This window comes from Gemmatimonadaceae bacterium (assembly GCA_036504815.1).
Lineage (GTDB): Bacteria > Gemmatimonadota > Gemmatimonadetes > Gemmatimonadales > Gemmatimonadaceae > PNKL01.
This window is the reverse complement of record DASXUN010000030.1, coordinates 1-230,686: the sequence shown is the minus strand read 5'-3', so window position 1 is coordinate 230,686 and position 230,686 is coordinate 1. Positions and strand designations below refer to the sequence as shown.

The window sequence follows — 230,686 nt, the reverse complement described above, 5'->3', positions numbered from 1 at the left end:
GAGATAGAGGCGGCCAAGCGGCGCCATGGTCTCCCCGACCGAGTTTCGACGGGCGGAGCGGTGGGTGATGAGCGTCTCGCGCTGTGTCACGCTTCGGCGATCTGAACGATGAACGAAGGGGGCGACGGAACGACATGGCGCCGGCGTCGGCGCGACTACGACTTGAAGTTGCCACGGGGACCTACACGCGGCAACACGGAGATGACACTTGTGTGCGGCCGCCATCGCACGTGAGGCTTCCGTCGCAGGGCCGACAGAACGGCCGATGGGCGACGGACTCGCATGTGCCGCGAGCCGATCGCCCATCGTGATCCGGGTTCGTGATCCGAGATCCCGTTCCGGATTCCCGACCCTCAATCCGCCATCACTGCACCGGCGGCTTCACCGCGTACAGCGAGTTGAAGAACAGCCGGAACGTCCCGTGCGGCTGCGCGCGGAACAGGATTTCCGGGCCGAACAGGTAGAGCGTTCCCGTTCCCACGGATGCCTCGGCGATCGCCGTGCCGCCATCGAGGTACTTCTCGCCCCATGCCCAGCCGGAGACCAGCGGCGACGTCTCATACCACGCGATGCGCTTCACGCCCTTGGACGCGGCGTCGGCGCCGAGCTTGAACACCGGCGAGTTGTCGAAGAAGACATCGGCCCGCGCCGCCATGCCCTTGCTCACCATCGCCGTCGTGTCGAACGACGCCTTCAGGATCGAGCCCGGTACGTAGAACTTCTCCGCCGGCAGCGGCTTGCCGCCTTCGGTCAGGTAGTTCTCCACCGGCAGGCCAAGGTGCTGGGCCAGCGACGACGACGAACCGATCGTCACGATGCGGCCGCCGGCTTCCATGAAGGCCTTGAGCTGCGGCACCGTCTTGTCCACCGTCACGCTCCCCGTGGTCTTGCGCCACTCCGGCGGCAGCGAGTTGGTGTCGGGTCCCAGGCCGCCGAAGCCACCGCGCCGTCCGCCGCCCGCCGCGGCCGGGATCGAGCCGTCGGGGAAGACGATCACGTCGTACTTGGCGCGCAGGTTGCCCGCGTCGAGCTCCTGCGGATAGATGTCGGTGTACGGCATCCCGAACTGTTCGAGCAGCCAGCGCGTGTGGCCCGATGGCATCTGGCCACCGTAGCGGTCGAAGAGCGCGACGCGCGGTGCCGTGACCTTCTGCGCACCGGCGGGACGCTTGCCTTCCGCGAACGTGACGCCCAGTTCCTTGGCCGCCTTCTCGGCGATGGGGCGGCTCTTGCCGTTCGACGCGACATAGAAGTTGCCGTCGAAGCCGCGGTACACGTCCACGCCGCCCTTCAGCAGGCGCGCGACCGCCGCGAAGGCATCGTTCTGCACGGGCGAGAGCTTCCAGGTGCCGCTCTTGGCCACCACGCCCGCCGGCGCCGTCACGAGGTTGGCGGGCTCGACCCGTTCGCACGGGCAGTCGAAGCCGTCGAGCACGCGGTCGTACTGCACGCCCATCAGCATCGCCAGCGTCCAGCCGGCGTTGTCGTACGGCGGCGTCGGCGGCGCGCCCGGATACCGGAAATCGTTCGGATGGTCCTGCGGGTCGAACATGTCGATCACCATGGACCGATAGGCCTGGTTGGTCTTCACGACGATCGAACCCGCCGGATACGACTTGCCCGCCACCGCGAACGGCGCCGTGGCGCGATGCACGATGACGGCATTCTGCTGCAGCTTCTCGATGAACTTGAGCGCGGTCGGGAAATCGGCCTGGTTGGCGGGCACGATGTAGCCGCGCGGATCACGCAGTTCCGGCGCGCGCAGCAGGGCCGCGAACTTGGGGTCCGCGACGCCGCTGCCGAGTCCGCCGCGGTTGGGAATGGCGGGCGCGTTCACGTCGGTGCCGCGCGGAGAGGCGGCGGCGATGGCGTCCTTCATCGCCTGCAGCCGCTTGGGCCACACCGTCCACGAATCCTGGCTGCCGGCGGCGATCATCTCGGCGCCCATCTGCCACTGGCGGAACAGCAGCGTCTCGCGGTAGCGCTGCGCGAAATCGAGCACCGCGCGGTTGGCCGTCACCGAGTAGTCGATGGACTGACGGAAGTGCCATTCCTGCGGCGTGATCGGCAGCGGGAGGTCGGCGCTGCGCAGCAGCTTGTCGGGGACAAACGGGATGCGCATCGGCGTCGGATTGCCGATCGTCTCCGTGAGCAGGCCGATGATGTTGTGGAAGTAGGCGCCGGTGCGCAGGCCGCCGTTCCACCACGTCGAGTAGAGCGTCGACGCGCGCATCGTGACGCCCGGCTTGTCCTCCGCCACGAAGCGTGCGTGCATCGCCGAACCGACCTGGTCGAGCCCGGTCATGATCAGCGAGTGCAGGTTGTAGTTCATCGGGTCGCGGAAGGGCGGCGCGAACATCACCGTGCCGGCCGGACCGGTCTGGTGATGGTTGTACATGATCTGCGGGTACCATTCCTGGTACAGCACGCGGTTCATGTTGATCGTCTCGGGCTGGTTGTTCGCGTAGAAATCGCGGTTGTTGTCATGCCCGATGTACTTCTGGTAGAGGCGCGGGATCTGCATGTTGCGCTTCTTCGGGTCGCTCTCGCGCATGTACCAGTCGGCGACCAGTTGCATGCCGTCCGGATTGGCCTGGACGAAGACGAGGATGACGTCGTTCAGGATCCGCAGCGTCTCGTCGTCATTCTGCGACACGAACTGCCAGTTGGTCTCGATGAGCTGGTTGGCGCCGAGCACCTCGGTGGCGTGCAGGCCGCCGTCAATCCAGATGACCGCCTTGCCTTCCTTGGCGAGGGCCCTGGCCTGCGCCTCGGTCACGCCTTCGGCGTGGCTGAGCTTCTCGGCAATCTGCCGGTACTTGTCCCGGTTCTTGATGTTCTCCGGAGACGACACGATGGCCATGAGCTGCGGACGTCCCTCGGCCGTCAGGCCGATGGTGTCGAGGATCATCCGGTCGGATTCCTTGGCCAGCGTTTCCCAGTACTTGGCGAACTGGGTGTAGTTGGGCAGCCAGTAGTCTTCGCCAATTTCGTGGCCGAAGAACTGCTTGGGCGTCGTCAGCCGGCCCTGGGCGACGGCGGCGATCGGGAGCGCGGCGACCAGCAGCAAGGCGGTCAGCGCGCGGCGGACGGAGAGTCGCATGATCGTGGGGGAATCAGTGAACGAGGCGCGGCGATAGGCCGCAGTGACACCGATGCATCCGTAACGTGTGGCCGGGGCGTCGCGTTGAGCGGCACCCTTGGGGGGCGGACCCGACTAGCTTAGCCCGCGCCACCCGTCCCTGCCATCTCCCCGGGCGTCTGGCGAAGCCGCATCATTGAGGTCTCCACATTCCCGGTGGGTCCATGATTCTCGTCCGTTCGCTCCTCGGCCTCGCCTGCGGCGCCTCCCTCCTCGGCGCGCAGATCCCGCAGACCGAGTATCAGGCGCGCCGCAGCGCGCTCACCGCGGCGCTGCCCGGCGATGGCGTCCTGCTCGTGCTGGGCGCTCCCGAGCCGATGGAGAACTACCAGAACTTCTGGCAGTCGCAGAACTTCCGGTACCTCACGGGCTTTCTCGAGCCCAACGCGGCGCTCGTGGTCGTGAAGCAGGGCGGCGCGAGCCAAAGCATCCTCTTCGTCCCGCCCAGGGATCCGGCACAGGAAGTCTGGACGGGGGAGCGGCTGGGCGTGGCGGGCGCCAAGGCGCAGCTGAAGCTGGACGGCCGCGACGCGGGTACGCTGCGTCACGTGCTCGACTCGTTGCTCAGCGGCGGCGGCGCCCTCTTTGCGGTTGGCGACTTTTCGCGGAGCAGCGGCGCTGACGTTCCCGGCGACGCCGCGCCACGAACCGCCCACGACCAGTTCCTCGATGCCCTCAAGGGGCGTCATCGCGGCGTGAAGGTGACCGACGTCAACGCGCTCGTGATGCGGCAGCGCGGCCAGAAGAGTGCGGCGGAGCTGACCCTCATCCGTGACGCGGCCGCGGTGAGCGCCGCCGCGCACCGCGAGGCGATGCGCGCCATCGAACCCGGGATGAACGAGTTCGAGATCCAGGCGATCGCCGAATACACCTTCCGCCGCAATGGCGGCGACGGGCCGTCATACGGCTCCATCGTCGGCTCGGGGCCCAACTCCGCCGTGCTGCACTACAATCGCGACGATCGGTTCATGCGTGACGGCGAAGTCGTGACGATGGACATGGCGGCGTACTACGGCGGCTATTCGGCGGACATCACGCGCACCGTGCCGGTCAACGGGAAGTTCAGCCCCGCGCAGCGCGAGGTGTACGGCGTTGTGCTGGCCGCGCAGATGGCGGCGGAGCGTCAGCTCCGTCCCGGGGTGGCCTTCGGCGTCGTGAACGACGCCGCGCTCGGCGAGATCAAGCGGGGCCTCGCGCGCCTTGGGCTGATCGAATCGCCCGACGCCACTTATGCCTGCGGCCGGGCGTCCCGCGACAGCCAGTGCCCGCAGTACCGGCTGTTCTACATGCACGGCCTGGGGCACCCGATTGGCCTCGACGTGCACGACGTGGATGCCTACACGCAGGGCGTGCTCGCCGAGGGAAGTGTCTTCACGCTGGAGCCGGGGCTGTACGTGCGGGCGAACACCGTGGAGATCATCCCCGACGTCCCCGCCAATGCGGCGCTGCGCGCCCGGCTCGCCGCGCTGGTCGCACGCTACGCGAACATCGGCGTGCGCATCGAGGACGATTACGTCGTGACCGCCAGCGGGTTCGACCGCATCACCGCCGCGGTGCCGCGCGAGATCGACGCGGTGGAGCGGGAGATGGCGCTCCCTACCGGCCCGTCGCCCCGCGACGCCGCGCGCGTCGAGGCCTACCGGAAGCTCAAGCCGTAGCGTCTCCCGCCCGTGGAACAGGCCCCGCACGACGCGTGCGGGGCCTGTTGCGTGCGCGCCTGGCTCGCCGGCGAACGGCCCTACTTGCCGTCGAGCGCCCCGATGAGGATGCCGTTCCGAATGCGCCGCGCCCTGGGCGACGCCGCGGGATCATCCTCCAGTCGCGCGTTGATCATCGTCATCACCTGCACGGTGCCCTTGAGTGTCAGGGACCGGCCGTCGCGGCGCACCACCAGCGTCATCGGCGCCCCGGCGCGGGCACGCGATCGCCACGTGTCGAAGAAATCGAAGCCGGCGGCGGCAATGCCGTCCACGCTCACCAAAATGTCACCCACGCGCACGCCGGCGAGCGCGGCGGCCCCGCGCTCACTCACTTGCGTGATGAGCTGCCCCTCGGCCTCGGGGCTCAGCACGACGCCCAGCCGCGGCTCGACCAGCGTGTCGACGGCATAGCGCCACCCCGCCTTCGCAAGCCAGCTCGTCCACGGGAACGGTTCGCGGCCGTCCACATATTGCCGATTGAAATCCGCGAACGACGCGCCGCCCGCCGCGCGTGAGACGGCGTCCCACCACTCCTGCGCCGTGAATCCCCGCCCCGCCTTGTAGGTGCGCCCGTACAGCGCACGCATCACGCCGTCCAGCGACGCGGCGTTGTCGGTGGCGTCGCGGATCAGGATGTCGAGCGCGAGCCCGGCCAGCGACCCCTTGTCGTAGTAGATGTCCTGCGTGCCGTCCCGCATGCGCAGCCAGGTCTGCAGCGACGCATCCTCCAGGGCCACCGGCGCGAGCTGCGCGACGTGGTCCATCTTCCCCTGCGTGACGGCGAGGAATCCGGCGGGCGTGATGGCGCCGCCTCGCACCATGACGACGTCGGCGTAGTAGTCCGTGATCCCTTCGCTCACCCACAGCCAGGTCGTCGGCTGGGCGCGGTCGTACCGGTAGGGCCACAGGTCGGACGGACGCAGCCGCTTCACGTTGAACGCGTGAAAGATCTCGTGCGCGTAGACGCTGGGCACGAACGACTCATCCAGGTACGGCGTGCCGATGACGCCGACATTCGAGTTCTGGTGCTCGAGGGCGCTCATCCCGCCGAAGGACGAATCGGCAATCTGCATCACGGTGTAGGTCGTCCACGGCGTCTCGCCGAAGATCGCCACTTGGGGCGGCACCGACCGGCGCAGCGACTCCCACAGCTTCGCGCGCCGTCCCCCGGCCACGCTGCCACGCGGGAACGTCGCGAGCCGCATCCAGCGCCCGGCAATCTCCGCGCTGTCCACGTCGAACCGTCCCACGAAGAATGGCGCGTCGACCAGCTCGTGATACGAGGGCGCGGTGAACGCGCCGGTGCTGTCGCGCTCGAGCCCCGTGAGCACGCGCCAGCCGGGTTCCGTCCGCACGCTCACCCGCGAGCGAAAGGCGGGTGATTGCCCCTCGGGATACAGGAAGACGTTGGTGCCATTGATGAGCGCGAAGTCGTCGCGCGCCCAATTGAACGCGTTGTCCAGCGAATCGGCGCGCGCCTCGAAGCGCACGGTGATTTCGTGCGCGCCGTCCGGTTCGATGCGCCAGGTATCGGGGTCGGACTTGTCCCACCGAAGCGCCTTCCCCTCCGCGGTGACCGAAAAGCCCGAGACGTCGCGCGCGTAGTCGCTGATCTCGTAGGCCCCCGGCGTCCACGCGGGGAGCGAGAGCAGGACGGGCCTCGGGCCGCGCACGGTGAACGTCATCTCCACGCCGATCGATCGCATGACGCCGTGCGCCGCGTCGAAGCGCAGCTGGTAGCGGACGTCATCGATGCCCGCCGACAGGGAGTCGGCGACGCCGGCAACGGCGGGCTGCGCCAGGGCGATGGGCGCCACGGCGATCTGGAGGGCCGCAGCCAGCGCGGCGAAAGAGACAATTGGGCGCATGGGGTCCGAGTCGAGGGGCCGGACGAAAGCTAGCGCGGCCGGCGGCACGTTGCCGCGTTCGGGCATCAATCGTTGATTAGTATGGTGTCGGGCCATCGCTCGACCCGTTTCCTTCGTCGTCGCGGTGGCGGCTTTCGGGCCGCCACTCGTCATACCGTTCCCGCGTTCCGAGGCGCCTCGCCAGATGACCGGACCCAGCACTCGCAGCACCAAGGCCGTCGACTCCAAGCGCCTGCACCTGATCATGCGCGACACGACGATGCTCGAGGGCGAGATCTTCATCGGCGATGACGCGCCGCTCGTCCAGTACCTGGCCAACCGCAAGGGCGGCTGGATGAACATGGTGCACGCCCGCCGGCCGAAGCTCAACGAGACGCCGGGCCACCTGATCGTGCAGACGGACCACATCGTCCTGGCGTCCGCCCCCGACGGCAACGTGCTGGTGCTCGGGCAGTCCGCGATCGGCGTGGGCGAACGGAGCGTGGACATCGTGCTCGTGGGCGGCACGACGGTGAAGGGGATCCTCCCGCTGGCCCCGCAGCAGCGCCTCAGCGATTACCTGAGCTCGAGCGGAAAGTTCGTGGGCGTCAAGGCGGCCTCGCTCGCCGCGGACGGGCGCGCGCTCGGCGACGTGGTCATCCACTCCTCCGCGATCACGATGCTTCGCGAGGCGCGCGAGTCGGCCGGACCGGCCATCGGTCCCGGCGACTAGACCTTGCCGTCGATCGCCTCGCGCACCCGTGCAACCAGCTCATCGGGGGTGAAGGGCTTCGCGAGCAGTCCGCCATCGCTGATCGATCCGCCCTCGTCCGCAATCACGTCGGACGCGTAGCCGGACATGAAGAGCACGCGCGCCGACGGGCGCGCCTGCCGCATGCGCCGCGCCAGCTCCGGGCCGCTCAGCCCCGGCATCACCACGTCGGAAAGCAGCAGGTCAATGCGCCCGTCGTACGCCGCCACCCGGGTGAGCGCCTCCTCACCGTCGCGCGCCGCCAGCACGCGGAAGCCGGCCCGCGTGAGCGTCACGCGCACGAGCTCGCGCACCGCCCCCTCGTCCTCGACCACGCAGATGGTGCGCGCCCCTTCGTCGGCCGGCATGCCGGGCGAGATGAGCACGTCCGGCAGCGGCGGCGCCGAATCGACCAGGTGCGGCACCGCCGTCGCGAGCGGGAGGAGCACCCGCATGCGCGTCCCCTCGCCGAGGGCGCTCACCACTTCGATGGTCCCGCGGTGCTGTCGCGCGATGCCATACGCGGTCGACAGGCCGAGTCCCGTCCCCTTGCCGCGCGGCTTGGTGGTGAAGAACGGATCGAAGGCGCGGCGCTGCGTCTCCTCGTCCATGCCCACGCCCACGTCCTCGACCTCGATCACGCCGTAGGCACCGCGCGCCAGCGGCTCGGGATCGGATGGATCGGGCTGATCGATGTCGGCGACGCCCAGGCGCACCTCGACGCGCCCGCCCGACGGCATGGCGTCGGCGGCGTTCAGCACGAGGTTCATCAGCACCTGCTGCACCTTGGCCCGATCGGCGTCGACGATGATGCCCGGCTCGGCGATCACGGTCAGGTCGTGGTTCACGCTGAGTGACTTGCGCAGGAGCGGCTCGAACTCGGCGACCACTTCGGCCAGGTCGATGCGGCGCGTGTCGAGCACCTGCGCGCGCCCGAAGGCGAGCAGCTGGGCCACCACTTCCTTGGCGCGGCCGGCCGCGGTGCGGACCAGGGCCAGATCCTTGCGCGCCGGATTGTCGGCCGGCACGCTCGACAGGGCGAGGTCGGTGTAGCCGACGATCGGCGTGAGCAGGTTGTTGAAGTCATGCGCGATACCGCCGGCGAGGCGGCCGATCCCCTCCATCTTCTGCGCCTGCGCCAGCTGCTCCAGCGTCTCCCGATATCGCGACTCGCTTCGCTGCACGGCCTGGGCATCGGCTTCGCGGCGTTCGCGCAGCGCGTCGTCCATGCGGGAGAATTGCGCACCCAGCGTGCGAATCTCCTGCACCGGGCTCGAGCCGAACCGGTGGAGGATCTCGCGAGGCACGAGCTGGCCGTTGGCGAGGTCCTCCGCCACCGCGCCGATGGAACGCAGCGGCGCGACGAGCTGCGCCCCGAGCGTGCGCGCCACGGCGTACACCGCGAGCAGGGCGACGAGCATCAACGCGACAAGCGCCAGTGACGTCGGGATCATCTCGTGGTGCACCGTCGACATCGGCTCGTCCACCAGAATCGAGAACGGGAACGCCGACACGCGGTACAGCGTGGTCAGCCGCGGCGCGACGCCCAGGCGATCGGTGTACGTGTCGGTGCTGGCGGAGGCGATGGTCTGCACCACGCTCTCGTGATCCTCGATGGCGTCACGGAGTTCCGCGCTGCGCGGCGTGCCGGGCGGCCAGCGCGGATTCGAGCTCGCCACCACGCGCCCCGTCCGGTCGAGCAGCTGCACGGCCCCCTCGCCCCGGCTCGCCCTGGCCCGCAGGATCGCGCGCAGCGCCGCGACATCGAGCGCCCCCATCACCACGCCGCCGAATCCGCCCTGCGCCGTTATCAGCGGAACAGCGACCGGGAGAATGGGCTCCACGCCGTGCCGGCGCACGCGGAGCTGTCCGAGCACGAGGTCGCCGAATTCGGGGCGGCGGCTCGTGCGCGCGGCCGTGAAGTACGGGCGACGGCTGATGTCCCGCCCGACGTTCAGCGCTCCGGTGCTCGACCGTTCCGGCGCGGCTGCCACCACCGTCCCGGCGGCATTGGTCACGAAGACATTCACGAACTCGCCGTGCGCGTCGACGAAGTCGCGGAGCAGCGTCGCGGTGCGCTGGCCGGCGGGGTCGCCGGCCACGAAGACGGCGTCCTGCAGGTCCTCGAGCGAGGCCAGGCGTGAACGGAGAAAACGATCGGCACCCTCATCGGCGCTCGCGGCCACCTGACGGAGTTCGGCGGCGAGCTGGTTGCGTGCCGCCGCGTTCGACGCGCGGGCAAGCAGCAGCACGATGATCGCCATCGGCACCATCACGATCGGGACCGTGCGGTCGAAGAGCACCTCGCGCCACGATCGCAGCGATTCGGCCGGCAGGCCCAGGCGAGCCCGGACCCAGGGACTCCGCGCCCCCCACTCGGCCAGCACGGCATTCAGGACGCCATTCAGGATCTGCTTGACCACCAGCAGCAGAACGAAGCCGGGTGTCAGCGACATCCACCACAGGTATGCCACGGCATCCAGAAGCGCGCCCCCGGTCAGCCAGAACAGGACGTCCGCCACCACGAGACTGCGCGTGCGGTCGGCAAGGCGCGTGACGACGTAGCCCTCGATGGCGTACAGCGCGGTCGCCACCAGCACCACTTCGGACACCGAGCTGGCCGATGCATACCCGATGACGGCGGCGAGCAGGCCGGGAAGCGGGCCGAGCGCGCGGAACGCAAACAGCACGAAGGCGCCGCCGAGGGCGAACTTCGGCGTCTCGGCCGACAGGATCTGCGCGGGGATCTGATTGAGCGTCCACGTGGCCGCGCCGCAGCCGACGGCCAGCGCGAGCCTGGTCAACGACTGGCTATTGAAGGTCGCGCGAGTCAGCAGGGCCATGCGTGTCGGAAGCGGGAAGCTCGGGGATTCATCTCCCAAGATATTCGGCATCGCACCGCGGGAGGGCAACGGCTGGCCTTGACCGCCGTTGCACGGCATCTTCCTCCCTCCCGCACCGTTCCGCTCGTGCCACCGCTCCCCGGTCTATGCGCTCCTTCGCCATCGCCGTCGCACTCCTCGCACCCGCACTGATCGCCGCCCAGCAACCGGCGCCCGTGCGGTACGACGTCGCCTTCCCGAACGCGGTGCATCACGAGGCATCCGTCACCGTCGAGTTTCGCGCGGTGCCGGCCGGCACGCTGGTGCTGCGCATGAGCCGCAGTTCACCCGGTCGCTACGCGCTGCATGAGTTCGCCAAGAACGTCTACGGCGTGCGCGCCGCCGACGGCACCGGCAAGGACCTTCGTGTCACGCAGCCGAATCCCCACCAGTGGAACGTGACCACCGGCGGCGGCACCGTGCGCGTGAGCTACACGCTCTTCGGCGACCGGGTGGACGGCACCTACGCCGGCATCTCGACGTCGCACGCGCACCTGAACATGCCCGCGGCCTTCATGTGGGCGCGCGGCTTCGAGGCGCGCCCCATTCAGGTCACGTTTCACCCGCTGCCGGGCTGGCGCATCGCCACCCAGCTCGCGCCGACCGCCGATTCGCTCACGTTCACCGCGCCGCACCTGCAGTACCTCATGGACAGCCCCACCATGCTGGGACCGCTCGTCTTCCGGTCGTGGACGGTCGCATCGGGCGGGCGCACCGCGCAGTTCCGTATCGCGCTGGCGCATCAGGGGAGCGACGCGCAGGTGGACGCCTTTGCCGACGGCGCGCAGCGCATCGTGGGCGAGGCGGCGACTGTCTGGGGCGAACTGCCGGCGTTCGATTTCCGCCAGTACACCTTCCTGGCCGCCTATCTGCCGTGGGCTTCCGGCGACGGGATGGAGCATCGCAACTCGACGTCGCTGACATCGAGCGCCACGCTGGCCTCCCGCCTGACAGGCCTGCTCGAAACTGTCTCGCACGAGTTCTTCCACGCCTGGAATGTCGAACGCCTGCGGCCGAAGTCGCTCGAGCCCTTCGACTTTTCCGAGGCCAATCCCTCGCCGGAACTCTGGCTCGCCGAGGGCTTCACGTCGTATTACGGTGAGCTGATCATGGCGCGCGCGGGGCTCACGCCGGCGGCGGCGTTCATCCAGTCGGCCGGCGCCAACGCGGACGGCGTGACGACGGCGCCAGGACGCCGCTGGTTCAGCGCCGCGGAGATGAGCCTGCAGGCGCCGTTGGTGGATGCCGCCGTCTCCGTGGATCCACAGAACAAGGCCAACACGTTCATCTCGTACTACAGCTGGGGCTCCGCCATCGCCCTCGGCCTCGACCTGGCGCTGCGCACGCGCCACGACACGCTGTCGCTCGACACGTTCATGCGCGCCATGTGGGCCGAGTACGGGCGCGCCCAGGCGGGCTATGCGCCCGCCAAGCCATATCGGCTCGACGACGCGCGCCGCGTGCTCGGGCGCGTTGCCGGCGACACCGCGTGGGCGAACGACTTCTTTGCGCGCTTCGTACTCGGGCACGACGTGCCCGACTACGCGGCGCTGGCCGCGCACGCCGGTGTCGTCGTGCGACGCACACATCCCGGCGCCGCCTGGCTCGGTGATTCACGCGTCATTGCGGATGGTCCGCGACTGTCGGTGGCCACCCCCGTCCTGCAGGGCACGCCGCTCTACGCCGCAGGCGTCGAACTCGGCGACCGGCTGGTCCAGCTCGGCGGGGCGCCACTCACACAGCCCGAGCAGGTGGACTCCATTGTCGCCGCGCACCGCCCCGGCGATCGCATTCCCCTGGTCTTCTTCGGCCGCGACGGGACGCACGAGACCGTGCTCACGCTGATGGAGAATCCGCATCACGAGTTCGTGCCCGGCGAGTCGGCCGGGCAGGCGCCGACCGCGGCGCAGCTCATGTTCCGCCGCCGCTGGCTTTCATCGACCCGCAAGGATTGACGCTCCTCTCTCCCGGACCGGCATCATGCTCCGCTTGATCCCACGTTCCCTGCTGTTCCTCGCCAGCGCCAGCATCGCGCTCGCGCAAGGCACGACACCCGCTGCTGATCTCATCGTCACCAACGCGCGCATCTACACCGTGGATGCGTCCCGTCCGGTGGTGGAGGCCATCGCCGTCGCCGGCGGCCGCGTGCTCTTCGCGGGCAACGCGTCGGGCGCGCTGGCGCTGCGCGGCACGGCGACGAAGGTGGTGGACCTCGGCGGCCGCACCGTCATTCCCGGCATGGTGGATGCGCACCTGCATATCGCCGGGCTCGGCGACGCGCTGCACATCGTCGACCTGACCGGGACGACGAGCTATGACGAGGTCATCGCCCGCATCGCCGCGCGCGCCCGGCAAGTGCCGAAGGGGCAATGGGTGCTGGGACGCGGATGGGACCAGAACGACTGGGGCGACACGCGCTTCCCGACGCACGACAAGCTGACCGCGGCGGTTCCTGATCATCCGGTCTACGTCGTGCGCGTCGACGGCCACGCCGGACTCGCGAACCTCAAGGCGCTGCAGGCGGCCGGCGTCACGGCCGCGACGCCGGACCCGACCGGGGGCCACATCGAGCGGGATGCGAACGGTGCCCCGGCCGGCGTCTTCGTCGACAATGCGCAGGGGCTCGTGCGGCGCACCATTCCACGGCAGACGCGCGAGGACGTCAAGACATCCATTCTCGACGCGGTCAAGGAGGCCCAGCGGTGGGGGCTCACCGGCGGGCATGATGCCGGCGCCGGCGCCACCGAACTCGACGTGTACGAGGAACTCGCCAAGAGCGGACAGCTGAAGTTCCGCGTCAACGCGATGATCAGCGACAACGCCCAGACGATCGACGCCTGGTTCAAGCGCGGTGCGCTGGCCGACGGCTATAACGGCACGCTCTGGGTGCGCTCCATCAAGCTCTACGCCGATGGCGCCCTCGGCTCGCGCGGCGCCGCGCTGCTCGAACCGTACCGCGACGACCCCAAGAACACCGGCCTGCTCGTGTCGGCGCCGGCGCACATCCAGGAGGTGGCAGCCCGCGCGCTGAAGGCAGGATTCCAGGTGAACACGCACGCCATCGGCGACCGCGGCAACCGCCTGGTGCTCGACGCCTACGAGGCGGCGCTCAAGGCGAATCCCACCGCGGACCATCGCTTCCGGGTGGAACACGCGCAGATTCTGAACTTCGACGACATCCCGCGGTTTGCCGCGCTCGGGGTCATCCCCTCGATGCAGTCGAGCCACCAGACGAGCGACATGTACTGGGCCGAGGCGCGGCTCGGCGCCGGCCGACTGCTGGGCGCATATGCCTGGCGTTCGCTGCTCAACACCGGCGTCGTCGTGCCCAACGGCAGCGACGCGCCCGTCGAACAGGTCAACCCGCTCATCTCGTTCCACGCGGCCGTGTCGCGGCAGGATGCCCGCGACTGGCCACCCGGGGGATGGTATCCCGCCGAGCGCATGACGCGCGATGAAGCCCTCAAGTCGATGACCATCTGGCCCGCGTATGCGGCGTTCCAGGAGAAGGTCCTGGGCTCGCTCACCCCGGGCAAGTATGCGGACTTCGTCGTGCTCGATCAGGACATCATGCGCTGTCCCGCCGAGACCATCCTCCACACCAGGGTGCTGCAGACGTGGGTCGGCGGAACGCGCGTGTACGAGACGGCCCCGTGATGGCCTCCGCTTCGCCGGGGGCCAAGGTCTTCTTCCTCATCCGGCTCGCCATGACCGTGGGCGTCACCACGTTCATCGTGGTGGCGTGGATGCTCGGCGGGCGCGGTCAGCCGGCGTCGGTGGCCGCCGCCTCGCTCGCGACGCTCACGACGGTGATGTACGTCGCGGTGGGCGTCGCCGCGGCGGTCATCATGGCGCTGAAGCTGAGACTCGCCGAAGCGGAGCCCGCGATGCGGCGCTCACTGTCCGTGGTGGCGTGGGCCGTGGGGGAGTTCGCGGCGCTCTTTGGCGGGGTGATGCTCTTTCTCACTGGCGAATGGCGGTTCGTGCTTCCTGGGGCGCTCGTCTTCGCGATGAGCCTGTCGGTCGTCCGGATGCCGGAATAGGCGCTCACCCGACCCACATCTTCACCGCCACGCCCACCAGCACCAGCGAGAAGAGGCGCCGCAGCGACACGTCGGGCATCGCCTGCGCGGCCTTGGCGCCGAGCCAGGCGCCGAAGAACAGGCCCAGCGCGACCCACGCCGCCGCCTTCCACTGCAGGTGGCCCGTGCGATAGTACGCCCAGGCGCCCAGCGCGCCGACGGGCAGCAGCAGCGCACCGAGGGACGTGCCGATGGCCGTCTGCAGGGGAAGACGCGCGATGTACACCAGCGCCGGCACGATGATGATGCCGCCGCCGATGCCAAAGAGCCCGGCGAGCACGCCGGCCGCGAGACCGATGACCACAAGCAGCGTCGAATCCATGGTTCGTTGGCTGGATGAAAGGGGGACGGTCACGCCGGCGCCGAGTGAAGGCGAGCGCGCCGACGACGATCAGGTGCCGCTCACGGCGGCCATGCCCGTGGCCGCGGTCTGCCGGCGCGCACGCGTGTAGAGCCGGGCCGCGGCCTCGCGCACATCCTGTTCCTTGTCTTCGAGCAGCTTCTGCAGCGCGACCATCGCCGCCGGCGTGCGCGCTTCGCCCAGCGCCTCGATGGCGTGCAGCCGGAGCACCGGAGCGCGCCGCCGCCGCAGCATGCGATCGGTTGGATTGGCGAGTGCGATCAGCTTCTGCACCCCCTCGGCCGTCACGATCTTGCCCAGCACGGCCACGAGCGCCAGTTGCACGTCGAGCTCCTCTTCCGCATCGACGAGCGGGAGAATGGACGCGACCAGCCGCTCCTCACGACGGCCCTGCAGTGCCACGGCGGCGGCAAGGCGCACCTCGGGCGAGGCATCCTGCGCCGCGCGAACCAGCGCATCGGCCGCGAAATTTGAGTCCTTCGCGGTCGCCAGCGCTCGCGCCGCCGCCTGACGCACCCGTGTGCGCTCCGCCCCAAGCTGGTCGCCGAGCGCCCGTTCCATCTCGGGATGACGCAGCTCGACCATCAGGCCGATCGCGCGCTCGACCACGATTTCGCGCTGATCGTCCAGCATGGCGACCAGCGCGTCTTTCGTGCCCGGCAGGCGGCTCATCAATTCCAGGTAGAGCGCCCGCACCGCACGCGTCGGGGCGCTGCCGATGCAGTCGGCGACCGCTTCGGCGCCATCCTCACCGAAGCGGGCGAGCACCTGCTCGAGTTCGGAACGGACCTCCGGCGCGCCGGCATACAGCACCGCGTACGCGCGGGTCAGGGTCGGCTTGGTCAGGCGACGCAGCGTCACCACGAACTGTCGGCGCATCTCCGAGTCGTCCGCGCAGGCCTCGCACGCGAACATCGACAGCACGAGCCGCGCCGAGAGTGCCACCTGCCCGCCCCGCGCCGTCTGTTCGATTGCGGACTGCACGGGTTCGAGCAGGCGGCGCAGCGTGAGCGGCTCGCTCGAGGTGATGAGCCGCTCGAACAGTCCGCGGTACTCCGGTCCAGCCAGCTGTTCCACGCCCTCGGGCAATCGCTCGGCCAGCGGTCGCGAGGGCGCATCCGCGGCCGGCGCGGCGCCTTCCGCGACGACTTCCGCGACGCCTTCCGCAACGCCGTCCGCGGCGACGACGTCCAGCACCTCGGCCGGCGATTCCTCGGGCCGCGCGGCGGGTGCCGCGTCCAGTGGCTCGGCAACCGCCTGTTCGTCGGCTGGCTTCGCGGCTGTCGGTGCGCCTGCGGCGTCGAGAGTCTCCGCCGTCTCGGCTGGCGGCGACTCGGCGGCGACGACGCGCTCGACCGTCACCTCTTCCCATCGGTGCGCGGCGAGCTCGTCGGCAAAGGCCTGCGGTGAGGTCTTGCCCACGGCCACCGCGCCGAGGAGCTGTGCGAGCCGCTTCACTTCTTCCTGCTTCGCGTGATGGGCAACGTTGATGGCTGACACGCCCAGCGCTGATAGCAGGAGTTGCAGCGCCTCGACGTCGGGATGGGGATCCTCGACGTCGCGAGGGCCGGCGCGAAGCACACCGTTGACGAGGGAGAGTTCGATGGCGCCGTGCTTAGCGGCGCCGCGTGCCGCGCGCAGCGCCGCCTTCTCGGCGGCGCGATCAATCGGATCGCGTGCGTAGAGCGCGACCAGGTGCGATAGCTGGGTGGCGAACTCGACGTGGCGGTCCATGGATGGCCGAGAAGGGCGCGATTATCTGGCTTTCAAACCCCCGCCCGCCTAACATACGCGGGTTCCCCCCGTCCTCAACACCCATCACAGTCATGCACGCCTCAAACCGCTCGCGCCGCGCCCTGCTTGGCGCCGCCGCCCTGCTGCTTGCCGCTTGCCACCATACCGCCCCGGTGACGGCGCTCCTGAGCACGCCGCCCGCCGACCAGCTGCGCGAGGATGTCACGTTCCTTGCCAGCCCGGCGCTCGAAGGGCGCGGGACCGGCACGGCCGGCAATGACAGCGCGGCCGTCTTCATCGCGCGCCGATACAATGCGCTGCGGCTGGCCAGCATCTCGCAGGCGGATCGTCCGGCCTGCGCCAAGGGCGGCGTCACCGGCAGGGCCGAGTGCTTCGTGCTGCCGTTCACGGCGAGCGTCCCGGTGCGCAACGCCCCGCCGCGGTCGCTCAAGACGCAGAACGTCGCCGCGATCGTTCGGGGCAAGGGACCGCAGGCCGACGAGTACGTGATCGTGGGCGCGCACTTCGATCACATCGGGCGTGACTCCGCCAGCGCGCGCGATCCGGAGAAGGGACACGTCATTCACTACGGCGCCGACGACAATGGCTCGGGCACGGCCGTCGTCATGGAAGTCGCCCGCCGGCTCGCCAAGCGGCCGGCGAACCGTTCGATCCTCATCGCCAACTTCACCGGCGAGGAGCTCGGCCTCTTCGGCAGCACGCAGTTCGTCAACACCCTGCCCGTCGCGAAGGAGAAGGTGCAGGCCATGGTCAACCTCGACATGGTCGGCCGCCTGAAGAACGACAAGCTCATCGTCTACGGCGTGATGACGGCGACGGAGATGAAGGGGATCGTGGACAGCGCCAACGTCGAGCCCAGGCTCAACATCTCGGCGGTCGGCGATGGCGAAGGGCCCAGCGATCACGCCGCGTTCTATCGCAAGGACCTCCCCGTGCTGCACCTCTTCACCGACCTGCACGACGACTACCACACCGCCGCCGACGTGCCGGAGAAGCTCAACATCGACGGGATGGTGCGCGTGGCGGATTACACCGAGCGCGTCGTGCGCGCGCTGGCCGACCGTCCGGGGCGCCTCACCTTCCAGAAGGTGCAGACCGCGGCCGCCAGTCGTCCCTCGTCGCGCGCGGGGACCGGCGTCTACCTGGGCACCGTGCCCGACATGGGCGCCGGCGATGTGAAGGGCATGCCGCTCTCCGGCGTGCGCCCGGGAAGCCCCGCCGAGCAGGGCGGGCTGAAGGCCGGCGACATCATCATCAAGTTCGGCGACAAGGTGATCAACAACATCTACGACTACACCGACGCGATGGGCGCGTACAAGCCGGGGGACGTCGTGGACATCGTCGTGAAGCGCGCGGGCGCCGAGGTGACCCTGAAGGTGACGCTGGGCAAGCGGGGGTAGATCCGGATTCCATATCGTAAGTTGTAGCCATGCCCTGGTCCGGCTTCACCGCCAGCACTCCCGTCCCGCTGTACTGGGTCGCGCACGGCCCCTCGGGCGGCGCGCGGCTGCTCGTGCTGCACGGCGGCCCTGGCGCACACCACGACTATCTGCTGCCGCAGATGCTGGACCTCGCGGCGGACCGCGAGCTCGTGCTCTACGACCAGCGCGGCGGCGGCCGGTCGCGCCACGATGACGACCGCGCGACGATCACCTGGGAATCGCAGGTGCGTGACCTCGAGGCCGTCGTGCGCGAACTCGAGCTCACCCCGCTGACGCTGGTCGGATACTCGTGGGGCGGCCTCCTCGCCCTCCTCTACAGCCTGCAGGCCGCGCACGGCCATGCGACGCCGACTCCGTCCCGGTTGGTGCTCGTCGATCCCGCGCCCGTCTCGCGCGCCTGGCGTGCCCGCTTCGAGGCCGAGTTCGCGGCGCGCCAGCAGTCCGCCGCCATCCAGGCGCTGCGCGATGAACTCGCCGCTTCCGGCCTCCGGGAATCCGACCCCGCGGCGTATCGCCATCGCGCCTTCGAGCTGAGCGTCGCGGGGTATTTCGCCGATCCACTCCGAGCCCGCGCGCTCACCCCCTTCCGGGTGACCGGCCGCGTGCAGCAGTCCATCTGGGATTCACTCGGCGATTTCGACCTCACCTCGGCGCTGCGCGACGTCCGCTGCCCGGCACTCGTCGTTCACGGACGGCAGGATCCGATCCCGCTGGAGTCGTCGGTCGCCGTGGCCGAGGCCCTTCGGGCCGAGCTGGTCATACTGGATGACTGCGGCCACGTGCCGTATGTTGAGCAACCGGAGGCGCTCTTCCGCGCCATCCGGGGCTTCCTCGACCGCCCAACGCCGCCGGGCCACTGACCGCATGAGCGCCTACGACGAGATCTCCCAACCGTACGTCGCCACCATCGAGACCGAGGGCAAGCGCTACACGGTCTCGGTGCGCATCACGTACGACGGCATCGAGTACGTCGGGCGCCTCTGGTTCGCCGATGAGTCGTGGGACGACCTCGGCCTCCCCGACCGGGGCGCCCTGCCTGGCCGGACGAAGGACGAGGTGCTCACCCTCGCGCGCCGCATTCCACCCGATGAACTGGTGCGCCGTCACAAGCGGGCGCTCGCGGAGAAGCGGCGGTACCACGGCCTGCGCAAGGCAACCGATGAGATCCTCGCCAAGATCCGCTACCTCAACCAGGTCGCCATCTCGATGCGGGCCGGCCTGCTCGACGTCGAGGGAGCCGCGCAGGAGATCGACCTGACCGAGAAGCAGCTGCACGCCCTGATCGACCGTCTCGCCATTCACGCGGGCATCGAGGAATAGGCGCCCCCCGTTTCGCGGACCCCGGCGGCTTCCGCCGGGGTTTATTTTTGAGAGTTGATGAAGAAACCCTCCACCAGACGCCGGTCCCGCGCCGCGCTCGCGGCGCATGCCCGCGAGATCGAGCGCCGGCTCGTCGTGCTCTATCCCGACGCGCACTGCGAGCTCGATTTCCAGTCGCCCTTCGAGCTGCTGTGCGCCACCATCCTGTCGGCGCAGTGCACCGACAAGCGTGTCAACCTGGTGACTCCGGACCTGTTCCGGCGCTGGCCGAATGCCGCGGCGCTCGCAGCCGCCTCGCCGGACGACGTCGAGATGGTGATCAAGAGCACGGGCTTCTTCCGCAGCAAGGCGAAGTCGCTCATCGGCATGGCCCGGGCGCTTGTAGAAGCGCATGCCGGCGCGGTCCCCGCCGAGATGGATGCGCTCACCGCCTTGCCGGGCGTCGGGCGAAAGACCGCCAATGTGCTCCTGGGGAATGCCTTCGCGCGCAACGAAGGCATCGTCGTCGACACCCACGTGGCGCGCCTTGCCGCTCGCCTGGGCCTCACCGCGGAGACCGACCCCGTGCGCATCGAGCAGGCGCTCATGCCGCTGTTCGAGCACGACGGCTGGGCCCGTCTGTCGCACCTGCTCATCTGGCACGGTCGGCGCGTCTGCGACGCGCGCAAGCCGCGCTGCGCCGAGTGCACGCTTGCCGACATCTGCCCCTCGGCCACCTGACCCGCCCCTTCAACCCCGATTCTGTGACGTCTCGCCTCTCGCTCGCTCTCGCGGCCGCCGTCCTGCTGACGGCCTGTTCCCGGGCCAAGACCGCCCTGCCGCTCTCTCCCACGCCCGATTCCGTGGCACTGGCCAATAGCGACCTCTGCTACCTCGTGCAGGCTGAGGCCGCCAAGGCGCCGAGCCTCGAGGTGGACCGCGCGCCGGACGTCGTGAAGTACGATCCGCCGCCGCTGGCGCGGCCGCGCAACGGCTATCCGCCGGGTGTCATCAGGCGCGATGGGACGACCAAGGTGAAGGTGTCGGTGGTCGTCGATACGGTCGGCAAGGCCGATATGAGCACCTTCACCGTGGTCGAAACCAGCCACAAATGGCTGGCCGACAACTTGAAGGCGGCCATTCCCAAGTGGAACTTCACGCCGGCGTACAAGAACGGCTGCCGCGTGGCGGGACTCTGGGTCTTCACCGCCTCCCCCGGCCAGCGTCCCCAGCCAGCACCCGCGGTGCGCCGCCCCACGACGACGAAACCGGCCGCGAGACCCGCGGCCAAGCCGCCCGCCAGGACCGCTCCCTGATGCACCACCGCGTGCCCGACGGTCCCCCGCCGTCAGAAGCCACGTAGCCCACCCCCACCCGCCCGTTTAGCTTTCAAGAGAGCGAAGCCGCCGTACGACTCGCCCCCGTTTTCTGTTGTCTCTCTGTTTTCTCTCTGTTGTCTCTCTGTTTCTTTTCTCGAGCTTGCCTCATGAAGACCGCCACTTTCGAAACCAACGTCGGCACGATCGTCGCCGATCTTTACGATGACGCCGCGCCCCTGACGGTCGCGAATTTCGAGAAACTCGCCAATGACGGGTTCTATGACGGCGTGAAGTTCCATCGCGTCATCCCCGACTTCGTCGTGCAGGGCGGCGATCCGCTGTCGAAGGACCTCCCCAACGGCCATCCGCGCGTCGGCACCGGCGGCCCGGGGTGGACCATCAAGTGCGAGACGGCGGGCAATCCGCACAAGCACAGCGTCGGCGCGCTCTCCATGGCGCACGCCGGCAAGGATACCGGGGGCAGCCAGTTCTTCATGGTGCTCAGCGAGGCGAACACGCGTCACCTGAACGGCGTGCATACCGTCTTCGGCCAGATCACCAGCGGCCTCGACGTGATGAAGAAGATCAAGCAGAACGATGTCATGACCAAGGTGCGCGTCGCGTAGCCCGACGTCCGCCCCCCACTTTGCGAGGACACCCATGAGCGCGAGCAACTATCACGCCGAGGACCGGAAGGCGGCCTTCGCCGGACTCATCGTCGGGGCCGTGGCCCTGATTGTCATCTGCTTCACGATCGTCAAGCTGACCAACATGAAGTTCGGCGCGCACACCAAGGCCGCCGCTGAAGCCACCAGGTAGGAGCTGTCATGACGCAGGTCGAGCGCCCCCCCGCTTCCTCTGGCGTGGGGGCGCTTTCGCTGACACGCGGCGCCACCTGGCTCCCCGCGGCGGCGGTCGCGGCCCTCATCATTGGTGGAGCTGTTCGCTGGGCCGACCCCGGCAACCCGTGGGTCTGGCGTGGCTGGATGCTGGTGCTGGTCTTCGCCGGCCTCCCCGTGGTGGTTCGCACGGTGCGCGGTTTGCTGCGCGGGAACTTCGCCGCCGATGTCGCCGCCACCCTGTCGATCCTCGGCGCCGTCGCGCTGGGCCAGCCGATCGCCGGCCTGGTGATCGTGCTCATGCAGACCGGCGGGGAGTGGCTCGAACGCTACGCCGAGGGGCGTGCCTCCAACGCGGTGCGCGCGCTGGAGGAGGCCGCACCGCGCGCGGCGCATCGCGAGCGCGACGACGGACACTTCGACGACATCGCGGCGTCGGACATCGTAGTCGGCGACCGGCTGCTCGTGCGCCCGGGGGAGATGCTCCCCGCCGACGGCGTCGTCGTCAGCGGTCGGTCGCACCTCGACGTCTCGCGCCTGACGGGTGAAGCGCCCCCCGACCTGGTGCAGGCCGGGAGCGACGTCCGCTCGGGCGCCGTCAACCTCGAGGGCGCGATCGTCGTGCGGGCCACGCGTCCGGCCAGCGAGTCGCTATATGCGCGGATCGTGGAGCTGGTGCGCACCGCGCAGGCGGAGAAGTCGCCCATCCAGCGGCTCGCCGACCGCTACGCCGTCTGGTTCACGCCGGCCACCATCCTCGTCTGCACCGTGGCCTGGTTCCTCACGCACGACCCGCTGCGCGTGCTCGCCGTGCTGGTGGTTGCCACGCCCTGCCCGCTTCTCCTCGCCACGCCCGTCGCGATCATCGGCGGCATCAACCGCGCGGCGCGCCATCAGGTGATCGTGCGCAGCGGCGGCGCGCTCGAGCGCCTTGCGAGCGTGGACACCGCCGTCTTCGACAAGACCGGCACGCTGACCATCGGCCGTCCCGAGGTGGTGGCGGTGGACACGCTCGGCGACTGGACGCCAGACGACGTGCTGCGGCTCGCCGCCGCGGTGGAGATGGGATCGGGGCATCATCTGGCACGCAGCACGGTGGACGCGGCGATGCACCGGGGCATCAGGCCCCCGGCGCCATCGAACGTGGTAGACGCGCCGGGCATGGGCATGCGCGGCTCGGTGGAGGGACGCGACGTGGCGGTGGGCGCGGCCGCCTGGCTGACCTCGCTCTTCCCGGACGAGCGCGAGGCGATCGCCACGGCGCGCGGAGCCGGGCTTCGCGGCGTCGTCGCCGTGGATGGCCGGATCGCCGGCGCCATCGAGTATGCCGATCATGCGCGCGATGGCCTGCACGGCTTCTTCGAACAGCTCCGGCACCTCGGCCTCAGGCATCTCGTGCTGCTCTCCGGCGACCATCAGGCGAACGTGGAGGGCATCGCCCGCGCCGTCGGCATCGATGACGCCCGCGGCGACCTGCTGCCGCAGGAGAAGGTCGAGGCGGTGCGCGAGCTGATGCGGCAGGGCCGGCATGTGGTGATGGTCGGCGACGGGACCAACGACGCCCCCGCCCTCAGCGCGGCGACGGCGGGGATCGCCCTGGCCGCCCACGGCGGCGGCATCGCGGCCGAGGCGGCCGACGCGGTGATCCTGTGCGACGACATCACGCGCGTCGCCGACGCGGTGCGCATCGGCCGCCGTTCGGTGGCCATCGCGCGGCAGAGCATCGTGGTTGGCCTCGGGCTCAGCGGGCTCGCGATGATCTTCGCCACGCTCGGGTACTTCTCGCCGACCACCGGTGCGATGCTGCAGGAGGCGATCGACGTGGCGGTGATCCTCAACGCGTTGCGGGCCTCGGCGGAGTAGGAGCCGACGCCAGGAGAGGGCACGTCAAACGGCTTCCGTGCCCGTGCCCGTTCCCCGCCCGAAGGGCGAACTGCCCCAACCCCGCACATCTCGTCAGCTGATCCCCTACATCGTGCGGGGACTGCGCTGATTGCCGCCTCCGGCCCCTCTATAGATAGTTGTCGCTTGCAAGGCGCGCCTCCAAACGACAGCGAGCGCGCGCGTCTCCCCCACCCTTTCGGAGCAGCGATGAACGCTCGCCTCGACTCGTTCTCGTACGACGACGACATCGTACGGAAGTTCCTGTGGGCCGCGATGATCTGGGGTCTGGTCGGCTTCCTGATCGGCCTGATCATCGCCATACAGTTGCCGTGGCCGGGCTTCAACGCCGCGCCGTACCTCACCTTCGGGCGGCTGCGTCCGCTGCACACGAACGCCGTCATCTTCGCCTTCGCGGGGAACGCGTTCTTCTGCGGCGCCTATTACTCCACGCAGCGCCTGCTCAAGACGCGCATGTGGAGCGACGCCCTCAGCAAGTTCCACTTCTGGGGTTGGCAGGCGATCATCGTCGCGGCGGCCATCACATTGCCGCTCGGCCTGACGCAGTCCAAGGAATACGCCGAGCTCGAGTGGCCCATCGACATCGCCATTGCGGTGGTCTGGGTGGCGTTCGCCGTCAACTATTTCGTGACGCTCACCAAGCGTCGCGAGCGCCACATCTACGTCGCCATCTGGTTCTACATCGCGTCGATCATCACGGTGGCGCTGCTCCACATCTTCAACAACCTCTCGGTCCCGGCGGGACCGTTCAAGAGCTACAGCATCTACGCCGGGGTGCAGGACGCCTTCATGCAGTGGTGGTACGGGCACAACGCCGTCGCCTTCTTCCTGACGACGCCGTTCCTGGGCCTGATGTACTACTTCATGCCGAAGGCGGCCGACCGCCCCGTCTTCAGCTACCGGCTGTCGATCCTCCACTTCTGGTCGCTGGTCTTCCTCTACATCTGGGCTGGCCCGCACCACCTGCACTACACGGCGCTCCCCGACTGGGCGTCGACGCTTGGCATGCTCTTCTCGGTGATGCTGTGGATGCCCAGCTGGGGCGGCATGGTCAACGGCCTGCTCACGCTGCGCGGCGCCTGGCACAAGGTGACCGAGGATCCGATCCTCAAGTTCTTTGTCGTCGCCGTGACGGCGTACGGCATGTCCACGTTCGAGGGCCCGATGCTCTCGATCAAGAGCGTGAACGCGCTCGCGCACTACACCGACTGGATCATCGCCCACGTGCACACGGGCGCGCTCGGCTGGAACGGCTTCCTGACGTTCGGCATGGTGTACTGGCTCGCGCCGCGCCTCTTCCAGACGGAGATCTACAGCAAGAAGCTGGTCAACCTGCACTTCTGGCTCGCCACCTTCGGCATCCTGCTGTATGTCGTCGCCATCTACTCGGCGGGCGCCACGCAGGGGCTGATGTGGCGCGCCTTCGACGAGACGGGGCGCCTGCAGTACCCCGATTTCGTCGAGACGGTCATACGGCTCATCCCGATGTACTGGGTGCGCGTGGTGGGCGGCACGCTCTACATCACCGGCATGCTGCTCGCGCTGTACAACCTGTACAAGACGTGGGCGGCGCGTCCGGCCGCGTACGAGGTGCCGGTGGTGCAGGCGGCGCCGCTTAATCCCGTGTACGTGGACGATCACGCGCCGGAAGCCGGCGGCCTCTGGGCGCGCTTCACGCACATGGGCTGGCACCGCCGCTGGGAAGGCATGCCGCTCTTCTTCTCGGTGATGACGGCGGTCGCCGTGATCGTGGCGTCGCTCTTCGAGATCATTCCCACGTTCCTCATCAAGTCGAACGTGCCGACGATCGCGAGCGTCAAGCCGTACACCCCGCTCGAGCTTGCCGGCCGCAACATCTATCAGCGCGAGGGCTGCTTCAACTGCCATTCGCAGATGGTGCGCCCGCTCACGTACGAGACCGAGCGCTACGGCGACTACTCCAAGCCCGGCGAGTCGGTGTACGAGCATCCGTTCCTGTGGGGCTCGCGCCGCATCGGGCCGGATCTCGCGCGCGAGGGCGGCAAGTATCCGGACCTGTGGCACGTGCGGCACATGAAGAATCCGCGCGAGGTGACGCAGAAGTCGATCATGCCGGCGTATCCGCACCTCGAGACCAACGTCATCGACTTCCCGGCCATCCAGAAGTCCGTGGATGCGATGGCGATGATCGGCGTGCCGTACGGCGACGCGGTGAACACCGCGCCGGCCATGGCCAAGGCGCAGGCCGAGCAGCTGGCGGCCTCGATCGAGGCGGCAGGCGGCCCGAAGGGGCTCGCGGACAAGGAGATCGTGGCGCTGACGGCGTATTTGCAGCGCCTGGGACGCGACCTGAAGAACGCGACGGCGGGAACGGCGCAGCAGGCCGCGCCGGCCGCCGCGGCACCGACGGCAGCGACCGCCCCGGCCGGTCCGGCGGGGAGCCGCTGATGCGGCTCTCCGATATCATGGGCGCCGCGAACCTCTCGGGTTACGCCGAGGTGGCGATGGTGCTGTTTCTCGCGGCGTTCGTGGTCATCGTGCTTGCCATCTTCGCCCCCGGCCGGAAGCGGACGTACGACGCGGCCAGCCGGATGCCACTCGACGACGAACATCCTCAGACGCCGCGCTGACCTCGCGCCGCGCACCGGAGCGCATATGGCTGACAACGACAACGACAAGCTGCTCGAGCACGCCTACGACGGCATCCAGGAGTTCGACAACCCGCTCCCCACGTGGTGGAAGTGGATCTTCTACGCGACCATCCTCGTCGTGCCGATCTACCTGTGGGACCCGATGGGCATTGGCGTCGGGCCGGGCAAGGTGAAGTCGTACGAGGAGCAGATGGCGGCATTCAACGCCGCGCACCCGAAGACGGGCGGCACCTACACCGACGAGCAGCTCCTCGCGTTCGCCAAGGATCCGGCCAAGGTGGAAGCCGGCAAGGTGGTGTTCACGAGCTACTGCGCCGCCTGCCACCGCCCGGATGGCGGCGGCATGATCGGCCCCAACCTCACCGACGATTTCTGGATTCACGGCGGCAAGCCGACCGACATCTACAAGACGGTGAACGAGGGCGTGCTCGCCAAGGGCATGCCGAACTGGGGCAAGGTGCTGAAACCCGACCAGATTGAAGGCGCGGTGGCGTACGTGCAGACGCTGCACGGCACCAACCCCGCCAACCCCAAGGAACCGCAGGGCACCAAGTATCCGTCCGATTCCGCAGCGGCGCCGGCTGCGGCGGCGCCGAAGGCGCCGTAGTCCCCCGGAACGAGGGGCGCGGATCGTCCGCGCTCCTTCGTTCCCGCTCGCCCCCCAGCTTCACGCAGAGTCTCCCGATTATGGTTGCCCCGGTTGCTCCGGGTCGTGTGCTCCCGACCCTGAATGAAGACGGCACGCGCCGCTGGCTGCGTCCCAAGCCGTCGCCCGGCGCCTGGTTCTCCCGCCGCATTGTCGTCGCGTGGCTGCTGATCGTCGTCTACATCGCCATTCCCCACGTCTACATGAACGGGAAGCCGTCGATGCTGCTCGATTTGCAGCGCCGCGAGTTCACCTTCTTCGGCGCCACGTTCCTGCCGACCGACACGCTGCTGCTGATGCTCCTCGCCATCAGCATCGTCATCGGCATCTTTCTCGCGTCGGCGCTGGCCGGGCGCGTCTGGTGCGGCTGGGCCTGCCCGCAGACGGTCTACATGGAGTTCGTGTACCGCCCGCTCGAGCGGTTCTTCGAGGGCGGCGCGCGCGGCTCGACCCTTATCGACAACGACCGCGGCAAGTTCCATCCGCGGCGATTCGCCAAGCACGCCGCCTACCTGGTGATCAGCTCGTTCCTCGCGCACACGTTCCTGGCGTATTTCGTGGGCTGGGAGCAGGTGGTGCACTGGGTCTTCGGCAGCCCCAAGGACCATCCCGTCGGCTTCACCATCGTCACGATGACGACGATCGCGATGATGCTCGACTTCGTGTACTTCCGCGAGCAGACGTGCATGGTGGCCTGTCCGTACGGCCGCTGGCAGTCGGCGCTGCTCGACAACGACTCGCTGATCGTCGCGTACGACTACAACCGCGGCGAACCGCGCGGCAAGGGCAAGGACCGCACCGGCAAGGGCGATTGCGTGGACTGCCAGGCGTGCGTCACGACCTGCCCCACCGGCATCGACATTCGCAACGGCCTGCAGATGGAGTGCATCCACTGCACCCAGTGCATGGACGCCTGCGACGCCGTCATGCGCAAGGTCGGCCGGCCGGACGGGCTGATTCGCTACTCCTCGCGGGCGGCGCTGGCCGGCAACGGCAAGCACTTCCTGCGCACGCGCACGGTGCTGTACCCCGTCGCGTTTGCCCTCGTCTTCGGCGCGTTCGTGTATCAGCTGACGCACAAGGACGCCGCCGACATCACGCTGCTCGGCCCGGCGGGCGCGCCGTTCGAAGTGGAGCAGGACGGCCGCATCGTGAACCAGCTGCGCGTGCGCGTCGCCAACCGGACCGGCGTGGCGCACGCCTACGCGGTCGAAGTGACCGGCGCCGAGCGGATGCAGGTGATCGCCCCGCTGAGCCCGCTTCCCGTGCAGCCCGGCCGCACCGAGACGATGCCCGTCTTCGTGACGCTGCCGGCCGACGCGTTCGACGAGGGCATTCGCACGGTCACCGTGCGCGTCAGCGACGGCGGGCAGTACGCCGGGACGTTCCAGTACCGGCTCGCGGGTCCGATGCGCGAACAGGACCATGACGACAGGGAGCGTTCCGGGGCGCACCGCCAGTGAAGAACGGGATGCAGTGGCCCATCGGCGTCGCCACGGTGCTGGCGCTCACCATCCTCGGCAACATCTACATCGCCGTGCGCGCCAACGACGATCCCTCGGTGCACATCGAGAGCGATTACTACCAGAAGGCAGTGCGCTTCGACGCCGACCAGGCGCTGCGACGGCGCAGTGAACGGCTGGGTTGGCGCGTGACGCTCGACGCCGTGCGCACGTCGGCGACGGACGCCAGGATCTCGGCGACCCTGGTGGACACCGCCGGCCAGCCGGTGCGCGGCGCGATTGTCCGCATCGCGGCGCATGCCGTGGCCCGCAGCAACGCCGTGCTCACCACGACGGCCATCGAGGCCGGCGACCGGTATGTCGCCGCCCTGCCGGTGCGCCGCGGCGGGCTGTGGAACTTCGATGTCGAAGTCGTGCGCGGCGGCGATCGGTTTGTGGCGTCGCAGCGGCTCGACCTCGGGACCGAACGCCAATGATCACGCTGGTCGGCGCGGTCCTCGTCGCGAGCCTGCTCGGTTCCGTGCACTGCGCCGGGATGTGCACGCCCTTCGTCTGCTTCTACGCCGGCGCCGATGCGCGCGCCAGCGCGTGGGGGCACCTCGCGTACAACGGCGGCCGGCTCGTCTCGTACTTGCTGCTCGGCGCCATCGCTGGCGCGGTGGGGGCCGGCGTCCAGCAGGTGGGCCTTGGCGTTGGCGTCTCGCGCGCGGCCGCCACGCTGGCCGGCATCCTGATGATCACGTGGGGTGTCGTGCAGCTGCTGGTCATCCGCGGCGTGAAGGTGCCGACGCCGGCGCCGCTCGCCGGCGCGCAGCGGTGGATGGCGGCGCGCTTGCGCGACGTGCGCGAGCTCGCGCCGACCGCCCGAGCACTGACCGTCGGATTGCTCACCACGCTGCTGCCCTGTGGCTGGCTCTACGCGTTCGTGATCACCGCCGCGGCGACGGGCACGGTGCGTGACGCGGTGCTCGTGATGACGGCCTTCTGGATCGGTACGCTCCCGATGATGCTCGCCATCGGTGTCGGGCTTCGTCGCCTCGCGGGCCCGCTGCGCGATCGGCTGCCGGTCTTCAGCGCGATGGTCCTCGTGGCCATCGGGCTCTACTCGCTCGGCGGCGGCATCCAGAGGGATCCGGCCAGGGTCGCAATGCACGCGCGCCGGATGGTGCCGGCATCGCTGGCACAACCGGCACCCGCCGTCACTCCCGACACCGCTCAGCGCCCGCATGAGCACCGTCCCTGACGCGCAGGCCGGCGCCGGCGCTCCCGCACCCGCACTCATCAGCTGCGCCCACTGCGGACTCGATGTCCCGGCGGGGCTGATCGAGACCGGTGCCGAACGCCAGTTCTGCTGCACGGGGTGCCGCACGGCGTACGCCATCCTCCACGAACACGGCCTGGGCCAGTACTACGCGTTCGGCGAGAAGCGCGACGCACCCGTCCGGCCCACGGGCAAGCAGTACGAGGAGTTCGACCACGAGGCATTCCAGTCGCTCTACGTGAAGCGGCTGCGCGGCGGCCTCTGCAGCACGGAGCTCTACCTCGAGGGCGTGCACTGCTCGTCGTGCGTCTGGCTGGTGGAACGCGTGCCGCTGCTGCTGTCGGGCGTCGTCCGTGCCGAACTCGACATCCGGCGGGCCCGTGCGCATGTCGAGTGGGATCCCACGGCTGTCTCGCTCGCCGCCATTGCGCAGCAGCTCGACGTGCTGGGATATCCGCCGCATCCGTATCGCGGCGTCGCCGCCGAGGAGATGCGCCGCAAGGAAGACCGCGCGATGCTCACGCGCATCGGCATCGCGGGCGCGCTCGCCGGCAACATCATGCTGCTCGCGCTCGCGCAGTACAGCGGCTGGTTCAGCGGCATGGAAGCCGAGTACGAGCGCTATTTCCGCATCATCTCGCTGGCGCTGACCATTCCGTCGCTCTTCGGACCCGGCTGGCTCTTCTTCCAGGGCGCGCTCGCCGCGCTGCGCACGCGCCGCCTGCACATTGACCTGCCCATCGCCATCGCCCTGCTCGCCGGCTTCACGCGCGGCGCGGTGAACACGATCAACGGCAGCGGTCCCATCTACTTCGACGCGGTCGGCACGCTCGTCTTCCTGCTGCTGAGCGGCCGCTTCCTGCAGAACCGCGGACAGCGCGCCGCGGCCGATGCGGCAGAGCTGCTCGGGTCGCTCGCGCCGAACGCGGCGCGCGTCGTCGATGAGCAGGGCGAGCACCGCGTGCCGGTCGAGGCGCTGCTGCCGGGGATGGTGATGAGCGTGCGCGCCGGGGAGACGTTCGCCGCCGACGGCGACGTCACCGACGGGCGCTCCGCCGCGGACTGTTCACTTTTGACCGGCGAGCCGCGTCCGGAGCCGGTGGACGTCGGCACGCGCGTCTACGCGGGCACCGTCAACCTCACCGGCCGCCTGCTGGTGAAGGTGACGCAGGCGGGCGAGATGAGCCGCCTCGGCGCGCTGCTGCGCCGCATGGAGGAGAGCGCGCGCCGCCGCGCGCCGGTGGTGCAGCTGGCCAATCGCATTGCCGGATGGTTCGTCGCGGCCGTGCTCGTCGTCGCCGCGGTGACCTACGTGTACGGCATGCAAACCGACCCGGCGCGCGCGCTTGACAACGCCATCGCGCTGCTGGTCGTCACCTGCCCCTGTGCGCTGGGGCTCGCCACGCCGCTCGCCATCACCGTCGGCATCGGCCGCGCGGCGAGCGCGGGCATCCTCATCAAGGGCGGCGATGCCATCGAGGCGCTGAACCATCCCGGGCTGATCCTGCTCGACAAGACCGGGACCGTCACCGAAGGACGGGTGCGCCTGGTGCGATGGGAAGGGGCGGAGAGCGCGAAGCCGCTGGTGGCCGCGCTGGAGCGCGAAAGCAGCCATCCGATCGCCATCGCCGTGCAGCAAGCCTGGCCGGTGCTGGAATTGCTCGAGGCGCAGGACGTCACGCAAACTGCTGGCGGCGGCATCGAGGGCACGGTTTCGGGTCATCGTGTGGTGGTCGGCGCACCGACGTTCGTGGCGCACCGCATCGGCGGTCCCGCCGACGCTCCCGAAGTCCGCATCGACGCGTTCGCCGAGGAAGGGCTGACGCCCGTCTGGGTGGCGGTGGACGGCACCGTCGTGGCGCGGGCCGGCTTTGGCGATCCGCTGCGCGCCGACGCGCGCGCGTCCATCGATCGCCTGCGCGCCCTCGGCTGGCGCGTGGCGCTGCTCAGCGGTGACCATCCGGCGGTGGTGCGCGACATGGCGCAGCGCCTGGGCATCGACCTCGCCGATGCGATCGGTGGCGCCTCACCGGAGGGCAAGCTGCGTCGCGTGGAAGAGGCGCGCACGCGCTGCACCGTCCTCATGGTGGGCGATGGCGTCAACGACGCCGCGGCCATTGCCGCCGCCACGGTGGGCGTAGGCGTCCACGGCGGCGCCGAGGCGTCGATGAGCGCGGCTGATGTCTACCTGTCGCGCCCCGGACTCCGGCCGCTGGTGGAACTGGTGGAGGGCGCGCATCGCACGATGCTCGTGATCCGCAACAACATCATCTTCTCCATTGCGTACAACCTGCTGGGCGCCACGCTCGCCCTGCTCGGCATCCTCGATCCGCTCATCGCCGCGGTGCTGATGCCGATGAGTTCGCTCAGCGTCGTGCTGACGAGCTGGCGCAGTCGCACGTTCCTCGGGAGCGTTGCGGCCGAGGCCGACCGCGCTTAATCATCCGGCATCCCCCGCACCGAGCCGGCCCCATGAGCGTGTTGTACCTGATTCTTCCGCTGGCCCTGCTCGTCGTCTTCGTGGCGGTGGCGGGTTTCGTTTGGGCGGCGCGGCGCGGGCAGTTCGACGACCTCGACACGCCGGCGATGCGCGCGCTGCACGACGAAGTCAGCGAAACGAAGCAGTCCAGCGAAACGGACTCAGGGCCGCGCGAGCGCCGCGATTAAGCGCGCGCGGTGCGCGACGAGCGACGCCCAGCTGGCCGACGCGCTCGACCCGACGGCGTTCACGGCTGCCAGCGCCTCGGCGGCACGAGCGCTGCCGCCGGTCTGTTTCCCGGCCAGATCGAGCAGTTCCACATCCTCCAGTCCATCACGGAAGAGTTCCCACCGAATGGACGAAACCGGTCCGTCGGCACCCGGATACACCAGATACTCGTCGCCCTGCGCATAGCGGAACTTCGGCTGTTCGTAGACGTCACGGGGCCACGAGTTGTAGCTCCAGCGCAGGTAGCCGTCGAGGTGGCGCGCCGCCGCCACCCAGGGAAGCGTGCGCAGGTTGTACGGCGGCGTCCCGGTAATCGTGTTGGGTGCGACGGGCTCGGCCCACGTGTAGAACAGCGTACGGCGGCCGGCGGCGCGACGGCGGTCGATCAGCGCCTGCGGCACGCGATCGAGAAACGCGAAGTTGAAGGCGATGACCTGAGCGATGTCGCCCTCGGCGAGCGAGTTGGCCGCGAGCGCAACGCGATTCGGCCACGCCGGACCGGCGGCGCGCAGCAGATCGAACACGGCAGTCATCCGCGCCAGCGGTTGTTCGTCGAACGCCAGGCGCGTGCGCTCAAGCCAGCCCTTCTCTTGCAGGTGCTGTTCGAAGGCCGCGAGAAACGACGTCCACGCCTCGCGATACCGCGGCGATTCCAGCGCCACGGTCTCCGACCGTCGCTCTCCGGTTCGCGTGTCGGTGTACGCAATGCGATCCCGCCCCTGAAACTGCAGCAGCCCGAATGCATGGATGTCGGGGCCGATGCCGGCCCGGAGCGCATCGCTGACGAGCCGGTCGAATACGTCGAAGTTGAAGGCGAAGCGCGCGCCGTCCCAATGCCAATCGACGGTCGAGCGGTACGGACTCCAGGTCTGCGCGCGAATCGTCCCCTGATGATCGACCAGCCAGGGATCCTCCGTGATCGCCACGTTGATGACGCGCTGCCCGGTTGCGGCGAGATCGGCCCAATAGGGGGCGAGCGCGGCGAAGTGGGCGTCGCTCCACGGTTTCAGGCGGAGGTAATCGGCAACCGCGTCCGGGTGCGCCCAGAGATCCAGCACGAACGGCCGGTCGGCGACGCGACGCATCGTCGCCTCCGGCACTGCAAGCTGCAGGCGGTAGCGTCCGATGACTCCCGCCGCGCTCTTCACCACGACATCGGCGCCATAAATCCCCGGGCGAGCGGCGGCCGGCACGCGCGCAGTGATCCAGACCGGCTGGTTGCGTCCGGCCTCGACATCCACCGACGCCATCGCGCGAAGCGGGTCCTCGACCAGGCCGCCGGCTTCGAGGTCGACGACGTAGTCCGGATAGCGGACTTCGACGGTCGTGGCTGGCAGCTTCGTGCCCGACCGCGAGACGAGAGGTCCGATATCGACGCGCAATTGATTCAATTCAGCCGGTGCCGTGACAACCAGCTGCGCTGAAGTCCGGGAGTTGCGCGGCACCAGCAGGTCGAGCCGCGCGCCATCGGCGAGCGCCTCGCCCGGCGCGCCGACTCGCGGCACGCGAACGAACGACGAGGACTCGAAGACGCCGGTCGGTACCCACGTGGTGGCATGGCGTGGCGTCGCGGTGCGTCGCTCGATCAACTCCACCGGAAACAGCGCCGCGCTCCCCTCGATGATGGCCGCGCCCGCGCGGGCGGTGGCGCGAAAGACGGGCGCCCACGAACCGGCCGCGAGATCCGCCGCCGTGACGATCCGGTATGGCGCGTTGTTGCGGCAGACCGTCGTGGCGCCTGGGACGAGCGACTGAAATCGGCACGTGCCGCTGGCCTTGGTGGCCGTGATGGCGATGTCCGTCAGCGACGCGGTGCCGGTGTTGATCACCTCGACCCACGGCTGAATGCGATCGCCCAGGAAGCCTGGCGGATCGTTCGGGTAGATGGCGTCGATCACGGGTCGCAGCGCGAGCGATGCGGTAGACTGCGTCGACGTGCTTGCCGTAGCCGCCGCTTCGCGCGCACCGGTGGCGGTCGCCCCGCAACCGCCGCCCAGCCACTCGAGCGTGAAACTCGTGAAGGAGATGTAACGGTAGCCGTCTCGCTCATAGAGAAGGCCGTACCGACCGCCGAGTCGGCCATCGGGCCCGCGCAACGGCGTGAGCGTGGAGTAGGCGGCGGCGCCCGTCTGGACCATGCGGCTCACGGGCCAGGTGGCGCCGTTGTCGCAGCTTAACCGCACGGTGAGGTCGCGGCGCACCTGCCGATTGGCAGCGTTCGAGAAGAGCAGCATGCGAGCGCGCGGATCCGCCGGGTCGGCATCCGGAAACGCGCGAATGATCGACCCGTTGTTGCCCGGGTCGGGAAGCGCGGTGTCGGCCGCCAGCGTCGTGTACGTGGCGCCGCCGTCGGACGAGAAGGCGATCAGGCGAAATGGTGCGGCACGCGCATTGAGCAGGATCCGCCCGTCCGACAGTTCGACCGTCTTGTTCTCGTCGGCCCCCGGACCCACCGGCTCGGACGTGTGCCACGTCGCACCGTGGTCGTCGGAGTAGGCGCTGAACGCATAATTGCTGTTCTTGATGCGCACCGTGTACTGCTGGATCAGCCGGCCAGCGTAGCGTCCCCGCCGGATCTGAATCGCTTCTCCCGACGCCGCGAACAGGCCGGCCCAGTCGGCGTGGCCTGCCTTCAGCTCGGCGGTGATCCGCCGGTAGGTCCACGTGGCGCCGTTGTCGCTCGACACGCCGTAGTCGGCGTGCAGCACCCTGGGATCGGCGTCGTCGCTCCCCGTCGTGGAGCTCCCGAAGCCGGCGTCGATGGACGCGGCATGAAAGACGAACACCTGGCCCGTCATCCGGTCCACCAGCGCCGAGGGATCGCCGAATCCGGCGGGAGCGGGTGCCGACCGGATGATTCGCGGCGCCTGCCACGTGCGCCCGCCATCGGTCGAGCGGCGCATGAGCAACGAGATGGGGGAGGGCAGGTCCTGCATGCTCGGCCGCCCGTCGTAGAACGCGAGCAGATTGCCGTTGGGGGCGACGGTCAGCGCCGGGATGCGGTAGCGCAGCCAGTCACCATCTCCCTGCGTAGCGACATCCACGAGCGTCAACTCGGGATGCAGTCCGTCGGCGGGCGCCGCGGCAACCGTCGCCGGTGCCGGGCGTCCAGTTGGCACCACGACCACGCGCGGTGAGCAGGCCATCATAGCCGAGATCACCGCGAGGGTCGCGGCGGCCGCGCCCGCCGCAGTGAGCGCGGCGACGCGGGCACGCCAAAATTGTCGCCCTACTTGGACCAGCGCCGTCGTCACGGCACCGGTGGCGCGTTGCCACTGATCACGTTCGGCACGTTCTTCGCCTTCAGCATCGCGTTGAACGCGGAAAGGTCATTGGACAACAGCGCCTCGATGGCGCCGACGTTCGTGCGCACGAGATCCTTCAGCAGCGCCTGCACCTCCACCTGCTGGTTCGTCGGACGGAAGTCGCCGCCGGCCAGGCCGTTCGCGAGATACCCGAGGTTGGCGAGCAGCGCCGCCGCGAAGCGCACGCCGTCCTGTCCGCCGCCGGTCTGCCGCAGGTCGACCAGCGGCATCTCGGCGTCGGCGAGCTTCGTGTCGAGCGCATCCGCGGCGCGCTGCACCTCGGCGTCGGTGGCCACACGCCGCAGCGCGGCGAGCTGGGCCCGCACGACTTCGGCGCGCGTGACGGCCGACGCCCCGCTGTTCAGGTCGGCGCGGATCGCCTCGAGCATGCGCGTCTGCTCAACGAGGTCGGCCGCACTGCCGGCGGTGTTCGGATCCTTGCGCACCTCGAGCGACCGCGTCTGCTCCGCGCCGCCCGCGGCGAGCTTCACCGTGTACGTCCCCGGCGCGACGAGCAGCGACAGCGTGGAGGTTCCCGGCGCGACGCGCCCTTCGGGGCCGACGGCGATGTACGGCGCGTAACGCGGACTCGTGTACAGGCGCGTCTCCCGGCTGGGCTCGTCGCGCAGGTCCCACGTCACGCGGTTGATGCCGGCGCTGTTCGTGCCGCGCAACGTGCGCACCGTGCGCCCTTGCGCGTCGAGGATCGTGATTACCGGCGCCTTCTCCGCCGGCGCCTTCAGCCAGTAGTTGATGCTCACGCCGTACGCCGGATCTTCACCCGTCGTCGGGTCGTCGTACGACGACGACGGCGCCGTGATGGTCCGGAACCGGTAGGCCGCGCGCGGCGCGAAGAGGTGCGATGCAGCGTTCGTGACCTCGGGCGTGAGCTGCTGCAGCGGCCCGATGTCGTCGAGGATGTAGAAGCCGCGGCCGTAGGTTGAGATCACGAGATCGTTGAAGTGCTCCTGCACCACGATCCCCGACACTGGCGCGTGCGGCAGGTCGGCCTGCAGCGGCATCCACTGCTCGCCGGCGTCGAACGAGACGTAGATGCCGTTCTCGGTGCCGAGGTAGAGCAGGCCGCGGCGCACCGGATCCTCGAGAATGACCTTCGCATAGCTCAGGTTGTCCCGCGGCAGTCCGTTGGTGATCGCCTTCCATGTCTTGCCGTAGTCCGTCGTCTTGTAGACGAACGGGTCGCGGTTGTTCATCTGGTGAAAGTCCACCGCCAGATACGCCGTGGCGGCATCGTACTTCGAGGGCGCGATGCTGCGCACCGATCCCCAGACCGGCAGCGAGGGGATGTTCGCCGTCACGTTGGTCCACGTCGCGCCCGTGTCGCGCGACACGTGCACCAGGCCATCGTTGGTCCCGGCCCAGATCAACCCGCGCTCCTTGGCCGATTCCGCGATGGAGTACACCACCCCCGCATACTCGACGCCGATATTGTCGGGCGTCAAGCCGCCGGAGCTTCCCATCTTGCTGCGGTCGTTGAGCGTGAGATCGGGGCTGATCACCTGCCAGCTCTGCCCGCCGTCGCGCGTGCGGTGTATGTGCTGGCTCCCGACGTAGATGGTGTTGTGGTCCCAGGGCGAGATCTGCAGCGGCGAATCCCAGACAAAGCGGTACTTCACCCCGGCAGCCGGTCCGTTCGACTGCTTTGGCCAGATCTCCACCGTGCGGAATTGCCGCCGGTTCTCCTCGAACCGCACGACGATGCCGCCCACCATCCCCGACCCCGAGGCGGTGGACCAGATGATGTTCGGGTCCACCGGATCCGGCGTGGCCCATCCGCTCTCGCCGCCGCCCACGGCATGCCACTGCCCGCGGGCGATGCGTCCGCTCGGCAGCCGGCTGTTGCTCGGCCCGCGGTACGTCGGCTCGTCCTGCTTGTTCCCGAACACATTGTACGGGATCATGTTGTCCACGGTGACGTGGTAGATCTGCGCGTTGGTGAGGCGCTGGCGGTACCACGTCTTGCCGCGGTTCTGCGAGATGGAGAGCCCCTGGTCGTGCGCCACGATCATCCGGTTGGCGTTCGTCGGGTCGATCCAGATGTCGTGATGGTCGCCGCCGGGCGCCAGGCCGCGCGGCAGCGTCGTAAGAGTGCGGCCGCCGTCGATCGACTTGGCGAATCCGTTCGTGAGGAAATACGCCTCGTCTTCGTCATCGGTGGCGACGGCCATGCGCGAGTAATAGTGCGCGCGCCCCATCGCGTTGCGATCGCGGCTGATCAGCGTCCACTGACGGCCGCCGTCATCGGAGCGCCAGAGCTGGCCGCTTTCCGTCGGCTCGCCGTTCCAGGGGAGGCCGTCACCCGTCTCGATCAGCGCATAGACCCGCTGCGGGTTGGAGTTGGCAATGGCCACCGCCACCTTGCCCACGGGCTTGGTGGGAAGGCCATTCCCCTTGAGCCGCGTCCAGGTGGTGCCGCCGTCGCGCGACACGAACAGCCCGCCGCCGGGGCCGCCGCTGGTGCGCCCCCATGTGTGGATCTCGAGCTGCCACATTCCCGCGAAGAGCACGCGCGGGTTCGACGGATCCATCGCCAGGTCCGAACAGCCGGTGTTCTCGTCCACGAAGAGCACGCGCGTCCACGAGACGCCGCCGTCGGTGGTGCGGTACACGCCGCGCTCCGGTTGCGGGCCGTAGGCGTGACCGAGCGCGCAGACGAGCGCCGTGTTGGGATCGCTGGGGTGGACGACCATGCGCGGAATGCGCGAGGTCTTCTCAAGCCCCATCAACTGCCACGTCTCACCGGCATCGGTGGACTTGTAGACGCCCTGCCCCACCGAGATGTGGCTGCGAATCTTTCCCTCGCCCGTCCCCACCCACACGACGTTCTTGTCGGAACGCGCGACGGCAATGGACCCGATGCTCTGCACCGGCTGCGCGTCGAAGAGCGGTCGCCAGTTCGTGCCGCCATCGGTCGTCTTCCAGATGCCGCCCGAGGCGGCGCCCACGTAGTACGTCAGCGGGTCGCCGGGAATCCCCGCGGCCGCCGAGAAGCGATTCCCTTCCGGGCCGATGTTGCGCCAATGCAGGTCCTTCCACGCGTCCGCCGACGGGGTGGCGGCCGCCGGTGCGGGAGCTGGCGCACGCTTGCCCTGCTGCGCGCCGGCTGAAAACGAAAACGCCGCGAGCGACAGCAGCGCCGCGGCAGCGAGGGAGAAGTGGCGAGATGACATGGAAGTCCCGAGCGAGGGTGACGCGGAAAATCTGCGCCGGCCCGGCAGGCGCGGTAAGTGTGGCGGCGCGATCACCGCCAAGCGAACGAGGGGCGCGACGACGGAATGTCGTCGCGCCCCTCGCCCCATCGGCCGGCCGCTATGGCTTGAGTTCCGCTCCCAGCACCTGCACCTGGATGCTGCTGTTACGGTAGACCGTCTGCGTCGCCTTGATGAAGTCCCTGTCATCCGCCGTGAAGATGTTCGGCACGAACTTCTGCGGGTTGCGGTCGAAGACCGGGAACATCGAACTCTGCACCTGCACCATGATGCGGTGCCCCTGCTTGAACGTGTGCAGGACGTCCTGCAGCGCGAACGGCACTTCGGTCACCTCGCCCGGCACGAGCGCCTTGGGCGTCTCGAAGCCATCGCGCCAGCGGGCGCGCATGATCTCGCTGCGCACCATCTGCTGGTAGCCCGCCAGGTGGATGTTCTTGCTCGGCAGGTACGGATGGTCCTTTTCAGTCGGCGGGTAGACGTCCACCAGCTTGACCACGAAGTCGGCATCGGTTCCCGTCGTTGCCACGCGAAGCCGGATCTTGATCTCGCCGCCCAGCGTGACGTCCTCGGCGAGCGGCTCGGTCTCGTACGTGAGCACGTCCGGACGCGTGCTGAAGCAGCGCTGGTCGTCGCTCATGTACTGGTACATGGTGAACCCTTCGATGCTCGGGCCCACGCACCGCCCCGGCACCGGCTTCGCCGGATCGCTGACGTACGAGTCGCTGCCCGTGTCCGGCGCCACGTCGAGGCCGAGCTTCCCGCCGGCCTGGAACGCGAGCGATTTCCACTGCGAATGGTCGGCCGGCCATTTGGCGAAGCGCACCCATTCCTTCTTGCCCGTGTCGAACATGTACGCCTCGGGCAGGCCGGTCTTGCCGTCCCCCGCGCCCTTCAGGAAGTGCTGGAAGAAGGGAGCTTCGACGTCGCGCTGGAACTTCGTCTCGAGCGAATCGCCAAACCAGATGTCGCCGTGCAGCGTGTGCACGACGCCTTGCGCCGCCCAGCCGCCGTGGCGGAACGGCCCCATGACGAGCGTGTTGTAGATGCCCGCGTTCTTCTGCTCGATGGTCTTGTAGACCTTGAGCGGGCCGTAGAGATCTTCGGCATCGTACCAGCCGCCGACGGTCATCACGGCGGCCTTCACGTCACGCAGGTGCGGCGCGATGGCACGCTCCTGCCAGTGCGCGTCGTAGTTCGGGTGCTCGACGAGTTCCTGCCAGAAGTAGTTGTCCTTGTAGTAGCGCTCCGTCGTGTGCTTCAGCGCGCCCAACCGGAGCTGGAAGTCGTAGTCGGCCGGGAGCCCTTCCTGAATCATCTTGCTGAAGAACCACGGCTGCGACGTCGGCCCGGTGGGCGAGTCGAATCCGAAGACCGGGTAGGTGTAGAAGTAGCCCTGCGTGAGCGCGCCGTTGTGGTGGAAGTCCTCGAAGTAGAAGTCCGTCACCGGCGCCTGGGGCGACGCGGCCTTGAGCGCCGGGTGGCGCGAGAGGATGCCGGCCGTCGTGAAGAAGCCCGGGTACGAGATCCCCCACTGTCCCACGCGTCCGTTGTGGTTGGGCACGTTCTTGAGCAGCCACTCGATGGTGTCGTATGTGTCCGTCGCCTCGTCGATCTGCGACGGTCCCGACGGGTGGTCGATGATCGGGCGAACGTTCGTCCACTTCCCCTCGCTCATGAACCGGCCGCGCACGTCCTGGTACACGACGATGTACTTGTCGCGCATCATGAACCGGTTGGGGCCGAGCTGCGCCGGGTACTCGTTCTCGCCGTACGGCGCGATGGAGTAGCAGGTGCGCTCCATGACCATCGGGTAAGTGCGCCCGGGGCCCGCATCCTTCGGCACGTAGTAGATGGTGAACAGCTTCACGCCGTCGCGCATCGGAATGCGCGCGATGTGCTTGGTGTAGTTCGCCTTGATGAACGCGGCGTCGGATTCCTGTGCCGGCAGGGCGGGCGCGGCGAGCAGCAGAAGCGCGAAAAACGTGCGGGCAAGGCGCATGGCGACCGAGGTGAAAGGGTCGAGAAGTCAGACCGAATGTGCGTCGAGATCCAGTCGCGGGGTAGCGGTGCTCGTCCCACAGCCTCCGCTGCGGCGCTCGGGCTCACAATCGCGTCGCCTGACGACCATTAGTAAGCCATCTGCCGGGGAGCCTCCCTATCTTGACAGCACGCTGAGTGTTATTAACTTACTAACCAGTCAGTAAGGCTGGGCTACGAGCCCAGCCTTTCCATTCCTGTACATGACCCGTGAGTCATTTGATGAAGGTTCTGAATGTCCACGACTGAAGCCGCTCCGGATCCGCGCTGGCGCCGTCTCCCCGACGAACGCCCCACGCAACTGATCGACGCGGCCCTCGAGACGTTCTCCGAGCACGGATTCTCGGCCGCCAAGCTCGAGGATATCGCGCATCGCGCCGGCGTCTCGAAGGGCACCATCTATCTCTACTTCCCTTCAAAGGAAGAGCTCTTCAAGGCCGTGGTGCGGCATACCATCGGTCAGCAGCTCACTGACGCGGAGTCGGCGTCGCCGCCCGGCTCCGCCAGCGATGAGTTGGAACGCACGCTGCGCCGCCGCTGGGCGCTCACCGCGCAGCCGCGCTTCGACCGGTGGTATCGCATCCTGATGTCCGAGCTGCCGCGGCACCCGGAACTGCTGGAGTTCTACAATCGCGAAGTCATCGATCGCAACTGGGCGATGCTGCAGCAGGTCATCGAACGCGGCGTCCGCAGCGGCGAGTTTCGCCCCATCCATCCTCGTCGCGCCGTGGGCCTCGTCAACGCCCTCGTCGTGATGCATCGCCAGTGGATCTCCAGCGGCTCCATCCGTCCCGAATACCAGCAGGCGGATCGCGGAGAGCTGATCGACACCATCGTCGACTTCGCGCTCGCCGCGCTTCGAAATCCCGCGTTCACCGGCCCGACCTCATGAACCTGTCACGTCATCTGCTCCCCGCCGCGCTCGTGCTGCTCCCCGCGGCGCTCGCCGCGCAATCTCCCGTCACGCTCACGCTCGGCGGCGCGGCTCGGCTCGCGGCCACGCAGAGCGGCGCCGCCGTCATCGCGCGCACGCGCATCGACCAGGCCGATGCCCGCGTCCGCCAGGCACGGTCGCTGCTCTTCCCGACGCTCTCGGCGGCCGCCGGCGAAAGCGAACGGAACATGAACACGGCCACGTTCGGCTTCTCGTTCCGTGATCCGAGTGGCAGGCCGTACTTCGATCCCAACGGGGTGATCCTCCCGCCGGTCAAGGTCCTCGACCTGCGCGGCCGAGCCCAAGCCAACCTGCTCGACCTCTCGGTGGCCGCGAAGCTGGGTTCCGTGCGCCAGCAGGTGCGCGTCGCCGAAGCCGAGGCCACTGGTGCCGGCGATCAGGCGGCCGCGCTTGCTGCGAATGCCTATGTGCGCGCGGCGCGCGCCGACGCCGTACTCAGCGCCCGGCTCGCCGATTCGACGCTGGCCGCCGAACTCCTCACCATCGCCAACGAGCAGCTGCAGGCCGGCGTGGGGGTCGCCCTCGACGTCACGCGCGCGCGCAGCCAGCTCTCGCTGGCGCACGCGCAGCTCATCGGCGCGCGCGCCGACCGCGATCGCGCGCGGCTCGACCTGCGCCGCATTGCCGGCATCGACCCCGCGGCAGAGCTCGTGCTGAGCGACTCGCTCTTCGCGCTGCCGGTCGGCGCACCGCTTCCCTCGGTCGACGAAGGAACCCGGATTGCCGTTGCGCGCCGCGCGGACATTCGCGCGGCGAACGAGCAGAAGGTCGCCGCCGAGCGCAACGTCGCGGCCACGCGCCTCGAACGCCTCCCCACCCTCGGCCTCTTCGGCGACCAGGGGGCCATCGGCCCATCGAGCGCGCACCTGCTGAATACCTACAGCTGGGGCCTGCAGGTCTCGATTCCCATCTTTGACGGCTTCCGCCGCGAGGGGCGCGTGCAGGAGCAGCGCGCCGCGGTTCGCGAGGCCGATGCCCGCCGTCGCGATCTCGAGGCGCAGGCTGCCATCGACGTTCGCACCGCGCTTCTCGATCTCAACACGGCGCGCGAGATGCTCGCCGCCGCCGAGGACCGCCTCGCGCTCGCCCAGCAGGAGCTGGAGCAGGCGCGCGCCCGCTTCACCGCCGGCGTCTCCGGCAACGCCGACGTCATCACTGCCTCGCTCGGCATCAACGCCGCGCGCACGCAAGTGGTCGACGCCCGCGCCGCATACCAGACCGCGCGCGTCACACTCGCGCGCGCCGAGGGCACCGTCACCGAACTGCCGTAATCGCAAGTCGCAATCACTGATCGCAATCGTGGATCGCAATCCGAATTCCCAATCATCAATCGTATGAAGAAGCCTCTTATCCCAATCATCATCGTCGCCGCCGCCGGCGTCCTCTTCTGGGTCGGCAAGACCGCGATGTACCGCCGCGCGCACGAGAGCACGGACAATGCGCAGGTGGATGCCTCCATTGTCCCGGTGCTCGCCAAGGTTGGCGGCTACGTCTCGCAGCTCGCCGTGGCCGAGAACCAGCCGGTGAAGGAAGGCGACCTGCTGGTTCGCATCGACAGCACCGAGTACGCGGTGCGCGTGGTGCAGGCGCAGGCGGAGTACGACGCGGCCGCCTCGGTGGCCGGCGCCACCGGCCAGGCCGGCGCGCAACTCAAGGGCGCGGAAGGGCAGCAGCAGGTCGTGGCCGCCCAGATCGATGCCGCGCGCGCGCAGGTGGCCAAGGCGACCGCCGATCTGGCGCGTGCCAGGGAACTCGTCGGCCGGCAGATCGTCAGCCGTCAGCAGCTCGACGCCGCGCAGTCGGCGTTTGACCAGGCGAACGCCGCCCTGCAGGCGGTGGAGCGGCAGGCGCGGTCGGCGGATGCGCAGTACATCGGCGCGCAGGCCGGCACGCGGCTCGCGCAGGCGCGGCTCGCGGCCGCGCGCGCGGCGCTCGACAATGCCCGGCTGCAGCTCTCGTACACGAGCGCCCGCGCCCCGCTCACCGGTGTCGTGTCCAAGAAGCAGGTGGAAGTCGGACAGCTCGTCTCGCCGGGTCAGCCGCTCCTCACCCTCGTTGACGCACTGAACAGCTGGGTTACGGCGAACTTCAAGGAGACGCAGCTCTCCGACATGAAGGTCGGGCAGCCGGTTGCGCTCGAAGTCGACGCCTATCCCGGCTGTGCGGCCGAGGGAAAGGTCGAGAGCCTCGGCGCGGCCACCGGCGCGCGCTTCGCGCTGCTCCCTCCCGATAACGCGACCGGCAACTTCACCAAGGTCGTGCAGCGCGTACCGGTGCGAATCGCCGTCACCAAGGGCTGCGGCCCGGATCGGCCGCTGCGCCCGGGCATGAGCGTCATCGCGAACGTGCAGGTGAAGTAAGCACGCGTCTGTCTTCCGTCTCCCGTCTTCCGTCTCCCGTCTCGAACTCGTGCAACCCTCGCCCCCCGACAAGTACCAGCACAAGTACCTGATCGCCGCCGCCGTCACCATGGCGGCGGTGCTCGAGCTCATCGACACGTCCATCGTGAACGTCGCCATTCCCCACATGATGGGGAATCTCGGCGCCACGCTCGACGAGATCTCGTGGGTGAGCGTCGGGTACATCATTGCCAACGTTATTGTGATCCCGATGTCCGCGTGGCTGTCGGCGTACTTCGGGCGTCGCCGGTACCTCACGTTCTCGATTCTCCTGTTCGTGGCGGCGTCATTCTTCTGCGGCGCCGCCACATCGCTCTGGGGGCTCGTCTTCTGGCGCGTCGTGCAGGGCATCGGCGGCGGGGCGCTGCTCTCCACGGCGCAGTCCACGCTGTGGGAGGCGTTCCCTCCCCACGAAGTGGGCATCGGCCAGGCAATCTTCGGCATCGGCATCATGGTCGGGCCCACGCTGGGCCCGACGCTGGGCGGTTTCATCGTCGACAACTGGAACTGGCCCTGGATCTTCTACATCAACCTGCCGCTCGGCCTGTTCGCCGCCGCGCTCGTCTGGACGTACGTCACCGACTCCGAGCACCAGGAGCGCGCCGAGAAGGTGGACTGGCTGGGCATCGGACTGCTCACCGTGGCTATCGGGTCGCTGCAGTGGATGCTCGAGCGCGGCGAGCGCTACGACTGGTTCGACTCGGGCTTCGTGACGACGCTGGCGGTCGTATCTGCCGGTTCGTTCATCTGGCTCGTCTGGCATGAACTGCGCACCGACGAGCCAGTCATCAACTTTCACCTGCTGACGAACCGGCAGCTCGCCACCGGCGTGCTGATGGGGGCCGTGCTTGGCTTCGCGTTGTTCGGTTCGGTTTTCGTCCTTCCCATCTTCCTGCAGAGCCTGCACGGCCTCACCGCCAACCAGACCGGCCTCGTGATCCTTCCCGGCGCGATTGCGTCGGCGGTGACGATGGCGGTGATGGGGCGTCGGCTGCGCATGCTCCCCGATGGGCGTCCGATCATCCTAGTCGGCGGATCGCTCTTCGGGGTCTGCATGTACCAGCTCGCGTTCCTGTCGTTCGACAGCGGCGCGCACGACCTGTTCTGGCCCCTGATCCTGCGCGGCGTGGCGATGGGGATGATGTTCATCCCGCTCAACTCCATCGCGCTCGCCGAACTCGCGCCGCGCGACATGGCGAACGGCACGGGGCTGTTCAACCTCACGCGGCAGCTCGGCGGATCCATCGGCATCGCCGTGATGGCGACGCTGCTGAGTCACATCACCAAGGCCAAGAAGGCGCTGCTCGCCGACCATCTCGTGGCGACGGCGCCCGATGTCCAGGCCCGGATGGAGGCGATGACGCACGCGCTGACCGCCAAGGGAGCGAGCCTGTCGGTGGCGCACCAGCAGGCGCTCGCCATCATGGACCGCACGGTCGGCGTGCAGGCGAGCGTGCTCGCCTTCTCGCGCATCTACTGGATCAGCGGCTTCGTGCTGATGGCCTCGCTTCCGCTGATGCTGTTCTGGCACAACGGGCGCCCGCGCGGATTGGTGATACGCGACGGCGGGCACTAGGGCGCGCCCGGGGCGCACGCACCGCGTCGATCAGCGCTCGCGCCCCCTCGCGCGTTGGATCGGCGGTTGGCATTCTAGAGTCGTACCCTCAATGCGGCCCCAACGGAGCGGCCACGTGCGCATCCACCACACCCTGTTCGCAATCACCCTCGCCGCGCTCCCCGCGATCGCCGGCGCGCAGCGCAGCGTCAACAGCCGCGGTGAGCGTGCCGGTGACGTCGGCGGCCGACGAGGCGGCGGACGGCCGCCGGCTGCGTGATGACCTTCGTGGGATTCTCCCCGGCACCGGGCGCGGCTAACGACCGCGCCCGGTTGCGTGTTTGAGGAATTGGATGCGAGAGCCCACCCGCGAGCCGGCCTCCGACGCCCACGAATCGGCGTTGGTCGCCCGCGCACGGCGCGGCGACCCGGCGGCGTTCGACGCGCTCGTCCGTCGCCATCTCCCGGGCGCGCTCGCAACCGCTGAACGGCTGCTGGGGGATCGCAGTGATGCGGAAGATCTCGTGCAGGACGCCTTCCTGCGCGCGCTCGACCGCCTCCCGCTGCTCGACCCCGGCCGGCCGTTCGGGCCATGGTTCTTCACGCTGCTGCGCAACCTGGGCATCAATCAGCTGCGCGCCCGGCGCGTGCGATACACCGAACCCGAACCGTTCGATGCCGCATCGCCCGACGCCCAGCCCGACGAAGAGATGGTGCGGACGGAGGTGCGGGAACGGTTCGACGCGGCGCTGGCGGCCCTCACGCCGCGGCAGCGCGAGATCGTGATGCTATTCGAAGTGGAAGGATGGAAGGGCGCCGAGATTGCCGAACACCTCGGCCTGACGCCCGAGAATGTGCGGTGGCACCTGCATCAGGCCAAGAAGAGCCTGCGCGCATCGCTGGCACCGCTGCGGGACGAGGGGATGACATGAACAACGACCTGTTCGACCCAACCGACGAGTTCCTGGCGCGGGATCCCGCGCCCGATCCCGTGCTTGGCGCGCTGCTGCGTGAGGAGCGGCTCCGTGAGCGCATCGCGGTCGCCGCTCGCTTCCGCCGGATGCGTCGTGTCGAGACGCCGTGGTATGGATGGGTGGCGCGCTACGGTCGCGCGGCCGTGCCGATCGGCATCGCCGCGGCACTGATCGCCGCGGTCATCTTGAACCGGTCGGTGCGCACCGAGGCGGACTTCGCCGCGCAGGCGGCCGCTGCCGACCTGCGGGGCGCGGTCGCCGGCGGCTCGCGCACGGCAGTCACCGACGCCGTCCTCGGCCCCGATTCGACGGAGTTCCTCATTGCGATGGCGGTGGATCGATGACCGACAAGACCTCGTTCGACGCGGCGGAAGAGACGCCGCTTGCACCGCCGCCGCGGGCGACGCGCCTGTTGGCTGTCGGCGTGCTGCTGATCGTCGCCCTCGCCGGGTTGATTGGCGGCGTGGCGCTCGAGCGCACGGTGCTTCGTCCGCGCGCCTGGGCCGAACGGGCCGGTACTTGGCGCGGCGAGCGACGCGGAACCCCGCGCCGCCCGAGTGCCATGCTGCCCGCCGAGTTGAAGCTCACCGAGGCGCAGGCCGTGCGCATCGACACGCTGATCGAACGCCAGATGCGCGGCTTCCGCGAGATCCGGAAGTCCACGCAGCCGGCCATCGACTCGCTGATGGCGCAGACGAAGCGCTCGATGGACAGCATCCTCACGCCGGCGCAGCGCACGGTGCTCGACGCGGCGCGCGCCAAGCGCGAGGCCGAGCGGCGCCGGCGCTACCCGGACGGCGCTCCGTCGAACCGCGGTCCCGGTGACTGGCCACGCCCGCCGGCCGTGCGGCCGTGAGCTGACGCCGTCGCGCCCCGCGCGTCCGACGGCGTGTCCCCCTGCCTTCCATCCAACGCGCGCGCCTACCGCGTGGCATGCTTCCGTTGATGAACCTTCGCATCGTCCTGCCGTCGCTGCTCCTGCTGCTCGTACCGCATGTCGCGGCCGGGCAGGTTGGCGCGACCACCGACATCATCACGGGCTCGGTGCGCAACGCCGAGAACCTTCCGGTGGCGAATGCGCGCATCGAGGTGACGTCGGTGGAGACGGGCGTCACGCGAGTGCGCACGACCAACGAGAAGGGACAGTACACGCTGCTCTTCCCTGACGGCGGCGGGATGTACCACGTGACGGCGCGCGCCATCGGGCTGCAGCCGGCAACGGTGAGCCTTATCCGCCTCTCCGATGAGGACCGCCTCGTTGCCGACTTTCGCCTGTCGCCGACGGTTCTGAGCACCGTCACCGTCAGCGCCCGGCAGACGCCGCGTTCCAACGACAACCAACCGACGCCCGGCAGCACCGAACGCGCCCTGACCGGCGAGCAGCTGCTGCGCCTTCCCATCGACGCGTCCGATGTGAATGCCATCGCCGCGCTCTCTCCGGGCGTGCTGGGGCAGAGCGGCACCGACTCCACCGCGGCCGGCTTTTCCGTGGCCGGACAGCGCGCCGACCAGAATCTCGTCACGCTGGACGGTTTGTCATTTGGCGGATCGGTGCCCGCCGAGGCGGTGCGATCCACGCGCGTCATCACGAGCACGTACGACATCGCCCGCGGCCGGTTCACCGGCGGCCAGGTGGCGTCCACCACACGAGGCGGCACCAATGACGTTTCCGGATCGCTCGCCTACGCCCTGCGCGACCCGGAGCTCGAGTTCGCCACGGGTGACAACTCGACTTCGTACAGCGGCGCCTACACGCAGCATCAGGTGAGTGGCGGCGTGGGCGGGCCCATCGCGCGCGACCGCACCTTCTGGTTCGCCGGCTTCCAGCTGCGTCGTCGCCTCGATGCCCTGCAGTCGTTGATGGGCGCCGGCACGCAGACGCTTGAAGCGCTCAACGTGCAGCCCGACTCGGCGGCGCGCTTCCTGTCGCTGCTCACCCGCTACGGCCTGCCGCTGCGCAACGCGCTCGTCCCCGACGATCGCGTCAACGACAACGCCACCGGCATCCTGCGCGTCGACCAGCAACTCTCGGAGGCGCACTCCCTCTCGGTGCGCGCCAATATGTCGGGGACGATGCTCGATGGCTTCCGCAGCTCCGCGCAGAGCGTGCCCACGCACGCCGGGGAGCAGAAGGAGAGCGGTGTCGGTGGGCTCGTCTCGCTCTCGTCGGTCGTCGGCCAGTTCCTGAACGAGTTCAAGGGTTCGTACAGCCTCGAGACGCGGGGCGCCAATCCGTATCTCCGCCTTCCCGAAGGACGCGTGCTGGTCGGCAGCACGCTGTCGAACGGCCAGGTGGCGATCAGCGGCCTCGATTTTGGCGGCAACAGCGCGCTGCCCAACGACAATGCGTCGAACCAGCTTGAGGTCACGGACGAACTCTCGTGGCTCTCCGGTGGCGGCAAGCACCGCTGGAAGCTGGGCGGGCTCCTCGATCGCTCGGGCTTCCGCACGACGGCGGGCTCCAATCGGTCGGGGAATTTTCAGTTTCTGTCGCTCGCGGATTTCGATGCCAACCGGCCGAGTCAATTCAGCCGGTCGTTCGCCCCGGCGCAGCGTTCGGGCGGCGCGGTCAGCGCGGCCATCTACGTCGGTGACATCTGGCGGCCGAATCGCGCCTTTCAACTCACCTATGGACTGCGTGGTGAGGGGAGCGCCATCGATGGCCAGCCCGCCTACAATCCGGACATCGACGCCAAGTTCGACCTGCGCACCGATCGCATTCCCGCCGATGTGCGCGTCAGCCCGCGCATCGGCTTCACGCTGACGCTCGGACTGTCTCCAGATACCGGACGGCGCACCGGACGTCCCGGCGGCGCCATGGGCGGTCTCGCAGGACTGCTCGGCGGCGCCGTGCCCAACGCTCCGACGCCGCAAGTGCCGCAGCCGTGGATCGTGCGCGGCGGCATCGGCGAGTTCCGAGGCCGTGCGCCAACGCAACTCTTCTCGTCAGCGATCGACGCCACCGGCATGCCGGGCGGCGAGACCCAGCTCGTCTGCGTCGGGAGCGCGGTCCCGACGCCCGACTGGAGTGCCTACCTGCGCGACTTCTCGACCATTCCGATGACGTGCGCGGACGGCTCCGGACCCGGCGTGCCGCTGAGTCGCACGCGGCCGAATGTCACCACCTTCGCCCCGGACTTCGCCACGCCTCGTTCCGTTCGCGGGTCGCTCGGGCTGTCGAAGCGCTTCCGGCAGCGCTACAACGCGAGCGTCGACGCGTCGTACTCGCTTGGCACCAGCCTGTATGGCGTCACCGACCTGAACCTGTCGGAGACGCCGCGGTTCCGGCTGGCGCGCGAGGGCAATCGCCCGGTCTTCGTGCCGGCCGCAACGATCATCCCTCGCACCGGCGTCACCACGCTGGCCGCCTCACGCATCCATCCCGAGTACGGCTACGTGCTGCGGGTGGCCTCGCCGCTCGCGTCGCATACCACGCAGGTCACCACGTCGCTGAACGGCAACTCGTTCCGGCAACTCATCTGGAACCTTTCGTACACCTTCACGCGGTCCACCGATCAGTCGAGCTTCTCCGGCGGCAGCGCGCAGGGCGGATTCGCGTCGCCCACCACGGCCGGCGATCCCAACATCCTGCTCGCCACGACCAGCGACCTGGAACGCCGGCATGGTCTCAACGGATCGCTCACCTGGCTGGCGCGCCCGTGGCTCGACATCACCGGCGTGCTGCGCGTGCAGTCGGGCCAGCCGTACACGCCGCGTGTCGGCGGCGACATCAACGGGGATGGCTCGCGCAACGACCGCGCCTTCGTCTTTGATCCCGGAACGGCCGTCGACTCCGCCGTCTCCAATGGCATGCAGCGACTGCTCGCCGCGGCGCCGGGCTCCGCGCGTGACTGCCTGCGCGCGCAACTGGGACGCATTGCAGATCGCAACAGCTGCCGGACGCCGTGGTACACGTCGCTCGACCTGCAGCTCAACCTCCGCCCGCGGCTCGGCCCGACGATCGGCCGCCGCCTGCAATTGCAGGTGGGGCTGGTGAACCCGCTCGCCGGACTCGACCAGCTGCTGCACGGCGCCGACCATCTGCGCGGCTGGGGTCAGCCCACCTTTGCGGACAACACGCTGCTGTACGTGCGCGGCTTCGACCCGTCGGCCAACGCGTTCCGCTACGTCGTCAACGAGCGGTTCGGGAGCAATGCCCTCTCACGCTCGGCGCTGCGCAATCCATTCCAGGTTTCGCTCACGGCACGCCTGCAGGTCGGCGTGGACCGCCAGCGCCAGTTGCTCGAGGGAATGCTCAACGCCGGCGCCAACCGCCGGCCGGGCCTCGACGTGCGCACACTCGCGCGGCGGCTGGCCCCCGATCCGATCCGTCCGATTCTCGATCTGCGCGAGACGCTGAAGCTGACCTCACCCCAGGTGGAGGCGCTCAAGGCTATCGGCGATTCGCTCAGCGACAGGACGGCGGCGGTCACCAAGCGGCTTGAGGCGCAGATGCAGAAGGAGGCGAAGGGCGGCGGCGACCTGCAGACGCTCTTCCCCAAGCTCCAGCCGCTGCTCCAGGAGGCGCGCAACAGCTACGTCGAAGCGACCAAGTCCATTCAAAGGACCCTGACGGCGGAGCAGTGGGCCGAGGTGCCGGAATCGGTGAAGAATCCCACGCTGCGCCCAGGGGGCGGCGCCGGCGGACGTCGGCCGGAGGCGCCAACCGGCACCGGCGGCGGCACAGGTGGTACGGGCTCCTCGGGCGGCCGGCGCGTCCCTCCGCGCTAGCCTCGCCGTGGCGGTTGTTCTCCCCACCCGCACACGGGGGTACAATTCACCCCCTGTACCCTGCACCCCGCACCACCCCCCGCACTCCGTACCCCGCACCACACCCTGTTCCCTGCACCCTGCACCACCCCCGCACCCCGCACCCCTCTCTCCCAATGGATCGCCAAGCCGCCTGGTCCCTCGTCTGCGAATGGACGCAGAGTGAATCGCTTCGCAAGCACATGCTCGCTGTCGAGACGGCGATGCGCGCGTACGCGCGGAAGTTCGGCGCCGATGAAGAAGCCTGGGCCCTGGCGGGCCTGCTGCACGACTTCGACTACGAACGTTTTCCCAACGACGCGCACTCGGCGACCGAGGAACATCCGTCCCACGGCGTCCGCCACCTGCGCACCCTCGGCGTCTCGGAGGAGATCTGCACGGCCATCATGGGACACGCCGACTACACGCACACGCCCCGCGAGTCGCCGATGGCCAGGACGCTGTTCGCCGTGGACGAGTTGTGCGGGCTCATCACCGCCGCCACCTACGTGCGCCCGAGCAAGAGCATCCTCGACCTGGAAGCGTCGTCGGTGCGCAAGAAGATGAAGGACAAGGCGTTCGCGCGCGGTGTTTCCCGCGAGGACATCACGATGGGCGCCGCCGAGCTCGGCGTCGAGCTCGAGGCGCACATTGCGTTCGTGGTGGAGGCGCTCAAGGGCAATGCAACCGCTCTCGGGCTGGCGGGGGTCTAAGATGCACCGGGCCCCCTCAACGTTTCCCCTTCATCATCCGTCTATGGAATGCACCTTGTGACGAGACGCGATGACCGCCATTGCCCTGCGTCCGGTGTCCGTTGCGCTCCCCGGCCGCATCAGCCGACGCGTGACGGCGCCTGACCGCCCCGACGACGAGAAGGCCCTCGTACTTTCCGCGCAGCGCGGCGAGCTCGAGGCCTTCTCGGAGCTGGTGCGCCGCCACCAGCGGCGCGCCTACGCGGTCGCGCGGGCCATCGTGACGACGCACGAGGACGCCGAGGACGCGGTGCAGGACGCCTTCCTGCACGCCTATCGCGCCCTGCATCGCTTCCTCCCCGACCAGGCGTTTGGTGCCTGGCTGCACCGCATCGTTGCCAACGCGTCGCTGGACATCACGCGACGCCGCAAGGTGCGCGACGCCGACGACCTGCCCGAGACGATTGCCTCGCCGTTTCGCGACCCGGCCGAGAGCGACGAGTTGCGCCTGCGCCTGCAGGCCGCGCTCGCCGAGCTCCCCGAGCGCCAGCGTGCCGTGATCATCCTGCATGACGTCGAGGGGTTCAAGCATTCCGAGATTGGCAAACTGCTCGGCATTCCCGAGGGGACGGCGCGCTCCGACCTGCATTACGCCCGGTCGGCGCTGCGACGCCTGCTCGATCAGCTCCGGAGTCCACAATGACCTTCGACCACACCCCGCTGCGCCTCGTTCCCGATGACGCCGACGCGGAACTCACGCACGCCTTGCGCCAGCTCTACACCGCGCCGGACGCGCCCGGCTACTGGAGCGCGCTCGAACAGCGCATCATGGACCGCATTGCCGGCGGCGAGTCGCTCGACGCCTGGTGGTCCGTGCCCACGCAGTGGGCGCGCCTCGGCCTAATTGCAGCCGGCTTCGCCCTCATCGTGGCGGGCTCGCTCGTCCTGCGCTCGCGCGCCGAGCAGCGCCAGATGGCGTACGACAACGTCCTCGGACCGTCGAACGGCGGTCCCACCATCGCCATTCGCGACGCCCAGACGGAACGGCAGGCGACGCTCAACTACATCAACGGGCGGTAGCCTCAGGGCTCCGCCCCCGGCAGGCCACATGACGAGAACCAAAGGACTGGCCCTGGCGTTTTATCTCGGTGCGGCCGTAGCCGGCGTCGCCATTGGCGTCGCCGCCGACCGCATGCTTCGTCCCCCCATCGCCACCCGGGCATCGGTGCGCGAAATGCGGGACCGCTTCGCCAAGGACCTCAGCTTGACGGCGTCGCAGCGCGCCGCCGTGGACAGCATTCTCGACGCGCGTTTCCGGGCGGAGTCGGTACTGGTGGTCCCGATTCGTCCGCGATTGGACTCTGTTCGGGCCGAAGCCCGCGGCCGGATCTCGGCGCTCCTCACGCCGGCACAGCTCCGCGTGTATGAACAGATGCAGCGGGACCAGAAGGCCCGCGCGCAGGAGAAGAAATAGGACATGAAGCGGTTTTCCATCTTGTTCCTCGCGGTGCCGTTCGCGCTCGTCGCCCAGCAGCCCGCGGGCGGAGGCGCGCGCGCCATCGCCCTCGACGAGGCGGTGCGTGAAGCGCAGCGCAACGCGCCGGCCGCCGTGTCGGCCCGCAATGCGCTCCGCACGAGCGCGGCCGCGGTGCGCACCGCGTACGCGCAGTACCTCCCGTCGCTCTCGGTGTCGGGTTCCGGCTCCCGGCAGGGCGGCGAGACGTTCTTTCAGGGCAAGCTCGTGCCGTACAGCGGCGTGCCATGGTCATTCTCGCGCGGCCTGTCCACCAACCTCGAGCTTTTCGACGGTGGCCGGCGCTGGTTCAACGTGAAGGCCGCGCAGGCCAACGTGGACGCGGCGGACGCCGGCGAAACCTCGCAGCGCTTCAACATCGCGTTGCAGGTGAAGCAGCAGTACTTCGCCGTGCTCGCGGCGCGCGAGAGCGAGTCCGCGGCCAACCGGCAGCTCGAGCAGGCGCAGGAACAGCTCAAGTCGTCCACCGCCAAGGTCCGCGCCGGGATCGCCACCAAGAGCGATTCGCTGCGCTCGGCCATCCAGGTGGGCAACGCCCGCCTCGCCCTGCTGACCGCGCAGAACAATCTCCGCGTCGCCAACGCCGGCCTCACCCGGCTCGTCGGGGCGGCCGATATCGTGACGGCGACGCCGGCCGACACCGCCGAGATGGGGCGCATCGCGATTGACAGCGTGCAGCTCACCTCCCTGGCGATGGACGGTCCCTCGGTGCGGCAGGCCGAGTCGGCGCTCCTCGCGGCCCGCGCCGCGAGGAAGGCGGCCCGCACGCCATACATGCCCACCATCACGTCGTCGTACAGCCTCAGCGGCAACAATACCTCCGAGACGTTCGACTGGGGCAGCGGCCGCATTCCCAAGCAGAACAGCCTGCGCTTCTCGCTCAACTTTCCGCTCTTCAACAACCTGAGCCGCGAGGAGAACCTCACGCGCACGACGGTTGCCGAAGAGAATGCCATCGCGTCGCTGCGGGACGCGAAGCTCGCCCAGCAGCAGTCGCTGGTGCAGTACCTCGGCGCTTTCCGCACCGCCGAGGAGCGCGTGGCCATCCAGCTCGCCAGCGTCGCCGCGGCGGAAGAGGATCTCCGCGTGCAGCAGCAGCGCTACAACCTCGGCGCCTCCGTGCTGCTCGACCTGCTGACCTCCCAGACCACGCTCGACCAGGCGCGCGCCTCGCTCATCCAGGCGCGCTATGACGCGCGCATCGCCAAGGCGCAGGTCGAAGCCCTCGTTGGCCGGGACCTCAAGTGACCAGACACGGACCGACGTTCCACTCGGAGCCCCTCGTGAACCGCCGATTCCTCCTCGCGTTCGCCGTCCTGGCGACGTTCACCGCCTGCGGCAAGAAGACCGAGAAGCCGGTCGCCATCCAGACGGCGCCGGTCACGCGCCGCGACATCGTCGTCGACGCCACGGCCACCGCGATCATCGAGCCCATCCAGGTCGTCGAGGTGAAGTCCAAGACCGCGTCGGGGCAGATCACCAAGATGACGGTCGAGGTCGGCTCGTACGTGAAGCCGGGCGACCTGATTGTCCAGATCGACACGCGCGACCTGACCAACGCCGCCAACCAGGCGCAGGCCGACTTCGAGGCCGCGCAGGCCAAGCTGAACACCTCGACGGCGCAGAAGAAGCGCTCCGACGACCTGTTCAAGCAGCGCATCATCACGGCGCAGGAAAACGAGACGGCCAATCTCGACTTCGCCAACTCGCAGGCCAGCTTCGTGCGCGCCAGGACCTCGCTCGACCTCGCGCAGCAGCGCCTCGAGGACGCCACGGTGCGCGCGCCGGTCGAGGGGACGGTGATCGAAAAGACGGTCTCGCTCGGCCAGGTGATTCAGGCCGGCACGTCGTCGGTCGGCGGCGGCTCGACCATCCTCAAGATGGCCGACCTGTCGCGCGTGCGCGCCCGCGCGCTCGTCAACGAGACGGACATCGGGCAGATCGTCGCGGGACAGGAGGCGACGGTCACCGTGGACGCCTTCCCGGATCATCCGTTCCGCGGCAAGGTCGAGAAGGTGGAGCCGCAGGCGGTGGTGCAGCAGAACGTCACCATGTTCCCCGTCCTCGTCTCGCTCACCAATGAAGAGGGGCTGCTCAAGCCCGGCATGAACGGCGAGGCGTCGGTGCTCGTCGATCGCCGCACGAGCGTGCTCGCCATTCCGAACGACGCCGTGCGCAACATGCGCGAAGTGCAGACCATCGCCCCGCTGCTCAACCTCAACCCCGACAGCGTCAGCGCCCAGCTGCGCGCCAGCATGGGGAGCATGTTCCGCGGCGGCAACGGTGGCAGCAGCGGTGGCGCCAGTGGCGGCGGCAACCGCGGCGGCCGCAGCGGGCAGGGCGGCCGTTCGCAGATGAGCAACGGCGAAGTCGAGCTCCTGCCGCAGGGTTTCGATCGGCAGGGCGGCGGCGGTTTCCAGCCGGTGGAAGTCACCGACGCCGACTGCAAGAAGGTGAGCGACGCGCTCAAGAAGCAGCCGGCCGTGGCCAAGCAGCTCGACGCGCTCCGCGAGCAGATGCGCAACCCGGATGCCGATCGCCGCGCGCTGTTCACGCAGACGCAGGAGCTCTACACGAAGCTCGGCGTGGACGCCCGCGTCGCCGGCGCCTGCCGCCGCCGTGAGGGCGGCAATGGTGGCGGGATGGGCGGTGGCATGAGTGGCGGCGGCCGCACCGGTGGTTCATCGGCCGGCGTCGCGCCGTCCGCGCGTGGCGATCAGGCGGCGCGCGCGGTGGAAGTGCCGCAGGCGCCAGGGATGCGGCAGCGCACGCGCACCGGGCTCGTCTTCGTGCAGAAGGCCGACTCCACGTGGGAGCCGCGCATGGTTCGCCTCGGCGTCGCGAACTTCGATTACACCGAGGTGCTCGACGGCCTCAAGGAAGGCGAGCGCGTGGCGCTGCTGTCGGCCGCCGCGATGCAGGCCCAGCGCCAAGCCGCCAATGACCGCGCCCGCCAGATGATGGGCGGCGGCAGCCCGCTGGGCGGCGCCACGGGCGGCGCTCGCGGTGGCCCGGGCGGTGGCGGCCCGCCGTCGGCCGCGGCGCCGGCCGGCGGCGGCGCCACGCGCCCGAGGAACTGACGCATGCTCTTTGGTGAGACCATCATGGTCGCGCTGGGCGCGCTGCGGGCCAACAAGCTGCGCTCCCTGCTCACCATGCTCGGCATCGTGATCGGCGTGGCCGCCGTCATCGCGGTCGTTGCACTCGGCCGCGGCGCGCAGAAGGCGGTCAACGACCGCATCTCGGCGCTCGGCACGACGCTGCTCACGGTGAGCCCGGGTCAGGCCTTCGGCATGGGCGGCGTGCGCACCGGCTTCGGCAGCGCGCGCCTCACGCTCGAGGATGCGAAAGCGCTCGAGAACCTCGGCACCAAGATCCTCGCCGTGCAGCCCGAGATGTCGGGCAGCCTGCAGGTGCAGTACCTCAACAAGAACACGAATACGCAGATCGTTGGCGTCACGTCGAACTTCCCGCACGTCCGCAAGTACGAGCTGGCCGCCGGCCGGTTCTTCACGACGGCCGAGGACAATTCGCGTCAGCGCCTGGCTATCGTGGGGCCGACCGTCGTCGAGAACCTCGGCCTGCAGACGCCCGAGGCGCTCGTCGGCGAGACGGTGCGCATTCGCGGCATCCAGTTCACGGTGATCGGCGTCTACAAGTCGAAGGGCCAGGCGTCGCCGTTCAACAACCCCGATGACCAGGTCCTGATTCCCATCACCACCGCGCGGTACCGCGTGCTCGGACAGAACCGCGTGCGCTCGGTGAGCGTGCTGTCGCCCTCGGAAGACGACATTCCCGAGACGATGGCGGAAATCCAGAAGATCCTGCGCCGCGAGCACCGCCTGCGCGCCGGCAAGGAAGACGATTTCAACATCCGCTCGCAGGCCGACTTCCTGAATACGCTGGGCGAGACGACGCAGGTCTTCTCGCTGCTCCTCGCCGGCATCGCGACCGTTTCGCTGATCGTCGGCGGCATCGGGATCATGAACATTATGCTCGTGTCGGTCACCGAGCGCACGCGCGAGATCGGCATTCGCAAGGCGCTGGGCGCCACGAAGATCAACATCATGTTCCAGTTCCTCGTCGAGGCCGTCGTGCTCTGCCTCGTCGGCGGCGCCATCGGCATTCTCGTCGGGACGGGCGGTGCCGCCGCGTTCACCAAGCTGATGGGCTGGACCACGGAAGTCGGGTCCACCGCGGTCGCGCTCGCGTTCGGCTTCTCGGCCGCCGTCGGCGTGGTCTTTGGCGTCTATCCCGCGCGCCGCGCGGCGATCATGGATCCCATCGTGGCGTTGCGCTACGAGTAGCGGCGAAAACCGCGAGCGCGATCAGTCGTCCGGCCGGCGCGCAGCGTCGCCGCGCCGGACGATCTTGAAACCGAACGGAAGCTCGACCATCTGCCGCACCTTGTTGGGCCCCACCGTCGCCGGATGAAACTTCATCCCCGGCAGGGCGTCACGCACCGCCGCGGCAAAGAGCGAGTGGTTCGTCTCGACCACGCGGAACGTGGACAGATCGGCGCGGCCCGTGGTGTCCACGACAAACCGCACGACGGCGACACCCTCGATACCCTGCTTCTCGAGCAGGGTCGGATACGCGGGCACCGCGCTCGTCGGGTCCCGGACGGCGGCGCTGTCCACGCCGAGCAGCGTGAAGGCGTTCTGCGCCGCGGCCGCCTCGGCCAGTGGTTCGAGCGCGGCGTTGTCCTTCGTTTCGGGTGTCGTCGTCCCCGTCTGGTCCTTGCGCTCCGTGTAGACATCGGGCGCGGCAGGCTCCGGAAGACCGCCGCGCGTCGCCGACCACTTGACCGGCACCGCGTCGCCCGGGCTCCCGGGCCGATCGGGCGGCAGCAGGTACTTGATGGCCGACTCAATGACCGATTCCGTGATCGGCGCCGGTCGCTGTAGCAGCGCGTCGCCTCCAGCACCCACGAACGACAGCGCGAGCGCCGCATGCACGGCTAGGCTCACGCCCGCACCTAGCGGAAGGCGCTCGGGGCTGCGCGGTGGATGCTGAAGCAGGTCGAACACGGGGACTCCGAGAATTCCTGACGAATATTGCGAGGCGGCGTGACTCGTCGACAACAACGCCGGTGCGCACAGATAGCGCGACCGGTTTCGGTTTCGCGCCATCCATACTGACTCTACGAGAACTCCCTCCGTGACGATTCGGCGAAGGCATCCGCGACCCGCGACCAGAAGCCCAGTCCCGCACCATCCCTCCGAGGCCACCAGACACTTGCATTTCGATATATCGTAGATATATCTTAGACATATCGATTTGTCAGCAGCTGGCCCGCTGCGGGTCAGCCTGACCGGTCAAACGGGAGGTTCTCATGTTCTTCTACAACAACGGTGAACAGCGCGGGGCCGGCCGCGGCTGGAGCGGCCTCGACGCCGAGTTCTCCAGCTTCATCGGCCGCATGGGCGGCCATCTTCGCGGTGGGCCGTTTCGCGGCGGCCGCTACTTCGGGCACGGCGACCTCAAGCTCGTGATTCTTTCGATGCTCGAGGAGCGTCCGCGTCACGGCTACGACATCATCAAGGCCATTGAGGAGCGGTCGGGGGGGGTGTACCAGCCGAGCGCCGGCACCGTGTATCCGACGCTGACACTACTGGAAGAAATGGGCTTCGCGCAGTCCACGCCGGACGAGGGGGGCAAGCGCGTGTACGAGATCACCGAGGCGGGGCGTCAGCACCTCCTGGAGCATCGGAGCACGGTGGACGACATCTTCTCGCGCATCAAGCGGACGGGCGCCGGACTCACCAGCGACGCCATGCAGGAGTTGAACCGTTCGTTCGGCCGCCTGGCCCGCGCCACCTACTCGCAGGCGTCGCATCGCCTCGACGATCACGAGTTCCTGCAGGGCGTGGCCAAGGTGCTCACGGATGCCGCCACGGCCATCAACGCGTTGGCGACGCGTCCGTAGCGCGCCGGTCGCCGCCGGGCCGCTGGACGCCAGCGGCGTGCGCCATATGTTACAACGGGTCGCGCAATGTGCGCGGCCCGTTTTGCATGGGGCGGCGATTGTCCGCCCGTGACAACGCGATCTCTCAGGGGCAGTGCCCCGCGAATATATGCCGGCTGATTCAAGCAGCCCCACCCCCGCGCCCGACGCATCCGGGTCACCCGACCCCTCTGGCGCCACGCTGAACGGCGCGACGGCACAGTTCCCGGTGCCCCACCAAGAGCGTCCGCACGTCGAGGAGCATCCGAAGGGCAAGCGACTCGCCTTCCTGACCCTGACCGCGCTCGGCGTCGTCTTCGGCGACATTGGCACCAGTCCCCTGTACGCACTCAAGGAGTGCTTCAAGCCGGAATACGGCCTGACCCCGACTGCCGAGAACGTCTACGGCGTCCTGTCGCTGATCCTGTGGTCGCTGATTCTGGTCGTCAGCTTCAAGTACATCGTCTTCATCATGCGCGCGGACAATCGGGGCGAGGGCGGCATCGTCGCGATGCTCGCGCTCATCCTGAAGAAGGACTCCGAGTATCGCCGTGGTCGCGTCGTGCTCATCGGCCTGGGACTCTTCGGCGCCGCCCTCCTGTACGGCGATGGCGTGATCACGCCGGCGATCTCGGTCCTTTCCGCCATCGAAGGACTGACCGTCCACAACCAGAACATGGCCTCGATGGTGGTGCCGATCACCGTCGTGATCATCGTCGGCCTCTTCGCGGTGCAGCGGCATGGCACTACGCGCGTGGGCTCGGCGTTCGGGCCGCTCATGGCCTTCTGGTTCGTCGCGATCGGCGGACTCGGGCTCACGCAGATCCTGCGCGACGCCGAGATCCTGTCCGCGATCAATCCCATCTGGGCCATCCGGTTCTTTCGCCAGCACGACCTGCACGCGGTAACCGTGCTGGGCGCCGTGGTGCTGGCGGTCACCGGCGCCGAGGCGCTGTACGCGGACATGGGCCACTTCGGCAAGAAGCCCATTCGGACCGCCTGGTTCTGGATGGTCTTCCCGGCGCTGCTGCTCAACTACTTCGGCCAGGGGTCGCTGGTGCTCGGCACCCCGGAAGCCGTGGAAAATCCGTTCTACAACCTGGCGCCATCGTACCTGCTCCTGCCGATGGTCGGCCTGGCGACGCTGGCCACCATCATTGCCTCGCAGGCGCTCATCTCCGGCGCGTTCTCGCTGACGCAGCAGTGCATCCAGCTGGGGTATAGTCCGCGCATGTCCATCGTGCATACGTCGGCGCGGGAGTTCGGGCAGATCTTCGTGCCGGAAGTCAACATCGCGCTCGGCGTGGGCACCGTGCTGGTGGTGCTGGGCTTCCGCTCGTCGAGCGCGCTGGGCGCGGCGTACGGCATCGCGGTCACGGGCACGATGACCGTGACCACGCTGCTGTTCTTCGTCATCGCCTCGCGGCGCTGGAATTGGCCGGTCTGGCGCGTGGCGTCGCTGACGCTGCTCTTCCTCGCGGTGGACGTGAGCTTCCTCGGCGCCAACGCCATCAAGATCGAGCATGGCGGCTGGGTTCCCGTGGCGCTGGCCATTGCGCTCTTCACGCTGATGACCACCTGGAAGCGCGGTCGCCTGATCCTGCGCGAGCGGCTGCAGGAGATCACGATGCCGCTGGATGCCTTCCTGAAGAGCCTGTCCACGGGCCGGATCCCGCGCGTGCCCGGCACCGCGATCTTCATGACGTCCGAGCCCAAGGGCACGCCCGTCGTGCTGCTCCACCACCTCAAGCACAACAAGGTGCTGCACGAACGCGTGATCCTGCTCTCGATCACCACGGCGGAGATCCCCGAGCTGCGCCGCGACGAGCGCCTGACGGTCGAGACGCTGGAGCACGGCTTCGTGCGCGCGATGGCCGTGTACGGGTTCATGGAGACGCCGGACGTCACCGAGATCCTCGGTCTCCTGCGACAGTACGGCATCAAGGCCCGGCCGATGGAGACGTCGTACTATCTCGGGCGCGAGCTCCTGATTCCGCGGCAGAAGGCGTGGAAGGAAGGCGGCATGACCATGAGTCTCTGGCGCAAGAATCTCTTCGCGTTCATGACCCGCAACGCGCTGTCGGCTGCGGCCTTCTTCCAGCTGCCGCCCAACCGCGTGGTCGAACTCGGAACGCAGATCGAGTTCTAGTGGGCGGCGCGGCAGCGCCGGCCGGGCGCGAGGCGCCGAGTGGCGTCTCCTGCGCCCGGGGTGCAATTTCGGGGACTTCTTTTCCCCAGCCCGCACCGCCATGCGCCGACTGCTCTTCGCCGCTCTCGCCCTGTGCGCCGCGCTGCCGCTCGCGGCGCAGCGGACGCCCGTCGACTCGCTGCGCGACGACGCCAGGTTCTCGTTCTACGCCAAGGGGCCGTACCGCGCCGCGGTGCCGAAGCCCGATGACCTGCTCGGGTACGGCATCGGCACGTGGCACACGCAGTATGCGGCGCAGGAGCGCGTCCTCCTCGCCATCGCCAGGGCGGCGGGGGATCGCGTGCGCGTGGAGGAGATCGGGCGCACGAGCGAGAAGCGCACGATGCGCCTCTTCATCGTGTCGTCGCCCGAGAACATCGCGAAGCTCGACCAGATTCGCGCCGACCTCAATCGGATCGCCGATCCGCGCGGCGCCAGCGCCGCCGATCTCGACGCCGTGGCCGCCCGCACGCCGGCGGTCGTCTGGTTCAGCGGCTCGGTGCACGGCGACGAGGTGCCGGGCTTCGAGGCGTCGATGGCGTTGCTGTATCACTTCGCCGCCACCGAGGATCCCCGGACGCTCGCCCTGCTCAAGGACGCGATCGTCATCATCAACCCGTCCTCGAATCCCGACGGCCACGAGCGTTTCTCGGTCTGGTCGAACTCCATCGCGGTCGGCAGCCCCGAGCGCATGGCGCTCGAGCAGCAGCGCGGGCAGCCGTGGACGATCAGCGGCCGGTACAACCACTATCGGTTCGACATGAACCGCGACCTGATTGCGACCACGCAACAGGAGGTGCGCAACATCGTGGGCGGGATGCTGCGCTGGCACCCGATGGTGACGGCCGACCTGCACGGCTACACGGCGCAGTACTACATGGCCCCCGCTTCGCGTCCCATCAACACGAACATCAGCGGCTGGCCCAACAAGTGGAATGAAGCGGTCGGCCAGGGCAATGCGCGCGCCTTCGACGAGTTCGGCTGGCTCTACTACGTGCGCGATCAGTTCGACTTGTACTACCCGGGCTACTACGACACCTGGCCGTCGCTGACCGGCGCCACCGGCGCCACGTACGAGACCGATGGCGGCCCCGCCCTGCTCAAGCGGCGCGAGGACGGCACGCTCCTGTCGCTGCGCGACGGCATCGCCAAGCACTATACCGCCGCGGTCGCCACGTTCGAGACCACGGCGGCGCGCGCGCGGGAGCGCGTGCGCGACTATCTCGCCTTCCGTCAGTCGGCGATCGCCGACGGCCGGTCGCAGGTGATGAAGCGCGTCGTCTTCGCGCCGGGGAACGATCCCGCGCGCGCCGGCGAGCTGGCGTCGGCGCTGCTGCGTGCCGGCGTCGAGGTGCATCGGCTCGCGCAGCCGCTCACGAGCGCCAAGGCGCATGCGTACGCCGATGACGGGGTGGCGTCGCGCACCTTCCCCGCCGGGTCGCTGGTCGTCGACCTCGCGCAACCGCACGGCCGGCTCGCCAAGGCGGTGCTCGAGCCCGACCCCGCGCTCGATCCGGTCTTCGCCAAGACCCAGCTCGACTACTTCCGGCGCAACCTGAACCGCGGCAAGAATGCCGACGGCGAGGGGTACGAGTTCTACGACATCACCGCGTGGGCGCTGCCGGTGGCGTTTGGCGTCGAGGCGTGGTGGACCGAGGACGCGGCGCCATTCAGCGGCGACAAGCTATCGCTGCCGGGCGAACCGGCCCCGCGCGTCAATGGCGAGGTGCTGCCGTTCGCCGTGAAGGGCGGCATCGTCGACGGCGCCGGCGCCAAGTCGGCATATCTGTGGCGCAATGACCGCGCGGGCGCGTCTCGCCTCGCGGGCCAGTTGCTGCAGGAGGGCTACAAGCTCGCCATCGCCAGCCTCCCCATCCAGACCGGCAAGGTCGACTGGCCGCGCGGCACCTGGGTGGCCCGCGTGTCGCGCAACGACGCCACGCTTGCGGCGCGCATCGACGCGCTCGCGACGGCGGCGGGCGTGGAGGTGAGCGGCGTCAACACCGCCTTCCCCGAGACGGCGCAGTTCGGCACCGGCTCGGGAAGCACGGTCGCCGTGCAGGAGCCGAAGATCGCCGTCGTCGCCGATCAGGGCATCGGGCTTGGCGCGTATGGCTCGGTCTGGTGGAGCCTCGAGCAGCGGTACGGCATCAAGTTCACGCCGGTCGCCCTGTCGTCACTGGGCGGTGACCTGTCGCCGTTCAACGTGATCATCATCCCTGACGGTGGCGTCGGTTCGCTCGGCAAGGGCGCCGCCCTCAAGACCTGGATCGAACGCGGCGGCACGCTGATCACGATGGGACGCGCCTCGTCGTGGGCCGCCCGCGAGGACGTGGGCCTCACGACGGCGCGCATTCTCGCCGCCGACGACACCGGCAAGGGGAAGAAGTCGGACGACCCGCCGGTGGCGCCCACCGACTCGCTGCTCGCCATCAAGAGCCCCGGGGCCAACGCCAACCTCCCGCAGCCCGTTCCGGGCGCGCACTTCGACGCGGTCTTCGACCTGACGCACTGGCTCACGCTCGGCGTCGAGAAGCAGCGCACGACGGTGCTCGTGGACGGGGACGCCTTCGTGAAGCTGTCGAAGGATGGATCAAACGTGGCGGTCTTCCCGCTGACCGGACCGCTCAAGCGCGCCGGCTTCACCTTCCCCGACAACACCGAACGCCTGCTCAAGGGGACCGCGCTGCTCGTCGAGGAGAAAGTCGGGCGCGGCCACCTGGTGCTCTTCGCCAACGATCCGCTCTTCCGCGGCTGGTGGCGCGCGCTCGATCGCGTGGTGATGAACGCGGTGTTGCTGGGACCGTCACTCTAAGGACGGAATACGACAGAATACGACAGAGTACGACAGAGTGCGGCAGCAAGGCGCGTTGGCCTTCGCTGCCGCACTCTGTCGTACTCTGTCGTACTCTGTCGTACTCTGTCGTACTCTGTCGTCTTCAGATTCTAACGATTCGCGATCCCCGCAGGTTCACCCGCGCCGCCTGCAGCTCCTGGCGCGCCTCATCCAGCGCCTTCTGCGTCTCCAGCCGCACGCGCGGCATCTCGGTCTTCATGACGCGCTCAATCTGCTCGCGGACGCGCGGCATCTCGGTTTCCATCACGTGCTGCATCTCCTGGCGCGCCGCCTCGAGATGCATGCGCACTGCCGCGTCGGTGCCTGCATCATCGTAGTGCCGGATCAACGGGGCACGCGGCGGCGCCGGGGTCTTCGGCGGCGCCGGGAAGGTGAAGGCCATCGGCGCCATCGGTGCCATCGCCCCATCCGGCGAGCGGAAGTACATGAACCCCGGCGCGCCGTCCTTCTTGAGCGCCGACGCCTTGACCGTCGTCACCTTCACCGCGCGCGCACGTCCGCCCGACACCACGGTCAGTTCCACGACGTCCCCGGCCTTCGCCTTGGCCACCTCGCGCGACAGGCGGTTGATCCGGGAGTTCGCGACCCACATGTCGTCGAGGTCATCCTTCGACAGCTTGAGCGAGACGCCGTTGATCGCGGCAATCCGGTCGCCCTCCACGATGCCGGCCTTCTCCGCCGGGCCGTCCTCCGTGACGGAGTTCACGAAGACGCCGGCCGTGTCGCGCTTGCTGCCGGTCAGGCCGAAGCCGAGCCCGATCACGGCGCGCTCCTCGCGGCTCACCACGGCCTTGGCCGGCTTGTAGAGGTCGTCGGCGGCGACGGTCTTCACCTTGTACGTCTTGCTGACGCCGTCGTGCCAGACCTGCAGCGTGACTTCGTCGCCGACCTTGGCCTTGCCGAGCTCGCGCGTGAGGCGGCGCTGCATGATGCCGCCCATCTCGTCATCACCGGCGTCCTCGCGATTCACGCGCAGCGACACGCCGTTGATGGCCTGGATGCGATCGCCCTCGCCCAGTCCGGCCTTCTCCGCCGGTCCGCCTTCGGTGACCGACGAGACCAGGACGCCAAGCGTATCGCGCTTGCTGCCGGATGACGTGGACACGCCAATCATCGCGCGCTCACTGCGTGCGTCACTGCGTGCTTCACTGCGTGCGACCTGCACCGCATCGCGGTCGCTCTTGGTGGTGACGCGCACGTCCTGCTGCGCCGGCAAAGGCGCCGCAAGCAGGAGGGAACTCAGAAACAGGAGGGTACGGCGCATGGAAGCCTCGGTGTGAATCAGGTGTGCTCGATCGTCCACCCGAATTGTCACCGGGGCCGCTGGGAGGGTTTCCTCGGCATCAGGTCCGGTCGCTGCCGCGCGGGTGCCGCCGTTCAACACTACGCCCCGACAAGCCGTGAATTATCCTACAGTCCCGCCGACTTTCTCTGACTGCGTCCCGTAGGCCGGGCGCTGACCTTTTGAGGGCGCCCCTTGGCGCCTTGCCCGAACCTCCGGAGCCCGCTCGTGTCCGTCCAGATCGACCCGATCCAGCCCGTCCTCGACCGTGTCAGGGGACTGCGCAACCTCGTCGGCAACACGCCGATGTATGCCATCGACTGCGAGTTCCGCGGGCATCGGCGGCGCATTTACGCCAAGGCCGAGCAGCTCAACTTCACCGGCTCGATCAAGGACCGGATGGCCTTTCACATTCTCCGGAAGGGCTACGAGACCGGGGCGCTGCATCCGGGCGGGATGATCATCGAGGCCACGAGCGGCAACACGGGGATCGCGTTCAGCGCAATTGGCCGTGCGCTGGGCCATCCGGTGACCATCTTCATGCCCGACTGGATGAGCGAGGAACGCAAGCAGCTCATCCGCTCGTTCGGCGCCACCGTGCGGCTCGTCTCGCACGCCGAGGGCGGCTTTCTGGGTTCGATCCGGCTCTCGGAGGAACTGGCGGCGGCGACCCCGGGCGCCTTCCTCCCGCGCCAGTTCGCCAATGACGAGAACTGCGCGGCGCACGAACTCTCCACGGGCCCGGAGATCTGGGCGCAGATCCGGGCGCGCGGACTCGTTCCCGATGCGTTCGTCGCGGGCGTCGGCACCGGCGGCACGATCATGGGAACCGGCCGCTTCCTGCGCGAGCGCGCCCCCGCGATCCGGCTCTTCCCCGTCGAGCCGGCCAACTCGCCGACGATGAGCACGGGCTTCAAGGTCGGCAAGCACCGCATCCAGGGGATCAGCGACGAGTTCATCCCCGCCATCGTCAAGCTCGACGAGCTCGACACGGTGGTCGCCATCGACGACGGGGACTCCATCATCATGGCCCAGCGCCTCGCCGCGGAGCTCGGCATCGGCGTCGGCATTTCGAGCGGCTGCAACCTGCTCGCCGCGCTGCAGGTGCAGGACGAACTGGGCGGCGACGCGACGGTGGTGACGGTACTCTGCGACGACAACAAGAAGTACCTGAGCACCGGCCTGATGCAGGAGGAGCCCGTGAAGGACGGGTTCCTGTCGACCGACGTCAAGCTGCGTGGCTTCCGCGCGCTCAACCGGATGTGCGACGCGTGCTTTGACCCGACGGATCCGGACGGGGCGCCAGTGCACTTGGGGCGGGGATAGATCGGCGTAAGAGCAAGTGATGGCGGATGGCAGAGGGCTGATGGCGGATACTACACGGCCGACCGCGTGAGCTTGCACGCCGTCGGCCGTCTGCCATCCGCCATCTGCCATCCGTCATCTGCCATCCGTCATCTGCCATCCGCCATCACCTTCTATACGACGACATTCAGCAGCCGTCCCGCCACATAGATCACCTTCTTCGGCGCCCCCGTCAGGAACTTCGCGATCCCGGCGTCCGCCTGCGCCGCGGCCAGTGCTGCCTCCTGCGTGACATCGCGCGCCACGCTTACCTTGCCGCGCGTCCTGCCGTTCACCTGCACCACGAGCTCGAACGCGTCGTCGCGCGACAGCGCCTCGTCGTACGCGGGCCAGCCGGCGTTGAAGACGCTCTGCGAGTGGCCAAGCATCTCCCACAGCTCCTCGGCGATGTGCGGCGCGAACGGCGCAACGAGCGCCACCAGCGGCTCGACTTCGGCGCGGTGCGGCACGCGCTCGCCGCGGCGCAGCGCATTCATGTACTCCATCATCGCCGCAATCGCGGTGTTGTAGCTCAGCGCCGCGATGTCACCGCCCACCTTCTTGATGGTCTGGTGCAGCTTGCGCATCACGTCGGCGTCGGGCGCACCCGCGGCCTGGGCGTCGCGCACGCTCGCCCACAGGCGGTCGAAGAAGCGCCGCACGCCGCTGATCGACTGGTCGCGGAAGTCGCCGCCCTCCTCGAACGGCCCGATGAACATCAGGTAGGTGCGCACGGTGTCGGCGCCCCACTGGTCCATGTAGGCGTCGGGGTTCACCACGTTGCCGCGCGACTTCGACATCTTGGCGCCGTCGCGGATGATCATGCCGTGGGCACGGAACTTCCTGAACGGCTCCTCCGCCGGCACCAGCCCCGCGTCGAACATCACCATGTTGATGAAGCGCGCATACAGCAGATGCAGCACGGCGTGCTCGTTGCCGCCGATGTACGCCGACACCGGCAGCCACCGCTTCGTGGTCTCGGCGTCAAACGGCACGGCGTCGTTCGGCACGCTCGGGTAGCGCAGGAAGTACCAGGCGCTGTCGAGGAAGGTGTCGCTGACGTCGGTCTCGCGGCGCGCCGGCTTGCCGCACGTCGGGCAGGGGACGTGATAGAACGCCTCGTGCCGGGCGAGCGGCCCGACACCGGAATCGTCCGGCTTGTAGTCGGGCACGTTGGGCAGCAGCACGGGCAGGTCTTTCTCGGGAACCGGCACCGTGCCGCACGCGTCGCAGTAGATGATCGGGATCGGCGGTCCCCAGTACCGCTGCCGCGACACGCACCAGTCGCGGAGCCGGTACGTGGTGACCGGCTTCGCCGACCCGCGCTGCGTCAGCCAGTCCGTGACCCGTCGCTTGGCGTCGGGAACCGCCACGCCGTCGAACTGCTCGCTGTTCACCAGCCGGCCGTCGGCGTCGTCCGTGTACGCCGCGGCGAGTGGCGTGTGCGCCGTGTCGTCGGGCGCGGCGACCACGCGGACGATGGGCAGGCTGAACTTCTGCGCGAATTCGAAGTCGCGCTCGTCGTGCCCCGGCACCGCCATGATGGCGCCGGTGCCGTAGCCCATCAGCACGTAGTCCGCCGTCCAGACCGGGATCATCTCGCCGTTCGCCGGATTGACCGCGTACGCGCCGGTGAAGACGCCGGTCTTCTCCTTGCTCACCTGGCGGCTCACGAGGTCCTGCTTGCGCGCGGCGTCGCGGTACGCCTCCACCGCGGCGCGCTGGTCCGACGTCGTGATCCGGTCCACCGCCGGATGCTCCGGCGCCAGCACCAGGTACGTCGCGCCGAAGATCGTGTCGGGGCGCGTCGTGAAGACATTGATGACCGTCGAACCGCTGGTGATCTCCTGCGACACCATCACGCCGGCGCTCCCCGCATCCGTCAGCGGATCGAGCACGCGGAACCGCAGCTCGGCGCCCTCGCTCCGCCCCAGCCAATTGCGCTGGGCCGTGCGCGTGCTCTCCGACCAGTCAATCCAGTCGAGATTCCTGAGCAGGCGCTCGGCGTAGTCCGTGATGCGGAAGAACCACTGCTCCAGCGCCCGCTGCTCGACCATCGTCCCGCAGCGCTCGCAGGCGCCATTGATGACCTGCTCGTTGGCGAGCACGGTCTTGCACGAGGGGCACCAGTTCACCGCCGCCTGCTTCTTGTAGGCCAGTCCGCGCTCGTAGAGCTTGAGGAAGACCCATTGCGTCCACTTGTAGTAGGCGGGATCGGTGGTATCCACCGAACGGCGCCAGTCCACCATCAGCCCCGCGCGGTCGAGTTGGCGGCGGAAGTTCGCGACGTTGCGCGGAATCAGCTCCATCGGATGCACGCCCATCTTGAGCGCGAAGTTCTCCGAGTGGATGCCGAACGCATCGTACCCCAGCGGTTCGAGCACGGTGTGCCCCTGCAGCCGCTGGTAGCGCCCGTGGATGTCGTTCCCCGTGAAGGCGTAGAGGTTGCCGATGTGCAGCCCTTCCGCCGACGGATAGGGGAACATCATCAGCTGGTAGAACGGGCGACCGCCGTGGAGGTCGGTGGCGTTCGTGCCGCGCTCCGCCCACCGCGCGCGCCACTTGGCTTCGACGGCAGTCGGGTCGTAGGCGACTGGCTCGGGCGAGCCGGCCGGCGGATGGGGAACGGTCATTTACGGTAGTGGCTGGGTGGTACGAGGGGTCCCGCGGTGGCCCGGCGCAGTGGCGCGGCCGCAGGGATCCTTGGAATCTAGCCCGGCCCGATCAGGCGTCCAAGCGCTAACGCGCCGCGACCCCGGCCTCCTGCAGCCGAGTGACCGACGCCGGGTCGCCCATCACGATCAGGTGGCAGCCACCGCTCACCGGACTCGACGCCGGCGGGTTGAACAGGTACGAGCCGTCCCGCGTCCGCATGGCCAGCAGCAGGAGCCCCGTCCCGTACTCGTGCAGGCGCAGCGCCTCCACCTGCCGCGCGTCGAGCGCGCTGCCGTGCTCCACCAGCACTTCCTCGATCCGCAGGTTGCGGTTCTCGTCACGCAGCATCTGGTCGAGGAACGTGACCACGCTGGGACGCAGCAGTTCGCTCGCCATGCGCATGCCGCCAATCCGGCCGGGCGAGACGGCCGCGTCCGCTCCGCTCTGCTTCAGCCGCGCCGCGGCCCGCTCATCCGAGGCGCGCGCCACGAGGCGCGCCTTCGGCGCCATTTGCCGGGCCAGCACCGTCGTCACCAGCGCCACCTTGTCATCGTCGGTGCAGACCACCACGCCCGATGCCCGGGTGATCCCCGCCTGCGTCAACACTTCGTCGTCGGTGCAGTCGCCCACGAGCACCGGCACGCCCGGGAACAGGCGCTCGAAGACCGCCGCCCGCTCGGCATTGCCCTCGATCGCCACCGCCGACCGGTCGGTCGCCGCGAGTTCGCTCACCACCGCCGTCCCCGTCTGCCCCGCGCCGCACACGATGGTGTGCCCGCGCATCGCGTCGATCCGCTTCTGCATCCGCCGCCTCCGGAATCCCGCCGTCAGGTCGCCTTCCACCACGTATGCCGTCAGCATCGATCCCGTCATCACCACCGCCGTCGCCCCGAACAGCAGGAGGATGATCGTGAAGATCATCGCGGCGGGGTGCTGGGTGATGTCGATGACCTCGCGGTACCCCGTCGTGGTCAGGGTGATCGTCGTCATGTACAGCGCGTCGAGCCACGAGTGATCGCGCCCGCCGATCCACTTGTAGCCGACGATCCCCACCAGGTACGTGGCGAACAGCACCGCAATCGGCGTCAGGATGCGCCGGCCGAGGGTGTTCAGTTCGTCACGCCAGTCATTCATGTCAGCGGGGGCGCTCCGATCCCTTGTAGAGGTAGGCGCACTTCTCGAGGCGCGCTCCCTTCTCGTCGCAGACCGCAAACGAAGCGCCCTCGTACATCGTGGCGGCCCCGTAGCGCCCGTCCTTCGCCACGGCGTAGACCTGGATGTCGTAGCGCGGGCGTCCCGCATCGTCGAGCAGGCGCTTCTCCGTCACGTGCACCATGCGCTCCAGCGTCTTGAGCGCCGCCTGCTCCGGCGTGGCCCCCTGGCGCATGAACTCCACCGTCAGGAACCCGCCGCAGCTCTTGATGTTGATCTCGCCCAGCCCGGTGCTCCCCGCCGCGCCCACGTCGTTGTCGGTGTACTGGCCCGCGCCGTGGATGGGCGAGTCGCCCAGTCGCCCGTCGAGCTTCCACGCCAGCCCGCTGGTGGTCGTCACCGAACTCACGTCGCCCGCCGCGTTGACGGCGTTCATGTTGATGGTGCCGTGCGTCCAGTTGATCTTCACGTCGTCGTCGTGGTCCAGCCAGTTGTCCGTCTTGCTGAGGCGCGACTTCCAGCGCAGCCAGTCCTGGCGGCTCTTCTCGGTCAGCAGGTTCTGGGGCGTGAAGCCCATCGCCAGCGCGAACTTCTTGGCGCCGGCGCCGACCAGCAGCACGTGCGTGGTGTAGTCCATCACCGCCTTGGCCACGAGCGACGGCGTCGCGATTTCCTCGAGGCAGCCCACGGCACCCGCCCGGCGCGTGGGGCCGTGCATGCAGCTGGCGTCCAGTTGCACCACGCCTTCCTCGTTGGGCAACCCGCCGAGCCCCACCGACTGATCGTTCGGGTCGAGTTCCACGAGGTTCACGCCGGCGATGATCGCGTCGAGCGCATCCGTGCCGCCCGTGATGCGATCGTAGGCCAGCTTCACTCCCTTGATGCCGTTGGCGCTCGACACCACGCACGGCCGGCCGCGGAAGTTGGGCGTCGTGCCGAACCCCGCCCCCATCACGTCGCGTTCGTACTCCGCCGCTGACAGCACGCGCGGCAGGAAGCCGAGGGCCGAGAGCAGGGCGGACTTCTCGAGGAAGGCACGGCGGTCAATCATCGATGGGCTCGGTGGCAGCGAGGGTCGTGAGAATTTGACTGACGATCTGGCATCCGGATAGGGATTGAGGACGGCGAGCCGGGACGGCGACTGGCGATTCGTCGGAGTGCGGCGCACCTGTCCCTGCGTCTGTCCGAACGCCACAATTAATGCATCGCAAATCGCCGTCCGATTTCCCTTTCATAGGTCGAAATCCGGATTCCCGATCCTCAATCGTTCAGGATCCATGCCCATTACCAAGACCCTGCAGCGTGTTCCCTTCTTCGCCGGACTCGGCGATCCGCTGCTGCAACAACTTTCGACGTCGGCAACGCCCACCACCTTCTTCGTGGGCGACCGGCTCTTCTCCGAGGGCGGCGAGCGCGCCTTCTTCGCCGTCATTCTCACGGGCTCGGTGGGCATCGAGAAGTCGCATGGCGGCATCGTCACCCGTCTCGCGACGCTGGGCCCTGGTGAGGTCGTCGGCGAGGGGGTGCTGCTCGATGATTCACCGCACAGCACCTCGGGGGTTGCGCTCGAGATCACGCAGGCCCTTCTCTTCCGGCAGGCGGACCTCGCCCCGCTGCTCGAGCGGACGCCGGCGCTGCACGCCGCGCTGCTCTCGCGGACGGCACGATCCATCGCGCAGCGCCTGCATGTGGCCAGCGCCACGCTGGTGGGGCACGGCCGCGCCCTCGGCTACTACGGCGGCGGCACGCGCCGGGAGCACGACCTGCTTGGCGAGCGCGACATTGCCGCCGAGGCGCTGTACGGCGTCCAGACGCTGCGCGCGCTCGAGAACTTCCCGCTGACCGGAATCCCGCTGCGTGAGTTCCCGACGCTGATCGTCGCGCTCGCCCAGGTGAAGGAGGCGGCGGCGCTCGCCAACAACGACCTCGGCCTCCTCGATCCCGCCATCACCGACGCCATCGTGCGCGCCGCGCGCGAGGTGCAGCACGGACGGCATCACGAGCATTTCCTCGTGGACATGATCCAGGGGGGCGCCGGAACCTCCACCAACATGAACGCCAACGAGGTCATCGCCAACCGCGCGCTCGAGCTGCTGGGGCGCAAGCACGGCGAATACGACCACTGCCATCCCAACAATCACGTCAACATGTCGCAGAGCACCAATGACGTGTATCCGACGGCAGTGAAGCTGGCCCTGCACGCGAGCATCGCCGACCTGCGCGAGGCGATGCGCGAACTCGTCGCCGCGTTCCTGCAGAAGGCGGGGGAGTTCCGCGAACTGGTGAAGATGGGCCGCACCCAGCTCCAGGACGCCGTGCCGATGACCCTCGGCCAGGAGTTCGCCGCCTTCGGGCACACGATCGCCGAGGACATCGACCGGCTCGGCGAGGCGCAGGCGCTGATCCGCGAGATCAACATGGGCGCCACGGCCATCGGCACGCGCATCAACGCCCCCGCCGGCTATCCCGAGGCGGTGCGCGTCCACCTCAGCACCGTCACCGGATTGCCGTTGATCACCGCCCCCGACCTCGTGGAGGCCACGTCGGACACCGGCGCGTTCGTGCAGCTCTCCGGCGTCCTCAAGCGCTGCGCCGTGAAGCTGAGCAAGGTCTGCAACGACCTGCGGCTGCTCTCCAGCGGACCGCGAACCGGCTTGGGCGAGATCAACCTGCCGCCCATGCAGCCCGGCTCCAGCATCATGCCGGGCAAGGTGAATCCGGTCATTCCCGAGGCGGTCAATCAGGTCTGCTTCGACGTCGTCGGCGGCGACGTGACGGTGACGATGGCCGCCGAGGGCGGACAGCTGCAGTTGAACGTCTTCGAGCCGATCATCGCCTTCCGCCTGCTGCACAACATCCGGACGATGACCGCGGCGGTAAGAATGCTCCGGACCAAGTGCATCGAGGGCATCACCGCCAACCCCGAACGACTGCGCGACTTCGTGCAGCGCTCGGTGGGGATCGTGACGGCGCTCGTCCCGGTGATCGGCTACGAGGCGTGCACCGCGGTGGCCAAGGAAGCGCTGCAGTCCGGGCGCGGCGTCTACGAGCTGGTGCTCGAACGCGGACTCCTCACGCGCGAGCAGCTGGACGAGGCGCTGGATCCGGCGGGGATGGTGTAGGGGCAGAGTACGACAGAGTACCACAGAGTACGACAGAGTAAGACAGAGAATGACCGTGGAGCAGGAGGGAGGTCAGCTGACGCGCGGGTCCCTCCGCCGTGGTAGTATTCAACTGTCGTACTCTGTCGTACTCTGTCGTACTCTGTGGTTCTCCGCCTCATTCGGTGATTACCCCATGGCCAGCACAAAACTCGATGGCGCCGGCGCGCAGAAGATGAAGACGCTGGAAGAGGCGCTGATGACCGTTTCGCAGATCCACAGCATGGTCGAGCGGGCAGCCATGGAGATGAAGGCGGGCAAGCCGATGGGTGTCTTTCCGATGCAACTGAAGCGGATCGCCATGCCCCTTCAGGGACAGCTCAAGGGGCAGTTCGGCATGATCGCCGATCAGGTCTCGGCGATGCTCCTCATCGGCGGACGCGGCGGTGGCGACCAGGTGAAGCTTCGCTCCTATCGCGAGGCGGTCGCCAATATCCGCCAGCTCATCGACTTCGCGCAGAAGAAAGTGAAAGTCGAGCACGCGGTGGACATCACACTCGCCCCTGAGTAAGCGGGGCGGCACGTCGTCAGCCATGGTGTGATGTAGGTAGTTGCCTGACTCCCGTGTGCTTGAACCGCCCGACGTGAGCCACTAACTTTCTGCGGCTTTTTCCGTACACCTCTGTCCGAGTCTGCCGGGCATAGGCCTCTCACCCCCCAACATCACCGCTGATGCTCAAGTCGCATCTGCGCCGGTTTGCACCGGCCGCCGCACTCGCTGTTGCCCTGCTGGTGCTTGCTGCCTGTGGTGGAGAGTACCCCAACTCCACGTTCAGCAAGCACACCGAGCTCAACGAGGGAGCGGTCTTCCTCTGGGACCGCATGATGCTCCTCGGGACGATCGTCTTCGTGGTCGTCGAGGTGCTCCTGGTCTACACGATCGTCAAGTTCCGCCGACGGGAGGGTGGACCGGCCCCCCGCCAGATCCACGGCAACGCGGCCCTTGAGATCACCTGGACGGCCATCCCCGCGCTCATCCTGGTCTTCATCGCCGTGCCCACGGTGCGGACGATCTTCCAGAACCAGCGCAAGGCCCCCGCGGAAGCGCTGCAGGTGGAGGTGATCGGCCACCAGTGGTGGTGGGAGTTCCGTTATCCGCAGTACGGCATCGTGACGGCCAACGAGCTGTACCTGCCGATCGGCAAGACGGTGAACTTCTCGCTGCAGACGCGCGACGTGCTGCACTCGTTCTGGATCCCGCAGCTCGGCGGCAAGCGCGACCTGATTGCCAACAAGGTGAACCACATCTGGTTCACGCCGAATGCGTCGATGGAACCGACGGCACTCAACGGCGCCTGCGTCGAGTACTGCGGGTCGAGCCACGCCAACATGCGCTTCCGCACCTTCACGGTGACCCCAGCCGAGTTCGAACAGTGGGCGGCGCACCAGAAGAAGGAAGCGATCGGCTCCCCAGCGGCGATCGCTGCGGCGGCCGCGGCCGATTCCGCCGCGAAGGCCGCCGCCAAGGCACCCGTCGTCAAGACCGCCTCGCTCGTCCCCACCGTCGCCCCGGCCCCGCAGCCCGCCGCGGCGTCGGACGGATGGGTGTTCCCGCTCGAGAAGATGCCGGCGTACACGCTTCCGTCGACGCCGATGCCGGCGACCAGGTATGACGAATCGCTCCTCGCCGCCGGCGACCCCAAGGCCGGGCGCGCACTGCTCACGAATCCCGCGAACCTGGGCAAGGCGCCGTGCCTCACCTGCCACGTCATCAAGGGTGAGACCAACTACGCCAACGACAACAACGCGAAGGGCCCCAACCTGACGCACGTCGGCTCGCGCCACACCTTCGCCGCCGGCCTCTACCGTCTCGACGCCAGGACGCTGGCGCTCTGGATCAAGAACGCGCCCGCCATGAAGCCGGGCTCGCAGATGCCGACGTTTGGCGCCGGCGAATACAACCCGGCCATCAAGGCCGCGGTCCCCGCCGCCGCCGGTCTCGACGACAGGCAGATCGCCGACATCGTCGCGTATCTGCGCTCCCTCAAATAGCCCCGGAGAACCGCACCCATGGCAACGTCCGCCGCCATTCCGACGCACGCGCAGGGCACCGCCCGCGCGTCGCAATCGTCGGAGCAGTCCGGCCTCTGGAGCTGGCTGACCACCGTCGACCACAAGCGGATCGGCATCCTCTATCTGTACACCGCCCTGTTCTACCTGCTCGTGGGCGGGCTCGAGGCGCTGCTCATCCGCACCCAGCTGGCCCGGCCGAACCTGAGCGTCGTCTCCGCGGAGACGTACAACCAGCTGTTCACGATGCACGGCACCACGATGGTCTTCCTCGTCGTGATGCCGCTCTCGGCCGCCTTCTTCAACTACCTCATTCCGCTGCAGATCGGCGCGCGTGACGTGGCCTTCCCGCGCCTCAACGCCTTCTCGTACTGGGTGTACGCGCTGGGCGGCCTGTTCATCACGCTGCCGATCTTCTTCGGCGTCGCCCCCAACGGCGGCTGGTTCGGCTACGCGCCGCTCTCCGGCCCCACCTACGGCGGCGGCTTCAACATGGACTTCTGGGTCCTCGGCCTGCAGATCCTCGGCATCTCGTCGCTGGCCGCGGCGTTCAACTTCATCACCACGATCATCAACCTGCGCGCCCCCGGCATGACGCTGATGCGCATGCCGATGTTCACGTGGATGTCGTTCGTGGTGCAGTTCCTCGTGATCCTCGCCTTCCCGGTGATCACGGCGGCGCTGTTCTTCCTGCAGTTCGACCGCTTCTTCGGCACCCAGTTCTACCAGGTGTCGGCCGGTGGCGACCCGCTGCTCTGGCAGCACCTCTTCTGGGTCTTTGGCCACCCCGAGGTCTACATCCTCATCCTGCCGGCCTTCGGCCTCGTGTCGGAGGTGCTGCCCACGCACAGCCGCAAGCCGCTCTTCGGCTACAACGTGATGGCCTACTCCGGCATCATGATCGGCTTCCTCGGCTTCGGCGTCTGGGCGCACCATATGTTTGCCGTCGGCATGGGTCCGGTGGCCGACTCCATCTTCTCGGTGGCGACGATGCTCATCGGCATCCCGACCGGCGTGAAGATCTTCAACTGGATCGCGACGATGTACGGCGGCTCGCTCCGCTTTCCGGTGTCGATGAAGTTCGCCATCGGCCTCATCGCGATGTTCACCATTGGCGGCATCTCCGGCGTGATGCACTCGTCGCCGCCGTCGGACCTGCAGCAGACGGACACGTACTTCATCGTCGCGCACTTCCACTATGTGCTGTACGGCGGCGCGATGATGGGCATCTTCGCGGGCATCTATCACTACTTCCCGAAGATCACCGGCCGGTTCATGAGCGAGAAGCTCGGCAACTGGCAGTTCTGGCTCAACTTCGTCGGCCTGAACCTCACGTTCTTCCCGATGCACTTCAGCGGCATGCTCGGCATGCCACGGCGCATCTACACGTACGACGCCGGGCAGGGGTGGGACCTCTTCAACCTGATGTCGACGACCGGCACGTACCTGCTGCTGATCGCCGGCCTCGTCTTCGCCTGGAACTTCTTCTCCAGCCGCAAGAACGGCCCCGTCGCCGGCAACGACCCGTGGGGCGCGCCCACGCTCGAGTGGTCCATCCCGTCGCCGCCGCCGGACTACAACTTCGCGCAGATCCCCGAGGTGACGTCACGCTACCCGATGTGGGATCTCAAGGCGCCGGACCGCACCGCGGACCTCGCGCACTCGCACGCCGACGCCAGCGTCATCGCCGAGGCGCACGCCGTGCCGGTGCACGAGGAGACGGAGCGGCGCATCGCGGCGGAACTCGGCATTCCCATGCCATTCCCGACCATCAGGCCGTTCATGGTGGCGCTCGGCATCGTCGTCCTGTTCAGCGGCCTCATCGTGCTCCACGCCGGCAAGTTCCCGCTGGCGATGGCGACGATGCTGGGCGGCGCCGCGTTCATGGTGGGCTCGCTCTACGCGTGGCTCACGAGCCCCCTCGAGTAACCGGAGATCACGACCGTGGCCACTGCAGCTGCTGCCGCCGGCGCCCACGAGGCGCACGAGCACACCCACTACACGACGACCGGGCTCAACTCCCGGAAGATCGCCATGTGGGCCTTCATCGGGTCGGAGTGCATGCTCTTCGGTTCTCTGATCTCGACCTACCTCGTCTACAAGGGCCGGTCCGTCGTCGGGCCGTTCCCGCACGAGACGTGGACCTCGCCCACCGGCGAGGTGTTCAAGCCGATCCTGAACATCCCCGTCACGTCGGCATCGACGTTCGTCCTGCTGATGTCGTCGCTCTTCATGGTGCTCGCCCTCGCCGCCGTCGAGAACAAGGGCAAGCCCGGCTATGAGGGGCTGCTCGGCTCGTCGAAGTTCTGGCTGGCGGCCACCGCGGCGGCCGGCGCCACCTTCCTCGGCTTCCAGGCGTATGAGTTCACGTCCTTCGTGCACGAAGGGCTGACCATCAAGACCAACCTGTTCGGCTCGTCCTTCTTCACGCTGACCGGCTTCCACGGCACGCACGTCGCGGTCGGCGTGCTCTGGCTGATGACGATGCTGTTCATCGACTTCAAGCGCGGACTCACGCCGAAGGACGCGATCAACATCGACATCATGGCGCTGTACTGGCACTTCGTCGACGTCGTCTGGATCGCGATCTTCACCCTCGTCTACCTCATCAAGTAGGGGCCGCCGACCATGTCCAACGACCGCGCCCACGCCGACCATCCGCACGAGCATCCCACCTGGAAGCAGTACAAGTGGGTGGCGCTCTGGCTGTTCGTGATCACCATTGTCGAGGTGTGGGCCTACTACATCCCGGCGTTCGTGGCGAGCAAGGCCTTCGTGCCCTCGCTGCTCATCATGTCGGCGGTGAAGTTCACGATCGTCGTGATGTTCTACATGCACCTCAAGTACGATCATCACCTGTTCCGCAAGCTGTTCACCGGACCGCTCATCATCGCCGGCATCACGCTGGTGGCGTTCCTGTTTCTCTTCTCGAAGCTCAGCGTGGGGTGAGGATCTGGTTGTACGCAAGACGATGGGGCGGCCGGGTGGCTGCCCCATTGCACTTGGTGCACAGGCACGGGCACGGTGGGGTGCACGGACACAGTGGAGTGCAGGGAGAGGGGGGGGATCAGCCGGGCTCGAACGTTGGACCGCCGTGGCGTTGCACCGACTTGAGCATCCCCACGAGCAGCCGCCTCTCCTGCGTGAGGAAGGCCATCCGCAAGGCCAGGTCCGTCGGCTCCATGCACCAGGCTACTGAGCGGTACCAGACCGTCGTTTCCCGCGACGATCCGAGTGCATAGCCGTAGAAACGCGAGCGGTCGGCCGCAGATCGGCGACTGTACCCCTCGGCGACATTCGCGGCGATGGAGCCGACCGCGCGCGAGAGCTGGCCGATCGTCTTGGGATCCACGTGCGCGACCAGCAACACCCCGTCCGCTTGTGCGTGATCGACCAGGCACCGGGCGATGCGATACGCCAACAGATTCCAGATGGGATCGGCAGTCTCGTCCGGACCGATTCCTTGCGACCACTTGGCGAGGGCCTGCTCGACGACGGAGTCCATGTCGGCAGCCTATTGGCAGGAAGCATCGGTCGCTGCACCAATGCATTCCGCCTCCCCCCATTCCCTTGCACCCCACTGTGCCCGTGCCCTTGCACCCCACTGTGCCCGTGCCCTTGCACCCCACCGTGCCCGTGCCCTTGCACCCCACCGTGCCCGTGCCCTTGCACCCCAATTGAGCCTTCCCCACATTGGGCTGTCCTAGGGAGGACCCGATGAAACAGGGTGAACGTCTCGTCAGCCTCGATGTCTTTCGCGGCTTGACCGTGGCCGGCATGCTCCTCGTGAACAATCCCGGCACGTGGGGGGCCATCTATCCGCCGCTCGCGCACGCCTCGTGGCACGGCTGGACGCCGACCGACCTCATCTTTCCGTTCTTCCTCTTCATCGTCGGCGTCACGACGCACCTGTCGCTCTCGGCGCGCCGCGCGCGCGGGGACAGCGATGCGGTGCTCCGCCGCCAGATCCTGCGCCGCGGCGCGCTGATCGTCCTCATCGGCTGGGCGATGGCGGCCTTCCCGTACTATCCGCTGGAGCGCATCACCGAGATCCGCATCCCGGGCGTCCTCCCCCGCATCGGGGTCGTGTACATGATCTCGGCGCTCCTGACGCTCAATGCCTCGGTGAAGCAGATCGTCGTGATGCTCGCCGTACTGTTGTACGGGTACTGGTTCGCCATGACCCTGCTCCCGGTTCCCGGTGGCTGCGAACTGGGCGCGCTCTGCCTCAACGATCCGTCGCGCACGCTGGCCGCCTGGGTCGACCGGGCCCTGCTCGACGGGCACCTCTGGAAGTCGTCCAAGACCTGGGACCCGGAGGGACCGCTCTCCACGCTTCCGGCCATCGGGACGGCCATGACCGGTGTGCTGCTCGGCCGCTGGCTCGCCCTCACGGAGCGCCCGATTCTCGACCGGCTGACCGCGATGTTCGCCGTGGGCGCCCTGCTGATGATGGTCGGCCTGATGTGGAACTGGGCGTTCCCCATCAACAAGGGCCTCTGGACGAGTTCCTACGTCCTGTTCACGTCCGGCATGGCGGCCGTCGCGATCGCCACCATCACCTGGATCATCGATATCCAGGGTGTTACGTGGTGGACCCGTCCGCTCGTCATATATGGTGTCAACCCGCTCGTGGCATTCGCGGGGTCGGGGTTGATGGCCCGCATCATCTACTCGCTGTGGAAGGTCGAGTTCGACGGCAAGCAAATGTCCGTGCAGGCCGCGGTGTATAACTCGGTGTTCGCCTCGTGGCTCGAGCCCCGAAACGCATCCTTGGCTTTTGCGATCTGCTTCGTCTTGTTCTGGTACGCTGTACTTGCGGTGTTGCACCGTCGTAATTTGATCCTGAAGGTCTGACGAGCCGGGCGGCCGCCCGCTCGGCCGCCTTCCCTGCGTCGAGAGCCAAGCCCCTGATGCCCTCCCTGCTCCGCCACCGTGGGATCTTCCAGTGGTGTGCCGCCGCCGTTGTGCTGGCGGTCGCCATTCCGCAGCTCCCGGCCCAGGCCAATCCGGCCGTGGCGTCGGTGCGCGCCGCGACGGGGAAGACCGGGGGGACGAACAAGCGCCGGACCGCGTCGAAGCACCGTCGCGTCGCGGGTCGCACGCCGGCCAAGGTCCGCACCGCGGCCAAGAAGCGCGTGTCCGCGCCGGCGCCGATCACCTTCACCGCCCCGCGCGGTGGTTCGCAGCTCGTCATCGACCTCGACAACATCCTGGACCGTGCGTCGCGCAGCGGCGCCTGGGGCGTGGCCGTCCTTTCGCTCGACAACGGCGACACGCTCTTCACGCGCAACGCCGACCGGCAGCTGCTGCCGGCCAGCACGATGAAGCTCTTCACCGCCGCGGTCGCGCTCGAGCGCTTCGGCGCCAACTATCGGTTCGTCACCGAGGTCCTCCGCGAAGGCGCGCTCGGCGGCGATGGCACGGTGCGCGGCAACCTGGTGCTGCGCGGCGCGGGCGACCCGTCGTTCAGCCGGCGCTTCTCGGACGGCGCCTCCGGCGAGACGCCGATGGCCGCCATGGCGCGGCTCGTCGCCGAAGCCGGCGTGCGCCGTGTTTCGGGCGATGTCATCGGGGATGCCTCCGCGTTCGAGGATCGCGGCGTGCCGGAAGGGTGGCGGTCACGCTACCTTGGCGCCTCGTATGCCGCCCGCGTCTCGGCGCTCTCCTACAGCGAGAACCTGCTGAAGGTGACGGTGAAGCCGGCCGGCAAGAGCGCCGCCATCACGTTCGAGCCGGCATTGTCGGGCATCACCATCGTCAACGCGGTGCGCGTCGTCGCGGGGCGCGGCGCGCGCATCGGCATCGTGCAGCGCGAGAATGGCATCGAAGTGCGCGGGTCGGTGGGCGGCGGCGGCAAGGGCCGGAGCGTGCAGGTCGTCGCGGAGCATCCGGCCCTCATCACGACGGCTGCGTTCCGCGCCGCGCTCGAGGCGCAGGGCATCAGCGTGGGCGGCCCGGTCCGGCTCGGCCGCGCCGGCAGCGGCGTGCCGCGCGTCACGGCGCTTCCCTCCGCGCCGCTCGGCGAACTCATCACGACGATGAACGGCGAGTCCAACAATCACTTTGCCGAGCTCCTGTTCCGCAACGCCGCACGCAGCGTCGGCGTGGTGGGTTCGGCGGAGAATTCCAACATCCTGCTGCGCCGGTTCCTGTGGGAGAAGGCGCAGGTGCCGCCCACCGACGTGTACGCGGCGGACGGCAGCGGCCTGTCCACGGCCGATCGCGTCACGCCGCGGTCGATGGTGCAGCTGCTGGGCTACGCCGCCCGCGCGCCATGGCGCGATGTGCTGGAGCAGTCGCTGCCCGTCGCCGGCCGCACCGAGACCCTGCGGCGCCGCATGAAGTACACGCCGGCGATGGGCAACCTTCATGCGAAGACCGGCACCACCAACGACGTCGCCTCCCTCGGTGGCTACGTCACCTCGCGCGACGGCGAGCGCCTCGCTTTTTCGTTCATCTACAACGGCCGCGATCGCTGGCGCGCGAAGGCAGCGATGGATGCGATGGGAGCGACGCTGGCGAATTACCAACGATAGAGGATTGGGAATCCGGATTGCGATGCAGGATTGCGATCACGGACTGCGACATACGATCAACCCCGGAGCCAGCGTGGCCCCGGGGTTGATCGCATATCGGCATCCGCATTCGTCATCCTGCATCGCAATCCGGATTCCCAATCCTCAATCAGTCGTCCAGCTCGAAGATATCCACCACCTGCCTTGTCCTCGAGTCGATCACGAGCACCGTGTCGCCGTAGATGCGGCGTTCGAGATACCACGGCAGCTCACCCAGCTCATCCTCGAGGTCATACGGGAGAATCCCCAGCTGCCCGTAGACGGCCATCGACAGGTAGATGCCCGGGCGGAACGCATAACGGACATGACCATAGTCCGGCCCGTAATAGCCGTACGCCGTCAGGCGAGCGGGCGGCAACGACCGGAACCAGGCCGTGATCGTCACGTACTCGCGCTGGCGCCAGTCACGATCGCCGTAGCGGTAGTACACCTCGCGGCGCATGTGCCCCGGCGGCACGAACCGCGGGCCGCGTTCGCGGTACGGGTAGCGGTCGATGTACACGGGCGTGCGCACCGCGATACGGGGTTCATCGCGGCGGTCGCGGCGAAAGTCGCGGTTATCGGGTCCGCCATAGCGCGGCTCGACACGACCAATGATGCCGCCTCCACCCCGCGGCTCATCCCGCCGCCCCTCCCTTCGGTTGCCGCGTTCCTTGTCGTCGCGGTCCTCTGAACGATTCCCGCGATCCTTGCCACGGTCGTCGCGTCCGCGATCACCACCGTAGCGTCCGGGCTGCGCGTACACCGGCACGCTCAGCGCCAGCATCGCAGCCACTACCGCCAGACGAGTCACACCCATGGTCCCTCCAATAGGGTTCTGAGCGATTTACCCCTCGTTTTACATGAGGATCCGCGCGCGCGGGCTCGCCGGCAGCGTCGGTGGCACACGAGGCGGAACAATGCGCCGGCCCCGGGGTTTCAGCCGCATCGAAAAGCGGGCGGAGCCAGACGGCTCCGCCCGCTTCGTGCCTTCCTCCGGCCCGACTACGCCACGGACTGCACGATCGTGATGCCGCGCTTCGCGAGCTCGGCCACGTACGCCTCGCCCGGCATGCATTCGTCCGACGTGTGCACGCCGGCCGTCTTGATGCGTCCCTGCGCCTGCATCAGTCCGGTGATCGCCAGCGAGAATCCGGTCGTGCGTTCCATCGACGTGATGTGGGTCTTCTCGTCGAAGCGGTCCACCATCTCGAACGTGTGCGTCACGGGCTTGCCGCCCTTCACGCCGCGCACGATGACGCGCATCGCCACCAGGTCGCGCCCGTCGGGCTTGTTGAGGCGCGGCGCCATGCAGGCGATCGCCACGTCGCGCGGCACCACCTGCATCCCCTTCACGTTGATCGCGCCGAGGTCGAGCAGCCCGAGCTCGCGAATCGCCTCCATGATGTGCGCGTGGCCGGGATACCGCAGCGTCTTGTACTCCATCGTCGGGATCTTCCCCTCGTACCGGAAGCCGATGGTGGAAAGTCCGCCCGCCGTGTGGAACGCCTCGAGCTCGCCGAGTTCGGTGAAGACCACGGGCTCACGCTCCGACAGCGCCTTCACCTGGTGGCGCTTGCCGTCGCGAATCACCCACGACAGGGTCGTGTAGTAGTCGAGCACGCCCTCGAGCGAATACACCACCTGGTAGTTGAGCGGCGGCTCGGGTTTCTGCGGCAGGCCGCCCACGAAGATCTTCACGGCGGACACGGTGTCGCAGCGCTCGATGCCGAGCTGGGCCAGGATGTTCACCATCCCCGGGGCGAGGCCGCAGTCGGGAATCACCGTCACGCCGGCCGCGGCCGCCTTCGCGTCCAGCGTCTTCTGCTGGAAGACGATCTCCGTGTTGCCACCGAGGTCGCAGAAGTGCGCGCCCGAGGCGATGGCCGCCTCGGTCATCGGCATGTTGAAGTAGTACGGGACGGCGCACATCACCGCCTTCACGCCGTCCATCGCCTTGAGCGTCGCGGCCTTGTCCGTGACGTCGAGCGTCATCGGCTTCAGCTTGCCGCCGATGTAGGGCGCCAGAAAGTTCGGCAGGTGATCCACCGACTTGTCCGCGAGGCGCACCTCGGTGACGTCTGGCTGGTGCAGCAGGTCGTAGGCGCACGCGGAGCCCTGCAGCCCGGCGCCAAGCACAAGCATCTTCATGGGTACGATGGGTTCGAGTGAAAACCGAGTCGTCACGCCGGGGGCTGAGGGTGAAATCTACCCTGACGGGTGCGATTCTGCCGACGGGCGCGGTGCGCTCAGCGCGCCGACTCCACCCACACCACACCGCGGCGCAGGTCCACCGTCCAGCGCTTCCCCCGCAGCGCGGCGCGCCCCGCCGGCGATGCCATCGGCACCGGCGCCTCGCCCGCGCGCAGCGCGAGCCGAACGCCGGGGAACCCGAGCAGGAATGGAATCGCCATGGCGCCCGGCGGTTCGTCCACGCGTCCGGCGCGGCGCAGCGTCACCGTCCCCGTCCGCGTATCCACCGTCGGCGCGAGTTGCGCGAACACGTCCAACCCGAGGCGCGCGCGTCCCGCGCCAAGTGCGGCATCGACGCGGACCGGGACGTTGTGCAACACGAGGTCCCCGACCGCTACCGCGGGCAGCACCCCCAGCGGCCCGCGCTGATCCTCGCCCTGCAACTCCACGAGGCCCGCACCGCGGCGCAGCCCCGGCAGCACGACGCCTTCCGCCTGCGGATCCACGTCGGCCCATATCGTGTCGTTGCCGAGCATCAGCGGCAGGCGTCCAAGCGCGCCAAACTCCACCGGCGCGAACGGCACCACCGTGGAGTCGGGACCGACGGCGCTCGTCGGACGATTCACGAGCGCGGCGGCGCGCGCCCGTTCGCCAGGTGACAACGGCGACCCTGGCAGCGCGGCCAGCGACTCCCAGTCGCGCATCCACGTGTAGATGTGTTGCAGACGGGCCGCGATCGCGACGGCGCTCCCGCCGAAGAGCCGCGCCTCCTCGAGCAGCACAGCGCCCGCCTTCAACTGCCCCCGCGACGCCATCCACTCGCCAAGCGCGGCGCGCACCGCCGGATCGCGCGGGCTGCGACGCAACGCGTCGTACAGGCGGCGTTCGACGGCGGTGACGTCGATCGCGCCTGCCTGCGCCCCCGGCGCAACGGTCACCGCGCCTCGGTCCTGCGCGGACGCCGACACCGCGAGCGCGGCGAAGGCCAGAACGCCGAGCATCCCGCCGCGGCGCGGCGCGCGCCACATCGACACAACACTCATTTCGCCGTGCATAGCGCGAGCAGGGTGAAGTTCGGATCACACCGCACCGCCGTCGGCACCGACGCATACGTCCCCGGCACCGTCACCGACTGACTTGTCACGGCCTCGATCACCAACCGCTCGCGATGCACGACCCCCGACGCATCCACCAACTCCACGGGGAGCGTCAGCCGATACGGTCCGAATCGCGCCCCCTGCTCCACGGTCAGCGTGACCCGCTGCGTCTCGGAATCCCACGCAAACAACGTGCGCAATTCGGCCCAGCCCGGCTTCCGCAGCCACTGATCGAAGAACCAGCCGAGCGAGCGCCCCGCCGAGGCTTCGATGGCCGCCTGCAGGTCTGCCGTCAGCGCGTTGCCATGATGGTGCGCGGTGTAGTAGCGACGCAGGCCAGCGAAAAACGCGCTGTCCCCCACTTCATCGCGCAGCATCCGCAGCACGAAACCGCCCTTCGGGTACGAGTTCTCGTTGAGCAGGCGGTTGGGATCCGTTTCCACGCTGTCGATCACCGACCGGCGCGTCACGACCTCGGCACGCAGCACGGCGCTGCGCATGCTGGCCATCTCCGCCATGTACGCGCTGTCCCCGTGCGCGTGCTGCGCCCAGAGCGCCGCGAAGAAGGTGGCAAACCCCTCGCTCAGCCAGATATGCGCCCACTCCCGTTCGGTGACCGCGTTGCCAAACCACTGGTGCGCGGTCTCGTGCGCAATCAGATCCTCGGCGATGCCATCGCGCCGACGGAATCCACGGTCGTAATAGAAGATCGCGGAGGGATTTTCCATCCCGCCGTAGCGCGTCGTCGTCTGCAGGTGTCCGAGCTTTTCGTAGGGATATGCGCCGATCGTCCGCGCGTAGAACTCCACGATGCGGCCGGCGCTCTCGAAGTGGCCGGGCATCCAGACCGCCTGCTCCGGGGCCGTCCAGGCCATCTGGGGCACGCACCCGCCGTCCTCGGCGAAGCCGCACGCGGTCTCGCCAAGGCTGAACGCCGTCAGCGGCGCCGCCGCGATGACCATGCCGTAGGTCGGAATCGGCCGCGTCGTGCGCCACGTCGTGGTCACCCGGGAATCCGGATTCGTCACGGCGCTCACGAGGGCACCGTTCGCCACGACCGATCGTCCCGCGGGTGCCGTGACGATGAACGTCACGCTGGCCTTGCGCGACGGATGGTCCTGCGTGGGCAGCCAGAAGCGCGCGCGGTTGGGGAAGTTGTCGCCGAACGCCGCCCAGCGGCCGGCAGAATCCGTGGTGATGATCAGGCCGTCGGCGGGCTCGCCGTCGTACACGAGGGCAAGACAGCGCGCCTCAGCGGCGCCGGAGGGCACGGCCACCTTCAGCAGCGCCCCCGCATGCGCGAAGGCCGCGGCACGCCGGTCGTCCGCGCATCCCACCCAGGCGCTGGAAACGCGCATTGCGCCGTCCAGGTCGAGGCGCACGGTGTCCGCGCCCAGCGGCGCGGCGAAGGTCAGCCGCGCGCCACCGACAATGTGCTTGCCCTGCGCCGGCAGGTCGAGCGCGAACTCGTAATGCTCCACGCGCGGCTCCAGCGCGGAGGGCGGGGCCATGCCGGTCGCCTGCTGCGCGGCGGCGGTCGTCGCGCCCCACAACGCCGCGGTAACAACAGAGGGCGCGAGGAACGCGCGAACGAAATGTCGTCCCGTCACGTTCATCGCGCCCTTCCTCACCGCCTGGGTGTACTCACGCATCGTCGCGCCCCGCATCGGTCGCGGCGAGACCGTTATCGCCCGAACAGCTTGCCCAGCAGCCCCCCGCTGCCGCCGACGGCGGCCGTCAGTTCATTGGCGAATTCCACTGTCGTCGGATACCGGTCGTCGGCGTTTCGCGCCATTCCCTTGTACAGCACCTTGTCCACCGCCTCGGGGATGTCGGCGCGCCGCGTGCGAATGGAAATGGGCTCGTTGCGCAACCGCGCAATCATCATCTCCTGCTGGTTCTTTCCCTCGAACGGCAGCTTCCCCGTCAGCATCTCGTACGTCATCAGCGAGAGCGAGTAGACGTCGGTGCGCGGGTCCAGCGGCTTGCCGCGCAGCTGCTCGGGACTCATGAACTCGGGGGTTCCCAGGATGATCCCGGTCGCCGTGAGTTTCTCCAGCTCGCCGCCCGCCTTGCGCTCCTTCGCCAGCCCAAAGTCCATCACCACCGCCCGCTCGGTGCCGTCCGCGTTCTTGGTGATCATGATGTTCTCGGGCTTCAGGTCGCGGTGAATGATCTTCAGTTCATGCGCCACCTGCAGTCCGGCCGCGATCTGCTGGACGAACGGCACCACTTCCTCCAGCGGGAGCTGTCCCCGGCGGTTGTTGCGGTCGCTCAGGATCTCGCCCTGCACGAACGGCATCACCACGTAGACCACGCCGTCCTCGGTCTCGCCCAGCCGCACGATGTGGCAGACGTTCGGATGCTCGAGCCGCATCCCCAACGCCGCCTCGCGCCGCAGCCGCGCCATCGCGTTGCCATCCTTCACGAGCGAGGGCGACAGCACCTTGATGGCGAACTGCTCCTTGGTCGACATGTCCTCGCCGAGGTAGACATACGACATCCCGCCCTCGCCGAGCTTCTTGATGATGTTGTAGCGCCCCTCGAGCACCTGGCCCGCCAGCGCGGCCGGGTTGAACTGCTTCTGCACCCCCACCGGCGGCGTCATCGCGCGCGGCGTGGTGTTCGACGCCGACGTGCCGGCCGATCCGACCGGCGGTGCGGGCGCGGCCGCGGCGGCCACGGGCTGCAGCCGCGTGCCGTCACGGGTGCAGAACTTCGCGTCATCGCCGTACTGAGTGCCGCAGGACGGACAGCGCATGCTCATAGGCAAACCCGGTTGCGCCCGTCCGCCTTGGCGCGATACAGCGCCTCGTCGGCCCGGGCAAAGAGGTCGTCCACGGTGGTGATCGTCGCCGACGGATACGAACTGACCCCGATGCTGGCGGTCAGGTGCAGTGGTTCGACGAGCGAACCGGCGAACGGGGTGGCCGCGACGTGCTCCCGAATGCGCTCGGCAAAGGTCGTGGCGCCCACCAGCGACGTCTCGGGCAGCACGACGACGAATTCCTCGCCGCCGTACCGGGCCACCACGTCCACGCTGCGGACCTCGTTCTGCAGCAGCGTCGCGACCTCGCGCAGCACCTCGTCGCCCACCAGGTGGCCGTACGTGTCGTTCACGTTCTTGAAGTGGTCGAGATCGACCATCAGCAGCGTCAGCACGGAATCGTACCGGCGGGCTCGCTCCAGCTCGGACGCGAGACGCACCGTCAGCGCGCGCCGGTTGAGCACCTGCGTCAGCGGATCGGTGTGGGCCAGCACCTCGAGCCGCGCATTGTCCGCCTTCGTCGTCTCGATCACCTGCGCGCGGTGGATGGCCGCCACCGCCGCCTTGATGACGGAGTCCGCGAACTCGACGTCCTCGTTGGTCAGCGGCGGCTCGTTGACCATCCGGCGCAGGAAGAAGACGCCGGCCTGCACCTTGCCCAGCGTGAAGGGGAGGGCGATGACGCTGCGGATCGGCACCTGCGTGCCGTTGGCCGCCCATTCCCGGCGCAGGTCCTCGTACAGCGGGCTGGTGTGGAGGTCTTCCACCAGCACCGGATGTCCGTGCTCCAGCGCCGCCCGGATTTCCGGATACGCGTCGAGGTTGATCTCCCAGTTGCGGATGGCCGGGTTGTCGAACGCCGTGGCCACCACGCCCACCTTGTCGCCCGGCCGCGCCAGGATCACCGAGCAGCGCGACAGCGAAAGCGCGCGCGCCACGCGCCGCGCGAGGATGTGATAGATCTCGTCCGACGAGAGGTCGCCGGTCACCTCGTGCAGGATGTCCACCAGCTTGCGCCGGTTTTCCGAATCCTCGCGCACGCGGTTGAGTTCGTCCTCGGCCGACAGCAGCGCCGCCTGCGTGGTGCGCAGCAGCGCATGGAGCCGCAGCTGCGCCTGCACCCGCGCCACCAGTTCACGCGGACGGAACGGCTTGCGGAGCACGTCGGCCGCGCCAAGCCCGAGCGCCAGCTCGGTGAGTTCGTCCGGGAGCCGCGAGGCCAGCAGGATCACCGGCAGTTCGCGCGTCCCGTTGCCCGCCTTCAGTTCCTGCAGCAACTGCGTCCCCTCGCCATCGGGGAGCGAGGCGTCGAGGAGCAGCAGCGTCGGCTCCCATTCCGTGAGGAGCAGGCGCATGGACGCCGCATCCGTGGCCTCGCGCACCACGCAGCCCACGTCACCCAACGCGGTCGCCAGCGAGCGGCGCACGCCCTCGTCATCGTCCACCACGAGGACGCGCGCCTCACTATTCATCGCCCAGCAGCTCCTGCAAACCGTCCCACTCGATATTGCCGCCGCTCAGGATGCAGACGGTGTCGCCACGGGGTTTCAGCAGCCCCGCCTGCAGTGCCGCGACCGTGATTGCCCCGCTCGGCTCGGTCACGAGCTTGTGACGGTCCAGCAGGAAACGCATGGCGTCGACGAGCAGCGCATCCGGCACCGTCACCACCGCATCGAGCGCCGCGTTCAGGTGCGCGAAATTCCGCACGCCGATCTTCACCGCGAGCAATCCGTCGGCGAGCCCCGTCGGGTTGGCGGGGATCGTCACCGGATGACCCGCCTCGCGCGCCTTCGTGAGCTTGGGCGATCCTTCCGGCTCGACGCCGATCACGTGCGCGCCCGGCGCGAGCGCCTTGATGGCAATCGCGACGCCGGCCGAGAGTCCGCCGCCCCCCACCTGCACGATCACCGTTCCCACCGCCGGCAGATCCTCCGCGATCTCCAGGCCGATGGTCCCCTGGCCGGCGATGATGGTGAGGTCGTCAAACGGCGGCACGAACGTGAGCCCTTCGGCGGCCTGCAGTTCCTCCGCCCGGGCCAGACGCTCGGCGGTCGTCGTCCCGACGTAGAAGCAGCGGGCGCCCAGCCGCTCGGCGCCCGCGCGCTTGGCGCGCGGCGCCGTGGTGGGCATCACGATGGTCGCCGGCACGCCGAACATCTTCGCGGCGAGCGCCACGGCCTGCCCGTGGTTGCCGCTGGAACCGGTCACCACCCCCCGTGCCCGTTCCTGTGCCCCGAGCGAAGCGAGATAGGTGTAGGCACCGCGGAACTTGAACGCGCCGCCGCGCTGCAGCTGCTCGGGTTTCAGCCAGACCGGCACGCCGCAGGCCGCGGCCAGCGCCTCGGAGCGCAGCAACGGGGTGCGAACGGCGACGCCGCGCAGCACGGCGGCGGCGCGGCGGACGTCGTCAATCCCGACGAGCATCGGCTCGGCGGTCATGAACTGCTGTCCATAGTGTGCTCCCTGGCGCGCCGTCTCAGCGCGCGGCGGAGTCCCAGCGCGAAACGGCGGTACCCTTGGCCTGCAACTCCATCGAAATCAGCGAGACCGACGGGGAACGCGCATCGTCGCGGCGCCCAACCACGAACCGGGCCATCAGCGTCAGCGGAGCGTTCAGCACGTCCACTGTCCGGGCGGTCGCCCGCGGGATGCGCCAGAGGTCCGTGCCGTCGTACGACATCCCGGCCTCCGGGCTGCACCAGAAATACGGACGCGTGTAGCACGCGACGCTCAGGCGCGCGCCGTCGGCCGCCGCGAACGAACGCGCCGTCGGCAACGCAATCGGATCCACGGCAAACTCGACGACCTCGCGATCGGCGTCGTACTTCACCGCCTTCACCGGAATCGAGACCAGGTAGGTGCGCGTGCTGCGCGCATAGAACTCGGCTTCGCGGCGCTGGAACACCGCGTACGCCTGCGCCACGCGCGCCTGATGTTCGGCCGAACTTTCGTACGGATCCCGGGCAACCTCCGGCATCTTCGCATTGGTCATGTCGAGCGCTGCCGCAACGATCGCGTTCAGGCGCTCGGTGAACTGGGCCGGCGTCACCGCCTCCGTCACGCCCGCGTCGGCCACGCCACCCGCGGCGCGGGTCGCGGCCAGCGCCGCGCCGCTCGAGGGCGCGCGGGCCGGCAGTTCAACCACCGTCGTCGGCACCGCAGCGGCCGTCGGCGCCACCGCACGACGGGCGGCGCGGCGCGGCGGTGCCACCGGCTTCGCGGTGGTCGCCTGTGGGGCCGCCGCCTGTGGCGCCGGAGGCGTTGGACGGGCTTCCTGACGCGCCGCCGGGGCCGCCAACTGCTGTCGCGCCGGCGTCGCTGCTACCTGACCACCCGCCGCTTCCGAACAGAAGGGCCGGTCGGCCGATCCGCCCCCGCCCGGCTGCGAGACCACGATGAAGCAGGTCGTCGGCTGCAGGCTCGGGTGCGTCGCATTGGCCGCCCAGGAGCGGGCCGATGCGTAGGCCATGGTGATGCTCGCGCCGCTCGACGGCGTGAAGGCCAGCGCCCGCAAGTCGGTCGTGAACGTGCGGTTCTTCTCGAACCAGCTGCGCTCGAGGTCGGCGAGGCGTGTGAGGTCGGCCTTCACCGATTCGGCGACCGGGCTCTTCTCGCCGCCTTGCGCGCTGAGCGCGGCCGTCATTCCGAGGAGGGCAATTACCGCGAGGACGGTGCGAGCTACGCCTCGCGCCATGCCGGATGAACTGCCGCCTCGCGTGTGGTTCGACTCGCGGGGATCAAGCGCCATATGAACTGATCTCCAACTATAAATGGAGAGGGTGCCGCAAGAGAGTGCGGAATACGCGATGGATCGCGACTAATCTGCGCTGGCGCAATGGGTTCCGCAACGTCACGAATTGACGGCTCGCGCGCGGGAAGCCCGGTGCCGGCCCGGGAACCCCGCCTACTTCTTCGCGTTCGCTCCGGCGTCCCCCTCCGGGCGCTCGTCGTTGGGGCGGAGCATCCGTGAGACCGCCTTCCGTGTGCGGTCGCGCACCGCGTCCGGTCCCTGCTCGCGGGCCAGATGCGTGACGTCGCTCGGTGACATGCCGAGCGTCCTCGCCAGCAGTCGCCGGGCGGCCCGTACGTCAGGCAGCGCGGCGAACCGCCCCTTGAGCCGCGTCCCCCCGCGCACCAGGACGCGCGTGACGACATTCAGCACGCGCGCCACGTCCACCAGCGTGGAGGGCGAAACGCCGATCTTGGACAGTTCCCGGTGCAGCGCAAAGCGCGACCCTTCCGGCTTCTTGGCCGCCCACGCGCTGACCGACAGGTCGGCCGTGTCGGTGAGCAGCAGTTCCTCAAGGAATGCGTGCACGTTCTCCGGCGCGCTCTGATGCGCGAGCCGCAGCGCCTCCACCTTCTGGCGGCAGCGGTCGCTGTCCAGGCTCCACGCCGCCAGCAGCGCGTCCGGACGCTCCGTGTCGGTGTAGATGATGTCTTCGACCTGGCCCGAGGCGATGAGGGCGCGCCCCAGCTGCCAGGCCGGTTCGCGCGAGTGCGTCACCACCACGATGGGAACCGCGGCATCGCGCAGCGCGTGGCGCAGGCGGGCCGGCAAGCGTGCGTCGGCAAAGGGCGGAACGCCGTGGATGACGATCAGGCGCACCGGACGCGCAATGCGCTGGAGCAGGTCATGCTCGGTGACGACGCACTCGACGCGAGCGTAAGGCGTCATCGCGTCACGCAGCCGGACCTTCATGGCGACGTGATCACAGAGAATCACGACGGACCGGTTCATCCCAGGCATTTGTGGAGCATAGTATGCCGCTTTCCGGCACCGCGCCACCTTGGACGCCCGCCCGCCCTCTGGATTCACCGGACTCGCGATGCATATTGGAGGGCGGAACTTCCATTCCATGCGTTTCGCCACCGCCCTCGCCGCCCTGTTGCTGACCGCCTGCCTCGATACGCCCGTCGACACGACGGGCGAGCCCACGCTCGGCGCGGCCCCGCCCATCAACGCCATCACCGGCGTGACGATGCGCTATGTCTCGGTCGACCTGGCCGTCGGCGAGACGATGCAGTTGATGTTCACGCCGCGCCTCACCAACAACAGCGCCTTCATTCCCAATTCGCTCCTCTGGAAGTCCAGCGCTCCGGAGATCGCGACGGTGGACGCCAACGGCATGGTGAGCGCCGTGAGTCCGGGGCAGGCGTTCGTCACCGTCACGGTGGACGGCCACACCGGCCAGACCGTCGTCACGGTTCGCGCCGCGCCGACTCCCGGCCGCTAGCGCCCGCCGGTCCGGCGGCCGCCTGCGACAAAAGGGCGCCCAGATCGGGCGCCCTTTGCGTCGGTCGGGTCGCCGGACGGCCTACTCCTCGCTTCCTTCCGTCAGCTCCATCTGCGGTTCCGACGATCCCTCTTCGTCGCTCGCACCCTCGACATCCTTGTCCTCGGCCACGAGGCGCGCGACGGCGGCCACGACGTCACCCATGTCGAGCTTCTTGAGCTGGACGCCCTGCGCCACGCGTCCCGTGGCCCGAATGTCCTTGACCGAGCAGCGCAGCGTCTGGCCGCCACGGGTGATGAGCATCATCTCGTCCTCGGGGAGCACCTCGAGGAGCCCCACCACGTCGCCGGTGCGCTCGGTGCGCTTGACGGTGAGGATGCCCTTGCCGCCGCGTCCCTGCACGCGGTACTCGTCGATGTTCGTGAGCTTGCCGAGGCCGTGCTCGGTGACCACCAGCAGCGACGCCTCGCGCTTCACGACCACCATGCCGACCACCTGGTCGCCCGCGCCCAGCGCGATCCCCTTCACGCCGGTCGTGTCGCGCCCCATCGCGCGCACGTCCTGCTCGTGGAAGCGGATGCTCAGCCCGTGCCGGGCCACCAGCACCACGTCGTTGGTGCCGCTGGTGATCTGCACGTCGATGAGCTGGTCGCCCTCGTCGATCTTGATCGCCTTGATGCCGGTGCTGCGCACGTTCGAGTACTCGCTCAGCGCCGTCTTCTTGACGGTCCCGTCCTTCGTGCAGAAGAGCAGGAATTCGTCGTCGCTGAACTTCTTGACCTGCACCACGGCCGAGACCTGCGTGTCGGGCGACACGTTGATCAGGTTGACCATGGGCTTCCCCTTCGCGGCGCGGCCGCCCTCGGGGATCTCGTGCACCTTCAGCCAGAAGCAGCGCCCGTCGTCGGTGAAGACGAGCAGGTAGTCGTGCGTCTTGGCGGTGAAGAAGTGCTCGACGAAGTCGTCGGTCTTGAGCTCCGTCCCCTTGAGCCCCTGCCCGCCGCGCTTCTGCTTGCGATACGTGGCGATGGACGTGCGCTTCACGTACCCGGCGTGCGAGATCGTGACGAGGACTTCCTCGTTGGCGATGAGGTCCTCGATGGAGAACTCGCCCTCGTCGGCGATGATCGCCGTGCGGCGCTCGTCGCCGTACGTCTCGGCGACCTTGGCGAGCTCCTCCTTCATCAGCGCCATGCGCGCCGGCTTGCTCTCGAGGAGCGCGGTGAGATCCTTGATGATCGCACGCACTTCCTTGAGCTCCTCCTCCAGCTTCTCGCGCTCCAGGCCCGTGAGCTTGGCGAGGCGCATGTTGAGGATCGCCTCGGCCTGCTTCTCGGAGAGCTTGAACTTCGCCTGCAGCTGCTGCGACGCCGTCTCGGTGTCGGCGGCGGCGCGAATGACCTTGATGACCGCGTCGATGTTGTCGACGGCGATCTTGAGCCCTTCGAGGATGTGCGCCCGGTCGCGCGCCTTGTCGAGGTCGAACTGCGTGCGCCGGACGATGACGTCGTGGCGGTGGTGGATGTAGTGCAGCAGCGCCTCGCGCATCCCCATCACGCGCGGCACCAGGCGCTTGGTCAGCGGATCCGGCACGAGCGCGAGCATGATGACGCCGAACGTCGCCTGCATCGCGGTGTGCTTGAACAGCTGGTTCAGCACCACGCGCGGGATGGCGTCGCGCTTGAGCTCGATGACCACCCGCAGGCCGTCGCGATCCGACTCGTCGCGCAGGTCGCTGATCCCCTCGATCTTCTTGTCGCGCACCAGTTCGGCGATGTTCTCGACGAGCCGCGCCTTGTTCACCTGGTACGGCAGCTCGGTGACGACGATCTGCTGCTTGCTGCTGCTCTCCTTCTCCTCGATCACCGCGCGCGCCCGCATGATGATCTTGCCGCGGCCCGTCTCGATGTACTCCTTGATGCCCTCGCGCCCGTAGATGAACGCGCCCGTCGGGAAGTCGGGTCCCTTGATGAGCTGGCGCAGCGTCGCGGCGTCCGTCTCCGGATGGTCGATCAGCTGCTGCAGCGCGGCGACCGTCTCGCGCAGGTTGTGCGGCGGGATGTTGGTCGCCATGCCGACGGCGATGCCCGCCGAGCCGTTGACGATCAGGTTGGGAATGCCGGACGGCAGGACGGTCGGCTCCTCGAGCCGGTCGTCGAAATTCGGCGCGAAGGCGACGGTGTTCTTGTCGATGTCCGCCAGCATCTCCACCGCGATGCGCGTGAGGCGCGCCTCGGTGTACCGGTACGCCGCCGCCGGGTCGCCGTCGACGGAGCCGAAGTTGCCCTGGCCGTCCACCAGCGGATAGCGCAGCGAGAAGTCCTGCACCATGCGCACCAGTGCGTCGTAGACCGACTGGTCACCGTGCGGGTGATACTTGCCGAGCACGTCGCCGACGACCGTCGCCGACTTCTTGTAGGCGCGTCCGGGGACGAGGCCCAGTTCGTTCATCGCGTACAGCACGCGCCGATGCACGGGCTTGAGGCCGTCGCGCACGTCGGGCAATGCGCGCGAGACGATCACGCTCATCGAGTAGTTGATGAACGATTCCCGGATCTCCTCGTCAATGAGCCGGGGCAGGATCCGCTCGCGGTTATTCGGTGCGGTCATGTGCCGTGCCAGGGGGGTGGAAAAAGGCCAGCAATCGATCCGGAAAATTTACCGAAACGTCGCCAGAAAAGCAACAGTAAATTGACCGCGTAAATGATTGTCAATCAACTACTTACAAGTTGGCGATTTTCGTGCTCGACCAAGAGGCGCACCGGCCTCGGAGGATCGCTTCGTTTGCCTGGTTCCACGAACGGCGAACGGCGAGCCAACTGGCCCGCCGTCTATTCGCGCCGTCGCCCGTCGGCACACGGCGAAGGCCAGGGGCACCGCGTCTCGATCAGGTCCAGGTGCGCACGATGGCCATGAGCCGCCACTCAGCGGCGACGAGGTGGAACAGGTACGTCGCGCCCCCCGCACCGCGCCGCAACGCCAGCGCACCCAGCTGTTCGGCTGGTCGATTTACCGCCACGAGGGCGTAGTCGCGCCACAGGACCGTCGCAATCACCTGCGTGTACGTCAGCACCGCCGTGCTGTCGCCGCGGTGCGAGGCGTAGAACCTGTCGCGCAACTCAAACCGCCCCGGTTCGCCGAACCCGATTGTCAGCGCGGTCTTCGGCGGCCGCGGCATCGTGAAACCGGTGAGCGGGGGGAGCAGGACGTACTGCGGCTCCTGCGGCACGAAGGGCTCGCACCGCTTCGCGTCGGGATTCCAGAACTCGCCTGAGAGGCCGGCCGCAATCGCCGCGTACGTCGGCGTGCCGTCCGGCACGTCCCACTGGGGTCGCGCCGTTCCGGTCTCCCACCCCACCACCCCGCGCAGCAACGCGTGTCCGCGGGGGGTGTCGACCGGCTCCTCGACTCCCTCGGCGATGATGAGGCGCTCGAGGCGCGCCACGAGTTCCGCGGCCGGCGCGCCCTCCGCGGCACCGACGGAATCCGGGAACGTGCGCAACACGCCCTGATTGCATCGCGTCGTGTCGAGGTGCACGAAGCGCGCCGCCGAGAGGATGGCGACGCGCAGCGAATCGGCCTTCCGGACCGACGCCAGACTGTCCTGCCCGGGCGGCGTCGCCAGTGACGCCGCGAGGACCAGCGCGACCAGCACGCGCTATGCCCCGGCGCCCGGGGCCGGCGGCGCCGGCGTCTGATGCGCCGAGGTGTCGGAGAGGACGTCGGCCTCCTCCTCCGCCACCTCGCGGTCGATGGCCTCGCGCTCGGCCTTGTAGCGCTCGTACCACTCGCGCGTGACCTCGCCGGCCAGGTCCCGGTTGCCCAGCCCGAACGAGAGCGCCAGCGCGAGGGCGATGGCGCCGAAGATGATGGCGAAGGCCGTCGTCACGATCTCCGTGGCGACCCCGAGCTCCTGCAGCGCCATGAAGACCGCGAGCAGCACCACACCGCCCTTGCCGACGCGCGCCAGGGTCGGCCCGCCGTGCAGCGAGATCGTGCTGGCCCCGATCAGCCCGCCCACGAAATCGCCCAGCACGATGCCGACGATGATGATGACCACGGCGGCCACCACGCTCGGCACGTAGCCCACCAGCTCGCCGAAGAGCGCGGCGAGCGAGTCGAGCCCCAGCGCATTCGCGGCCAGCAGCAGCGCGCTGAACATCACGAGCCAGAAGAGCAGGTTCGCGATGGCCAGCGTCGGGTTCAGGTGCGCGCCAACCCGGTCGAGCGGCACCACGCCGCCCTTGCGCAGAACATCGTTCAGGTGCAGGCGGCGCAGCAGCCGCGCCGAGGCCTTCTGCACCAGCTTGGCCAGCAGGTAGCCAGCGAGGAGGACGACTGCCGCGCCGAACAGGGCCGGGATGTATTCCCAGAACGCGGCGAAGCTTTCCTTCAGACGGTCGAGAAAATTCACGACGAGAGACTCGTAGAGGGTCTCTGTAATCTACTAGAACGTGAAGCGGACGAGCGAATGGGTTCCCGGCACGCCGGCCCCGGCCAGCGCCAGCGCCCCCGGCGTCACCGTGAGCCGCTGGCTCACCCGGCGTCCGGCATCGGGGCGCGACCCCATCCATCGCTCGACCATCCACACCCCGCCCGCGGCCCCGGCCGCCCCGAGCGCCGCGGTCGTGGCATTGAACCGGTCGCTCGATCCGACCAGCACCGCCACGCCGCCGCCCATCAGTGCGCCGGCCACAGCGGCCGCGCCCACCAGGGTCCCCTGGCTGCTCGTATGGTCGATGCGCCGCACGAGCAGGCGGTCGCCCGCCACCAGTCCGGCGGTTGCGCCGCCAAGCAGGGCGAGCGTGCTCGTCTTGTGTCCTGGATGGCCGTTCGCCACGAACGCGCCGCCGGCGGTCGCGCCGATCAGCGACGTGGTCCACAGCGCGCGGATGTCGCCCGCCGTCACGTTGTACCGCGCGTACGTGCCGTACATCGCACCCAGTTGCATCCCGGCGACGACCGCGCCGGCGCCGACCGCCGCCCGCGCCCGTTCGTTGGTGTAGTCCTTGTCGAACGCGTACATCGTCCCGATGGCCAGCGCAGACGTCATCTCGGCCCCAAAGACCGCAGCCTGCGCCGCGCCGGTGGACAGTCGCCGCCCCAGGGTGAGCGCGCCAGTCGTGCCGAGGAGCGATCCGAAGAACATCCCCGCGGCGTAGTCCTTCTTGCCCGTCATGGCGTACTGCGCGGCACCGCCCGCGGCGGCGCCCAGGATCGGGGCGCGCGTGGCGAGGTACTCCATCGCGGGCGTGATGCTCAGGTCGCGCGACAGTTCAGCGGCGGCAAAGAAGCTGCCCCCCGCCATCACCAGGTATGCGGCCGCGGCGGGGACTGGTCGGTCCGTCACGGTCGCGGCAAACGCCGGGCCGTACAACACAACCCCGAGCAGCGTCTGATTGCGGACAAAGGGCGTGCTCGTCAACCGCACGACCGCGGATACTCCGGTGTCGGCGACCGGCCGTCGCGATGGGACCCGGCGAGGCGCCTCCGGGATGCGTCGCGTGGTGTCCCGCAGATCGGGACGGGGCTTCGGGAGGCCTGGCGGATCCTGCGCGAAGAGCGGAATCGCGAAGAGGAGGGCGGTGCTGAGGAGGATTCGGCGCATGCGTCGGCGTTGGGGAGTCGTTCTAAAGACGGCTCAGGACGGCGCGACGTTTCGTGTGCCGGCGTGCAAGGACGAGGTCGGATGGAGGCCAGACGAGCCCGGATCGAGGCCAGGCTTCTAACTCAGTTTCTCGTGCCTCGCTTCACGTCGAACATCACCGACCGTCGGCAGGTGGGGCACATCAGCCACTCGCGACGGCGGGCATAGCCCAGCCCGAAGCTTCCTCCGCCGATCGCGCGCGACGTCATCGCCGTACCGCATCGGGGACAGTGCACGGCCTCGCCCGCCGTGAATGCGTCGCGCAGTCTGCGCTGCTCCTCGTTGGTGTACTGCGCGCGCTCGCGCCCTGGCGCCATCATGCGCCGATCTGCAGCACGACCTTCCCGAACTGCGCGCCGGCCTGCAGGTGCTCCAGCGCCTTGCGACCCCGCTCCAGCGGGAACGTCGAGTCCACGGGGAGGGAGAGCCGCCCGGCCACGAGTTCGCCGACGACGGCATCGAAGTCCGCGTCGCTCCCCATCGTCGAGCCCATGATGGTCCACTGATTCCAGAAGAGGCGCCGGACGTCGGTCTGCAGCTGGTGTCCTGAGGTGCCGCCGCACGTGACGAGGCGGCCGGCGCGACCCAGCGCACCCAGCGACTGCTCCCAGGTGGCGCTCCCAACGCTGTCCACGACCACGTTCATGCCGCGCTTGCCGGTGCGGGCGCGGATCTCACGGCCAACGTCGAGTCCCGTGTGATTGATGATTTCATCGGCCCCCATCGCGCGCGCCCGCTCGAGTTTCGCGTCCGATCCGGATGTCACCCAGACGCGCGCTCCCCGCGCCTTGGCGATCAGCAGCGCCGCCTGCGCCACGCCGCCGCCGATGCCCCAGATGAGCACGTCGTCCCCGGCCTTCACCTGCGCCCGCGTGACGAGCATGCGCCAGGCCGTCATCGCGGCAAGTCCGAACGCGGAGGCATCGCGGTCGGAGACGCTCGGGGGAATCGCCCGCACGTTGGCCGCCGGCACGACGAGCTCGTCGGCGAAGGTGCCGGGAACATGCTCGCCAAGCACCCGGAACTTCACGCAAAGCGGCTGATCGCCCGCGTCGCAGTATTCGCACTTGCGGCACGAAAGTCCCGGATTCACCACCACGCGGTCGCCGGGCCGGACCGACGTCACGTCGTCCGATGCCTCGGCCACCACGCCCCAGCCGTCGGCGCCGATCACCCACGGCCCGACGATCTTCATGCTTGGCAGGCCGCGTATGGTCCATAGATCGAGGTGGTTCAGCGGCGCGGCCTGCATCCGCAGTCGGACCAACCCCGGCCCGGTTAGTGCCGGCGGGGCGATGTCGGTTCGGAACTCGACGTGGTCAAGCGAGCCGGTGGCGGAGATGGTGAGGGCGCGCAATAGGGGCAGACGGGAGACGGGAGACGGGAGACGGAAGACGCGAGGGCCACCTTCGGCTGGCCGCGGTCCGTCGCGTGGAGCGCATCACTCGACCGGTCGAATATATTAGCTTGCGTCGATGGTGTCGGCGCTCAGCCGAATGCCGGTCCCATTACCGCCCGGTCTCCCGTCTTCCGTCTCCCGTCTCCCGTCTGTCCCTCCCATGCAAATCCGCGTTCCTCCCCTCGGCGAATCCATCACCGAAGCCACGATCTCGCGCTGGCTCAAGCGCGAAGGCGAGGCCGTGAACCTCGGGGATACGCTCGTCGAGCTCGAAACGGACAAGATCACCGTCGAAGTGCCGGCCGCGCAGGCGGGTGTCGTGGGTCGTCGCGTGAAGCTCGAAGGCGACGTGGTGAAAGTCGACGACGTGCTGGGTGAGATTCAGGAGGGCGGAACAGCAGGCGCAGCGCCCGCCGTAGCCCAACCAACGTCACCCGCAGCCGCGCCGGCACCAATGGCCGCGCCGAGCACACCGGCGCTGGCCGTGCGCGCCGCGCCAAGCGCCGCACGGCTTGCCGCCGAAACCGGCGTGGATCTCGGCGCGGTTCCCGGCACGGGTCGCGGCGGTGTGGTCAGCAAGCCCGACGTGATTGCCGCAATGAGCTCGCCGACGCCGGCGCGTCCGATGCCCGCGGTCCCAGCGCCAGTCGCTGCGGCGTCGACCGCCGCGCCGACTCCAGGTCACGCTGCGTCGACACCCGCTCCCACTGCGTTGACCCCGGCTCCCGCCGCATCGCCGATCGGACGTCCGCCATCGGCCGGTGTGGGCACCGCGCGCGAAACCCGCGAGAAGATGACGACGCGGCGCAAGCGCATCGCCGAGAACCTGCTGCAGGCGCAGCACGCGACCGCGCACCTGACCACCTTCAACGAGATCGACATGAGCGCCATCTCGGCGCTCCGCGAGCGGATGAAGGAGAAGGTGGAGAAGGAGCACGGCGTCAAGCTGAGTTTCATGCCCTTCTTCGCGAAGGCCACCTGCCTGGCGCTGAAGGCGTTCCCGACGGTGAATGCGCAGGTGGATGGCGACGAAATCCTGTTCAAGCACTACGTGAACCTCGGCATCGCGGTGGCCAGCGAGGCGGGGCTCGTCGTGCCCAACGTCAAGGATGCCGACCGCAAGTCCCTGCTCGACATCCAGCGCGATATCGCGGCGCTCGCCAAGAAGGCCCGCGACGGCAAGCTGACCATGGAAGACCTGACCGGCGGATCGTTCACGATCACCAACGGCGGTGTTTTCGGGTCGCTCATCTCGACGCCGATCATCAACTTCCCGCAGGTGGCGATCCTCGGCCTGCACAAGACGCAGGACCGCCCGGTGGCGGTGAACGGGCAGGTCGTGATCCGTCCGATGATGTACGTGGCGCTCTCCTACGACCATCGCATCATCGACGGCCAGCAGGCGGTGCTCTTCCTTGTCCGGATGAAGGAACTGCTGGAAGATCCGGCCACGATGCTGATCGATTAGCCTTCCGGAACATCACGCGAAGGGCCGCGCACTGCGCGGCCCTTTGCACAGGTCCCCCCCCGGCTACCGTCAGGGTTCGATCGTGTCCGCAATATCCGGATAATGCTCGCGAAGGCAGTCGGGGCAGAGTCCGTGGGTGAGCTGCGTCCCCGCGGAGGCCAGCTTCTCGTCCGCGGTCATCCAGTGGTCGGCGCCTTCGCGGTATCGGCGGCAGTGGGAGCAGATCGGGAGCAGGGCGCTCAGCAGTCGCACGTCGCGCAGCACGCCGGCCAGTTCCGCCGCCGTGCGGCGCAGTTCCAGCAGCGCTGACGCCTGGCGCGCAATCGCCTCGAGTGCGAGGCGCTGGTGCTCGAGCAGCGCCAGGCGCGGCTGCCGGTCGATGACGCAAACCGAGCCGATGTTCAGTCCCTCGCGGCTGCGCACGGGCGCCCCGGCGTAGAAGCGGATGCCGGGGTCGCCGAGCACGAGACGGTTGTCCGCGAACCGGGCGTCGCGCGTGGCGTCGGGAACCACCATCACGTCGTCGCCGAGAATCGTGTACGCGCAGAACGCCACATCGCGCTCCGTTTCGGAGTCGACCAGCCCCACCTGCGACTTAAACCACTGCCGTTCTTCATCGATCAGCGTGAAGGTGGCGATGGGGCTGCCCGTGATGAACGTCGCGAGCAGCGAGAGGTCGTTGAAGGCCTGCTCCGGCGCGGTGTCCAGGATCTCGTAGCGGCGAAGCGCCGCCAGGCGGGCGGCTTCGTTGGCGGGCAGCGGAGCAGGCATGGATAGGGCTCGCGAAATGGTCGCCCTCACTCTGGGCGACGTGCGCCACGATCGCCAGCCCCCCGGACGCCGGCGCGTGCGGCACGGCCCTCCGGGTGTCATCGGCATCGCCGCGCGGATAGCGTAGATTTGAGTGACTTCAATTCCGACACCAGTGACCGACCAATTTTCCCCTGACGTACTCGTCATCGGCGGCGGCCCCGGCGGCTACGTCGCCTCGATCCGCGCCGCCCAGCTTGGCTTCTCGACCGTCTGCGTCGAGATGGACCGCACCCTCGGAGGCACCTGCGTAAACGTCGGGTGCATCCCGTCCAAGGCGCTCCTCAGCTCGTCCGAGCATCTCGAGTTCGCCCGCCTCCACGCCGCGGAACACGGCATCCACTACGAGGGCGTCACGTTCGACCTCGAACGGATGATGAAGCGCAAGGACGACGTGGTGAGCCAGAACACGAAGGGCGTGGAGTTCCTCTTCAAGAAGAACAAGGTCACCTGGGCCAGGGGCTTCGGCACGCTCAAGGCCGGCAACGTCGTGGAGGTGAAGGGCGACGACGGCACCGTGACCACCTACACGCCCAGGCATGTCATCCTCGCCACCGGCTCCGTCCCCGTCGAACTGCCGTTCCTGAAGTTCGACGAGGAGCGCATCGTCTCGAACGTCGGCGCGCTCAAGCTGCACGAGGTGCCCCGGCACCTCATCGTCATCGGCGGCGGCGTCATCGGCCTCGAACTTGGCTCCGTCTGGCGCCGGCTCGGCGCCAAGGTGACGGTGATCGAGTTCATGCCGACCATCCTGCCCGGCAACGACGACGACATCACCAAGGAAGCGACGCGGATCTTCAAGAAGCAGGGGATGGAGATCCACACCGGCACCAAGGTGACCGGCGGGCGGCGCGAGGGCGACCAGGTGATCATCGAGGTCGAGGAGAACGGGACACCGGCGACATTGACCGCCGACTGCGTGCTCGTCTCCATCGGACGCAAGCCGGCGCTCTACGGCGTGGACGCGGCGGCCCTCGGCCTCGCGCTCGGCGCGCGCGGCGAAATCGCGGTGGATGACCAGATGCGCACCACTCTCCCGAACGTCTTCGCTATCGGCGACGCGGTGGGCGGCAAGCTGCTCGCGCACAAGGCGGAGGAGGAAGGCGTCATCGCCGCGGAGGTGATCGCCGGGCGCAAGGTGCACATGCACTACCACAACATGCCCGGCGTGGTCTACACCTGGCCCGAAGTGGCGACCTGCGGCCTGACCGAGGCCGAAGTGAAGGCAAGCGGCCGGCCGTTCGGGGTAGGCAAGTTCCCCTTCTCTGCCAACGGCCGCGCGCGATCGATGGCCGAGACGAACGGCTTCGTGAAGTTCATCGTCGATGCGAACACCGACGAGATCCTCGGCTGCCACATGATCGGCGCCAACGTCAGCGACCTGTTGAGCGAGGTGGTGCTGGCGATGGAGTATCGGGGGACGGCGGAGGACATTGGCGTGACCGTCCACTCACACCCGACGCTCGGCGAGACGGTGAAGGAAGCGGCGTTGGCGGCGCTGGGGCGAGCGATTCACATCTAGAGAAACAACAGACAAACAACAGAGAGACAACCGAAAGACAACAGAGGTGCCCGATTCAACGTGGGCACCTCTGTTTTTTCTCTGTTGTTCTTCTGTTGTCTCTCTGTTGTCTCTCTCAGGCCACCCCGTATCTGTCTTTGAGCACCGACACGTGGTGCAGGGCGTGTCCGGTCATGATCCACGCCAGGGCGCGGACGCTGATCTCCTTGCCGCTCGCGGTCCCGCGCCGTGTCCAGGCGGCTTCGGGGAGCCACCGCAGCAGGGCCAGCGAAGCGCCGCGCACGGCGGCGAACTCGCCAAGGAGCGTGTCGAGCGTGCGGTCGTTGGCCTCGCAGTGCGCGGCATAGGCGTCTTCGTCGAAGGGCGCGAGCGGCGTGGCATCGCCGCGGGCGATGCGCAGCAGGCGATACGCGAAGATCCGCTCGGCGTCGGAGATGTGGCAGACGACTTCCTTCACCGTCCACTTCCCCGGGGCGTACGCGTGCGCGGCCTGCGCCTCGCTGAGCCCTTTGAGGCGGGAGAGCATGTCCTCCCCCTGCTGCGCAAGCGTCCGCGAGATGTCGCCATCGGGGACGGCGGCGACGTATCCCGCGTAGAATGGGGCAAACTCATCAGCGCCTGGGCGCATGGTCGCGGCGATGCTCATCTAAATCCCCCTTTGGAATTCCACTTTCCGGAGTGAATCTAGGGTGTAAGGGTTTCGTGAGGAATTGCCTCACAAAACTTCCATAATTGCACCCCATTCCGCGACGATGCCCCGAATTAGACATTCCCTCTGCGACCGGGAGCGCGCTGAACGATCGCGGCGCCGCACCGGAGACAAACATAGCAGGTAACGCAGGGTCGCCTCGAGCGACCCAGCGTGTCGCGGTAGGCACAGCGGGGGGCGCGTACAGTGCGCCGGGGGGCCGTCACTGGCTCGTCAACCGCTGACCTACCGCGACTCGTTAAGGGCAGAGAAACAACAGAAAGACAACCGAGAGAAAACAGAGAGACAACAGATGCGCGCGAGCGCCGTCCTGTTGTCTCTCTGTTTTCTTTCTGTTTTCTCGCTGTTGTCTCTCTTACCTGGCCCTAAACACTACCTCCCTCCTCACATATCCGTCCGCATCCTCGCCGCTCGCGGGCATGGTGATCTCCGCAGGCGCTGCATGGGCGGCGAATCGCTTGAGCGGTGAGTCGACGACAGCGAAGTCGGCGGGGATGTTGCGCACGCGAACCCCGGCGCCCTCCGCCTCGAACGAGCGGGACGCCGGGGGCTGCACCCAGAGTGCGACGATGCTGCCGGCCAACGCCTCGACCGTCACACGGTACCCCGCGCCGTCGGCTTGCGCGGCCACGATCCGTGGATTCTTCGACCGCTCGCCGATCACGGCCGGCCGGGCATCGGCCAGCATCACGCTCCACTCGCGCGCCCTGGCCAGCGCCAGGCGCAATGACCGGGCACCCGGCGCCAGCACCCCCTCGGCAACGCCGCCGCCGGGCGGTGCAAAGCGGACCTTGAGCGGCCGCGAGAGCGTGACGCCCGCGCTCGGAGCAACGAGCAACACCCGCTCCGGTTGCTGCGCCATATCGGTGACCGACAGGTCCAGTCGCACCCCGCCGACCGCCAATTTCTCCACGCGCACCTGTTCGTGGCCGGGCGGCACCCACGGCGCCACCGTCAGCGTGTTCGCCGGCGCATCCACCTCGAGACCCATCAGCCCCCGGAGCAGCGGTGTCAGGATCATCGACGTCGCGAAGAACTGCTGCGGCACCGCGGTGTCGAGCGGCTTGTACACGCGGCCGCTGATCACCTCGGGGTTCCGGCCGCGTGCCTCATCGAAGGTCGTGCCGGCGATTGCCCGCAGCGCCTGCCACCCCGCCTGCGGATTGCCATAGCGGAACTGCGCGGTCGCCACCCAGCCGGTCACGAACGGCCAGACGGCGCCGTTGTTGTAGTGCAGCGGGTCGAACAGTCGGCTGGTCGTCGAGAGCGGGCGCACCCCCCAGTCGGTGGTGAGGTCGCTGCGCGCCATGCGCTCGGCCATCAGCCGGCCGTTGGTCTTGCCGAACACGTCAAACGCCATCGCCGTCGCCGGCCAGGCCGTCATCGTCTCGTTGATCTTCCCCTGCTCGAGCACGGCAAAGGCATACTGTCCCTTGGCCGGAATCCAGAGCTTGCCGTCGAGCGCCGCGACGGCGCGCACCCGCTCGGCCCGCGCCTCGGCCGCCAGGGCCGTCTCGCCCATCGCCTCGGCCATGCGCGCGAACCGCTCCAGGGACGCCGCCCACACGCCGTTCAGGTAGACGTCGCTGACGATCCCCTCCTGCAGGTCGCCCACCTCGAGCGCGCCGGCGCCGGCGCAGGTGTTCTCCATCAGCCCGTCGCCGTCGGTGTCGCACTTGCGCGACCACTCGTAGGCCTTCTTCACCTTCGGCCAGAGCGCACGCACGGTGGCCGTGTCGGCGGTCTGCTTCCAGTACTCGCCAAAGGCCAGAATCCAGAACGGGGTGGTGTCGCCGTGGTAGTACGCGTAGCCATACGAGCCGAACCAGTCGATCTTCCCCGCCCCCTGCGAGATCTCGTGGGTGATCTTGCCGTCGGCGCGCTGGTACTTGGCGAAGAACTTGAGCGCGCCGTCGCGCACCAGGTCGTGCTGTCCCGCCGCGCTCATCGCGAACGAGTTGATGGACGCGTCGCCGCCGAAGAACCAGCCGAAGCCGGGACGGTCGCTCGCGGCGCCCGATAGCCCGTACCCCGCCACGAGCCCGCACCCGAGGTCGGGGTTGCAGACCATCGACTCGTCGAGGTTCACCTTGGCCCACTCGGCCGCCAGGTCGAGCGTGGCGTCGCCCGTGCTCACCGACACCTGCTGCGTGCGAATCGAGTCGGCGTGTGCCACGCGCTTCTTCCACTCGCGTTCGATGGCCCCCGGCTGCAGCAGCGAGCGATAGAGCGCGAGCACCGAATCACGCGGCATCTCGCCGCCGGCCATCACGATGGGGATGTACTTGGCGTGGATGTTGACGTTGCCCCCCGGCGGTTCGCCGAGGCGCGGCTCGGTGTAGCGCTCCTTGTCGCTGCCCACGCCGATGGTGAACTGCGGCGGCGCGGCGCTGAGCATGTGCGCCGGGACGTCGCTCGCCTGCGTGACCGCCGGCGAGCCGAGGAAGGCACTCACCTTGCGGCGGCTCTCGCTGAACACGAAGGCCTTGGCTCCCGCGTGCCACGCGACGTACTGCCCGCCGAGCGAGGCCGGCCAGGCGAGATGCAAGTCGGGGACGAACGACGCGATGATCTCCATCGGGCGAATGGCGTCCACCTCCAGCAGCATCATCACCGCCGGCTTGTCGATGGAGGCGAAGACCGTCTGCTTCACGGTGAACGTCTCGTAGGCGTACGTGATGGTCACGCCTTCGGGGCGCACCAGCACCGACCGCGCGACGTCGCGCCCGGGAATGGCCTGGGTGTACTTGGGGACGCGGAAGCTGAGCTTGAGGTCGTGCATCCACTTGTACGGCCAGCTCCACAGCTCGAAGGCGCCGTCTTCGGTCCCCATCGCGATGGCGCGTCGGCCGACGGCGCTGACGAATTGTCCGGGGCGGGCGTCGCCGCCGAGCGCGATGGGTGATCGCCCGAGGTCGAAGGGGGCGATGGTCTGGGCGCCGGCGACCACGGGGAAGGCGGTGGCAAGCGCGAGCCCTACGATGATCTGTCGCATGTCCGCGAATATGCCTGCGATGCCCGGCGTTCGCGACTCTGGTGCGACCGATGCACGCCTTCCGCGCTGCCTTACCCCGCGGGCAGCACGTCGAACCGGTAGCCGCGATCGCGCAGGCCGCCAATGATGGCCGGCAGCGCCTCCGCCGTCTGCGTGCGGTCACCGGCCGGGTCGTAGCCGTCGCCGTCATGCAGCAGCACGATGCTGCCGGGCCGCACGTGCACCAGCGTCCGCTGCGCGATGACGCGCGCGCCGGGACGCGCCGAGTCCCACACACCGATCGTCCATCCCACCACGCGCTCGCCAAGGCTGTGCGCGATGGATGAAACCCACGGGTTGCGGAAGCCGTGCGGTGCGCGGAAGAACGCGGGTCGCACACCCGTCGCCGCTTCGATGGACGCGAGGCCGCGCCCGAGGTCGTCGCGAACGTACGCGGGCAGACGCACGTGCAGCTTGCGATGGTGCCAGCCGTGGTTCCCCAGCTGGTGTCCCTCGGCCGCCACTCGAGCCGCGAGCGCGGGCCATCGGTCCACGTGCTTGCCCAGCAGGAAGAACGTCGCCTTGACTCCCGCCTCGCCCAGCGCGTCGAGCACGCGCGGCGTCGCATCGGGATTGGGACCGTCATCGAACGTCAGCGAGACGCAGCGACTGTCGCCCGGCAGGCGCGACAACACCGGCCCGAAGAGCGGGCTGTTGCGATGCCACGTGCCGTGCGCGAGCCCGCCGAGCACGGCCACCGCGCCGCCCCCAAGCAGGATGCCGTTCATCGCGGCGCCGTGCGCGGCAAGCCGCGGCCGGCCAGCACCTCGCGATAGAGCGCAAGCACCTGGTCGGTGACGATCGGCCAGGCATAGCGCTGCACCGTCTGGTGGCCGTTATCGGCGAGACGTCGCCGCAGCGCCGCGTCGCCGAGCACCTTCAGGAGGCCCACGGCCAGCGCGTGCGGATCGCCGAGTTCCGTCATGAGGCAGTCGTGGCCGTCGCGCACCACGTCGGTGAAGCCCTCGATGTTGGAGCAGACGATCGGCGCGCCGCAGGCCATGGCCTCGAGCAGCGTGATGCCGAAGGAGGCCTTGGTGGTCGGGCAGGCGTACACGGTGCAATTGGCGTAGTACGAACCGCGCTCGTCCTTCACCGCGCCTTCGAAGCGAATGGCCGGATTGTCCGCGGCCTGCCGCCGGTAGTGACTGCGCCGCGGCCCGTCGCCCACGACGATCAGGCGCGCATCAGGCAGTCGCTCGGACACCAGCTGGAACGCCGTGATGAGTTCCGACAGCCCGTTGCGCGGATCGAGCCGGCCAAGGAACAGGATGTACGGCCCGTGACCGCGCATCGCCTCCGGCGGTTCGAGCCCGCGGCGGAACTGGTTCAGATCCACGCCGTTCGGGATGATGTGCCAATTGATGTCGAAGTACCGGTCGTGCGCGGCGGCGGCCGTGGGCGACACCGCGATGGTCGCGGCGAGGCGGTTCGCCACCTTCTGCACGCGACGGTTCAGCAGCGTGTACAGGAGCGAGCGCCCGAAGTTCGTGTGCACCGTGCCGATGACGGGCACCTCGGCCGCCTCCACGGCAAAGAGCGGCAGTGTGGGCGCGAGCGGCGAATGCGCGTGAATGAGATCGTACCGCTGCTCGGCGAACAACTTGCGCAGCTGACGTCGGCTGACGCCGAACGTCAGGCGCGCCTCGGATCCGTTGGCGAACACACGCTGGCTGCGGCCAAGGCGAAACAGCCCCGGTTCGTCGGGCGCCTCGCCGAGGTGCGACGTGATGATATCCACATGGTGTCCGCGCTCGCACAGTTCACGCCGCAGGAAGTGAACGTGCTCGGTGACGCCGCCGAAATGCGGATAGTAGTACTCGCTGACCAGCGCGATCCGCAGCGGCGGGCCGCCGTCGGCGAGGACCGTGTCGCATTCGGGTTGAGGAACCACCGGATGCGCGGTCATGTGCCACCACTCGGCGCCGGAACGTAGCGTCGCTCGAGCCAGGCAATAAAGGGCAGGCCGCCGACCAGCGGTGTCCAGAACGCGAGCGCGCGATACGCCAGCACCACCAGCAGCGCTTCAGCCGCCGGGACGCCCAACCGCGCGAGGCCTGGCGTCATCGTGGCTTCCACCACACCCGCCCCACCCGGCAGCATGCTCGCGTTGCCCAGCAGGTGCGGGATTCCCCACGCGGCGAAGGCGGCGCCGATGCCCAGGGGCACTCGCGCGGCCGCGAGCAACAGCGAGACAGACGACGCGTCGCACAGCGCGCTGAACATCGCGAAGCCGGCCAGCGCGCCCCACGTCCGGGAACTCATCGAACTCCAGGCGAGGTTCAGTTTCCGCGCCTTCTCCTCGATGCCGGCGGTATTCGCGGGGCGTCGCCGGAGCGTGCTCCAGACGCGCTCGATGCCCTTGAGGAGCCTGGGCCCGCGCGCCGGATTACGTATGACCCACCAGAGCCCCGCGAACGGCAGGAGCACGAGCAGCACGCTCACGGCCGCGCCTATCCACTCGCCATCGCTCAGGAATCCCGCTGAGGACACCGACACGCCGGCGATGAGCGCGATGAGCGCGATGAGCAGCACCGCCGCGCTGAACAGCAGCGACGGCAGCCAGCTCGCCAGCAGGGCGCCGGGCACCGTGGCGCCGCCCGAGCGCGACCAGCGGTACAGCGCGGCCGCATAGCCCGCGAAGGCGCCGCCCAGGAGTCCGAGACTCGAGGCCGCCAGGAGCACCTGCGTGGCGCGTCGCCTCGTCATGGTGCCGCCGTTGCCCACGATAACACCGTGCAGCAGCAACGCCCTCCCCCACTGCGACGCAGCCTGCGCCACCAGCGCCGCGGCGACGAGCGGCCAGCGCAGGCTGCGCAGCGACGACAGGGGATTGGCGTGCACGAGTCGCGGCAGCAGGAACCAGGTCGCTGCGCCGAACAGCACCAGCATCAGGAACGGCCGCTTCCATCCCAGACCTGCCAATGGTGGCGGCGCACTCTCGCGAATCGTGGTTTCGGTCACGCCTGAACTTAGCTACGGGCGAGCGCCATGGCTTTCACCAGGCGCTCGAGAGACCGCACACCGTACACGACGCTCACTCCCGGTTCGACATTCCGCGTCCCCGCCGTCAGCCTCAGCTCGCAACCGTCACCTCGATGACCACGGCGAACGTACGCACGTCCGTCGGCCGCAGCACGCCGACGCCGATCACATGGCGCGCGATCTCCTCACCGCGCTCGTCGCGGATTTCGGCGACCATCGAGTATTCCCACGGTTCGCTCTCCGGCGGGGGCGTGATCTTTCCCTCGACACGGAAGGGCACGAGCATGGGCGCAACGCGCTCGGGCGCCACCTTCGCCTCGAAGCGCAGGTGCTTCCGGCACGCCGGGCAGACGGCCGCGCTGGCGAGGATCGTCTGCCGGCAGTGTGGACACGTTCGCGCCGCGCCCGGCGTCGCCTGACGCCCCACCGTCATGGCATCGCGCCGCGCTCCAGCTTCTTCGCCGGCGCGGGCGCTCCGGCGTCACCCCAGCCGAACTCGACCTGACCGCGCATGCGTGAACCCGCCGCCACGGTGAGCGAGCCTGCCTTGAGGTCCCCGTTGAGCACGCCGGAATCGAGGAGCTCCACCCGGGTCGCTTCGGTGATGTTGCCCTCGAGTTCGCCGCCGATCACCACCGTGCTGGCGCGGACGCCGCCCGTGAGTTTCGCGCCCTGTTCGATGGAGAGGTTGCCCTGCACCTGCACGTCACCCTTGAAGCGTCCCGCAAGGCGCACGTGGCCGGAGCCCTCGATCTTTCCCTCGATCGTGATCTCGGACGCGATGAGCGACTCGCGCTGCTCGCGCGCCGGCGCGGGCGTCTGCGGCGGCGCGACGCGCGGCGTCGGATCAGGGCGCAGGTCGATGTCGCGTTTGATGGGCGTGTCCGCCACGGCAAGCACATCATCCTTCTTCGGCGCGGGTTGGTCCTTCCAGATGGCCATGGACAGAGATCCTCGTTGGGGTGATGAACGCGGCGATGGCGCTCGTACCCCATGTTCCCTCGAGTGTGCCGATGTAGGACGCACGCCGACGAAGCACCGCGAACATCGCTCGCGGGCAACGACACGCGGGCGCATCGCGCCGTCCGAAGACTGGAGGAAACACGAAGGGCCGCCCGGAATCCCGGACGGCCCTTGGCATCCCGCGCGCGGCTCAGCGCTTGTCGGGCAATTTCGCGAGGATCTGCGCCGGGACGTGCGCCGGCGTCACCATGCGGCGACGCGTCGTCGTCTCGGCCTCGACCTTCTTCCAGAAAGCGACCTCGCGCGGCGCGGCGTTCAGCGCAGCCTCGGCCACCGGCTCGCCATCAAGCCAGGCATGCACGGCGTCGGAGATGCGCCCGGTCGGCGCCAACTCCTGGTCGGCCGTCGGCGCTTCCTTGGGCGTGCGGGGCGCTCCCGGTTCGAGACCGTCGCGCGGATCAAGATCTTTGTGCATCACTGGTATCGCTCCTCCAGCAGCGCCTGAAGCGCCTCGCGTGCACGGTGCACGCGCATCTTCAGGGCACCCACGGTCGTGTCGAGCAACTCGGCCATCTCTTCGTACGACCGACCCTCGACGTGCTTCATCACGAACGCTTCCCGCAGTGACGCGGGGAGCGCGGACAACGCGCGGTCCAGGTCGGATCGCAACTCACCCCGATCGAGTTCTTCCTCCGGGGTCTCGTATCCAGACGGCTGATCGTCCTCTTCGTAACTCAGGTGGGTCCGGCGGATGTTCTTGAGCCAGTCCTTGCACCCGTTGGCCACGATGCGGAAGACCCATGCATCGAAGCGCCCGCGCACCTCGCTGAGGTGGTTGTACGCCTTGATGAACGAGACCTGCAGGATGTCCTCGGCGACGTCGGGACTCCCCGTCATTCCCACCGCATGGCGATACAGCGGGTCGCTGTATCGCTGGATGAGACTGCCGAAGGCGTTCCGGTCCCCGGCGAGCACGCGGTCAATAACCGCCTGGTCCGCGTCGGCCTGTTCTTGCTGCGGCGAGGGCTGGCTCAGTTTCACGACGCTAGTGTAATGCCACACACGCGCCGGGGACAGGCCCACCCCCACCGCCGCCCGAACGGGCCACGCTGGGGTGTCGCACAATTGAGACGAGCCGATTGCCGACTGGTAACACCGACGTCGCGTCGGCGGACGGCGCCCGTTGCTCGCGCGCACCCATCTGTGCTACAGCGGCCGCGGCGGAATCGGGATCGACAGGCCGTAGCGGGTGTTCAGCGCGGCGGCCACGCGGTCGGCAAGCAGCTCGTGGCCGTACGCGCTGGGCAGCACGCCGTCGAGCGAGGTCGCAAGACCGAACGGGGCGTCGCTGCTGAAGAAGCCCGTCGCCGTGAAGGCGGGCGCGTGGAACGGCACCTCGCGCGCGAAGAGCGGCACCTCCACGTATACGAACTCCCGCTTCTCCGCAGCCGCCTTGATGGCGGCGTTGATCGCGGTGATGGTCTGCGTGATCAGCGCCGCATCGGTGGCGGTGAGGATGTAATCCGCCTCGCCGGGCCGGTTGGCGCACGAGAGCGGCTGCGACGTTCCCGCCGCTCGGGCCGCCGCGGCCAGCGACGGCAGCACCGCCACGGTCTGCACGAGATTCGTGCTCCCCTGACAATCCGGTTGGACCTCAAGACCGAATGCGTCCAGCGCGGTGCGCTGTTGCCAGAGGTCATCGCCGCTGCGCCAGGCGGGGAGCGACATCAGCTGCGGAACGCCGACGAAGACGGCGCGGGCGCCCGTCGCCTTCACGCTGTCGGCGATCGAATCGAACACGACGGCGAAGACGGCGGCAGGCATCAGCGTCCACGCCGTCTTCTGCGTGTAGCTCGTCCCGGTCACCACGAGGCCCGTCGTCGCCGCGCGCAAGACCTCGCCGGCGCCGAGCTCCAGGGCGACGAGCGTGGGCTGCTGCGCCTGCATGGCCTGCACCTGCGTCTGCACGGTCGGGAGGACGAGCTGGTACCGCGCCTGGTCGAGCGAGGCCGGCTGCGAGACGAGCGAGCGCGGCGACGTGTGCAGGGCGTCCCACGCCGTGGCGCCCGAAACCGCCACGCTATTGGCCGGGAGCGTGTCGGCGCCAAGCCGGCCACTGCACGTGTAGGTACCGGCGACGACCGGTCCGGCGAGCGTGCGGAACATCGACAGCGGCGCCACGAGCGGCGGGGTGCACCCGGGCGCCTTGAGGGCCGGCACGCGGAACGGCGCGCCGACGCGCGCCGCGAGTCGTGCCGGCCAGGCGGCGATCTGGGACTCGTAGACGACGCCCGCGCCCTGCTCGCCCATCGTCAGGCCGGTGCCCACGGCCACGAAGCGACGGAAGGCCGATGCGCCGGCAGGCGCGCTGATGCGCGCGTCGCCCGAGCAGGCGGCGACCAGCAGCAGCAGAAGCGGCAGACGCGAACGCATTACGAGGAATATGGCCGCGAGGGGAAGCGATTCACAGCGAGGGACGGAATCGACCAGCTAGGGCGACTGAAACGCATCCCAGCCGCGGGCCCGCACCAGCGCACCATGCTGATCCAGCATCGGGGGTTCACGTCGTACACTCCCCGGCGCGAGGGGAGCCACCCCGGTCAGCGGCGACGCCTCCACGTCCCGCAGCGCCTCGAGCACCGGCTTGACGACGCCACATGGCACGCGCGCGCCCTCCAGCGCGGCGAGCCAGGCCGCCGCCGGCTGTGTGCGGATGCGTTCCGCGATCGCCCCCACGACGGCCTCACGATGCGCGAGGCGGCCGCTATTGGTCCGGTAGCGCTCGTCCTCGGCCATCGCAGTGAGGCCGAGGGCACGCATCGCGGCGATGAACTGGGCGTCGCTTCCCACCGCGATCACGATGGGCCGGTCGAGCGCGTCGAAGAGCTGGTAGGGCACCAGATTCGGGTGCGCGTTACCCCAGCGCGAGACGCCGCGCCCCGACACGAGCGCATTCTGGGCGACGTTCACCAGCGACGCGATGGCGCTGTGCGCGAGTGAAATGGTCAGGTGGCGCGCCCCCGCGTCGCGCGGGTGATCACGCCCGGCGAGCGCTGCAAGGATCGCGATCGCGGCGTCCTTCCCGGCAATCACGTCGGCCAGCGCGACCCCCACTTTCATGGGCGCGCCAGTGGGCTCACCCGTGATGGCCATCCACCCCGACTCCGCCTGCACGACAAAATCGTACCCGGGGCGATCGGAGTCCGGGCCGAACCCGGTGATCGTGCACCAGATCAACCGCGGGTGTTCGGCCAGCAGGCGCTGTGGGGCGAGTCCCCAGCGTTCCAGCACGCCGCGCTGGAAGTTGTCCACGACGACGTCGGCCTGCGCGGCGAGTGCCCGCACCAGCGCGGCGCCCGCGTCGGTCGAGAGGTCCAGGGCGACGGAGAGCTTGTTCCGGTTGATCGAGAGGAAGTAGGCACTTCGCCCCGCTGCGTCGAACGGCGGCCCCCACCCTCGGGTGTCGTCACCACCCTCCGGACGTTCGACCTTGATCACATTTGCGCCCAGATCGCCGAGAATCATCGTGCAGAGCGGCCCGGCAAGCACTCGGCTGAGGTCGAGAATTCTGAGTCCTGAAAGCGGAAGTGTCTCCATTATGTATTGATAATGTGTTGATTGTGTATTAAAAATGTACTATTCTCTTCGATATTGCGAGCAAGAACTTCGATCCAGAAATTCGTTCCGGTCACCTTGATTATCTCTACGAAAATCATATACTTGGCCCCGATCAATGGGCGAGCGCTCTAACGAGACGTTCCTGAGCGCCCCCTCGCTCCATCGCCTAGTGCTCGATGCGATGGGGCCCGACGCCGGGGCCTGCAACCGGCGGCTCGAGCAAGGAGCATCAAAATGACAGACAAAGCCCCGGCCAAGCCAGAAGGGAGCGGCACTGTGTTGCCCCGCCGACATCCCGGTCATCGTGGCCAGGACGTCCGCGACGCGGTCGCCGAGATGGCGGCCAAGGCCGCCGAGATCTCCATGGAGGCCGGCAGCAAGATGGCAGCCGCCATGAAGGATGTCATCAACGCCGCCGCCGGCTTGAGCGGGTTTGCCATCGAAAGCGCGCGCGATGTGGTGCAGTTCATGGTGCGCCGCGGCCAGATGACGCAGGACGAGGCCGACAAACTGCTGCACGGCGTCGAGGAGGCGTGGAGCAAGAAGCACAAGGCGGCGAAGCCGGCCGCGAAGGCTGAGGTCCACAAGCCGGCCGCGCACAAGCCAGCCGCGCATAAGCCAGCCGCGCATAAGCCAGCCGCGCACAAGCCGGCCGCGCACAAGCCGGCCGCGCACAAGCCGGCAACGCACAAGGCGGCCCCCGCGAAGAAGGCACCCGCCAAGAAGGCCCCCGCCAAGAAGGCACCCGCCAAGAAGGCGCCGGCGGCCAAGAAGCCGGCGCCCAAGAAGTAACCGGCGCCGACTTCCACGCGACGTGACGGGCGCGCACCTTCAGTGGGGCGCGCCCGTTTCCCTTTTCCTTCCCTGCCTGTGTCCGTGATTCCGCCACCGCGTGGCGATGCCGTCGCCCTCACCGCAGCGCTCGTCGCCGTTGACTCGCGCAACCCAACACTGGTGCCCGGCGCCCCGGGTGAAGGCGAGTGTGCACGGATGCTCGCCGATGTGCTGACCACGTGGGGATTCCGTGTCGCGCTCATGGAGACGGCCGCCGACCGGCCGAATGTCGTGGCCCGCATCGGGCGCCCCGGGGGACGCACGCTGATGTTCAACGGGCACCTCGACACGGTTGGCGTGGCGGGGATGACGCACCCGCCGTTCGAGCCGGCGATCCGAGAGGGGCATCTCTTTGGCCGCGGCAGCTGCGACATGAAGGGTGGCGTGGCGGCGATGTGCGCCGCGGCCGTACATGCGGCCGATGCGGGGATCGACGGCGAGATCGTGATCGCCGCCGTGACGGACGAGGAATGGCAGTCGGCCGGAACCGCGGCGCTGATTGCGCACGGCGTGCGCGCCGATGCCGCGATCGTCACCGAGCCGACGCGACTGGCAATCGGCCCGGCGCACCGCGGCTTTGCGTGGGCCGTCGTGCAGGTGCACGGCGTGGCGGCGCACGGCTCGCGGTATGACGTGGGGGTGGACGCGAACACGATGGCCGCCCTGCTGCTGGCCGAGCTCGAGGTGTACCAGCAGACGGTCCTGCCGCAGCGCACGCATCCGCTGCTCGGACGCGGTTCGTTCCACGCCGCGCGCATCAGCGGCGGGCAGGGGCTCTCGACCTACGCGGACTGCTGCCGCGTCGAGTTCGAGCGCCGCACCCTTCCAGGGGAGACGGGCGAGAGTTTCGCCGCCGAGCTGCGCGCCGCCTGCGACCGCGTGGCGGCGCGCGACGCGCGCTTCCGCGCCGACGTGGAGGTGACCTTCGTCCAGGCGTCCAACGACGTCGCCGTGGACGCGCCCATCGTGCAATCGCTGTCGCGCGCGATCGAGGCGGTCGAGGGGACGGCACCGGCGGTGGAAGGTCTCTCGTACTGGACGGACGCCGCGCTGCTTTCGGCCGCCGGCATTCCCGCCATCTGTTACGGGCCGGGTGACATCCGGCTGGCGCACAGCGCCACGGAGTGGGTGCCGGTGCAGGAGGTGCAGCGGGCCACGGCGGTGCTCGCGCAGGCCGCCCTGGACTGGTTCGGGGTGCGCTGAGTGCAGCTGACCGTCAAGCAATATGACGCCCTCGAGCACGCCATCTCCCGCGGACTGCGGATCGCCGTCTTCCGGCGCGGCACCGAGTTCCTGGTCATTCCCGAGCGGCTGGTGCTGCGCAACCGGCGCGAGTGCATCGAGGCGCGTCACCCGACCACGGGCGACCATCTCACGCTCTGGCTCGATGAGGCCGAGCGGCTGGAGATCGTGAAATGAGCGTGGAACTGGTGGCGATCTACGCCGACGAGTCGTGCCTGGGCAACGGCCAGGCCGGCGACAATCCGGGCGGTGCCGGCATCCTGATCGAGTATCAGCGGCCGGGCGGCGCGCTGGTGCGCCGCGACCTCTGGGTCAGCGAGCCGGCGACGACCAACAACCGGATGGCGCTGCGCTCCGTCATCGAGGCCCTGCAGGCGATCGGCGCGAAGGGCGGCCGGTTCCGCGTCTGTTTCACCTCCGACTCACGCTACATCGTGGACGGCATGACGGGGTGGGTGCACGGCTGGGCGCGCAACGGCTGGAAGCGCAAGACCGGCGCCATCGAGAACCTCGACCTGTGGTGCGCCGCGCTCGCCGCCTGCGAGGGGCACGCCATCGCCTGGCGGTGGGTGCGCGGACATGTCGGGCACGCGCAGAACGAATACGCGAACCATCTCGCCACCCGCGCCGCCGCCGACCAGACGGCGAGCGGCGGACTGGTGGAGTCGGCGTTCGATGAATGGCTCGCCGCGTACCGCGCCCGCGGCAGCCGCGCGAGCGAACCAGACGCCTTTCCCGATGGCGCGACGTTCACGCCGCACGCATCTTTGCCACGGATCGGTTGACGTCACGCCGGAGGCTGGAATGCGCTTGCTCCTCGGACTGCTGCTCGGACTGGCCGCGGGATACTCCTACGGCTTCTATGACGGTCGTCACCACACAGAGCCGACGGTGCTGCGGATGGTCAAGTCCGTCACGAATTCGAGGATCAACTCCGTGCAGCGCGCCGAGTCGCTGAAAGTCGACGCCGAGAAGAAGTTGCAGCAGAACGCAGACGAAAAGATGAAGGCGGCTCACTAGATGGCTGACCAGCTCGAGAGACTCTTTCGCATCCTGGTGCGTCGGATCCGAGACGTGCGACCGGAACACCTGTCGCGCGCCTTTGAAGTGGGCGAGATCCTGCGCACCTTCGTGCCGTACCGCTCCACGCGCGCCGAGATGGGGATCGACTCCGCGGAGGACTACGAAGTCCTGGTGCTCCGCCTCCTTTCCGGCGAACGCGGGCTGCTCTTCGTGGACGATGCGATGCAGGAGGACCTGCGACGCGAGCTGGATTCCGGGAACCCCGACCTGCGGGCACTGCACGCGTACAGCACGGCGAAGGTGACGCTGGCGCAGCACGCGATGCGCCAGGTGCTGGAATCGGCGCCGGCCCCGGAGGTACGGGCAAGCGAGACGACACCGCCATCGCACGCGGCCAACCCTTCGGAAATCTCGGCGGCGCTGGACGCGATCCAGCGTCAGCTCCCGCCGAGCCCGGCGGACCTGGGTGAGGCACTCGGCGCCGGCAGCCACGCGAAGCCGCGGGCATCATACCAGGCGCGCGGCGCGCACATTCCGGACCCGACCATCGAATCGGTGATGCGCACGCCGCGCCCGGGATGCCGCTTCTGCGGCCAGATGCTGCCGGAAGGCCGCGCGGTCACGTTCTGCCCCCACTGCGGGCAGAACCTGAAGGTGAACCGCTGTCCGGGGTGCAGCGCCGAGATTGATCCGGCCTGGAAATTCTGCGTGGTCTGCGGCCGCGCCTCGACAACCAGTTGACCGGCGGGCCGAACCGGAACCGGCGCGCGCGCTCCGCCGTACGGAAGGTGAGACGCGGCTGGTCGCTGACCAGCGCCGTGGTGTGACTGACTCCTGCAACCTCCCGGCGCGCCCTGGCGCGCGGCTTCTGCCATGACCAACCCCTTGTCGCCACGCCCCGATGACCGTGCCCTCAGCCGCGCCGCGCTGGAGCGTGTGCTGGCGCGCGCGATGGAACTGCATGTCCACGGAGACGACGCGGCGGAACGCAGCGACGATCTGAGCGAAGCGCGCGTCCTGGACATCGCACGCGAGGTGGGCATTGCGCCCGAGGCCGTGCGCCAGGCCATCGCCGAGGAGCGGGCACGGGCGCCGCTGGCGGCCGCCCAGCGCGAGAGCGATGCGATGCTCGCCGACCCGGCGATCTCGGCGGCGCGCGTCGTGCCCGGGGCGCCCGGCGAGCTGCTTGGCCGGCTCGAAGCCGTGCTTGCCCACGACGAATCGCTGGGCGTGATTCGCCGCTACCCCGACCAGTTGGTGCTCGAGCCGAAACGGGGCGTGTTCGACCAGGTGGCGCGCGCGATGGACTTTGGGGGCAAGGGCTACTACCTGTCGCGGGCGAGCGAGGTGGTGGTCAGCGTCGGTGCCGTGGATGCGCGGCGCACGCATGTGGCGCTCGCGGCGGACCTGCGCCGAGCCCGCAGCAAGCAGCTGGCGACGCCCATCGCCCTGGCCGTCATCGGCGCGCTGGCGGGGGTGCCGCTGGCGGTGCTGACGCTCTACCCGTGGCTCGGGGCGCTGCCGCCCATCGTGCTGGGGTGGGTTGGCTGGGTGGTCGCGCGCAATGCGTGGCGCGCGCTGCGGCGGCAGGCGCTGGTGTCGCTGGAACGGGTGCTTGACCGGCTCGAGTTCCCCGACCGGCCGTCGCCCACGCAGCAACTGATCGACGGACTGACCCGGAGCCTGCTCCCGTCCAAGTAGCGCCATCCGGAGGTCCGGCGCGGTGGCAGCCACAACGCGCGGCTCCGTAGATTTGCCGCATGCCCACCGCCGACACCGCCGCGCGCGTGCGAGAAGCCGAGCGCTTCTCGCGCGAGATCCTGCCAGCGGTGTCGCGGACATTCGCGCTCTCCGTGCGGCTGCTGCGCGGCGAGCTGGGACGATCGGTGCTCTGCGCCTACCTGCTATGCCGCATTGCCGACACGCTCGAGGATGACGGCACCGCCGCCCCCGAGGACAAGGCACGCCTGCTCGAGGAGTTCCTTGGCTGCCTGGACGACGCGGCGGCGGCCGACGCTTTTCCGGCGCGGGCCGCGCTCATCCGCGGCGACGCGGCGCACGTGCGGCTGTTGCGCAACACCCACCTGGTCTGCGTGCTCTTCCGCTCGCTCCCGCCGGCCGCCAGCGCCCGCGTGGCGCACTGGGTGCGCGAGATGGCGCGCGGCATGGCGGCCTTTACCCTGCGGCATCCGCATGGCCTGCGCATCCAGACGGTCGAGGAATACCGCGAGTACTGCTACTACGTGGCCGGGACGGTCGGCTGCATGCTGACCGAACTCTGGCGCGAGTTTGGCCACGTACCGGCCACCCGGTATGACGCGCTGTGGGCGCGCTGCACGCATTTCGGCGAGGCGCTGCAGACCGTGAACATCCTGAAGGACATCGCCACCGACGCCGAGCGCGAGAATGCCATCTACGTGCCCGAGGCGACGCTCCGCGCGCACGGCGGGTCGCAGGCGACGCTCCTCGATGCGGCGCACCTCGCGGCGAACCGGGCGGCGGTGGGCGAGTTCATCGCGCTCGCGTGGACCGATCTCGACGAGGCGTTCGAGTACCTGCTGCTGGTCCCGCGCCGCGCCGTGACCGTGCGCGCCTTTTGCGTGCTCCCCCTGCTCTACGCCTATGCCACGCTGCGCGAGCTGACGCGTTCCGATGCGATGCTGCGTCCGGGCGGGGTGGTGAAGATCGGCCGCTCCGAGGTCCGCGGACTGATGATCGCGGGGCTGGCGGCGCTGGGGAGCAACGCGCTGCTGCGCCGGCTCATTGCGACGGTGCGCGAGCGCCCGTTCGGCACGCTGGCGGGGTGAATCGCGCACCCGCAGCCGGCGGCCCTCACGTTCATTCGGTCAGCGCCATAAATTCCGCGGAACCCCAACACCCTTCCGATGCCGCATTTCTACGCTGCGCCCAAGGTCTCCGTCCTCTCGCGCCCGCAGTTCATCGAGCCTGCCCATCTGCCGGTGCAGTGGCAGGGCCAGAGCACCGACGGCGAGCGGCTCTCCGAGTTCGCGGGACGCCTGTGCTACATGAGCCAGCGCAATCCCGCGAATCGCTCGACGCGCGACTATCTGGAGAACATCAAGAAGCAGGGGCACGGCTCGGTGCTCGAGCACGCCAACTTCTCGCTCCTGCTCGAGGGGATCAGCCGGTCACTGACGCATGAACTCGTGCGGCATCGCGCCGGCTTTGCGTACTCGCAGCTCTCGCAGCGCTACGTGGACGAGAGCGACGCCGCGTTCGTGATCCCCCCGGCCATGCTCGGCGACGAGGCGCTGGTGGCGCAGTGGAAGGCCCAGGTGGAGTCGGCGCAGGCGACGTACATCGCCCTGGTCGAGAAGCTGATGGAACGGTACAGCTGGGTCGCCGACAAGGTGCACCGCCGCAAGATGGCGCGCGAAGCGGCGCGCGGCGTGCTGCCGAACTCGACCGAGACGAAGATCGTCGTGACCGCCAATGTGCGCGCGTGGCGCACGATGCTGGAACTGCGCACGGGCGAGGGGGCCGAGCAGGAGATTCGCCGCCTCGCCGTGATGGTGCTGCGCGTGCTCCAAGTGGAGGCGCCGGGTTTCTTCAGCGACTTCGAGATCTACACCGCCGACGACCGGGTGGAGTCGGCGCGGATCGGCTACCACAAGGTGTGAGCGCGCGCGGCGGCGTCCCCTGGGATCGTCTCGACGGGCCGGCGCAGGCGGGCCGGCCTTAATACCGTCGTGCAAGAGCAGGGCGGGGCGTGAAGTGAATTCACGCCCCGCCCGGTCTTCTCGACGGTGACCGTCGTTACTCCTCCGCTTCCTCCTTCTTCTCCTTCTCCGACTCCGCTATCACCTTGGCCGCGGCTTCGTGCGGCATCAGTTCATACGTGTGGAACTTGTGCGTGAAGGTGCCGCGACCCTGCGTCATCGACTGGAGCTTCGTGGCGTAGAGGTACAGCTCGGCCTGCGGCACGATGGCCTTCACCTTGGTGCCGATGCCGTCGATGTTCTCGGAGCCGAGGATCTGGCCGCGGCGGCCGGAAATGTCGCCCATCACGTCGCCCAGATAGACGTCGGGGGTCAGAATCTCGACCTCATGCAGCGGCTCGAGCAGCACGGGCCGGCACTTGGGCGCGATGTTCTTGAAGGCGAGAATGCCCGCCATCTTGAATGACGCTTCGTTCGAGTCCACGGAGTGCGACGACCCGTCGAAGCACTCGCAGATGAAGTCCACCACGGGATAGCCCGCGAGGATGCCGCGTTCGGCGGCTTCCTGCACGCCCTTGTCGACCGCGGGGATGTACTGGCGCGGGATGACGCCGCCCTTGATGGCGTCGACGTACTCGTAGCCCTTGCCGCGCGGCGCCGGGCGCAGCTTGACCCAGCAATCGCCGAACTGGCCGCGGCCGCCCGATTGCTTCTTGTGCCGCCCCTGCCCTTCCGCCGTCGCGGTGAGCGTCTCGCGATAGGCGATGCGCGGCGTCTTGAGCGTGGCCGTCACGTTGAGCACCCGCTTCAGCTTGGCCATCGCCACTTCCACGTGGCGCTCGCCCATGCCGCTGAGGATGGTCTCGTGCGTCTCGGCGTCGTAATGGGTCTCGAACGTCGGATCCTCGTCGTGGATCTTGTGCATCCCGACCTGCAGCTTCTCCTCGTCGGCGTGGACCGTGGCCTTCACGGCGTAGGTCACGAGCGGCGGCGGGAACTCGATCTGCGGCAGGCGGACCGGGTGCTCCCGGGTGGACAGCGTGTCGTTGGTGTGCGTGTTCTTGAGCTTCGCCACGCAGCCGATGTCGCCGGGGAAGAGCCGTGGCACCTCGAGGCGCTCGCGTCCCTGCGGCACCGACAGGTGCATGAGCTTCTCGGTCAGGTCGCGCGTGGCGTTGAAGACCTCCTGCCCGTTGGCCACCGTGCCGCTGAAGGTGCGGAAGTACGTCACCTCGCCGACGTGCGGCTCGGTCATCGTCTTGAAGCAGAGCGCGGTGAACGGCGCGGTCTCGTCGGGATGGATGTCAACGGTCTTGTTGCCTTCGGCCCCCTTGAACGCCTTCTGCTCTTCCATGTCGTACGCCGACGGCATCAGCTGCACGAGGAAGTCGAGCACCGTGCGGACGCCCCAGGTGAGCTGGGCGGAGCAGCAGAGGAGCGGGAAGAGCTCCTGCCGCTTCATCGCCTGCTTCATGGCGGCCATTTCTTCCTCGCCGGGGATCTCCTCGCCGCCGAAGAAGCGCTCGAGCAGCGCGTCGTCGGTGGCCGCGATCGCCTCGACCATTTCCTGGTGGTACTTCTCGAAGCGCGCCTTCTCCGAATCGGGGATCTCCGTCTCGGTGTACTCGCCCGACTTCGTGCCGGCGGCAAAGACGTGCGCCTTCTTGGTGAAGAGGTTGATGATCCCCTTGAAGCCGGCGCCGGCGCCGATGGGAATCTCCACCGGCACCACCTTGGCGGTGAGCTTCTCCTTGATCGCTTCGTACGCGCGGTCGAAGTCGGCGTGTTCCTTGTCCATCAAGGTGACGGCGAAGAGCACGGGATCGCGGCGCGAAAGCGCCTCGCGGAACATGCGCTCCGTGCCCACCTCGACGCCCGCCGCCGCGGCGACGGTGATCAGCGCGCCATCGGCGGCGGTGAGGCCAGCAATCGCATCGCCCTGGAAGTCGAGGAACCCGGGCGTGTCGATCAGGTTGATCTTGGTGTCACGCCACTCGGCGAAGGCGCAGCCCATGGAGATGGAAAAACCGCGCTCGATTTCCTCGGGAGAGGTCACGGTCAACGCGGTTCCGTCCTTGACTTGGCCATGTCGCTTGCTGCTGCCGGACACGAAGGCGAGGGCGTCGACCAGTGTGGTCTTGCCGCTCGTCCCGTGTCCCACTACCGCGACATTTCTGATTGCCTCACTCCTGTACTCTTTCATGCTGCCCTCCGCCGATCAAATCGGCGTCGCTTAATAGGTACGGGAGCATCCAATTAGTTCACGCGAACGTCAAGGGTAAGCGTCCCTGACCTGGGTGTAGGGGAACGAGGAGGGGGATGAGGTGCGAGGGCGGAACGAGGAGGCGGTAGAGGCGTGGGGACGTGGAATGAGTGCAGGAACGGGAGAGGGAAACCACCTGGCTCGCGCGTCTCGTTCCACCTCTCGTCCCGCGTTCCTGGGCCTCTACCCCCTCCTCGTTCCGCAATAAGAACGCGCGGCCCGCCATCAGGCGGGCCGCGCGCGCAACCGACGGATCGAGTCAGTTCTCGTCCGCATCCAGGTCGTAGGTCAGCCCTTCGGCCTCGCGCAGCACGGCGAGGACCGCTTCGGATGTCGCGGCGGACGCGAAGGCCGGTGTTGGCGTGAAGGAGAACGAGACCGCGCGCCGCGTCCCTTCGGGCCAATCGGGCATGCGGAGGCCGCCGACGAGGCGACGGATGGCCTGCCCGCCTTCCAGCAGCAACGCCTGGGCCGTCTCCGCGAGCACCGCCAGCGGGATCTGGAGATCGCGCGTCACGAGTTCGCCGGTCTCCTCGTCGCGCCACGCCGCGTCGCCGACGGCGCCGCGTTCGGGCCAGACGCCGACGTGACGAACGGTGTCGGCACGGTCATCGGCCGAGCGCCGCGATTCAAGGGCTGCCGCCAGCGCGAGCGCGAGGGACTCGGGGCTCGGAACGCCGTACAGCGTCACCACATCGCGTGACGGACGCTCCATCGTGAGCGGCGAGGGCACCGAACTAACGTGCGCCAGCACGCTCGAGTGTTCGGGCGGCTGCTCCTCTACCATCACGAGAACGTCCATACTTCCTCCAAGGGGGCACTGCTTCATAGATGATTACCTGCAAGGACCGAGCCGCGTCACGCTCGCCCTGTCACGGAGATGTCACGAACCGGCGTCGACGGACCCGATCCCTCTGATGCCACACCTTCCACCGGCCGCGCGCTGCTTGTGATCGGCGCGCGACGCACTGCCGGCTCGTGTCATACACCGCCGCACTGTGCGATGCTCCACGCACAACGCCTCAGCCCGGGCGAGCGCGTCCCGGCCAGTCTGCCGCACCGGGCGCAACGTGACGCACGTCACTCGTCGCCGGCGTATAGTCCGTCTTGACGCGGTAGCGGCCACACGACGGATTAACAGCAGGCGTTTGCTGACGTCTCCCTCCGCAGTCCCCCCTCGAGCCGACCATGCGCCGCCTTGCCCCCGCTTTCGCCCTCGTCATTGCCGGCTGCTCCAGCGCGTCCACACGCGTCGCGTCGCCCGTGGTCGTGCGCGGGGAGTCGATGCTCGCCGCCAGCACGGCGCGCACCCAGACCTCGGACCAGCAGGCCGTGCACGCCCTGTCACGCCTCACGTTCGGCGCGCGTCCCGGCGACCTGGATCGCCTGCATGCCATGGGCACCGACCGCTGGATCGACGACCAGCTGCACCCGGAGCGCATCGACGACGCGAAGGCCGAGGAGTGGGCCGGCGAGTTCGAGGTCGTGCAGAAGACCGCCGCGCAGCTCGAAAACGAGTACCAGAACCCCGGGGTGTTGGCCAGCCAGCTCTCGTCGCGGAACGCCGGCGCGCTCACACGCGAGGACTCGGCGCTCCTTCGGCACGCCCGGCAGAACGTCCGCCGCATCGCCGAGGAGGCGCAGGTGACGCGGGTGGGACGCGCCCTGCTCAGCGAGCGGCAGCTGCAGGAAGTGATGACCGATTTCTGGCTCAATCACTTCACCGTCTTTGCCGGCAAGGGGATCCGCGAGCAGTACTATCTGGCCGACTACGAGAACCGCGTGGTCCGGCCGCGCGCGCTGGGCAAGTTTCGCGACCTGCTGGGCGCGGTCGCCAAGAGTCCCGCGATGCTCTTCTATCTCGACAACTGGGAGAGCGCGGCCGACAGCGGGCGTCCCCGGCTGGATGGCGTCAACGCGCCAATCGCGCGCCGCGCCGTGCCGCGGCGGTTTCCGGCCGCCGCCAACCCGTCGTCGCCCGTCGCGCCGCAGGCGCAGCGCCGTCTCCGCGCCGGTCTCAATGAGAACTACGGTCGAGAGCTCCTCGAACTGCACACGCTGGGCGTGGACGGCGGCTACACGCAGCAGGATGTGATCAACGCCGCCCGGGCGCTCACCGGCTGGACGATCGCGGGGCCGCGTCAGGGCGGCAGTTTCACCTTCACGCCGTTCATGCACGACGCCGGCGAGAAACAGGTGCTTGGCCACCGGCTGAGGGCGGGGCGCGGCATCGAGGACGGCGAAGAGCTGCTCGACATCGTGGCGCGGCATCCGAGCACGGCACACCACATCGCGTTCAAGCTGGCGCGCCGATTCGTGAGCGATACGCCGAGCCAGACCCTCGTGGACCGCGCGGCGGCGACCTTCCTGCGCACCGATGGCGACCTCCGCGAGGTCGTGCGGACCATCGTGACGAGTCCGGAGTTCTTCTCGCGGGAGGCCTATCGTGCCAAAGTGAAATCGCCGTTCGAAGTGGTGATCAGCACGTTGCGCGCGCTGGACGCGCCGCCGGATCGTTCCGTTCGCACGGCGCAGCTCGTCGCCGGCCTGGGTCAGCCGGTCTACGGTCGCCAGACGCCGGACGGCTGGCCGGAGACCGCGGACGGATGGCTCGGCACCGGTGCCATCCTGAACCGGATCAATTTCGGGCTCCTCGTTGCCGCGGGCCGGGTGCCGGGCGCCAATCCGCTGTCGCTTCCAGGCGCCGACATGCTGCGGCAGGCGGCGCGCGATGTACAGGTGGACGCCGTGGTGACGGCATTCCTTGGCGGCGACGTCTCGAGCGTGACGCGTGCCGTCCTCCTCACCGGCAAGAATCCGCTGCTCGACACCGCCGCCACGCTGCCGCCGCTGCGCGCGCTGCCCCAGCTGATCGGGCTCGCGCTGGGCAGTCCCGAGTTCCAACGGAGGTAGCCCCCATGCATCGCCGCGTCTTCGTTCGAAACTCCGCCCTCGCGCTCGTGACGATGGGACTGAGCCCGAGCTTCCTGCGCCGCACGGTTCTGGGCATGGAGCTGCCTCGGGCCGCCAAGGGCAAGGTGCTGATCTGCCTCTTCCAGCGTGGCGCGGCCGACGCGTTGAACGTCGTGGTGCCATTCGGCGAGCGCGCGTACTACGGGTTGCGTCCCGCCATTGCCATCGCCCCGCCGTCCCGCGCCGCGGGAGAGGCGGGGGCCCTGGACCTCGATGGCTTCTTCGGGCTGCATCCGGCGCTGGCGCCGCTCAAGCCGCTCTGGGATCGCGGCCTGCTGGCGCCCATCCACGCGGTGGGGAGCCCGAGCGCGACGCGGTCGCACTTCGACGCGCAGGACTACATGGAGAGCGCGACGCCCGACAACAAGGGGACGAGCGATGGCTGGTTGAACCGGTACCTCGCGACGTCGGGAACGTGCGAAGCATGCACGCCAAGTCCGTTCCGCGCGGTCGCGATGACGCCGCAGACCCCCCGCGTGCTCCAAGGAAGCGCCCCGACGGTCGCCATGAACTCGGTGGCGGAGTTCACGGTGCGCGGCGGTGGCACGCAGGCTGCCCAACTCGAAGCGCTTTATCGCACCGGGTCGGCCGACCTGATCCACGGCACCGGCACCGAGATGTTCGAGGCGGTGAAGATGCTGCGCGCGGCGAATCCGCAGCGCTATCAGCCCGAGAACGGGGCTGCATACCCCGCGACGCAGTTCGGACAGCGCCTGCTCTCGATCGCGCAGCTGATCAAGTCCGGCGTCGGCTTGGAGATCGCGTTTGCGGACGTCGGCGGCTGGGATACGCACGTCAATCAGGGCGCGGCCACTGGACAGCTGGCCCAGCGGCTCGCCGACTTCGGGGCGTCCATCGCCGAGCTCGCCACCGACCTCGGCGATCGCATGCAGGATGTCGTGATCGTGACGATGTCCGAATTCGGGCGCATGGCGCGGCAGAACGGCAGCGGGGGCACCGATCACGGACACGCGGGAGCGATGTTCGTCATCGGCGGGTCGGTGAACGGTCGCCGTGTGCATGGGCGCTGGCCGGGGCTCGCCCCCGAACAGCTGTACGAGGGGCGCGACCTGGCGCTGACGACGGACTTCCGCGCGGTATTCGCCGAAGTCGCCGTCAAGCACCTTGGCGCGACGTCGCTCGAGTCGCTCTTTCCCGGCTGCCTGCCTGGCGCGATGCCCGGCGTGCTCGGCTAGCGGCGGCCGCGCTACTGATTGGAGCGTGCACGCCGCTAGAATTCGGGATCATGCGTTGCATCCGAATCTTCGCGCTGGCCGCAGTGTGGTGGGCGTCTCCCGTGCTGGCCCAGGCGACCGCGCCGTCGCTCCCGTACAAGGTCCCGATCCTGCAGTACCACCTCATCGGCGACAGCGACAGCCGGTGGAAGCGTTCGCGTGACGGGTTTCGCCGCGACCTGCAGCTCCTGTACGATCGCGGCTACCGCCCCATCACGGTGGCCCAGCTGGTCGACCGGCAGTTCGACATCCCCGGCGGAACGTCGCCGGTGGTCTTCACGTTCGACGACGCGTCGCCGGGCCAGTTCTCCTACATCGAACAGCAGGGCAAGCTCACGATCGACCCGAACAGCGCGGTCGGCATCTGGCTCGACTTCAGCCGGAAACATCCGGACTGGAAGCCGCGCGCGACATTCTGCCTGCTGCCGGCCGCCAAGGCGGGCCACGCGTTCTTCGGCGACAAGGGAATCGACGGGCAGAAGTCGGAATGGCGCCTGTCGAAGGTGCGCTGGCTCGCGGCGCAGGGCTTCGAGTTGTGCAACCACACGCTGTGGCATGGCCAGCTCAACAGGTTCAGCGAGGCGATGGTTCAGGAGCAGATTGCCCGCGGCGCGCTGGCGATCGACTCCGCCGTGGCGGGCTATCGGGTGCGAACCTTCGCCCTCCCGCAGGGTCTCTGGCCGAGGAATCACGCGCTGGCACGCGCCGGCACCTGGACCGACGCCAGGTCGGGACGCACCACCGCCTATCGCCATGACGCGATCCTCGAAGTCACGGGCGCCCTGCAGGGCACACCGTACGGACCGGGATTCAACCCGCTGGAGATTCCGCGAACGCAGGTGGTCGGCAACAATCTCGCGAAGCTGCTCGACGACATCGAGCCTCGGCGTTTCCGTCCACGCTAGCGGTGGCGCGCGGCATCGCGCGCGGCGGACACTCTAGCGACCGCGCAGTGCCTCGATGGCGCGGTCGATTGCCTCGCGTTGCGCCGGATGCGGCGCGGTGCGACGCAGCGCCGCAAATGTCTCGAGGGCCAGCTTGATGGCGACGGGATCGTCTTCGGTGGTGCCGACGGAGGCGGCGTTGTCGGCAAGATTCGCGCGCGCGAGGTCATCCTCGGGAAAGCGTTCCGTCACTTGCAGCCAGCGGTTCATGCGCGCCCGCGGGTCGGTTTCCGTCAGCGCCCAGAGGTGCCAGCCGCCGCGATGCGCGGGATCGGCGCTGATGGCCCGCGACGCGAGTTCGCCGACCACGTCGGGCCCCCGGCCGCTGAGCCAGTACGCGTTCGCGAGGCGCACCAGCGCGCGGGCGTGCAGCGGCTCGCGCGCCACGACAACCTCCATCAGCGGACCGAGCACCTCGGGCAGGGCGGCGTGCGCGTCGGCCGCGGCGAAGAGTTCGTCCGTGGGCGACGCGTCAGCCAGCGCCTGCAGCTCGCCGAGCAGCCGGGGTACGTCGTGGTGTCCCTTGTAGGCATCGACGATCGCCGTAAGCCGGGACAGCGTGTGAGCCGGGTTGGTCATCGCTCCCAATTTATGCGCTTCATCCGGAAAGGCGGGGCACCGGAGGGTTGCGCGAAGGGAGGGACCCCACCATACTCCACTTCACTTGGCCTGCGCGTTGCGCACGCCGGTGAACGCACCCCTCCGCCTCTGCCGCCTGTCGCGGCATGCGACTCCGGCGCTCGGCGCCGCGAGTGACGGTGTGTCCGTTGGATCCTGCCGGGCCCCGTGACGTTCCGTGGCCTGGGATGCCGAGGCGCCCCGCGCGCCCAATCTCGTCCGTATTCATCGAAGGTTTGCACGTTGGCGCGCCATGGCGCGCGCGGTCCGTGGAAGTCACGGGCCCTGTCCCAGAGGAAGCTGTCGGAGTGCCCACTCCCATTCTTGGTCGGCCCGCGTGTACGCGGAGCGGACCCCTATCGTTTCGCATCAACACCACATACTGACGCATGGCCGAGAATCGTCGTCCTCGCCGTCGCGGCCGCCCCACGCGTTCGCGCGGGCAGACCGCTCCCGAATCCACTTCGGCCGAGCCCGATCCGTACCTCGACTCCGCAGCGCCTGATGCGCCAGCGGCACTCGAGGCCCCCGCTGCCCCAGCGGACCCTGCGCCAGTAGAGACGTCGGCAGAAGCGCCGTCGGCTCCGGCAGCCCCGCTCGAAGGCGCGCCCCCCACCTCACCGGTGGAGGCAGGAAGCCCCGACGGCAACGGCGCCAGCCGACCGCCCTTCGAACACCGGCGCGAGGGACGCGAAGGGCGGGAGGGACGAGAAGGGCGCTTTGGCCGCCGCGGTCGCCGGCATCGGGGCCGCAATCGCGGCGGGGTGGAACCCAACGGACAGCCGGCAGGCGGCGGCGCACCGCCGCAGCCGATTGTCGCCGACAGCGAGACGTCCGGCTGGTACGACCCGTCGCGCGACGCCGGTTTCATCCGGCGCGCGGGGGCGAGCTACCTCGAGGACCAGGGCGACGCGTACGTGCCATCATTCCTCGCCCGGCAATTCGGGCTGCGCAAGTCCGATCTGGTGAAGGCCACCACGGGGCGCGACCATCGCGGCCGTCCGACGTGCGTGGACATTCTGTCCATCAACGGCCACGACCCGCTCGAGGCGGTGCGCCGTCCGGACTTTGCCTCACTGACGGCGAGCTATCCCGACCGGCGCCTGACGCTCGAGACGGGACGCCCCGCACGCGTCGGCCCGGAGCTGACGCGGCGCTGCATCGACCTGATCGCGCCGATCGGCTACGGCCAGCGCGCGCTCATCGTGGCACCGGCGCGCGCCGGCAAGACGATGCTGCTGCAGGCCATCACCGAGGGCGTGGCCCTCAAGCATCCCGACGCCACGCTGCTCATCCTGCTCGTGGACGAACGGCCCGAGGAAGTGAGCGAAGCCATCTCGTGGGGCGTGGGTGAAGTGATCGCGTCTTCGTTCGACCAGCCGGCGCGGCGCCACGTCGAAGTCACCGAGATGGTGCTCGAGCGGGCGCGCCGCCTGGTGGAGCTGGGCAAGGACGTGGTGATCGTGCTCGACTCGCTCACGCGCATGGCGCGGGCGCACAATACCGCCGAGCGCGGCACCGGTCGCACGATGTCGGGCGGCCTCGACACCTCGGCGATGGCGAAACCCAAGGCGTTCTTCGGCTCGGCGCGCAATATCGCCCCGGAAAACGGGGGCGGCTCGCTGACGATCATCGCGACGGCGCTGGTCGAGACGGGATCGCGCATGGACGACGTGATCTTCGAGGAGTTCAAGGGGACCGGCAACTGCGAGATCAAGCTCGACCGCGGACTGTCGGAGAAGCGCATCTTCCCCGCGTTCGACATCGCGAGTTCCGGCACGCGGCGCGAGGAGAAGCTCTACAAGCCCGGCCAGCTCGATGCCATCTACAGTTTGCGCCGCGGGCTCCAGCAGATGCCGCCACAGGCCGGCATGGAGTGGCTCATCAAGCGCATCGGGAGCACGCCGGACAACGACACGCTGCTGGCGGGGCTGCTCTAGTCGCGTCGACGCATGGCGAAGAGGGTCCGAGACTGTTGTCTCGGGCCCTCGCTGCTTAGCCGCGCTCTGATGGCACCATCAGCGTGGCATCGCCGGATGGCGATTCGGTCGGCACGAAGCGCCGGGCGCGCCGCTCCCATCGCAACAATCGGTAGCCATGTGATACCGCCCACGCGCGCGCGTCGGCGCGCGATTGCTGATGCAGCGACATCCAGTATTCGTCGAATTCCCCCAGAATGACCGGCCGGAACCTGGCAATGGCACGCTCGGCGCCAGCGAGCACCATGAGCTCCGACCCTTCGACATCAAGCTTGATGAAGTCGAGGCGTGGCAGGGCCGCCGTCTCAATCCAGCCATCGAGCGGCCGCATCGTCACGGAGATCTGGCCGGCGCCAGCCGCGACGATCGCGGCGGTGCCGGAGGACGCGGTGGTGACGGATGAACGCAGCCACATGTCAACGGTCCGCTCCGCGTCGCCCAGTGCGAAGGGCACGATCACAACGCGGGCCAGGGCGTTGTCCGCCACGGCGCGCTCGAGCCGCGTGAGATTGGCTGGCACCGGTTCGAAGGCATACACCATGCCCTCCGCGCCGACGTGCCGTGCCAGTGGCACGGTCCACGCGCCGACGCTCGCCCCAACATCAAGGGTCACGCCGCCGGTCGCGAGCCGCGCGCAGACGGCGTTGCGCAGGTCGTCATCCCAGATCCCCAGGAAGACCGCGCGTCCCTCGGCCGCGTCGCGTACGTCCCACGTCATGACGCTGCCGTCCTTCATGCGCACGCGGCAGAGGCCGTCCGCCGGCGCTCGAAGCGGAAGCAGCAGGCGACGGAGTACATCCGCCACCTGCCACTTGCCGCGAAAATGCGGGAGCGTCCGGCTTAGCCTCGCAACGGCATCAAACGCGAGCGTCCCGAGCGCGGCGCTCACGTGCCGCTGCCTAGCTCCTCGAACAGCGCCGCGATGGCGCGCATGCCCTTGTTGAAGTTCTCCACGCTCATCCACTCATCGGGCGCGTGGGCGTTCTCGCCCGGCAGACCGAAGCCCATCAGCAGCACCGGGACGCCGAGGATGCGCTCGAAATCACCGACCACGGGAATGGAGCCGCCCTCGCCGGTCACCACCGGTTCGCGACCAAACGCCGCCGACAGCGCCTTCTTGGCGGCGTCGAACAGCGATCCCTCGAGGTCGGCGCGCCATGGCTTGCCGCCGTGCAGGTGCGTGACCGTGGCGGTCACTCCCTTGGGCGCGACCTTGGCGACGTGCGCCTTCATCAACGCTTCGATCTTGGCGGGATCCTGCTTCGGCACCAGGCGGCAGCTGACCTTGGCCATGCTCACGCCGGGGAGCACCGTCTTGGCGCCCTCGCCGGTGTAACCGCTGAGCAGGCCGTTCACCTCGCAGGTCGGGCGCGTCCAGAGCTTCTCGAGCACGGTGAACTGCGGTTCGCCGCCGAGGGACGGCGCGCCGACTTCCTGGCGGAAATGCTCCTCGTCGAACGGCAGCTTGCGCATGCCGGCGATGACGTCGGGCGGGAACGGGAGCACGTCGTCGTAGAAGCCGTCGATCATGATCTTTCCGTTGGCGTCGTGCATCGTCGCGAGGATGCGGGCGAGCGCCATGGCCGGGTTCACCACGGCACCGCCGTACGAGCCCGAGTGCAGGTCCTGCGCCGGGCCGCGCACGTTGATCTCGAAGTACGCGAGTCCGCGGAGCGAGCTGAGGATGCTGGGGATGCCGGGGGCGAACATGGATGAATCGGAGATCACCACGCCGTCGCAGGCGAGCCGTTTCTTGTTCTTCTCGATGAACGGCGCGAGGTTCTCGCTGCCGACCTCCTCCTCCCCCTCGGCGATGACGATCACATTGACCGGCAGCTTGCCGCGAACCTCCAGCATCGTCTCGAGCGCCGCGATATGCGCGAACAGCTGCCCCTTGTCGTCCACGCTGCCGCGGGCGAACAGCTTGCCATCGCGAACGGTCGGCTCGAAGGCGGGCGAGGTCCACAGGTTGAGCGGCTCGGCCGGCTGCACGTCGTAGTGGCCGTAGACCAGGAACGTGGGCGCGCCAGCGGGTGCCTTGCGCCACTCGGCCAGCACGACGGGATGCCCGGGCGTCGGGCACGTCTCGACGGCGAATCCCATCTTCTCAAAGCGTCCGTGCACCCAGGCGGCGGCGCGCTGGGTATCGGCGTTGTGCTCGGCCTTCGCGCTGACACTCGGGATGCGAAGGAAGGCGAAGAGATCGTCGAGGAGCTGCGCTTCGCGTGCGGCGAAGCGTCCTTCAAGGTCGGCCGCGATGGTCATCGGGACTCCGGTATGGACGGCGTTGAATGCCCGGGCCAGCCGCCGCGCCAGTCGCGGAGCAACCAGGCGCGCTGGCGCCCGAGCAGTAGACCGTGGGCGGATCGCACCACGGGGGGGCCTTGATCGACACGTGAAAAATATGGCGCGAGCGCCACGATGGGGGCGGGTTCCGCGGCCGCCGCTTCCGGGGCAGCCTCATCCAGCACGAGCACGAGCGCGTCGCCGGGGCTCGCGCGTTCGCGGAAGCCCCACCAGAGATCGTACTGGTTGGCGCGGCCGGCGAGATTGGTGGAGAAGACGCCGATGGAGTCGCGACCTGACTGGCGCAGGCCCCATGCGAGCTGGGCCGCCTGCTGGTAGCGATCGGCCGCCACCCAGACGTGCCGCGGCATGGGCTCTCCCCGTCGCGCCGACTGCGCGATGCGCACCGCTTCGCCAACGCCGCCGGCGACGGCGTCCCATCCGTACGCCTGACTTATGGGGTCGCGTCCCGGACGCAGGCCGAGGCGTGGCGCGAGCAACGTGGCGGCATCGACATAGACGAGCACCACGAGCGCCGCACCCAGCCAGAGCCCGCCGCGCAGCCATCCCCGGCGCACTCCATGGGCCGCCTCGAGCGCCACGAGGATGATCGCGGGGAGCCACGCCGAGGCGGGCCAGTTGGCCTCCACGTTCTTTCGCGTCGCGCTCCAGGCGAAGAACAGAAGCACGAAGACGCTGACCGACGCCAGCAGGCGAAGCACCGCATCGTCGCGCTGCCGCACGGCGCGCCAGACGGCGCCGACCAGCAGCACGAACAGGATGGGTGATGTGAGGCCGGCCTGACCGCCAATCAGGTTGAGCTCACGGGTCACCACCGCGCCGAGGCCTGTCGCCTTGGGCGCGCCGAGGCCATGCCCGAACTGGAAGGCGAACGAAGTCCACTCATGCGTGGCATTCCACCACAGGTTCGGCGCGAGCACCACAGAGGCAATCGCCACCGCAACGTATGGCCCTGGCTCACGAAAGCGCGCCCGCAGCGGCGCGTAGAGCGCGCACGACAGCGCGATGGCCGCCGGCACCAGCACCGCCGTGTACTTGGAGAGCATCGCCACGCCGATGGCGACGCCCGCGACGCTCCACCAGCGCAGCGCCGCGCGCGATGCCGCCGGCGCCTCCAGCGCTTCGACTACGGCATGCAGCGTCCAGGCCAGCGCACAGAAGAGCGGGGCGTCCGGCGTCGCGAGCACATAGCCGGCCGCGGCAAGCGGCAAACAGGCGAAGATGAGCGATGCCCACAGGGCGGCCGCATCTCCGCCCAGCCGCCGGGCCGTACGAAGCACGGCGAGGCCGGCCAGCGTGCCGGCCAGCACGGAACCGACGCGCACGCCCAACGGCGAGTCGCCGCCGAGGGCGACAAGCCAGGCGATGGCCGGCGGATGATCGAAGTAACCCGCCGCCAGGCGGCGGCTCCATTCCCAGTAGTACGCCTCGTCGTTGGTGAGCGGGACGAGCGCGGCCATCAGCAGGCGCAGCACCGTGCCGGCCGCGAGCAGCTGCAGGGCGCGCGTCCACTCGGCGGTGGCCGCCCGATGTGCCGGAGAGGAGACGGTCATGGAACGAAGGCGCGGACGAAACGCATTAGGTTCAGAATCTACCGTCCCGCACGCCCCTTTGCCCCCGACGCCGTGCCCAATCGCCTCGCCCTCGAGAGCTCGCCGTATCTGCGGCAGCACATGGAGAACCCGGTCGACTGGTACCCGTGGGGCGACGAGGCCTTCGCCCGCGCCCGTGCCGAGGACAAGCCGCTGCTGCTCAGTGTCGGCTACGCCGCCTGCCACTGGTGCCACGTGATGGCGCACGAGTCGTTCGAGGATCCCGCGACGGCGGAGCTCATGAACACCGCGTTCGTGAACGTGAAGGTGGATCGCGAGGAACGGCCCGACGTCGATTCTATCTACATGCGCGCGGTGCAGGCGCTCACCCGGCATGGCGGGTGGCCGATGACGGTCTTCCTGACGCCGGAGGGGGCCCCGTTCTTCGGCGGGACATACTTTCCCCCGGAGGACCGGCACGGCATGCCGGCATTTCGGCGCGTGCTGGCGAGCGTGGCGGAGGCGTGGCGCACGCAGCGCGATGAAGTCGCGCGTGGCGCGGCAGATCTGTTGCGCATCTACGACGACGCGCCCGCCGCGCGAGAGGCGCCGGTGGACGAGAGCCTGCTCGACGACGCCACGCGCGCCGCGTTGTCCCAGTACGATCGCGTCCACGGCGGCTTCGGCGGTGCTCCGAAGTTCCCGCCCACGATGACCCTCGAGTTCCTCCTGCACCGCTGGGCGCGGACCGATGACACCGCGCTGCTGGAGGTGGTGCGGCACACGTGGGACCGCATGGTGCGCGGCGGGCTGTTCGACCAGATCGGCGGCGGATTTCACCGGTACACGGTGGACGGAACGTGGCTGGTGCCGCACTTCGAGAAAATGCTCTACGACAATGCCCTGCTCGTTCGGTTGGGGGCACATCTCTGGCAGGCGACCGGGGACGCGGGAGTGCGCGACGCGGTGGATGCCACCCTCGCGTGGATCGAACGCGAGATGACATCGCCCGACGGGGGCTTCTATGCCTCGCTCGACGCCGATTCAGAGGGGCACGAGGGGAAATTCTACGTCTGGTCGCTGTCCGAGCTGCAGCAGCATCTCGGCGCGGACGCAGCCACGCTCGCGGCATACTGGGGCGCCACGCGCGCCGGCAATTTCGAGGGGCGGAACATCCTCTTCCGGCCGCGGCCGGACGCCGAGGTCGCGACGGCGCGCGGAATGGACACCGCGACCCTTCACGCGACGGTGGCTCGCGGCCGCGCCGTGCTCGCGGCGCACCGCGACCGGCGCGTGCGCCCCGCGCGCGACGAGAAGGTCATCGCCAGCTGGAACGGCCTGATGCTGCGTGGCGTGGCGGAGTGTGCGCGCGTGTTTGGCGATGCACGATGGCGTACGCTGGCCACTCGCGCGGCGGAGTTCCTGTCCCGCCACCTCGTTCGCGACGGACGCGCCTTCCGAGCCTTCGCCGGCGGCGAAGCGCGCATCATGGGTTTTCTCGAGGATCACGCCGCGCTTGGACTCGGCTTTCTGGCGATGTATGAACTCACGTTCGAGGATCGCTGGCTCTCGGCCGCACGCGAGATGGCGGCGGCCGGCGAGCGGTTCTTCTGGGACGAACAGGCGCGAGCCTACTTCGATGCGGCGGCGGACGCCCCGCCGCTCGTCACGCGTCCGCGCGACGCATTCGACAACGCCATGCCATCGGGCACTGCGCTGGCCGTAGACCTGCAACAACGGCTGGCGGCGCTGGACGGAGAGCACCCCGGCGCCGATCGCGCCGGATCCGTGCTTGCCTCGCTCGCGGAAAGCATGCGGCAGGTTCCCTTGGCCTTCGGCCACCTGCTCTGCACCGCCGATGCCGACGTGCACGGCCCGGTGAGCGTGGTGCTCAGCGGCGTGGGCAATTCCGCCGCGCTCGAACGGCTGCGGCGCGCGGTGGCGACGGGCTACGTCCCCGCGTTGGTGCTCGCCAGCGGATCATCCAGCGACGTGCCGCTCGTGACCGGCAAGGATGCGCCCACCGGCGGCGTGGTCGCGTACGTCTGCCGCGGATTCAGCTGCGAGGCACCGACGAACGATCCCGAGGTGCTCGTCCGCCAGCTGGCGGGCGCGGCGCGCGCGTAGCGGCTACAGGTCGGCGCACGACTTGTTGATCTGCCGGCACTGGTCGCAGATCAGCTTGCACTTGCGCCAGCGGAGCGGCCCGCCGCCGCAATAGTCGCACGGCAGGTCTTCGGCGCGCGACGTGCGTGCCGCGCGCGGCGGTGTATCGGGCGGCGTGGCGGGCGGCGGGCGTCGCTCGCTGGTCACTCGAAATCGAGCGCGAGGTTCAGGGCGGGCGCGGAGTGGGTGAGCGCCCCCACCGAGATGCGATCGACGCCCGACTCGGCGATCGCGCGCACGGTGTCGAGCGTCACGCCGCCCGACGCCTCGGTCAGGACGCGTCCCCCGGCGATGGCCACGGCCTCGCGCAGCATGGCCACGTTCATGTTGTCGAGCAGCACCCCGTCGGCGCCGGCGGCGACCGCCGCGCGCACCTGCGCGAGGTCGTCGCACTCGATCTGCACGAACGTCCCCGGCGGTGCCTGCTCGCGCGAACGGCGCACCGCCATCGCCACGTCGCCGTCGAGCGCGGCCAGGTGGTTGTCCTTGACCAGCACGGCATCGGCCAGCGTCTCGCGGTGGTTGGCGCCGCCGCCGCAGCGCACTGCGTACTTCTCGAGCCGGCGCCAGCCCGGCGTCGTCTTGCGCGTGTCCACGATGCGGGCGCGCGTCCCGCGTACGGCGTCCACGAAGCGCGCGGTGAGCGTGGCGACGCCTGACAGCCGCTGCAGGAAGTTGAGCGCGCTGCGCTCGGCGGCCAGCAGGCCGCGCGCCCGGCCGTTGAGGAAGAGCACTGTCGTGCCCGGCGCCACGCGCTGTCCGTCCTCGACGTCCACCCGAATCTCCACCTTGTCGTCGCACTGACAGAACGCGGCGAGCGCGAGCGGGATGCCGCACAGGGATCCTGCTTCCCGCGCCACGAGCGCGGCGCGCGCGCGGCGCGTCGGGATGACCGTGGCCAGCGTGGTGATGTCGTTGCCGGCCTGGTCCTCGTCGAGCACACTTTTCACGAGGCGTGCCGTCTGCGCCTCGGTGAGCGGAAAGTCGGGCTCGCCCGCCGCAAACGCGGGCGCATCCATGGCGGTGATTCGCCGCGGAGGAACCCGATCCGGTGTCATTCGCCCGGGTCCACGCCTTCCGACGCGGGGGTCGGCGCCCCGGCGCCAATGGCGACCATGCGCTCGATCGCCAGCCGCGCGCGGCTGGCCACGTCCTCGGGCACCACGATGCGATGCTGCAGGTGCCGCAGCGCATCACGCACCTTGGGGAGCGTGGTCACCTTCATGTAGGCACAGGAGGCCCGCTCGTTCGCGGCGAAGAACTGCTTGCCGGGATAGGCGCGCCGAAGGCGGTGAAGGATCCCCACCTCCGTCGCCACGATGAAGGTGTCGGACGGACTGTCCCCGGGGCGCTTGATCATTCCCTCGGTGGACAGGATGTGCACGCCACGCGGATCCACATCGCCCGCCGACACCGCCTCCACCACGCTGGTGGCGCAGCCGCACTCCGGGTGAATGAGGAACTCGGCCCCGGGGTGAAGCGCCCGCTGCAGCCGGATGTTCTCCGGATCGATGCCCGCGTGCACGTGGCATTCCCCCATCCAGACGTGGATGTTGGCGCGCCCGGTCACGCGGCGCACGTGCGCGCCAAGAAACATGTCGGGGAGAAACAGGATCTCGCGGTCGGCGGGAATGGCGTTGATCACTTCCACCGCGTTTCCCGACGTGCAGCAGTAGTCGGTCTCCGCCTTCACTTCGGCCGTCGTGTTGACGTACGACACCACGATGGCGCCGGGGTGCTCGCTCTTCCACTGGCGGAGCTGCGCCGCGTCGATGGTCGACGCCAGCGAGCAGCCGGCCGCCAGGTCGGGCAACAGCACCGTCTTGGCCGGCGAGAGGATGGCCGCCGTTTCGGCCATGAAGTGCACGCCGCAGAAGACGATGACGTCCGCGTCGGTGCGGGCCGCCTCGCGTGACAGGCCCAGCGAGTCGCCCACGAAGTCCGCGGCATCCTGCACTTCCGGACGCTCGTAGTTGTGCGCCAGGATCACGGCACGGCGTTCCCGCGACAGCGCGCGGATCTCCTCGACGAGCGCGGCCGTGGCGGCCGCTTCGGGCTGGTCGATCGACATGTGGCGTAAGCTAGCCGAGCGCCTGCCATGCGGCGAGGCGGGGGTGCTGGCGGCAGGCGCGCTCACCCGCGATCATCCAGCTGTGCAGATTCTCCTCTTGCTCGGCTCCGAAGTGATCGGCCTGCTGTACTTCACGGCGATCCTGCTGCTGGTGGGCGCGACGGCGTTTCACTTCCTGATCTGGAGCCGCACGGCGCTGCCGATTGGACCGGTGCGCAACGCCACCGAGGAGCAGATGGACGCCTTGGTCGTGCGCTGGGGCACGTGGAGCGCCGCCGCGTACCTGCTGCTGACGATTCCGCGGGCGATGGGCGTGGCGTCATTGCTCTCGGACCGCTTTCCGCTGGGGAGTCGTCTCTCGGCGCTGATCCTGCGATCGGAGTGGGGCGTGGGATTCGCGGCCGCGATCGTCGCGGGCGTGCTCGCCTGGACCGGTTACCTGCTGGTGGGGAAGCGGCGGCCGATCGGATGGTGGCTGGTCCTGCTCAGCGTCCCCGTGCTGGCGGCCGGCGCCGGCTTGCAGGGACATCCCTTCGACGCCTTCTCGACGCTGACGCTCGCCCCGATCTTCGACGGCCTGCATGCGGTCGTCGTTGGCGGGTGGCTGGGCTCGTTCTTCTACCTGGTGCTGGCCGAGCGCCGCCTGCAGGCACATACCGCGTCGCCGTGGACGGATCCGCTGGGTGCGATGATCGAGCGCTATTTTCGCGTGTCGGGGCCGTTGGGAACCGCGGTACTGCTGACCGGCTTGTTCAGCTCCTCGACGCACCTCACCGGCTTCGATGACATTCAGGGCTCGCCCTATGGCCGCCTGCTGGCCGGCAAGGTGGCGATCGTCGCCATCCTGTTCGCCTTTCACGAGTACCATCGGCGTCACGCCGAGCGTCAGGCGCGCACCGGCGAGCGTGCGCAGCTGGTGCACACGATGCGCTTCCAGGCGGGGCTCATTGCGCTCGTTCTGGCGCTGACGGCGCTGCTCGCGGACACGACGCCACCCGGGGTGAATGAAGTCCGCAGCGAGGTCTTCCGCAGTGCGCCGCGCGGCGCCGCCGATTCGCGGGACGTCGAACTGCCGCGTTGAGACGGCGCGAGCGCTAGAACTCGATGTGGCGGCCGCGCCACTTGTGTTTCGGGCGCGGGAAGTCGCGGCGGAAGTGGCCACCGCGTGATTCGCGCCGCAATAGCGCCGCCATCGCGATCACCTGCGCTGTCTCGATCATGTTCGCTTCCTCGGTGGCGCCGTCCGGCAGGCGGCCGACGAGTTCATCGAGGCGCTCGACACAGGTGCGCAGCCCCTTGGCGGTGCGGTCGATCCCCGCGTACTCCCACATCAGCATGCGGACGAGGTCGGCCGCCACCTGGGCCGCGCCGCGATCGCGCAGCACGGGGACGCGCCACTCGGTCTTGCGCGGCAGGCGCGGCAGGTGCGGCCGCGTGCCCATGTCGCGCGCGACGCGTTCCGCGAAGACGAGCCCCTCGAGGAGCGAGTTCGACGCCAGCCGGTTGGCGCCATGCACCCCGGTGCAGGAGACTTCGCCGCAGGCGTACAGGCGGTCGAGCGACGACCGGCCGGCCAGGTCGGTGACGATGCCACCCATCATGTAGTGCGCGGCCGGCGTGACGGGAATCCGTTCGCGGCGCGGGTCGATGCCGCGCGCCACGCACAGGGCGAAGATCCCGGGGAAGCGCTTGGCGAAGCTGCCCTTCAATGCCCGCGCGTCGAGGAAGACGCTCCGCCCCGCCTGCTGCTCGCGGAAGATCGCGCGCGCCACCACGTCGCGCGGGGCCAGTTCGGCGCTGCGATGGATCTTGACCATGAAGCGGCTGCCGCCATCGTTGACAAGCACGGCCCCTTCGCCGCGCACGGCTTCCGAAACGAGCTGCAGCGGATTCTCCGGCGTGTCCAGCGCCGTCGGATGGAACTGCACGAACTCCATGTCCGCGAGCTTCACCCCCGCGCGATGCGCGATGGCGTACCCGTCGCCGGTGGCGACTACGGGATTGGTCGTGTACCGGAAGAGCTGTCCACAGCCTCCAGCGGCGAGCACGGTGGCATCGGCGATGATCTCCACCGCCTTCCCCATCACGCTGGCGCGCACGCCGCAGCAGCGGTCGGCATGCACGATGAGGTCCAGCACGCGGGCGCTCTCGAGCACGTGGATGTTCGGCGTCTCGCTCACGCGCTGAATGAGGGTGCGCGCCACCTCGGCCCCGGTCTGGTCGCCATGCGCGTGCACGATGCGATGCCGCGAATGCGCCGCTTCCTTGCCGAGCGAGAGCCGGCCACGGAGGTCCGTGTCAAAGCGCGCCCCGGCGCTGGCCAGTTCCTTGACCCGGGCTGGCCCCTCTGATGTGAGCACCTCGACCGCGGCGGAGTCGCAGAGCGCCGCCCCGGCCGCCAACGTATCCTTGCGGTGCAGATCGGGCGAGTCACCTGCCCCCAGCGCGGCCGCAATCCCGCCCTGCGCATAGGCCGTCGCGGAATCGAACAGCGTCCGCTTGGTCAGGACATAGACTTCGCCGTGCGCGGAGGCCCGCCACGCCGTGTGCAGTCCGGCCACACCGGAGCCGACGACGATGAACCGGGTGCGAATGCGCTGGGCCATGTCTAATGCTCGCACTTTGGCACCCGTGGGTGAAGCCCGGGCCCGAGGAGGTTGGCAGGGGGCGCCGCGCAGGCGAAATTCGGTGCATGCGTGCGTCCCCCCTCCCGAAGACCCCGGCTCGCCATGATTGACGGCGCCGGCGGCTGGCTTGCCATCGCGCTGCGGTTCGTCGCGTTCACCGCGACCACCGGCGCACTCGGGGCGTGGGCATTCCATCGGTTCGTGCTGCCGCGAGTGCCGGTCACCGCGGACGCAGCAGAACGCCAGGGGTGGCAGGCGCTGGCCGTGCGTGCCGCGACGTGGTGCTCCATCGCGGTCGCCGTCACCGCCCTCGTGCGCTCACAGGTGCCGGGGTCGGCGCTCCCGTCCGGGCCGGATGCCGTGGAGCGCCTCTTCAACAGCATCACCTGGACGATCGCCCTCCACGCGCAGGCCGTCGTGGCCGGCCTGGCCGCAATCTTCCTCGCGATGCGCGCCCGTCCGCAAACCGCGTGGCCCATCGGAGCGGAGGCGAGCGTGATCGCGCTCGCGCTCATTCCGCCGGCGCTCGCTCATGCCGGCAGCGCGCACGAACTGCAGGGCGTCGCGTATCTCGTGGATGTCGTGCACGGCGCGGCCGCGGGAGCGTGGGTGGGCGGCTTGGCGCTCCTCACCCTACTTGTCGCGCGGACGCGTTGGGCGGACGGCGGCGCGGCGGCGGCCGCGGCGCTCTTCGCAGGCTTCCATCCCGTGGCGATGGTCGCCGCGCCAACTGTCTTTGCGACGGGGCTCACCTCCGCGTGGCTTCGCATGGGCGTTCCCGAAGGGATCGCCTCCTCGAGCTACAGCGGCCTGTTCGTCGCCAAATTGCTGCTGGCGGGCGTGGTGGGATTCATCGGCGCCGGGCATTCGAAGCTGGCGACCCGGCGCGCCAGCGCGATCCGCCCGGATACGGTGGGACGCTCCCTGCTGGGTGAGTGTGTGTTTGCCCTCATCGTGCTGCTCGTGACGGCCGTCCTGGTCGGCACGCCTCCAATCGGATAGACGCACATGAAGGCACCCATCGCAGCGGCCGAGGGACGCGGCAAGCTGGTCGTCCTCATGATCACCGCCTTTATGGACATGGTGGGGATCCTGATGGTCGTTCCGCTCCTGCCGTTCTACGCCAAGGACATGCACCAGAGCGGGGTGATGGGGCGCCTGCTCGCGTCCATCGGCATGGGCGGCGAGGGGGCGGCCGTGTCGCTCCTCATTGCGACGTATGCCGTGGTGCAGTTGATGAGCGCGCCGCAGTGGGGGCGGGTGTCGGACCGGTTCGGCCGCCGGCCGGCGATGATGATTGGCCTCGGTGGCTCGGCGCTGGCGTACATCGTCTTCGCGTACGCGCCGACGCTCGACTGGCTCTTCCTCAGCCGCATCGTGCAGGGCGCGGGGGGCGGGACCGTCGGCGTCATCCAGGCGTATGTGGCCGATTCGACGAAGCCGGAAGAGCGCGCCAAGGCGCTGGGTTGGCTCTCGGCAGCGACCAACGCCGGCGTGGCGCTGGGCCCGGTGATCGGTGGCGCGGCCATGCACTTCCTCGGGAAGAGCGGTCCCGGGCTCGCCGCGGCGCTGATGTCGTGCATCACGATGCTCTTCGCCTTCCACTACCTCACCGAATCGCACGACACCGCGGCCGTGCACGCCGCCGGCAAGACGGTACGGAAGTCTGGCGAGGCCATCTGGCGCGTCGTCTCGCACAGCGCCGAACCGTCGTCGCGGCTCATCTGGATCTATGCCATCACGATGGGGTCGTTCCAGGCGCAGTCCACCGCGCTGGCCCTGTTCCTCTCCTGGAAATTCGGCGTGACGGCGGCGACGATCGGGTTCTTCTTCACGTACATCGGCGTCATCTCGGTGATCACGCGCGCGCTGATCCTCGGCAAGATGGTGGACCGATTCGGGGAGGCACAGCTGTCCCGACTGGGAATGGTGCTGCTCGCCTGCGGACTGGGCGGCATGCCCTTCGCGCCCAACATTCCGGTGCTCGCCATCGCGGTGGCGCTCGTGCCGCTGGGCACGGCCTTCACCTTCCCGTGCGTCACCGGGCTGCTGAGCCGTGTCGTCGCGTCACACGAGCGCGGCCTGTACATGGGCGTGCAGCAGACGTTCGGCGGCATTGCCCGCGTGGCGGGCCCGCTCTACTTCGGATGGGCGTACGATCACCTGGGCCAGCAGGTGCCGTTCCTCACTGCCGCGGCGGTGGTGCTCCTGACCATCCTGCTGGGACTCGACATGGAATCGTACGGGCAGCCTGCGGTCGAGGATGCCCGGTAGACTGGCGCGCGGACCTCGCGTGTTTACGAAGGGGTCGCGCCCGGCTCCGCGTCGAGCACCGCGCGGGCGATGTCGACCATCTTCTTGGAGCGGTCCTGGGACGACCGTTGCAGGATGCGGTACGCCTCGGGCTCGGAGCAGCCCGTGCGGCGCATCAGGATTCCCTTGGCCCGCTCGATGAGCTTGCGGTCTTCGAGCATCTGCTTGAGATCGAGCGCCTCCTGGCGGGCCTGGCGCAGCGCGGTTGCGCGCGCGACGGCGAGCCGGATGGCCGAGTCGAGCACCCGGGGCGGCACCGGCTTCGTGAGGAAGGCGACGGCCCCCGAAGCATCAGCTTCGGCATCGGTAAGCCGGATCGTCTCGTCTCCGCTGATCAGCAGGATGGCGGTGCCGGGAAGGGCGCGCGAGATGGCCTGCGCCGCCTCGATGCCGTTGGCGCCTGGAAGCAGAACGTCCATCAGGATCGCGTCGGGGCGCAGGGTCTTGGCGCGCTCCTCGGCCGTCGCGGCGTCGGGCACGGCGTCAAGCACGTCATGGCCGAGCGTCGTGAGCAATTCCGTCAGCGATTCACGGGCGGTGAGTTCGTCATCGACGACGAGGACTCGGGCGCTGGTTGCGGAAACGGGGGTCATGGTGGCGGCCATTGGAATACCGTTGTACTCACCGAACAGCGGCGAAGCGGGGTAAGCTGAGGACCGCGACTGCACCGCCGGAAACAACTGTTCCGAGGGTGAGTTCGCCGTTGTGGCGACGCGCGATGCCCCAGGCTGCTGACAGTCCGAGCCCCGCGTCGAGCTCTCCCTTGGATGAAATGAAAGGGTCGAACGCGACTTCCGCCATCCCTTCCGTCAGGCCGGCCCCCGCGTCACGCACTTCGAGGACGGCGCGATCCCCGTCCGACCAGGTGCGGACGCGAATGACGCCACCAGCCGGGGTCGCCTCCATCGCATTGAGGAGCAGTTCGAAGACCGCGGTCCTGAGGTCGTTCCCGTCGCCGGCCACCGGCAACTCGGCGACTGCCTCGCAGGCAAATCGGGGCGCCGCATTCGGCTGCGATGCCGCCAGCGTCGTGCAGAGCGCCACCGTCTCCCGGACTGCCGCCGACAGGTCCACGACGGCGTCGTCGGGAAAGCGTTCGGCGTCCTGCCGAAGGAAATCGCGAAGCCGGTCGAGCACCCGGCCGCGCACCTGCGCCATCTGCGCGAGCCGCCGGGCGAGTTCACGCACCTTCGCTGGATCCTCCGCCTGCTGCTCGAGCACGAAGGCGGCGTTGGCGATGGGCATCAGGACATTGCGGAACTCGTGCATCAGTCCCGCCGCCACGCGTCCCGCCGCGGCCAGTCGTTGCTCGCGGGGGGTGGTGCCGGTCACCGTTGGCCCAAGCTCGCGCTTCGTCATGCTGAACCTCCTCCTGCAGGTCGCGCCCCGAATTGTGGCGGCGCGCGGTCAGGCGGCCGCCGTCTCCGGCTTCCGGCCGAACAGCATCCCGACCATCACCACCGTCACCGCGCCGATGACGTTATACCACAGGTACGCCACCGATGGCGCGCTGAAGTTCACGGCGCCGACCGCCGCCATGCCGGCCAGCAGGCCATAGAACGCACCACTGCCCCGCGTGCGCGGAATCATGGCGAGCAGGAAGACGCCGAGGATGGAACCGTAGAAATACGACCCGAACCGGTTCACCACCTCGATGAGCGAACCGAGGTTGGCCGCGAAGGTCGCCACCACGCAGGCAAAGACGCCCCAGGCCCCGGTGGCCGCGCGCGACACCTTGAGGTAGTGCGCGTCGTCCGCTTCGGGGCGCACCCACCGCCGATAGAGATCGATGACCGTTGTGCTCGACAGCGACGCCAGTTCACCCGCCACGGCCGACATCGCCGCGGCGATGACGGCCGCGATGAAGATGCCCGTCAGGCCGATGGGGAGCTCGGTGAGCACGAAGTGCGGAATGATGTAGTTCACGTCCGACACCGGCTTCGCCCCGGGAGCGGCGCCGATCTTCATCGCGTCCGTCCGCACGGCCGCCACCGCCTGGTCGCTGGCGCGCAGGTCGCGGCGCGGCGCGTCGGCGGAGGCGGGCGCCGCCGAGAGCGCGCGCGCCGCACTGGCCCTGAGGGCCAGCGCCGCGTCATAGCGCGCCGACACCGCGGCGAACGCCGCCGGGTCGGCCGCTTTCGCGCGCGCGGCCTGCGCCGGGTTGTAGTACAGCGGCGGCGGCGTGAAGAGGTAAAAGACGAAGACCAGCACGCCGACCAGCAGCACCATCGCCTGCAACGGGATCTTCCAGTACGCGCTGATCAGGTGCGAACTGCGCGCCTCGTCCACGGACTTCGCGGTGAGATAGCGCTGGACCTGGCTCTGGTCCGTCCCGAAATACGAGAGCATCAGGAACGTGCCGCCGATGATCCCGCTCCAGAACGTGTACTGCTTGGTGAGCGTGAAGTCGAAGTCGAAGACCTGCAGCCGTCCCGCCGCTCCGGCGACGCGGAGGGCATCGTCCGGGTTGACGGGGATGCGCATCAGCAGCACGACGATGACCGCGACGATCGCCGTGATGACGAGGACCATCTGCTTGACGTCGGTCCACGCCACCGCCTGCACGCCGCCGATCATCGTGTAGATCACCGTCGGCACGCCGATGAGGGCAACGGCATAGGGAATCGGCATGCCGAAGATGGAGGCAAACACCACCGCCGGCGCCGCAATGATGGTGCCGCACGAGAGCCCCCGCGACAGCAGGAAGAGCAGGCTGGTGAGCGACCGGGTGCGGGCGTCGAAGCGCTTCTCGAGAAACTCGTACGCCGTGTACACCTTCGCGCCGTGGAGGAACGGCACCAGCGTCACGCCGAGGATCACCAGCGCCACCGGCAGCCCGAAGTAGAACTGCACGAAGCGCATCCCGTCATTCGCGCCCTGCCCCGTCGTGCCAATCATCGTGATGGCCGACAGCTGCGTGGCCATCACCGACAGCCCCACCACCCACCACGGCAGGCTGCGGTTGCCGAGGAAGTACCCCTCCAGCTTCTTCGTCCCCTTGGCGCGACGGATCCCGTCGATCGAGATGTACGCGAGGTAGCCGATGACGATCGCCCAATTGATCCAGTGCATGGCTACCACCCGTATCGCGTCTGCAGCAGGAACAGCAGCGCCCACGCCACCAATTCAGCGGCGAGCACGCGCAGGAGCACCCGGCGGAACGGCGTGCTCACGGCTGCACGCGCGCCGGCCTGGGCGCCGCCGCGCCCCGCCCCTGCGACAGCAGGTTCACGAACAGGCGCGCGCTTCCCGGCACGCCTGCCGGGAACTGCCGGAAGAGCGACAGCGTGGTGTACACGTACGTCCCCTTGCCATAGGTCGCCATCAGCATCGCGCCGCGATTTGCGGGCTCGTCGGGATCATGCATTTCCACCGGCGTCTCGTAGAGGCGGTCGATCTCGCCGGGCATGTAGAGCGCCCGCTCCTGTACCCAATTCGTCCAGTCGGCCTCAGTGATCCTGTTGGGCCAGTTCAGCAGCCGCGACTTGGGGTCGAGCACCGTCACCGGCGCGTCCTCGAGCGTCACGCGCTGCGCGGTACGTCCGAGCGACACCGGATACGGCATCAGGCCGGGGCGCGCCATTTCCTGCTGTCCGTACTGCACCAGCATCGTGCCGCCGTCCTTGACGAACTGCAGCAGGCGCCGGTTGTATGCGCGCAGTTCAGGTGACGCCTGATACGCCCGCGGGCCGACGATCACCGTGGTGAAGCGGGTGAGATCGAGCAGCGGAAGTTCGGCTGGCGTGACGACCGTCAGCGGAACGCCGAGCTGGCGCAGTCCGGCCGCCGAGAGATCGCCGACGCCCTGCACGTACGCCACCTGCAACCCGGCGGGGACGGTGATATTCACGGCCTGCAGCCAGACGCCCGACGAGCGATAGAGGCGAATGGGGTGGATGTGCGAGTACTCGATGGTCCGGAAGCCCTCGGCGTACCGCCCCATCTCCCCTTCTGCGATGACCCCGAACTCGTAGCGTCCCTCGACCAGCGTGCCACGGATGCGGAGGAAGAGTTCGCGCGACTCGAGCGGTTCGAGTGACAGGGTGCGCGTCACTGAGTCGACCGTGATCCCCTTGGGCGCGAGCACCTTGAGCGTATAGGTGCGCGGGGTGGTCGAGTACGACTGCACCGTGAGGCGCAGCATCCGGTCCATCGGCTTGCCGGCCGGCAGCCACTCAAGGCCGCGGTCGAAGGCGAGGGACACGGCCGGCGCCCCACCCACGGGACGGTTCTGCTCGCCCAGCACCGGGTCGGCAAAACGATAGACGAACGGTTCAGGCGCCGAAGAGACCGTGACGCCGGCGATCTCGACGTCCACCCCCGCCTCGGATTCGCGTCGCGAATCCTCGCGCAACGCGACGCCGCGCAGCATCCCGGTGGAAACGGCCGACACGCGGCTGAGCCCGTCCGCCGGCGATCGGCGGTCGGCGAACATGTCGCCCTGCCGGCCGCCCACCCACCACGGACGCGTGTCCACGAGACCGACGAGCATGCACATCGTGCGCCACGAGCTGTCGGGCGCAATCACGGCCGGCGCGGGCAGCGGCGTCGTGTGGCCATTGACGCGCACGGCGCGCACGGTCACCGGCTGCGTGCCGCGGTTGTACACCGTGATCGTGCCCGGCATCGAGTCGCCGAAGGCCAGCAGTTCGCGTTCCGCCGTCACTTCCACCGCCACGCCGGCGGCCTCGAGCAGTGCCTCGTTGCTGCGCGCATACATCAGCTCCACGGCCGCATCGGCGTCGAGCTGGGCTGGCGTGCAGTTCACGAAGTCCTGCCGGCGGCGCCAGCCGACCGGCACGACGCACGGCAGCCAGTCCCGGCGCGCGGCCGACACGGCGCGCGCCACGGCCGACAGGTGCGGCACCAGGCGGTCGGGGCGCCGGAGGTCCGCCACCGCCCGCGCGGAATCCGCGTAGGCGCGGGCGATCTGCAGCTGCGCGCGCGCCGCCGTCGTCAAGCCGGCGTCGAGCCGCGCGAGCGACGTGTCGATGCCGTCGAAGATCGAGCGCTCGCTCGTGGCGGGCGTCGCCTCGTTCACCCGGCTGGCCTGCCGTGCAACGGCGTCCATGGAGACCCCGCGGCGCTGCAGCACGCCGAAGCCCTGCGAGCGGTGCTGGCTTCGGCTCTCGCCGGCGATCTCCGCGTAGCTGCGGCCGGCGACGGGGTCATACTCACCCACGTTGAACGAAATCGTGGCCTGCACTCCCGTGAAACGGGCGCCGCGATAGAACTTCTGCGCTGCCCACGCGGGGCCGTACTGCTCGACCGGAAACCGCACGGTGTCCGCCGACAGGTCGTACGCCTCGCGCGCCACGATCCCCGACACCTGATGGTGCCCGTGGCCGTCGCGCGGCGTTCCCGAGAAGACCGCCACGATCACGTTGGGCCGGAAGGCGCGGACCACCGTCACGACGTCGCGCAGCACGTCTTCGTGATCCCAGTGCTTAAAGGTCTCCTCGGCGCTCTTGGAGAAGCCGAAATCGTAGGCGCGCGTGAAGTACTGTCGACCGCCGTCGATACGCCGCGCGGCGAGCAGTTCCTCGGTGCGAATGGCGCCGAGCGCCTCGCCAAGCTCGTTGCCGATGAGGTTCTGCCCGCCGTCGCCGCGCGTCAGCGACAGGTAGGCGGTCTCGACGTGGCGCCCGCGGCTGAGCCAGGCGATGAGCTGCGTGTCCTCGTCGTCCGGGTGCGCGGCGATGACGAGCACGCGCGGCGTGACGGTGAGGCCGTGCACCAGGTGATCCAACGCCGCCGCGCCGTGGTCCTGCCCGAGGGCGGAGCGCGGCGCGGTCAGTATGAGCAGCACGGCGCACGCCAGGAGCGCGCGCAGCGGGCGCATCGTCATGCGGATTCCTCCGGAAGACTCCTGCTACTTCGCGAGTGCGGCCGAGCGCCGCGTGCCGGCGCCGCCACGTGGCGGCGGTACCTCGAGCGCGTCCTGCACGATACGCCCTTGCTCGTCCGCGTGCGCCTTGGGATAGCCCTCGGCCGGGCTCGCCCGCTCCGGCCGCCCGATGTAGCGGATGACCAGGGCATTGCCCGCCGCGACGCGGAGACGCGGTGCCACGTAGCTCCACGCCCCCATGTTCTTGGGTTCTTCCTGCACCCACGCCACTTCGTCGATGTTCGGGTAGCGGTCGACGAGGCGTGACACATCGTCGAGCGGCCAGGGGTACAGCGCCTCCACCCGCACCACCGCCACGTGATCGCCCGGCTCCTTGGCCATCAGGTCGTAATAGACCTTGCCGGTGCAGAACACGAGGCGGCGCACCTGCTCGCGCTTGCTCTCGCCACGCGGATCGTCGATGACGGGCTGAAACGTCCCCGTCGCAAGATCGGCGAGCCGTGACGCCGCCTGCGGCAGGCGCAACAGCGACTTGGGCTGCATGAGGATGAGCGGCCGGCGAGGCTCGCGCCGCGCCTGCCAGCGCAGGAGGTGGAAGTACTGCGCCGGCGTCGAGGGATACGCCACCGTCATGTTGTTCTCGGCGCACAGCTGCAGGAAACGCTCGAGGCGTGCGCTCGAGTGCTCCGGTCCCTGCCCTTCGTAGCCGTGCGGCAACAGCAGGACGAGCCCGCTGTCCTGCCCCCACTTGGCGCGGTCGGCCACGAGGAATTGGTCGATCATCGGCTGCGCCACGTTCACGAAGTCGCCGAACTGTCCTTCCCACAGCGTCAGCGTGTCCCGGGCGGCCACGCTAAAGCCATACTCGAAGCCCATCACCGCCATCTCGCTGAGGGCGGAGTTGTGGATCTCAAGCGTCGCCGTCGCGCTGGGGAGGTGCTGCAGCGGCACGTACTTGCGCCCGGTCTTCACGTCGCTCAGCACCGCGTGCCGGTGCGAGAACGTGCCGCGTTCGGCGTCCTGCCCCGTGAGGCGCACCGAGGTGCCGGTGGCGATGAGCGATCCGAAGGCGAGCGCTTCCGCATGTCCCCAGTCGATGCCGCCCGTGTCGCCCAGCGCGTCGCGCCGGCGCTCCAGCTGCTTGGCCAGACGCGGGTGCGGCGCGAAATCGGCGGGATACTGCAGCAGCTGCTCGTTCAGCGCCGCCAGCGTTTCGGCGCGCACCGCCGTGCCGGCAATCGGCGGGAAGGCCGGCGCTTCGCCCTCGTGCGATGGCGCATGCGGTGCCGCGGACTCTCCGCGCGGCATGGCGGCATGAATCGCCTGCAGCCGTTCGGCGACTGCGCGCTCCGCCGCGTCGACGTCCGCCTGCGTCGCCGCGCCCTCGGCGATCAGCCGCTGGCCCCACACCTGGCGCGGCGTTGGATGCTTCTTGATCAGCTCGTACTGCAGGGGCTGTGTGTACGTGGGCTCGTCGCCCTCGTTGTGCCCGTGACGGCGATAACCGACCAGGTCGATGAGGAAGTCGCGCTTGAACTGCTGCCGGTACGCCACGGCGATGCGCATGGCCGCCACGCACGCTTCGGCATCATCCGCATTCACGTGGATCACCGGGATCTCGAAGCCCTTCGCGAGGTCACTCGCATAGCGCGTCGAGCGCGAATCGGTGGGGTCGGTGGTGAAGCCGACCTGGTTGTTCACGATGATGTGCACCGTGCCGCCCACCGAGTAGCCGTCGAGGCGCGACAGGTTCAGCGTCTCGGCCACGATCCCTTCGCCGGGGAAGGCCGCGTCGCCGTGGATGCACACCGGAATCACGGTGCGCTCATCACGGTCGAGCGGATGTCCGGCAACGCGCTGCTCGGCGCGTGCCAGTCCCATCAGCACCGGATTGACCACTTCGAGGTGACTCGGATTCGGCGTGAGCGAGACGTCGAGCGTCGCGCCGTTCGCGGCAACCTTTGATCCCTCGAAGCCCAGGTGGTACTTCACGTCGCCCGTCGACGTGCCGTCGAGGTGATCGTGCCGGCCCTCGAACTCGGCAAATACCTGCTCGAACGGCTTGCCCAGGATATGGGTGAGCACGCTGAGCCGCCCACGGTGCGCCATGGAGATTGCCACGTGGCGTACGCCCACCGTCGCGGCTTCGTCCAGCGCGCTGTCGAGCATCGGCACGAGGGCGTCGGTTCCCTCGATCGAGAATCGTTTGTAGCCGACGTACGCCTTGCCGAGGAACCGCTCGAACCCGTCCACCTCAGAGAGGCGGCGGAGCACGGTGTGCTTCTCCTCGACGGTCAGCGGTCGCGTCAGCTGCTCCGCGGTGAAGACCGCGCGGAACCACTGGCGCTCCTCCTCCGACCCGCAGTGGACGAACTCCGCCGCAAGGTTGCGCGTGTAGCGGAACTTGAGACGCTCGGCGACGTCGCGCGCCGTGGCGAGGTGCGGGAAGTCGATGGCCGCGCCGGTCACCAGGTCCAGATCGGCATCCGTGATGCCGTAGTGTTCGAGCGTCAGCTCGACGGCCCCGGGGGGCGGCGTACCGAGCGGATCGAGTTGCACCGCGAGGTGTCCATACCGGCGAATGGCGGCGGTGTAGCGCGCCACGCCCGCCACCTTGCGGGCAAACTCCTGTGCGTCCCCGCCCGGCGCGGCCATCGGCACCGCTGCTCGGGCCGGCGTGGCGCCGCCGAGCGCTTCGGCGAGGCGGAAGATCTGTCGCCAGGACTCATCCACCGAGTTCGGATCGCGGCGGTAGGCCTCGAACTGTTCGGCGATGTAGCCGTCGTTGAAGACGGAAGAGACTGGGAGGCTCATAACAGCAGGAATCTAATCAGGGCGGGGGCGATCCGAGAGCGGGACCGCCGCACTTCACGCCCCCGGGCCGACCCGAAACGCGCGTTTGCGCGGTGGCGCCAGCTACTCGATGGCGGCCAGGAGGTCGTGGAGGCTCAGCGCATCGGCCGGCCGCGCGTTCCGGTCGGCCGACAGCAGGCGCATGACGAGCGCGTCCAGCGCCGGCGGCACTTCCTCGTTCCAGGCCGAGGGCGGCTTCGGGGTCTCTTCGAACACCTTCGCGATCAGCGTGATCGCCGACTCCGCGACGTGCGGCGGCCGGCCGGCGAGACATTCGTACAGCACGCAGCCGACGGCATACAGATCGGCGCGGACGTCGATGTCCTGCCCGATGAGCTGCTCCGGCGCCATATACGCCGGGGTGCCGACCAGCATGCCGGTCTGGGTCATGCCGCTCTGCGTGGAGGACAGCCGCGCGATGCCGAAGTCCATCACCTTCAGCACGCCGTCGGCTTCCACGACGATGTTCGCGGGCTTGATGTCGCGGTGGATGATTCCCTGCTCATGCGCCACCTCGAGGGCCCGGCAGAGCTGCTTGCCGACCGTCAGCGTGACGGCCACCGGCAGCCGACCGCGGTCGCGGATGATCTGCTTGAGCGACGGCCCCTCGACGTACTCCATGGTGATGAAGTAGACGCCGCCGTGTTCCCCCAGATCGTGCGTGCGCACGACGTTGCGGTGCGAGATGCGGCGCGCCAGACGGATCTCGCTCTTGAATCGCTCCACCGCCGAGGGGTCCATCGAGACGAAGTCGCGGCGCAAGGTCTTGATGGCAATGACCTCGCCGAGTTCGATGTCCACCGCCTTGAAGACGGACCCCATTCCCCCTATGCCAAGGACTTCCTTGACATCATAGCGATCGGCAAAGCGCATGCCGGGCGTGATCCCCGCCTCGCGCGCTGCCAGCTGGATCGAGGAGCGCATCTGCGCCAATTGCACGGTCATCGCCTCGGACGGAGCACCGCCGGAGAGGAACTCGACCATCGCCTGCTTCTCGCGCAGGTCGTGCAGCATCGCCCGGAACGCGTCGGCCAGCCGGCCCACCTCGTCGGCGCCCGATCCCGTGATGTCGGCGCCGTAGTCGCCATCCGCCGCGCGCCGCGTGGCGTCGACGAGCGCGCCAATGGGTCGCGTGATCTGGCGCGCAATCGCCGCCGCCGCGAGCGCGGCGAGCAGGAGGCCGAAGAGTCCGCCAAAGAGAATGGTGCTGCGCAGCCGGTTGAACGCGGCGAACTCGACGTCGCGATTGCGAAGCAGGACGAGGCCGCCGTACTCGACGCCTGACACCGAGCGCAGCGGCTCGGCCAGCGCCACGTAGTGCTCCTCCCCGATCACCGGATTGGTGCGGACAGCGCCGTTGGCCGCCGCGAGCGTGTCGCCGGTGCCCGGATTGGCGCTGGGCGGCAGCGCGCGCACCAGCGCCTCCAGGTCTTCGGTGCGCTGCAGGGTCGTGGTGAAGAGCCGCGCCGTTCCCGATGCCTGCCGCACGAAGAATGCGATGTCCACGTCGCCCTGCGCATTCCGCTTGATCGCCGCGGCGACGCTCGCATCGATCGGCGTGACCGCCATCAGCACGCCGGCAATCGCGCCGGCACCGACGATGGGAACGGTGACCGCCTGTGCCAGCGCGGAATCGCCGATGACGATGATGCCGTCGCTGGAGTTGCCCTGCAGTGCCGACTGGATGAGGGCGGAGCCGGCCAGCGTGTCGGCTGGGGCTCCGGGATCATCACTCTTGGCCAGCCGGATGCCGGCGGCGTCGGTGATCTGCGCCCATTGCACGCCGAGCTGCGCGGCCGCCTCCTGCGACTGATCCAGCATGCTGCTGAGATCGCGCCGCTGGACGAGCGCCCGAAAGTTGGGGTTCTGCACGAACACTTCCGCGCCGCCGCGAAGGGCGCGCGAACGCGACACCAGGATCTGCAGTGCCTGCTCGCGGGTTGAGCGCAGCGCCCGGTCCACCGCCGCGTCCGCCGTCCGGTTCGCTTCGAGCGCCGTGACGGCCAGCGTGGCCGCGAGCACGGTCGTGACGACGGCGGCCGTGGACAGGAAGATCCTCCACGTCAGCGAGCCGCGCTGCAAGGCAAAGAGCGGAGGAATCAAGTCAGTACCGATCCTTGCCGGTGCTGGTGTATTCCTTGCCGAACTTGTTCTTGTGCGCTCCGGCCACGAAGCCGCGAGCATCGAGCGTCGTGGCGAGGCCTTCAATCCCGGTGGCCGTCACGGTCACCGGTGTCACGACTTCAGGCGCCCGTTCGTGCCAGACATGCAACTCGTAGCTTCCCCCCGCCACCCCGTCGATCGTCCATCGGCCATCGTTCCCCGCCATCGTGTGATACGGCGTGGGCACCACCACGACGTACGCCGTCATCCGTGCGTGAATGTTGCAGTAGATGGGGAACGCCCCCGTCTTCCTGAAGGTGGCGGCCCGCGAGACACCGTTGGGGTACGTCCCGAGGTCGAACGCCGCGCCGGGCGCCGTGGAGAAGATGTTGTGGCTGAACGGATCCTGATTGGGATATTCCACCGCGCTTCCCGGCGTCACCACCCGCACGTGCGGCCGGAACTCCTTGCCATTCATCGCGATCGGTACCTTGGCGGAGGTGGTGCGCAGCGTCCGGCCGTCGGCGGGGAGCAGATAGACGACCGTGTTCCCGATGTCTGCGGTGACGTCTCCGGGGCGCTCGGTCATCGTCACGCGTCCACTGACCGCCCCCTGCGCGGCGAGGGCGGTCGGCAACGCCAGGATCGTGACAAGCGTGAGCACCGGCAGGCATTGCCGTATGCGGGGGGAGCGCGTCATGCTTTCGTAACCGAAAAGGGACAGGGCCACGTTATGACATTGCGAATACCTCGGTCAAGCACCCTGGCGCGACGCTGCGCGCCGCTGATCCTTGCGCTGGCCGCCCTGCCTGCCGCGGCCGCCGGGCAGAAACCCGACAGCACCAAGGCCGCCATCGATTCGCTCGGCGCCCGGCTTGAGCGCGCCGAGGAAATGATCGAGATGCTGCGGCAGCAGCTGGCCGCGCAGGGTGAGTCGTCGGTGAAATCGAAGTCCGGCATGACCGTCGAACTCCACGGCCGAGTGCTGATGAACGCCTTTGCCAACACGCGGCGCACGAACAATGCCGACGTGCCGTTCATCGTCCGTTCCGACACGGGCTACAGCTCGAACTACGGCGGCGCGGGCATGACCATTCGCCAGACGACGCTCGGACTCTCGGTGACCTCGTCGCACGTGATGGGCGCCGAATTCCTCGGCGACCTTGACGTCGATTTCTACGGCGGCCAACTGGCGAACATCGGCGGACGCACCCTGCCGCTCATTCGCATGCGGACCGCCCGCGCCGTGCTCACGTGGCCGCGTGCGGAACTGCTGCTCGGCCAGGAACAGCCGCTGGTCTCGAACCTGAACCCCGTCTCGCTCGCCGGCGTCGGCACGCCCGTATTCACCGCCGCTGGCAACACGTGGTACTGGATGCCGCAGGTGCGGCTGACTGTCGAGCGCCCGGGGAAGGTCCGTTGGGGAGTTGCCGGCGCCATCCTCGCCCCGATGACCGGCGAGTCGGTGGGCACTTTCGACACCGACTTTGACGCCGCCGAGCGCGCGCGCCGGCCGTATCTCGAAGGACGGGTGCGGGCCCGCTGGGGCGAGGACGAGTCGCTGGGAGAGATCGGCCTTGGCTATCACGTCGGATGGCTCTCGCCCGCACGCGACTCGATGCTCGAGAATCACGCCGTCACGCTCGATGCGCTCGTGCCCCTCGGGCGCCATGTGGAGGCCCGCGGCGAGTGGTTCAGCGGGCAAGGCATGCGCGTCCTCGGCGGCGGCCAGGTTGGGCAGCTTTATGGCAGGGGCGGTGTGGTGGTGCGCGGCAGCGGCGGCTGGGGACAGGTCAACGTGAAGCCGTCACCGCGCCTGCTGCTCGGCGCCGGCTACGGGTTTGACGACCCCCGGGACGCGGATCTGCCGGCGTCGGGACGGCTCAAGAATGTCTCGAGCGAAATGCACGCCATTGCGCATCCCGGCGGCCCACTGGTGCTGAGCTTCGAGTGGCGTCGCATGACCACCACGTACACGGCGCGGTCCTGGACGAACGATCACCTGAACGTCGGCGTGGGCTTCGAGTTCTAGCGAACGCGCGGCGGCGGTGCCGCCGCGCATTGCTCGGCCGATCCGCGATGCTCAGCCGGGCACGCTCAGGCGCACGGCGTCTCCACAGTTCAACTCGCCTTCGCCGAGGACCCGCCCGTACACGCGGCTCCATCCCGGATGCACCTTCTGGGAGATGCGCGTGGAGTCGGCATCGGCAAATGACGGCCGGATGCTCGTGCAGGGAGACGCATACCCGGTGATCTCGATCATGACGTCGCCGACCAGCAGGCGAGCGCCGGGGATGATTGCGTCCCAGTCGAGACCGCGAATGGTGAGATTCTCGCCCGTCGTGCCCGGTGCAACAGGGTGCCCTTCGTGTCGCAGGCTCTCGATGCGCTCGATCGCGTAGAGACATACCGCCCGGTCGGGCCCGCCGTGATGGCGCAGGTCGCGCTGGCCGTCGCCTTCAAGGCCGCCCGCGCTGATGCGCGCCGATTGCACCGGTAGCTTGGGCACTCCGCCGCGCGACACGTTGATGGAGACGATCACGCCCTGCTCATCGGTCATCGCCCGGCACCTCCGCCGTGACAAGACGCACGGGAATCCCGCCGTTCGTCGACTTCCATTGTTCCGTGAGCGGCAGGCGCAGCTGCCGCTCGAGATCGCGATCGGCGCTCAGCATCGCGAGGCGCCAGCCGGCCGCCTGCGCGCGCGCGACGTTGCCCAGCTGCGCGAACAGGTTGCGCAGCGGCGCCTTGTCGCCGACACGAATGCCGTAGGGAGGATTCACGATCAGCAGTCCCGGGCCTTCGCTCACGCGCAGCGCGCTCACCGACTGCTGCGCGACCGCAACGTCGGCGGTCACGCCGGCCCGGGCCGCGTTCGCGATGGTCGCGGCCACGGCGCCCGCATCGCGATCGGAGGCCGCGATGGGAACGCCGGGCGCCGGCCGTTCCTTCGCCAGCGCCTCGTCGCGCACCGCCTTCCACATCGCCGTGTCGTGCGCCGGCCAGCGTTCGAAGGCGAACGACCGCGCGCGCCCCGGCGCGAGGCGGCGGGCCAGCATGGCGGCTTCGATGGGGATGGTCCCCGATCCGCACATCGGATCGACCAGCGGTGTCGTCCCGTCCCAGTTCGCGCCCAGCAGCATCGCGGCTGCCAGCGTCTCACGCAGCGGCGCCTTCGCCGTCGCCTGCCGGTAGCCGCGGCGATGCAGCAGTTCGCCTGACGTGTCGGCGCTCAGCAGCAGGCGATCGCGGAAGACGCGCACGATGAACAGTTGCTCGGCGCCGCCTTCGTCTTCATCGGACCGCTCTGCGTCGGCGGACGCAATCCCGGGGATGCGCGCGGCCAGCGCCTCGGTCAGCCGCTGCGCCACCGCGCCGGAGTGATAGAGACGCGACTTTCGGCAGGTGACCCGAAAGCGGACCCGCTGCCCGACGGTGACGACCGTCTCCCACGGAACCCGTTTCGCGTGCCGCTCGACGTCGGCGAAGTTCAGCGCCTTGAACTCCGCCACGCGCAGCACCACGCGGCTCGCCGTCCGCAGGTGCAGGTTGGCGCGCATCACGTCACGCGCGCTGACGGTCGCCGACACCGCTCCCGGCTCCTCGCCACTCACGGTGATGCCAAGGGCGGCCAGCTCCCGCCGGGCCAGCGCCTCGAGGCCCGGCGCGGTGATGATCAGCGCGTCACGCGGTGCGCTGGCGGGTGTGCGGTGCGGCGGCATTCCCTGAAGTGTCGCGCCGTGCACGCCTTTCGCGCCAGCCGAGTCGCGGGCGTCAGGCCACCGCCACGTCCGAGCGATCCTGTGAGGCTCGTTGCTCGATCTTCGGCGTCATGTACAACCAGGTCATCTGTCCCGGCCGATGCTCAGCGAGCAGGCGCCGGCGCTCCGTCGGCGTGAACCGAGCGAGCGCCGGTGCGTCGGGTGGAATGGGCCGCTCGCCGTCCGGCGTGCTCGTGAGCGCCTGTATGTGGTGCGTGGCGCTGAACCGGATGATGAGCGCGGTCGTCACGCCGGGGCGGAGAAAGTCGTGACATTCAACGAGCAGGTCATGCCGGGCGAGCGCCGGCACGATCTTCGGCGAGAGCAGCTCGTCCTCGTAGCCCTCGCAGTCGCTGATCACCAGCATCGGACCTTGCGTCGCGAGCTCGGCGAGCAGGGGTGCATCACACGCCGCGCCGATGACCACGCGATGAGCGACCGCGTTCACCTGCGCCATGTCACGGCAGAGCTCGCGCGCCTCGGCGTCGGTGTCGAACGCGTACACCGTCGCGGACGGCAGGCGCCGGGCGAGTCCGACCGCGTAGTAGCCTTCGGCGCATCCGACATCGACCACCCGATCGTACGACTTCGCGCAGGCGTCCTCGATGCACGCGTGCAGCTCGCTCTCGTATGTGCCCAGAATCTTCGGGGTCAGCGCGCTGCCGACGGCTCGGCTGCCGGGATAGCGCATGCCCGCGAACGGCCCGCCGAGCACCACCAGCGGCGTACCGGCCGGCGGGAGGAAGCGGGCCGTGAGGGCGGCGAATCCCGTCGTCCGGTCAACCTCCGTTCGCGCCCACTCCAGATAGCGCACCATCCGAAGCACGCTCTTGTCCAGGATGCGCCAGAGGCCATCCTGGCGCACGCACCACTGCGCGAATTGCCTGACCAAACTCATTGTTCTCCCCGCCATCGTTGCGCGCCATCGCATGCGGTCCGCGCCGCCGCTGCGTTCAATCTGGCCCGTTGTGGACGGTTGCCGCGAGGCCGCGACTGCGGTTTGCCTCCACGTACCGCCACCCGCGCCAGCCGAGGAGGAGCGCGAAGATCAGGCTGTAGAGGATCGGCTGCGCCACATCGGCTTTCACCGACATCCACCAGTGGATGATGCCCAGCACCGGCACGACATAGACGAGACGATGCAGCATCACCCAGCGGCGCTTCAGGCGGGCAATCGCCGCACGGGTGGAGGTGATGGCGAGCGGCAGCATCACCAGCAGCGCGGTGAACCCGACGATGATGTACGTGCGCTTCGTCAGGTCCTTGGCGAGTTCGGCGCCGTCGAGCTGGATGTCGAGCAGCGCATACCACAGAAAGTGCGTGAGTCCGTAGAAGAACGCCGCGAGCCCGAAGGTGCGGCGGTCCCGTTGCAGCCAGTTCCACCCAAGGAGCCGGCGCGCCGGCGTGACCGCGAGGGCGGCGACGAGATACTTGATCGTCCATTGGCCGAGGACCAGTTCCCCTTCCTTCACGGGGTTCGATCCGAGGAAACGCGTCCCGAGCACGAAGTCGGAGACGAGCACCCCCAGCACCGCCGGCCCGGGAACGAGCACCGCGATCCAGACGGCCCACGTCCACCACCGCGGCCGCTGCATCCGCTTCACCCGTTCCTGCACGCGTCCCCCCTCGCCGAGCCTCTCGCCCCGCCCTCGTTCCACCTAGTAGTTCCGCCGCAGGTCCATCCCCGCGTACAGCGACGCCACCTGGTCTGCGTAGCCATTGAACATCAGGGTCGGGCGGCGCAGGAACTCGCCGATGCGCCGTTCCTTGGCCTGGCTCCAGCGCGGATGATCCACGGTCGGGTTGACGTTGCTGTAGAAGCCATATTCGTCCGGCGCCGAGACGTTCCAGGCGGTGGCTGGCTGCGTGTCGGTCAGTCGAATGCGCACGATCGACTTGATCCCCTTGAAGCCGTACTTCCACGGCACGACCAGGCGCAGCGGCGCGCCGTTCTGGTTGGGCAGGTCGCGTCCGTAGAGGCCGGTCACGAGCAGCGTCAGCGGATGCATCGCCTCATCGAGGCGCAGCCCCTCCACATACGGCCAGCGCAGCACGGGATATCGCTGCCCCGGCATGCGCGACGGATCGTACAGCGTCGTGAATTCCACGAATTTCGCGCCCGGCGTCGGCTCCGCCCGCTTGAGCACGTCCGACAGCATGATCCCGCGCCACGGGACCACCATCGACCAGGCTTCCACGCAGCGATGCCGATAGATGCGGTCCTCGACTCGGCTCGGCTTCAGGAAGTCCTCGAGCGCGTAGCTCGCGGGCTTCCGCACCAGCCCCTCGACGCGCACCGTCCAGGGCCGCGGCTTGAAACCGCGCGCCATCTCCGCCGGATCCGACTTGTCGGTCCCGAACTCGTAGAAGTTGTTGTAGGTGGTCACGTCCTCCCACGGCGTCGGCTTGTCGTCCGGCTGCAGGCCGTACGGCTTGCCGGGCGCCTGCTGTCCCCGCGCCTCGCGCGGCAACAGTGCCGAAGCGCCGGCGATCGCACCCACCGTGAGGCCGGCGGCGGCCAGCCATTCACGGCGCGTGAGGTAGAGCGGCTCCGGGGTGATCTCCGATGAGCGCAGGTCCTGCGGCACGGCGGGACGGATCAGCATGGGTCGGGGGGCTGGAGGTAGCTGACGTACCTGCACGGCGGCATCGTGGTTCCCTGGGATGGGCTGACGGGTCCGCGTAGGGAGCGTAACTTCAGGCAGTGCGCGCGGGCAACACCCCGCCCTGCCGATGAACGCCACCACACCGCCGATGGTTCGCCCTCGCCGCCCGGGACCCACCGCCACCAATGCAGACCGCTGACACCACCGGAACCTTCACGCGCGCCGCGGACGCCGCGGACCGCCTCATGGCCGGCGGCACCTTCCTTGGCAGCACACCGGAACAGTGGCTGCAGGCCGTGGCGGCGGCCGGGATCGGCATGGCGCTGCTGTGGCTGCTGCGCACGGTCACCGAACACCGGCTGGCGAAGCTCGCCGCGCAGACTGAGACCGTGGCCGACGACTTCGCCATCGAGATCGTCCACGGCATCCGGACGTCGCTCTTTGTCTTCGTCGCGCTCGTCGGCATCGACGCCTTCATCACGTTCCCGCCGCCGGCCGACGAAGCGGTGCGGATCATCAAGATCCTCGCCCTCGTGCTGCAGGGCTTTGCCTGGACCAACGTCATCGTCGGGTTCTGGCTTGGCCAATGGGCGCGCAACAACCCGCAGCAGAGCGACCGCACCACGATGGCGGCGCTGGGCTTCGGGGTCCGACTGGCCCTGTGGGTCCTGCTGGTGCTGCTCGCCCTGCAGAACTACGGCGTCAACATCACCACGCTCATCACCGGCCTCGGCGTGGGCGGCATCGCGATTGCGCTCGCGGTGCAGAACATTCTCGGCGACCTGTTCGCGGCCCTCTCCATCGTGCTCGACAAGCCCTTCGTCGTCGGCGATTACATCGTGGTCGACCAGCACGAGGGGACCGTGGAAAAGGTCGGGCTGAAGACGACGCGCATTCGCAGCGTGAATGGCGAGGAGATCATCATCGCCAATGCCGACCTGCTGAAGATCCGCATCCGCAACCTCGCGCGACGCGAGAGCCGCCGGTACGTGCTGCACACCACGGTCGCGCTCAGCACCGACGCGGTGCGCCTGTCGGGCATTCCCGAACTGTTCAAGCAGGCCGTCGAGGGACAGCCGTACGTGACGTTCCAGCGGTCGCACCTCATCGGCACCACGCCGGCCGGCCATGAGTTCGAGACGGCGTTCCTCGTCACGACGGCCGACTGGCTGACGGGGCTGGACGCGCGTCAGGCCATCTTGCTCCGTGTCTACTCGGCCTTCCAGCGTGAGGGCATCACCCTCGCGTCCGGCGTGGCGACCGTCACCTCGGCGCGAGGCACCGCGTGACGGACCTCCCCATCGTTCGCATCGGCGAGGGGAGCGCAGCCCCGCTGCGCACGGTGCGCGAGATCTGGCATTATCGCGACCTCTTCGGGGCGCTGGGCGGGCGCGACCTGCGCCTGCGCTACCGCCAGACTTTTCTCGGGGTCGCGTGGGTCGTGCTGCAGCCGCTCGCCGCCGCCGGCATCTTCGCGTTCGTCTTCGGGACCATCGCCCACGTCCCCACCGACGACCGGCCGTATGTCCTGTTCGCCCTCGCCGCGCTCGCCGGGTGGAACTTCTTCTCCAGCGTGCTGACGCGCGCCAGTACGTCGCTCATCCAGAATCCGCAGCTCGTCACGCGCGTCTACTTTCCACGGCTCATCCTCCCCCTCTCCGTCGTCCCGGCGGCGCTGGTGGACCTGCTGGTGACGCTCGCCGCCTTCGCGGTGATCGCCGTGGCGCAGGGACAGGCGTTCAGTGCCCGCGTGCTTCTGCTGCCGGTCGCCATTGTGCTGCTCGGCGCGCTCGCACTTGGCGCCGGATTTGCCGCGGCGGCGCTCGCGGTGCGCTATCGCGACGTGCAATACCTGATCCCCGTCGCCATCCAGCTCGCGCTTTACGCCAGCCCGGTGGCGTACTCCGCATCGGCGGTGCCGGCCCGGTGGCAGGCGCTGTACTACGCCAACCCGCTGGCGGCCCCCATCGAGCTCGTGCGCTGGTCGCTGCTCGGCACGCCGGCGCCGGCAACGCGCGCGCTGCTGTACAGCGTTGGCGCCGCCCTCGTGCTGGTCGCGGGCGGAAGCGCCGTCTTCCGCGGCATCGAGCGGAGCTTCGCCGATGAGATCTGACGAACTCGCCATCCGGGCCGAGCGGCTCGGCAAGGCGTACCGGATCGGCCGCGGGCCGCGGGCGACCACGCTCGCCGAGCGTCTCGTCACGGCCGTGCGCCACCCCTTCACGGGCGGCCGCGCCGAACTGTTCTGGGCGCTGCGCGATGCGGGGTTCGAGATCCCGCGTGGACAGGCCGTGGGCATCATCGGCCGGAACGGCGCCGGCAAGAGCACCCTTCTGAAGCTGCTCAGCCGCATCACGACGCCGTCCACCGGGTGGGCCGAGCTGCACGGCCGCGTGGGCTCGCTCATTGAAGTCGGCACCGGATTCCATCCCGAGCTGACCGGCCGCGAGAACGTCTTCCTCAACGGCGCGATTCTCGGCATGCGGCGGCATGAGGTGGCGCGGCGCTTCGACGCCATCGTGGAATTCGCCGGCATCGAGCGCTTCATCGACACGCCCGTCAAGCGCTACAGCAGCGGCATGTACATGCGCCTCGCCTTTGCGGTCGCCGCGCACCTCGACGCCGAGATCCTGGTGGTGGACGAGGTGCTTGCCGTCGGCGACCAGGAGTTCCAGCGCAAGTGCCTGGGCAAGATGGGCGAGGTGGCCGGCGCCGGGCGCACCGTGCTGTTCGTGAGCCACGCGATGCAGGCCGTCTCGACATTGACGACGCGCACCCTGGTGCTCGAGCGCGGCCAGATCGCCTTTGACGGGGCCACGGCGGACGGGCTCGCCTTCTATCGCGCGCTGCAGTCGGAAGGAGCCGGATCACCGCACGCCTACCGGGCCCCGGCCGGCCGCGCGGGCGTCCACCTCGTGGACGGGCACGTAGTCGCATCCGCCGGCGACGGACTGCATCGCCACGGCGACCCGTTTGCCCTGACGTTCACGCTCGAGGTGCCGGAGCCAGTCAGCCAGCTCTGCTTCTCCGTGCATGTCGTCGATGAGAGCGACCGCAACGTGGCTCACTTCTGGATCTACGGCGACGGCCCGGAGTTCCGGAATGCGACGGGGCGGTTCGCGGTGCGGATCGACATCCCCAGGTTCCGGCTCGCCATGGGGCACTACACCCTCAGCGTCTGGGTCACCGACCGCGCCACCCATACCATCTTTGAGAATCTCAGCGGGCTCTGCCCGTTCGACGTGACCATGGAAGGCCAGGCCCGCCCGGACTACGACTGGCATCCGGCGCACATGGTCTACCACGAGGACTACACCTTTGGCGTGACCCGCGCCTAGCGGCCACGCGTACCGCCCACCACCCCCTGAGGAACTCCATGTCCGAGAAGACGCAGGATTTCACGCACCATACGCGCTGGGACGTGCTCTATCACTTCATCGCGTCGCCCATCGCGCTGTTCAACGTCATCATCCAGGCGCGGCACGCCTACTACGCCCCGACGCGCTACGCGCTCTGGAACGTGGTGCTCTCGATCGGCTTCTTCGCCATCGTCTGGTCGGCCCGCATCATGGCCCTCACGGTGCAGGACCGCGTCATCCGGCTCGAGATGCGCCTCAAGCTGCGCGAACTGGGCGTGCCCGACGCCGACATCCGCCGCATCACCGTGCGGCAGTTCGTCGGGCTCCGCTTCGCGAGCGACGCCGAACTTCCGGGGCTGGTGCAGCGCGTGGTGAGGGGCGAACTCGTCGAGCAGAAGGACATCAAGGCCGCCATCAAGGATTGGCAGGCCGACTGGCAGCGCGCCTGAGCGCGGGCTAGCGGGACGGCAGCAGGGCGGCGTGCCAGCTGTCGGCGGCGCGCCGCTCGAAATGCGCGCGATACGAGCCCGCGTCCGTGATGGACAGGTCCATCACGGCGGTGTCCGCGCCCACGTGTCCCGCGCGCGCCAGCAGCGAGAAGTCGTCACGCGTCAGCGCATGCACAAAGCCGGCGGCGTCGCGGTAGTACACGAGCGAACTGTCGAGGAGCGTCGTGCCGATGCCGGCTTCGAGCTGCTTCAGCGCGCGATACAGCCCGTCGATGGAGCACCCCGAGGCGCCTTCGCGCGAGGTGTCGACGCCGACCGCCAGGAACCGCTCGTCGCGCCAGTCGCGCGCGGCGTACAGCGGCTGCCCGTGCGCCTTCCACGTCAGCAGGAAGGAATCGACCGCCGTCAGCACGCGCCGCGCATCGACGTCATCAACAGGGGCGGCGGCGCCAAACAGCCAAACGCGCGCGTCGGCGGGAAGCTCCGAGAATTCGAGGATCGGCATGCGTCATCCGGGTGAGCAGGGGGCAGGTCCCGGCAATCTACTGCGCTCGCTTCGCTGAACGAACGGGGCGCAGCCACTGCAGCCGCGGTTCGAGCCGGGCCCGCCAGTTCAGTGCTGGTCGTTCGACGAGATAGTATGAGGCCATGGCGAAGAGCAGCGCCACGGCGACGTTCTGGGGTGGCTGCTCCCACCAGCGGCTCGACCCCGGGGCATGGAACGGCTGCTGCCAGAGGTACAGCGAATACGAGAGGCGGCCCACCCAGGCCACGGGTTCCCAGTTGAGCGGGCGGGCCAGCAGGTGCGTCGGATGCGTCATCGCCCAGTCGAGCAGGAGCACGGTCCCCAATACCGCGCCCGGCATCATGAGGTCGGCGCGCCGCCAATAGCCAAGTCCGGTCCACGACGCCGCGACGACCAGGATCCCAAGCAGCGGAAAGGCGGGGTGGGCCAGCCCACGTGCATACCAGGGAGTGGCGTGCAGGCGGGTCCGCACGAGGGCGAGCAGCGACCCCGCCGCCAGCCAGTCCGCGACGCCCCGGAAGGCGTACTGCGCGGCCTCGCCGATGCGGAACAGGTACGCGTACGCCCCGACACGCCAGAGCGCCGCCCCCACGATCACCCCCACCAGGAGCGGACGCGCCCGGCGCGGCCCGAGCAGCAGCAGGACGCCCGGCCAGAGGAGGTAGAACTGCTCCTCGATGGACAGCGACCACGCATGCACCACCGGCCAGGCCGCGGTGAGCGCCCGGAAGTTCATCGTGAACGTCCACGCATGCAGCGCGTCGCCCGGATGCAGGGAGAACACACCGAACGCCGCCAGCGTCACCGTCACGGCGAGGTAGGCGTAGTACGGCGGAAGAATGCGGAGCGTGCGGCGATAGTAGAAACGGCGCAACGAGATGTCGCCGCGCGCTTCGTACTCCGCGAGCAGGAGCGTGGTGATCAGGAAGCCGGAGATCGCGAAGAAGATCCGCACCCCGAGCCCGCCGGTGTGCGTCGCGTAACCGACCTGTCGCAGCCCGGCCGGCGCGGAATCCTGGCTGGCCAGGTGATAGACAATGACGAGCGCGATGGAAAGCGCGCGAAACCCGTCGAGGGACGGGATGCGCGCGCGATCAGGACGCGGCGGTGAAGTCGGCTCCGACACGCGCACAATTTCGCACGGCGCGGCGGGATGCACCATCAGCGCGCACGCCGCACACCCCCGTTGCATCTCGTCGCACCGCACACCACTCTCCCTGCGATGCACAGCGCCGACTCCTTCCTGTATACGCTCGCGGTGGTGTGCGGCGTCGCCGCCCTCACCACCGTGCTCTGCCAGCGCATTCGCCTCCCGGTCGTGTTTGGCTACCTGCTGGCCGGCATGATCGTCGGGCCCCACGTTCCCGTGCCCCTGATCGCCGACGCCGCGACCGTGTCGTCGCTCGCCGAAGTCGGCGTCGTGCTGTTGATGTTCTCCATCGGCCTCGAGTTCTCGCTGCGCCGGATGCTGCGGCTGGCCCCCGTGTCGGGGCTGGTGGCGCTGCTCGAGACGACCGCGATGTTCGGGCTCGGCGTCGCGGCGGCGGAACTGCTGGGATGGTCCGCCCGGGAAGCCATCTTCACCGGGGCCATCGTCGCCATCTCCTCGACGACCATCATCGCGCGGGCCTTCAACGACCGGCCCGTCGAGCCGGCCGTGAAGGAGACGGTCTTCGGCATCCTCGTGTTCGAGGACCTCATCGCCATCCTCCTCCTCGCGGCGCTCTCGACGCTCGGCAGCGGAAACGCGATGACCGCGCGCAGCCTCGGCGGCACGGTGCTGCAGCTGGTCACCTTCCTCGCCGCGCTCATCGGCCTCGGCCTCCTCGTGGTGCCGCGCTTCATCCGCTCCGTGGCGCGGCTGCGGCGCGACGAGACGACGCTCGTCACCACGGTGGGCCTGGCCTTCGCCGCCGCGCTGCTCGCCGTGGCGTTCGGCTACTCGGCCGCGCTCGGCGCCTTCCTGATGGGTGCCCTCGTGGCCGAATCGGGTGCGGCGCATGCCATCGCGAGGCTGCTCGCGCCCCTGCGCGATTTCTTTGCCGCCGTGTTTTTCGTCGCGGTCGGCATGTCCATCGACCCGGCGCTGGTCGCGCGTCACTGGGGCGCCGTGGCGGTCATCACGGTCGTGGTGCTGGGCGGCAAGGCGCTCGCCGTCACCGGCGCGGTCTTCTTCTCCGGTCGTGACGTGCGCACCAGCGTGCGGGCGGCGATGAGCCTCGCCCAGATCGGCGAGTTCTCGTTCATCATCGTCGGCGTCGGCGTGGCGTCGGGCACGGTCGGCGATCAGCTGCTGCCCGTCGCGGTGGCGGCGTCGGCCATCACCACCCTCACCACGCCGGCGTTGATCGCCGCCTCCGCCGGCGTCGCGGCGCGCATCGACCGCGCGCTCCCCGCGCCGCTGCAGACCTTCGTGGCCCTGTACGGCTCCTGGTTCGAGGCGATGCGCCGCGGCGGTGAACCGCAGCACCGGTCGCACGCGCGTCAACTGGTCGGGTTTCTCCTCGTCGATGTCGGCACCCTGATCGCCATCGTCGTGGCGGCTGCGGTCGAGATGCCGCGCGGCATGTCCCTGCTCCAGCGCTGGACGGGCGCGGGTCCGCAGGTTGCGCAGTTGTTGGTGCTGGCGGTCGCCGCCCTGGCGGCAGCGCCGCTGGCCCTCGGCCTGTTCCGGTCGGCCAGCCGCCTCGGCGGCCTGCTCTCGGAGCGCGCCCTGCCCGTGCCGCCGCGTGGCGTGGACTTCGGGTTTGCGCCGCGACGGGCGCTGGCCGTCTCGCTGCAGGGCGGCATCCTGCTGCTCGCCTGTGTGCCGGTGGTCGCCGTCGCCCAGCCGTTCCTGCCACCCCTGCGCGGCGCGGCGGCCCTGCTGCTGCTGGTGATGGTCATCGGCGTGCTGGTCTGGCGCGGTGCCGCGACGCTGCAGGGTCACGCGGAAGCGGGCGCGCAGCTGCTGGTATCGGCACTCCGGCACCAGATGGCGGAGACTGGCTCGTATCCGGTGCCGCAGCCGATTGCGCACGCCGAAGAACTGCTCCCGGGCATGGGGACGCCGGTGGGTGTCGCCATCGAGGCATCACACGCGGCCGCGGGCCGATCGCTGCGCGAACTCAACGTGCGCGCGCGCACTGGGGCTGGTGTGCTGGCCATCGCGCGCGGCGAGGAGCGCATCCTGATTCCGCGCGGCGCCGAGGTGATACACGCGGGCGACGTGCTGGCGCTCGCTGGAACGCGAGAGGCGGTCGCGGCGGCGATTGCGTTGCTCACGGCTCCGCGCTCGGCCGACTGAAGCGCTGGCGCGTAACAGTATTCCAGGTTCGATCTACGATCTGTCACCATTTTTAGCGCCACTAACACGCCATCATCGCGTATCTATAGCGATAATTTCGGTTTCACGTTCCTCTGACAGTAGAGCCCCAGTCGGACCAGCCGTCCGCCACCGACCTTCGCGTCGAGCTCGGCGTCTCCACAGCGTCACATCGCAGCCACTCTGCACGGCGTGTCTTTCACGACCGCGAGTCTCTCGCGACCGTCGCCTAGACGCGACCGCAACAGTTGCGCGACCACGAGTCTTTCGCGACCGCGTGCTCGTCGCGAGCACGTGCCCATCGAAGCCGTGCGGCTCCCGCGACGTCGGTCAATCGCACGTGTGGCGGCAACGACGTGCGCGATCGGCGTGCGTCGTGGGCGGCCACGTCCGGTGCGATCCTGCCTGCATCTCGGGGGCGCGCCCGCGTGAGTGGAGCGCTATTTTACTCTCGCCCTGCGAGAGACCGGGCGTCACCTCGAAACCGACGCGTATGACGAACCGACTGACCCCCGCACTGACGCGGGCCGCGACCTGTACGCTGCTCCTCTCGCTCGCCGCCTCACCGCTGGCGGCACAGGGCGCTCGCGGCGAAGGCGTGGGCCCTGGCGGCACCTTTCCATATGCCAGCGTCTTCCTGGGCACGGGCGGCAGCATCGCCTTCACGGCCGACCTGAACCAGCGCCTCGACACGGCCAAGTACTTCGCCGTGTCCAATGATGCCATCTCGTACGGCGGCGGTGCTCGCATCGGCTTCGGCCGTATGGTGCTCGGCGGCGAGTACGCGATGACCGATTTCGGCGAGGAGGGCGACCCCCGCAGCGGCCGCACCTCAGCGCTGCGCAGCCGATTCTATCTCGGTCAGTTCGGGTACACGTGGTATGCAGGACGGCACCTGAATCTCTACCCCATGCTCGGTGTCGGCGCGGGCACGATGGTGCTGACGCTCTCGGATCGCAACGGCGGCGGCGCGCCGCCAGCCGGCGTGGATCCCAGCTTCACGGAAGTCGCCCTGCACCCGAACTATTCGTCGAAGCTCGACGCGACGTACCTGCTCTTCGAACCGGCAATTGGCGCCGACTGGCTCGTGCTCCGCTCGGTTGGCGATCGCTTCGGCCTGACGATTGGCGCGCGGGCGGGCAAGAAGATCGCGCCAAATCGCGCCGCATGGCACTTCGACGGCCGCAAGGTGGTGGGCGGACCGGACGTGGGTCCGGATGGCGGGTGGTTCCGCCTGACGGCCGGCATCGGCTGGCGCCGCTAGGCGCCGCGTGGCCTCACGCCATGGCGATCGACCGACCTCCGATGCGATGAATCGCGAGACGCTCCCGACGGTCGCGGTTTGCATCCCGACCTACAATCAGGCCCAGTTCGTGGGCCGGGCCGTCGAGAGTGCGCTGCGGCAGACGGACTTTCCGCACGTCGAAGTCTGGGTCTCGGACGACGCGAGCACCGACGAGACCCCCGGCGTCATGACGGCGCTCAGCGCGCGCGATCCGCGCGTGCACTACCATCGGCACGACACGAACCTCGGCATCGCCGAGAATTCGTCGTGGGTGCTCAAGCAGCCGTCGGCGGCGTTCGTCGTCCGCCTCGACTCCGACGACTTGCTGCTTCCCGACTTCGTGCGCGTGCTCCACGCCAAGCTATTGGAGCATCCGGACGCCGCGTACGCGCACTCGTCCGTCGCGGTCATCGACGCCAACGACGTCGTGCAAAGCGTCAGCCATCTGCACCGGCCCCAGGAGTTCGTCAGCGCCGATGCGGCCCTGCGCGAGGCCCTGAAGGGATACAAGACCGTCGCGAACATCCTGATGTTCCGGGCCGAGGCGTTGCGCCGCGCGAACTACTATCACGGCCGCCCCAGCTACACCGAAGACTACGATCTCTCGGTGCGGCTGGCGGACCTCGGATACGGCAACGTGTACGTGCACGAAGTGCTCGCGCACTACCGCGTGTGGGGCGACGCGCAGGGGACGCGGCACCATCGCAAGGTGATGCACCTGCGCGGCCTGATCCGGCTCTTCCATGGCCCGTTTGCGGAGGCCTACGCCCGCCGCGGATGGAACCAGGCCGAGGTGCGGCGGGCGCGGCGGCGTGTGGCGGTGCGGTTCGCGACGTCGGTCTTCATGCCGTGGATCACGCCGACGGAACGCGCGGAGCTGGTCCCGATGCTCTACGAACTCGACAACGGATGGCGCGTGCACCTGCGGGTGCGCTTGCTCCGAATTGGCCTGGCGCCCGTCTTTGCCGCCCTCTCCCGAGGGGACACCGTCCTGCGGCGATGGGCGAAGCGCGTGCTGGCTGCGTTGCGCGGGCTGCGTCGCGCGCCCTGAGTCGTTCGACGTCTAGCGCGCCACCGCGCGTTCGACGATGGCCCGGAATCGCCGCTCGAATTGCGCCACCGAGTATTGTTCCGCGTGCCGACGAAGCGCCGGCGCGTCCCATGCAATGGCCTCGGCCCGACGCACGGCGTCGGCGAGCGATGCCGGTGTCTGCGCCGCGAAGAGGACGCCCGTCACACCGTCCATGACCGTTTCAGTGGCACCGCCCGCGCGGAAGGCGATCACCGGCCGGCCGCTCGCATTCGCCTCGAGTGGCGTGATGCCAAAGTCTTCCTCGCCCGGGAAGATCAGCGCGCGACAACTGCGCATCGCCTCGGCCACGCCGGCGTCATCCACCCGTCCGCGGAACGTGATGGACGGACCGGCCATCGCTTCCAGCGAACGGCGCGCCGGCCCGTCGCCGATGATTTCCAGCGGCAGCCCCAGCTGCGTGAACGCGGCGACGGCGAGGTCGATGCGCTTGTAGTGGGCGAGGCGCGACACGACCAGGTGCGCGCGGCCGGCACCGGTCGCGACCGTGAAGCGTTCCGTCTCCACCGGTGGGTGCAGCAGTTCGCTGCGGCGCCCCCAGCAGCGCTCCACCCGCTGCTGCACGACGCGCGAGTTCACCACGAGGAGCGTGGGGCGCACGGCGGTGCGCACATCCCACCGCCGCAGCGCCGCGATGAGCGCCGGCAGGGCCAGCCGCGTGAGCGGCCCGAATCCTTCGCGTGCGACGTACGATTCGTAGTCCCAGACCCAGCGCATCGGCGTGTGGCAGTAGCAGATGTGCACGGCGCCAGCCGGCGCCCGCACCGCCTTCGCCCACGCGCTGCTGCTGGAGATGATCACGTCGTAGCCGCTCAGGTCGAAGCGCTCGATCGCGAACGGATAGAGCGGCAGCAGTGCGCGGAAATGGCGCCGCCAGCTCGGGAGCCGCTGCATGAACGAGACGCGAATGTCCGCATTCCGCAGCGAGTGCGGCATCGCCTCCCAGTCCGCGATGGTCGTGAAGATCGGCGCCTCGGGCCAGAGGCGATGGAAGCTCTCGACGACGCGTTCCGCCCCGCCCATCTGGTTCAGGTAGTCGTGCACGATCGCGATGCGCATCAGCCCGCCACCTCGTCGAGCACGGCGCGGACGCCGCGCACCATCGCCGCCACGTCAAAGAACTCGCGCGCATGGGCCGCCCCCGCCTGGGCGATCATCGCCGCGCGGGCCGGGTGGTCGCGCAAGCCGGCCACGGCGTGCGCCAGCGCCGTTGCGTCGCCCGGCGGCACGAGCACGCCCGTGCGCCCATCGGCGATGATCTCGCCGACGCCGCCGGCGGCAGCGGCCACCACGGGGCGGCGCGCGAGCATGCCCTCGACGATCACGCGCCCGAAGGGCTCGGGCCACGTGGAGGCGTGCACGATCACGTCCGCCGCGCGCATCAGCGTCGGAACGTCCTCGCGGAAGCCGAGAAACCGCACGCGCGACGCCACCCCGAGGCGCGCTGCCTGGGCGCGCAACTCGGCCTCGAACGCCAATTCCCCGAAGAGCGGCGCGCCGACGATCCACAGCGCACAGTCCGCCGGAAGCTGCGCGAGCGCGTCGATGGCGACCTGCTGTCCCTTCCATGCGTGCAGGCGGCCGAACATGGCCATCACCCAGCCGGCGCCGGGCGCCAGCTGAGCGCGCACACCCTGCGCCGCCGCATCGGTCACCGTGTCAAACGGCGCGGCGTCGAGGCCGTTGTGCACCACGCGCACCAACGGCGCTCGCCCACCCGATCGCACGAAGGCCGCGGCGGTCGCCTGCGAGTTGGCGATCACGCGCGACGCGCAGGCGTTGGCCAGCAGCACCGCCCCGCGGGTGTTCAAGGAGCTGAAGTGCGGAGGTCCCAGCAGGTCGCGCAGGTGCCAGACGACCGGGAGCCCGGTGCGCCGGCCCGCGAGCGCCGCCACGACAAAGGCCTTCTGGGAGTTGGCGTACAGCACGCGTGCGCCCGCCGCTTCGCGTGCCACGACCCCGGCGAGTTGCCACGCCGACACGATTGCGCCGATCGATGGCGCGCGACTTTCCTTGCGCACGGCGGCGAGTTTCCCCATCGGCAGCACGCGCACGTCGGCGCCTCCGCGCTCGAGGGCCGCACGAAACGGTCCATCGGCAAACAATCGCACACGGACGTCCGGCCCAAGGCCCGCCACGATGTCGAGCATGGACAGCTCGGCACCGCCAAGGACGCCAACATGGTCGAGCGCCAGCACGCGCGCGCTCATGGTGCCCGCAGCTCCTCGTACACCCGCCGTACCTGCGCCGCCACCACGGGCCAGTCGTTGCGCCGTCGCGCATACGCGCGGCACGCCTCGGCGCTTGGCAACGACGTGACACCAGTCAGAGCATCGGCAAGTCCCTGCGCCATCGCCGCCGCCGAGGCATCGGCCAGGACGAGACCCGGCGACAGCCCTTCCACGGCCTCGGGAAGTCCACCGACTGGCGTGACGAGCGCGGGCGTTCCCGCCGCCAGCGACTCGGGGACGATGAGGCCGTACCCCTCGAGCGCCACCGACGGCACGATGGTCACGTCCGCCGCACGATACGCGCGCGGCAGGTCGTCTTCGCTGACGAAGCCGGCCAGCCGGCAATGCTCCTCGAGCCCGGCGCGCTGAATCTGGGTCTGCAACTCCTCCTCGAGCGGTCCGCGCCCCGCGATCAGCACCAGCACGTCGGGCACGCGTTCGCGCAGCCGCCCGGCGGCCGCCACCAGCTGCCCGAGCCCCATGCGGCGCGTGAGGCGGCGCACGGCGAGCACGATGCGGCGATCCGCCGGCCAGCCGAGCGCGGCACGGCACTCGGTGGGCGACATGGCGATGGCGAACCGGTCGCAGTCCACACCGCCCGGAATAACGTGAATCTTCTCCCACGGGACGCCGAACGAATTGTGGAGGATGCGTCCGAAGGCGCTGGAGAGCACGATGCAGGCGTCGGCGCGGCGGTAAACCGCGCGCTCGACGCTCGCCTTCAGGCGCGGCGCGATGCCGCGGATCTCCTCGGCCGTTGCCTCCTGGGCCCAGGGCCCGTGGAAGTGAACGACGAAGCGACGGCGGGAATCCCGCAGCAGGCCCAGCAGCGGCCACGCATAGAGAGCGAAGTGCGACACCACGATCGTGTCCGGCTCGTCCTGCAGCATCTCGAGCGCCGCTCGCCGCAACCGGCGCAGTCGCGTGGGAAGCGCGGCAGTGGGCGATGCGACACCCAGCACACGCCCCGCTGTCTGCACGCTGACGCCCGCCGACCCCGTGACGAGGCCGCGCACGTCCACGCCGACATCCGGCAGGTGGCGCATCAGTTCACCGAAGACCCGGTTCAATCCGCCCGGCTTTTCGTCAAACCACTCCATGCCAACCTGCACCGTGCGCAGCCGCGCCGGCGGCAGGCCGCGCGCGCCACCGCCCGAACGCAGCGCATCGAGCGAATCGCCGCGCTGCAACGAGCCATCTAGCGCCAGCCGCGCCCAAAGTTCAAGGACCAGCAGCGTAAAGAGCTGCTCGCCCCAGTCGTGCTCGCCGCGCAGGTGCTCCACGAGGAGCCGTCGCGTGAACTCGGGGCGCACCCAGCCGCGATCGTGGAACGACGGGCTGTCGAGCGTGGCGCGCACGTACGGTGCCAGCGGGCCGCGCATCCAGCGGGCCGCGGGCATCACGAAGCCCCGCTTGCGCCGATACAGCACGTCCGGCGGCACGAAGCGCGCGGCGAGCCGCTTGAGCAGATGCTTGGTCTCCCACCCGCGGAGGCGCATCGCCGAGGGAATCGTGGCCGCGAACTCGATCATCTCCGTGTCGAGCAGCGGCGACCGTGCCTCGAGGGAGTGCGCCATCGAGGCGACGTCCGCCTTGGCGAGGAGCTGGTCAGGGAAGTAGGTGCAGAAGTCGCCGTAGAGCGCGCGGTCCACGTCATCGGTGCCGTCGGCACGATCCCAGACGGCCCGGTACATCGCGTCCGGGTCGAACCCGTGCACGGCGTCGAGCAGCGCCGGGGCGTATGCCGCCGCGCGGTAGTCGCGGAATCCGCGGTCGTAGGTAAACGACTCCGCCGGCCCCGCGCGCCCCGCCTGTGCCAGCTGCCAGGCGTGTTTCCGCAGTCCCGACTCGCGCCGCGGGAATGCCGCGGGAAGGAGCCGTCGCATGGACGGCGGCACGAGACGCCGATACAAGCTGGCGGCACGCGCCACGATGGGACGTGTGTACCCGCCGAACAACTCGTCACCGCCATCGCCGTTGAGTGCCACCACCATGATGTCGCGCGCCACGCGCGACAGGTCATGACTGGGCACGATGGACACGTCGGCGAGCGGCTGCCCGTAGTGCCAGAGAATGCCGGGCAGGTCGTTGACCACGTCGGGGCGAAGCAGTCGTTCGTGCAGGCGCACGCCGAGGTGCTGCGCGACGCGCCGGGCGAACGGCCGCTCGTCGAAGACCGGGTCATCGAAGCCCACGGAAACCGCTTCGATGGGGGTCGTCCCGGATTGTGCGGCCAGGGCCGTGATCAGCGACGAATCCACGCCCCCCGACAGGAAGACGCCCACGGTGCGGTCCGCCACCAGGCGGTCGGCCACCGCGCGACGCGCGATGCGCTCCACTTCTTCAAGCACCTCGCCTTCGTCCATCCGCACTTTCGTCGCGTACGACACGTCCCAGTAGCGGTCCAGCCGGCACGTCCCGCTCGCGGCATCGAAGGTGAGCGTGTGCGCCGGCGGCAGCGCCTGCATGCCCTGCCACACCGACATCGGCGCCGGCACCGCCTGGTAGGTGAGGTAGGCGTCGATGGCGCGCGGATCCACCACCGGATGGCGCGGCACCAGCTCCCGCAACGCGTTCAGCGTGGACGCAAAGGCGAACGTCGCGCCGTCGTGCGCGTAGAAGAACGGCTTCTTGCCGGCGCGGTCGCGCGCCGCGCGGAGGATCTGGCGTTCGCTGTCCCACACCGCGATGGCGAATTGCCCGTGCGCGCGCCGCACCGTTTCGTCGAATCCCCACCGCCGCACCGCGTGCAGCAGCACTTCGGTGTCGGAGTGGCCGCGATAGACCGTGCCGGGATCCAGCGCCGCGCGCAGGCGCGCGAAGTTGTAGATCTCGCCATTGAAGACGATGACGAACCGGGCGTCGTCGCTCGCCATCGGCTGATGGCCGGCGGCGGAGAGATCCTGGATCGCCAGCCGGCGTGCGCCCAGGCAGATCCCGGCGCCTGTCCACACCCCGCCGTCATCGGGACCGCGGTGCACCATCTGCGCGTTCGCCGCCTCGACGCGCGGGCGCTCCTGCGCCGCGCCCGGTCGCACCAGGCCGCAGATGGCGCACATCGGTCAGCCCGCGCGCGTCGTCACGACGCGGCCTCCGCCAGCACGTCGAAGTACTCGGCGGCCACGCGGTCCCACGCGTAGCGCCGCGAGCGCTCGACGGCCGCCGCGGACATCGTCGCGCGGCGCGCGGCGTCATCGCGCAACGCCAGGAGCGGCTCGCGCAGCGCCTCGCCCCCGAACGGCACCAGGAAGCCGTTGACCCCCGAGGCAATCAGCTCTTCGGTGCCATTGATGGCGTGCGTGATTATCGGCAGGCCCGCGGCGGCGCCCTCGAGCGTCACGAGGGAGAATGCCTCGTAGCGCGAGGGATGCAACATCACGTCGGCCGCGGCATACCAGCGCTCCGGCGTCGTCGACAGGCCGGCGAAATGCACCCGGTCGGCGGCGCCGCACCGCGCCGCATGCGCGCGCATCGCCGTCTCGTCACCGCGCCCGACGATGCAGAGGAGCGCGTCGGGCACGCCGGCCACGGCGTCGATCGCGTCGCGCAGTCCCTTGCGCTCCCAATCGCCGCCGCAGAACAGCGCCACGAACGCATCGGGACTGATGCCCAGCGACGCGCGCAGGGCGCGTTTGGCCGCGGCGTCCGCCGCGGGGCGGAAGACGGCGTGGTCCACGCCGTTGGGGACCACGGCAATCTTCGCCGCCGGCACGCCGTAGAACTCCTGCAGTTCGCGGGCGGTGCCGTGCGAGACCGCGATCACGCGCCGCAGGCGTCGCGCACCATAACTCCGCCGCTCCTGCTGCACGAAGACCTGCTGCGCGGCACGCTGCCAGGCGCGTCCGAGCGTGCTCCCGCCGCGCAGCCCGCCGAACCGTGCCGTGAACGCCGCGTGGCAGTACTGCGCGGTGATGACGTCGGCATCGAAGGCCGAGGCGCCGATGCAGTTCGTGATCGTGCAGCCGGCGCGCCGTTCCTCGACGCGCGCGGCGCGCGCAAACAGGAACGACCCCACCGCCAGCGGCCGCGGCGCCGGCGCGATTCGCCGCCACGTGACGCGTGCCGCGGGCAGCTCGCACTCCGACGCGATGATCGTGACACGCACGCGACGCGCGATGCGCGTGAGCACCTCCGCCGCGGCGCGCTCCTGCCCGCCGCGTCGATGCACCTGATGCGCGATGAACGCGAGGGAGAAGGTCATGGGCATCCGGAAGTTGCGTCGCGTCCACGCCGGGCGGAATGGACGGCGCTCATGGCAGCGGCGGCCGAGGCACGTTGAGTGCGCGCGGCATCCGGCGGGCGGTCTCCGCTCCCGCCAACCGGCCGGCCGCGGCCGCGCGCCAACGCGCCCACGCCGTGGACTCGCCCGTCAGCAGGCGCCGCACCAATTGCACCAGCCCCGGTCCTTCGCGCGTCCCGACGAGCAGCGCCCACATCAGGTAGACCGCGCGCGATGCGGAGCGTCGCCCCTCGAGCATCTCCACCGTCTCGTTGTGCACCGCGTCCCGCAGCGGCGCCTCGGCGAACTGCCCGCGATGCAGGTGATCGTCCCCGCTCCGCGGGGCCACGTCGTGGTCCACCGCCACCGCCGGGTCGTAGATCAACCGCCATCCCGCGCGGCGCAGCGGCAGGCAAACGCCCAGTTCCCAGTACATCTGCGCGCCGTCGCCGAGCAGTCGGCGGTCGAACCCGACGGCACGAAGCAGCGGGGTGCGAAACGCGCAGTTGGCTCCCTTCAGGACATCCACCCCCCGCGCCGGTCCGACGCCGAGGTGGTGATTGCCGATCACGCGCCCAAACCATTGCACGATGCCAACGCGCGCTTCGTCCCACCGTTCGTGCGGCTGCCAGTCCCGCCCGCCGACGCCGCCCACGTCGGGCGCCGTGTGGAAGTGCGCGAGCAGTCCGTCGATCCAGGTCGCGAACGGTCGCGTGTCATCGTCGGTCAGCGCAATGATGTCGCCGCTCGCGAGGTCCAGCGCACACTGCATTGACGCGACGACGCCCGCCTCGCTCGTCGCGGCAATGCGCACGGGAAGCCCCGTCGCGCCCGCGGTCTCGGCAACACGCATGGTCTCCACATCGCCGGCGCGCACGCCAACGACGACTTCGTCGGGCAGGCGCGTCTGCGCCGCCAGCGACGCCAGGCAGCGCGCGAGCGACGCCGGCCGCCGGTAGCTCGGCACCAGCACGGTGACTCGTGGCGTCACGGCGTCCGTCCCGGCGGAAACTCCCGCGCGTACCGGCGTTCCCAGGCGGCGCCATGCAGCAGCACGTACCACACTTCGGCGCCGAGCGCGAAGAGCGCGAGCAGGGAGTCCGGCCCCTTGCGGTGATGGCGGATATTCACGAGCCGGCTGAGGATCACGTTCTTCAGCATCCGCCAGCGCACGGGTCGCGGCGCGCCGTACTTGTACAAGTAGCGCACCTCGGCTTCCCGAAACTCGCCGAGGCGCGTCCCCGACGGCAGGCGACGGGGCGGATGGTCCACCACGGCCTCCGGCACCCAGAGGATCGCATGTCCGGCGGCGCGAAGTCGCTCCCGCAGGTCGGCATCCTCCATGTGCGGAACGGCAAACCCCTCGTCGAAGCCCGCCACCGCCACGAACGTCGCACGGCGCACGGCGAAGTTGCAGGACCAGAGCACGCCACCCGTCCGGTTTTCCGGCGCATGATAGCGCGGCGACGGCACGCCCGCTGCGCACGTGGTCTGGCCTTCGAGGACATCACCGCGGCTCACGGCGCCGGCAAGGGCCGACAGCCAGTCCCGCGATGGCACGATGTCATCGTCGGCAAAGACCAGCCACGCACCGCGCGCCGCGCGTGCGCCGGTGTTGCGGTTGGCGGCCGGGCCGCGGCGCGGGCCCCGCACATGGCGCACCCACGGAAACTCGGCGCGCAGCCACGCATCGGTTGCATCGAACTCGCCGTCGTCGGGGACAATGACCTCATACCGCGCGGCCTCCAGCGACTGCGCACCCGAGGCCAGGCGCTCCAGGCAGGCGGTGAGTTCTCGCCTCCGGTCGCGTGTGGGCACGATCACGGAGTACTCCACGGTGGCCGTCATGCCCGGCTCCACGCGGGCAACTGTCCCACGGCGCACGCCCGAAGCATCTCGACGTAGCGCGGGGCGAGCACGTCCCAGCTAAAGCGATCACGCACCCAGGTCCAGCGCGCGCGTCGTATCGTTTCCGTGGTCGTCTCGCTGAGCGCCCGCCGAAGCAGCGCCGCAGTACCGGCCGGCGACGAGGTGTCGCCGCGATATGCATGCTCGCCGAGGATGAACGCCGTGTTCGCACTGTCGTAAACCACGCACGGCAGTCCAGCGGCGAGCGCCTCGATGTAGGCCAGTCCAAAGCCCTCGCTCAGCGAGAGGAGGGCAAAGGCGTCAGCCGCTGCATAGGCGTCGCTGATGCGATCGCGCGGCCAGGTGCCAATCCAGGCGCCGTCCCCCAGCTGGGCGGCTGCCTGCTCACGCAGCGCCGCGGTCTCTGGCGTCTCCTGACCGAGGATGACCAGGTGTGGTCGCTCGGCGCCCAAGGCGGCCACCGCATTGACCAGAACATCCATCCGCTTGAGCGTCGATCCGAGCATGCCGACGGAGAGCAACAGCGGCTTGTTGTCCGGCGCGCGGAATGCGCGCCGCGTCGCCGCCCGCAGTTCCGGGGAGCGCGCCGGCGGGGCAGACGGCAGCGCGAGGCCATGCGGCAGCAGGCACATCCGATCAGCCGACTCGCCGCGTGCGAGCGCGGCGTCATGCTGCGCCGGCGTCACCTGCTGAACGAAGTCACAGCGGGTGTACGGCTGTGTCGTTGGCCCGCTGTTGTAGTACAGGAGCCGGAACCGCTGACCACTGACTCGCCGCCAGTGCCAGCAGGCATTCCCGAAGTTGAGGTCAGCGTAGTAGACCACATGCGGGCGCCAGGCCAATAGCGAGGGAAGAAATCCGGCGAAGAACGTCGCCTGCTCCACGAAATACGCGCCGTACCGCGTGTGGGCGGCCACCCATTGAGCCAGCCGCGAATCACGGGAGAGGTTCCAGACCGCCTGTTCGTCCTCACGCAGCGCGCCGCCGCCCCCGAAGACGCGCAGGCTCAGCCCGGGCGTGGCCCGGAGCGCCGCGTGTGTCTCGCGCGTGATCGTCTCGAAGCCGCGGTGCTGCCGCCCGAGGCCGGTGCACGGGAGCGCGACGCGAAGCACGTCAGCGCCGGCTCTCATCCGGGGCGCTCCGCGTCGCGGGCGGGTGCCGTCGGCACGCACTCGTGGCGCGTGGGGAACCTTGATGCCGGCGCGGCCCTCCCCGGGGGAAGCATGCGCTAACCGTTCACGACGGCGGACGCCGTGCCAAACTCGCGCGCAAGCTGCCGGGATCTGAGTCCCTTGCCCGTCGCGTAGTTGTACGCGTGGGCACAGCAGGCAAATCCGTACGTCCCCCAGTAGATCGCGCCGGAACTCCCGCTGAAGATGTCGCCAATGAGGAGCAGCGCGAGAAATCCCCAGAAGACCGCGCGCGCCGAGTTGGCGAACGAGTCTTCCCGTGAATCCCGGAAGCGCGCCAGGGTCAGCAGCTGGCCGATGAGTCCGATCAGGATCAGGCTGCCGCCGAGCCATCCCATGACGTAGAAGAGTTCCAGGAAACCGTTGTCGATGGACGTTTGGCGTTCGACGCCCGTGACGAGTTTGGTGCCGCCGCCAGTGGCGCCCAGCCCTTCCCCCTCCGCGCGCCGGCCGATCGCCTGAATGGCCAGGTTCGACATCATCATCCGCGTGCGCAGCGAGTTGTCATCGTCGAGCGAGGCAAACGACGAGATGCGCCGCGTAATCGAATCCCGAAAGACATCCAGGGAGAGGACGGGGACGGCGACGGCAAGCATCAGCACGAGGAAGAACCAGTTGCGCGTCACCCGTCGCAGCGGACCCATGAACTGCACGATGAAGACGCCGATGGCCAGCGCCACCCACCCCGACCGGGTGCGCGTCAGCAGCAGGCTCACGAGCGCCAGCGGCAGCGAAAACACCATGCCGCGGCGCGCCGTGCCCAGCAGGTAGACGATCCCGGCCATGAGCGCCACCGCGTACGGCCCGGGGGAGTTCATCGTCCCGAAGGCGCGAAAGCCGAATCGCACCGGAATCCCGATGGACTGCACGTTCGCCGCCTGCATCCAGTAGCTGTCCCACGGCGGCAGCATCGCCACCTGATAGATGCCGTACGCGCCGAGCACCGGCACGGCCCACTGCAGGAAGTCGAGGAACGACTTCCGAAGCGAGGGAAAGATCCGCCAGTTCAGGATCAGGTGCATGGCAAAGCTCACCGGTCCCAGCCACGTCATGAGGGCGTACGTCGCCGGAAGCATCCCGTTCTTCAGCACGCCGATGCCATAGCCGTACGCGATCCCGACCAGGGTGAAGACGAACGGATACATCAGGGCGCCGCGGAGTTCGCGCGCGCGGTAGAGCAGCGTCAGGCCGGCGATCAGCGTCACCACCACGGGCGCCATCAGCACGAAACTCGCGGGCTGAAAGCCGTAGCGCAGGTCCACCATCCGCCGCACCCACGGCGTGAAGAACCAGAGGAAGTAGACGAACACCACGTAGCGGGCCGGGGCGCGGTAGTACGCGACCACGCCGGTCAGGGCGGCCGCGCCCACGAAGGCGTAGGCGAAGGCTCGGCCGCCCAGTCCGGCGATTCCTCCGATCGTGACCGCGATGAACAGCGCAAACACGACCGTAGTCACGTGCGCCTTCGCGCGGTCACGCCGATCCGCGACCCGCGCGGCCGATTGGGCCGCTGCTGCTTCCGTCACGGTCGCGCTGCGCTAGCGCGCGGCACTCGACGGCCGCGTCGACGCCTCATCGTGCCCGCGTGAACGCCGCGCCCGCCGGATGCGCCGGCGCGCGGACTGGAACGCATACGCGAGCAGCGCCACCGCGATGGTCGACGCCGTGCCGTGCGAAAAGAGAGAGAAGGGCGCAAACCCCGATTCGGCGGCCTGCGGCACCGTCGTCGGTCCGGTGTCGATGGCGCTTCCCATGCCGTTCATCCGCGTCAACATCGACACGTCGATGCCCATCATGTTCGGCAGCGTGGCGCCGAATCCCGGGCTCAGTTCGGGCGCGCTGGCGCGGAAGACGAACATCGTCGAGAGCCACAGACCGATCAGCATGAGCGTGCTCAGGTAGATCACCCGCGGGGCCGGCAGATACCACTTCCGCTGCGACCGCGACGTGCGGCGGCGGCGGCCCGCCCATGGCGCGTCGAGCAGCCACCACGCAAACACCGAACCCGCCACCGTGCACGCGAGAATCAGCGGCGCGATGAGCGCCTCCGCCCCGGCCATCAGCACCCCAGAGAGCATCGCGGCGCTGAACTGTCCCGAGCTCGGCAGCTTCTCCGTTCCCGTGTCGAAGATGTCAGGCACAAGCTCCGCGTGCCGCGGTTCACTATCCGAGTATTTCGCCATGGGCACCTGGTGAGGATCTATCTGCCGTATTCGTAATAGTAGCCGTAGCCTTGACGGTACCGCGAGCCGCGCCGCAGTTCGACGTCGTTCAGCACGGCGCCGGCAAGGACGACCTTCACGTTGCGCAACTGGGCCACCGCAAACTTGAGCTCGTCACGGTCCGTCTTGTCCGAACGCGCCACCAGCAGCAGCGCGTCGGCGCTGGCGGCAATGAGCGCCGCGTCCGTGAAGAGGTTGAGCGGCGGCGTGTCGAGCAGGACGTAGTCGTACTGCTGCCGCAGACGGTCGAAGAGCGGCTGCAGGCGCGTGGCCACGAGCAGGTCGGCCGGATTCACGCTCGGTGAACTGCCGAGCGGCAGCACATCCACGGATCCACCCGCTTCCATCGAGACGCGGCGAATGCACTCGCCCGGCGAGGCCTGCCCGTACATCAGGTCAAAGAAACCGGGCGCCGGCGGAATGCCAAACGCCTCGTGGACGGTGCCGCGCCGCGTCTCGGCATCAATGAGAATCACGCGCTGCCCCTGCTGGGCCAGGGTGATTGCGAGGTTCACCGCAGTGGTCGTCTTGCCGTCGCCGGGCAGCGCGCTGGTCAGGACGATCACGCGCGGCGCGCGCGGCGGCGTCAGATAGTTGAGGTTCGTGCGCAGCGCCCGGTACGCCTCGGCCGCTGGGGTGTGGTACTCGCGAGAACTGCTCGGCGCCTTCCCGCCAGACGCCGCGCGCTCCGCCGCAGCCCCGTTGCGCGCCGCCGGTTCGGGCGGCGGCAATCGGTACGCACCGGCCCGTGCCTGCTGCTGCAGGTTCGGGATGATGCCAACGACCGGTACGCCGACGATCGACCGCAGGTCGCCCTCGTCATGGATCGTCGTGTCCAGCCAGTCGCGCAGGAAGGCCACGCCGACGCCCACCAGGAGGCCCGAGAAGATGGCCACGGCAAAGATCAGGGTCTGCGAGGAGTTGGCCTGCATGTCCGCGGCGACCGCGTCGTCGAGCACCGAGGCGGAGGAATCCGGCACCGACGCCGAGATCTCCGCTTCCTTCAGGCGCCCCTGCACGAGCGTCATCGTTTCCTGGAGCACCTGACGGTCGCGCTCGAGGCTCTGGTAACCCATCGCCTCCGCCGGCATCTGCGCCAACTGCCGCTGCAGCGACTCCACCCGGCGTTCGCGATCCTCCACCAGCGCGGTGCGCTGCGCGAGAAAAGCCGCCGCCCGGTCCTGGATGCGCTCCTTCACGTCGTCCATGCGCGCGTTCAGCGCCTTCACGTCCGGATCGTCCGGGGTCCGGCGCTGGATGAGCGCATCACGCTCGGTGCGCAGCTGCTGCAGCGAGCTCACTTCGGCGGTGGCGATGCCCAGAAACTCCGGCGTCGCCATTGCCCGTCGCAGGAATTCGTCCGCGCCGTCCGCCCCTTGCTCCTTGAGCGGCGCGATGGCCCGGGCGATCGCGTCACGCTCCAGCGTGATTGACGTCATGTTGCTGCGCAGCAGCTCCAGCTCGGAAACGAGGTCCTGGATCTTGCCGTCGATGCTGGAGACACCGCGCGCGAGGAGGTAGTCGCGGATCTGCAGTTCCTGACGCCCCAGCTGCTCGCCAACCAACGCCGCCTGCCGCTGCAGATAGCTGACCGTCGACCGGGCGCCGCTGGCGGCAAGGTCGATGCGGCGTCGCACGTAGGCGCGGGCCAGCACGTTGGGCACCTCCATGGCCTCCACTGGATCCTTGCCCGTGTACGAGATCCGCAGCACGTTCGCGTCGCGCCCCGGCTGCGTGACGCGCACCGCGTCGCGCAGCGCCGACGCGACATCATTGCGCGGGTGGACGGTGAACACGAGGCGATCGTACCGTGAGGCCCCGCCCGCCAGCTGGATCCAGCCGCCATCGATCGGGATCGGCATCGAGTCGGGGAAACTGCCCAGGAGCTTCTCGCTCGGCAGGAGCCGCACCTCGCGCAGGCCGCGGTCGGAGCGGTCGAGGCGATACGCCTGCGACGGCGCGTCCGCGTTGATGTGCGCGGCGCGCACCACCTCGCTCTTCTGGCGCCGCACGGGCTGGTAGACGCTCAACCGCATGCCGAGGGAGTCCACGACGTCATACGCCAGCTGCCGGCTGGTGAGGATCTGCGTGGCCGTCGCCAGCACGTTCGTGTAGTCCGTGGCGAACATGCTCATCGGGTTCGCCGACTGCTTCTCCTCGATGCGCACCGTGGTGGAGGCCGTGTACACCGGGTCGATGCGGCGCACGGCGAGCATTGCCGCCGCCGTCGCCAGGCCGATGCAGATCACGATGATCCACGCGCTGCGCGCGACGGTCTGCCAGGCGCGGCGCAGGTCGATTTCCTGGTTCGCGTCGCCCGGATCGGCAAGAATGGGTAGTTGTTCCACGGTCTATTTCTTCGAGAGCAGGATGAGACTGATGGCCACCGACAGGCCCGAGGCGAACTGGTTGAACGTCATGACCCAGGGCGCCCATTTCTCCACGAATGAGGGATCGACGACGATGATGGCGTCCCCTTCATCGAGTGCAACACGATCGAGACGCAAGTCCGCCGCGAGCGCAAAGCGCGTCCCGTCGCGTCCCTTCTGCAGCAGGTACGTCGGCGTCCTCAGGCTGGTGCCTCGCACGCCGCCGGCCTTCGCCACCACTTGCTGCACGGACATCGTGGGTTCCGCCTGATAGACGCCCGGCGACTGCACCTGTCCAAGCACGGGGAGTGAACGGACGAGGCCCACGTCGACGATCGCATCGACGATTCGCCTGGCATAGCCGTTCGTGATGGTGGTCGAGAGCGAGTCCGCGGTCATGCCCGCGGCGACAATGCGGCCGAGGCCCGGAATGAACACGTCGCCCTTGCCCGTGACGACATACTGTCCGCTGAGGTCGGGCTCTCGATACACCCGAACCTTTACCTCGTCGCCAGGCAGCACCGTCCACGGCCGGTCAGGGAGCGGCGCCAGCATCGTCGGGACTCGCTGCGTGCAGGCGGCCGCCACGACGACCGCGGCCGGAAGAGCGCGACGCAGCAGGGAAACCATTGAGAATCGAACAGTCATCGCAGAAGCGGGCAAAAGGAGGGAAATCCGAGACAAGAACGAGTGGCGCCGGCGTGATGTCACCACCTAGAAGGCTCCCTTCATGGAGAGGACGGCAGGCAGGGTGCGCAGCAGGATCACCAGATCGCGCCACAGCGTCCAGCCGCGAACATAGTCGGCTTCGAGCTGCACCACATCCTCGAAGTCCCGAATCGCGTTGCGGCCGCCCACCTGCCAGGGTCCGGTGATCCCGGGCAGCACCTCGAACCGGACGAAGTGATGCGGCGCGTAGCGCAGCACTTCCGACGGCAGGGCCGGGCGCGGTCCCACCAGCGACATCTCGCCGTTCAGCACGTTCCACAGCTGCGGCAGTTCATCCAGGCTGGACCGGCGCAGGAACTTGCCCACCGACGTCAGGCGCGGATCGTTCGGCAGCTTGAAGATCCGCTGATCGCCGTCGTGGATGTTCTTCGGGGCGACATGCGCGAGCTGCGCCTCGGCGTCGGCCACCATGGTCCTGAATTTCAGGCAAACGAAGGGATCGCCGCCCAGTCCCACGCGCACCTGACGGAACAGGATCGGTCCCGGTGACGTGAGCTTCACGATCAGGCCGACCAGGCCGAGCACGGGCGACAGGATCAACAGTCCGACGGCGGACCCGATGACGTCCATGACGCGCTTCAGCACCAGCTGCGAGCCCACCAGCGCCGGGCGCGAAAGCAGCATCAGCGGCTCGGAGCGTCGCAGCACGAACGACGGTTCGTCGAGCTTGCGGAACGCCTCGCGGCGCGTGGCATAGACGCGCGCGCCGGCGCTCGAGGCGGCGATCATCACGCTCTGGAGCGCCACGTCCGAGACGGGCCCGACCAGCACGATGGCGTCCGCATTCGATTCGGAGATGCGATCGTACAGGTGCGGCATCCCTTCGGCGCCCGGCTCGCCCCAATCGGGGCTCAGCTCATAGGTGGCGGGCATGATGCGGCTCTCAAGGCCGGACGAGCGGTCGCGCCGCAGCCGCTCAATTTCAGCGGCCGGTCCCAGGACCAGGGTCCGCGCGGCATCGAGGCGACGCGGGTCGATCGGCGACAGCGCGCGCGCGAGGGCGCGCCGCTGGATCAGCAGGATGCCCCACGTCGCGCCGAGCACCGCACCGACGGCGATCCATCGCCCGATCACGCCGGGCCCCCACACTTCGTTCCAGCGCGGCAACGCGAGGCCCAGAAGCAGGGCAATGAACATGCGCCACGGAGTGGCCTGCCGCTCGGTCGAGGTATAGGAACTCGTCGCCATCAGGCAGAACACCAGCGACGTCAGACGGCGGGCCAGCGCCGTCGGCGACAGCGGAATCAGGCCGGAGAGGAATGACTTGCCGTCCGGACCGAGCATGGGATGCAGCCGGTCCAGCGGCAGCATCGTGAACGCCGTGAAGACCAGGGCCAGTGCCAGCACATCCGACGCGACGATGATTGCCCCGTAGCTGACCTCTCGCCAGAAGCGACGGCGCTGCAGGTCGAGCGCGCGGTGGCGCAACTCGAGCCGCGTCAGGTGGGCTTGCGTCGACATGAGACTTGGAGGATCCGGCGAAAAGTCAGAAGGCGGCTGCGGGCGCGCCGGAAGTCCGGGCACCGACATTCTATGGTATAGCGTCGCTACCCAAGCTATTCAGCACCAACAGGTTCAATACATCCATCAGCCGATGTGAAGCCTTACCCGTCTCGCTTGACAAGAAGTTACCTAATTGTCTATCTTTCGTCCAGTATACAACAATCGTACAGTTCGTCAATGAGAGTGCCACAGCTTGCCGCCGGGGCGCATTGGTCGTGCTGATCTGACGGCGTTGTTTGGTCGCCTCCGTCCCTGATCGTTCGGAACCCACTCGTGCATACGACCGCTACTGTGAAAGCTGACGACCTGCCTCCTGCTGAAGAGCGCCGATTCCGTCCCGGCGGCAGCGCGGCGCAGGTGGAGCGCCTTCGGCAGTTCCTGACCGAGGCAATCCAGCGTGGGGCCAGCGACGTGCACATCCGGGCCGGCGATGTGGTATACGCCCGCATTCACGGGCAGCTGGTGCCGCTCGACACGCCAGTGCTCGGCGCGCTCGACACGCGCGAACTCGCCATGCACATGCTGGCGACGGCGCCAAATGCGCCGACCCTCGACGAGGTCCACGACTACACGGGCCCGTGGAGCGCGCCAGGCATCGCGCGTTTCCGCATCAGCATCCTGAAGCAGCGCTCCAGCTACATGGTGGTGATGCGCGTCATTCCCGACGTGCTGCCGACTTTCGAGACGCTTGGCCTGCCGTCGGCGCTTGGCCGCGCCGTGCTCGCGGACTTCGGCCTGGTCCTGATCAGCGGTGTGGCGGGGTCCGGACGGACCAGCACGCTCGCGGCGATCATCAACCACCTCAACCACCACGCGCCGGCACGCCGCCATGTCGTGTCGGTGGAGCCGTCCATCGAGTTCCTGCACAAGAGCCACAAGTGCTCGGTGACGCAGCGCGAGGTGGGCATCGACACCGACTCGTACATCGCCGGCATGCGCGCCGCCCTCGACCAGGACGCGGACGTGGTGGTGCTCGGCGAACTGGCGGGCGCCGAGATGATCGAGATGGCCTTCCGTGCCGTGGAACAGGGCCGCATGGTCATCGCCCGCGTGCAGTCGGCCGACGTCACCAGCGCGCTGAAGTCGCTGCTGGGGAACTTCCCGGTCGACGCGCAGGACCAGGTGCGCCTCCAGCTCTCAGAGACGCTGCGCTGCGCCCTTGCCCAGCGGCTGCTGCCGCGGGCCGATGGCAACGGACGCGTGCTGGCCGCGGAACTGCTGTGCATGAACCCGGGCGTGCGCGAGATCATCGGCGACCCGGGCCGCTTGCAGGAACTGCGCTCCGTGCTTGCCGAGGGGCGTGCGCAATACGGCACGCAGACCTTCGATCAGCACCTGGCCGACCTGGTCATCGCCGGGCGCGTCTCGTTCGACGTGGCGGTCATTCTCGCGTCGAACTCGCTGGACTTCGAACTCCAGCTTCGCGGCCTGCGCCGGTAGGTGGACGGCGCGGTCAGCGTCGCCCAAGGAGCCGCGCCCACCACGGGCGCGGCTTTCTTGCGGCGATCGCCATCGCCGGCACGGCCTGCGGCGCCGCGTCCTGCACCAGCCGCGCCGGATTCTCGACAAACAAGAGTTCCGCCTGGGCCGCCGCGCCGGCCGCCGTGAGTGCCGCGCGCGCCGCCGCCACGGCCGGCGCGCCCCGCGCGTGGTAGTCGCTGGACCCGTACTCCGCCCAGCCCCGAGCCAGCAACTCGATGGCCCGCCGGCGCGGCGCCTCGCCGTGATAGCCGAGCAGCGACCCGGCGTTGACTTGGAAGTAGGCCCCGGCGTAGCGCAGCGCGACGAGCTGCGAGAGTCCGTCGTCGACATTCCGGTAGCGCTCGGGATGCGCGAGGATCGGCTGCCACCCCTTTTCCCGCAGCGCACGGATGGCATAGTCGGCGTGCGACAGCGGCAGCTGAAGCCCGGGGTACTCCACCAGCACGAAGCGCCCGCCGTTGAGCCGCAGGCGCGGATCGCTGACGTCCGGATCGGGCAGGTCTAGCATCAGCTCGACGCCGCGCAGCAGCTGCACGCCCGTCACCAGCACGTCGGCGTCGGCGATCAGCGCCGCGAAGGCGGTGTCGATCTGCGCGAGCCGCGCGCTCGCCATCGACGGCGTGCGCGTCAGGGAGCCGTCGAAATGCGGCGTGAGGATCGCCGTCCGCACGCCATCCCGCGCGAATGCGGCCACGGCAGCGCGCGATTCGGCGAGATTCGCCGCGCCGTCATCGACTCCCGGAATCAGGTGACTATGGAAGTCGGTGGCGGAGCCTGCCGTCATGCGTTCACCGCGGCGCGAAGCGCTGTATCAAGGGAGGGATGGCGGAACTCGAAACCGGCGGCGAGCAGGCGTCGCGGCACCACCCGCTGCGACGCCAGCAGCGTGCCCTCGGCCATCTCGCCGAACATCAACTTGAGAACGATGGCGGGGACCGGGAAGAGCGCGGGGCGACGAACGGCGCGGGCCAGCGCGCGCGTGAACTCCGCATTCGTCACCGGCGTGGGAGCCACCGCGTTCACGGCACCGGCGAGGTCGTCGCGCTCGAGCGCGAACTGCGCAATGCGCACCACATCCTCGAGTGCGATCCAGCTCATCCACTGCGTGCCGCGCCCGAGCGTGCCACCACCCCCCAGCCTGAAGACTGGGAGCATGCGCGGCAGCGCCCCGCCCTTGCGTGACAGCACCACGCCGAACCGCAGGTGCACGGTGCGGATGCCGGCGTCGCGCGCCGGATCGGCGGCCGCCTCCCACGCCGTGCCGACTTCCGCGAGGAAGTCCCGGCCGGCCGGCGTCGCTTCATCGCAGATCGCGTCCCCCGCGTCGCCGTAGATGCCCACGGCGGAGGCGCAGATCAGCACGCGCGGGCGTGGAGCGAGCGCGGCCGCAGTGCGGGCGATGAGCCGCGTGCCCAGGACGCGGCTGTCGCGAATGGCCCGCTTGCGCGCCGCCGTCCATCGTTCGCCGATGCTGGCGCCCGCGAGGTGGATGAACGCCGATATGCCGGCGCACGCTGCCGCGTCGATCGTCCCGGTTTCCGGGTTCCACCGCACGTCGCTGTCGCGGCCGCGCCCGATGCCGATCGTCTCATGTCCCGCGGCACGCAGCGCCGAAACCAGCGCGCCACCGATCAACCCACTCGACCCCGTCACGCCAATGCGCATGGCCCGTCCCCTGTCGCCCGGTCAGTCCGCTGGCAGGTCCAGCAGCCGCCACAGGTACCAACTCGCGATGGTGCGATACGGTGCCCACGGAATGCCGCGCTTCAGCACCTGCTGCGGGGTGGGCAGCCGCCGCAATCCGTACGCCTGCTGGATCCCCTTCTGGATGCCAAGGTCGAGGTCGGGGAGCACGTCTGGGCGCCCGAGCCGGAACATCAGGAACATTTGCGCCGTCCAGCGTCCTACCCCTTTCACTTGCGTGAGCGTCTCCAGCACGGCGGCGTCGTCAAGTTCATGCAGGCGTTCCATCGGGAAGCGACGCTCGGCCGCGTGCAGCGCCAGGTCCTTGATGTAGCGCGTCTTCTGGCCGCTGAGCCCGGCGGCGCGCAGCCGCGTCTCGTCCATGCGCAGGACCGCGCGTGGCGTGGGCTCGCGATTGCCGAAGAGGGCGAGCACCCGGCCATGGATGGTCGCCGCCGCCGATCCGCTGAGTTGTTGATACACGATCGAGCGCATCACCGCGCCGAAGTGCGTGCCTTCCATCCGGGCCCTCGCCTGGCACGGCCCGACACGGGCGATGACATCGGCGAGCACCGGGTCGACGGCGCGAAGATGCGCGACGGCTTTGACGGCGGGGATCTTCATCGTGGGCTCAAGTTAGCGGTTGCGCACGCCGGCGGACACGACCGCCCCGCCGATCGGCGAGGCGTGCTGTAGATTCGTTCGAGCGCGGCGCGCCCGGCAACCCGCGCGTTCATCCTGAAGGCCCCCCAAGAGGAGCCCTGATGCGCATCACGAAAGTGGGCGTCGTCGGCGCGGGCGTCATGGGCAGCGGCATCGCCGCGCTCGCCGCCTCCGCCGGCCTTCCCGTGGTCCTGCTCGACATTCCCGGCAGCGACGATGCCGCCTCGCCCGAGCGGTCGGGTCCCGCCCGCAAAGGGCTGGAGAAGGCGAAGAAGTCCAAGCCCGCCGCGTTCATGGACCCCGACCGCGCGGGGCTGATCACCACCGGCAACACGGCGGATGACCTCGGCCTGCTTGCCGACTGCGACTGGATTGTCGAGGTCATCATCGAACAACCGGGCCCGAAGCAGGAGCTGTTCGCGAAGCTCGAGACGATCGCCCCCAATGCACTCGTCACGTCGAACACGTCGGGCATTCCGATGGAGATCCTGCTGAAGGGACGCAGCGAGGCGTTCAAGCGGAACTTCCTCGGCACGCACTATTTCAATCCGCCGCGCTACATGCACCTGCTCGAGCTCATTCCCACGCCGTACACGGCGCCGGAGACGCTCGCGAGCATTCGCGAGTTCTCCGAACGCGCGATGGGCAAGGGTGTGGTGCTCTGCAAGGACGTGCCGGGCTTTGTCGCCAATCGGCTGGGCGTTTTCGGCATGTTCGCGACGTTCAAGCTGATGGAGGAGTTCAACCTCACCATCGACGAGGTGGACGGCCTCACCGGACAGCTCATCGGACGCGCGAAGACCGCGACCTTCCGCACGGGCGACTTGTCAGGCCTCGATGTGCTCGCGCACGTCAGCGCCGGCCTGTCGCAGGCGACCGGCGAGGACTTCACGCTGCCAGCGTGGGTGCACGAGATCGTCAAGCGCGGCTGGCTGGGTGACAAGACGGGCGGCGGCTTCTACAAGAAGGAAGGCAAGGACATCAGGACGCTCGACTGGCACACGCTCGAGTACGTGCCGCAGGTGCGACTGTCCACGCCCGAGATCGACGCGCTGCTCAAGCTCCCGGTGGCGGAGCGCATCGCCAGGGTGCGCGACCTCCCGGGCAAGTACGGCGACTTCCTGCGCAAGATGCTGACCATCGTGGCGTACCACACGGCGCGACTCGCGCCGGACCTCGCGCGCGACATCGCCGGCGTGGACCGCGCGCTCGAGTGGGGGTACGGCTGGGAGATCGGGCCGTTCCGGGTGATGGATGCGTTGGGACTCGACTGGCTGCGCGCGCAATTCAAGGAACACGGCTTCAGCGAGCCGGCACTCTTCGCGCAGGCCACGAAGGGATTCTACACGGGCGCGGGCCGCGCCGAGCAGTTGGCGACGACATCGGGCTATGCCCCCGTCCCCGCCATTCCCGGGAAGATCGACCTCGCCGCGCGACGCGCCGACGGACACGTGGTGGACGAGAACAAGGAGGCGCGCGTCATTGACCTCGGTGACGGCGTGCTCTGCCTGGAGTTCTGCGGCAAGATGAACACGCTGGGCACCGGCGTGGTGGAGATGATCGCAAGAACCATCAACCGCGTGTCGAAGGGCAAGTACGTGGGACTCGTGATCGGCAACGACGATCCGCGCACGTTCACCGCGGGCGCCAACCTCGCGCAGCAGGGACCGGCGCTGATGAGCGGTGACTGGAAGGCCATCGAGGCGGGCATCGCGCGGTTCCAGGACGCGTCGATGTCGCTGCGTCGCGCGCCCTTCCCGATTGTCGCCGCGCCGTTCGGGCTTACGCTCGGCGGCGGCGTGGAGTTCTCCATCCACTGCGACGCGGTGCAGCCGCATGCCGAACTCTACCTGGGTCTCGTGGAAGTCGGCGTGGGGATCCTGCCGGCGGGCGGCGGCACCAAGGAGCTCGCCTTCCGGTTCACGCGCGAACTCGCGGCGTACGAGGAGGCCGATCCGTTCGAGGGCATCAAGCGCGCCTTCAAGCTGATCGCGCTCGCGCAGGTGAGCACCAGCGCGCACGAAGCCATCAAGCTGGGGTACCTGCGCACGAGCGACCGCATCTCGATGAACCGCGACGTGCTGCTGGGCGACGCCAAGGCGCGCGTGCTGGATCTCGCGCCCGGCTACGTTGCGCCGCCGCCGATGACGATGCGCGCACTGGGCAAGGAAGCGCTCGCCAACCTCGACTACGCGCTCTTCTCGTTCCAGGAAGGCGGGCAGGCGACCGCGCATGACGTCCGGATCGGGCATGAGATCGCGTACGTGCTCTCCGGCGGCGACGGACCGCCGCGCGAGGTGACCGAGCAGGATCTTATCGACCTCGAGCGCGAGGCCTGCCTCCGCCTCCTCGGCACCAAGGAGACGCAGGCCCGGCTGCAGTACATGCTCGAGACCGGCAAGCCCCTGCGGAACTGACCGAATCCACGACGACTGCGGGCGCGACCTGTGCGCGCCGGGAGATGATACCATGCAACTGAAGGACGCAGTGATCGTGAGCGCGGTCCGTTCGGCCGTCGCTCGCGGCAAGAAGGACGGCAGCCTCGCGACCGTGCATGCGGTGGACCTGAGCGCCGAGCTGCTGAAGGGCGTCGTCCAGCGCGCCAAGGTGGACCCCGCACTGGTGGACGACGTCATCTGGGGATGCGCCTTCCCCGAGGGGACGCAGGGGCTCAACGTCGCGCGGCTGGCTGCGCTGCGCGCCGGCTTCCCGGTGGAAGTGTCGGGCGCCACCGTCAACCGGTTCTGCTCGTCCGGCCTGCAGAGCATCGCGTTTGCGGCGCAGAGCATCATGACGGGACTGTGCGACGTCGTGATTGCCGGCGGCATCGAGATGATGAGCGCGGTCCCGATGTCCGGATTCCACACGCGGCTGCACCCGGAGATGACGGAATCCAACATCGGCATGGGGCACACCGCCGAGCGCGTGGCGAAGCTGTGGGGGATCACGCGGGAGCAGGCCGATCAGTTCGCGCTCGCATCGCAGCAGAAGGCCTCGGCGGCCATCCAGCGCGGCGCCTTCGTGGACGAGATCGTGCCGATTCCCGTTCAGAAGGTCGCGTGGAAGGGGACGAAGAAGACGGTGGAGGTCGTGCCCTTCGCGGTGGACGAGATGCCGCGCGCTGACACCACGATTGAGGGATTGGCCAAGCTCAAGCCCGCGTTCTCCGCGAAGGGAGTGTCGACGGCCGGCAATTCATCACCGCTTTCCGATGGCTCCGCCGCCGTGCTGTTGATGAGCGCCGACAAGGCGCAGGCACTCGGGCTCAGGTCGCTGGCGCGATTCGTGACGTTCGCCACCGCCGGCGTTGCACCCGACGTGATGGGGATTGGTCCCATCAAGGCGGTGCCGAAAGCGCTCGCCAAGGCCGGACTGTCGCTCGAGGCGATTAGGATGATCGAACTGAACGAGGCCTTCGCCGTGCAGGGGCTCGCCGTGATGAAGGACCTCGGCATGGACGCGGCGCGCACCAACGTGAACGGCGGGGCCATCGCACTCGGTCACCCGCTGGGCGCCACGGGAGCGAAGCTCACCACGCAGCTCGTGCACGCACTGGGCAAGGCGGGCGGTGGACTCGGGATGGTGACGATGTGCATCGGCGGCGGGATGGGAGCCGCGGGGATCTTCGAGGTGTATCCCGCGACCTGAGCACCGCGTGAGGGTGTAACCGTCGCGTCGCTCATCAGCGTGCGGGCACCAAGCGGCAGCAACGCCGCCTTGGTGCCCGCCTCGTTATGGAGCGCGGCTACTTCGTGGGTCGTGCGCGACGTTTGGTCGTCGGTTTCGCGGGTTTCTTCCTGGCACGCCGCTTCTTCACCATCGCAACCAGCTGGTCGAGGGCGGCGCTCCAACCGGCGTGGAACTGCATGGCTTCATGCTTCCGCCGTCCGTCAGTGTTTGCATGCCGGACGTGCGCCGTGTATCTGGTCCCCGCGCCGCGTTTCTCGAGGGTCAGCACTGCGGTGAATGGGAAGTCGCCTTCGTGGGCCGGCGGCGCCGGCTCGAGCGGACGGAAGCCGGGGGCCATGGCGTTGGTCCACACCAGGCGCTGCTCGGGAATCACCTCGAGATAGCAACCTACATTCGAAAACTCCTCGCCCTCGGGCGAGCGCATCACGGCGAAGAAACGGCCGCCGGCCCGCAGGTCGACCTCACAGTTGGTGGTCGTCCACGGCGCCGGTGTGAACCACTTGACGAGCTGTGCCGGCTTTGTCCATGCGTCCCAGATGTCGGACGGCGAGACATCCACGACGCGCTCGAGGATGAGGTCGAGCTCCGGATCAAACACGAGTGGAACGGGACGGACCATGCGCACTCCTGAGGTTCGGGAAGGAGAGTCTGCGTCAGGTGACCGATGCAAGATAGCGGCCTCGGGCCCATGGGCGGGAAGCCACCTGGTGCGCCCCGTTCTTGCGCGCCGTCATCGGGTCTTGATGGGTCCTGCGGAGGACTCTCCGCTCGGAACAGTGGCGTCAACAACCCACCTCTCGCTATCGGACCGCGGCCTACTCCGTCGTCAGCGGCGTGGACTGCGGGCCAGCTTGCGGCGCCTTTGACCGTGCGCCGATACTTACGGAGCTTCAGACCGCGACGACGCCCCCCAAGCCTCGCAATTTCACGCTTGGGAGCTCGATGTCCGCCTCAGTGCCACCCGCCGCCCGCCCGGAGCACGCGCCGTCGTGCGGTCACCGGCGAATGCTGCTCGTCTCACTCGCGCTGGTTTTCATGGGCAGCCTCGGTGCGTATCTGGTGAAGACTGATTTTGGCCGCGTGGATGTTATCGGCCTCACGCTTCCCACCCAGGACGGGCAGTGGGTCGCGGCCGACATCTTCCGGCCCCTCGCTGCGACCGCCAAGAACCCCGTGCCTCTCGTCGTGGTGTGCCCGGGGTTTGAGCGCAGCAAGGAATCACTCGACAGCTATGCCATCGAGCTTGCGCGGCGCGGAATGGCCGTGATCACCATCGATCCGTACGCGCAGGGTGCGTCGAGCAGTTCTCGTCAGCGACGGTCGGCGACGCTCGAAGGCTACGGCGTCATCCCGATGGTCGAGTACGTCGCCAGCACGCCCAACCTGAACTACGTCGACAAGACGCGCATCGGCGCGGCGGGATACTCGGCGGGCGGCAATGCCGTGATCCAGGCGGCGGCGCACTTCGGTGGACGCTTGCGCCCGGCGCGCCGCGCGGCCACGGCGCCGGATTCGGCAAACGCGAAGGCTGCGAGAGATGCGACTGCCGCGGCGCCCGCCCCTACACCGAAGAAGAAATCGGCCGCCAGCAAGAAGGGCGAAAAGGCCGGCGCAACGCGGGACTCGGCCGTGACGCCCGCGCCGAAGCCGCCGAGCAAGCTCGCCGCGGTCTTTGTCGGCGGTTACGTGCTGACGCTGACCGACAGTGTGCTTGGTCCCGTGCGGTCCAATGTCGGCATGGACTACGCGCTGCACGACGAGGGTGCCTTCCGCAACGCGCTCAAGAACGCCGACATGCGCCATGCGCCGGAAGCGCTGCGGCTCGTGAACTCGGGCCTGCCCAAGGACAGCGCCGTGACCGTCGTCGAGATCGGCAAGGCGTACGGCGACCCGGCCAGGCGCACGATGCGCCTCGTGTACAACACCAACAACATCCACCCGCTCCTGCCGTACGACCCACGCTCCGTCGGACATATGGTCGACTACTTCACGACCGTGTTCGGGATGACGCCGACGATGTCCGGCACGCAGCAGCTGTGGTGGCTGAAGGAGCTCTTCACGCTGATGGCGCTGGTGGGTGGCCTGCTCTTTCTCGTTCCCTGCGGCGCGCTCCTGCTCACGGTGCCGGCGTTCAGCGCGCTCGCCAAGGCGGTCCCTCCGGCCCTGCCGAAGCCCGGCCGCACGGGCACCGTCATCTACTGGACGAATTTCACGGTCGGCGCGCTCCTCGCTTGCTTCCTGTTCATTCCGATGGTCCTGCTGACCTTCAAGGTCTTTCCGACAGCGAGCGCGGCGCAGCCCACGTGGTGGTTCCCGCAGCGCATCAACAACGCGGTGCTGTTGTGGGCCGTCGCCAACGGGCTCATTGGACTGCTGATCTTCTGGCTGACCTACCGGCTGCACGGCAGGCGGAACGGCGCCTCGCCCGAGATGTTCGGCCTCCAGACCACATGGGGTGAACTGGGCCGCACGTTCCTGCTCTCGCTTGCGGTAGCGGGGGGTTTCTTCGTCCTGCTCTTCGCCTGCTACGGCATCTTCCACACCGACTTCCGCTTTCTCTTTGTGTCGGCGCCCGCGTCGTTCCCGCGCCGGATGCTGCTCGTGGCGCTGATGTACCTGCCGCTGTTCTTCATCTTCTATTTCGCCAATTCGGTGCGCGTGAATGCCGCCGGACGTTTTGCGCACCAGCCCGAATGGCGCAGCCTGCTGATCAACGGACTCGGCAATTCGGTCGGGCTCGTGCTCATTCTCGCCATTCAATACGCCAGTTTCGTGAGCACGGGCACGGTGTACTGGACGGCCGAGTGGCTGTTCGCGAACCTGCTGTTCGGCATCATCCCGATGATGTTCCTGCTCCCGCTCTACAACCGCTGGTTCTTCCAGCTGACGGGACGCGTTTATCTCGGTCCGATGGTCACCTGTCTCGTCTTCGTGATGATGATGCTGACGAGCAACGTCTGCTACATCCCGTTGCCGTAGCGGGATAGGCAGAGGCAAGCGCCGGCGCCGCTACTTCTTCGGCGCCGGCTGCTTCGTGGCTTTCGTGGGCTTAGGTCTCCTGGCGGACTTGGCGGGCGGGCGTTTCCTGTCGTTGGCCGGCTTCGGCGGCTTCGACCTGGACGCATCCCTCTTCGGGGCCTTCTTCTTTGGCGCGGGGAGGGCGGCATCCGTCGCCTCGATCAGCCGGACCAGCCACTCGGGGTCGTCCAGCAGATCTGAGACGTTGAAGAACGGTTTCGCCCCCGGGTAGGGCGGGCCGTAGGTCGGCGTGCCGAGCACCGCCTCGCCGGCCGGCGTCGGTTTCACGAAGAGCTGATTGTCGCAGATCAGCCCCACGATCTTGTCGTGACGATACAGCCCGTATTCGCCGAACATCTTGCGCGCGCTGATGCCGCCCGCGGCATGCAGCTGGTCGCAGACATACTCTGCATAGCCGGCATCTGTTGCCATAGGCCTGAGTTCCTTTCAAAGGGGGTCAGGAGAACGTGCCACGGGAACTCCGCCGGCGCCACGCACTACAGGATGCCCAGCAACCGCAGTGTTTCCGCATCACGCTCGCCGGCGCAGTGCGTCGTGATGGCATGTGCGAAGGCAGAGTCTGTGCCGGCGACTGCCGCGAAGAGCGTCATGCTGGAGCCGAACTTGCGCGCGTCCAGCGCACCGAAGATCTCCTCCGCCGAACGTTCGGCGTGCTGCACCACCAGCGTTGTGCACGCCACCAGGCGGGGACCCAGCACGGGGTGGGCTAGATACGCGCGTGCCTCATCGAGTGAACCGATCGCAAAGCGACGAGACATCTGGCTCGACCCCAGGCCGGCGCACTGCGGGAAGATGAACCAGATCCAGTGCGTGCGTTTCCGACCGGCCGACAACTCGTCGACCACATCGGCATACAGCGCGGCCTGCGCCGCGACAAAGCGCCCGAGGTTGAACGGATCGCCTGATCCGCGAGAATCCTGGTGGTCAGTGGGCATCGCGGACGCGCTCCCTGGACGTATGACGGGCACACCGACGGATATGGGCGCGGCCGGGATGATGCGCCAGCGCACGAGATGGTCGATGCCGAAGTGGTCCGGCCAACACCGACTTTCTGCGGTATTTTACAAACATGTCGCGAGCCATCCCGAGCATCCAGCGCGCCGCCGCCCTTCTGGCCGCGACGTTCCTCGCCGCGCCGATCGCTGCGCGTGCCCAACTTCCCGCCACCGTTGCCTCACCGGACGGCCAGAACATCGTCACCGTGGCCCTCGACCACGGCGTCCTGCGCTACGCGGTGACACGGCACGGGGCCAACGTCATCATGCCCAGTGTCCTGGGGTTCGAGTTCCGCGGCGCCCCGCGCCTGCGCGACGGCCTGCGCGTCGTGGACGTGGTGCGCGCGGAGCACGACGAGACCTGGACGCAGCCCTGGGGTGAAGTCCGGAAGGTGCGCGATCACCATCGCGAACTGCGCGTCACGGTCGAGGAAGCCCAGGCGCCGGGCCGCCGGTTTGTTGCCGTCTTCCGCGTCTTCAACGACGGGCTCGGGTTCCGCTACGAACTCCCGGCGCAGCCGGCGCTGCAGGCATTCGAGATCATGGAGGAACTGACCGAGTTCAGCATGGCGAGCGATGGCCGCGCCTGGTGGATTCCGTCCTTCCAGCCCAACCGGTACGAGTATCTCTTCCGCGCGTCGCCGCTCTCCACGCTCGACACCGTGCATACGCCGCTCACGATGGAGATGCCGAGCGGGCTGCACGTCGTGCTTCACGAGGCCGACCTGTTCGATTACGCCGGGCTCAACATCCGCGGCGGCAAGGAGCAGAATCGCACGCTGCGCGTGATGCTCGCCCCCATGCGCGACGGGGTGAAGGTCCGCGGCGTCACCCCGTTCGTCACGCCGTGGCGCACCATCCAGCTGGCCGACCGCGCGGCGGATCTGGTGCCGTCCGTGATCGGGCTCAACCTGAATCCGCCCAGCAAGATCGCCGATCCGAGCTTCGTGACGCCGATGACGTACGACGGCATCTGGTGGGGAATGCACATCAACACGATGACGTGGCAGTCGGGGCCGATCCACGGCGCGACGACGGCGAACGCCAGGCGGTACATCGATTTTGCCGCAGCCAACCGGCTGGGCGGGATGCTCGTGGAGGGATGGAACGTCGGGTGGGATGGGAACTGGGTCGAGAACGGCGACAAGTTCTCGTTCACCCAGCCCTATCCCGACTTCGACTTGCCGGCCGTCGCGGCGTATGCCCGGAGCAAGGGGGTGCGCCTCATCGGCCACCACGAGACGGGAATGGGCATTGCCAACTACGAGCGGCAACTCGACAGCGCCTTTGCCCTCTACAAGTCGCTCGGCATCACCGCCGTCAAGACCGGATACGTGGGCGACAAGACGAAGGAAGGCGACGCGCATCACTCGCAGCTGATGGTACGCCACTATCGCCGGGTGATCGAGACCGCGGCGAAGTACGGCATCGCGATCAACGCGCATGAGCCAATCCACGACACGGGCGAACGCCGCACCTGGCCCAACATGATCAGCCGTGAAGGGGCGCGCGGGCAGGAGTACAATGCGTGGGGCGGCGACGGCGGCAACCCGCCCGAGCACGAGACGATTCTCTTCTTCACGCGCATGCTGGCCGGCCCGATGGACTATACGCCGGGTATCTTCGACATCGAGATCACGCGCCCCACCGGCAAGCCGCGTCCCCACGAGGCGTCACGCCCGCGCACGACGCTCGCCAAGCAGCTGGCGCTGTATGTGGTGCTCTACTCGCCCATCCAGATGGCCGCCGACCTGCCGGAGAACTACGAGGGACAGCCGGCGTTCCAGTTCGTCCGCGACGTCGCCGTGGACTGGGACACCACGCGCGTGCTGGAGGGAAAGATCGGGGACTACGTCGTCGTGGCGCGCAAGGCGAAGGCCAGGGACGAGTGGTTCATCGGGGCCATCACCGATGAGTCGGCGCGCACGTTCACGGTGCGCCTGCCGTTCCTGACGGCGGGCAAGAGATACGTCGCCGAGATCTACGCAGACGGACCGGGCGCGCATTACCTGACGAAGCCCACGGCCGTGCAGATCCTGAAGGCCGACGTGACGTCGACATCGGCGCTGACGCTCAAGCTCGCCCCGGGAGGGGGACAGGCGATACGCATCCGGCCGGTCGCGCGCTAAAGCGCGCAACCGACCCGGGCGTTACCCCTCGCTCGTCATGATGAAGAGCGGGGCCATCTCGAAGCTGTGGAAGTACGGCCGGTAGCGCTCGACGTTGTAGAAGCGCTCCACGTTCACCACCTTCTTGGTGCTCGTGACCACGTCGAGCGGGATGTTGCCGTAGCAGCCGTTCTTCACGACCACGAGCCGCCCGTGGACGCCGTGCAGCAGCAGGTCGAGCGCCAGGTTGCCGTACGCCATCGGCACGATCGAGTCCATGGCGTCGGGATCGCCGCCGCGCACCAGGTAGCCGAGCTTCTGGTTGATGATGTGGACTTCCTTGCCGCTGTTGTACTGCGCCGTGCGCTTCTGCACCTCGTTCGACACGATGTCGCCGATGCCGCCGAGCTTGGCATGCCCAAAGGCATCCTGCACGTCGCTCTGCCAGACCATCTGGCCGCCCTGCGGCACCGCTCCCTCCGACACGAGCGCCACCGCGTACCTGGACGGATTGCGGTTGCGGTCGTACATCAGCATCTCGGTCAGCACGTCGAAGCTGAACGGATGCTCGGGGATGACGCAGCGCGTCGCGGCCCCGGCCATCGTCGGCAGCATCGCCGTGAACCCGGCGTAGCGGCCGAACACCTCCATCACCAGCAGGCGCTCGTGCGAGCCCGCCGAGGTGCGCAGCCGGTGCGCCATCTCGATGGTGCGCGTCACGCAGGTGCTGAACCCGATGCAGTAGTCCGTGCCGGGCACGTCATTGTCCATCGTCTTGGGGATGGCAATGACCTTCACTCCTTCCTGGTGCATCCGCATCGCGTAGCTGAGCGTGTCGTCGCCGCCGATGGGAATGAGGTAGTCGACGCCCAGCCAGTCGAGGTTCTTCAGCACCTCGGGGGTGAGGTCGTTCACCGGCTGATTGTAGAGGCTCTTCAGGTGCTGCGGCACCGCGTCGGCCTTCATGCTGCTCGGCCGCGTGCGCGACGTGTGCAGGAAGGTGCCGCCCGTGCGCCCCGCGCGGTTGACGATCTCTTCCGACAGGAACTGGAAGTTGTTCGAGTTGTCGTGCAGGTGATCGCGGACGATCTCCACCACGCCGGCCCAGCCACGCCGCAGGCCGATGACGTCCCACCCCTCCCGCAGCGCGCGAATGGTGACCGCGCGGATCGCGGGATTCAGGCCCGGGACGTCGCCGCCGCCGGTGAGGATGGCTATGCGCTTCTTGCCACTGTTGATGCTGGCCATGGATACGTGCTCCCAACAAAGTCGAAGCGCCGCGGCGACAGTGCCGTCGGCGCTTCCGTCAATTTAGGGGCTCGCGGCCCCGCCGTGTACCGGGAAAGCCGGTCACCGCGCGATCGGTTCTCCCAGGTTCGCCGCCTGGCGCACGTATTCGGCCAGTGCCCCGTGCGTCGCCCACCAGACCTTGCCCGGCCCCTTCGCTTCGATGTGGGCAATGAGCTGCTCCAGCGCGACGATGCGCGAACGATGTCCCGTGATGTGCGGATGCATGGTGAGCACCAGCATGGTCCCTTCCTCGTACGCCTTGTCGAACTCGTCCATCCAGACGCGGGCCACATCGCGCGGGTTCATGTAGCTCTGGCCGCGCGGATCGAAGAGCGGCGCGTCATCGAGGATCCACTCCACGGGAATCTCGACCATCCCCGTCGGCTTTCCCGCCTGCACGAGCTCGTACGGTCGATCATCGGCCATCAGCGAACTCTCGTAGCGAAATCCCATGTCCCGCAGGATGGTGAGTGTATTGGGGCTGAAATTCCAGCTCGGCGCGCGATACCCCGTCGGCTTCGTCCCGGTCAACTGGGTCACCTCAGCCATCGCCTTCAGCAGCAACGCGCGTTCCGCCGAGTCGGGGAGCGTCATGTTCAGCTCGTGGATCCAGCCATGGATGCCAAACTCGTGACGCCCGCTCCGCTTGATCAGCGGAATCATCGAGGGCGTGAGCGACAGGCTCACTGAAGGGGCGAAGAAGGTCGCGGGTATCTTGTGCTGATCGAGCAGGGCGACGATGCGCGGCAGGCCCACCCGATGCCCGTACTGCTGCATCGAGAGTGCACCGACCGTCGGCTCGCCGTAGCGCACGCCGATCGTCTCGTTGTCCACGTCAAACGAGAGCAGCACCGCCACGCGCGCGCCGTTCGGCCAGGCCGCGGGCTGCAGCGAGCGCCCGGCGCGCACCGCGTTGACCACCGTCACCACGCTGTCGTAGCTCCACTGCCACCCAGGCTTGGCGGTGGTCTGGGGAACCGGCTGCGCCTGAGCGAGCAGGGTGACCGGCGCGAGGGCGAGCAGGAGACGGCGCATGACGAACTCCGGGTCGGGATGCGGTGGATTCTACGCGTGCCGGCCATCGCCCGCGATGGCGCGCCCGCCGTTCCCCATCCCCGCACCGAACGGTTCGCCCGCCCTTGCGGGAACGCGCATGTTCGTGCCGACAATCCGCCCCACAGTTCGCCCCCCCACTGTCGCGAGGCCTGCCCCCTTGAAATCGTCCGCCCCCCACCGCGCGCCGACGCCGGCGCGCCGTGCGATCGCCGTTGTCACTCTTCTCCTCGCCGGCACCCTGATCCTGGGGGCATCGAACCGCCCCGGAGGCCTGGACCGGACATCGCTGTCGCGCGTGGCCGCCAACGACAACCGGTCGCCGGCCGGAACGCTCGCGCATGACACGTTGCGCGTGAAGCTCGCCGTCGTGCGCGCACGCTGGTTTCCCGAAGCCGACTCGGGTCCCTTCGTGGACGTAGTCGCCCTGGCCGAGGAGGGCAAGGTACCGCAGATCCCGGGACCGATGATTCGCGTTCCCGAAGGCACGATCATCGACGTCACGCTGCGGAACGCGCTCGACGACTCGACGCTGCACGTCGCCGGCCTCGAGTCGCGCCCCAGCAGCGGCACCGACACGCTGCTCGTGGCGCCCGGAGCCACGCTGCGGCGCACCTTCGCCGCCGGTGCTCCTGGGACGTACTTCTACGTCATCTCCCCCGGGATGTTCAGCGCGCGGGCCACCGCCGAACGAGAGACCGTCTCCGGCGCATTCATCGTCGACCCGCGCGGACCGCGTCCGCCGGACCGCGTGCTGGTCATCAACATCTGGGGATATCCCAAGGATTCGGTCACCTATCCCAACGCCTTGGCGATCAACGGACACTCCTGGCCGTACACCGAACGGCTCACCGGCACCGTCGGTGACACGATTCGGTGGCGCGTCATCAACGCGTCGCAGCGCGGGCACCCCATGCACCTGCACGGCTTCTATTTCAACGTCACCGCGTCGGGCACTGTCGGCCGTGACACGCTCTATCATCCGGACGCCCGGCGTCTTGGCGTCACCGAGCAGTTTCAGGCGTTCCAGACCCGCGACCTCACCATCGTCCCCGACCGTCCGGGCAACTGGCTCTATCACTGCCATCTGGGCTTTCACGTGGTGCCGGGCTCTGCCCAGTTGAATCAGGACACGACGCACGCGACGCACGCGACGATGTCCGAGGACGCCGGACAGCACATGGCGGGCCTCATCGTCGGGCTTTCCATTCGGCCGCGACCCGGGACGAAGACCATCACTTCGCCCGCTGCACGCACGCTGGCGCTCTGGGTGAATGAAGGCGCCAGGCGCAACTACTCGCCGCGCGCGATGCGTTTCGTCCTGCAGCGCGACGCGCACCGTCCCGCGCCGGATTCACTCGAGCCGGTCAGCTCACCGCTCATCCTCACGCGCGGCGAGGCCACCGATGTCGTCGTGCACAACCAGCTCAGCGACCCGACCGCCGTGCACTGGCACGGGCTCGAACTCGACAGCTACTCCGACGGCGTGCCAGGGTGGAGCGGTTCCATGGACCGCCTCGCCCGCATGATCGCGCCAAAAGACTCATTCGTCGCGCACCTGACGCTCCCGCGGGCCGGGACCTTCATCTATCACACCCATCTCGTGGACGTCGAACAGCTCTCGTCCGGATTGTACGGGGCGCTCATCGTACTGGAGTCGGGCAAGAAGTTCGATCCCACCGTGGATCATATTTTCGTCGCAGGATGGGACGGACTCGACAATCCGGAGCGCACCATCCTGAATGGGGAGACGGAACCATCGCCCCTGACCTTCGCGGCCGGACGGGCCCATCGCCTGCGTTTTGTCGGCATCGGCCTGGTGCGTGGCGGCAAGTATGTGCTGACGCAGGGCGCGGATACGGTGCAGTGGCGGGCGATGGCAAAGGACGGCGCCGATTTGCCGGCAGCGCAGGCAACGGCACGGCCAGCACTCGTGCGACTGCAGGCGGGCGAGACCTACGACTTCGAGTGGACGCCCACGCCCGGGGAGTACGTGCTGTCTGTCACGATGACGAATGCGAGGCCGCCGCTGCAGCAGAAGATCACGGTGCGCTGAGGAGGTGCGCGGACGGAACGCCGGGCGGTCAGCGTGAGCGGCTGGCATCCCGGCGTTCGTGCTCCATACTAGATGCATGCGCGCGCCCACGCCGCCCCACGCCTCGTCGGTGACCATCGCCCTGCCGGCCTGGGTCGGGTCGACGGTCGACTGGAAGCGAAAGTACACGTCGGATGAGGAGAAGATGCGCCTCGCCGTGGTCCTGTCGCGCGTCAATGTCGAACGCGACACCGGCGGCCCGTTTGGCGCGGCGGTTTTCGAACTTGGCACGGGCCGCCTTGTCGCCGTCGGCGTCAACAGTGTCGTGCGGCTCAATAGTTCGGCGTTGCATGCCGAGGTCGTCGCGCTCATGCTCGCGGAGCAGGAGCGCCACTCGTTCACGCTCTCGGCGCCCGGGCTCCCACGCCACGAACTCGTGACCTCCTGCGAGCCGTGTGCGATGTGCCTTGGCGCCACACTGTGGAGCGGCGTGAAGCGACTGGTCTGCGGCGCGACGCGAGACGACGCGATGCAGCTGGGATTCGACGAAGGGCCTGTCTTTCCCGCCTCGTACGACTATCTCGCCCACGCCGGGGTGGAAATCGTGCGCGAGGTTGGGCGCGAGGATGCCCGGGGCGTGCTGGCGCTCTATCACCGTCGCTCGGGACCCATCTACAATCCGTAGGGTGGCGCTGGCCGCAGCCGATCTTGCCGGCGGCGTCACCCGCGCGACACCAGCACGTGCGTCGCGCGTTCGCCGGCGACGCTCTGGGTCACCCGGTATCCGAGGCGCGGTAGGTCGAGGCCCGCGAACAACGCTTCGCCGGCGCCGATCAGCAGCGGTGAAATTGCCAGATGCATGCTGTCCACCAGACCGGCCTGCAGGCACTGACGGATGGTCGAGGTGCCGCCGCCGATGCGCACGTCGCGGCTGCCGGCCGCCTCGCGCGCGCGCGCGAGCGCGGCGTCCAGTCCCTCCGTGACGAAGTGGAAGACCGTGCCGCCTTTCATTTCGAGTGGCGCCCGCGCGTGGTGCGTGAGCACGAAGACCGGCGTGTGGTACGGCGGCTCGTCGCCCCACCACCCCTTCCACGAGTCGTCCGGCCAGGGACCGCGCACGGGGCCGAACATGTTGCGTCCCAGCACCCACGCGCCAATCCCTTCAAATCCGTGCGCTACGTAACGGTCGTCGGTCCCGGTTTCACCGCCCTCGGCGCCGAGTACCACCCGCTGGAAGGTCCGGGTGGCGAAGACCCAGTCGTGGGTGGGCATGAAGCCGACACCTTGCGGGTTCTCGAGGCTTTGATGAGGGCCGGCACCGAAGCCGTCGATCGAAATGCTGAAGCACTCCACGCGCAGTTTGGGCATGCGTGATCTCGGGGGGCTGAGATGAATGGGGTGTGCCGTCGGAAAGTCGCCGAACCGACGGGCGAGGTGACGACCTGTCCTAACGTGGGTGCGTTTCCGGCCCTCGCGCAAGCAGGTCCAGGTACGCCCCCTCGATCAATTGCGCCGACGTGACGCCGAGCTGCGCCATGATCTCGTGGGCCGTGCGCACGCCGGCTTCCAGCGACTCGTCGTCGTCGAGCACCACCTCGAGTTCCAGGAAATCCCCAAGCGTCGCCACGCGATCCAGGTGGATCCGCGTCTTTCCGGCCAGGTAGAGCGTGCGGTGTTTCACGACGCGGCCGCGCGCTCCGTACGCGCACAGCAGCACCTCGCGCAATGCCTCGGCGTTGTCCGTGCGCGAGATCAGGTAGAACGACTCCTTGGGTCCGCCCTGATCCGCGCGCTGGTAGAAGATCAGTTCACCCGTTCCATCCGCGAACTGCCGCAGCTTCAGGCGCCCCGTGTCGCAGGGAAAGAACGTGTCATCCTGCCGGATCTCGACAGGTCCGGTGTCCGCGATCGCTGCGGCACGTGCCGTCAGCGCGTCCACACTCGCAATGCGGGCCTTGATCTCGACGTTTCGTGGCATGGCGTGAAGTGTGCTTCCTCGGTCCGGCGTCGCGCAATGCAGAGCCGGCTCCCCTGAGCCGCAGTGGAGCGGCAGGGCGCTACGGCTTGTCGTAGCGCATGACCATCAGCGCGCCTTCATCGCTGAGCAACGCGCGCCGCGTTGAGTCCGCCAGGATTGCCTCGAAGCTCATCCGCGTGCCGTCCACCTGCATCCAACGGCGCACCGGCCGAATGCCGTGACTGTAGTCCACGTACCAGTCCACATGCCCGGCGTACACCGGCTGGATCGGCTCGCCATTCAGGTAGTGCCAGCCGTAGATCGCGACGCGATTTGATCGATCGAGCAACCGGTTCGAGACGACCACGTCTTTCTTGATGCCGGCCACGAACGCACCGCGCGGCTGACCGGCCAGTTGTTCCTGGATGATGCGGTGGTGCTGCAGGAAGGTGAGCGCCGAGTCGCGGTCCTGCGTGAGCGGACGCGGGTCGACGTGCACGGTTGCGGCGGCCCAGATGTCATTCACCATCTTGCGCGTCGGCAGCACGAAACCAAACGCATCGCAGAAGGCCTGTGCCGTGTAGGGCGTCATCGGCATGCGCACGAAGTCACTGTCCGACCCGATCGCCAGGTAGTCGGGCATCACGGTGTAGGTCACCGTGTGCTTCACGCTGTCGGGGCCGACCGCGCTCGCTTCCACGGTTCGCAGCGCCCGCAGGAACGAGGGGATGTTGCCGGCGAAGAGCTCGCGGCGCACCGCCGCTTCCCGGTCGTCCTGCGGTGCGTGCGCAATGGAGGCGATGAAGGCGCTGCCCGACAGGGCGCTGCGGCCCCGCGCCGGAATCTCCGGCGGAGTTGCCGGGGGAATCGATACCGCCCCCTCGATGAATGGCGTGTAGACGCGCTCTGCCCGGAGCACGGTCGGCGCGCGATCGTAGCCCGTTCGACCGGTCAGCATCGCGTGCAGGTAGCCATTCATGTCGCCGATCATCGCCGTGTGCAGGATCGCGTTTCCTGGATTCGGATGGCGCAGGAACTCCAGTTGCGGCGCCCGGTCGCGGAGGAACGGCCCGAGGGTGTCGTGCCCAAGACTGACCGATCTCGACCAGTAGTCGATCATTCGCTGGGTGGCGCGCCAGGTGCCGCCGGAGTCGGTGACCACCTTCTTGCCGTCCAGCACGATCTCCCGGTCATCGTAGGCCAGCACCACCAGCCGGTTGCCCGGACGGCGCCCCAACCACGCCTTCAGCTTGTCGCCATGGGCGGGCGTGAAATTGTAGTTCGCGTCGAGAAACGCCACTCGCGTCAGCCAGCTCGGCAGCGAATCCTGGCCCTCGATGAACCCGAAGATGAAGGATCCGCCGCCGCTGTGTCCCGTGAGCGTCACGGAAACCTGCGATGGGTCACCGACAGCGGCACGAAGCTGGTCCACGATCTCGACGATGCGCCGGTTCGCGCGGTCGTAGCCGAGCTTGGCCCGCCAAGCCGGCCAGCTCTTGCCGTCGGCTTCCAGGTATGCGACAACCGCCTGCCGCACGCCGCGCGCGCGCAGGGCGCGCGTTTGCGCGGCGATGTGCTGGATGTCAAACCGCCACCCTGCGCCGTCCGACATCGTCCGGCCCATCGTCTCGATCGTCGAGTTGCCGTTCGGCAATCCATAGAGAATCAGTTCGACGGGCTGCTGCGCATCGACGTGCGCGGGCGCGACCAACGTGGCCGTGACGCCCGGGTAGAGCTCAAGCGCGTGAATGCGCTCCGGCGCGCCGGACAGCGCTGGAAATCCGGGCCGCGTCGTTTCGACGCGATGCGCCGTGCACGCGGCCAGTACAATGGCAACGCCAACGGGCGCCCAGCGGGCACCCATGCGCGCCATCAGGTGCCGCGCGTGGCCGTGCGCCACGCCCAGATGGCCAGGGCCGACGCGAGCAGGAACGCGCACCACGACGCCCAGACAGGAACTGCGACGTCCGCCACTTGCACTGGCAATTGCATTACGGCGCGCACCAGCTGGGCAATGGCGATGAAGCCAAGGAAGGTCCCCGAAACCTGCACGTAACGACGCATGGCATTTCTCCGTTGGTCGGTTCCATCCGCAGCGCCGCTCCGGCGCCCGTCGCCGTGCTAGCGCGTCAGGATCACGCCCTGGGCGGGATCAGCCTTGGCGAAGGGCGCGCCGTCCGGATCGAGGAACAGGATGACCCGCCTGCGCCCCTGGACCATGGCATCCGCGCGCGCATACTGCTGCGCAAAGGCGAGCTGGCCGGCGCGCTGCTGCGGGAACGTCGCGGCGGACACGCGCACCGACAGTTCGCCGTTGCGCAACTCGACCGTCGCATTCGCGTCGGCAGTCTTCAGGAAGGCGGTCGCTTCGTTGAGCGACATTGGCGCTTCGATGAGGTTCGGCACGGCAACGCCGGTCGGAATCGTCCGCTCACGAACCGCGAGGTAGTAGCCCACGGTGAACAGCGCCAGGACACCGATCACCCCCCAGCGCACCGCGCGCGAGCGCAGCAGGACCGCCACCGCAGGCGTCCGCCGCGGTGCGCTGGAGTGTGCACTGCCGTCGGTCGGATACGGCGTCTGGCAGAACGCGCATACCCGGATGTTGTTGCTTTCCTTCCCGCACTTTGGGCACCGCATCGCCATAAGGATCACGTTCGAGACAAGATGTTGCAACTTTCCGCGGCGGTGCGCCGCGCGCGCCGCTTCCTCCTAACAACTATGACGAACGAGGCGCGTCCCTGGAACGGGTCAAACCATCTGTTCGCGGGCGCTGTCAGACACCAGGCGCCCAGAGCCCCCGTCATCTGTTGCCAGACGGAGTCCAGCAGCGCCGGATTGCTGATGACAATCTGTCCCATGGCCCCCAGCCCCCCGACCGATGACGACGTATCAAATCGCCCTGTCTGTCCACCTCCTCGCGCTGCTGGCGGCGACCGCCGCATCCGCCATCGTGCATTTCGCCGCCGGGCGCCGCACGGTCACGCCCTCGCTGCGCGAAGCGCTCGAATGGGGCAAGGTGATGAGCGCCGCCTCCCGCACCTTTCCCGTTGCCGTCATCACCCTCGTCGCCACCGGCCTCTACATGGTTGCGGGCCGCTGGCAGTGGCAGGCGGGCTGGGTTGCGGCGGGAATGGCGGGCGCGCTGACGCTGCTCGCGAGCGGTGCCGTGATCGGTGTGCGAAGCGCCGCCGCGGCGCGCGCCAGTCTTCAGCGCCTGGCGCGCGCCGGGCATGACCTGCCCAACGATGCGCCGCCCGACCGCGTCGCCGCGCTGCTCTCGGAGGCGAACACGGGGATCGCGCTGGCCGTGGTCCTGGTGATGACCCTCAAGACCGGACTCATCGCGTCGCTTGCGGTCCTGGCAGTCGGCGCCGCGGCCGGGGCGTACCGCGCGCTTAGCCGCGGATTCGGGCACAGCGCCTTGGCGGGCACGGCGGAGGTTGAGACGGCCTGACGGCGCGCCGCGACGCCGATGCGGTCGGCGCCCGCTAGATTTCTCTGGCACTATGTGCGCGCCGGATCGCATCCTCGTCGTGGCGGCCACGCCTCGCGAACTCGCCGAGTCTCATGGCTGGTCCACTGCCCTCTGCGGCGTGGGCCCCGTTGACGCGGCCGCGGCCGTGGCGGCCGCCATCGCGCGGCATCGGCCGGCGGCCATTCTCCACGTCGGGATCGCCGGCGCCCGTCGCCACGCATTGCTCGTGCCGCCCGCGCTGGTCATTGGTGACGACGCGCTGTATTGCGACCTCGAGGTTCCCGAACGTCTCGCACCGAAGCGTGTCCATCCGGCGCCGATGCTCCTGGACGCCGCGCGTCATGCGGTGCCCGAAGCCGTCGTTCGCACCATCGGCACCAGTGCGCGCGTTGGCGGCTCGACCGACTGTGATGTCGAGACCATGGAAGGGTTCAGTGTATTGCGCGCGGCCGAGTTGGCGGGGGTTCCCGCCCTCGAGGTGCGTGCCATCGCGAACGCCATCGAGGAGCGCGATCGAGCCAACTGGCGCTTCGATGAGGCCTTCGCCGCCATTATCGCCGTCACGCCACGCCTCGTGGCCGAGTTCGCCCGATGCGTACCCTGACCTTCGGCTACTCACCCTGCCCGAACGACACGTTCGCCTTCCATGCCATCACGCATGGACTGGTGGACGCGCCGTTCCGCATCGAGCCGGTCCTGCTCGATATCGAGGAGCTCAACCGGCGTGCGCATCACGGCGCGCTTGACCTCACGAAGCTCAGTGTTGGCGCATTCGCCGCGGTTGGCAATCGCTATCGCCTGCTGCGCAGCGGGGCGGCATTGGGTCACGGCGTTGGGCCGCTGGTTGTCGCCCGAACGCCGCGAACGCTCGCCGATGCGATTCGCGGACGGCTCGCGATTCCGGGGCGTGAAACCACGGCATTCCGGCTGCTTCGACTCGCCGCACCCGGCCTTGGCGATGTGGTCGAACTCCGATACGACCGGATCCTGCGCGCCGTCGAGACCGGCGAAGTCGATGCCGGGCTCATCATCCACGAATCACGCTTCACCTACGCCGACCACGGCCTGGTGAAGGTGGCCGATCTCGGCGAATGGTGGGAGCGCGAGACCGGGCTTCCGGTCCCGCTCGCCGGCATCTGCGCCCGCGCCGACCTCGACGCAGAAACGGCGTCGCAGGCCGAGCGTGCGTTGCGTGCCTCGGTCCAGTACGCGTTCGACCATCCTGAGGCGTCGCGCGCCTACGTGCGCGCGCACTCGCAGGAAATGTCCGACATGGTGTGCGATGCGCACATCAAGCTCTACGTCAATGAGTTGAGTCTCGACGTCGGCGATGACGGGCTGCGGGCCATTGCCCGGCTGGTCGCCGAGCCATAGGCCGGCTGAGGCGCGCCGCACACATCCGTTCACTGGTAACACGGATACCGCTTATCGACTTGCGCAACGGCGCATGCAGCCATCGCGCGCCGGCGCGCCGTGCCCTGTACGCGGATTGTCGGAGGTAATGGAAGCAGTTTGAAGAAATTCCCCGACATTTGTCCGGCCGCGTTGGCGTAGGTTGGAAAGGGCCAGCAAATGCTGGTCTTTCGTCGCCTAGGAGATATCGCCGTGACTATCCATACCGACGCGCAGGAGAATGGCGGAGTTGCCACCCTGCCCGAACCGCACAACCACAAAGGCGCACACGTCAACGTCCAGACGGTCGTGGAAGGCAAGCGTGGAGCCGACATTCTGCATGATCCCCTGCTGAACAAGGGAACCAGCTTCAGTGAGGCCGAGCGGGACGCGCTGGGACTGCGCGGCTTGCTGCCGGCGAAGGTCACGACACTCGACCAGCAGGTCGACAAGATTCTCAGCAACATTCGCCGCAAGGCGACGGACCTCGACCGGTACACCTACCTCGTCTCGCTCCAGGAGCGCAACACCACGCTGTTCTATCGCGTGGTGATCGACAATCTCTCGGAGTTGATGCCGATCATCTACACGCCGACGGTCGGTCTCGCCTGCCAGAAGTACGCGCTGATCTTCCGCCGGCCGCAGGGGCTCTTCATCACCAGCCAGGACCGCGGCCGGATGAGGGATCTCATGAGGAACTGGCCGCATCAGGACGTGCGCATGATCGTCGTCACCGACGGCGAGCGCATCCTCGGCCTCGGCGATCTCGGATCGTGCGGCATGGGCATCCCCGTGGGCAAGCTCTCGCTCTACACCGCCTGCGCCGGCCTCCCGCCGGAACAGTGCCTGCCCATCATGCTCGACGTCGGCACCAACAATCAGGCGCTGCGCGACGACCCGCTGTACATCGGCCTGGCGCAGGAGCGCCTGCGCGGCCCGGCCTACGACGAACTGGTCGAGGAGTTCGTGACCGCGGCGCACGATGTCTTCCCCAAGGCGTGCATCCAGTTCGAGGATTTCGGCAACACCAACGCCTTCCGGATGCTGCACAAGTATCGCAACCGCGTCTGCACGTTCAACGACGACATTCAGGGCACGGCCGGCGTGACGCTGTCGGGGCTGTACTCCTCGCTGCGCATCACCGGTGGCAAGCTCGCCGACAAGAAGTTCCTGTTCCTCGGCGCCGGCGAGGCCGGCGTGGGCATCTGCGACCTCATCGTGCAGGCGCTCGTTGCCGAGGGGCTCAGCGAGGCCGCGGCGCGCGAGAAGTGCTGGCTGGTGGATTCGCACGGCCTGGTGACCAGGAGCCGGACTGACCTCGCCGAGCACAAGCTGCCGTACGCACACGATCACGCGCCGGTGCCGAACCTGCTGGCCGCGGTCGAGGCACTCAAGCCGACGGCGCTCATCGGTGTCTCGGGCCAGCCCCAGGCGTTCACGGAAGAGGTGGTGAAGGCGATGGGTCGCATCAACAAGCGACCGGTCATCTTCGCGCTTTCCAACCCGACGTCGAAGGCCGAGTGCACGGCCGAGCAGGCGTACACGTGGACCGACGGCCGCGCGATCTTCGCGAGCGGCAGCCCGTTCCCGCCCTTCACGCTGAACGGCAAGACGCACGTCTCCGGCCAAGGCAACAATTCCTATATCTTCCCGGGCGTCGGCCTTGGCGTAATTGCAAGCCAGTCCACGCGCGTCACGGATGAGATGTTCTTCGTCGCCGCCAAGGCATTGGCATCACTGGTGACGGAGAAAGACCTCGCCTCGGGCAGCGTCTATCCGGATCTGCAGCGCATCCGCGAGGTGTCGGTGAAGATCGCGGCCGCCGTGGCCGAGGTGGCCTTCACGCGGAAGCTGACCAGCATGCCGCACCCAAAGAACATGGAAGACTACGTGCGGGGACACATGTACGAGCCGACGTACGAGACGTACGTGTAGGCACCGCATGGCGCGGAACTGGAAGGGGCGCCCGGCCTGTTGCCGGGTGCCCCTTTCGCTTTCTTGGCTCGTTTGCTATGCCGCAGAGTCTAACATACGAGACCGACTCGTCACGAATTATTCCCCAACGCATCTTCGGTCAGCCCATCGGCTTTGCCGCGGTGAAGAGCACCGCCTTGACGCCGAAGGCTTCCGCCGAGTTCTGCGTGGTCGACTTCCTGAACCGGAAGTTCGGCACCACGATGGAGCGGACCCGGCTGAAGCCGGATTCCTCGATGAGACGAAACATCTCTCCTTCCAGGAGAGCGCCTCCAATTCAACTCGCCCACAACTTCGGGTCATTGACGATTGACTGTGACAGCTGCTTGGCGCTGACGATGTCGGTGATCGACAACCGTCCCCCTGGTCGCAGCACCCGGAAGAGCTCCTCGATCACCTTTCGCTTGCGGAACGAGAGGTTGACCACCCCGTTCGAGATCACGACGTCCACGGACCCGTCGGGCAGCGGGATGTTCTCCATCTGCCCCTGATGGCACTGCAACGTTGATCCGGAGGCTGCGGCATGCGCCTGCGCCTTCAGACACATCGTCGGGTTGAGGTCGACGCCAATGACCTTGCCCGTCGGACCGCTGCTCCACGACGCGATGATCGCGTCCAATCCGGCCCCGCTGCCGAGGTCGAGGACCGTCTCGCCCGCGCGGATCGCGCTGCGCAGATGCGGGTTGCCGACGCCGGCAAATGACGCGACGGCGCCCGGTGGGGCGCGGTCGAGCCATCTGGGTTCGTAGCCGAACAGTTCGGCCGCCTCACGTCCGTGATAGAAGTGGTACTCGCCCTCCGGGCGATCGGCCACTTCCTGATACATGCGGATGATCTCGTCCTTCAGCACCGTCTCAAGCGGTGCTTGCGCCTGCGCGTCGTCTGGCATGGGGGGCTCCGCGAACTCGGTGTCGCCGATGGTGCATGCACCGGCGTCGGCTCTGTCACGGCGTCTTGCCTTTCCACCATAGAGTCTCCCCGCGAAATCGGCAACACGCTTCGTGCGACCTGCGCCGGCCTGCCGTGACCGATCGTGGCGAATCCGCCTGCGGCGCGCCATGCTTGAGCCGTCGCGCGCAGCATTCTCCTCACAGGTTGACCACATGTCCAAGGTCGTGCGTCGTTCGGGCTGGCGTGTCTGGCGCCTTGCCGTGCTGGCGACCGGCGTTGCCGTGACCGCGGCGGTCCGGTTGCCGATGTCACGGCAGTCCCCGCAGCTGCCCTTTGTCGCGGTGCAGGCCGACCTGTTCAGCGTTCCCAATTCGTTCGCCAATGCCTGGGGCGACTTCGACAACGACGCCGATCTCGATCTCGCGGTGTCGCTCGGCAGCGGCGAAGTGCGGCTGTACCGGAACGACCAGGGCGTGCTGGTCAGCGTCGGCGCGCAGATGGGCATGCCGCAGCCCGGCAGCCACGAGCTGCGCGGCCTCAGCTGGGGAGACTTCGATGGCGACGGCTTCATCGACCTGCTCGGCGGCGCAACGTCGAAGGAGAAGCTGACTGTCGTTTTGCACAATGAAGGAGGCACCCGATTCCGCGACGTCGCCGCCAGCATCGGGCTCACCATCCCCAATCGCTCGGCCCGCCAGACGAATTGGATTGACTACGACAACGACGGCGACCTCGACGTCTACGCCACGGATCGCGCGGGCGACAACCGCCTGTTCCGTAATGATGGCGGCCGGTTTTCACCGGTCTTCGTCGGCGTCGGACCCACGGACAGCCGCCCCACCGTGGGCGCCTGCTGGTTCGACATCGATCGCGACGGGGATCTTGATCTGTTCCTCGCCAATCAGTCCGGCGCCACGGATGCGTTGTGGCGCAACGATGGCGGCAAGTTCACCGATGTGGCGCCCGCGCTTGGCATGACCGGCCCTCCGCGCACCACGGCGGAAGGCGGCGTCGGCTGCGCCGTCGGCGATTACGACAACGACGGCGACTTCGACCTCTTCGTGCCCAACTACGGGCGCAGTCAGCTGTATCGCAACAACGGCGACGGCACGTTCACCGAAGTCGGTCAGGCGCTGCGCGTTGGCGTGGAGAGCCACGCGGTCGGCGCCGACTGGGGGGATTTCGACAACGATGGCGACCTCGACTTGTCGGTCATCTCCTACGAGGGACCGCCCGGCGCGCAGACGCCGGCGAACGCGTTGCTCCGTAATGATGGCGCGGCGGGCTTCGTGAACCTGCTTTCGAAGGACAGCCCGTTGAACAAGGCGGATCATGGCGTGCAGTTCGTCGACTACGACAACGACGGCGGGCTCGACCTCACGGTGACCGACGGCTACGGCCCGGTGGGCGGCCATTTCATCTTCCGCAACATCCTGCCGGATGCCGCGAAACGGCACAGCCTGAGCGTCCTCGTGCTCGATGCGCAGGGACACCAGACGCGATTCGGCGCGGAGGTACGGTTGTTCGATCGCGGCGGACGGCTGCTCGCCTCGCGCCAGGTCGTGACCGGCGGCGGTTACAACACGCAGCGCGCCGCTCCCGTGCACTTCGGACTGGCCACGCTCGAGCGCGTGACCGTGGAGGTGACGTTCATGAGTTCGCGCGGCCGCAAGACGCAGACCATCAGGAATGTGAACCCAACGGATTACTACGGTCGGCACCTGGTGATCCGCGAGCGCCGTTGACGCGCGCTCGCGGGTTGGCAGCCGTTGCCGCCGATGGCAGATTCCCCGCTTGCCCATACTGCCCGGAGTTCTCTCGATGAAGAGCCGTCGCCTTGGTGCCCTGCTGTTCGCCGTCGCCATTCCCGCCGCCGCTCAGGATGCAAAGCCGGTCTATACTCCCGGCGCACTCACCCCCCAGCAGGAGTTCACGCGCGGCATCTACAAGGAACTGGTGGAGATCAACACTGGCGTCACGACCGGCAACATCACCACCGCCGCGCAGGCCATGGCCCGGCGATTTCGCGAGGTGGGCATCCCCGATGCCGACATCTTCGTGGGCGGCCCGCGTCCCGAGAAGCACAACGTGGTGGCCCGCATTCGCGGGCGGCGCGGCGCCGAGGCTGGCAAGCCGCTGCTCCTGCTTGCGCATATCGACGTGGTCGAGGCGCTCAAGGCCGACTGGTCGCCCGACCTCGACCCCTTTGTCTTCACCGAGCGTGACGGCTACTACTACGGGCGCGGCACGGCCGACGACAAGGCGATGGCGTCGATCTTCGTGGCCAACGTCTTCCGGATGAAGCAGGAGGGCTGGATTCCCGACCGCGACGTCATCATCGCGCTCACCGCGGATGAAGAAAGTGGTCCGGCCAATGGTGTCGACTGGCTGGTGAAGAACCATCCCGAGCTGGTGGATGCGGGGCTGGTGATCAACGAGGGCGGTGGCGGCACGCTTCGTGACGGCCGGCCGCTGTTCAACGGCATCGGCGCGGCGGAGAAGGTGACCACCAACCTCACGCTGCGCGCCACCAATCGGGGCGGGCACTCGTCGGTGCCGCGTGATGACAACGCCATCACCGCCCTCGCCGACGCGCTGTCCAAGGTAGGACGCTACAAGTTCCCCATCCAGTTCAACGACGTCACGCGCACCTTCTTCACCCGCACCGCCGACCTCGAGGCGCCCGCCATGGGGAAGGCGATGAAGGCGCTGGTCAAGAATCCGGCCGATGCCGCAGCCCTCAAGGTCGTGGCCGCCGACCCGCGCTACAACTCGATGCTCCGCACCACCTGCGTGGCCACGGGGCTCACGGGCGGGCACGCGACCAACGCCCTGCCGCAGCTGGCCGAGGCGAACATCAACTGTCGCCTGTATCCCACCGATTCGCCGGACTCGGTGCGGGTCGCGTTCGAGCGTCTCATCGCCGACACGACGGTGCACGTGATCATCCGGTCGCAGCGTCCGCCGACGCCGATTCTTGGCATCCCGGCCGAGTTGCTCCAGCCAGTCACGCGACTCACCAAGGAGATGTTCGGTGACATTCCCGTGATTCCGGTGATGGGAACCGGCGCCACGGATTCGCGGTTCTTCCGCGCCCGCGGCGTGCCGGCCTTCGGCGTGTCGGGACTCTTCAGCGATCCGACCGTCGATGCGCGAGCCCATGGGCGCGACGAGCGCATGTCGGTGAAGAGCTACTTCGAGGGCCAGGAGTTCCTGTACCGGCTCACCAGGGAGCTCGCGACCGTGCGCGTGACGCCTTAGCGACGCGAGGCGGGAGCTGGCGGCGGCCGCGGGGCAACCCGCGCCGCAGCCGGCGTCAGCCCCCGCGGCCGATCACGTCGAACACCATGAGTGTCGGCTCGGCCAGTGCCTCACGGAAGATCTGCACGCCACGCGGCGTCTCGCCCGAGGCGCGCATCGCATCCAGCGCCGCGCGGCTCTCCCAGACCGTGATGATGCGCCACATGGTCGGGACTTTGGTGCTCCGCACGCAGAACGTCTGAAGGATGCCGGGGTCGAGCGTCTTGACCGCTTCCTGAAAGGCGGCCTCGAGCCGCTCCGACTGCGCCGGCGACACCTGCGCTTGGAGAATCGTCATCACCATGGCCCATGCCCTCCGTCTCCGTCGCGCTTCGCCAACCGCACGGCCGCACGCGGCATCGCGTCGGACCCAGCGCCCACTAGTCCACGATGAACAGCCTCGCTCCCTGCGGCGCCTCGCTGCGGTGCGCCTCCGCGCCGTCCGCCACCTCGTAGCTCATGCCCGGCGAGAGCACCAGCACGCGCCCATCCCTGAGGCGCGTGTGCAACTCACCTGCCACGCACAGCAGGATGTGCCCCTTCTCGCACCAGTGATCCGCGACGTACCCCGGTGAATACTCGACCATCCGCACGCGAATGCTGCCGTGCTGCTTCGTGCGCCAGGTCGCGACACCAGCGTCCCCCGGATGGTCGGTCCCGGGGACGCTGGTCCAGTCGGTCACCTGGAACGGAATCTCCTGCATCTGCATGCTCACTCCTCGATCTTGTAGATCTCCCGCTTCCCGCGTTCGACGAGGTCATGATACCCCTTCATGATTTCCTCGAACTGCTTCAGGTCCTCGGGCGATCCCTGGGGCGCGCTCATCATCTGCTCGAACGCCTGCAGGCTCTCCACCTCCATCTCCGACACCAGCGTCCAGTAACGCTCGGCGCAGAAGTCGGTCAGGATGCGCATCCGCGGGAATCCCACCTTCTTGCCGAGGGCGTTCATCGCCTTGAACTTCTCGACGAGCGGCCGGACCTTGCCCGGCCGGCAGTACATGATGTCGCGCACGACGTACATGGAGCACCTCCTTGGAAACGGGGGGCAACGTGAATCGTCGCGGGACCCCGCGCGACTCACACGACCGCCGGTGTCACCTGGGCCATCCGGCCCGCGGCAGCGCCGGCGTGATCTTCAGCGCATTCTGGTAGTACACCTTCTTGAGCACGCTGTCCGGCAGGTCGATGCCGTACAGCTTCCAGAAGGCGTGGTAGTGCCGATAGTAGTCGAAGTACTCGTCCCGGGTCTCGAACACGCGCCAGTAGTACGGATACTCCTCGGGCTGGTACGAGTCCTTGCCGAACAGCAGGCGGTCCTGGTACTTCACGAAGAAGTCGTGCGCGCCGCGCGGCTGCCGCCCGATGTCATAGAGCACCGCCCCCACTTCAGCGTAGACGTTGGGCATGGCGTCGAACATCCGGCCCAGTCGCGCCAGGTCGTTGGCGTGCCAGCCCATATGCGCGGCGACGAAAGTCGTCCTGGGGTGCCGCTTGAAGAGGTTGTCGCGCTCCGTCATCAGCTGCTCGAATGACGGGTACTGATCCTTCGGATACCGGCGGCCGGGGAAAAGCGCGAGTTCGAGCCACCGTTCGTTCCGGTAGTCGATGTCGTCCCAGAATTCCTGGGGATCGGCGGTGTGGATGAAGACGGGGATCCGCAGGCGGGCGGCCGCCTCCCATACCGGATCAAGGTCGGGATCGTCGATGCGCAGGCGCGAGCCGTCGGCCTTCTTGTACGAGAGGCCCAGCCCCTTGCCGATCTCGCCGACGCCCACGGCCCCCGCGGCGATGTCGGCCTCCAGTTGCGCCACGGCGCGGTCGCCCCAGCCGGGTCCCACGTTCCGAAAATCGATGCCCGTGAGGATGCGCACCCGGTCCTTCATCATGGGCGACGCCGCCACCAGCGCGCTCTGTCGCTTGAGCGCGTCGCCGCTGGTGTTGTTCGCCGTCAGCATCAAGCCAATGTTCAGCGCATCCATCTCCGCGCCCATCGCCTCGAGCGCGGTCGCGTCCTGCATCTGCGACGTGGGATGCCCGTGAAAGTCGATCACCGGATACTTCGCCCTCGGCACCACGTGCTCGGCCGTCACGAGCGTCGAGCGCGGCCGATAGTCGAGAATGCTCGGCGCTGCCATCTCCGGCGCTCGGCAACTGCGCGGACGCACTTCGGTCATGCCCGCCGGACATGCCTCGCCATCCCTGATGATCGTTCCGCCTCGCGCTCCGGGCGGGCCGCCCCCGGCAGCTCCTCCCTGCGCGCCCGCCACGGAGACAACGAGTCCCAGCAGGGCGATCGTCCTGCGCATCATCACCATACTCGCTATTGAAGGAACGCCGCGCGTTCAGCGCGGCCAGAGCCAGCCCATCGTTCCCGCGGTCACACAGGCGTAGAGCAGTCCGTCGATGGTCGCCGTGAACGTCGCGCGGAACGAACGCCAGTACCAGATGTGCTGCTGCCAGAGCCCCAACGCGTAGCCGCAGAAGGCGGTCGCGCCGGCGAAGCGGAAGACGGACAGGTAGTGCGCCCCCGCCGGCAGTGCACGGCCGGCGACATACGCGGCGAACACGCTGACCACCAGGGCGTAGAGGAACCACAGCGTGAGCTGGCGTCCCATCCCCATCTCCCCGTTCGGACGCACGGTGAGAATGCCCACCGGCCCACGGTCGATCTTGGCCTTGAACTCCGGCGTGTTCATCTCGGCCATGCTCCCGGCCCGCGGCACCATGTACTCGCCGGGCGGGATGTTCAGCGGTCCGACGGCTGAACGGAACGCCTCTTCATTGGGCAGCTGCGGATACTCGCCCTTGTGCCAGGGAGTGAGCATGTGGATCACCGAACTCACGACAAACACGAAGACGGCGGACAGCAGGATCGGGAGCCACAACGCGGTCAAACCGGTCATAAACACCTCCGGTCAGGGGGACACCACGCCGCCGACGCCAGCCGGTGTCGGCAGTCGAATGCATCAGGAGAAGCTATGCCTTTCGGGTCGCGTCTGACAACAGCGGGCGGTGAGCACCGGCGGACTCACGGTCCGGCCCGCTCCTCGCTGATCCCAATCAGATGCCGTTCCGGATCGCGCACGAAGAACATCCAGAGTTCCGTCGTCCCCATCTTGCCCACGAGATGCGGTGTGTCCTCGAGCGTCGCGCCACGGGCGGCGAGCGCCGTGTACGACTCGTCGATGTTCGCGACCTTGAAATAGAGCACCGACGCCGGATGGTCATGCTCCGGCTGTTCCGGAGCGGTCATCATGAGGCGTACGTCGCCCATCGCGAAGAAGACCAGGCCGTTGGTCTCGAAGATCAGCGGCAGGCCCAGAACGTCGCGGTACCAGGCCATGGCCCGCGGTACATCATGGAAGGTGACGGCAACTTGCGCGAGCGGTCCGAGCATGGGGGGCACCTCGGGTTGAGGCCGACAGAACGGCCAGCGCCGTCGTTGCTGCGCTGGCCGTCCCTAGTTCTAATGCAACCTCCTGTCCGCCGCCATTGGCGCCATCCGGCGCGCCGCCGGCGGCGTCATGGCCTACGGCAGCGGGAAGCCTCCCTTGATCCCCGTGATCAACTTCGAGACGTCCACGTTGGGATTGTTGACGCGCTCGATGTCCGGCAACGGCATGCAGACGGTGTTGCCGTACACGCCGCCCAGCCGGAAGGCGCTGCCCGGCGCCGGCACCAGCGGCAGGTTCAGCCGCTCGACGTCGAACATGCGCAGCCCTTCGACGAACAGCACGCGCTGCCGCTCGCTCGCGATCAGCGCGGTGATGGACGCCGCATCCGTCGCGCCGGTGTACGGCTTCAGGTTCACCGTCGCCCGCAGCGTGTTGATGATGTTCACGGCGTTCGCGCCACCCTGTGCCTCGGCGAGGATCAGCTGCGCCTCCTCGTACCGGGTGATGGACTGCGGTATGCCCTGCCCCGCCGTGAGCGTCGCGCCGTAGTACTTCGTCGGCACGAACTTGTCGGTGAAGCCATCCGACGCCTTGCCCGACAGCTGCTGCGTCGCCGACCGCGGGTCCGTCTCACCCTGCTCCGTCTTCAGCATCCGCGCCGTCGGTTCCACCGACGTGTTCGTGTTCTGCACGATCGCCTGATACACGTGGCTGTAGCGCCGTGGATTGTTGGCATCCATTGCCGCGTTGAAGACGAAGCCCTTCGGCACCAGGGCCGCATCGGCCGCCGCGCCGGCCAGGTTGTGCTGGTACAGGCGCACCCGCGCCCGTCCCGCATACGCGGCATTCAGGTAGGTCGTCAGCGAGGCCACCCCCGACGCCGCGGTGATGGCATCACTGAACCGCTTCTCGGCCAGCGCGAACATCCCCTTCTGGTCCACGAGCGGGCCAAGGTCGAAGGCCGCCTGGCACATTGCCATGCCGAGCGCCGCGTAGCTGAAGCCGGCGTAGACGTTCGCCTGCACCAGCAGCGTCACGCGGTTGGTGACCTGCGCGTCGGTCCACCCGGCAAGCCGGGTGACGGCCTGGTCGGCTCCCCAGCGCGCCGTGGACATCGGCGTGTAGATCGCCTGCGTCCCCGTGCAGCCGGCGGTGCCGTAGCTCCCCGACGTGAAGCCATCGTCACGCCGGTCGAGCTGCCAGTTGGCGGCCGTGAGCGTGGCATCCTGCAGCTCGTCCGACTGGATGCCGGTCGAGACCACGTAACCACCCCACGCGCATTCAAAGTCGCCAATGACGCTGTTCACCATCAGCGCGGCATTGGCGGGGTTCTCAAACACGGTGACCGGCACGCTGTTCGGCGCTTTCACGTCGAGCATCCGCCCCGTGTCACAGGCGATGACGACAGCAGCGGCGGAGAGCACCGCGATGCTCCGCCAGAGCACGGCAGCCGGACGTTCCGCGCGCCGCACATTCCGAGGCTTGGTATTGGTATTGGTCATGGTCGCCTCAGTACGAAAGCCGAATGGTGAGGAGCGCCGACGCGAGCGTGGGATACTCGGCCTGGCTGAGCGCGATGCTGCCGCTCTGGCCACCCAGGCTGTTCTCCGGATCGAGCCCCTTGTACGTCGTCCACGTATGCAGGTTGCGGAGCGTGAACGTGGCGTTCAGGCCGCTCGAACCCAGGTACTTGCGCGCCAGTCGATCGGGCGCGTCATACGTCAGCGACACCTCACGCAGCTTCCAGAAGTTGGCGTCCTTGATGAAGTAATCGCGCAGCGTGCCCGAGTTCTGCACGACGGCGACGACTTCCGGCGCGAACTTGTCCGGCCACACCGCCTCGGGACAGGTGGCGTTCAACTGGCACCGGATGCGCAGGTTGTTGTCGAGCTTGCGGAATCCCGTCTGGAAATCCGTCAGCACGTGCAGCTTGAACATGCGGTAGCGGAAGGTGTTCGCCACCGAGCCTTCCGTCGTCGGAATCGAGTGCCCCATGTACAGCAGCGGGGCCTGCACGCTCGTCGACCCCGGGATGAAGCACGGCATCACCCCGCCCTTGCCGTCCGCGCACATGGGGTTCGTCGCCTTGCGCGTCGCCGGATCGTACGTGGCGCTGACGATCTCGTACGTGAAGAGATCGAACGGCGAATAGCCGATCTTGTGCGCCACCGGCGGGGCGGTGCCGATCACGATCATCGTGTCGCCCTTCAGGCCGCTGAGCTTGATGATCTCGCTCTTGTGCCCGCCGATGTTGAACTGCACGTCCCAGCCATAGTGCTGTTCATTGAACACCTGTCCCTTCAGCGACAGCTCGACGCCGTGCTTGTTGATCTGGCCGGCATTGGTGAACTGCGAGCTGCCACCAAATCCGGTGGACGGGGCCACCGATCGCGACAGGATCGCGTCGTGCGACACGTCGCTGTAATACGTGAAATCGATGCCGATCCGGTCCTTCCACAGGCCGGCCTCGAAGCCGAGTTCCAGGCCCATCACGCGCTCGGGCTTCAGGTTCTCGTTGCCGAACGTCCCCGGCGTGAGCACCGTGGCCGATCCGGGTCCCGCCACCGGCGTCAGGGTGCGCAGCGCCGTGTTGACGCCCGGCTGCTGGCCCGAACCGCCGTAGGCCAGGCGGAAGCGCAGGTCTTCGATCACCTTCGGGATGAAGGCGCGGGCCGCGGGCTCCTCGCTCGCCACCCACGAGACGCTGAACTTGGGATACTGCACCCAGCTCGCCTCGCTGCCGAACGCGCTGTTGTTGTCCACGCGGAGCGCGGCGCCGACAAACAGCCGGTCATTCAGGGCCAGGTCTTCCTGGCCGTAGAAGCCCAGCGTGTTGTTCGCCGTCGAGTTCGAGGTGGGCGATCCCTTCACGCCCGTCGCCGTGATCGTCGACAGTCCCGGGGTCGGGAACTTCGTCCCGGACGCCGAGACGCTCACGCCCTGGTTCGTGTAGTACTGCATGCCCACGCTCGTCTTCGAGCGCAGCGCGGGCCGGATCTGGTGCTGGATGGAGCTCGAGAAATCGTACGTGTTGTACGTCGTCTGCTGGTTCGTGATCGACCGCGAGCCGTCGAATCCCGAGCCCATGAAGAAGACGATGACGGAGTCCGTCTGGTAGGGGGTGTAGCCGTTGATATCCTCGAGCGTGTAGTCCGTGCCGATGAGCAGGCGATTGGACAGCCACTTGAACGGCTCGTACTTGAGGTTCAGGCTCCCCGTGAAGCGCCGCAGGTCCTGCCACGAGAGCGTCGCGTTGTACACCTCGGGCGGGCTCGTGTAGGCGCCGCGCGACCAGCCGCAGCCCCGTGTCGTGTTGTTCGTGTACTGGCAGTACTTCAGCGTGCGCGTCGGGCGCGAGTACTCGGACGCCCAGAGCACGCCGCCGCACGACCCTTCGCACGCCAGGTTCGTGTGGCTCGTGACGTAGCCCACGCTCGACTCGAGCGAGAACTGGTTGTTGGGCACGACGCTCAGGTTGGTGCGCACGCTCTTCGACGTGCGCGAGTTCTGCGTCGTGATGCCCTCCGCCGCGCTCACGTCGCCGGCGGCATAGTACCGGTACGTCCCCGTGCCGCCGCTGACGCTCGCCGAGTAGGATGAGTTCGGCGCGTTCTTGAACAGGGGCGTGCCGCGGGCGGCTTCGGTGGTCGGCAGGTGCGTCGACCAGACGGTCGAGTCCGCCGGATTGTACCAGTAGTTGACCGGAATGCGGTTCTGCGAGTCGTCAAACCACGCGTTGCCCTGCTTGATGGTGAACGTGTAGCGCGTGCCGCCCGAGGCGCCGCGCTTGGTGATGATGTTGATGACGCCGCGCGCCGCCTCGGTGCCGTAGAGGGTTGCCGCGGCCGGCCCCTTCAGCACCTCAATGCTCTCGATCTGCTCGGGGTCGAAGTCGTTCATGCGCGCCACGCCGTTGGTCAGCGCGTTGTCCACGCGCACGCCGTCCACATACACCAGCGGCGTGCTCGACAGCGAGAACGTGCCGATGCCGCGGATGCGCACCTGCGCGCCCGCGCCCACCTGCCCCGACGTCTGGATGACCGTCACGCCCGGGGCGCGCCCGTTGAGCAGCGCCTCGACCGTCGGAATGGCCGCCGACTGCACGACGTCGGCCACCTTCACGGGCGAGACCGCCGTGCCGAGCTCGCGTTTCTGCGCGCCGCCGGCCGTCCCGGTGACGACCATGGCGTTCAGCTCGAGCGCGCGTTCCTGCATGGCCACGCGCAGGTTCGTCGTGCCCACGCGCACCTGCTGCGTGACCTGGCGGTAACCAATGGCGCGCACGTTCAGCGTCACGGTGGTACCGGTCAGTCCGACGATGCGGAAGCGACCGTTGGCGTCCGCGACCGCCCCCTTGCCGGCCTGCTCGGCGATGGCGACTTGAGCACCGACCAGCGGTCGCTGTGAACCTTCCACCACGACGGTGCCCGATACGATGTTCTCCTGCGCGCGCAGTGCAGCAGGAAGCGCGAACAAGAGAAGGAGTGCGACTGCACCCAGCTTCCGCTTCATGAGATTCCCTCCGGCGGCTGGCGGACAAGGGGGGCGCGAACCGACACGACGTCCGGCGTATCTCCGACTTATCGAATCGACGTCCCCCGGTGGCGCTCCGCTAGAGTCCGCGCCGCGCGCCGCGACGACAGATGTTTGCGATACCGTCGCGTTTTGCTTGACAGCACTCTGGTGGAACGGGATGTTCGCTGGATGATCCGACGCCTACTCCCTCTCGGCGCACTCGTGCTCGGCGCCGCCTGTCACCCGGCGCCTTCGGGCGCGCCGTCGCCCGTCTACACGCGCGCGGTCCTCCAGCACAGCATCGACTCGCTGGTCGCCGACCCGATGTTTCACAACTCGCACCTCGGCCTGCTCATCGTCGAGCCGGTCTCGGGGGACACCCTCTACTCGCACAACGCCGGCAAGCTGTTCATGCCCGCGTCCAACATGAAGCTGACGTCCGGCTCCACGGCGCTCGTGCAGCTCGGTGCGAACTACCGCTTCACGACGGGGTTTCTCTCGTCCGCGCCAGTGGTGGACGGCGTGCTGCGCGGCGATCTGGTGGTGGCGGGACGCGGCGACCCGACCGTGAGTGACGCGCTGCAGGGCGGCGATGCGATGAAGCCGCTGCGCGCGGCGGCCGAGTCGCTCTACGCGCGCGGGATCCGCGAAATCGCGGGCTCCATCGTCAAGGGCGGCAATGCCTTCCCGGACACCACCATCGGCGACTGGGACTGGGGCAACCTCGAAACCACCTCTGGGGCGGCCATCGATGAGTTGATGTTCAACGAAGGCGTGGCGCGCATCACGGTCTATGGCGGCGACAGGCCTGGCGATCCGGTGCGTGTCGTGACGGCGCCCGCCCGCACCGCGCCGCGCGTCGAAGCCGAGATGGTCACCACCGACCCGTCCACCGTTCCCGCGTCCGCAGCCCGGCCGGGAGCGCCGGCGGCGGGCGGACGCCTCGCCGCGTCGCGCAGCGGCATGGCGCGCGGCGTCACCGACCTGCGCGGCGCCGTCCCCGTCGTGCGGCTGCGCGGCTGGGTGGCGCCGCAGGACAGCGTGCGCGCCACCGTGGCCATTCGCGAGCCGGCCAGCGCCTGGCTGCAGGCGTTCGCCGAGGCGCTCGCCGACCGCGGCATCACCGTGCGCGGGCCTATCGTGCGCACTCCCGATGCCACGCTCGACGGACTGACGCCCCTGTTCACCATGGCCTCCGCGCCGCTGAGCGAGGTGTTGCCGCGCTTCCTCAAGCCGTCGCAGAACCAGATCGGCGAGATCCTGCTGCGCACCCTGGCGCTCGAGAAGACCGGCGTCGGCAGCGTGGACAGCGGGCGGCGCGTCATCGAGCGGCAGATGGCCGAGTTCGGCGCCGATTCCACGATGGTCGTCGTGCGCGACGGCAGCGGCCTGTCGCGGCATGACTACGTGACGCCCGCGTCGATCGTGAAGATCCTCGACGGCATGCGCAAGCGCGACGACTTCAAGATCTTCTACGACGCGCTCCCCATCGGCGGCGTGGACGGCACGATCGCCAACCGGATGCGCAACACCCCGGCGCAGGGGAACGTGCACGCGAAGACCGGCACGGTCGACCGCTCGCACTCACTCTCCGGCTACGTCACCACGGCCGACGGCAAGCTCCTGCTCTTCTCGTTCCAGCACAACAACTACACGACCAGCAACCAGCAGGTCGAGCGCGTGCAGGACTGGATCGCGGCGCAGTTGGCCGGCCATCCCTTCCTCGTGCGCTAGCGACGAATCACCGCTTCTTCGCCGAGTCCACGATCGCCCGGATGCGTGCCACGAGCGTCGGCACGTGATAGGGCACGCCGCCGGCGATCGTCCACTCGAGACCGGCGCGCACCTCCTTGCCGTCCTTCAACTGCACCTGGTTGGTCGGATACAGCGTCTTGATGTCCTCGAGCGGATTGCCGTCCACGACCAGCAGGTCCGCCGCGAAGCCGGTGCGTACGCGCCCGATCTCGTTCTCCTTGCCGAGGATCTTCGCGTTGTTGCCGGTGCAGTGCTGGATGACCTTCAGCGGCTGGAAGCCTGCCTCCTCGTGGAGTTCCATCTCGCGGATGAGACCGTAGCCGTACATCTCGTAGATGAAGCCCGCGTCGTCCCCGCAGCCCACCACGCCACCCTTGCGCTCGAAATCGCGCAACGCCGCCATCCAGATGCGGTAGTTCTCCTTCCAGTAGACCTCGTCGGTGGAACTCCAGCCGATGAAGTAGGAGCCGTGGTTGGCCGGATCCGGCTTGAAGTAGTTGGCCAGCGACGGGTGCAGCATGTCCCTGAACCACGGCTGGTTCTGCGCGCGTTGCAGGTCGCGGCTCGCCTCGTAGATGTCGAGCGTCGGCACCCACGCCACGTGC

Annotated in this window: 193 protein-coding genes (1 of these 193 cut by a window edge); 91 read left to right on the top strand and 102 right to left on the bottom strand. The window is 68.7% G+C overall.

From position 1 onward, the window contains the following. Together VGJ96_15080 and VGJ96_15075 are read right to left on the bottom strand one after the other, a co-directional pair. Window positions 1-90 carry the start of an EAL domain-containing protein gene (locus VGJ96_15080; protein HEY3288443.1) on the bottom strand. The gene continues 996 nt to the left of window position 1, outside the view, so only the first 90 of its 1,086 coding nucleotides appear in the window; it begins with the start codon at window positions 88-90; the stop codon falls past the left edge of the window. A 274-nt stretch (window positions 91-364) separates the two neighbouring features. Then, entirely contained in the window at window positions 365-3,103 is a 2,739-nt protein-coding gene (locus VGJ96_15075) for a M14 metallopeptidase family protein (protein ID HEY3288442.1), read from the bottom strand. Window positions 3,104-3,306: 203 nt separating this feature from the next. Between VGJ96_15075 and VGJ96_15070 the strand changes: the two genes are divergently transcribed. Beyond that, a complete protein-coding gene (locus tag VGJ96_15070) occupies window positions 3,307-4,800 on the top strand; it encodes an aminopeptidase P N-terminal domain-containing protein (protein HEY3288441.1) in 1,494 nt (497 codons plus the stop codon). 80 nt (window positions 4,801-4,880) lie between these two features. On the opposite strand, the gene VGJ96_15065 is transcribed toward VGJ96_15070, so the two are convergent. Then, a complete protein-coding gene (locus VGJ96_15065) occupies window positions 4,881-6,710 on the bottom strand; it encodes a PDZ domain-containing protein (GenBank protein ID HEY3288440.1) in 1,830 nt (609 codons plus the stop codon). 184 nt (window positions 6,711-6,894) lie between these two features. On the opposite strand from VGJ96_15065, the gene VGJ96_15060 reads away from it, so the two are divergent. Beyond that, window positions 6,895-7,422 (top strand): hypothetical protein, encoded by a 528-nt coding sequence (locus VGJ96_15060; GenBank protein HEY3288439.1) that lies wholly within the window; start codon window positions 6,895-6,897, stop codon window positions 7,420-7,422. Here VGJ96_15060 and VGJ96_15055 read toward each other — a convergent pair. Continuing rightward, window positions 7,419-10,283 (bottom strand): ATP-binding protein, encoded by a 2,865-nt coding sequence (locus VGJ96_15055; GenBank protein HEY3288438.1) that lies wholly within the window; start codon window positions 10,281-10,283, stop codon window positions 7,419-7,421. The genes VGJ96_15060 and VGJ96_15055 overlap by 4 nt on opposite strands. A 146-nt stretch (window positions 10,284-10,429) precedes the next feature. Here VGJ96_15055 and VGJ96_15050 point away from each other — a divergent pair, with 146 nt between their 5' ends. The 3 genes from VGJ96_15050 to VGJ96_15040 are packed head-to-tail and all read left to right on the top strand — an operon-like array spanning window position 10,430 to window position 14,365. Then, entirely contained in the window at window positions 10,430-12,277 is a 1,848-nt protein-coding gene (locus tag VGJ96_15050) for a hypothetical protein (protein HEY3288437.1), read from the top strand. A 25-nt stretch (window positions 12,278-12,302) separates the two neighbouring features. Beyond that, complete coding sequence (locus VGJ96_15045) at window positions 12,303-13,979, top strand: amidohydrolase (GenBank protein ID HEY3288436.1); 1,677 nt, start codon at window positions 12,303-12,305, stop codon at window positions 13,977-13,979. Continuing rightward, window positions 13,979-14,365 carry a hypothetical protein gene (locus VGJ96_15040; protein HEY3288435.1) on the top strand — a complete coding sequence of 129 codons (387 nt, stop codon included), beginning with the start codon at window positions 13,979-13,981 and terminating at the stop codon, window positions 14,363-14,365. Before VGJ96_15045 ends, VGJ96_15040 begins: the two co-directional genes overlap by 1 nt. Window positions 14,366-14,369: 4 nt before the next feature. Here VGJ96_15040 and VGJ96_15035 read toward each other — a convergent pair whose 3' ends face one another. Both VGJ96_15035 and VGJ96_15030 read right to left on the bottom strand, forming a co-directional pair. Then, the gene (locus VGJ96_15035) at window positions 14,370-14,726 is read right to left on the bottom strand and encodes a sulfite exporter TauE/SafE family protein (GenBank protein HEY3288434.1); all 357 of its coding nucleotides are present in this window, start codon (window positions 14,724-14,726) and stop codon (window positions 14,370-14,372) included. A gap of 69 nt (window positions 14,727-14,795) precedes the next feature. Beyond that, window positions 14,796-16,499 (bottom strand): HEAT repeat domain-containing protein, encoded by a 1,704-nt coding sequence (locus tag VGJ96_15030; protein ID HEY3288433.1) that lies wholly within the window; start codon window positions 16,497-16,499, stop codon window positions 14,796-14,798. Between the two features lie 92 nt (window positions 16,500-16,591). Here VGJ96_15030 and VGJ96_15025 point away from each other — a divergent pair, with 92 nt between their 5' ends. From VGJ96_15025 to ccoS, 16 genes are all read left to right on the top strand, one after another. Beyond that, window positions 16,592-17,920, top strand: a complete 1,329-nt coding sequence (locus VGJ96_15025; protein ID HEY3288432.1) for a M28 family peptidase — start codon at window positions 16,592-16,594, stop codon at window positions 17,918-17,920. A gap of 29 nt (window positions 17,921-17,949) precedes the next feature. Further along, window positions 17,950-18,822: an alpha/beta fold hydrolase gene (locus VGJ96_15020; GenBank protein HEY3288431.1), complete on the top strand. Its 873-nt coding sequence runs from the start codon at window positions 17,950-17,952 to the stop codon at window positions 18,820-18,822. A gap of 4 nt (window positions 18,823-18,826) precedes the next feature. Further along, window positions 18,827-19,282, top strand: coding sequence for a hypothetical protein (locus VGJ96_15015; GenBank protein ID HEY3288430.1), 456 nt, complete (start codon window positions 18,827-18,829; stop codon window positions 19,280-19,282). A gap of 57 nt (window positions 19,283-19,339) precedes the next feature. Continuing rightward, on the top strand, window positions 19,340-20,002 hold the full coding sequence (nth, locus tag VGJ96_15010) for an endonuclease III (protein HEY3288429.1): 663 nt from the start codon (window positions 19,340-19,342) through the stop codon (window positions 20,000-20,002). A 23-nt stretch (window positions 20,003-20,025) separates the two neighbouring features. After that, window positions 20,026-20,577, top strand: coding sequence for a hypothetical protein (locus VGJ96_15005; protein ID HEY3288428.1), 552 nt, complete (start codon window positions 20,026-20,028; stop codon window positions 20,575-20,577). Between the two features lie 170 nt (window positions 20,578-20,747). Then, complete coding sequence (locus VGJ96_15000) at window positions 20,748-21,206, top strand: peptidylprolyl isomerase (protein HEY3288427.1); 459 nt, start codon at window positions 20,748-20,750, stop codon at window positions 21,204-21,206. Between the two features lie 34 nt (window positions 21,207-21,240). Then, window positions 21,241-21,399: a hypothetical protein gene (locus tag VGJ96_14995; GenBank protein ID HEY3288426.1), complete on the top strand. Its 159-nt coding sequence runs from the start codon at window positions 21,241-21,243 to the stop codon at window positions 21,397-21,399. A gap of 8 nt (window positions 21,400-21,407) precedes the next feature. Continuing rightward, complete coding sequence (locus VGJ96_14990; GenBank protein ID HEY3288425.1) at window positions 21,408-23,282, top strand: heavy metal translocating P-type ATPase; 1,875 nt, start codon at window positions 21,408-21,410, stop codon at window positions 23,280-23,282. 228 nt (window positions 23,283-23,510) lie between these two features. Continuing rightward, on the top strand, window positions 23,511-25,748 hold the full coding sequence (gene ccoN / locus VGJ96_14985; GenBank protein HEY3288424.1) for a cytochrome-c oxidase, cbb3-type subunit I: 2,238 nt from the start codon (window positions 23,511-23,513) through the stop codon (window positions 25,746-25,748). After that, a complete protein-coding gene (locus tag VGJ96_14980) occupies window positions 25,748-25,930 on the top strand; it encodes a cbb3-type cytochrome c oxidase subunit 3 (GenBank protein ID HEY3288423.1) in 183 nt (60 codons plus the stop codon). The genes ccoN and VGJ96_14980 overlap by 1 nt, the downstream gene beginning before the upstream one ends. Window positions 25,931-25,955: 25 nt before the next feature. Then, window positions 25,956-26,558: a c-type cytochrome gene (locus tag VGJ96_14975; GenBank protein HEY3288422.1), complete on the top strand. Its 603-nt coding sequence runs from the start codon at window positions 25,956-25,958 to the stop codon at window positions 26,556-26,558. 107 nt (window positions 26,559-26,665) lie between these two features. Next, entirely contained in the window at window positions 26,666-28,060 is a 1,395-nt protein-coding gene (gene ccoG, locus VGJ96_14970) for a cytochrome c oxidase accessory protein CcoG (protein ID HEY3288421.1), read from the top strand. Between the two features lie 8 nt (window positions 28,061-28,068). Then, the gene (locus VGJ96_14965) at window positions 28,069-28,536 is read left to right on the top strand and encodes a FixH family protein (protein HEY3288420.1); all 468 of its coding nucleotides are present in this window, start codon (window positions 28,069-28,071) and stop codon (window positions 28,534-28,536) included. Continuing rightward, window positions 28,533-29,303, top strand: a complete 771-nt coding sequence (locus tag VGJ96_14960; GenBank protein ID HEY3288419.1) for a sulfite exporter TauE/SafE family protein — start codon at window positions 28,533-28,535, stop codon at window positions 29,301-29,303. Before VGJ96_14965 ends, VGJ96_14960 begins: the two co-directional genes overlap by 4 nt. Further along, the gene (locus VGJ96_14955; GenBank protein HEY3288418.1) at window positions 29,287-31,761 is read left to right on the top strand and encodes a heavy metal translocating P-type ATPase; all 2,475 of its coding nucleotides are present in this window, start codon (window positions 29,287-29,289) and stop codon (window positions 31,759-31,761) included. Before VGJ96_14960 ends, VGJ96_14955 begins: the two co-directional genes overlap by 17 nt. A gap of 32 nt (window positions 31,762-31,793) precedes the next feature. Beyond that, entirely contained in the window at window positions 31,794-31,988 is a 195-nt protein-coding gene (gene ccoS / locus VGJ96_14950) for a cbb3-type cytochrome oxidase assembly protein CcoS (GenBank protein ID HEY3288417.1), read from the top strand. Here ccoS and VGJ96_14945 read toward each other — a convergent pair. The 3 genes from VGJ96_14945 to VGJ96_14935 all read right to left on the bottom strand — a co-directional run bounded on the left by VGJ96_14945 (window position 31,962) and on the right by VGJ96_14935 (window position 40,562). After that, window positions 31,962-35,282: a glycoside hydrolase domain-containing protein gene (locus tag VGJ96_14945; GenBank protein HEY3288416.1), complete on the bottom strand. Its 3,321-nt coding sequence runs from the start codon at window positions 35,280-35,282 to the stop codon at window positions 31,962-31,964. The genes ccoS and VGJ96_14945 overlap by 27 nt on opposite strands. Then, window positions 35,279-38,524: a hypothetical protein gene (locus VGJ96_14940; GenBank protein HEY3288415.1), complete on the bottom strand. Its 3,246-nt coding sequence runs from the start codon at window positions 38,522-38,524 to the stop codon at window positions 35,279-35,281. The genes VGJ96_14945 and VGJ96_14940 overlap by 4 nt, the downstream gene beginning before the upstream one ends. Before the next feature lie 139 nt (window positions 38,525-38,663). Further along, window positions 38,664-40,562 carry a CocE/NonD family hydrolase gene (locus tag VGJ96_14935; GenBank protein HEY3288414.1) on the bottom strand — a complete coding sequence of 633 codons (1,899 nt, stop codon included), beginning with the start codon at window positions 40,560-40,562 and terminating at the stop codon, window positions 38,664-38,666. A gap of 273 nt (window positions 40,563-40,835) precedes the next feature. Here VGJ96_14935 and VGJ96_14930 point away from each other — a divergent pair, with 273 nt between their 5' ends. The 16 genes from VGJ96_14930 to VGJ96_14855 all read left to right on the top strand — a co-directional run bounded on the left by VGJ96_14930 (window position 40,836) and on the right by VGJ96_14855 (window position 57,765). Continuing rightward, window positions 40,836-41,492, top strand: coding sequence for a TetR/AcrR family transcriptional regulator (locus VGJ96_14930; protein HEY3288413.1), 657 nt, complete (start codon window positions 40,836-40,838; stop codon window positions 41,490-41,492). Next, window positions 41,489-42,826: a TolC family protein gene (locus VGJ96_14925; GenBank protein HEY3288412.1), complete on the top strand. Its 1,338-nt coding sequence runs from the start codon at window positions 41,489-41,491 to the stop codon at window positions 42,824-42,826. Before VGJ96_14930 ends, VGJ96_14925 begins: the two co-directional genes overlap by 4 nt. Window positions 42,827-42,889: 63 nt before the next feature. Next, on the top strand, window positions 42,890-43,915 hold the full coding sequence (locus tag VGJ96_14920) for an HlyD family secretion protein (protein ID HEY3288411.1): 1,026 nt from the start codon (window positions 42,890-42,892) through the stop codon (window positions 43,913-43,915). 49 nt (window positions 43,916-43,964) lie between these two features. After that, window positions 43,965-45,530: a DHA2 family efflux MFS transporter permease subunit gene (locus VGJ96_14915; GenBank protein ID HEY3288410.1), complete on the top strand. Its 1,566-nt coding sequence runs from the start codon at window positions 43,965-43,967 to the stop codon at window positions 45,528-45,530. Window positions 45,531-45,645: 115 nt separating this feature from the next. Further along, the gene (locus tag VGJ96_14910; GenBank protein ID HEY3288409.1) at window positions 45,646-45,789 is read left to right on the top strand and encodes a hypothetical protein; all 144 of its coding nucleotides are present in this window, start codon (window positions 45,646-45,648) and stop codon (window positions 45,787-45,789) included. A gap of 73 nt (window positions 45,790-45,862) precedes the next feature. After that, window positions 45,863-46,441 (top strand): sigma-70 family RNA polymerase sigma factor, encoded by a 579-nt coding sequence (locus VGJ96_14905; protein ID HEY3288408.1) that lies wholly within the window; start codon window positions 45,863-45,865, stop codon window positions 46,439-46,441. Continuing rightward, a complete protein-coding gene (locus VGJ96_14900) occupies window positions 46,438-46,827 on the top strand; it encodes a hypothetical protein (protein HEY3288407.1) in 390 nt (129 codons plus the stop codon). Before VGJ96_14905 ends, VGJ96_14900 begins: the two co-directional genes overlap by 4 nt. Beyond that, window positions 46,824-47,339, top strand: a complete 516-nt coding sequence (locus VGJ96_14895) for a hypothetical protein (GenBank protein HEY3288406.1) — start codon at window positions 46,824-46,826, stop codon at window positions 47,337-47,339. Before VGJ96_14900 ends, VGJ96_14895 begins: the two co-directional genes overlap by 4 nt. Before the next feature lie 89 nt (window positions 47,340-47,428). Beyond that, window positions 47,429-51,214, top strand: a complete 3,786-nt coding sequence (locus tag VGJ96_14890) for a carboxypeptidase regulatory-like domain-containing protein (protein ID HEY3288405.1) — start codon at window positions 47,429-47,431, stop codon at window positions 51,212-51,214. Window positions 51,215-51,369: 155 nt separating this feature from the next. After that, a complete protein-coding gene (locus tag VGJ96_14885) occupies window positions 51,370-51,945 on the top strand; it encodes an HDIG domain-containing protein (protein ID HEY3288404.1) in 576 nt (191 codons plus the stop codon). Window positions 51,946-52,015: 70 nt separating this feature from the next. After that, entirely contained in the window at window positions 52,016-52,627 is a 612-nt protein-coding gene (locus VGJ96_14880) for a sigma-70 family RNA polymerase sigma factor (protein ID HEY3288403.1), read from the top strand. After that, the gene (locus VGJ96_14875; protein HEY3288402.1) at window positions 52,624-53,004 is read left to right on the top strand and encodes a hypothetical protein; all 381 of its coding nucleotides are present in this window, start codon (window positions 52,624-52,626) and stop codon (window positions 53,002-53,004) included. Before VGJ96_14880 ends, VGJ96_14875 begins: the two co-directional genes overlap by 4 nt. Window positions 53,005-53,032: 28 nt before the next feature. Further along, window positions 53,033-53,398: a hypothetical protein gene (locus VGJ96_14870; protein HEY3288401.1), complete on the top strand. Its 366-nt coding sequence runs from the start codon at window positions 53,033-53,035 to the stop codon at window positions 53,396-53,398. 3 nt (window positions 53,399-53,401) lie between these two features. Next, window positions 53,402-54,706 carry a TolC family protein gene (locus VGJ96_14865; GenBank protein HEY3288400.1) on the top strand — a complete coding sequence of 435 codons (1,305 nt, stop codon included), beginning with the start codon at window positions 53,402-53,404 and terminating at the stop codon, window positions 54,704-54,706. 35 nt (window positions 54,707-54,741) lie between these two features. Continuing rightward, window positions 54,742-56,538, top strand: coding sequence for an efflux RND transporter periplasmic adaptor subunit (locus VGJ96_14860; protein ID HEY3288399.1), 1,797 nt, complete (start codon window positions 54,742-54,744; stop codon window positions 56,536-56,538). A 3-nt stretch (window positions 56,539-56,541) separates the two neighbouring features. Further along, window positions 56,542-57,765: an ABC transporter permease gene (locus tag VGJ96_14855; protein ID HEY3288398.1), complete on the top strand. Its 1,224-nt coding sequence runs from the start codon at window positions 56,542-56,544 to the stop codon at window positions 57,763-57,765. Window positions 57,766-57,786: 21 nt separating this feature from the next. On the opposite strand, the gene VGJ96_14850 is transcribed toward VGJ96_14855, so the two are convergent. Further along, entirely contained in the window at window positions 57,787-58,488 is a 702-nt protein-coding gene (locus VGJ96_14850; protein HEY3288397.1) for a TonB family protein, read from the bottom strand. Between the two features lie 305 nt (window positions 58,489-58,793). Between VGJ96_14850 and VGJ96_14845 the strand changes: the two genes are divergently transcribed. From VGJ96_14845 to VGJ96_14835, 3 genes are all read left to right on the top strand, one after another. Then, window positions 58,794-59,387 (top strand): PadR family transcriptional regulator, encoded by a 594-nt coding sequence (locus VGJ96_14845; GenBank protein ID HEY3288396.1) that lies wholly within the window; start codon window positions 58,794-58,796, stop codon window positions 59,385-59,387. A gap of 247 nt (window positions 59,388-59,634) precedes the next feature. Then, complete coding sequence (locus VGJ96_14840) at window positions 59,635-61,554, top strand: potassium transporter Kup (GenBank protein ID HEY3288395.1); 1,920 nt, start codon at window positions 59,635-59,637, stop codon at window positions 61,552-61,554. Window positions 61,555-61,654: 100 nt separating this feature from the next. Further along, window positions 61,655-64,408: a M14 family zinc carboxypeptidase gene (locus VGJ96_14835; protein HEY3288394.1), complete on the top strand. Its 2,754-nt coding sequence runs from the start codon at window positions 61,655-61,657 to the stop codon at window positions 64,406-64,408. A 124-nt stretch (window positions 64,409-64,532) separates the two neighbouring features. Here VGJ96_14835 and VGJ96_14830 read toward each other — a convergent pair whose 3' ends face one another. Continuing rightward, window positions 64,533-65,714, bottom strand: coding sequence for a PDZ domain-containing protein (locus tag VGJ96_14830; protein ID HEY3288393.1), 1,182 nt, complete (start codon window positions 65,712-65,714; stop codon window positions 64,533-64,535). A gap of 246 nt (window positions 65,715-65,960) precedes the next feature. On the opposite strand from VGJ96_14830, the gene VGJ96_14825 reads away from it, so the two are divergent. After that, entirely contained in the window at window positions 65,961-67,058 is a 1,098-nt protein-coding gene (locus VGJ96_14825) for a cysteine synthase family protein (protein ID HEY3288392.1), read from the top strand. A gap of 152 nt (window positions 67,059-67,210) precedes the next feature. On the opposite strand, the gene leuS is transcribed toward VGJ96_14825, so the two are convergent. The 3 genes from leuS to VGJ96_14810 all read right to left on the bottom strand — a co-directional run bounded on the left by leuS (window position 67,211) and on the right by VGJ96_14810 (window position 71,934). After that, window positions 67,211-69,709, bottom strand: a complete 2,499-nt coding sequence (leuS, locus tag VGJ96_14820; GenBank protein HEY3288391.1) for a leucine--tRNA ligase — start codon at window positions 69,707-69,709, stop codon at window positions 67,211-67,213. Between the two features lie 106 nt (window positions 69,710-69,815). Further along, window positions 69,816-70,865, bottom strand: coding sequence for a TrkA family potassium uptake protein (locus VGJ96_14815; GenBank protein ID HEY3288390.1), 1,050 nt, complete (start codon window positions 70,863-70,865; stop codon window positions 69,816-69,818). A gap of 1 nt (window position 70,866) precedes the next feature. Next, entirely contained in the window at window positions 70,867-71,934 is a 1,068-nt protein-coding gene (locus VGJ96_14810; protein ID HEY3288389.1) for a N(4)-(beta-N-acetylglucosaminyl)-L-asparaginase, read from the bottom strand. A gap of 226 nt (window positions 71,935-72,160) precedes the next feature. Here VGJ96_14810 and VGJ96_14805 point away from each other — a divergent pair, with 226 nt between their 5' ends. From VGJ96_14805 to VGJ96_14780, 6 genes are all read left to right on the top strand, one after another. Then, complete coding sequence (locus tag VGJ96_14805) at window positions 72,161-74,005, top strand: aspartate ammonia-lyase (GenBank protein ID HEY3288388.1); 1,845 nt, start codon at window positions 72,161-72,163, stop codon at window positions 74,003-74,005. Window positions 74,006-74,180: 175 nt separating this feature from the next. After that, window positions 74,181-74,555: a hypothetical protein gene (locus VGJ96_14800; protein HEY3288387.1), complete on the top strand. Its 375-nt coding sequence runs from the start codon at window positions 74,181-74,183 to the stop codon at window positions 74,553-74,555. Between the two features lie 161 nt (window positions 74,556-74,716). After that, a complete protein-coding gene (gene coxB, locus VGJ96_14795; GenBank protein HEY3288386.1) occupies window positions 74,717-76,036 on the top strand; it encodes a cytochrome c oxidase subunit II in 1,320 nt (439 codons plus the stop codon). Window positions 76,037-76,054: 18 nt separating this feature from the next. Next, entirely contained in the window at window positions 76,055-77,983 is a 1,929-nt protein-coding gene (gene ctaD, locus VGJ96_14790; GenBank protein HEY3288385.1) for a cytochrome c oxidase subunit I, read from the top strand. A 15-nt stretch (window positions 77,984-77,998) separates the two neighbouring features. After that, complete coding sequence (locus VGJ96_14785) at window positions 77,999-78,670, top strand: cytochrome c oxidase subunit 3 (GenBank protein HEY3288384.1); 672 nt, start codon at window positions 77,999-78,001, stop codon at window positions 78,668-78,670. Window positions 78,671-78,682: 12 nt separating this feature from the next. Continuing rightward, window positions 78,683-79,003, top strand: coding sequence for a cytochrome C oxidase subunit IV family protein (locus VGJ96_14780; protein ID HEY3288383.1), 321 nt, complete (start codon window positions 78,683-78,685; stop codon window positions 79,001-79,003). Between the two features lie 118 nt (window positions 79,004-79,121). On the opposite strand, the gene VGJ96_14775 is transcribed toward VGJ96_14780, so the two are convergent. Then, the gene (locus VGJ96_14775) at window positions 79,122-79,559 is read right to left on the bottom strand and encodes a four helix bundle protein (protein HEY3288382.1); all 438 of its coding nucleotides are present in this window, start codon (window positions 79,557-79,559) and stop codon (window positions 79,122-79,124) included. Window positions 79,560-79,771: 212 nt separating this feature from the next. Here VGJ96_14775 and VGJ96_14770 point away from each other — a divergent pair, with 212 nt between their 5' ends. Beyond that, a complete protein-coding gene (locus VGJ96_14770; protein HEY3288381.1) occupies window positions 79,772-80,911 on the top strand; it encodes a DUF5009 domain-containing protein in 1,140 nt (379 codons plus the stop codon). 56 nt (window positions 80,912-80,967) lie between these two features. After that, window positions 80,968-82,593 (top strand): D-alanyl-D-alanine carboxypeptidase/D-alanyl-D-alanine-endopeptidase, encoded by a 1,626-nt coding sequence (gene dacB / locus VGJ96_14765; GenBank protein ID HEY3288380.1) that lies wholly within the window; start codon window positions 80,968-80,970, stop codon window positions 82,591-82,593. A 148-nt stretch (window positions 82,594-82,741) separates the two neighbouring features. On the opposite strand, the gene VGJ96_14760 is transcribed toward dacB (VGJ96_14765), so the two are convergent. From VGJ96_14760 to VGJ96_14720, 9 genes are all read right to left on the bottom strand, one after another. Continuing rightward, a complete protein-coding gene (locus tag VGJ96_14760) occupies window positions 82,742-83,431 on the bottom strand; it encodes a hypothetical protein (protein HEY3288379.1) in 690 nt (229 codons plus the stop codon). 185 nt (window positions 83,432-83,616) lie between these two features. After that, window positions 83,617-84,762 carry a saccharopine dehydrogenase C-terminal domain-containing protein gene (locus tag VGJ96_14755; GenBank protein HEY3288378.1) on the bottom strand — a complete coding sequence of 382 codons (1,146 nt, stop codon included), beginning with the start codon at window positions 84,760-84,762 and terminating at the stop codon, window positions 83,617-83,619. A gap of 98 nt (window positions 84,763-84,860) precedes the next feature. Then, window positions 84,861-85,859 carry a hypothetical protein gene (locus VGJ96_14750; protein ID HEY3288377.1) on the bottom strand — a complete coding sequence of 333 codons (999 nt, stop codon included), beginning with the start codon at window positions 85,857-85,859 and terminating at the stop codon, window positions 84,861-84,863. Further along, the gene (locus tag VGJ96_14745; GenBank protein ID HEY3288376.1) at window positions 85,844-87,553 is read right to left on the bottom strand and encodes a M1 family metallopeptidase; all 1,710 of its coding nucleotides are present in this window, start codon (window positions 87,551-87,553) and stop codon (window positions 85,844-85,846) included. The genes VGJ96_14750 and VGJ96_14745 overlap by 16 nt, the downstream gene beginning before the upstream one ends. Before the next feature lie 32 nt (window positions 87,554-87,585). Beyond that, the gene (locus VGJ96_14740) at window positions 87,586-88,668 is read right to left on the bottom strand and encodes a serine/threonine-protein kinase (protein ID HEY3288375.1); all 1,083 of its coding nucleotides are present in this window, start codon (window positions 88,666-88,668) and stop codon (window positions 87,586-87,588) included. Next, on the bottom strand, window positions 88,665-90,140 hold the full coding sequence (locus tag VGJ96_14735; protein ID HEY3288374.1) for a diguanylate cyclase: 1,476 nt from the start codon (window positions 90,138-90,140) through the stop codon (window positions 88,665-88,667). Before VGJ96_14735 ends, VGJ96_14740 begins: the two co-directional genes overlap by 4 nt. After that, window positions 90,133-91,107: a threonine/serine dehydratase gene (locus VGJ96_14730; protein ID HEY3288373.1), complete on the bottom strand. Its 975-nt coding sequence runs from the start codon at window positions 91,105-91,107 to the stop codon at window positions 90,133-90,135. Before VGJ96_14730 ends, VGJ96_14735 begins: the two co-directional genes overlap by 8 nt. Before the next feature lie 37 nt (window positions 91,108-91,144). After that, window positions 91,145-92,416 carry a hypothetical protein gene (locus tag VGJ96_14725; protein ID HEY3288372.1) on the bottom strand — a complete coding sequence of 424 codons (1,272 nt, stop codon included), beginning with the start codon at window positions 92,414-92,416 and terminating at the stop codon, window positions 91,145-91,147. Between the two features lie 156 nt (window positions 92,417-92,572). Continuing rightward, the gene (locus tag VGJ96_14720; GenBank protein ID HEY3288371.1) at window positions 92,573-93,370 is read right to left on the bottom strand and encodes a hypothetical protein; all 798 of its coding nucleotides are present in this window, start codon (window positions 93,368-93,370) and stop codon (window positions 92,573-92,575) included. A gap of 157 nt (window positions 93,371-93,527) precedes the next feature. On the opposite strand from VGJ96_14720, the gene VGJ96_14715 reads away from it, so the two are divergent. Next, window positions 93,528-93,905 (top strand): Ig-like domain-containing protein, encoded by a 378-nt coding sequence (locus tag VGJ96_14715; GenBank protein HEY3288370.1) that lies wholly within the window; start codon window positions 93,528-93,530, stop codon window positions 93,903-93,905. Window positions 93,906-93,986: 81 nt separating this feature from the next. Here VGJ96_14715 and gyrA read toward each other — a convergent pair whose 3' ends face one another. The 6 genes from gyrA to VGJ96_14685 all read right to left on the bottom strand — a co-directional run bounded on the left by gyrA (window position 93,987) and on the right by VGJ96_14685 (window position 100,909). Continuing rightward, window positions 93,987-96,515: a DNA gyrase subunit A gene (gyrA, locus tag VGJ96_14710; protein ID HEY3288369.1), complete on the bottom strand. Its 2,529-nt coding sequence runs from the start codon at window positions 96,513-96,515 to the stop codon at window positions 93,987-93,989. Between the two features lie 277 nt (window positions 96,516-96,792). After that, the gene (locus VGJ96_14705; GenBank protein HEY3288368.1) at window positions 96,793-97,560 is read right to left on the bottom strand and encodes a hypothetical protein; all 768 of its coding nucleotides are present in this window, start codon (window positions 97,558-97,560) and stop codon (window positions 96,793-96,795) included. Window positions 97,561-97,563: 3 nt separating this feature from the next. Further along, window positions 97,564-98,319, bottom strand: coding sequence for a hypothetical protein (locus tag VGJ96_14700; GenBank protein HEY3288367.1), 756 nt, complete (start codon window positions 98,317-98,319; stop codon window positions 97,564-97,566). A gap of 33 nt (window positions 98,320-98,352) precedes the next feature. Further along, window positions 98,353-99,513: a hypothetical protein gene (locus VGJ96_14695; protein HEY3288366.1), complete on the bottom strand. Its 1,161-nt coding sequence runs from the start codon at window positions 99,511-99,513 to the stop codon at window positions 98,353-98,355. Between the two features lie 122 nt (window positions 99,514-99,635). After that, on the bottom strand, window positions 99,636-99,872 hold the full coding sequence (locus VGJ96_14690) for a hypothetical protein (GenBank protein HEY3288365.1): 237 nt from the start codon (window positions 99,870-99,872) through the stop codon (window positions 99,636-99,638). Beyond that, window positions 99,869-100,909: a zinc-binding dehydrogenase gene (locus VGJ96_14685; protein HEY3288364.1), complete on the bottom strand. Its 1,041-nt coding sequence runs from the start codon at window positions 100,907-100,909 to the stop codon at window positions 99,869-99,871. Before VGJ96_14685 ends, VGJ96_14690 begins: the two co-directional genes overlap by 4 nt. A 202-nt stretch (window positions 100,910-101,111) precedes the next feature. Here VGJ96_14685 and odhB point away from each other — a divergent pair, with 202 nt between their 5' ends. Beyond that, window positions 101,112-102,419 carry a 2-oxoglutarate dehydrogenase complex dihydrolipoyllysine-residue succinyltransferase gene (odhB, locus tag VGJ96_14680; protein HEY3288363.1) on the top strand — a complete coding sequence of 436 codons (1,308 nt, stop codon included), beginning with the start codon at window positions 101,112-101,114 and terminating at the stop codon, window positions 102,417-102,419. 69 nt (window positions 102,420-102,488) lie between these two features. Here the strand turns inward: odhB and VGJ96_14675 are convergent, their stop codons facing one another. Further along, a complete protein-coding gene (locus tag VGJ96_14675; GenBank protein HEY3288362.1) occupies window positions 102,489-103,190 on the bottom strand; it encodes a GAF domain-containing protein in 702 nt (233 codons plus the stop codon). Between the two features lie 154 nt (window positions 103,191-103,344). On the opposite strand from VGJ96_14675, the gene lpdA reads away from it, so the two are divergent. Continuing rightward, a complete protein-coding gene (gene lpdA, locus VGJ96_14670) occupies window positions 103,345-104,751 on the top strand; it encodes a dihydrolipoyl dehydrogenase (GenBank protein ID HEY3288361.1) in 1,407 nt (468 codons plus the stop codon). Between the two features lie 115 nt (window positions 104,752-104,866). Here the strand turns inward: lpdA and VGJ96_14665 are convergent, their stop codons facing one another. The 11 genes from VGJ96_14665 to VGJ96_14615 form a co-directional block, all read right to left on the bottom strand. Further along, window positions 104,867-105,397 carry a DinB family protein gene (locus tag VGJ96_14665; GenBank protein ID HEY3288360.1) on the bottom strand — a complete coding sequence of 177 codons (531 nt, stop codon included), beginning with the start codon at window positions 105,395-105,397 and terminating at the stop codon, window positions 104,867-104,869. 418 nt (window positions 105,398-105,815) lie between these two features. Continuing rightward, a complete protein-coding gene (locus VGJ96_14660; protein ID HEY3288359.1) occupies window positions 105,816-108,455 on the bottom strand; it encodes a GH116 family glycosyl hydrolase in 2,640 nt (879 codons plus the stop codon). Between the two features lie 71 nt (window positions 108,456-108,526). Beyond that, a complete protein-coding gene (locus tag VGJ96_14655) occupies window positions 108,527-109,222 on the bottom strand; it encodes a polysaccharide deacetylase family protein (GenBank protein ID HEY3288358.1) in 696 nt (231 codons plus the stop codon). Further along, window positions 109,219-110,403: a glycosyltransferase family 4 protein gene (locus tag VGJ96_14650; GenBank protein ID HEY3288357.1), complete on the bottom strand. Its 1,185-nt coding sequence runs from the start codon at window positions 110,401-110,403 to the stop codon at window positions 109,219-109,221. Before VGJ96_14650 ends, VGJ96_14655 begins: the two co-directional genes overlap by 4 nt. Then, window positions 110,400-111,458, bottom strand: a complete 1,059-nt coding sequence (locus VGJ96_14645; GenBank protein HEY3288356.1) for a YbhN family protein — start codon at window positions 111,456-111,458, stop codon at window positions 110,400-110,402. The genes VGJ96_14650 and VGJ96_14645 overlap by 4 nt, the downstream gene beginning before the upstream one ends. 112 nt (window positions 111,459-111,570) lie before the next feature. Beyond that, the gene (locus VGJ96_14640) at window positions 111,571-111,912 is read right to left on the bottom strand and encodes a hypothetical protein (GenBank protein HEY3288355.1); all 342 of its coding nucleotides are present in this window, start codon (window positions 111,910-111,912) and stop codon (window positions 111,571-111,573) included. Continuing rightward, window positions 111,909-112,421: a polymer-forming cytoskeletal protein gene (locus tag VGJ96_14635; protein HEY3288354.1), complete on the bottom strand. Its 513-nt coding sequence runs from the start codon at window positions 112,419-112,421 to the stop codon at window positions 111,909-111,911. The genes VGJ96_14640 and VGJ96_14635 overlap by 4 nt, the downstream gene beginning before the upstream one ends. A gap of 211 nt (window positions 112,422-112,632) precedes the next feature. Then, window positions 112,633-112,920 carry a hypothetical protein gene (locus tag VGJ96_14630; GenBank protein ID HEY3288353.1) on the bottom strand — a complete coding sequence of 96 codons (288 nt, stop codon included), beginning with the start codon at window positions 112,918-112,920 and terminating at the stop codon, window positions 112,633-112,635. Continuing rightward, window positions 112,917-113,483: an RNA polymerase sigma factor gene (locus tag VGJ96_14625; GenBank protein HEY3288352.1), complete on the bottom strand. Its 567-nt coding sequence runs from the start codon at window positions 113,481-113,483 to the stop codon at window positions 112,917-112,919. Before VGJ96_14625 ends, VGJ96_14630 begins: the two co-directional genes overlap by 4 nt. Window positions 113,484-113,648: 165 nt before the next feature. Beyond that, on the bottom strand, window positions 113,649-114,875 hold the full coding sequence (locus VGJ96_14620) for a hypothetical protein (protein HEY3288351.1): 1,227 nt from the start codon (window positions 114,873-114,875) through the stop codon (window positions 113,649-113,651). Between the two features lie 57 nt (window positions 114,876-114,932). Beyond that, window positions 114,933-116,039, bottom strand: coding sequence for a CoA transferase (locus tag VGJ96_14615; protein HEY3288350.1), 1,107 nt, complete (start codon window positions 116,037-116,039; stop codon window positions 114,933-114,935). A 255-nt stretch (window positions 116,040-116,294) separates the two neighbouring features. Here VGJ96_14615 and VGJ96_14610 point away from each other — a divergent pair, with 255 nt between their 5' ends. The 9 genes from VGJ96_14610 to thyX all read left to right on the top strand — a co-directional run bounded on the left by VGJ96_14610 (window position 116,295) and on the right by thyX (window position 122,800). Then, complete coding sequence (locus VGJ96_14610; GenBank protein ID HEY3288349.1) at window positions 116,295-116,852, top strand: hypothetical protein; 558 nt, start codon at window positions 116,295-116,297, stop codon at window positions 116,850-116,852. 78 nt (window positions 116,853-116,930) lie between these two features. Further along, window positions 116,931-118,097, top strand: coding sequence for an ArgE/DapE family deacylase (locus VGJ96_14605; protein ID HEY3288348.1), 1,167 nt, complete (start codon window positions 116,931-116,933; stop codon window positions 118,095-118,097). Beyond that, window positions 118,098-118,313, top strand: coding sequence for a hypothetical protein (locus tag VGJ96_14600; protein HEY3288347.1), 216 nt, complete (start codon window positions 118,098-118,100; stop codon window positions 118,311-118,313). After that, window positions 118,310-118,921, top strand: coding sequence for a ribonuclease H (locus VGJ96_14595; protein HEY3288346.1), 612 nt, complete (start codon window positions 118,310-118,312; stop codon window positions 118,919-118,921). Before VGJ96_14600 ends, VGJ96_14595 begins: the two co-directional genes overlap by 4 nt. A 19-nt stretch (window positions 118,922-118,940) precedes the next feature. Continuing rightward, entirely contained in the window at window positions 118,941-119,156 is a 216-nt protein-coding gene (locus VGJ96_14590; protein ID HEY3288345.1) for a hypothetical protein, read from the top strand. Further along, window positions 119,157-119,900, top strand: coding sequence for a zinc ribbon domain-containing protein (locus VGJ96_14585; GenBank protein HEY3288344.1), 744 nt, complete (start codon window positions 119,157-119,159; stop codon window positions 119,898-119,900). Between the two features lie 132 nt (window positions 119,901-120,032). Further along, the gene (locus VGJ96_14580) at window positions 120,033-120,860 is read left to right on the top strand and encodes a hypothetical protein (GenBank protein HEY3288343.1); all 828 of its coding nucleotides are present in this window, start codon (window positions 120,033-120,035) and stop codon (window positions 120,858-120,860) included. Window positions 120,861-120,919: 59 nt separating this feature from the next. Further along, a complete protein-coding gene (locus tag VGJ96_14575; protein HEY3288342.1) occupies window positions 120,920-121,966 on the top strand; it encodes a squalene/phytoene synthase family protein in 1,047 nt (348 codons plus the stop codon). 78 nt (window positions 121,967-122,044) lie between these two features. After that, entirely contained in the window at window positions 122,045-122,800 is a 756-nt protein-coding gene (gene thyX / locus VGJ96_14570) for an FAD-dependent thymidylate synthase (GenBank protein ID HEY3288341.1), read from the top strand. Window positions 122,801-122,936: 136 nt separating this feature from the next. Here thyX and VGJ96_14565 read toward each other — a convergent pair whose 3' ends face one another. Together VGJ96_14565 and VGJ96_14560 are read right to left on the bottom strand one after the other, a co-directional pair. Continuing rightward, entirely contained in the window at window positions 122,937-125,042 is a 2,106-nt protein-coding gene (locus tag VGJ96_14565; protein HEY3288340.1) for an elongation factor G, read from the bottom strand. A 319-nt stretch (window positions 125,043-125,361) separates the two neighbouring features. After that, on the bottom strand, window positions 125,362-125,904 hold the full coding sequence (locus tag VGJ96_14560) for a hypothetical protein (protein ID HEY3288339.1): 543 nt from the start codon (window positions 125,902-125,904) through the stop codon (window positions 125,362-125,364). 386 nt (window positions 125,905-126,290) lie between these two features. On the opposite strand from VGJ96_14560, the gene VGJ96_14555 reads away from it, so the two are divergent. The 3 genes from VGJ96_14555 to VGJ96_14545 are packed head-to-tail and all read left to right on the top strand — an operon-like array spanning window position 126,291 to window position 130,215. Next, the gene (locus tag VGJ96_14555; protein HEY3288338.1) at window positions 126,291-128,015 is read left to right on the top strand and encodes a DUF1800 domain-containing protein; all 1,725 of its coding nucleotides are present in this window, start codon (window positions 126,291-126,293) and stop codon (window positions 128,013-128,015) included. Between the two features lie 5 nt (window positions 128,016-128,020). After that, window positions 128,021-129,271, top strand: coding sequence for a DUF1501 domain-containing protein (locus VGJ96_14550; GenBank protein ID HEY3288337.1), 1,251 nt, complete (start codon window positions 128,021-128,023; stop codon window positions 129,269-129,271). Between the two features lie 50 nt (window positions 129,272-129,321). Next, window positions 129,322-130,215 carry a polysaccharide deacetylase family protein gene (locus VGJ96_14545; GenBank protein ID HEY3288336.1) on the top strand — a complete coding sequence of 298 codons (894 nt, stop codon included), beginning with the start codon at window positions 129,322-129,324 and terminating at the stop codon, window positions 130,213-130,215. 33 nt (window positions 130,216-130,248) lie between these two features. Here the strand turns inward: VGJ96_14545 and VGJ96_14540 are convergent, their stop codons facing one another. Beyond that, entirely contained in the window at window positions 130,249-130,833 is a 585-nt protein-coding gene (locus VGJ96_14540; GenBank protein HEY3288335.1) for a hypothetical protein, read from the bottom strand. A gap of 803 nt (window positions 130,834-131,636) precedes the next feature. Between VGJ96_14540 and rho the strand changes: the two genes are divergently transcribed. Further along, window positions 131,637-132,812: a transcription termination factor Rho gene (rho, locus tag VGJ96_14535; protein HEY3288334.1), complete on the top strand. Its 1,176-nt coding sequence runs from the start codon at window positions 131,637-131,639 to the stop codon at window positions 132,810-132,812. Between the two features lie 55 nt (window positions 132,813-132,867). On the opposite strand, the gene VGJ96_14530 is transcribed toward rho, so the two are convergent. The 3 genes from VGJ96_14530 to VGJ96_14520 are packed head-to-tail and all read right to left on the bottom strand — an operon-like array spanning window position 132,868 to window position 136,711. Next, window positions 132,868-133,740, bottom strand: coding sequence for an FkbM family methyltransferase (locus VGJ96_14530; GenBank protein ID HEY3288333.1), 873 nt, complete (start codon window positions 133,738-133,740; stop codon window positions 132,868-132,870). After that, the gene (locus VGJ96_14525; GenBank protein HEY3288332.1) at window positions 133,737-135,116 is read right to left on the bottom strand and encodes a dipeptidase; all 1,380 of its coding nucleotides are present in this window, start codon (window positions 135,114-135,116) and stop codon (window positions 133,737-133,739) included. The genes VGJ96_14530 and VGJ96_14525 overlap by 4 nt, the downstream gene beginning before the upstream one ends. Continuing rightward, the gene (locus VGJ96_14520) at window positions 135,113-136,711 is read right to left on the bottom strand and encodes a glycosyltransferase family 39 protein (GenBank protein HEY3288331.1); all 1,599 of its coding nucleotides are present in this window, start codon (window positions 136,709-136,711) and stop codon (window positions 135,113-135,115) included. The genes VGJ96_14525 and VGJ96_14520 overlap by 4 nt, the downstream gene beginning before the upstream one ends. Window positions 136,712-136,783: 72 nt before the next feature. On the opposite strand from VGJ96_14520, the gene VGJ96_14515 reads away from it, so the two are divergent. Further along, a complete protein-coding gene (locus tag VGJ96_14515) occupies window positions 136,784-138,817 on the top strand; it encodes a thioredoxin domain-containing protein (GenBank protein ID HEY3288330.1) in 2,034 nt (677 codons plus the stop codon). Between the two features lie 3 nt (window positions 138,818-138,820). On the opposite strand, the gene VGJ96_14510 is transcribed toward VGJ96_14515, so the two are convergent. The 3 genes from VGJ96_14510 to nadA are packed head-to-tail and all read right to left on the bottom strand — an operon-like array spanning window position 138,821 to window position 140,927. Continuing rightward, a complete protein-coding gene (locus tag VGJ96_14510; GenBank protein HEY3288329.1) occupies window positions 138,821-139,003 on the bottom strand; it encodes a hypothetical protein in 183 nt (60 codons plus the stop codon). Next, window positions 139,000-139,875, bottom strand: coding sequence for a carboxylating nicotinate-nucleotide diphosphorylase (gene nadC, locus VGJ96_14505; GenBank protein HEY3288328.1), 876 nt, complete (start codon window positions 139,873-139,875; stop codon window positions 139,000-139,002). Before nadC ends, VGJ96_14510 begins: the two co-directional genes overlap by 4 nt. Window positions 139,876-139,910: 35 nt before the next feature. After that, the gene (gene nadA / locus VGJ96_14500) at window positions 139,911-140,927 is read right to left on the bottom strand and encodes a quinolinate synthase NadA (GenBank protein HEY3288327.1); all 1,017 of its coding nucleotides are present in this window, start codon (window positions 140,925-140,927) and stop codon (window positions 139,911-139,913) included. Between nadA and VGJ96_14495 the strand changes: the two genes are divergently transcribed. Further along, window positions 140,926-142,008, top strand: a complete 1,083-nt coding sequence (locus VGJ96_14495) for a CopD family protein (GenBank protein HEY3288326.1) — start codon at window positions 140,926-140,928, stop codon at window positions 142,006-142,008. The genes nadA and VGJ96_14495 overlap by 2 nt on opposite strands. Before the next feature lie 13 nt (window positions 142,009-142,021). Here the strand turns inward: VGJ96_14495 and VGJ96_14490 are convergent, their stop codons facing one another. Then, window positions 142,022-143,533, bottom strand: coding sequence for an L-aspartate oxidase (locus VGJ96_14490; protein ID HEY3288325.1), 1,512 nt, complete (start codon window positions 143,531-143,533; stop codon window positions 142,022-142,024). 123 nt (window positions 143,534-143,656) lie between these two features. On the opposite strand from VGJ96_14490, the gene VGJ96_14485 reads away from it, so the two are divergent. Both VGJ96_14485 and VGJ96_14480 read left to right on the top strand, forming a co-directional pair. Further along, window positions 143,657-144,556: a CopD family protein gene (locus VGJ96_14485; protein ID HEY3288324.1), complete on the top strand. Its 900-nt coding sequence runs from the start codon at window positions 143,657-143,659 to the stop codon at window positions 144,554-144,556. 6 nt (window positions 144,557-144,562) lie between these two features. After that, window positions 144,563-145,828, top strand: a complete 1,266-nt coding sequence (locus tag VGJ96_14480; protein HEY3288323.1) for an MFS transporter — start codon at window positions 144,563-144,565, stop codon at window positions 145,826-145,828. A gap of 23 nt (window positions 145,829-145,851) precedes the next feature. On the opposite strand, the gene VGJ96_14475 is transcribed toward VGJ96_14480, so the two are convergent. The 7 genes from VGJ96_14475 to VGJ96_14445 all read right to left on the bottom strand — a co-directional run bounded on the left by VGJ96_14475 (window position 145,852) and on the right by VGJ96_14445 (window position 157,371). Next, entirely contained in the window at window positions 145,852-146,472 is a 621-nt protein-coding gene (locus VGJ96_14475; GenBank protein ID HEY3288322.1) for an ANTAR domain-containing protein, read from the bottom strand. Window positions 146,473-146,488: 16 nt separating this feature from the next. Further along, window positions 146,489-147,226, bottom strand: a complete 738-nt coding sequence (locus VGJ96_14470) for an ATP-binding protein (GenBank protein ID HEY3288321.1) — start codon at window positions 147,224-147,226, stop codon at window positions 146,489-146,491. Window positions 147,227-147,274: 48 nt separating this feature from the next. Next, window positions 147,275-148,939: a sodium:solute symporter gene (locus VGJ96_14465; protein ID HEY3288320.1), complete on the bottom strand. Its 1,665-nt coding sequence runs from the start codon at window positions 148,937-148,939 to the stop codon at window positions 147,275-147,277. A gap of 97 nt (window positions 148,940-149,036) precedes the next feature. Next, a complete protein-coding gene (locus tag VGJ96_14460) occupies window positions 149,037-151,715 on the bottom strand; it encodes a PIG-L family deacetylase (protein ID HEY3288319.1) in 2,679 nt (892 codons plus the stop codon). Between the two features lie 24 nt (window positions 151,716-151,739). Beyond that, entirely contained in the window at window positions 151,740-154,529 is a 2,790-nt protein-coding gene (locus VGJ96_14455; protein HEY3288318.1) for a 2-oxoglutarate dehydrogenase E1 component, read from the bottom strand. A 102-nt stretch (window positions 154,530-154,631) separates the two neighbouring features. Further along, window positions 154,632-156,671: a protein kinase gene (locus tag VGJ96_14450; GenBank protein HEY3288317.1), complete on the bottom strand. Its 2,040-nt coding sequence runs from the start codon at window positions 156,669-156,671 to the stop codon at window positions 154,632-154,634. 1 nt (window position 156,672) lies between these two features. Beyond that, window positions 156,673-157,371, bottom strand: coding sequence for a hypothetical protein (locus tag VGJ96_14445; GenBank protein ID HEY3288316.1), 699 nt, complete (start codon window positions 157,369-157,371; stop codon window positions 156,673-156,675). A gap of 33 nt (window positions 157,372-157,404) precedes the next feature. Between VGJ96_14445 and VGJ96_14440 the strand changes: the two genes are divergently transcribed. Then, window positions 157,405-158,703, top strand: a complete 1,299-nt coding sequence (locus VGJ96_14440) for a hypothetical protein (GenBank protein HEY3288315.1) — start codon at window positions 157,405-157,407, stop codon at window positions 158,701-158,703. A 51-nt stretch (window positions 158,704-158,754) separates the two neighbouring features. Here the strand turns inward: VGJ96_14440 and VGJ96_14435 are convergent, their stop codons facing one another. From VGJ96_14435 to msrP, 5 genes are read right to left on the bottom strand one after another with little or no spacing between them, the layout of a single operon-like run. Next, window positions 158,755-159,231 (bottom strand): MOSC domain-containing protein, encoded by a 477-nt coding sequence (locus tag VGJ96_14435; GenBank protein HEY3288314.1) that lies wholly within the window; start codon window positions 159,229-159,231, stop codon window positions 158,755-158,757. Beyond that, a complete protein-coding gene (locus VGJ96_14430) occupies window positions 159,221-160,393 on the bottom strand; it encodes a class I SAM-dependent RNA methyltransferase (protein HEY3288313.1) in 1,173 nt (390 codons plus the stop codon). The genes VGJ96_14435 and VGJ96_14430 overlap by 11 nt, the downstream gene beginning before the upstream one ends. A gap of 52 nt (window positions 160,394-160,445) precedes the next feature. Then, on the bottom strand, window positions 160,446-161,330 hold the full coding sequence (locus VGJ96_14425; protein ID HEY3288312.1) for a class I SAM-dependent methyltransferase: 885 nt from the start codon (window positions 161,328-161,330) through the stop codon (window positions 160,446-160,448). Window positions 161,331-161,385: 55 nt separating this feature from the next. Next, the gene (locus VGJ96_14420) at window positions 161,386-162,048 is read right to left on the bottom strand and encodes a protein-methionine-sulfoxide reductase heme-binding subunit MsrQ (GenBank protein ID HEY3288311.1); all 663 of its coding nucleotides are present in this window, start codon (window positions 162,046-162,048) and stop codon (window positions 161,386-161,388) included. A 42-nt stretch (window positions 162,049-162,090) separates the two neighbouring features. Next, window positions 162,091-163,038 (bottom strand): protein-methionine-sulfoxide reductase catalytic subunit MsrP, encoded by a 948-nt coding sequence (msrP, locus tag VGJ96_14415; GenBank protein HEY3288310.1) that lies wholly within the window; start codon window positions 163,036-163,038, stop codon window positions 162,091-162,093. A gap of 185 nt (window positions 163,039-163,223) precedes the next feature. Between msrP and VGJ96_14410 the strand changes: the two genes are divergently transcribed. From VGJ96_14410 to VGJ96_14395, 4 genes are read left to right on the top strand one after another with little or no spacing between them, the layout of a single operon-like run. Further along, window positions 163,224-164,327, top strand: a complete 1,104-nt coding sequence (locus tag VGJ96_14410; GenBank protein ID HEY3288309.1) for a mechanosensitive ion channel domain-containing protein — start codon at window positions 163,224-163,226, stop codon at window positions 164,325-164,327. After that, entirely contained in the window at window positions 164,324-165,151 is an 828-nt protein-coding gene (locus VGJ96_14405) for an ABC transporter permease (GenBank protein HEY3288308.1), read from the top strand. The genes VGJ96_14410 and VGJ96_14405 overlap by 4 nt, the downstream gene beginning before the upstream one ends. Further along, complete coding sequence (locus tag VGJ96_14400; GenBank protein ID HEY3288307.1) at window positions 165,141-166,376, top strand: ABC transporter ATP-binding protein; 1,236 nt, start codon at window positions 165,141-165,143, stop codon at window positions 166,374-166,376. The genes VGJ96_14405 and VGJ96_14400 overlap by 11 nt, the downstream gene beginning before the upstream one ends. Window positions 166,377-166,414: 38 nt before the next feature. Further along, window positions 166,415-166,846, top strand: a complete 432-nt coding sequence (locus tag VGJ96_14395; GenBank protein ID HEY3288306.1) for a DUF6526 family protein — start codon at window positions 166,415-166,417, stop codon at window positions 166,844-166,846. A 7-nt stretch (window positions 166,847-166,853) separates the two neighbouring features. Here VGJ96_14395 and VGJ96_14390 read toward each other — a convergent pair whose 3' ends face one another. Together VGJ96_14390 and VGJ96_14385 are read right to left on the bottom strand one after the other, a co-directional pair. Next, complete coding sequence (locus VGJ96_14390) at window positions 166,854-167,351, bottom strand: hypothetical protein (protein ID HEY3288305.1); 498 nt, start codon at window positions 167,349-167,351, stop codon at window positions 166,854-166,856. A gap of 37 nt (window positions 167,352-167,388) precedes the next feature. Beyond that, entirely contained in the window at window positions 167,389-168,534 is a 1,146-nt protein-coding gene (locus VGJ96_14385; GenBank protein HEY3288304.1) for an acyltransferase, read from the bottom strand. Window positions 168,535-168,594: 60 nt separating this feature from the next. On the opposite strand from VGJ96_14385, the gene VGJ96_14380 reads away from it, so the two are divergent. From VGJ96_14380 to VGJ96_14370, 3 genes are all read left to right on the top strand, one after another. Next, a complete protein-coding gene (locus VGJ96_14380; GenBank protein ID HEY3288303.1) occupies window positions 168,595-170,658 on the top strand; it encodes a cation:proton antiporter in 2,064 nt (687 codons plus the stop codon). A 511-nt stretch (window positions 170,659-171,169) separates the two neighbouring features. Continuing rightward, a complete protein-coding gene (locus VGJ96_14375; protein ID HEY3288302.1) occupies window positions 171,170-171,940 on the top strand; it encodes a hypothetical protein in 771 nt (256 codons plus the stop codon). Window positions 171,941-171,947: 7 nt separating this feature from the next. Continuing rightward, a complete protein-coding gene (locus tag VGJ96_14370) occupies window positions 171,948-173,012 on the top strand; it encodes a glycosyltransferase (GenBank protein HEY3288301.1) in 1,065 nt (354 codons plus the stop codon). Window positions 173,013-173,024: 12 nt separating this feature from the next. On the opposite strand, the gene VGJ96_14365 is transcribed toward VGJ96_14370, so the two are convergent. The 12 genes from VGJ96_14365 to VGJ96_14310 all read right to left on the bottom strand — a co-directional run bounded on the left by VGJ96_14365 (window position 173,025) and on the right by VGJ96_14310 (window position 189,341). Further along, window positions 173,025-174,110 (bottom strand): glycosyltransferase, encoded by a 1,086-nt coding sequence (locus VGJ96_14365; protein HEY3288300.1) that lies wholly within the window; start codon window positions 174,108-174,110, stop codon window positions 173,025-173,027. Then, on the bottom strand, window positions 174,110-175,261 hold the full coding sequence (locus VGJ96_14360) for a glycosyltransferase (protein HEY3288299.1): 1,152 nt from the start codon (window positions 175,259-175,261) through the stop codon (window positions 174,110-174,112). The genes VGJ96_14365 and VGJ96_14360 overlap by 1 nt, the downstream gene beginning before the upstream one ends. Further along, the gene (gene asnB, locus VGJ96_14355) at window positions 175,258-178,341 is read right to left on the bottom strand and encodes an asparagine synthase (glutamine-hydrolyzing) (protein ID HEY3288298.1); all 3,084 of its coding nucleotides are present in this window, start codon (window positions 178,339-178,341) and stop codon (window positions 175,258-175,260) included. Before asnB ends, VGJ96_14360 begins: the two co-directional genes overlap by 4 nt. A gap of 20 nt (window positions 178,342-178,361) precedes the next feature. Continuing rightward, on the bottom strand, window positions 178,362-179,483 hold the full coding sequence (locus tag VGJ96_14350; GenBank protein ID HEY3288297.1) for a glycosyltransferase family 4 protein: 1,122 nt from the start codon (window positions 179,481-179,483) through the stop codon (window positions 178,362-178,364). Between the two features lie 49 nt (window positions 179,484-179,532). After that, a complete protein-coding gene (locus VGJ96_14345; GenBank protein HEY3288296.1) occupies window positions 179,533-180,492 on the bottom strand; it encodes a glycosyltransferase in 960 nt (319 codons plus the stop codon). Then, a complete protein-coding gene (locus tag VGJ96_14340; protein HEY3288295.1) occupies window positions 180,489-181,349 on the bottom strand; it encodes a glycosyltransferase in 861 nt (286 codons plus the stop codon). Before VGJ96_14340 ends, VGJ96_14345 begins: the two co-directional genes overlap by 4 nt. Further along, entirely contained in the window at window positions 181,346-182,500 is a 1,155-nt protein-coding gene (locus tag VGJ96_14335) for a glycosyltransferase family 4 protein (protein ID HEY3288294.1), read from the bottom strand. The genes VGJ96_14340 and VGJ96_14335 overlap by 4 nt, the downstream gene beginning before the upstream one ends. 98 nt (window positions 182,501-182,598) lie before the next feature. Beyond that, window positions 182,599-184,017 carry an O-antigen ligase family protein gene (locus VGJ96_14330; protein ID HEY3288293.1) on the bottom strand — a complete coding sequence of 473 codons (1,419 nt, stop codon included), beginning with the start codon at window positions 184,015-184,017 and terminating at the stop codon, window positions 182,599-182,601. 81 nt (window positions 184,018-184,098) lie between these two features. Further along, window positions 184,099-184,701 carry a hypothetical protein gene (locus tag VGJ96_14325; protein HEY3288292.1) on the bottom strand — a complete coding sequence of 201 codons (603 nt, stop codon included), beginning with the start codon at window positions 184,699-184,701 and terminating at the stop codon, window positions 184,099-184,101. A 59-nt stretch (window positions 184,702-184,760) separates the two neighbouring features. Beyond that, window positions 184,761-187,130, bottom strand: a complete 2,370-nt coding sequence (locus VGJ96_14320) for a polysaccharide biosynthesis tyrosine autokinase (protein HEY3288291.1) — start codon at window positions 187,128-187,130, stop codon at window positions 184,761-184,763. A gap of 3 nt (window positions 187,131-187,133) precedes the next feature. After that, complete coding sequence (locus tag VGJ96_14315; GenBank protein HEY3288290.1) at window positions 187,134-187,799, bottom strand: polysaccharide biosynthesis/export family protein; 666 nt, start codon at window positions 187,797-187,799, stop codon at window positions 187,134-187,136. A 66-nt stretch (window positions 187,800-187,865) separates the two neighbouring features. After that, on the bottom strand, window positions 187,866-189,341 hold the full coding sequence (locus VGJ96_14310; GenBank protein HEY3288289.1) for a sugar transferase: 1,476 nt from the start codon (window positions 189,339-189,341) through the stop codon (window positions 187,866-187,868). A gap of 315 nt (window positions 189,342-189,656) precedes the next feature. On the opposite strand from VGJ96_14310, the gene VGJ96_14305 reads away from it, so the two are divergent. Continuing rightward, window positions 189,657-190,823: an ATPase, T2SS/T4P/T4SS family gene (locus VGJ96_14305; protein ID HEY3288288.1), complete on the top strand. Its 1,167-nt coding sequence runs from the start codon at window positions 189,657-189,659 to the stop codon at window positions 190,821-190,823. A gap of 13 nt (window positions 190,824-190,836) precedes the next feature. Here the strand turns inward: VGJ96_14305 and VGJ96_14300 are convergent, their stop codons facing one another. The 3 genes from VGJ96_14300 to VGJ96_14290 are packed head-to-tail and all read right to left on the bottom strand — an operon-like array spanning window position 190,837 to window position 193,172. Next, window positions 190,837-191,649 (bottom strand): CpsB/CapC family capsule biosynthesis tyrosine phosphatase, encoded by an 813-nt coding sequence (locus VGJ96_14300; GenBank protein HEY3288287.1) that lies wholly within the window; start codon window positions 191,647-191,649, stop codon window positions 190,837-190,839. Further along, window positions 191,646-192,530, bottom strand: a complete 885-nt coding sequence (locus VGJ96_14295) for a TIGR01777 family oxidoreductase (protein HEY3288286.1) — start codon at window positions 192,528-192,530, stop codon at window positions 191,646-191,648. The genes VGJ96_14300 and VGJ96_14295 overlap by 4 nt, the downstream gene beginning before the upstream one ends. A 21-nt stretch (window positions 192,531-192,551) precedes the next feature. Then, entirely contained in the window at window positions 192,552-193,172 is a 621-nt protein-coding gene (locus VGJ96_14290; GenBank protein HEY3288285.1) for a DNA-3-methyladenine glycosylase, read from the bottom strand. A gap of 140 nt (window positions 193,173-193,312) precedes the next feature. Here VGJ96_14290 and VGJ96_14285 point away from each other — a divergent pair, with 140 nt between their 5' ends. Both VGJ96_14285 and VGJ96_14280 read left to right on the top strand, forming a co-directional pair. Next, a complete protein-coding gene (locus VGJ96_14285; protein HEY3288284.1) occupies window positions 193,313-195,628 on the top strand; it encodes a 3-hydroxyacyl-CoA dehydrogenase/enoyl-CoA hydratase family protein in 2,316 nt (771 codons plus the stop codon). A 52-nt stretch (window positions 195,629-195,680) separates the two neighbouring features. Beyond that, the gene (locus tag VGJ96_14280; protein HEY3288283.1) at window positions 195,681-196,859 is read left to right on the top strand and encodes a thiolase family protein; all 1,179 of its coding nucleotides are present in this window, start codon (window positions 195,681-195,683) and stop codon (window positions 196,857-196,859) included. 97 nt (window positions 196,860-196,956) lie between these two features. Here VGJ96_14280 and VGJ96_14275 read toward each other — a convergent pair whose 3' ends face one another. After that, complete coding sequence (locus VGJ96_14275) at window positions 196,957-197,520, bottom strand: SRPBCC family protein (protein ID HEY3288282.1); 564 nt, start codon at window positions 197,518-197,520, stop codon at window positions 196,957-196,959. A 386-nt stretch (window positions 197,521-197,906) separates the two neighbouring features. Between VGJ96_14275 and VGJ96_14270 the strand changes: the two genes are divergently transcribed. Continuing rightward, window positions 197,907-199,880, top strand: coding sequence for an alpha/beta hydrolase (locus VGJ96_14270; GenBank protein ID HEY3288281.1), 1,974 nt, complete (start codon window positions 197,907-197,909; stop codon window positions 199,878-199,880). Between the two features lie 30 nt (window positions 199,881-199,910). Here the strand turns inward: VGJ96_14270 and VGJ96_14265 are convergent, their stop codons facing one another. After that, a complete protein-coding gene (locus VGJ96_14265; GenBank protein HEY3288280.1) occupies window positions 199,911-200,351 on the bottom strand; it encodes a TfoX/Sxy family protein in 441 nt (146 codons plus the stop codon). A 65-nt stretch (window positions 200,352-200,416) separates the two neighbouring features. Further along, complete coding sequence (locus VGJ96_14260) at window positions 200,417-200,875, bottom strand: DUF1810 domain-containing protein (protein ID HEY3288279.1); 459 nt, start codon at window positions 200,873-200,875, stop codon at window positions 200,417-200,419. 134 nt (window positions 200,876-201,009) lie between these two features. Here VGJ96_14260 and VGJ96_14255 point away from each other — a divergent pair, with 134 nt between their 5' ends. Further along, on the top strand, window positions 201,010-203,064 hold the full coding sequence (locus VGJ96_14255; protein HEY3288278.1) for a glycoside hydrolase family 97 protein: 2,055 nt from the start codon (window positions 201,010-201,012) through the stop codon (window positions 203,062-203,064). Window positions 203,065-203,085: 21 nt separating this feature from the next. Here VGJ96_14255 and VGJ96_14250 read toward each other — a convergent pair whose 3' ends face one another. Continuing rightward, window positions 203,086-204,291 (bottom strand): ATP-dependent 6-phosphofructokinase, encoded by a 1,206-nt coding sequence (locus tag VGJ96_14250; GenBank protein ID HEY3288277.1) that lies wholly within the window; start codon window positions 204,289-204,291, stop codon window positions 203,086-203,088. Window positions 204,292-204,393: 102 nt separating this feature from the next. Beyond that, window positions 204,394-205,368 (bottom strand): polysaccharide deacetylase, encoded by a 975-nt coding sequence (locus VGJ96_14245; protein HEY3288276.1) that lies wholly within the window; start codon window positions 205,366-205,368, stop codon window positions 204,394-204,396. 178 nt (window positions 205,369-205,546) lie between these two features. Here VGJ96_14245 and VGJ96_14240 point away from each other — a divergent pair, with 178 nt between their 5' ends. Then, entirely contained in the window at window positions 205,547-207,442 is a 1,896-nt protein-coding gene (locus VGJ96_14240) for a multicopper oxidase domain-containing protein (GenBank protein HEY3288275.1), read from the top strand. Between the two features lie 76 nt (window positions 207,443-207,518). Continuing rightward, window positions 207,519-208,106 carry a nucleoside deaminase gene (locus VGJ96_14235; protein HEY3288274.1) on the top strand — a complete coding sequence of 196 codons (588 nt, stop codon included), beginning with the start codon at window positions 207,519-207,521 and terminating at the stop codon, window positions 208,104-208,106. Window positions 208,107-208,141: 35 nt separating this feature from the next. Here VGJ96_14235 and VGJ96_14230 read toward each other — a convergent pair whose 3' ends face one another. The 5 genes from VGJ96_14230 to VGJ96_14210 form a co-directional block, all read right to left on the bottom strand. Then, a complete protein-coding gene (locus VGJ96_14230; GenBank protein ID HEY3288273.1) occupies window positions 208,142-208,789 on the bottom strand; it encodes a dihydrofolate reductase family protein in 648 nt (215 codons plus the stop codon). Between the two features lie 79 nt (window positions 208,790-208,868). Then, window positions 208,869-209,399 carry a class IV adenylate cyclase gene (locus VGJ96_14225; protein ID HEY3288272.1) on the bottom strand — a complete coding sequence of 177 codons (531 nt, stop codon included), beginning with the start codon at window positions 209,397-209,399 and terminating at the stop codon, window positions 208,869-208,871. 79 nt (window positions 209,400-209,478) lie between these two features. Next, window positions 209,479-211,278 carry a hypothetical protein gene (locus tag VGJ96_14220; protein ID HEY3288271.1) on the bottom strand — a complete coding sequence of 600 codons (1,800 nt, stop codon included), beginning with the start codon at window positions 211,276-211,278 and terminating at the stop codon, window positions 209,479-209,481. Further along, window positions 211,251-211,442, bottom strand: coding sequence for a hypothetical protein (locus VGJ96_14215; GenBank protein ID HEY3288270.1), 192 nt, complete (start codon window positions 211,440-211,442; stop codon window positions 211,251-211,253). Before VGJ96_14215 ends, VGJ96_14220 begins: the two co-directional genes overlap by 28 nt. 57 nt (window positions 211,443-211,499) lie before the next feature. Continuing rightward, the gene (locus VGJ96_14210; GenBank protein ID HEY3288269.1) at window positions 211,500-211,901 is read right to left on the bottom strand and encodes a hypothetical protein; all 402 of its coding nucleotides are present in this window, start codon (window positions 211,899-211,901) and stop codon (window positions 211,500-211,502) included. Between the two features lie 358 nt (window positions 211,902-212,259). Here VGJ96_14210 and VGJ96_14205 point away from each other — a divergent pair, with 358 nt between their 5' ends. The 4 genes from VGJ96_14205 to VGJ96_14190 all read left to right on the top strand — a co-directional run bounded on the left by VGJ96_14205 (window position 212,260) and on the right by VGJ96_14190 (window position 216,183). After that, entirely contained in the window at window positions 212,260-212,835 is a 576-nt protein-coding gene (locus VGJ96_14205; GenBank protein HEY3288268.1) for a hypothetical protein, read from the top strand. 52 nt (window positions 212,836-212,887) lie between these two features. Next, window positions 212,888-213,460, top strand: coding sequence for a hypothetical protein (locus tag VGJ96_14200; GenBank protein HEY3288267.1), 573 nt, complete (start codon window positions 212,888-212,890; stop codon window positions 213,458-213,460). Next, window positions 213,448-214,230, top strand: a complete 783-nt coding sequence (locus VGJ96_14195; protein HEY3288266.1) for a 1,4-dihydroxy-6-naphthoate synthase — start codon at window positions 213,448-213,450, stop codon at window positions 214,228-214,230. The genes VGJ96_14200 and VGJ96_14195 overlap by 13 nt, the downstream gene beginning before the upstream one ends. A gap of 231 nt (window positions 214,231-214,461) precedes the next feature. Continuing rightward, window positions 214,462-216,183 (top strand): NAD-dependent malic enzyme, encoded by a 1,722-nt coding sequence (locus VGJ96_14190; protein HEY3288265.1) that lies wholly within the window; start codon window positions 214,462-214,464, stop codon window positions 216,181-216,183. A gap of 139 nt (window positions 216,184-216,322) precedes the next feature. Here VGJ96_14190 and VGJ96_14185 read toward each other — a convergent pair whose 3' ends face one another. Together VGJ96_14185 and VGJ96_14180 are read right to left on the bottom strand one after the other, a co-directional pair. Further along, on the bottom strand, window positions 216,323-216,472 hold the full coding sequence (locus VGJ96_14185; protein HEY3288264.1) for a hypothetical protein: 150 nt from the start codon (window positions 216,470-216,472) through the stop codon (window positions 216,323-216,325). Window positions 216,473-216,499: 27 nt separating this feature from the next. Beyond that, window positions 216,500-217,111 (bottom strand): methyltransferase domain-containing protein, encoded by a 612-nt coding sequence (locus VGJ96_14180; GenBank protein HEY3288263.1) that lies wholly within the window; start codon window positions 217,109-217,111, stop codon window positions 216,500-216,502. A 214-nt stretch (window positions 217,112-217,325) separates the two neighbouring features. On the opposite strand from VGJ96_14180, the gene VGJ96_14175 reads away from it, so the two are divergent. Together VGJ96_14175 and VGJ96_14170 are read left to right on the top strand one after the other, a co-directional pair. Continuing rightward, window positions 217,326-218,858, top strand: coding sequence for a CRTAC1 family protein (locus VGJ96_14175; protein HEY3288262.1), 1,533 nt, complete (start codon window positions 217,326-217,328; stop codon window positions 218,856-218,858). Between the two features lie 76 nt (window positions 218,859-218,934). After that, on the top strand, window positions 218,935-220,374 hold the full coding sequence (locus tag VGJ96_14170) for a M20/M25/M40 family metallo-hydrolase (protein ID HEY3288261.1): 1,440 nt from the start codon (window positions 218,935-218,937) through the stop codon (window positions 220,372-220,374). A gap of 55 nt (window positions 220,375-220,429) precedes the next feature. Here VGJ96_14170 and VGJ96_14165 read toward each other — a convergent pair whose 3' ends face one another. From VGJ96_14165 to VGJ96_14130, 8 genes are all read right to left on the bottom strand, one after another. After that, window positions 220,430-220,711: an antibiotic biosynthesis monooxygenase family protein gene (locus tag VGJ96_14165; protein ID HEY3288260.1), complete on the bottom strand. Its 282-nt coding sequence runs from the start codon at window positions 220,709-220,711 to the stop codon at window positions 220,430-220,432. An 82-nt stretch (window positions 220,712-220,793) separates the two neighbouring features. Continuing rightward, window positions 220,794-221,123 carry a DHCW motif cupin fold protein gene (locus VGJ96_14160; protein HEY3288259.1) on the bottom strand — a complete coding sequence of 110 codons (330 nt, stop codon included), beginning with the start codon at window positions 221,121-221,123 and terminating at the stop codon, window positions 220,794-220,796. 2 nt (window positions 221,124-221,125) lie between these two features. Beyond that, on the bottom strand, window positions 221,126-221,437 hold the full coding sequence (locus VGJ96_14155; GenBank protein ID HEY3288258.1) for a hypothetical protein: 312 nt from the start codon (window positions 221,435-221,437) through the stop codon (window positions 221,126-221,128). Window positions 221,438-221,510: 73 nt separating this feature from the next. After that, complete coding sequence (locus VGJ96_14150) at window positions 221,511-222,551, bottom strand: amidohydrolase family protein (protein ID HEY3288257.1); 1,041 nt, start codon at window positions 222,549-222,551, stop codon at window positions 221,511-221,513. A 207-nt stretch (window positions 222,552-222,758) separates the two neighbouring features. After that, entirely contained in the window at window positions 222,759-223,319 is a 561-nt protein-coding gene (locus tag VGJ96_14145; protein HEY3288256.1) for a hypothetical protein, read from the bottom strand. 125 nt (window positions 223,320-223,444) lie between these two features. Beyond that, window positions 223,445-223,813, bottom strand: a complete 369-nt coding sequence (locus VGJ96_14140) for a VOC family protein (protein ID HEY3288255.1) — start codon at window positions 223,811-223,813, stop codon at window positions 223,445-223,447. 132 nt (window positions 223,814-223,945) lie between these two features. After that, entirely contained in the window at window positions 223,946-225,313 is a 1,368-nt protein-coding gene (locus tag VGJ96_14135) for a RagB/SusD family nutrient uptake outer membrane protein (protein HEY3288254.1), read from the bottom strand. Window positions 225,314-225,320: 7 nt separating this feature from the next. Continuing rightward, complete coding sequence (locus VGJ96_14130) at window positions 225,321-228,323, bottom strand: SusC/RagA family TonB-linked outer membrane protein (GenBank protein HEY3288253.1); 3,003 nt, start codon at window positions 228,321-228,323, stop codon at window positions 225,321-225,323. Between the two features lie 192 nt (window positions 228,324-228,515). Between VGJ96_14130 and dacB (VGJ96_14125) the strand changes: the two genes are divergently transcribed. Then, entirely contained in the window at window positions 228,516-230,060 is a 1,545-nt protein-coding gene (dacB, locus tag VGJ96_14125) for a D-alanyl-D-alanine carboxypeptidase/D-alanyl-D-alanine-endopeptidase (GenBank protein ID HEY3288252.1), read from the top strand. A 7-nt stretch (window positions 230,061-230,067) separates the two neighbouring features. On the opposite strand, the gene VGJ96_14120 is transcribed toward dacB (VGJ96_14125), so the two are convergent. Then, on the bottom strand, window positions 230,068-230,686 hold a 619-nt coding region (locus tag VGJ96_14120; protein ID HEY3288251.1), incomplete at its 5' end, for an amidohydrolase family protein.

Bases quoted from the DNA above. Each gene is read 5' to 3' on its own strand.
- gyrA (HEY3288369.1), bottom strand. From the start codon at position 96,515: ATGACCGCACCGAATAACCGCGAGCGGATCCTGCCCCGGCTCATTGAC.
- VGJ96_15020 (HEY3288431.1), top strand. From the start codon at position 17,950: ATGCCCTGGTCCGGCTTCACCGCCAGCACTCCCGTCCCGCTGTACTGG.
- VGJ96_14900 (HEY3288407.1), top strand. From the start codon at position 46,438: ATGAACAACGACCTGTTCGACCCAACCGACGAGTTCCTGGCGCGGGAT.
- VGJ96_14170 (HEY3288261.1), top strand. From the start codon at position 218,935: ATGAAGAGCCGTCGCCTTGGTGCCCTGCTGTTCGCCGTCGCCATTCCC.
- VGJ96_14180 (HEY3288263.1), bottom strand. From the start codon at position 217,111: ATGCCAGACGACGCGCAGGCGCAAGCACCGCTTGAGACGGTGCTGAAG.
- VGJ96_14845 (HEY3288396.1), top strand. From the start codon at position 58,794: ATGTTCTTCTACAACAACGGTGAACAGCGCGGGGCCGGCCGCGGCTGG.
- VGJ96_15060 (HEY3288439.1), top strand. From the start codon at position 6,895: ATGACCGGACCCAGCACTCGCAGCACCAAGGCCGTCGACTCCAAGCGC.
- VGJ96_15000 (HEY3288427.1), top strand. From the start codon at position 20,748: ATGAAGACCGCCACTTTCGAAACCAACGTCGGCACGATCGTCGCCGAT.
- VGJ96_14720 (HEY3288371.1), bottom strand. From the start codon at position 93,370: ATGAAGGTCCGGCTGCGTGACGCGATGACGCCTTACGCTCGCGTCGAG.
- VGJ96_14595 (HEY3288346.1), top strand. From the start codon at position 118,310: ATGAGCGTGGAACTGGTGGCGATCTACGCCGACGAGTCGTGCCTGGGC.
- nth (HEY3288429.1), top strand. From the start codon at position 19,340: ATGAAGAAACCCTCCACCAGACGCCGGTCCCGCGCCGCGCTCGCGGCG.
- VGJ96_14225 (HEY3288272.1), bottom strand. From the start codon at position 209,399: ATGCCACGAAACGTCGAGATCAAGGCCCGCATTGCGAGTGTGGACGCG.
- VGJ96_14205 (HEY3288268.1), top strand. From the start codon at position 212,260: ATGACGACGTATCAAATCGCCCTGTCTGTCCACCTCCTCGCGCTGCTG.
- VGJ96_14995 (HEY3288426.1), top strand. From the start codon at position 21,241: ATGAGCGCGAGCAACTATCACGCCGAGGACCGGAAGGCGGCCTTCGCC.
- VGJ96_14920 (HEY3288411.1), top strand. From the start codon at position 42,890: ATGAAGAAGCCTCTTATCCCAATCATCATCGTCGCCGCCGCCGGCGTC.
- VGJ96_14445 (HEY3288316.1), bottom strand. From the start codon at position 157,371: ATGACGCGCTCCCCCCGCATACGGCAATGCCTGCCGGTGCTCACGCTT.
- VGJ96_14975 (HEY3288422.1), top strand. From the start codon at position 25,956: ATGGCTGACAACGACAACGACAAGCTGCTCGAGCACGCCTACGACGGC.
- VGJ96_14375 (HEY3288302.1), top strand. From the start codon at position 171,170: ATGACGAACCGACTGACCCCCGCACTGACGCGGGCCGCGACCTGTACG.
- thyX (HEY3288341.1), top strand. From the start codon at position 122,045: ATGCCGCATTTCTACGCTGCGCCCAAGGTCTCCGTCCTCTCGCGCCCG.
- VGJ96_14890 (HEY3288405.1), top strand. From the start codon at position 47,429: ATGAACCTTCGCATCGTCCTGCCGTCGCTGCTCCTGCTGCTCGTACCG.
- VGJ96_14485 (HEY3288324.1), top strand. From the start codon at position 143,657: ATGATTGACGGCGCCGGCGGCTGGCTTGCCATCGCGCTGCGGTTCGTC.
- VGJ96_14230 (HEY3288273.1), bottom strand. From the start codon at position 208,789: ATGCCCAAACTGCGCGTGGAGTGCTTCAGCATTTCGATCGACGGCTTC.
- VGJ96_14475 (HEY3288322.1), bottom strand. From the start codon at position 146,472: ATGGCCGCCACCATGACCCCCGTTTCCGCAACCAGCGCCCGAGTCCTC.
- VGJ96_14740 (HEY3288375.1), bottom strand. From the start codon at position 88,668: ATGAGCATGCGCTGTCCGTCCTGCGGCACTCAGTACGGCGATGACGCG.
- VGJ96_14235 (HEY3288274.1), top strand. From the start codon at position 207,519: ATGCGCGCGCCCACGCCGCCCCACGCCTCGTCGGTGACCATCGCCCTG.
- VGJ96_14455 (HEY3288318.1), bottom strand. From the start codon at position 154,529: ATGAGCCTCCCAGTCTCTTCCGTCTTCAACGACGGCTACATCGCCGAA.
- VGJ96_14145 (HEY3288256.1), bottom strand. From the start codon at position 223,319: ATGACCGGTTTGACCGCGTTGTGGCTCCCGATCCTGCTGTCCGCCGTC.
- VGJ96_14760 (HEY3288379.1), bottom strand. From the start codon at position 83,431: ATGGGTGTGACTCGTCTGGCGGTAGTGGCTGCGATGCTGGCGCTGAGC.
- VGJ96_14275 (HEY3288282.1), bottom strand. From the start codon at position 197,520: ATGGTCCGTCCCGTTCCACTCGTGTTTGATCCGGAGCTCGACCTCATC.
- VGJ96_14835 (HEY3288394.1), top strand. From the start codon at position 61,655: ATGCGCCGACTGCTCTTCGCCGCTCTCGCCCTGTGCGCCGCGCTGCCG.
- odhB (HEY3288363.1), top strand. From the start codon at position 101,112: ATGCAAATCCGCGTTCCTCCCCTCGGCGAATCCATCACCGAAGCCACG.
- VGJ96_14390 (HEY3288305.1), bottom strand. From the start codon at position 167,351: ATGCCGATCCTCGAATTCTCGGAGCTTCCCGCCGACGCGCGCGTTTGG.
- VGJ96_14540 (HEY3288335.1), bottom strand. From the start codon at position 130,833: ATGACCAACCCGGCTCACACGCTGTCCCGGCTTACGGCGATCGTCGAT.
- VGJ96_15015 (HEY3288430.1), top strand. From the start codon at position 18,827: ATGAGCGCCTACGACGAGATCTCCCAACCGTACGTCGCCACCATCGAG.
- VGJ96_14545 (HEY3288336.1), top strand. From the start codon at position 129,322: ATGCGTTGCATCCGAATCTTCGCGCTGGCCGCAGTGTGGTGGGCGTCT.
- VGJ96_14925 (HEY3288412.1), top strand. From the start codon at position 41,489: ATGAACCTGTCACGTCATCTGCTCCCCGCCGCGCTCGTGCTGCTCCCC.
- VGJ96_14650 (HEY3288357.1), bottom strand. From the start codon at position 110,403: ATGACCGCGCATCCGGTGGTTCCTCAACCCGAATGCGACACGGTCCTC.
- VGJ96_14495 (HEY3288326.1), top strand. From the start codon at position 140,926: ATGTGGCGTAAGCTAGCCGAGCGCCTGCCATGCGGCGAGGCGGGGGTG.
- VGJ96_14755 (HEY3288378.1), bottom strand. From the start codon at position 84,762: ATGAAGATGCTTGTGCTTGGCGCCGGGCTGCAGGGCTCCGCGTGCGCC.
- VGJ96_14735 (HEY3288374.1), bottom strand. From the start codon at position 90,140: ATGAATAGTGAGGCGCGCGTCCTCGTGGTGGACGATGACGAGGGCGTG.
- VGJ96_14270 (HEY3288281.1), top strand. From the start codon at position 197,907: ATGCTGCTCGTCTCACTCGCGCTGGTTTTCATGGGCAGCCTCGGTGCG.
- VGJ96_14300 (HEY3288287.1), bottom strand. From the start codon at position 191,649: ATGACGGCAGGCTCCGCCACCGACTTCCATAGTCACCTGATTCCGGGA.
- VGJ96_14400 (HEY3288307.1), top strand. From the start codon at position 165,141: ATGAGATCTGACGAACTCGCCATCCGGGCCGAGCGGCTCGGCAAGGCG.
- VGJ96_14310 (HEY3288289.1), bottom strand. From the start codon at position 189,341: ATGTCGACGCAAGCCCACCTGACGCGGCTCGAGTTGCGCCACCGCGCG.
- VGJ96_14395 (HEY3288306.1), top strand. From the start codon at position 166,415: ATGTCCGAGAAGACGCAGGATTTCACGCACCATACGCGCTGGGACGTG.
- VGJ96_14435 (HEY3288314.1), bottom strand. From the start codon at position 159,231: ATGACCGATGAGCAGGGCGTGATCGTCTCCATCAACGTGTCGCGCGGC.
- VGJ96_14655 (HEY3288358.1), bottom strand. From the start codon at position 109,222: ATGAACGGCATCCTGCTTGGGGGCGGCGCGGTGGCCGTGCTCGGCGGG.
- ctaD (HEY3288385.1), top strand. From the start codon at position 76,055: ATGGCAACGTCCGCCGCCATTCCGACGCACGCGCAGGGCACCGCCCGC.
- VGJ96_14805 (HEY3288388.1), top strand. From the start codon at position 72,161: ATGCCCATTACCAAGACCCTGCAGCGTGTTCCCTTCTTCGCCGGACTC.
- VGJ96_14750 (HEY3288377.1), bottom strand. From the start codon at position 85,859: ATGCACGGCGAAATGAGTGTTGTGTCGATGTGGCGCGCGCCGCGCCGC.
- VGJ96_14690 (HEY3288365.1), bottom strand. From the start codon at position 99,872: ATGATGGCGCCAGGGCGCGAGCGCGCGCAGTACACCAACGAGGAGCAG.
- VGJ96_14155 (HEY3288258.1), bottom strand. From the start codon at position 221,437: ATGTACGTCGTGCGCGACATCATGTACTGCCGGCCGGGCAAGGTCCGG.
- VGJ96_14365 (HEY3288300.1), bottom strand. From the start codon at position 174,110: ATGCGCATCGCGATCGTGCACGACTACCTGAACCAGATGGGCGGGGCG.
- VGJ96_14260 (HEY3288279.1), bottom strand. From the start codon at position 200,875: ATGCCCACTGACCACCAGGATTCTCGCGGATCAGGCGATCCGTTCAAC.
- VGJ96_14955 (HEY3288418.1), top strand. From the start codon at position 29,287: ATGAGCACCGTCCCTGACGCGCAGGCCGGCGCCGGCGCTCCCGCACCC.
- VGJ96_14340 (HEY3288295.1), bottom strand. From the start codon at position 181,349: ATGACGGCCACCGTGGAGTACTCCGTGATCGTGCCCACACGCGACCGG.
- VGJ96_14165 (HEY3288260.1), bottom strand. From the start codon at position 220,711: ATGACGATTCTCCAAGCGCAGGTGTCGCCGGCGCAGTCGGAGCGGCTC.
- VGJ96_14255 (HEY3288278.1), top strand. From the start codon at position 201,010: ATGTCGCGAGCCATCCCGAGCATCCAGCGCGCCGCCGCCCTTCTGGCC.
- VGJ96_14865 (HEY3288400.1), top strand. From the start codon at position 53,402: ATGAAGCGGTTTTCCATCTTGTTCCTCGCGGTGCCGTTCGCGCTCGTC.
- VGJ96_14575 (HEY3288342.1), top strand. From the start codon at position 120,920: ATGCCCACCGCCGACACCGCCGCGCGCGTGCGAGAAGCCGAGCGCTTC.
- VGJ96_14745 (HEY3288376.1), bottom strand. From the start codon at position 87,553: ATGCGTGAGTACACCCAGGCGGTGAGGAAGGGCGCGATGAACGTGACG.
- VGJ96_14965 (HEY3288420.1), top strand. From the start codon at position 28,069: ATGCAGTGGCCCATCGGCGTCGCCACGGTGCTGGCGCTCACCATCCTC.
- VGJ96_14550 (HEY3288337.1), top strand. From the start codon at position 128,021: ATGCATCGCCGCGTCTTCGTTCGAAACTCCGCCCTCGCGCTCGTGACG.
- VGJ96_14465 (HEY3288320.1), bottom strand. From the start codon at position 148,939: ATGCACTGGATCAATTGGGCGATCGTCATCGGCTACCTCGCGTACATC.
- VGJ96_14525 (HEY3288332.1), bottom strand. From the start codon at position 135,116: ATGACCATCGCGGCCGACCTTGAAGGACGCTTCGCCGCACGCGAAGCG.
- VGJ96_14770 (HEY3288381.1), top strand. From the start codon at position 79,772: ATGAAACAGGGTGAACGTCTCGTCAGCCTCGATGTCTTTCGCGGCTTG.
- VGJ96_14665 (HEY3288360.1), bottom strand. From the start codon at position 105,397: ATGAGCATCGCCGCGACCATGCGCCCAGGCGCTGATGAGTTTGCCCCA.
- VGJ96_14880 (HEY3288403.1), top strand. From the start codon at position 52,016: ATGACCGCCATTGCCCTGCGTCCGGTGTCCGTTGCGCTCCCCGGCCGC.
- VGJ96_14930 (HEY3288413.1), top strand. From the start codon at position 40,836: ATGTCCACGACTGAAGCCGCTCCGGATCCGCGCTGGCGCCGTCTCCCC.
- VGJ96_14285 (HEY3288284.1), top strand. From the start codon at position 193,313: ATGCGCATCACGAAAGTGGGCGTCGTCGGCGCGGGCGTCATGGGCAGC.
- VGJ96_14640 (HEY3288355.1), bottom strand. From the start codon at position 111,912: ATGACGGTGGGGCGTCAGGCGACGCCGGGCGCGGCGCGAACGTGTCCA.
- VGJ96_14520 (HEY3288331.1), bottom strand. From the start codon at position 136,711: ATGACCGTCTCCTCTCCGGCACATCGGGCGGCCACCGCCGAGTGGACG.
- VGJ96_14980 (HEY3288423.1), top strand. From the start codon at position 25,748: ATGCGGCTCTCCGATATCATGGGCGCCGCGAACCTCTCGGGTTACGCC.
- VGJ96_14730 (HEY3288373.1), bottom strand. From the start codon at position 91,107: ATGACCGCCGAGCCGATGCTCGTCGGGATTGACGACGTCCGCCGCGCC.
- VGJ96_14360 (HEY3288299.1), bottom strand. From the start codon at position 175,261: ATGAGCGCGCGCGTGCTGGCGCTCGACCATGTTGGCGTCCTTGGCGGT.
- VGJ96_14800 (HEY3288387.1), top strand. From the start codon at position 74,181: ATGGCCAGCACAAAACTCGATGGCGCCGGCGCGCAGAAGATGAAGACG.
- VGJ96_14175 (HEY3288262.1), top strand. From the start codon at position 217,326: ATGTCCAAGGTCGTGCGTCGTTCGGGCTGGCGTGTCTGGCGCCTTGCC.
- VGJ96_14490 (HEY3288325.1), bottom strand. From the start codon at position 143,533: ATGGCCCAGCGCATTCGCACCCGGTTCATCGTCGTCGGCTCCGGTGTG.
- VGJ96_14425 (HEY3288312.1), bottom strand. From the start codon at position 161,330: ATGAGTTTGGTCAGGCAATTCGCGCAGTGGTGCGTGCGCCAGGATGGC.
- VGJ96_14200 (HEY3288267.1), top strand. From the start codon at position 212,888: ATGTGCGCGCCGGATCGCATCCTCGTCGTGGCGGCCACGCCTCGCGAA.
- VGJ96_14990 (HEY3288425.1), top strand. From the start codon at position 21,408: ATGACGCAGGTCGAGCGCCCCCCCGCTTCCTCTGGCGTGGGGGCGCTT.
- VGJ96_14430 (HEY3288313.1), bottom strand. From the start codon at position 160,393: ATGCCGCCGCACCGCACACCCGCCAGCGCACCGCGTGACGCGCTGATC.
- VGJ96_14410 (HEY3288309.1), top strand. From the start codon at position 163,224: ATGCAGACCGCTGACACCACCGGAACCTTCACGCGCGCCGCGGACGCC.
- VGJ96_14385 (HEY3288304.1), bottom strand. From the start codon at position 168,534: ATGGTGCATCCCGCCGCGCCGTGCGAAATTGTGCGCGTGTCGGAGCCG.
- asnB (HEY3288298.1), bottom strand. From the start codon at position 178,341: ATGTGCGCCATCTGCGGCCTGGTGCGACCGGGCGCGGCGCAGGAGCGC.
- VGJ96_14335 (HEY3288294.1), bottom strand. From the start codon at position 182,500: ATGAGAGCCGGCGCTGACGTGCTTCGCGTCGCGCTCCCGTGCACCGGC.
- VGJ96_14940 (HEY3288415.1), bottom strand. From the start codon at position 38,524: ATGTCATCTCGCCACTTCTCCCTCGCTGCCGCGGCGCTGCTGTCGCTC.
- VGJ96_14615 (HEY3288350.1), bottom strand. From the start codon at position 116,039: ATGGAGACACTTCCGCTTTCAGGACTCAGAATTCTCGACCTCAGCCGA.
- VGJ96_14195 (HEY3288266.1), top strand. From the start codon at position 213,448: ATGCGTACCCTGACCTTCGGCTACTCACCCTGCCCGAACGACACGTTC.
- VGJ96_14725 (HEY3288372.1), bottom strand. From the start codon at position 92,416: ATGGCGCTTGATCCCCGCGAGTCGAACCACACGCGAGGCGGCAGTTCA.
- VGJ96_15055 (HEY3288438.1), bottom strand. From the start codon at position 10,283: ATGGCCCTGCTGACTCGCGCGACCTTCAATAGCCAGTCGTTGACCAGG.
- VGJ96_15075 (HEY3288442.1), bottom strand. From the start codon at position 3,103: ATGCGACTCTCCGTCCGCCGCGCGCTGACCGCCTTGCTGCTGGTCGCC.
- VGJ96_14875 (HEY3288402.1), top strand. From the start codon at position 52,624: ATGACCTTCGACCACACCCCGCTGCGCCTCGTTCCCGATGACGCCGAC.
- VGJ96_14295 (HEY3288286.1), bottom strand. From the start codon at position 192,530: ATGCGCATTGGCGTGACGGGGTCGAGTGGGTTGATCGGTGGCGCGCTG.
- VGJ96_14140 (HEY3288255.1), bottom strand. From the start codon at position 223,813: ATGCTCGGACCGCTCGCGCAAGTTGCCGTCACCTTCCATGATGTACCG.
- VGJ96_15030 (HEY3288433.1), bottom strand. From the start codon at position 16,499: ATGGACCGCCACGTCGAGTTCGCCACCCAGCTATCGCACCTGGTCGCG.
- VGJ96_15035 (HEY3288434.1), bottom strand. From the start codon at position 14,726: ATGGATTCGACGCTGCTTGTGGTCATCGGTCTCGCGGCCGGCGTGCTC.
- VGJ96_15050 (HEY3288437.1), top strand. From the start codon at position 10,430: ATGCGCTCCTTCGCCATCGCCGTCGCACTCCTCGCACCCGCACTGATC.
- VGJ96_15040 (HEY3288435.1), top strand. From the start codon at position 13,979: ATGGCCTCCGCTTCGCCGGGGGCCAAGGTCTTCTTCCTCATCCGGCTC.
- leuS (HEY3288391.1), bottom strand. From the start codon at position 69,709: ATGACCGTTCCCCATCCGCCGGCCGGCTCGCCCGAGCCAGTCGCCTAC.
- VGJ96_14620 (HEY3288351.1), bottom strand. From the start codon at position 114,875: ATGCGTTCGCGTCTGCCGCTTCTGCTGCTGCTGGTCGCCGCCTGCTCG.
- VGJ96_14810 (HEY3288389.1), bottom strand. From the start codon at position 71,934: ATGATTGACCGCCGTGCCTTCCTCGAGAAGTCCGCCCTGCTCTCGGCC.
- VGJ96_14380 (HEY3288303.1), top strand. From the start codon at position 168,595: ATGCACAGCGCCGACTCCTTCCTGTATACGCTCGCGGTGGTGTGCGGC.
- VGJ96_14870 (HEY3288401.1), top strand. From the start codon at position 53,033: ATGACGAGAACCAAAGGACTGGCCCTGGCGTTTTATCTCGGTGCGGCC.
- VGJ96_14775 (HEY3288382.1), bottom strand. From the start codon at position 79,559: ATGGACTCCGTCGTCGAGCAGGCCCTCGCCAAGTGGTCGCAAGGAATC.
- VGJ96_14715 (HEY3288370.1), top strand. From the start codon at position 93,528: ATGCGTTTCGCCACCGCCCTCGCCGCCCTGTTGCTGACCGCCTGCCTC.
- VGJ96_14315 (HEY3288290.1), bottom strand. From the start codon at position 187,799: ATGACTGTTCGATTCTCAATGGTTTCCCTGCTGCGTCGCGCTCTTCCG.
- VGJ96_14470 (HEY3288321.1), bottom strand. From the start codon at position 147,226: ATGACGAAGCGCGAGCTTGGGCCAACGGTGACCGGCACCACCCCCCGC.
- ccoS (HEY3288417.1), top strand. From the start codon at position 31,794: ATGAGCGTGTTGTACCTGATTCTTCCGCTGGCCCTGCTCGTCGTCTTC.
- VGJ96_14855 (HEY3288398.1), top strand. From the start codon at position 56,542: ATGCTCTTTGGTGAGACCATCATGGTCGCGCTGGGCGCGCTGCGGGCC.
- VGJ96_15045 (HEY3288436.1), top strand. From the start codon at position 12,303: ATGCTCCGCTTGATCCCACGTTCCCTGCTGTTCCTCGCCAGCGCCAGC.
- VGJ96_14895 (HEY3288406.1), top strand. From the start codon at position 46,824: ATGACCGACAAGACCTCGTTCGACGCGGCGGAAGAGACGCCGCTTGCA.
- VGJ96_14250 (HEY3288277.1), bottom strand. From the start codon at position 204,291: ATGGCCAGCATCAACAGTGGCAAGAAGCGCATAGCCATCCTCACCGGC.
- VGJ96_14960 (HEY3288419.1), top strand. From the start codon at position 28,533: ATGATCACGCTGGTCGGCGCGGTCCTCGTCGCGAGCCTGCTCGGTTCC.
- VGJ96_14265 (HEY3288280.1), bottom strand. From the start codon at position 200,351: ATGGCAACAGATGCCGGCTATGCAGAGTATGTCTGCGACCAGCTGCAT.
- VGJ96_14440 (HEY3288315.1), top strand. From the start codon at position 157,405: ATGACATTGCGAATACCTCGGTCAAGCACCCTGGCGCGACGCTGCGCG.
- nadA (HEY3288327.1), bottom strand. From the start codon at position 140,927: ATGTCGATCGACCAGCCCGAAGCGGCCGCCACGGCCGCGCTCGTCGAG.
- VGJ96_14280 (HEY3288283.1), top strand. From the start codon at position 195,681: ATGCAACTGAAGGACGCAGTGATCGTGAGCGCGGTCCGTTCGGCCGTC.
- ccoN (HEY3288424.1), top strand. From the start codon at position 23,511: ATGAACGCTCGCCTCGACTCGTTCTCGTACGACGACGACATCGTACGG.
- VGJ96_14580 (HEY3288343.1), top strand. From the start codon at position 120,033: ATGACCAACCCCTTGTCGCCACGCCCCGATGACCGTGCCCTCAGCCGC.
- msrP (HEY3288310.1), bottom strand. From the start codon at position 163,038: ATGCTGATCCGTCCCGCCGTGCCGCAGGACCTGCGCTCATCGGAGATC.
- VGJ96_14815 (HEY3288390.1), bottom strand. From the start codon at position 70,865: ATGAATGACTGGCGTGACGAACTGAACACCCTCGGCCGGCGCATCCTG.
- VGJ96_14780 (HEY3288383.1), top strand. From the start codon at position 78,683: ATGTCCAACGACCGCGCCCACGCCGACCATCCGCACGAGCATCCCACC.
- VGJ96_14830 (HEY3288393.1), bottom strand. From the start codon at position 65,714: ATGCGCCGTACCCTCCTGTTTCTGAGTTCCCTCCTGCTTGCGGCGCCT.
- VGJ96_14130 (HEY3288253.1), bottom strand. From the start codon at position 228,323: ATGAAGCGGAAGCTGGGTGCAGTCGCACTCCTTCTCTTGTTCGCGCTT.
- VGJ96_14610 (HEY3288349.1), top strand. From the start codon at position 116,295: ATGACAGACAAAGCCCCGGCCAAGCCAGAAGGGAGCGGCACTGTGTTG.
- coxB (HEY3288386.1), top strand. From the start codon at position 74,717: ATGCTCAAGTCGCATCTGCGCCGGTTTGCACCGGCCGCCGCACTCGCT.
- VGJ96_14560 (HEY3288339.1), bottom strand. From the start codon at position 125,904: ATGGACGTTCTCGTGATGGTAGAGGAGCAGCCGCCCGAACACTCGAGC.
- VGJ96_14350 (HEY3288297.1), bottom strand. From the start codon at position 179,483: ATGACCTTCTCCCTCGCGTTCATCGCGCATCAGGTGCATCGACGCGGC.
- VGJ96_14675 (HEY3288362.1), bottom strand. From the start codon at position 103,190: ATGCCTGCTCCGCTGCCCGCCAACGAAGCCGCCCGCCTGGCGGCGCTT.
- VGJ96_14905 (HEY3288408.1), top strand. From the start codon at position 45,863: ATGCGAGAGCCCACCCGCGAGCCGGCCTCCGACGCCCACGAATCGGCG.
- VGJ96_15070 (HEY3288441.1), top strand. From the start codon at position 3,307: ATGATTCTCGTCCGTTCGCTCCTCGGCCTCGCCTGCGGCGCCTCCCTC.
- VGJ96_14245 (HEY3288276.1), bottom strand. From the start codon at position 205,368: ATGCGCCGTCTCCTGCTCGCCCTCGCGCCGGTCACCCTGCTCGCTCAG.
- VGJ96_14935 (HEY3288414.1), bottom strand. From the start codon at position 40,562: ATGCGCCTTGCCCGCACGTTTTTCGCGCTTCTGCTGCTCGCCGCGCCC.
- VGJ96_14635 (HEY3288354.1), bottom strand. From the start codon at position 112,421: ATGGCCATCTGGAAGGACCAACCCGCGCCGAAGAAGGATGATGTGCTT.
- VGJ96_14660 (HEY3288359.1), bottom strand. From the start codon at position 108,455: ATGCGACAGATCATCGTAGGGCTCGCGCTTGCCACCGCCTTCCCCGTG.
- VGJ96_14290 (HEY3288285.1), bottom strand. From the start codon at position 193,172: ATGAAGATCCCCGCCGTCAAAGCCGTCGCGCATCTTCGCGCCGTCGAC.
- VGJ96_14695 (HEY3288366.1), bottom strand. From the start codon at position 99,513: ATGCGCCGAATCCTCCTCAGCACCGCCCTCCTCTTCGCGATTCCGCTC.
- VGJ96_14590 (HEY3288345.1), top strand. From the start codon at position 118,941: ATGCGCTTGCTCCTCGGACTGCTGCTCGGACTGGCCGCGGGATACTCC.
- VGJ96_15065 (HEY3288440.1), bottom strand. From the start codon at position 6,710: ATGCGCCCAATTGTCTCTTTCGCCGCGCTGGCTGCGGCCCTCCAGATC.
- dacB (HEY3288380.1), top strand. From the start codon at position 80,968: ATGCCCTCCCTGCTCCGCCACCGTGGGATCTTCCAGTGGTGTGCCGCC.
- VGJ96_14585 (HEY3288344.1), top strand. From the start codon at position 119,157: ATGGCTGACCAGCTCGAGAGACTCTTTCGCATCCTGGTGCGTCGGATC.
- nadC (HEY3288328.1), bottom strand. From the start codon at position 139,875: ATGGATGCGCCCGCGTTTGCGGCGGGCGAGCCCGACTTTCCGCTCACC.
- VGJ96_14215 (HEY3288270.1), bottom strand. From the start codon at position 211,442: ATGCGTCGTTACGTGCAGGTTTCGGGGACCTTCCTTGGCTTCATCGCC.
- VGJ96_15025 (HEY3288432.1), top strand. From the start codon at position 16,592: ATGCACGCCTCAAACCGCTCGCGCCGCGCCCTGCTTGGCGCCGCCGCC.
- VGJ96_14460 (HEY3288319.1), bottom strand. From the start codon at position 151,715: ATGACGATGCGCCCGCTGCGCGCGCTCCTGGCGTGCGCCGTGCTGCTC.
- VGJ96_14160 (HEY3288259.1), bottom strand. From the start codon at position 221,123: ATGCAGATGCAGGAGATTCCGTTCCAGGTGACCGACTGGACCAGCGTC.
- VGJ96_14885 (HEY3288404.1), top strand. From the start codon at position 51,370: ATGGATCGCCAAGCCGCCTGGTCCCTCGTCTGCGAATGGACGCAGAGT.
- dacB (HEY3288252.1), top strand. From the start codon at position 228,516: ATGATCCGACGCCTACTCCCTCTCGGCGCACTCGTGCTCGGCGCCGCC.
- VGJ96_14185 (HEY3288264.1), bottom strand. From the start codon at position 216,472: ATGTTTCGTCTCATCGAGGAATCCGGCTTCAGCCGGGTCCGCTCCATC.
- VGJ96_14150 (HEY3288257.1), bottom strand. From the start codon at position 222,551: ATGGCAGCGCCGAGCATTCTCGACTATCGGCCGCGCTCGACGCTCGTG.
- VGJ96_14135 (HEY3288254.1), bottom strand. From the start codon at position 225,313: ATGACCAATACCAATACCAAGCCTCGGAATGTGCGGCGCGCGGAACGT.
- VGJ96_14565 (HEY3288340.1), bottom strand. From the start codon at position 125,042: ATGAAAGAGTACAGGAGTGAGGCAATCAGAAATGTCGCGGTAGTGGGA.
- VGJ96_14555 (HEY3288338.1), top strand. From the start codon at position 126,291: ATGCGCCGCCTTGCCCCCGCTTTCGCCCTCGTCATTGCCGGCTGCTCC.
- VGJ96_14480 (HEY3288323.1), top strand. From the start codon at position 144,563: ATGAAGGCACCCATCGCAGCGGCCGAGGGACGCGGCAAGCTGGTCGTC.